169 protein-coding genes and 3 pseudogenes (1 of these 172 running past the window's edge) are annotated in these 184,112 nt (G+C 66.8%); 82 read left to right on the top strand and 90 right to left on the bottom strand.

Annotated features, from left to right (window positions below):
* The 3 genes from M2282_RS19445 to M2282_RS19455 all read left to right on the top strand — a co-directional run.
* Window positions 1-485: the 3' end of an ABC transporter ATP-binding protein gene (locus tag M2282_RS19445; protein WP_280810416.1), read on the top strand. The gene continues 1,114 nt to the left of window position 1, outside the view; 485 of the gene's 1,599 nt are visible here — the last part of the coding sequence; its start codon lies beyond the left edge, outside the window; it ends in the stop codon at window positions 483-485.
* A gap of 311 nt (window positions 486-796) precedes the next feature.
* On the top strand, window positions 797-1,465 hold the full coding sequence (locus M2282_RS19450) for a cysteine hydrolase family protein (protein ID WP_280810417.1): 669 nt from the start codon (window positions 797-799) through the stop codon (window positions 1,463-1,465).
* A gap of 29 nt (window positions 1,466-1,494) precedes the next feature.
* Complete coding sequence (locus M2282_RS19455) at window positions 1,495-2,238, top strand: GntR family transcriptional regulator (protein ID WP_280810418.1); 744 nt, start codon at window positions 1,495-1,497, stop codon at window positions 2,236-2,238.
* Window positions 2,239-2,289: 51 nt separating this feature from the next.
* On the opposite strand, the gene M2282_RS19460 is transcribed toward M2282_RS19455, so the two are convergent.
* The 3 genes from M2282_RS19460 to M2282_RS19470 all read right to left on the bottom strand — a co-directional run bounded on the left by M2282_RS19460 (window position 2,290) and on the right by M2282_RS19470 (window position 3,963).
* Window positions 2,290-2,955 carry a carboxymuconolactone decarboxylase family protein gene (locus M2282_RS19460; RefSeq protein WP_280810565.1) on the bottom strand — a complete coding sequence of 222 codons (666 nt, stop codon included), beginning with the start codon at window positions 2,953-2,955 and terminating at the stop codon, window positions 2,290-2,292.
* 88 nt (window positions 2,956-3,043) lie between these two features.
* Entirely contained in the window at window positions 3,044-3,493 is a 450-nt protein-coding gene (locus tag M2282_RS19465; protein WP_280810566.1) for a (R)-mandelonitrile lyase, read from the bottom strand.
* 68 nt (window positions 3,494-3,561) lie between these two features.
* Entirely contained in the window at window positions 3,562-3,963 is a 402-nt protein-coding gene (locus M2282_RS19470) for a (R)-mandelonitrile lyase (RefSeq protein WP_280810419.1), read from the bottom strand.
* A 98-nt stretch (window positions 3,964-4,061) separates the two neighbouring features.
* On the opposite strand from M2282_RS19470, the gene M2282_RS19475 reads away from it, so the two are divergent.
* Window positions 4,062-4,985, top strand: a complete 924-nt coding sequence (locus tag M2282_RS19475; protein WP_280810420.1) for a LysR family transcriptional regulator — start codon at window positions 4,062-4,064, stop codon at window positions 4,983-4,985.
* On the opposite strand, the gene M2282_RS19480 is transcribed toward M2282_RS19475, so the two are convergent.
* Window positions 4,969-5,868 carry a LysR family transcriptional regulator gene (locus M2282_RS19480; RefSeq protein ID WP_280810421.1) on the bottom strand — a complete coding sequence of 300 codons (900 nt, stop codon included), beginning with the start codon at window positions 5,866-5,868 and terminating at the stop codon, window positions 4,969-4,971. The genes M2282_RS19475 and M2282_RS19480 overlap by 17 nt on opposite strands.
* Window positions 5,869-6,147: 279 nt before the next feature.
* Here M2282_RS19480 and M2282_RS19485 point away from each other — a divergent pair, with 279 nt between their 5' ends.
* From M2282_RS19485 to M2282_RS19500, 4 genes are all read left to right on the top strand, one after another.
* Window positions 6,148-7,182, top strand: a complete 1,035-nt coding sequence (locus tag M2282_RS19485; protein WP_348541742.1) for an alpha/beta hydrolase — start codon at window positions 6,148-6,150, stop codon at window positions 7,180-7,182.
* 92 nt (window positions 7,183-7,274) lie between these two features.
* Window positions 7,275-8,405: an MFS transporter gene (locus tag M2282_RS19490; RefSeq protein WP_280810567.1), complete on the top strand. Its 1,131-nt coding sequence runs from the start codon at window positions 7,275-7,277 to the stop codon at window positions 8,403-8,405.
* Entirely contained in the window at window positions 8,402-8,935 is a 534-nt protein-coding gene (locus M2282_RS19495; protein ID WP_280810423.1) for a cyclophilin-like fold protein, read from the top strand. The genes M2282_RS19490 and M2282_RS19495 overlap by 4 nt, the downstream gene beginning before the upstream one ends.
* A gap of 172 nt (window positions 8,936-9,107) precedes the next feature.
* Window positions 9,108-9,464: a cyclophilin-like fold protein gene (locus tag M2282_RS19500; protein WP_280810424.1), complete on the top strand. Its 357-nt coding sequence runs from the start codon at window positions 9,108-9,110 to the stop codon at window positions 9,462-9,464.
* 114 nt (window positions 9,465-9,578) lie between these two features.
* Here the strand turns inward: M2282_RS19500 and M2282_RS19505 are convergent, their stop codons facing one another.
* A complete protein-coding gene (locus tag M2282_RS19505) occupies window positions 9,579-10,475 on the bottom strand; it encodes a LysR family transcriptional regulator (protein WP_280810425.1) in 897 nt (298 codons plus the stop codon).
* A 91-nt stretch (window positions 10,476-10,566) separates the two neighbouring features.
* On the opposite strand from M2282_RS19505, the gene M2282_RS19510 reads away from it, so the two are divergent.
* From M2282_RS19510 to M2282_RS19520, 3 genes and pseudogenes are all read left to right on the top strand, one after another.
* Entirely contained in the window at window positions 10,567-10,887 is a 321-nt protein-coding gene (locus M2282_RS19510) for a hypothetical protein (RefSeq protein WP_280810426.1), read from the top strand.
* 39 nt (window positions 10,888-10,926) lie between these two features.
* Complete coding sequence (locus tag M2282_RS19515; RefSeq protein ID WP_280810427.1) at window positions 10,927-11,778, top strand: SDR family oxidoreductase; 852 nt, start codon at window positions 10,927-10,929, stop codon at window positions 11,776-11,778.
* A 16-nt stretch (window positions 11,779-11,794) separates the two neighbouring features.
* Window positions 11,795-12,022 (top strand): annotated as a pseudogene (locus M2282_RS19520) ((2Fe-2S)-binding protein); the annotation flags it as partial.
* A gap of 138 nt (window positions 12,023-12,160) precedes the next feature.
* On the opposite strand, the gene M2282_RS19525 reads toward M2282_RS19520, so the two are convergent.
* Window positions 12,161-12,964 (bottom strand): exodeoxyribonuclease III, encoded by an 804-nt coding sequence (locus tag M2282_RS19525; RefSeq protein ID WP_280810428.1) that lies wholly within the window; start codon window positions 12,962-12,964, stop codon window positions 12,161-12,163.
* A 12-nt stretch (window positions 12,965-12,976) separates the two neighbouring features.
* Between M2282_RS19525 and pyrE the strand changes: the two genes are divergently transcribed.
* The gene (gene pyrE / locus M2282_RS19530; RefSeq protein ID WP_280810429.1) at window positions 12,977-13,660 is read left to right on the top strand and encodes an orotate phosphoribosyltransferase; all 684 of its coding nucleotides are present in this window, start codon (window positions 12,977-12,979) and stop codon (window positions 13,658-13,660) included.
* 12 nt (window positions 13,661-13,672) lie between these two features.
* On the top strand, window positions 13,673-14,368 hold the full coding sequence (locus M2282_RS19535; RefSeq protein ID WP_280810430.1) for a DUF4124 domain-containing protein: 696 nt from the start codon (window positions 13,673-13,675) through the stop codon (window positions 14,366-14,368).
* 35 nt (window positions 14,369-14,403) lie between these two features.
* Here the strand turns inward: M2282_RS19535 and gatB are convergent, their stop codons facing one another.
* Genes gatB through gatC form a run of 4 tightly spaced genes read right to left on the bottom strand, consistent with a single transcriptional unit; the run spans window position 14,404 to window position 19,606 of the window.
* Window positions 14,404-15,894, bottom strand: a complete 1,491-nt coding sequence (gatB, locus tag M2282_RS19540) for an Asp-tRNA(Asn)/Glu-tRNA(Gln) amidotransferase subunit GatB (RefSeq protein WP_280810431.1) — start codon at window positions 15,892-15,894, stop codon at window positions 14,404-14,406.
* Window positions 15,895-15,912: 18 nt separating this feature from the next.
* Entirely contained in the window at window positions 15,913-17,808 is a 1,896-nt protein-coding gene (locus M2282_RS19545) for an RNA-binding domain-containing protein (protein ID WP_280810432.1), read from the bottom strand.
* A gap of 8 nt (window positions 17,809-17,816) precedes the next feature.
* Complete coding sequence (gatA, locus tag M2282_RS19550; RefSeq protein WP_280810433.1) at window positions 17,817-19,307, bottom strand: Asp-tRNA(Asn)/Glu-tRNA(Gln) amidotransferase subunit GatA; 1,491 nt, start codon at window positions 19,305-19,307, stop codon at window positions 17,817-17,819.
* On the bottom strand, window positions 19,307-19,606 hold the full coding sequence (gene gatC / locus M2282_RS19555; protein ID WP_280810434.1) for an Asp-tRNA(Asn)/Glu-tRNA(Gln) amidotransferase subunit GatC: 300 nt from the start codon (window positions 19,604-19,606) through the stop codon (window positions 19,307-19,309). The genes gatA and gatC overlap by 1 nt, the downstream gene beginning before the upstream one ends.
* A gap of 212 nt (window positions 19,607-19,818) precedes the next feature.
* Between gatC and M2282_RS19560 the strand changes: the two genes are divergently transcribed.
* The 4 genes from M2282_RS19560 to mrdA all read left to right on the top strand — a co-directional run bounded on the left by M2282_RS19560 (window position 19,819) and on the right by mrdA (window position 24,463).
* Window positions 19,819-20,862: a rod shape-determining protein gene (locus M2282_RS19560; RefSeq protein ID WP_007833435.1), complete on the top strand. Its 1,044-nt coding sequence runs from the start codon at window positions 19,819-19,821 to the stop codon at window positions 20,860-20,862.
* Window positions 20,863-20,948: 86 nt separating this feature from the next.
* The gene (gene mreC / locus M2282_RS19565; RefSeq protein ID WP_280810435.1) at window positions 20,949-21,920 is read left to right on the top strand and encodes a rod shape-determining protein MreC; all 972 of its coding nucleotides are present in this window, start codon (window positions 20,949-20,951) and stop codon (window positions 21,918-21,920) included.
* A complete protein-coding gene (gene mreD / locus M2282_RS19570; RefSeq protein WP_280810436.1) occupies window positions 21,917-22,438 on the top strand; it encodes a rod shape-determining protein MreD in 522 nt (173 codons plus the stop codon). The genes mreC and mreD overlap by 4 nt, the downstream gene beginning before the upstream one ends.
* A gap of 54 nt (window positions 22,439-22,492) precedes the next feature.
* On the top strand, window positions 22,493-24,463 hold the full coding sequence (gene mrdA / locus M2282_RS19575; protein WP_280810437.1) for a penicillin-binding protein 2: 1,971 nt from the start codon (window positions 22,493-22,495) through the stop codon (window positions 24,461-24,463).
* Window positions 24,464-24,593: 130 nt separating this feature from the next.
* Here mrdA and fahA read toward each other — a convergent pair whose 3' ends face one another.
* The 6 genes from fahA to M2282_RS19605 are packed head-to-tail and all read right to left on the bottom strand — an operon-like array spanning window position 24,594 to window position 31,060.
* Entirely contained in the window at window positions 24,594-25,862 is a 1,269-nt protein-coding gene (gene fahA / locus M2282_RS19580) for a fumarylacetoacetase (RefSeq protein WP_280810438.1), read from the bottom strand.
* 22 nt (window positions 25,863-25,884) lie between these two features.
* Window positions 25,885-26,859 carry a Bug family tripartite tricarboxylate transporter substrate binding protein gene (locus tag M2282_RS19585; protein ID WP_280810568.1) on the bottom strand — a complete coding sequence of 325 codons (975 nt, stop codon included), beginning with the start codon at window positions 26,857-26,859 and terminating at the stop codon, window positions 25,885-25,887.
* Entirely contained in the window at window positions 26,859-28,169 is a 1,311-nt protein-coding gene (gene hmgA, locus M2282_RS19590; protein WP_280810439.1) for a homogentisate 1,2-dioxygenase, read from the bottom strand. The genes M2282_RS19585 and hmgA overlap by 1 nt, the downstream gene beginning before the upstream one ends.
* A 40-nt stretch (window positions 28,170-28,209) precedes the next feature.
* A complete protein-coding gene (locus M2282_RS19595) occupies window positions 28,210-28,407 on the bottom strand; it encodes a DUF2783 domain-containing protein (RefSeq protein ID WP_432422917.1) in 198 nt (65 codons plus the stop codon).
* On the bottom strand, window positions 28,404-30,041 hold the full coding sequence (locus M2282_RS19600; RefSeq protein ID WP_280810441.1) for an FAD-dependent oxidoreductase: 1,638 nt from the start codon (window positions 30,039-30,041) through the stop codon (window positions 28,404-28,406). Before M2282_RS19600 ends, M2282_RS19595 begins: the two co-directional genes overlap by 4 nt.
* A 59-nt stretch (window positions 30,042-30,100) precedes the next feature.
* Window positions 30,101-31,060: an MBL fold metallo-hydrolase gene (locus M2282_RS19605; protein ID WP_280810442.1), complete on the bottom strand. Its 960-nt coding sequence runs from the start codon at window positions 31,058-31,060 to the stop codon at window positions 30,101-30,103.
* Between the two features lie 151 nt (window positions 31,061-31,211).
* Here M2282_RS19605 and M2282_RS19610 point away from each other — a divergent pair, with 151 nt between their 5' ends.
* Together M2282_RS19610 and M2282_RS19615 are read left to right on the top strand one after the other, a co-directional pair.
* Window positions 31,212-32,096 carry an IclR family transcriptional regulator gene (locus M2282_RS19610; RefSeq protein WP_280810569.1) on the top strand — a complete coding sequence of 295 codons (885 nt, stop codon included), beginning with the start codon at window positions 31,212-31,214 and terminating at the stop codon, window positions 32,094-32,096.
* Window positions 32,093-32,845, top strand: a complete 753-nt coding sequence (locus tag M2282_RS19615; protein WP_280810443.1) for an SIR2 family NAD-dependent protein deacylase — start codon at window positions 32,093-32,095, stop codon at window positions 32,843-32,845. Before M2282_RS19610 ends, M2282_RS19615 begins: the two co-directional genes overlap by 4 nt.
* Before the next feature lie 21 nt (window positions 32,846-32,866).
* Here the strand turns inward: M2282_RS19615 and M2282_RS19620 are convergent, their stop codons facing one another.
* The 7 genes from M2282_RS19620 to M2282_RS19650 all read right to left on the bottom strand — a co-directional run bounded on the left by M2282_RS19620 (window position 32,867) and on the right by M2282_RS19650 (window position 38,496).
* Window positions 32,867-33,394: a pentapeptide repeat-containing protein gene (locus M2282_RS19620; protein ID WP_280810444.1), complete on the bottom strand. Its 528-nt coding sequence runs from the start codon at window positions 33,392-33,394 to the stop codon at window positions 32,867-32,869.
* 130 nt (window positions 33,395-33,524) lie between these two features.
* Window positions 33,525-33,746, bottom strand: a complete 222-nt coding sequence (locus M2282_RS19625) for a hypothetical protein (protein WP_206176729.1) — start codon at window positions 33,744-33,746, stop codon at window positions 33,525-33,527.
* Between the two features lie 50 nt (window positions 33,747-33,796).
* Window positions 33,797-34,465 carry an ABC-type transport auxiliary lipoprotein family protein gene (locus M2282_RS19630; RefSeq protein WP_280810445.1) on the bottom strand — a complete coding sequence of 223 codons (669 nt, stop codon included), beginning with the start codon at window positions 34,463-34,465 and terminating at the stop codon, window positions 33,797-33,799.
* Between the two features lie 15 nt (window positions 34,466-34,480).
* Window positions 34,481-35,437, bottom strand: a complete 957-nt coding sequence (locus tag M2282_RS19635; RefSeq protein ID WP_280810446.1) for an MlaD family protein — start codon at window positions 35,435-35,437, stop codon at window positions 34,481-34,483.
* Between the two features lie 9 nt (window positions 35,438-35,446).
* A complete protein-coding gene (locus M2282_RS19640; RefSeq protein ID WP_280810447.1) occupies window positions 35,447-36,283 on the bottom strand; it encodes an ABC transporter ATP-binding protein in 837 nt (278 codons plus the stop codon).
* A gap of 8 nt (window positions 36,284-36,291) precedes the next feature.
* Entirely contained in the window at window positions 36,292-37,458 is a 1,167-nt protein-coding gene (locus M2282_RS19645) for an MlaE family ABC transporter permease (RefSeq protein WP_280810448.1), read from the bottom strand.
* A gap of 132 nt (window positions 37,459-37,590) precedes the next feature.
* Window positions 37,591-38,496 carry a LysR family transcriptional regulator gene (locus tag M2282_RS19650; RefSeq protein WP_280810449.1) on the bottom strand — a complete coding sequence of 302 codons (906 nt, stop codon included), beginning with the start codon at window positions 38,494-38,496 and terminating at the stop codon, window positions 37,591-37,593.
* A gap of 92 nt (window positions 38,497-38,588) precedes the next feature.
* Here M2282_RS19650 and M2282_RS19655 point away from each other — a divergent pair, with 92 nt between their 5' ends.
* Genes M2282_RS19655 through M2282_RS19665 form a run of 3 tightly spaced genes read left to right on the top strand, consistent with a single transcriptional unit; the run spans window position 38,589 to window position 41,091 of the window.
* Entirely contained in the window at window positions 38,589-39,218 is a 630-nt protein-coding gene (locus M2282_RS19655) for a hypothetical protein (RefSeq protein WP_280810450.1), read from the top strand.
* Window positions 39,219-39,224: 6 nt separating this feature from the next.
* Window positions 39,225-39,434, top strand: a complete 210-nt coding sequence (locus tag M2282_RS19660; RefSeq protein ID WP_280810451.1) for a hypothetical protein — start codon at window positions 39,225-39,227, stop codon at window positions 39,432-39,434.
* Between the two features lie 16 nt (window positions 39,435-39,450).
* Complete coding sequence (locus tag M2282_RS19665; RefSeq protein ID WP_280810452.1) at window positions 39,451-41,091, top strand: GMC family oxidoreductase; 1,641 nt, start codon at window positions 39,451-39,453, stop codon at window positions 41,089-41,091.
* A gap of 9 nt (window positions 41,092-41,100) precedes the next feature.
* Here the strand turns inward: M2282_RS19665 and M2282_RS19670 are convergent, their stop codons facing one another.
* The 7 genes from M2282_RS19670 to M2282_RS19700 are packed head-to-tail and all read right to left on the bottom strand — an operon-like array spanning window position 41,101 to window position 47,809.
* Window positions 41,101-42,168, bottom strand: a complete 1,068-nt coding sequence (locus M2282_RS19670) for an ABC transporter substrate-binding protein (RefSeq protein WP_280810453.1) — start codon at window positions 42,166-42,168, stop codon at window positions 41,101-41,103.
* A gap of 12 nt (window positions 42,169-42,180) precedes the next feature.
* Window positions 42,181-43,374, bottom strand: coding sequence for an NAD(P)/FAD-dependent oxidoreductase (locus M2282_RS19675; protein ID WP_280810454.1), 1,194 nt, complete (start codon window positions 43,372-43,374; stop codon window positions 42,181-42,183).
* Window positions 43,371-44,780 (bottom strand): NAD(P)/FAD-dependent oxidoreductase, encoded by a 1,410-nt coding sequence (locus M2282_RS19680; protein WP_280810455.1) that lies wholly within the window; start codon window positions 44,778-44,780, stop codon window positions 43,371-43,373. The genes M2282_RS19675 and M2282_RS19680 overlap by 4 nt, the downstream gene beginning before the upstream one ends.
* Window positions 44,777-45,082 (bottom strand): (2Fe-2S)-binding protein, encoded by a 306-nt coding sequence (locus M2282_RS19685; RefSeq protein WP_280810456.1) that lies wholly within the window; start codon window positions 45,080-45,082, stop codon window positions 44,777-44,779. Before M2282_RS19685 ends, M2282_RS19680 begins: the two co-directional genes overlap by 4 nt.
* Window positions 45,083-45,877 (bottom strand): ABC transporter permease, encoded by a 795-nt coding sequence (locus M2282_RS19690; RefSeq protein WP_013538787.1) that lies wholly within the window; start codon window positions 45,875-45,877, stop codon window positions 45,083-45,085.
* A 4-nt stretch (window positions 45,878-45,881) separates the two neighbouring features.
* Window positions 45,882-46,742, bottom strand: coding sequence for an ABC transporter permease (locus tag M2282_RS19695; RefSeq protein WP_280810457.1), 861 nt, complete (start codon window positions 46,740-46,742; stop codon window positions 45,882-45,884).
* Window positions 46,739-47,809 carry an ABC transporter ATP-binding protein gene (locus M2282_RS19700; protein WP_280810458.1) on the bottom strand — a complete coding sequence of 357 codons (1,071 nt, stop codon included), beginning with the start codon at window positions 47,807-47,809 and terminating at the stop codon, window positions 46,739-46,741. Before M2282_RS19700 ends, M2282_RS19695 begins: the two co-directional genes overlap by 4 nt.
* 206 nt (window positions 47,810-48,015) lie before the next feature.
* Here M2282_RS19700 and M2282_RS19705 point away from each other — a divergent pair, with 206 nt between their 5' ends.
* Window positions 48,016-48,894, top strand: a complete 879-nt coding sequence (locus tag M2282_RS19705; protein ID WP_280810459.1) for an IclR family transcriptional regulator — start codon at window positions 48,016-48,018, stop codon at window positions 48,892-48,894.
* Here M2282_RS19705 and M2282_RS19710 read toward each other — a convergent pair whose 3' ends face one another.
* Window positions 48,895-49,395, bottom strand: coding sequence for a hypothetical protein (locus tag M2282_RS19710; RefSeq protein WP_280810460.1), 501 nt, complete (start codon window positions 49,393-49,395; stop codon window positions 48,895-48,897). It abuts the gene before it with no gap.
* A gap of 217 nt (window positions 49,396-49,612) precedes the next feature.
* Here M2282_RS19710 and amaB point away from each other — a divergent pair, with 217 nt between their 5' ends.
* The 9 genes from amaB to M2282_RS19755 all read left to right on the top strand — a co-directional run bounded on the left by amaB (window position 49,613) and on the right by M2282_RS19755 (window position 62,041).
* The gene (gene amaB, locus M2282_RS19715; protein ID WP_280810461.1) at window positions 49,613-51,151 is read left to right on the top strand and encodes an L-piperidine-6-carboxylate dehydrogenase; all 1,539 of its coding nucleotides are present in this window, start codon (window positions 49,613-49,615) and stop codon (window positions 51,149-51,151) included.
* A gap of 97 nt (window positions 51,152-51,248) precedes the next feature.
* Window positions 51,249-52,157: an amino acid ABC transporter substrate-binding protein gene (locus M2282_RS19720; RefSeq protein WP_280810462.1), complete on the top strand. Its 909-nt coding sequence runs from the start codon at window positions 51,249-51,251 to the stop codon at window positions 52,155-52,157.
* Window positions 52,154-53,371, top strand: coding sequence for a pyridoxal phosphate-dependent aminotransferase (locus M2282_RS19725; RefSeq protein WP_280810463.1), 1,218 nt, complete (start codon window positions 52,154-52,156; stop codon window positions 53,369-53,371). The genes M2282_RS19720 and M2282_RS19725 overlap by 4 nt, the downstream gene beginning before the upstream one ends.
* A 157-nt stretch (window positions 53,372-53,528) precedes the next feature.
* Window positions 53,529-55,202, top strand: a complete 1,674-nt coding sequence (locus M2282_RS19730) for a thiamine pyrophosphate-binding protein (protein ID WP_280810464.1) — start codon at window positions 53,529-53,531, stop codon at window positions 55,200-55,202.
* A 183-nt stretch (window positions 55,203-55,385) separates the two neighbouring features.
* Window positions 55,386-57,941, top strand: a complete 2,556-nt coding sequence (locus M2282_RS19735) for a type VI secretion system Vgr family protein (RefSeq protein ID WP_280810465.1) — start codon at window positions 55,386-55,388, stop codon at window positions 57,939-57,941.
* A complete protein-coding gene (locus M2282_RS19740) occupies window positions 57,941-58,921 on the top strand; it encodes a DUF4123 domain-containing protein (protein ID WP_280810466.1) in 981 nt (326 codons plus the stop codon). Before M2282_RS19735 ends, M2282_RS19740 begins: the two co-directional genes overlap by 1 nt.
* A 113-nt stretch (window positions 58,922-59,034) precedes the next feature.
* On the top strand, window positions 59,035-59,460 hold the full coding sequence (locus M2282_RS19745) for a DUF3304 domain-containing protein (protein ID WP_280810467.1): 426 nt from the start codon (window positions 59,035-59,037) through the stop codon (window positions 59,458-59,460).
* A 25-nt stretch (window positions 59,461-59,485) separates the two neighbouring features.
* Window positions 59,486-60,010 (top strand): DUF3304 domain-containing protein, encoded by a 525-nt coding sequence (locus tag M2282_RS19750; protein ID WP_280810468.1) that lies wholly within the window; start codon window positions 59,486-59,488, stop codon window positions 60,008-60,010.
* Window positions 60,011-60,034: 24 nt separating this feature from the next.
* The gene (locus M2282_RS19755) at window positions 60,035-62,041 is read left to right on the top strand and encodes a T6SS phospholipase effector Tle1-like catalytic domain-containing protein (RefSeq protein WP_280810469.1); all 2,007 of its coding nucleotides are present in this window, start codon (window positions 60,035-60,037) and stop codon (window positions 62,039-62,041) included.
* 70 nt (window positions 62,042-62,111) lie between these two features.
* Here the strand turns inward: M2282_RS19755 and M2282_RS19760 are convergent, their stop codons facing one another.
* Both M2282_RS19760 and M2282_RS19765 read right to left on the bottom strand, forming a co-directional pair.
* Window positions 62,112-62,414 (bottom strand): hypothetical protein, encoded by a 303-nt coding sequence (locus tag M2282_RS19760; RefSeq protein WP_280810470.1) that lies wholly within the window; start codon window positions 62,412-62,414, stop codon window positions 62,112-62,114.
* A 20-nt stretch (window positions 62,415-62,434) separates the two neighbouring features.
* Entirely contained in the window at window positions 62,435-63,670 is a 1,236-nt protein-coding gene (locus tag M2282_RS19765; protein WP_280810471.1) for an ammonium transporter, read from the bottom strand.
* 418 nt (window positions 63,671-64,088) lie between these two features.
* Here M2282_RS19765 and M2282_RS19770 point away from each other — a divergent pair, with 418 nt between their 5' ends.
* Entirely contained in the window at window positions 64,089-64,847 is a 759-nt protein-coding gene (locus M2282_RS19770; protein WP_280810472.1) for a sulfite exporter TauE/SafE family protein, read from the top strand.
* A 51-nt stretch (window positions 64,848-64,898) separates the two neighbouring features.
* Here M2282_RS19770 and M2282_RS19775 read toward each other — a convergent pair whose 3' ends face one another.
* From M2282_RS19775 to M2282_RS19795, 5 genes are all read right to left on the bottom strand, one after another.
* Window positions 64,899-66,410, bottom strand: a complete 1,512-nt coding sequence (locus M2282_RS19775; protein ID WP_280810473.1) for a tripartite tricarboxylate transporter permease — start codon at window positions 66,408-66,410, stop codon at window positions 64,899-64,901.
* Between the two features lie 12 nt (window positions 66,411-66,422).
* Entirely contained in the window at window positions 66,423-66,911 is a 489-nt protein-coding gene (locus M2282_RS19780; RefSeq protein WP_206176753.1) for a tripartite tricarboxylate transporter TctB family protein, read from the bottom strand.
* 250 nt (window positions 66,912-67,161) lie between these two features.
* Window positions 67,162-67,581: an RNA recognition motif domain-containing protein gene (locus M2282_RS19785; RefSeq protein ID WP_124462033.1), complete on the bottom strand. Its 420-nt coding sequence runs from the start codon at window positions 67,579-67,581 to the stop codon at window positions 67,162-67,164.
* Between the two features lie 183 nt (window positions 67,582-67,764).
* Window positions 67,765-68,001, bottom strand: a complete 237-nt coding sequence (locus tag M2282_RS19790) for a DUF3820 family protein (RefSeq protein ID WP_280810474.1) — start codon at window positions 67,999-68,001, stop codon at window positions 67,765-67,767.
* 7 nt (window positions 68,002-68,008) lie between these two features.
* A complete protein-coding gene (locus M2282_RS19795) occupies window positions 68,009-68,383 on the bottom strand; it encodes a translation initiation factor Sui1 (protein ID WP_280810475.1) in 375 nt (124 codons plus the stop codon).
* A gap of 54 nt (window positions 68,384-68,437) precedes the next feature.
* On the opposite strand from M2282_RS19795, the gene M2282_RS19800 reads away from it, so the two are divergent.
* Window positions 68,438-69,703: a DEAD/DEAH box helicase gene (locus tag M2282_RS19800; RefSeq protein ID WP_280810476.1), complete on the top strand. Its 1,266-nt coding sequence runs from the start codon at window positions 68,438-68,440 to the stop codon at window positions 69,701-69,703.
* A 10-nt stretch (window positions 69,704-69,713) separates the two neighbouring features.
* Here M2282_RS19800 and M2282_RS19805 read toward each other — a convergent pair whose 3' ends face one another.
* From M2282_RS19805 to argE, 11 genes and pseudogenes are all read right to left on the bottom strand, one after another.
* Window positions 69,714-70,034: a Dabb family protein gene (locus tag M2282_RS19805; protein ID WP_280810477.1), complete on the bottom strand. Its 321-nt coding sequence runs from the start codon at window positions 70,032-70,034 to the stop codon at window positions 69,714-69,716.
* Window positions 70,035-70,176: 142 nt separating this feature from the next.
* Window positions 70,177-70,488 (bottom strand): annotated as a pseudogene (locus M2282_RS31060) (hypothetical protein); the annotation flags it as partial.
* Window positions 70,479-71,645 (bottom strand): acyl-CoA dehydrogenase family protein, encoded by a 1,167-nt coding sequence (locus M2282_RS19815; RefSeq protein WP_280810478.1) that lies wholly within the window; start codon window positions 71,643-71,645, stop codon window positions 70,479-70,481. The gene M2282_RS19815 and the pseudogene M2282_RS31060, both read right to left, overlap by 10 nt.
* A gap of 15 nt (window positions 71,646-71,660) precedes the next feature.
* Window positions 71,661-72,821 carry an acyl-CoA dehydrogenase family protein gene (locus tag M2282_RS19820; RefSeq protein ID WP_280810479.1) on the bottom strand — a complete coding sequence of 387 codons (1,161 nt, stop codon included), beginning with the start codon at window positions 72,819-72,821 and terminating at the stop codon, window positions 71,661-71,663.
* A gap of 23 nt (window positions 72,822-72,844) precedes the next feature.
* On the bottom strand, window positions 72,845-73,756 hold the full coding sequence (locus M2282_RS19825) for an SDR family oxidoreductase (RefSeq protein ID WP_280810480.1): 912 nt from the start codon (window positions 73,754-73,756) through the stop codon (window positions 72,845-72,847).
* A gap of 40 nt (window positions 73,757-73,796) precedes the next feature.
* Window positions 73,797-75,761 (bottom strand): acetyl/propionyl/methylcrotonyl-CoA carboxylase subunit alpha, encoded by a 1,965-nt coding sequence (locus tag M2282_RS19830; RefSeq protein WP_280810481.1) that lies wholly within the window; start codon window positions 75,759-75,761, stop codon window positions 73,797-73,799.
* Window positions 75,758-77,368 (bottom strand): acyl-CoA carboxylase subunit beta, encoded by a 1,611-nt coding sequence (locus tag M2282_RS19835; protein ID WP_280810482.1) that lies wholly within the window; start codon window positions 77,366-77,368, stop codon window positions 75,758-75,760. Before M2282_RS19835 ends, M2282_RS19830 begins: the two co-directional genes overlap by 4 nt.
* Before the next feature lie 72 nt (window positions 77,369-77,440).
* Window positions 77,441-78,217 (bottom strand): MHYT domain-containing protein, encoded by a 777-nt coding sequence (locus tag M2282_RS19840; protein WP_280810483.1) that lies wholly within the window; start codon window positions 78,215-78,217, stop codon window positions 77,441-77,443.
* Between the two features lie 131 nt (window positions 78,218-78,348).
* Window positions 78,349-80,046 (bottom strand): Vgb family protein, encoded by a 1,698-nt coding sequence (locus M2282_RS19845; RefSeq protein WP_280810484.1) that lies wholly within the window; start codon window positions 80,044-80,046, stop codon window positions 78,349-78,351.
* Window positions 80,047-80,142: 96 nt separating this feature from the next.
* Window positions 80,143-81,402: a DUF445 domain-containing protein gene (locus tag M2282_RS19850; RefSeq protein WP_280810485.1), complete on the bottom strand. Its 1,260-nt coding sequence runs from the start codon at window positions 81,400-81,402 to the stop codon at window positions 80,143-80,145.
* Window positions 81,395-82,561, bottom strand: coding sequence for an acetylornithine deacetylase (gene argE, locus M2282_RS19855; protein ID WP_280810486.1), 1,167 nt, complete (start codon window positions 82,559-82,561; stop codon window positions 81,395-81,397). The genes M2282_RS19850 and argE overlap by 8 nt, the downstream gene beginning before the upstream one ends.
* 100 nt (window positions 82,562-82,661) lie before the next feature.
* Between argE and M2282_RS19860 the strand changes: the two genes are divergently transcribed.
* The 3 genes from M2282_RS19860 to M2282_RS19870 are packed head-to-tail and all read left to right on the top strand — an operon-like array spanning window position 82,662 to window position 86,201.
* Window positions 82,662-83,849, top strand: coding sequence for a glycerophosphodiester phosphodiesterase (locus tag M2282_RS19860; protein ID WP_280810487.1), 1,188 nt, complete (start codon window positions 82,662-82,664; stop codon window positions 83,847-83,849).
* A 55-nt stretch (window positions 83,850-83,904) separates the two neighbouring features.
* Window positions 83,905-85,110, top strand: a complete 1,206-nt coding sequence (locus tag M2282_RS19865) for a M20 aminoacylase family protein (protein ID WP_280810488.1) — start codon at window positions 83,905-83,907, stop codon at window positions 85,108-85,110.
* On the top strand, window positions 85,107-86,201 hold the full coding sequence (locus M2282_RS19870; protein WP_280810489.1) for a M14 family metallopeptidase: 1,095 nt from the start codon (window positions 85,107-85,109) through the stop codon (window positions 86,199-86,201). Before M2282_RS19865 ends, M2282_RS19870 begins: the two co-directional genes overlap by 4 nt.
* 281 nt (window positions 86,202-86,482) lie before the next feature.
* On the opposite strand, the gene M2282_RS19875 is transcribed toward M2282_RS19870, so the two are convergent.
* Entirely contained in the window at window positions 86,483-87,610 is a 1,128-nt protein-coding gene (locus M2282_RS19875; protein WP_280810490.1) for an ABC transporter substrate-binding protein, read from the bottom strand.
* Between the two features lie 50 nt (window positions 87,611-87,660).
* On the opposite strand from M2282_RS19875, the gene M2282_RS19880 reads away from it, so the two are divergent.
* The 3 genes from M2282_RS19880 to M2282_RS19890 are packed head-to-tail and all read left to right on the top strand — an operon-like array spanning window position 87,661 to window position 91,152.
* Window positions 87,661-89,727, top strand: a complete 2,067-nt coding sequence (locus M2282_RS19880; protein WP_280810491.1) for a molybdopterin-containing oxidoreductase family protein — start codon at window positions 87,661-87,663, stop codon at window positions 89,725-89,727.
* Window positions 89,724-90,845 carry an aminopeptidase gene (locus tag M2282_RS19885; RefSeq protein WP_280810492.1) on the top strand — a complete coding sequence of 374 codons (1,122 nt, stop codon included), beginning with the start codon at window positions 89,724-89,726 and terminating at the stop codon, window positions 90,843-90,845. The genes M2282_RS19880 and M2282_RS19885 overlap by 4 nt, the downstream gene beginning before the upstream one ends.
* The gene (locus tag M2282_RS19890) at window positions 90,838-91,152 is read left to right on the top strand and encodes a polyhydroxyalkanoic acid system family protein (protein WP_280810493.1); all 315 of its coding nucleotides are present in this window, start codon (window positions 90,838-90,840) and stop codon (window positions 91,150-91,152) included. The genes M2282_RS19885 and M2282_RS19890 overlap by 8 nt, the downstream gene beginning before the upstream one ends.
* Window positions 91,153-91,164: 12 nt before the next feature.
* Here M2282_RS19890 and M2282_RS19895 read toward each other — a convergent pair whose 3' ends face one another.
* The 7 genes from M2282_RS19895 to M2282_RS19925 form a co-directional block, all read right to left on the bottom strand.
* On the bottom strand, window positions 91,165-91,902 hold the full coding sequence (locus M2282_RS19895; RefSeq protein WP_280810494.1) for an SDR family oxidoreductase: 738 nt from the start codon (window positions 91,900-91,902) through the stop codon (window positions 91,165-91,167).
* A gap of 315 nt (window positions 91,903-92,217) precedes the next feature.
* Window positions 92,218-93,744, bottom strand: a complete 1,527-nt coding sequence (locus tag M2282_RS19900) for an FGGY-family carbohydrate kinase (RefSeq protein ID WP_280810495.1) — start codon at window positions 93,742-93,744, stop codon at window positions 92,218-92,220.
* Window positions 93,745-93,765: 21 nt separating this feature from the next.
* Window positions 93,766-94,896: an alcohol dehydrogenase catalytic domain-containing protein gene (locus M2282_RS19905; RefSeq protein WP_280810496.1), complete on the bottom strand. Its 1,131-nt coding sequence runs from the start codon at window positions 94,894-94,896 to the stop codon at window positions 93,766-93,768.
* 169 nt (window positions 94,897-95,065) lie between these two features.
* The gene (locus tag M2282_RS19910; protein ID WP_280810497.1) at window positions 95,066-96,046 is read right to left on the bottom strand and encodes an ABC transporter permease; all 981 of its coding nucleotides are present in this window, start codon (window positions 96,044-96,046) and stop codon (window positions 95,066-95,068) included.
* Window positions 96,043-97,533, bottom strand: a complete 1,491-nt coding sequence (locus M2282_RS19915) for a sugar ABC transporter ATP-binding protein (RefSeq protein ID WP_280810570.1) — start codon at window positions 97,531-97,533, stop codon at window positions 96,043-96,045. Before M2282_RS19915 ends, M2282_RS19910 begins: the two co-directional genes overlap by 4 nt.
* Before the next feature lie 41 nt (window positions 97,534-97,574).
* The gene (locus M2282_RS19920) at window positions 97,575-98,495 is read right to left on the bottom strand and encodes an ABC transporter substrate-binding protein (protein ID WP_280810498.1); all 921 of its coding nucleotides are present in this window, start codon (window positions 98,493-98,495) and stop codon (window positions 97,575-97,577) included.
* Window positions 98,496-98,610: 115 nt separating this feature from the next.
* The gene (locus M2282_RS19925) at window positions 98,611-99,501 is read right to left on the bottom strand and encodes an AraC family transcriptional regulator (protein ID WP_280810499.1); all 891 of its coding nucleotides are present in this window, start codon (window positions 99,499-99,501) and stop codon (window positions 98,611-98,613) included.
* A 304-nt stretch (window positions 99,502-99,805) separates the two neighbouring features.
* On the opposite strand from M2282_RS19925, the gene M2282_RS19930 reads away from it, so the two are divergent.
* The gene (locus tag M2282_RS19930) at window positions 99,806-101,053 is read left to right on the top strand and encodes a CaiB/BaiF CoA transferase family protein (RefSeq protein ID WP_280810500.1); all 1,248 of its coding nucleotides are present in this window, start codon (window positions 99,806-99,808) and stop codon (window positions 101,051-101,053) included.
* 13 nt (window positions 101,054-101,066) lie between these two features.
* Here the strand turns inward: M2282_RS19930 and M2282_RS19935 are convergent, their stop codons facing one another.
* The 6 genes from M2282_RS19935 to M2282_RS19960 form a co-directional block, all read right to left on the bottom strand.
* Window positions 101,067-101,324: an acyl-CoA-binding protein gene (locus M2282_RS19935; protein ID WP_198787041.1), complete on the bottom strand. Its 258-nt coding sequence runs from the start codon at window positions 101,322-101,324 to the stop codon at window positions 101,067-101,069.
* Between the two features lie 83 nt (window positions 101,325-101,407).
* A complete protein-coding gene (locus tag M2282_RS19940) occupies window positions 101,408-102,244 on the bottom strand; it encodes a hypothetical protein (protein ID WP_280810501.1) in 837 nt (278 codons plus the stop codon).
* 14 nt (window positions 102,245-102,258) lie between these two features.
* Window positions 102,259-102,957 carry a TetR/AcrR family transcriptional regulator gene (locus M2282_RS19945; protein ID WP_280810502.1) on the bottom strand — a complete coding sequence of 233 codons (699 nt, stop codon included), beginning with the start codon at window positions 102,955-102,957 and terminating at the stop codon, window positions 102,259-102,261.
* A gap of 125 nt (window positions 102,958-103,082) precedes the next feature.
* Complete coding sequence (locus M2282_RS19950) at window positions 103,083-103,574, bottom strand: phasin family protein (protein ID WP_280810503.1); 492 nt, start codon at window positions 103,572-103,574, stop codon at window positions 103,083-103,085.
* A gap of 79 nt (window positions 103,575-103,653) precedes the next feature.
* A complete protein-coding gene (locus M2282_RS19955; RefSeq protein ID WP_280810504.1) occupies window positions 103,654-104,103 on the bottom strand; it encodes an acyl-CoA thioesterase in 450 nt (149 codons plus the stop codon).
* A gap of 97 nt (window positions 104,104-104,200) precedes the next feature.
* Window positions 104,201-105,097 carry a LysR family transcriptional regulator gene (locus tag M2282_RS19960; RefSeq protein WP_280810505.1) on the bottom strand — a complete coding sequence of 299 codons (897 nt, stop codon included), beginning with the start codon at window positions 105,095-105,097 and terminating at the stop codon, window positions 104,201-104,203.
* 129 nt (window positions 105,098-105,226) lie between these two features.
* Here M2282_RS19960 and gtdA point away from each other — a divergent pair, with 129 nt between their 5' ends.
* From gtdA to M2282_RS20020, 12 genes are all read left to right on the top strand, one after another.
* Entirely contained in the window at window positions 105,227-106,312 is a 1,086-nt protein-coding gene (gtdA, locus tag M2282_RS19965; RefSeq protein WP_280810506.1) for a gentisate 1,2-dioxygenase, read from the top strand.
* Between the two features lie 65 nt (window positions 106,313-106,377).
* Window positions 106,378-107,082 (top strand): fumarylacetoacetate hydrolase family protein, encoded by a 705-nt coding sequence (locus M2282_RS19970; protein WP_280810507.1) that lies wholly within the window; start codon window positions 106,378-106,380, stop codon window positions 107,080-107,082.
* 26 nt (window positions 107,083-107,108) lie between these two features.
* A complete protein-coding gene (locus M2282_RS19975) occupies window positions 107,109-108,359 on the top strand; it encodes a 3-hydroxybenzoate 6-monooxygenase (protein WP_280810508.1) in 1,251 nt (416 codons plus the stop codon).
* Window positions 108,360-108,414: 55 nt separating this feature from the next.
* Window positions 108,415-109,401 (top strand): Bug family tripartite tricarboxylate transporter substrate binding protein, encoded by a 987-nt coding sequence (locus M2282_RS19980; protein WP_280810509.1) that lies wholly within the window; start codon window positions 108,415-108,417, stop codon window positions 109,399-109,401.
* Window positions 109,402-109,485: 84 nt separating this feature from the next.
* A complete protein-coding gene (locus tag M2282_RS19985; RefSeq protein WP_280810510.1) occupies window positions 109,486-110,463 on the top strand; it encodes a Bug family tripartite tricarboxylate transporter substrate binding protein in 978 nt (325 codons plus the stop codon).
* Window positions 110,463-111,818 carry an FAD-dependent oxidoreductase gene (locus tag M2282_RS19990; protein ID WP_280810511.1) on the top strand — a complete coding sequence of 452 codons (1,356 nt, stop codon included), beginning with the start codon at window positions 110,463-110,465 and terminating at the stop codon, window positions 111,816-111,818. The genes M2282_RS19985 and M2282_RS19990 overlap by 1 nt, the downstream gene beginning before the upstream one ends.
* 65 nt (window positions 111,819-111,883) lie before the next feature.
* A complete protein-coding gene (locus M2282_RS19995; protein ID WP_280810512.1) occupies window positions 111,884-112,573 on the top strand; it encodes a hypothetical protein in 690 nt (229 codons plus the stop codon).
* A 94-nt stretch (window positions 112,574-112,667) separates the two neighbouring features.
* Complete coding sequence (locus tag M2282_RS20000; RefSeq protein ID WP_280810513.1) at window positions 112,668-113,549, top strand: acyl-CoA thioesterase; 882 nt, start codon at window positions 112,668-112,670, stop codon at window positions 113,547-113,549.
* A gap of 25 nt (window positions 113,550-113,574) precedes the next feature.
* Window positions 113,575-114,186, top strand: a complete 612-nt coding sequence (locus M2282_RS20005) for a glutathione S-transferase (RefSeq protein ID WP_280810514.1) — start codon at window positions 113,575-113,577, stop codon at window positions 114,184-114,186.
* A gap of 308 nt (window positions 114,187-114,494) precedes the next feature.
* Entirely contained in the window at window positions 114,495-115,208 is a 714-nt protein-coding gene (locus M2282_RS20010) for an SDR family oxidoreductase (protein ID WP_280810515.1), read from the top strand.
* A gap of 56 nt (window positions 115,209-115,264) precedes the next feature.
* Window positions 115,265-116,662, top strand: coding sequence for a SulP family inorganic anion transporter (locus tag M2282_RS20015; RefSeq protein WP_280810571.1), 1,398 nt, complete (start codon window positions 115,265-115,267; stop codon window positions 116,660-116,662).
* Between the two features lie 97 nt (window positions 116,663-116,759).
* On the top strand, window positions 116,760-117,371 hold the full coding sequence (locus tag M2282_RS20020; RefSeq protein ID WP_280810516.1) for a class I SAM-dependent methyltransferase: 612 nt from the start codon (window positions 116,760-116,762) through the stop codon (window positions 117,369-117,371).
* 6 nt (window positions 117,372-117,377) lie between these two features.
* Here the strand turns inward: M2282_RS20020 and M2282_RS20025 are convergent, their stop codons facing one another.
* The 12 genes from M2282_RS20025 to M2282_RS20080 form a co-directional block, all read right to left on the bottom strand.
* On the bottom strand, window positions 117,378-118,109 hold the full coding sequence (locus M2282_RS20025; RefSeq protein WP_280810517.1) for an ABC transporter ATP-binding protein: 732 nt from the start codon (window positions 118,107-118,109) through the stop codon (window positions 117,378-117,380).
* Window positions 118,106-118,861, bottom strand: a complete 756-nt coding sequence (locus M2282_RS20030) for an ABC transporter ATP-binding protein (RefSeq protein ID WP_206176804.1) — start codon at window positions 118,859-118,861, stop codon at window positions 118,106-118,108. Before M2282_RS20030 ends, M2282_RS20025 begins: the two co-directional genes overlap by 4 nt.
* On the bottom strand, window positions 118,858-119,838 hold the full coding sequence (locus M2282_RS20035) for a branched-chain amino acid ABC transporter permease (RefSeq protein WP_280810518.1): 981 nt from the start codon (window positions 119,836-119,838) through the stop codon (window positions 118,858-118,860). The genes M2282_RS20030 and M2282_RS20035 overlap by 4 nt, the downstream gene beginning before the upstream one ends.
* Window positions 119,835-120,755, bottom strand: coding sequence for a branched-chain amino acid ABC transporter permease (locus tag M2282_RS20040; protein ID WP_280810519.1), 921 nt, complete (start codon window positions 120,753-120,755; stop codon window positions 119,835-119,837). The genes M2282_RS20035 and M2282_RS20040 overlap by 4 nt, the downstream gene beginning before the upstream one ends.
* The gene (locus tag M2282_RS20045; protein WP_280810520.1) at window positions 120,752-121,957 is read right to left on the bottom strand and encodes an ABC transporter substrate-binding protein; all 1,206 of its coding nucleotides are present in this window, start codon (window positions 121,955-121,957) and stop codon (window positions 120,752-120,754) included. The genes M2282_RS20040 and M2282_RS20045 overlap by 4 nt, the downstream gene beginning before the upstream one ends.
* 193 nt (window positions 121,958-122,150) lie before the next feature.
* A complete protein-coding gene (atpE, locus tag M2282_RS20050; RefSeq protein ID WP_280810521.1) occupies window positions 122,151-122,390 on the bottom strand; it encodes a F0F1 ATP synthase subunit C in 240 nt (79 codons plus the stop codon).
* 146 nt (window positions 122,391-122,536) lie between these two features.
* Window positions 122,537-127,258, bottom strand: a complete 4,722-nt coding sequence (locus tag M2282_RS20055) for an RICIN domain-containing protein (RefSeq protein ID WP_280810522.1) — start codon at window positions 127,256-127,258, stop codon at window positions 122,537-122,539.
* Window positions 127,259-127,411: 153 nt separating this feature from the next.
* Complete coding sequence (locus M2282_RS20060) at window positions 127,412-128,272, bottom strand: class I fructose-bisphosphate aldolase (protein ID WP_280810523.1); 861 nt, start codon at window positions 128,270-128,272, stop codon at window positions 127,412-127,414.
* A 42-nt stretch (window positions 128,273-128,314) separates the two neighbouring features.
* Window positions 128,315-129,295, bottom strand: a complete 981-nt coding sequence (locus tag M2282_RS20065; RefSeq protein ID WP_280810524.1) for an aldo/keto reductase — start codon at window positions 129,293-129,295, stop codon at window positions 128,315-128,317.
* Window positions 129,292-130,326, bottom strand: a complete 1,035-nt coding sequence (locus tag M2282_RS20070; RefSeq protein WP_280810525.1) for an ABC transporter permease — start codon at window positions 130,324-130,326, stop codon at window positions 129,292-129,294. Before M2282_RS20070 ends, M2282_RS20065 begins: the two co-directional genes overlap by 4 nt.
* Window positions 130,323-131,843 carry a sugar ABC transporter ATP-binding protein gene (locus M2282_RS20075; RefSeq protein WP_280810526.1) on the bottom strand — a complete coding sequence of 507 codons (1,521 nt, stop codon included), beginning with the start codon at window positions 131,841-131,843 and terminating at the stop codon, window positions 130,323-130,325. The genes M2282_RS20070 and M2282_RS20075 overlap by 4 nt, the downstream gene beginning before the upstream one ends.
* Window positions 131,840-132,886, bottom strand: coding sequence for a substrate-binding domain-containing protein (locus tag M2282_RS20080; RefSeq protein WP_280810527.1), 1,047 nt, complete (start codon window positions 132,884-132,886; stop codon window positions 131,840-131,842). Before M2282_RS20080 ends, M2282_RS20075 begins: the two co-directional genes overlap by 4 nt.
* A gap of 179 nt (window positions 132,887-133,065) precedes the next feature.
* Between M2282_RS20080 and M2282_RS20085 the strand changes: the two genes are divergently transcribed.
* The 3 genes from M2282_RS20085 to M2282_RS20095 are packed head-to-tail and all read left to right on the top strand — an operon-like array spanning window position 133,066 to window position 137,134.
* On the top strand, window positions 133,066-134,613 hold the full coding sequence (locus M2282_RS20085) for an FGGY family carbohydrate kinase (protein WP_280810528.1): 1,548 nt from the start codon (window positions 133,066-133,068) through the stop codon (window positions 134,611-134,613).
* A complete protein-coding gene (locus M2282_RS20090; RefSeq protein WP_280810529.1) occupies window positions 134,610-136,373 on the top strand; it encodes a glycerol-3-phosphate dehydrogenase/oxidase in 1,764 nt (587 codons plus the stop codon). Before M2282_RS20085 ends, M2282_RS20090 begins: the two co-directional genes overlap by 4 nt.
* Window positions 136,374-136,375: 2 nt before the next feature.
* Window positions 136,376-137,134: a GntR family transcriptional regulator gene (locus M2282_RS20095; RefSeq protein ID WP_280810530.1), complete on the top strand. Its 759-nt coding sequence runs from the start codon at window positions 136,376-136,378 to the stop codon at window positions 137,132-137,134.
* A 13-nt stretch (window positions 137,135-137,147) separates the two neighbouring features.
* Here M2282_RS20095 and M2282_RS20100 read toward each other — a convergent pair.
* From M2282_RS20100 to M2282_RS20110, 3 genes and pseudogenes are all read right to left on the bottom strand, one after another.
* A pseudogene (locus tag M2282_RS20100) lies at window positions 137,148-138,037 on the bottom strand (DMT family transporter).
* A gap of 10 nt (window positions 138,038-138,047) precedes the next feature.
* A complete protein-coding gene (gene uvrA / locus M2282_RS20105) occupies window positions 138,048-141,164 on the bottom strand; it encodes an excinuclease ABC subunit UvrA (RefSeq protein WP_280810531.1) in 3,117 nt (1,038 codons plus the stop codon).
* Window positions 141,165-141,182: 18 nt separating this feature from the next.
* On the bottom strand, window positions 141,183-142,565 hold the full coding sequence (locus M2282_RS20110) for a chloride channel protein (protein ID WP_280810532.1): 1,383 nt from the start codon (window positions 142,563-142,565) through the stop codon (window positions 141,183-141,185).
* Between the two features lie 118 nt (window positions 142,566-142,683).
* Here M2282_RS20110 and ssb point away from each other — a divergent pair, with 118 nt between their 5' ends.
* Window positions 142,684-143,247 (top strand): single-stranded DNA-binding protein, encoded by a 564-nt coding sequence (gene ssb, locus M2282_RS20115; RefSeq protein WP_280810533.1) that lies wholly within the window; start codon window positions 142,684-142,686, stop codon window positions 143,245-143,247.
* A 133-nt stretch (window positions 143,248-143,380) separates the two neighbouring features.
* Here ssb and M2282_RS20120 read toward each other — a convergent pair whose 3' ends face one another.
* Window positions 143,381-143,797 carry a GFA family protein gene (locus tag M2282_RS20120; RefSeq protein ID WP_280810534.1) on the bottom strand — a complete coding sequence of 139 codons (417 nt, stop codon included), beginning with the start codon at window positions 143,795-143,797 and terminating at the stop codon, window positions 143,381-143,383.
* Window positions 143,798-143,824: 27 nt separating this feature from the next.
* Window positions 143,825-144,538, bottom strand: a complete 714-nt coding sequence (locus tag M2282_RS20125; protein ID WP_280810535.1) for a YebC/PmpR family DNA-binding transcriptional regulator — start codon at window positions 144,536-144,538, stop codon at window positions 143,825-143,827.
* A gap of 132 nt (window positions 144,539-144,670) precedes the next feature.
* Between M2282_RS20125 and M2282_RS20130 the strand changes: the two genes are divergently transcribed.
* Window positions 144,671-145,516, top strand: coding sequence for an isocitrate lyase/PEP mutase family protein (locus M2282_RS20130; RefSeq protein WP_280810536.1), 846 nt, complete (start codon window positions 144,671-144,673; stop codon window positions 145,514-145,516).
* A gap of 237 nt (window positions 145,517-145,753) precedes the next feature.
* The gene (locus M2282_RS20135) at window positions 145,754-146,134 is read left to right on the top strand and encodes a helicase SNF2 (RefSeq protein WP_280810572.1); all 381 of its coding nucleotides are present in this window, start codon (window positions 145,754-145,756) and stop codon (window positions 146,132-146,134) included.
* Between the two features lie 78 nt (window positions 146,135-146,212).
* On the opposite strand, the gene M2282_RS20140 is transcribed toward M2282_RS20135, so the two are convergent.
* Window positions 146,213-147,229: a hypothetical protein gene (locus M2282_RS20140; RefSeq protein ID WP_280810537.1), complete on the bottom strand. Its 1,017-nt coding sequence runs from the start codon at window positions 147,227-147,229 to the stop codon at window positions 146,213-146,215.
* A 292-nt stretch (window positions 147,230-147,521) separates the two neighbouring features.
* Here M2282_RS20140 and M2282_RS20145 point away from each other — a divergent pair, with 292 nt between their 5' ends.
* The 5 genes from M2282_RS20145 (at window position 147,522) to mnmA (ending at window position 153,827) form a co-directional block, all read left to right on the top strand.
* Window positions 147,522-148,127, top strand: a complete 606-nt coding sequence (locus M2282_RS20145) for a DUF6891 domain-containing protein (RefSeq protein WP_280810538.1) — start codon at window positions 147,522-147,524, stop codon at window positions 148,125-148,127.
* The gene (locus M2282_RS20150) at window positions 148,124-149,965 is read left to right on the top strand and encodes a VanW family protein (protein ID WP_280810539.1); all 1,842 of its coding nucleotides are present in this window, start codon (window positions 148,124-148,126) and stop codon (window positions 149,963-149,965) included. The genes M2282_RS20145 and M2282_RS20150 overlap by 4 nt, the downstream gene beginning before the upstream one ends.
* The gene (locus tag M2282_RS20155) at window positions 149,962-151,635 is read left to right on the top strand and encodes an FxLYD domain-containing protein (protein ID WP_280810540.1); all 1,674 of its coding nucleotides are present in this window, start codon (window positions 149,962-149,964) and stop codon (window positions 151,633-151,635) included. The genes M2282_RS20150 and M2282_RS20155 overlap by 4 nt, the downstream gene beginning before the upstream one ends.
* A gap of 45 nt (window positions 151,636-151,680) precedes the next feature.
* Window positions 151,681-152,658, top strand: coding sequence for an LLM class flavin-dependent oxidoreductase (locus tag M2282_RS20160; protein ID WP_280810541.1), 978 nt, complete (start codon window positions 151,681-151,683; stop codon window positions 152,656-152,658).
* Window positions 152,659-152,726: 68 nt separating this feature from the next.
* A complete protein-coding gene (gene mnmA / locus M2282_RS20165) occupies window positions 152,727-153,827 on the top strand; it encodes a tRNA 2-thiouridine(34) synthase MnmA (protein WP_280810542.1) in 1,101 nt (366 codons plus the stop codon).
* Here the strand turns inward: mnmA and M2282_RS20170 are convergent.
* The 3 genes from M2282_RS20170 to M2282_RS20180 all read right to left on the bottom strand — a co-directional run bounded on the left by M2282_RS20170 (window position 153,817) and on the right by M2282_RS20180 (window position 155,597).
* The gene (locus tag M2282_RS20170; RefSeq protein ID WP_280810543.1) at window positions 153,817-154,311 is read right to left on the bottom strand and encodes an NUDIX hydrolase; all 495 of its coding nucleotides are present in this window, start codon (window positions 154,309-154,311) and stop codon (window positions 153,817-153,819) included. The genes mnmA and M2282_RS20170 overlap by 11 nt on opposite strands.
* 6 nt (window positions 154,312-154,317) lie before the next feature.
* Window positions 154,318-154,758 (bottom strand): DUF4019 domain-containing protein, encoded by a 441-nt coding sequence (locus M2282_RS20175; RefSeq protein ID WP_280810544.1) that lies wholly within the window; start codon window positions 154,756-154,758, stop codon window positions 154,318-154,320.
* A gap of 125 nt (window positions 154,759-154,883) precedes the next feature.
* Complete coding sequence (locus M2282_RS20180) at window positions 154,884-155,597, bottom strand: response regulator transcription factor (protein WP_280810545.1); 714 nt, start codon at window positions 155,595-155,597, stop codon at window positions 154,884-154,886.
* Between the two features lie 430 nt (window positions 155,598-156,027).
* On the opposite strand from M2282_RS20180, the gene M2282_RS20185 reads away from it, so the two are divergent.
* The 10 genes from M2282_RS20185 to M2282_RS20230 all read left to right on the top strand — a co-directional run bounded on the left by M2282_RS20185 (window position 156,028) and on the right by M2282_RS20230 (window position 167,463).
* Entirely contained in the window at window positions 156,028-157,158 is a 1,131-nt protein-coding gene (locus M2282_RS20185; protein ID WP_280810546.1) for a Re/Si-specific NAD(P)(+) transhydrogenase subunit alpha, read from the top strand.
* Between the two features lie 24 nt (window positions 157,159-157,182).
* A complete protein-coding gene (locus M2282_RS20190; protein ID WP_198787101.1) occupies window positions 157,183-157,515 on the top strand; it encodes an NAD(P) transhydrogenase subunit alpha in 333 nt (110 codons plus the stop codon).
* The gene (locus tag M2282_RS20195; protein WP_280810547.1) at window positions 157,512-159,011 is read left to right on the top strand and encodes an NAD(P)(+) transhydrogenase (Re/Si-specific) subunit beta; all 1,500 of its coding nucleotides are present in this window, start codon (window positions 157,512-157,514) and stop codon (window positions 159,009-159,011) included. Before M2282_RS20190 ends, M2282_RS20195 begins: the two co-directional genes overlap by 4 nt.
* Before the next feature lie 111 nt (window positions 159,012-159,122).
* Window positions 159,123-160,802, top strand: a complete 1,680-nt coding sequence (locus M2282_RS20200; RefSeq protein ID WP_280810548.1) for a long-chain-fatty-acid--CoA ligase — start codon at window positions 159,123-159,125, stop codon at window positions 160,800-160,802.
* Window positions 160,803-160,853: 51 nt separating this feature from the next.
* Entirely contained in the window at window positions 160,854-161,858 is a 1,005-nt protein-coding gene (locus M2282_RS20205; protein ID WP_280810549.1) for an ABC transporter permease subunit, read from the top strand.
* Window positions 161,858-162,769, top strand: a complete 912-nt coding sequence (locus tag M2282_RS20210) for an ABC transporter permease subunit (RefSeq protein ID WP_280810550.1) — start codon at window positions 161,858-161,860, stop codon at window positions 162,767-162,769. The genes M2282_RS20205 and M2282_RS20210 overlap by 1 nt, the downstream gene beginning before the upstream one ends.
* Window positions 162,770-162,791: 22 nt before the next feature.
* Window positions 162,792-163,820 (top strand): ABC transporter ATP-binding protein, encoded by a 1,029-nt coding sequence (locus M2282_RS20215; RefSeq protein ID WP_280810551.1) that lies wholly within the window; start codon window positions 162,792-162,794, stop codon window positions 163,818-163,820.
* On the top strand, window positions 163,817-164,860 hold the full coding sequence (locus M2282_RS20220; protein ID WP_280810552.1) for a dipeptide ABC transporter ATP-binding protein: 1,044 nt from the start codon (window positions 163,817-163,819) through the stop codon (window positions 164,858-164,860). Before M2282_RS20215 ends, M2282_RS20220 begins: the two co-directional genes overlap by 4 nt.
* 203 nt (window positions 164,861-165,063) lie before the next feature.
* Window positions 165,064-166,695 carry an ABC transporter substrate-binding protein gene (locus tag M2282_RS20225; protein WP_280810553.1) on the top strand — a complete coding sequence of 544 codons (1,632 nt, stop codon included), beginning with the start codon at window positions 165,064-165,066 and terminating at the stop codon, window positions 166,693-166,695.
* 3 nt (window positions 166,696-166,698) lie between these two features.
* The gene (locus M2282_RS20230) at window positions 166,699-167,463 is read left to right on the top strand and encodes a 5'-methylthioadenosine/adenosylhomocysteine nucleosidase (RefSeq protein WP_280810554.1); all 765 of its coding nucleotides are present in this window, start codon (window positions 166,699-166,701) and stop codon (window positions 167,461-167,463) included.
* Here M2282_RS20230 and corA read toward each other — a convergent pair.
* The gene (corA, locus tag M2282_RS20235; protein ID WP_280810555.1) at window positions 167,456-168,442 is read right to left on the bottom strand and encodes a magnesium/cobalt transporter CorA; all 987 of its coding nucleotides are present in this window, start codon (window positions 168,440-168,442) and stop codon (window positions 167,456-167,458) included. The two genes, M2282_RS20230 and corA, sit on opposite strands and share 8 nt — an antisense overlap.
* A gap of 213 nt (window positions 168,443-168,655) precedes the next feature.
* On the opposite strand from corA, the gene M2282_RS20240 reads away from it, so the two are divergent.
* From M2282_RS20240 to hprK, 4 genes are all read left to right on the top strand, one after another.
* Window positions 168,656-170,773, top strand: a complete 2,118-nt coding sequence (locus M2282_RS20240) for an ATP-dependent helicase (RefSeq protein WP_280810556.1) — start codon at window positions 168,656-168,658, stop codon at window positions 170,771-170,773.
* A 313-nt stretch (window positions 170,774-171,086) separates the two neighbouring features.
* The gene (hpf, locus tag M2282_RS20245; protein WP_013538898.1) at window positions 171,087-171,416 is read left to right on the top strand and encodes a ribosome hibernation-promoting factor, HPF/YfiA family; all 330 of its coding nucleotides are present in this window, start codon (window positions 171,087-171,089) and stop codon (window positions 171,414-171,416) included.
* Window positions 171,417-171,617: 201 nt separating this feature from the next.
* On the top strand, window positions 171,618-172,085 hold the full coding sequence (locus tag M2282_RS20250) for a PTS sugar transporter subunit IIA (protein WP_126748816.1): 468 nt from the start codon (window positions 171,618-171,620) through the stop codon (window positions 172,083-172,085).
* Between the two features lie 95 nt (window positions 172,086-172,180).
* Window positions 172,181-173,140, top strand: a complete 960-nt coding sequence (gene hprK / locus M2282_RS20255; protein WP_042581319.1) for an HPr(Ser) kinase/phosphatase — start codon at window positions 172,181-172,183, stop codon at window positions 173,138-173,140.
* 18 nt (window positions 173,141-173,158) lie between these two features.
* Here the strand turns inward: hprK and fur are convergent, their stop codons facing one another.
* Complete coding sequence (gene fur / locus M2282_RS20260; protein WP_013538901.1) at window positions 173,159-173,578, bottom strand: ferric iron uptake transcriptional regulator; 420 nt, start codon at window positions 173,576-173,578, stop codon at window positions 173,159-173,161.
* 87 nt (window positions 173,579-173,665) lie between these two features.
* Here fur and M2282_RS20265 point away from each other — a divergent pair, with 87 nt between their 5' ends.
* From M2282_RS20265 to M2282_RS20280, 4 genes are all read left to right on the top strand, one after another.
* A complete protein-coding gene (locus M2282_RS20265) occupies window positions 173,666-174,220 on the top strand; it encodes an outer membrane protein assembly factor BamE (protein ID WP_280810557.1) in 555 nt (184 codons plus the stop codon).
* Between the two features lie 145 nt (window positions 174,221-174,365).
* Window positions 174,366-175,166 carry a 4-hydroxy-tetrahydrodipicolinate reductase gene (dapB, locus tag M2282_RS20270; RefSeq protein WP_432422919.1) on the top strand — a complete coding sequence of 267 codons (801 nt, stop codon included), beginning with the start codon at window positions 174,366-174,368 and terminating at the stop codon, window positions 175,164-175,166.
* Window positions 175,167-175,176: 10 nt separating this feature from the next.
* Complete coding sequence (locus M2282_RS20275) at window positions 175,177-175,872, top strand: MotA/TolQ/ExbB proton channel family protein (protein WP_280810559.1); 696 nt, start codon at window positions 175,177-175,179, stop codon at window positions 175,870-175,872.
* Between the two features lie 13 nt (window positions 175,873-175,885).
* Window positions 175,886-176,356, top strand: a complete 471-nt coding sequence (locus tag M2282_RS20280) for an ExbD/TolR family protein (RefSeq protein WP_280810560.1) — start codon at window positions 175,886-175,888, stop codon at window positions 176,354-176,356.
* A gap of 139 nt (window positions 176,357-176,495) precedes the next feature.
* Here the strand turns inward: M2282_RS20280 and M2282_RS20285 are convergent, their stop codons facing one another.
* The 4 genes from M2282_RS20285 to glgX form a co-directional block, all read right to left on the bottom strand.
* Window positions 176,496-178,979 carry a glycogen/starch/alpha-glucan phosphorylase gene (locus M2282_RS20285; protein ID WP_280810561.1) on the bottom strand — a complete coding sequence of 828 codons (2,484 nt, stop codon included), beginning with the start codon at window positions 178,977-178,979 and terminating at the stop codon, window positions 176,496-176,498.
* Between the two features lie 45 nt (window positions 178,980-179,024).
* On the bottom strand, window positions 179,025-180,500 hold the full coding sequence (gene glgA, locus M2282_RS20290) for a glycogen synthase GlgA (RefSeq protein ID WP_280810562.1): 1,476 nt from the start codon (window positions 180,498-180,500) through the stop codon (window positions 179,025-179,027).
* Between the two features lie 17 nt (window positions 180,501-180,517).
* Entirely contained in the window at window positions 180,518-181,816 is a 1,299-nt protein-coding gene (glgC, locus tag M2282_RS20295) for a glucose-1-phosphate adenylyltransferase (RefSeq protein WP_280810563.1), read from the bottom strand.
* Between the two features lie 91 nt (window positions 181,817-181,907).
* A complete protein-coding gene (gene glgX / locus M2282_RS20300) occupies window positions 181,908-183,989 on the bottom strand; it encodes a glycogen debranching protein GlgX (RefSeq protein ID WP_280810564.1) in 2,082 nt (693 codons plus the stop codon).
* Window positions 183,990-184,112 lie beyond the last annotated feature (123 nt).

Here is a 184,112-nt window from a genome sequence, read left to right on the forward strand (position 1 = left end):
ACTTGAGCGTCGCGGAGAACATGGCGCTGCGCGACTTCGACAGGCCGCCGTTGTCGCGCAGCGGCGTGCTGAATTTTCCGTTCTGGCGCAACCGTGCGCGCGAGTGGATCGCCGAGTACGGCGTCAAGACGCAGGGCGAGGGCGCGCCGATCCGCAGCCTCTCGGGGGGCAACGTGCAACGCGCGGTGCTGGCGCGAGAGTTGGCTGGCGACATCAACGTGCTGATTGCGGCGAACCCGGTGTTCGGACTCGACTTTGCTGCCGTGGCCGAAATCCATTCACGCATCGTGCAGGTGCGGGAGAAGGGCGGGGCGGTGTTGCTGATCAGCGAAGACCTCGATGAACTGCTGGAGCTAGCGGACCGGATCGTCGTGATGAGCGAGGGGCGGATCGTGTTCGAGACTGCGGCTGCGGGAGCTGAAAGGCATGTGATCGGGGCGCACATGGGTGGTGGGCATCATGAGCCTTTGAAGGCGGTTGCATGAGTGCACTGCTTTTTGTCGGGAGTCCGCCCGCTCCGCGTCGCACACCGGGCTCCAAGGTGGGGTGTTCGCCGTCGATGCGTCCGCGGCGATGGGCTGTGTGTCCCCGGTCGGCCGTTGAGGCACCGCCGAGCAGCGCAGCGACAGGCGGATCAGGGCTCGCAGCTGTTTGAGCGCAACGCAGTGGAGCGAGTTCTGCGAGACCCCGCCTGTCGTGAGCAGCGCAGGGAAGCCCGAAGGGCCGGTGACGTCGGCCGGCCGGGGACACACAGCCCATCGCCGAGTCCCCGCCCTCAAAACCAAAGAGACGCCACATGCACATAGAAGCAAACCCCTTCGCCTATGAGTTCGAATTGGAAAAGACAGCCCTGGTCCTCATCGACATGCAGCGCGACTTCATCGAACCCGGTGGCTTCGGCGAAACGCTGGGCAACGACGTGTCGCTGCTCGAAGCCATTGTGCCGGCCACGAAGGCGGCTTTGCAGGCGTGGAGAAATGCAGGTGGTCTGGTGATTCACACCAGGGAAGCGCACAAGCCCGATCTCTCCGACTGCCCGCCCGCCAAACGCAACCGCGGCAACCCGAGCTTGCGCATCGGCGACGCGGGCCCGATGGGCCGCATCCTCGTCGCCGGCGCGCCCGGGAGCCAGATCATCGAGGCGCTCGCACCGGTCGACGGCGAGATCGTCATCGACAAGCCCGGCAAGGGCATGTTCTACGCCACCGGCCTGCATGAGCTGCTGCAGCAACGCGGCATCACGCACCTGCTGTTCGGCGGCGTCACCACCGAGGTCTGCGTGCAGACCAGCATGCGCGAAGCCAACGACCGCGGTTACGACAGCCTGCTGCTCGAAGACTGCACCGAGAGCTACTTTCCGGCCTTCAAGGCGGCGACGCTCGAGATGATCCGCGCCCAGGGCGCGATCGTCGGCTGGACCGCGCCGAGTGCGGCACTGCTCGCGGCGCTGGACAGCGCGAACTGAGACCGGTGCCAGCGACTACCATCCCCCACGTGTCTACCGTCCGACCCCCCTCCGCTTCCACCGCCGCACCCGTTGCCGATACGGCCGTTTTCCGCACACGCGCCGACGAGGTCTATGCGCAGCTCAAGCGCGACGTGGCCGAGTTCATCCTCGTGCCCGGCGACCGCTTCACCGAGAACGAGATCAGCGACCGGCTCGGCGTGTCGCGCACGCCGGTGCGGCAGGCGCTGTTCCGGCTGCAGCAGGAGGGCTTTGTCGAAGTGCTGTTCCGCAGCGGCTGGCGTGTGCTGCCGTTCGACTTCGATCAGTTCGAACAGCTTTACGACCTTCGCATGGTGCTGGAGACCACCGCGGTGCACCGCATCTGCGAAGCCGACCATCGCGTCGATCGCAGCCTGCTCGACACGCTGGCCGGCATCTGGCTCGTGCCGGCGGTCGAGCGCAGCACCGACACCGCGCAGGTGGCGCAGTGGGACGAGGCCTTTCATTGCTCGCTGGTGGCCGCTGCCGGCAACGCCGAGATGGCGCGCGTGCACAGCGACGTGACCGACCGCATCCGCATCATCCGCCGGCTCGACTTCACGCAGCAGCCGCGCATCGAGGCCACTTACGACGAGCACGCGAAGATCCTCAAGGCGATCCGCGCGAACCGCGGAGATCAGGCCGCGATGCTGCTGCGCGCGCACATCGAGACCAGCCAGGCGGAGGTGCGCAAGATCACGCTGCACCAGGTGCATCTGGCGCGGCATGCGGTGAAGACGGCGCCGCGCTGAACGGACGAATCAGAGCGATTGCCGGTCTGGCCAGGTGGGCTTCCAGGCTTGTTATTGTCTGGCTCGCACCGCAATTTGACGCGCAAGCGCTTCTCGCGCTCTTCCTGCCGCTTCCGCATCGACCCTCTCGGCCAGCACTTGCGCCAACTGGGTCAACTGACTGGCCGTGAGGCCCACGTTCATGCTGATGCCCATGTGCGATTGGACCTGCGAATCGGCGCCCTGCAACGAGGACAGCATCGCGACGGTCGCGAGCTCACGGCTCTGCCAGTCGAGGTTGTCGCGCTCGAAGATGTCGCCGAACAGATGCGTCTTGAGGAATTCGTCGATGGCTGGCGCAAACTCGAAAAGCGCCCCTTTCACGGGACTGCCCGCAAGTTGCGTCTGATTGGTCGTGCCGGCAGCCAGCAAGGCATCGCCCCTGGGGATGACGCGACCCGGAACCTGTCCCTGCGCGTCCTTCAGCCCGCGTTGCTTGCGAGCCTCGACCACCTTCATGAACTCACCCAGTGCATTCAGGCTGCGCGGGAATCCGGCATACGCATAGAGCTGGACCAGGATTTCCTTGGTGTCGTTCACGGTGAGTCCGGCGTCGAGGCCCTGGTTCAATGCAGCATGGAGACGAAGCATGTCGCCCGTTGCGCCGAACGCTGCGATCGGAACGATGGCCTGCTGGCGTACGGAGAGAGATTTCGAACTGGGGTGCTGCTGGGTCATGGCGGGTACTTTCTGTGCGGTTGCGTCTGCCTGGCTGAACAGGGCTGCAAAGCCCAGCGCAAGGCTGGCGCCGACGCGCGATGAACGACTAGCGTGCGGTGTACTGCTCATCGCTGACCTTTTCCATCCATTCCACGTTCTTGCCGCCCAGCGTGCCTGTGACCGCGAGGTGCGTCATGGCCGTCGTGGGAGAGGCGCCATGCCAGTGCTTGACCCCTGGAGGACACCAGACCACGTCGCCCGGCCGGATTTCCTGGATGGGCTTGCCCCATTCCTGCGTTCGACCCACGCCCGAGACAACGACGAGGTGCTGGCCCGCGGCATGGGTGTGCCAGGCGGAACGCGCACCGGCTTCGAAGGTCACGTTGGCGCCTGCCGCGTTGATGTTGGCATCCGCGGGCCAGATCGGATCGACTCTCGCGCGGCCGGTAAAGAAAGCATCCGGCCCGGCAGCGGACGGCTGCGATCCCGCCCGGGTGATCTGCATGCCGACCGTCGCCGCAGAAGGCTGCGCAGCTGCGACAAGCGCCTGTGTCATCGCAAGACAGACGAAGATTCGGCGTAGATGGTTGCTCAAGGTTGGAACTCCAGGATTCGTGAATTGATTCAAGGTGCTGCCAGGTACTCGGCGTCGGTAACGTGTTCCAGCCAATCGACGTTTCGCCCGTCGAGCGCCTCCGCCACGGAGATGTGCGTCATGGCGGTCGTCGCGGTCGCGCCGTGCCAATGCTTGTGACCGGGCGGACACCAGATGACGTCGCCTGCGCGAATCTCGACAATCGGCTCGCCTTCGCACTGCGTCCAGCCGCAACCTGCCGTGACGATCAATGTCTGGCCCAGCGGATGTGTATGCCAGGCGGAACGCGCGCCCGGCTCGAATGTGATGCTGGCGCAGGATGCGCGCGCCGGGGGCGGTGGGGCGTTCAGCATGTCGATGCGGACAGTGCCGGTGAAGGACTCTGCGGGTCCTCTGGCGGATGGCTGTGTGCCGGGGCGGATGAGCTTCATTGGGATGTACTTTCTGGAACGGTCATCGAACTTTATGGTCGACCCTCTTGGCTGAGAAGACAGCAAAATCGGGATGCCCATGTGCAAAGGACTCACCAATGGCCAAGGAAAACCTGAATGACCTGCAGGCGTTCGTGGTGGTCGCGCGCGAGCGCAGCTTCACCCGTGCCGCCGCGCAGATGGGCCTGTCGAGATCTGCGCTGAGCCACGCGATGCTGGCGCTCGAAGCGCGCCTGGGGGTGCGGCTTCTCACCCGCACCACCCGGAGCGTTTCAACCACGCAAGCCGGTGCACGCCTGCTCGACACAGTGGCACCGCGGCTCCAGGAGATCGAAGCCGAGCTGGGCCAGCTCAGCGCGATGCGCGACAAGCCGGCCGGCACGGTGCGCATCACGGCGCATGACCATGCGATCACCACCGTGCTCTGGCCGCGGTTGCTGCCTTTGCTCAAGCAGTACCCCGACGTCCAGATCGAGTTCAGCGTCGACTACGCCTTCACGGACATCGCGTCTCACCGTTTCGACGCTGGTGTGCGAGTGGGCGACCGCGTGGACAAGGACATGGTGGCAGTGCGCATCTCGACGGACCTGCGCATGGCCGTCGCCGCTTCGCCGGATTACCTTGCGGGCCAATCGATTCCGAAGAAGCCGCAGGATCTGACGGCGCACCGCTGCGTCAATCTGCGGCTGCCTACCCAGGGCAATCTTTATGCATGGGATTTCCAGAAAGGGAAGAAGTCGTTGAACGTGCGAGTGCAGGGCCAGACGGTTTTTAACAACACCTCATTGATGCTTCAAGCGGCACTGGACGGGATGGGCTTCGCGTTCGTGCCCTTCGATCTGATGCAGCCGCACATCGAGGCTGGCCGGCTCGTTCCGGTGCTGGAAGATTGGTGGCCGACCTTTCCGGGCTATCACCTCTACTACGCGAACCGGCGCCAGATTGCGCCGGCCCTGGCGCTGGTGATCGAGGCGCTGAGGCATCGCGGACCCGAGCGCATCGCCGCTACCGCGAAGCGCTGAAGCGCAGCGCCTTCACCACCAGCGAAAAGGCCGGAGACGGCTGTCGCTTGCTGGGGTAGTACAGGTGATAGCCGGCGAACTTGGGGCACCAGTCCTGCAGCACGCGAACCAGCCGCCCCGATTCGATGTGCGACATCAGTTCATCTTCCGGCAGCAGCGAGATGCCGAGTCCGGCCAATGCCGCGTCCACCTGGGGCGGTGCGGTGTTGAAGATCAGCGGTCCATCGACGCGAACGTTGACCTTGCGACCGCGCTTCTCGAAGTCCCAGACATACAGCCCACCCGACGTCGGCATGCGCTGGTTGATGCACTGGTGCGACGTGAGATCGGCCGGCGTCCTGGGAATGGGATTGACGGCGAAGTAGTCGGGTGACGCCACCACCGCCATCTGCAGCGCCGGGCCGATGGGCACGGCGATCATGTCGTTGTCGATCGTGTTGCCCATGCGCACGCCCGCATCGAAGCGGTCGGCCACGATGTCGCGAAAGCTGTAGTTCATGTCGAACTCCAGCTTGATGTCGGGGTACTCGCGCAGCAGCGGCGCGAGCTTGGGAAGCAGCACCGTGTGCAGCACGTTGTCGCCGCAGGTGATGCGCACGGTACCTGCGGGCTTGTCGCGCAGCTCGGTCAATGCCTCGAGTTCAGCCTCGATCTCGTCGAAACGGTGGCCGATCGCCTTCATGAGCCGCTCGCCGGCCGACGTCGGCGCAACGCTGCGCGTGGTGCGCGTGAGCAGGCGGATCTGCAGCCCTTCTTCCAGGCCGCGTATCGCCTGGCTGAGCGCCGATTGCGTGACGCCAAGTGTGCCGGCCGCTTTGGTGAAGCTGCCTTCCCGAGCCACCGTCACGAAGGCAAGCAGGTCGTTGAGATTGCGTCTTGGCATGTCGGTCTCCGCGGCATGAACTGATTAGTCGAGCTAATAAATGTATTAAGCATTCATTACCTAGTCAATCTTGGCACAGCTCGGCAAACTTCCTCAACGGTGCAAAAAGCACCCATCGAGCAAGGCAGGGCGTACACGCCCGCCGTACATCTTCAAAGGACATCGACCATGAAAACTTCCACAACCGGCGACTTCGCCGCAGTCGCAGGGCATGCCGGCAACACATCGGATCGCCGCGAGTTCCTGAGGATGGCCGGCACGGGCGTGGCTGCCGTCGGCATGCTGTCGACAGCCGGCGCCACATTGGCGGCGGCGCCGCCGAAGAAGGGCACCCAGTTGCCCAACGGTGCCGACAATTTCTACACGAGCGACCAGGTCACCGTGCAGAAGGTCAGCTTCAAGAACCAGTACCAGATGACCGTTGCCGCGAACCTCTTCGTTCCCAAAGCGCTGGACCGCAAGAAGCGCACCGCGGCGATCGTCGTCGGTCATCCGATGGGAGCGGTGAAGGAGCAAAGCGCCAACCTGTATGCGACCAAGATGGCAGAGCAGGGCTTCGTGACGCTGTCGCTGGACCTCGCGTTCTGGGGTGGCAGCGACGGCCAGCCGCGCAACGCGGTCTCGCCCGACATGTACGCCGAGAGCTTCAGCGCTGCAGTCGACTACCTGGGCAGCCAGGCGTTCGTGGACAAGCAGCAGATCGGTGCCATCGGCGTATGCGGCAGCGGCAGCTTCGTCATCAGTGCCGCGAAGATCGACCCGCGCATGAAGGCGATTGCCACGGTGAGCATGTACGACATGGGAGCGGCCAACCGCGATGCGCTCAACCACTCGCAAACGGTCGAGCAGCGCAAGCAGATCATCGCTGCCGCCGCCGAGCAACGGCAGGCGGAGTTCAACGGTGACGCGGTCCGGTACACCGGCGGCACGGTCCTCGCGCTGGCGGCCGACACGCATCCCATCCAGCGCGAGTTCTTCGATTTCTATCGCACGCCGCGCGGCGAATTCACCCCCAAGGGCGCATCGGCGCGGACCACGACCATGCCGACCTTGACCAGCAACGTCAAGTTCATGAACTTCTATCCGTTCAACGACATCGAGACGATTTCGCCGCGGCCGATGCTGTTCATCACTGGCGACCAGGCGCATTCCAGAGAGTTCAGCGAAGACGCCTACAGGCGCGCTGCCGAGCCGAAGGAGCTGTTCATCGTTCCGGGCGCCGGCCATGTGGATCTGTACGACCGCGTGACGCTGATCCCGTTCGACAAGCTGACATCGTTCTTCAGCAGGCACCTCGGTGCGGCGAGCGCCTGATGACAGCACAAGCCATCGGCAGCTCTGCGGGCAGCGCCGCCTTCGACGAGCGCACGGAAGCGCAGCCCGCCCACTGGGGCGGCGTCTTCGCGATGACCCTGTGCGTCTTCGCGCTGATCGCCTCGGAGTTCATGCCCGTCAGTCTGCTGACCCCGCTGGCGACCGACCTCAAGGTCACCGAAGGCATGGCCGGACAGGGCATCGCCATTTCCGGAGCCTTCGCAGTTCTCACGAGCCTGTCGATCTCGGCGATCGCCGCAACGATCAACCGCAAGACCTTGCTGTTGTCGCTGACCGCGCTGATGTGCCTCTCCGGGGCCATCGTCGCGCTCGCACCCAACTACCTGACGTACATGGCGGGCCGCGCGCTGATCGGTGTGGTGGTCGGTGGTTTCTGGTCCATGTCGGCGGCCACTGCCATGCAGCTCGTGCCACCGTCCAGGGTGCCGCGTGCACTCGCGATCTTCAACAGCGGCAATGCGCTGGCCACCGTGGTGGCGGCGCCGCTGGGCAGCTTCCTCGCCTCGATCATCGGCTGGCGTGGCGCCTTCTTCTGCCTGGTGCCGGTCGCGGCGATCGCATTCGTCTGGCAGTGGTTCAGCCTGCCGACCATGAAGGCACAGGCGCGTGCACACGGCTCGGGCAACGTCTTCAGGCTCTTCAGGAAGCGCTTGGTCGTGCTCGGCATGCTGGCAGTGGGCGTCTTCTTCATGGGGCAGTTCGCGCTGTTCACCTACTTGCGGCCATTCCTCGAGACAGTGACCCAGGTCGACGTGTCGACGCTGTCGCTCGTGCTGCTGACCCTGGGTGTCGCAGGCTTCGTCGGCACCACGGTCATCGGCCATTTCCTGAAGATCGGCTTCTACGGCACGCTGGCGATCATCCCGGTGCTGATGGCAATCATCGCGGCGGCACTCATCGCCTGGGGCGCTTCGGTGACCGTCACGACGGTGCTGCTGGGTGCCTGGGGCCTGGTGGCCACGGCTGCCCCCGTCGGCTGGTGGTTGTGGATCGCACGAACCCTCCCACAGGATGCCGAGGCCGGCGGTGGACTCATGGTGGCGGTGGTGCAGCTCTCCATCGCGCTGGGCTCCACGGTGGGTGGCCTGCTGTTCGACAGCGGCGGCTACCGGGGCACCTTCGCTTTCAGCGCCGGCTTGTTGCTGGTCGGCGCGTTTCTGGTTTTCCTGACAGCGCGTGCCGACCGCACGAAATCAATATGACTCAAAACCTCATTCCGTTTGCCATGACAGCCCAGCCTTGCCGACCGTCGCCCTTGCATCTCGCGGGCTTGTTCATCGGCCTGCTCGCTGCCGGTGGCAGCCAGGCCAACGAGAAGTCGGTTCCGGATTCGCTCGCTGTCCCGGTGGTGATCGCTGCCGCAGCATCCGGCAAAGCCAGGGAGGCACGCATGTGGATGACCGTCGGCGAACGTCGCTTTGCCGTGACCTTGGCCGATACCGAGGCCGCCCGTGCGTTCGCCGCACGGCTGCCGATGACGCTCGACATGAGCGAGCTCAACGGCAACGAGAAAAAGTTCGACTTGCCGGAAAACCTGCCTGCGAACCCGAGTCGACCGGGAACGATCCGGAATGGCGACCTCATGCTGTACGGCACGAACACCGTGGTCGTCTTCTATCTGACCTTCGATTCGCCGTATTCATACACGCGCCTCGGCCGTGTGGACGATCCCGATGCCTTGGCGCAAGCGCTCGGACGGGGCAGCGTCAAGGTCGAGTTCTCAAGGCAATGAACACCCGGCGCGGGACGCGGTTGCGCACAGCGAACAGAAGCTGCATGGTGGGGATTCCGGCAGCCATCGCCAACGCGATCTTTCACGCCACCGGCAAGCGCGTGCGAGATCTACCGATCCCTTCTGAAAAGCTCTTGTGATGACCGATGCTGACCTCGACGCAGGACCTCGCATGAAGATCCGGATCACCGTGGATGGCGATGTCGTTGCGACAGGAACACTCGATGACAACGCCAGTGCCAGGGATTTCGCTGCACTGCTTCCGCTCCATCTGCTTTTGAAGGACTACGCGTCGACAGAAAAGATTGCAGACCTGCCCAGAAGGCTGTCGATGACGGGAGCACCCGAGGCCTGCACGCCTTCTGCAGGTGACATCAGTTTCTACTCGCCGTGGGGCAATCTCGCGATCTTCTACAAGGACGGCCACCTGTCGAGCGGTCTCGTCCGCCTCGGGCGACTTGATTCGGGCGTCGATGCCATGCGTTGCATCGGTCCCTTGGCGGTGAGCGTGGATCTGGCTGAGCGGTAACTACAGGTCGCTTTCCAGAAGGTGCCGACGCATCGACCTCTGCAACCGGCTACCGACAGACGTTTGTCCGGCGGTGTCCGGCGTCCCCTGTAGTCGCTTGCACGACGCAGCTTGTCACTTCGCAGATCGCCCGACAAACTCGATCAAGGCTTTCAGCTTCGTCGGCTGGTCATGCCGGCTTGGGTAGTACAGATAGAAACCGGGAAATGTCGGCGAAAACCTGGTCAGCACGCGCGTCAGGCGCTTGGCTTTGACGAGGGGAGCCGCCAACGCTTCAAAGGTATAGACCAGTCCAACGCCTTCCAGTGCAGCGTCCAGGCCGAACAGCGAGTCGGAAATTGTCAAGCTGCCTTGCACCTCGTACTCGACCGGACGGCCATCGACCTCAAATTCCCATTTGTAGATCGTTCCAGAGCCTGGCCCTCGAAAACGCACGCAGTTATGGCGCACGAGGTCGTTCGGATGACGTGGGGCCGGCACCCGTTTCAGGTAGTCGGGTGAACCGACGACGGCCATCGTCACCGGCCCACCCAGAGGCACAGCCACCATGTCCTGCTGAATGCTTTCACCCAGACGGATGCCGGCGTCGAACCCGCGCTCCACGATGTCGACGAAGCCCTCGTCGTTCGTCAATTCGATGTGCACCTGCGGATGCTCCTGGAAAAAGCCGGCGAGCCGATGCTGCAGCACCATGGCAATCGACACCCGAGCGGCGTTGAGCCGCAGCGTGCCGGCGGGCCGGCCCTGCATCACATTCAGTTCCTCCCCTGCTTCGACGACCTGTCCCAGCGCTGGCCCCACACGCGCAAGGTAAGCCTCTCCCGCCTCCGTGAGGCTCACGCTGCGGGTCGACCTGTTCAACAAGCGAACGCCAAGCCGCGTCTCCAGTTGCCGAATGGTCTGGCTCAAGGCAGAAGGCGAAACCTCCAGTTCCGCGGCCGCCGAGCTGAAGCCCTTGTGCTCGGCCACCTTCCAGAACGCGATCAATCCGTTGAGCTGTTTGAGTTTCATCTTGAAGATTATCTTCAAGCGGCATGCGGTATTAGGGGGTTTTTCTTTTAGATGACGACTTCTACAGTCGGCGCCATCACAAGGATTTCAGATGCCCGGCTTGTTCGACAGCTTCACCCTGAAGCAAATCACCCTTCGCAATCGCATTGCTGCGTCCCCGATGTGCCAGTACCAGGCCAAGGATGGCCCTATCACCGATGCGAAAGACGCCGATCGCGCTGTGCGCGAGAACAAGGTCGATTTCGTGATGGTCGCCCGGCGTCTGCTCGACAACCCTCACTGGCCGCGACAGGCCGCGCGCGAGCTGGGTGTCGTCGAGCAGGTTCTGCCGACACCCTACGCGTACTGGCTACAGAACTGGTCGCCACGTCCCGAACCGACGCTCCCGGTTGCCGCCAGGGAGCCTGCATGACGACTCCGACGCAGCGTTCAACACCTCAAGGAACACACGATGTCTTCGAATGAAAAAGTATGGCTGGTCACCGGCGCTGGCCGCGGCCTCGGAGCGGACATCGTCCGCGCAGCATTGGCGGCCGGACACAAGGTCGTCGCCACGGGCCGCGACCCCGGAAAGCTAGATGCGGCGCTCGGAGCGCACGAGAAGCTGTTGACGCTGAAGCTCGACATCACCAACGTCGACGAAGCCAAAGACGCAACCGAGGCAGCCGTCGCGCGCTTCGGCCGCGTCGACGTTCTGGTGAACAACGCCGGCAACTTCTACGCCGGCTTTTTCGAAGAACTGACGCCGGACCAGATCCGGCAGCAGATCGAAACGCTGCTCTTCGGTCCCATGAACGTGACGCGAGCGGTGCTCCCGGTGATGCGGAAGCAGCGCGCCGGGCTGGTTCTCACGATTTCATCGACCGCAGGGCTGGTCGGTGGAGCCTTCTGCACCGGCTATGCAGCGGGCAAGTTCGGCGTCGAGGGCTGGATGGAGTCCCTCGCCCCGGAGATCGAACCCTTCGGCATCCAGACGATGCTGGTCGAGCCGGGCTTCTTCCGAACCGAGCTGCTGTCCGCCGGGTCCACGACCTTTGCAAAGCCCTCGATCGAGGACTACGCCGATCGCACGGCAGGAACAATCGCGTTTCTGTCCGACCTCGATGGCAAACAGCCGGGCGATCCGGCAAAGCTCGCGAACGCACTGGTGCAGCTGGCCGGACTCGACAAGCCACCGTCACGCTTCGTCGCAGGCAACGACGCGATGGAGCCGATCGCTGCCAAGGCCAATGCGCTGCTGGCACAGATCGATGCGCACCGCGCGCTGTCGGCTTCGCTGGCGACCCAACCGCAGGAGACCTGAAATGTCAGGCATTCGCCCACTCACGCTGGAGGTCAACGGCAAGCGCCATGACCTGCTGCTGGACACCCGTACCACCTTGCTCGACGCCCTTCGCGAGCACGCTTTCCTGACCGGCACCAAAAAGGGCTGCGACCAGGGCCAGTGCGGCGCCTGCACAGTCCACGTGGACGGCGAGCGTGTGCTGAGCTGCCTGACCCTGGCGGCGCAGGCCGAAGGGCGCCGAATCACGACCATCGAGGGCCTCCAAAAATCAACGCGACGCGAGCTTGAAGAGGTCGCGTAGGCATCGGCCTCGAAGCGCTTCGAGCGTGACCTGGATGACTTCCGCTGCGGGTCGAAGGCGCACGCTGAGGGCGGGAAGCATGCAGCATGCTTGGAACGATCAGAGGTTGAAGTCGTAGTCCACCGTGATCGGCGCGTGGTCGCTGAACTTCACGGTCTTGTAGATCTCTTCGGTGCGCGCCAGTGCGGCGATGGCCGGCGTGGCCAGGTGGTAGTCCAGCCGCCATCCCACGTTGTTCGCATAGGCCTGTCCGCGATTGCTCCACCAGGTGTAGGCCTCGTCGGTGGTGTCGGGCTTGAGCATGCGGTAGACGTCCACCAGGCCCGCGCCTTCGGCGCCGGCGTCGAGCAGATTGGTCATCCACTGGCGTTCTTCAGGCAGGAAGCCGCTGTTCTTCCTGTTGCCGCGCCAGTTCTTCAGGTCGATCTCCTTGTGCGCGATGTTGATGTCGCCGCAGAGAACGAATTCGCGCTCCTTCTTGAGCGCGACGAGGTACGGAAAGAAGCCCTTCAGGAAGCGGAACTTGGCCTGCTGCCGCTCTTCGCCCGAGCTGCCGCTGGGGAAGTAGCAGCTGATGACCGAGAACTTGGCGCTAGGCGTGTCGAAGCGCAATTCGAGGTAGCGGCCTTCGGCGTCGAACTCGGCATCGCCCCAGCCCACGATGACCTGGCTCGGAGCGTGCTTGGTGTAGATCGCGGTGCCGGCGTAGCCTTTTTTCTCGGCGAAATGGAAATGGCCCTTGAGACCCGCCATTTCCTCGAAGCGGCCTTCGATGTCGCTGGCCTGGACCCGGATCTCCTGCATGCAAATACAATCCGGCGCGAGTTCGGCCACCCAATCGGCGACGCCCTTGGTGGCTGCCGAACGCAGGCCATTGAGATTGAGACTGGTCAGTTTGAACACAAGGAATTCCCGATGGCTGTAGATGGTGAGAAAAGCAGCGCGGTGGCGCAGGACTTCGTCCAGTTCGCACTCGATGCCGGCGTGCTCCGCTTTGGCGAGTTCAAGACCAAGGCCGGCCGGATGAGCCCCTACTTCTTCAATTCGGGGCTCTTCGACGACGGCGCCAAGATCGCGCGGCTCGCGGGATTCTATGCAGACCGGGTGATCGAGAGCGGCATCGAGTTCGACATGATCTTCGGCCCCGCCTACAAGGGCATCCCGCTGGGCGCCACGGTGGCCGCCGAGCTGGCCCGGCGCGGCCGCAACTACCCCTTTGCCTACAACCGCAAGGAAGCCAAGACCCACGGCGAGGGCGGCAACCTGGTGGGCGCGCCGCTCCAGGGCCGCGTGCTGATCGTGGACGACGTGATGTCCGCTGGCACCGCGGTGCGCGAGTCGATCGCCGCGATCCAGGCCGCCGGCGCCACGCCGCATGCCGTGGCCATTGCGCTCGACCGACAGGAAAAAGCCACCGAGAACGGCGTCGACGTCGACCACAGCGCGGTGCAGTACGTGCGCAACCAGCTGGGCCTGGCGGTGATCGCCATCGCCACGCTGGACGACCTGTTGAGCTACCTCTCGGGCAACGCCGCCGCGGACCTGGGCACACACCACGAGCGCGTGCTGGCCTACCGCACGCGCTACGGCGCCCACTGAGGCCTGGCAGCGATGCGCACACGCGATCACGGCAAACCCGCCCGCCTGCTGGCGGCGGCATCGTTGCTCCTGGCGGGCCTGCCCCTTTACCTGGCTGCGCATGCACAGGGCAAGGACGCACCCGCCGGCGGCATCTACACCTGCACCGACGCGCGCGGCCGCACGCTCACCGCCGACCGGCCGATTGCCGATTGCAACGACCGTGAACAGCGGGAGCTGAGCCCCAGCGGACTCACGCGCCGCAAGATCGAACCCACGTACTCGGCGCGCGAGATGGCCGAACGCGAAGACCGCGCCCGCGAAGCCGCCGTGCAGGCGGCCAAGGCAACCGACGAGCGCCGCCGCGAGCGCGCGCTGCTGGTGCGCTACCCGAGCGCGGCGTCGCACCAACGGGAGCGCAATGAGGCGCTGTCGCAGGTCGACGCGGTGATCCAGGCGGCGCAAAAGCGCATTGCCGAACTGAGCGAAGACCGCAAGAAGATCGACGAGGAGCTCGAGTTCTACAAGAAGGACACGAGCAAGGCGCCGGGCGCGATGCGCCGCAAGCTCGAGGACAACACGCAGAGCCTGGCGGTGCAGAACCGCTTCATTGCCGAGCAGGAAGAAGAGAAGAAGCGCGTGAATGCGCGCTTCGATGAAGAGCGTGCGCGTTTGAAGCCGCTCTGGGGTCCTGCCTCGGGCGGTGCCGCCGCGGCGGCACCGCGCTGAATCCGCCGGGGCCGTGATGCCCCGGGGTTCTTCGGTCAGCCCAGTTTGGTTTTCAGCAACTCGGTGACCTGCGCCGGGTTGGCCTTGCCGCCGCTGGCCTTCATCACCTGGCCCACGAGGCCGTTGAGCGCCTTTTCCTTGCCGGCGCGGTACTCGTTGACGTTCTTCTGGTTCTTCGCGATGACCTCGTCGAGGATCGCGTCGAGCGCGCCGGTGTCGGCCATCGGCTTCAGGTCCTTGGCTTCGATGATCGCGTCGACATCGCTGCCTTCGCCGGTCCACAGGGCTTCGAACACCTGGCGCGCCGCGTTGTTGGGCAGCGTGCCGTCGGCGATGCGCTTGACCAACTGGCCGAGTTGCAGCGCGCTGACGGGCGCGGCCTCGATGCCGATCTCCTGTGCATTGAGACGGCGCGCCATCTCGCCGGTGATCCAGTTGCTCGCGAGCTTCGGTGTGGCGCCGGCTTTCACGGCGTCGTCGAAGTACTGCGCGAGCGCGAGGCTCTGCGTGAGCTGCGCCGCGTCGTATTCCGAGAGGCCGTGGTCGCGCACATAGCGCTCGGCCATCGCGCGCGGCAGCTCGGGCATTTCGCCGCGCACGCGCTCGATCCAGTCGGCCGCGATCACCAGCGGCGGCAGGTCCGGGTCGGGGAAATAGCGGTAGTCGGCCGAGTCTTCCTTGGCGCGCATCGCGCGCGTCTCGCCGGTGTCGGGGTTGAACAGCACGGTGGCCTGTTCGACCTTGCGGCCGTCTTCGATCTCCTCGATCTGCCAGCGGATCTCGTAGTCGATCGCCTGCTGCATGAACTTGAAGCTGTTCAGGTTCTTGATCTCGCGCCGCGTGCCCAGCTTCTCGCCGGGCTTGCGCACCGACACGTTGGCATCGCAACGGAAGCTGCCTTCCTGCATGTTGCCGTCGCAGATGCCGATCCAGGTCACGATCTTGTGCAGCTCCTTCGCATAGGCCACGGCCTCGGCGGTGGAGCGCATGTCGGGCTCGGTCACGATCTCCAGCAGCGGCGTGCCGGCGCGGTTCAGGTCGATGCCGCTCTGGCCGATGAAGTCCTCGTGCAGCGACTTGCCCGCGTCTTCCTCGAGGTGGGCGCGCACGAGGCGCACGGTCTTCTTCTCTTCGCCGAGAAAGAACGACACCGAGCCGCCTTGCACGACCGGGATCTCGAACTGGCTGATCTGGTAGCCCTTGGGCAGGTCGGGATAGAAATAGTTCTTGCGCGCAAAAACGCTGCGCGGCGCCACATGCGAGCCCAGCGCCAGGCCCAGCTTGATGGCACGTTCGACCGCGCCCTTGTTCATCACGGGCAGCGTGCCCGGCAGTGCGAGATCCACCGCGCAGGCCTGCGTGTTGGGCTCGGCGCCGAAGGCGGTGGAAGCGCGGCTGAAGATCTTGCTCGCGGTCGACAGTTGCGCGTGCGTCTCGAAGCCGATGATGACTTCATAGCCGCGCACCAGCGGGCCGGTCGGGCGGCCATGTTGCTGTGCTTCGAAGGTGTTTACGGTTTCGCTCATCTAATAAAAGTTGTTTGATTAGAACAATGCCTTCTGTGTGTTTCTCAGACTAGGGGAGAGTACGTACCCCTTAGACCCGCTGCCCGCCTCGCGCTCAATGAACCCCTGATTTTCTAGGTGGTTGAAGACTCGTCGAATATTTCGATTGAAGCTGTCAAAGGCTCTAATGTCATTTTGATCGTGACCTTCCGATGCCCAAAGCGCAAAGCTGGCTTGCTTAGCACTCACAGTACGGCGAGAACTGAAGTGGTTGTAGCGATAGACGACAGCCAGTGCCTTGCGCCACAGCAAGGCCAGCTCGTCGATAGCGCTCCCAAACCGCTGGCGCAGTTCAACTTCGAAGTTGTCTGACATCAAGCTGCGATCGGCAACATAGATGGGGTAAAGATCTGTGCTTCGGGAGTCGCGGGTGATTAATCCGGCTGCTTCCAAAGTTTTGATTGCTTGCGCGTGGTTGTTATCGGGAGTCAGTAGTACGCAATACTTTCCTTCAAGATTTGCCCACTCGCTTTTGATGAGGTAGGCAAGGACGGCCTTTTTTTCTGTCGACAGTTCTTCGAAGGAGCCGAGCTTTCTTGCAATGTATGCATCTCGGGATTCAAAAAGCTCAGCCATGCGAGCATCAAGCAACTCCCCGGCTTGCAATACCAAGGTAACTTCGTCCGACTTGAATTTGAAGTACGGCAGATTCAGCTTGTTGTCGAGGCTTAGGCTTACCAGTGTCGACATGCCAATCCCCCTGCCTTCCCACTTGCGATAAACACGTAGTACATCTGCAAGACGTGGATTGCGCGGTTTGGTCTCGGGAACGACGCGCAAGAGCGAAGTCGCTTGAGATGGGGTAGTCTGAGGGTGTGTCAGCAATAGCTGATCTCGAAAGCGTCCCGGATTCGATATCTCCAACTGCTTTCCAGGAGTGATTGAGATGACGACCTGTTTATTGATTGAATAGTCGCGGTGCGCCAACGCATTGTTGATCGTTTCGCGAAGAACGGCCTCAGGATATTGGGCTTTGACGACGCCACCTTGCGCCGTCGAAACGCCAGTTTGTATGTTTCGCAGGACATATGCATTTGCTTGCTCAAGGAGCGACAACACATTCGCAATCATGTCTTGCTTGTCTTGGACTACTACTGTTTCGCTGCCGGGTGCGTTGACGTAGCCATGGACATGGGCTCGAAAACCCAGGAGGTCTCCAGGAAAAGCGCCGCAGACTAGTCCGCCCAGCACGGATAGCTTGTCATTGATGAGAAAGCGCTTGCGTGTGAGAAATGGAATCGCATCTTCGGGAGTCGGCTTGAGGCTTTCAATTTTTTGAAGACGATTCAGCTGCAGAATGTACTCATTGACTCGGTCCAGATCTACGCTTTCGATACCCTCCGAGCCAAGAGGATCTAGCTCTCGTGCCTGTGCGATTTCCTCCAAAAACTCCGCGTGGCGATCAAGCTCGTTTTGCTTAATCGCATGGTCACCAGTCAGTTGTCTTTTGTAGGCAGTGCCTTTCAGAAAAACAAACCTCTTGTTTGCCGGGAGCTCATCAACACGCTGCACTGCGATCCGGCCGTCCATGAAAGAGCGTATCTCAGGCGGCGGCAGATACTCTGTCAAATCCAGTGAGCGTCTGTCGGAATCAGTGAATGCTTTGCGGAGTTCGATAAGCTTTGATTCCGCAGCTGCGTCATAGCCCGAAAAAACATACTTTCTGTCAGCGCCTTGTCCGGCTTCCCTGATCCCAACAATGAGCATGCCGCCTCGTGTGTTCAGGAATGCATTCACACTCTTGTAGCACTCGGACCAGTCCTGAGCGTTGGATGGGCAGGTTTTGAACTCGATCGTGTCACTCTCAAGCTCCTCGAAACGAGCTTGAGTAATGAGGGAAGCCAATTGGGCCAAGAGGCTAGACAGGTCGTCCATATGTTTTCTTAGAAGCCCTCCGGCGTGCGCGTGTGCCAGTCGGTGGCTTGTTGGAAGCGGTGCGCTGCGTTCAGCAGCTTCGCTTCGCCGAAGTAGTTGCCGATCAGTTGCAGGCCCACGGGCATGCCGCCGTCGAAGCCCGCGGGCACGCTCATGCCCGGAAGGCCTGCCAGCGATGCGGGCAGCGTGAAGATGTCGGCGAGGTAGTCGGCCACCGGGTCGTCGCCGTGTTCGCCGATCTTCCATGCGGTGGTCGGCGCGGCGGGGCCGGCGATCACGTCGCATTGCTTCAACGCCTGCTGGAAGTCGTCGGCGATCATGCGGCGCACCTTCTGCGCCTGCAGGTAGTACGCGTCGTAGTAGCCGTGCGAGAGCACGTAGGTGCCGATCATGATGCGGCGCTTGACTTCGTCGCCGAAGCCCTCGGCGCGCGTCTTCTCGTACATGTCGGACAGGTCCTTGTACTGCTTCGCGCGATGGCCGAACTTCACGCCGTCGAAGCGGCTCAGGTTGCTCGACGCTTCGGCCGCAGCCAGGATGTAGTACACGGGAATCGACAGCTCGGTGCGCGGCAGCGACACCTCGACGCGCTTCGCTCCGAGCTTCTCGTACTGCGCAAGCGCTGCATCGATGGCGGCGCGCACGCCGGGCGCCACGCCTTCGCCGAAGAACTCCTTCGGCACGCCGATGCGCAGGCCTTCGAGCGAATCGTTCAGCGAGCGGCCGAAGTCTTCGGCGGGCCTGTCGATGGAGGTCGAATCGCGGTCGAGGTCGGGGCCGCAGAAAGCCGACAGCAGCAGCGCGCAGTCTTCAGCCGAGCGCGCCATCGGGCCGGCCTGGTCGAGGCTCGATGCGAAAGCCACCATGCCGTAGCGCGAGGCGCGGCCGTAGGTCGGCTTGATGCCTGTCACGCCGCAGAAAGAAGCCGGCTGCCGGATCGATCCGCCGGTGTCGGTGCCGGTGGCCGCCGGGGCGAGGCGTGCTGCAACAGCCGCTGCGCTGGCGCCGGACGAGCCGCCCGGAATGCGCTCGCGGTTCCACGGGTTCTGCACCGGCACGGCCTTGTCGTGGCCCACGGCGGGCACGGCGACGTTCTCGTTGGCCGAGCCCATCGCGAACTCGTCGCAGCTCAACTTGCCCAGCGTGACCGCGCCGGCCTCGGCCAGTCGGCGCACCACGGTCGCGTCGAACGGCGAGCGGTAGCCCGCGAGCATCTTCGAACCGGCGGTGGTGGCGAAATCGGTGGTGACGAAGATGTCCTTGTGCGCGATCGGCACGCCGGCCAGCGCCGGAGCGTTGCCGGCAGCGATCTGCGCGTCGGCGTTGCGGGCTTGCGCCATCGTGACTTCTTCATTGACGTCGACGAAGGTGCCTAGCGATTCGTGGGCCTTCATGCGGCCGAGAAAGGCCTGCGAAGCCTCGACGGCCGAGACCTTGCGCTCGGCCAGGGCCTTGGCCAGGGCGACCACGCCCATCTGGTGCAGTTGTTCGCCGCTCATTATTCGATCACCTTGGGCACGAGGAACAGGCCCGCTTCGACGGCCGGGGCGCTCTTCTGGTTGGCTTCGCGGTTGTCGGGTTCGCTCACCACGTCGTCGCGCAGGCGCAGCGTGATGTCCTCGATCGCGGCCACCGGATGGGCCAGGGGCTCGATGCCCGATGTGTCGACCGAACGCATACGTTCGACTAAATCAAAAAAGCCATTGATCTGGCTGAGCATGCGCTCGCTTTCATCGGGAGCAAGCTGCAGCCGCGCCAGGGAGGCGATGCGTGCAATATCTGAAGCGTCAAGGGACATGGGTGGGACCGGTCAAAAACCGAAGGTAATCGCACGCCGAAGAGGGTGCTAACACGGGAATCAGAGGGGATTCGGGTATTATCCCGCCTTTGCCGCAACCCCCGCGAACGCGCCGGCTTTTGCGCCAAAAACGATCAATTCACCCCGTCAAACGACCCAAAAATAGAGCGACGACCTGCCGATGCGCAGGCCGTGCTCAGAGGATTCCACACATGTTTGGAGCTTTCCGTCGGTACTTTTCCACCGACCTTGCGATCGACCTCGGCACCGCCAACACCCTGATATTCGCCCGCAACAAGGGCATCGTGCTGGACGAGCCCTCCGTCGTCGCGATCCGCCATGAAGGTGGCCCGCACGGCAAGAAGGTGATCCAGGCCGTCGGCCGCGAGGCCAAGGCCATGCTGGGCAAGGTGCCCGGCAACATCGAGGCGATCCGCCCGATGAAGGACGGCGTCATCGCCGACTTCGTGATCACCGAGCAGATGATCAAGCAGTTCATCAAGATGGTGCACCCGCGCACGCTGCTCACGCCGAGCCCGCGCATCATCATCTGCGTGCCCTGCGGCTCGACCCAGGTCGAGCGCCGCGCCATCAAGGACGCGGCCGAAGCCGCCGGCGCCACCTCCGTCTACCTCATCGAGGAACCCATGGCCGCGGCCATCGGCGCGGGCCTCCCCGTCAGCGAAGCCTCGGGCTCGATGGTGGTGGACATCGGCGGCGGCACCACCGAAGTGGGCGTCATCTCGCTGGGCGGCATGGTCTACAAGGGATCGGTCCGCGTGGGCGGCGACCGCTTCGACGAAGCCATCATCAACTACATCCGCCGCAACTACGGCATGCTGATCGGCGAACCGACGGCCGAAGTCATCAAGAAGAACATCGGCTCGGCCTTCCCGGGTTCCGAAGTCAAGGAAATGGAAGTCAAGGGCCGCAACCTTTCCGAAGGCGTGCCGCGCAGCTTCACCATCAGCAGCAACGAAGTGCTGGAAGCCCTGACCGATCCGCTCAACAACATCGTCTCGGCCGTGAAGAACGCGCTGGAGCAGACGCCGCCCGAACTGGGCGCCGACATCGCCGAGCGCGGCATGATGCTCACCGGCGGCGGCGCGCTGCTGCGCGACCTCGATCGCCTGCTGGCCGAGGAAACGGGCCTGCCGGTGCTCGTGGCCGAAGACCCGCTGACCTGCGTGGTGCGCGGCTGCGGCATTGCCCTGGAGCGCATGGACCGTCTGGGAAGCATCTTCACGAGCGAGTGAACGGGCGCCAGTCCTCATCGCCGGCCTCTGCTTGCATAGGCCGGCTTTTTGTTATTTGATTCCGCACCACCGCCGGGTCTGAATTCATGCCTCTGGGCACGCTCGATCGCACAGCGCCACCCCTGTTCAACCAGGGGCAGTCGGCACTCAGCAAGCTGATCTTCTTCGGCGCGCTCTCCCTGTTCCTCATGGTGGCCGATGCACGCTTTCATATCGTGCAGCCGATCCGCGCCGCCATCGGCGCAGTGCTCTATCCGGTGCAATGGGTGGCGCTCAAGCCGGTGCAGATCGTGATGGGCGGCGGCCGCTACCTCGAAGACCTGCAGACCGCCCAGCGCAACGAGGCCGATGCCCGCAAGGCGCTGATGATGCAGGCCGAGCGCGCGAGCCAGGCCGACACGCTGGCGCAGGACAACGCCCGCCTGCGCGAGCTGCTCGAGCTGCGCCAGACCACGCAGACGCCGGGCCGCGCGGCCGAGGTGCTCTACGACGCGGCCGACCCCTACACCCGCAAGATCGTCATCGACCAGGGCCTCGCCCAGGGCGTGGCGGCGGGCTCGCCGGTGATCGACGCGCGCGGCGTGCTCGGCCAGGTCACGCAGGTGCTGCCTTTCACGAGCGAGGTCACGCTGGTGATCGACCGCGACCTGGCCATTCCCGTGCAGAACACCCGCACCGGCGTGCGCAGCGTGGCCTTCGGCGACGCGTCGGCGCACGGCGGCGGCCTCGAATTGCGTTTCATGGCGGCCAATGCCGACCTGCAGGAAGGCGACCTGCTCTCCACCAGCGGCGTCGACGGCATCTACCCGGCGGGCCTGCCGGTCGCGAAGATCGAGCGCATCGAGCGCCGCGCCGATTCGGCCTTCGCGCGCATCTACTGCCTGCCGCTCGCCCACGTGACCGCCGCGCGCTACGTGCTGGTGCTCGAGCCCACCGGCGCGCCGACCGCGCCGCCGCCCGCCGCCGCTTCCAGCACCCAGCGCAAGCGCCCAGAGGGCAAGCCGGGCGCCGGCAAGAACGAGAAGAAACCCGCGGCGCCCGCAGGAGGTGCCCGATGATCAAGCGTCCCGGCCAGCAGCAGCTGTTGCTGCCCGTCAGCCCGCTCTTCATGTGGACCAGCCTCATCGTGGCGCTGCTGTTCAACATGATTCCCATCGGCCGTGCCGCCTGGATGCCCGACCTGCTGGCACTGGTGATCGTGTTCTGGGGCGTGCACCAGCCTTCGCGCGTGGGCATCGGCGCGGCCTTCGTGTTCGGCCTGTGCATGGACGTGCACCAGGCCTCCATGCTGGGCCAGCATGCGCTGTCCTACACGACGCTGGGCTTCTTCGCGATCATGATTCACCGGCGGCTGCTCTGGTATCCGGTGCTGTCGCAGGCACTGCAGGTGCTGCCGCTGTTTGCGCTGTCGCAGCTGATCGAAGTCATCACCCGGATGGTCGGCGGCGGGGTGTTCCCGGGCTGGACGGTGCTGATTTCGCCGGGTGTCGAGGCTGCGCTGTGGCCCCTGGCGAGCGCCCTCTTGCTTGCGCCCCAGCGCCGCACCCCGGAACCCGACGAGAACCGACCCCTCTAAGCCCAGCCTGCTGCATTTGCCAAAAGCACCGGCACGCGCCTAAGCTCCCCCGCCATGACCGAAATCCGCAACGTCGCCGCCGACCTCGCGCGCTTCAAGCGCCGCGTGATCGTGATCGGCCTGGCGGTGCTGTTCGCGTTCAGCCTGCTGAGCGCGCGGCTGGTCTACCTGCAGGTCACGCGTCATGAAGACCTGGCCGAGCAGGCCGAGAGCAACCGCACGGCCATCGTGCCGGTGGTGCCCAACCGGGGCCTGATCCTCGATCGCAACGGCATCGTGCTGGCCTCCAACTACTCGGCCTACACGCTGGAGATCACGCCCTCGAAGGTGAACGATGTCGAGGAGACCATCGACAGCCTCACCCAGGTGCTCGAAGTCTCGCCGCGCGACCGCCGCCGCTTCAAGCGCCTGCGCGAAGACTCGCGCAGCTTCGACTCCATTCCGATCCGCACCCGCCTGAGCGACGAGGAAGTGGCGCGCTTCGCGGCCCAGCGCTACCGCTTTCCGGGCGTGGAGATCAAGGCGCGCCTGTTCCGCAACTATCCCAACGGCGAGACCGGCTCGCACGTGCTCGGCTACATCGGCCGCATCAACCAGCGCGAGAAGACCGCGATGGAAGACTGGGAAGAGGAAGACCAGGCCAACTACAAGGGCACCGACTACATCGGCAAGCTCGGCATCGAGCAGAGCTACGAGAAGACGCTGCACGGCCAGACCGGCGTGGAGCAGATGGAAACCTCGGCCGGCGGCCGCGCGGTGCGCAGGCTCGCGAGCCATCCGGCCACGCCGGGCAACACCGTCATGCTGTCGCTCGACATCAAGCTGCAGAAGCTGGTCGAAGACATGTTCGGCGACCGCCGCGGCGCGCTGGTGGCCATCGACCCCAAGACCGGCGAGGTGCTGGCCTTCGTGAGCAAGCCCACCTTCGACCCGAACCTCTTCGTCGAGGGCATCGACACCGAGAGCTGGAAAGAGCTGAGCGAATCGCTCGACAAGCCGCTCCTGAACCGTGCGCTGCGCGGCACCTACCCGCCCGGCTCGACCTACAAGCCCTTCATGGCCATGGCCGCGCTGCAGACCGGCAAGCGCGGTCCGAACACGGTGATCAACGACCCCGGCTACTTCAACTTCGGCGGCCACCGTTTCGGAAGCCCCGAAGGCAACCTGGGCGGTGTCGACATGCGGCGCTCGATCCAGCTGTCGAGCAACATCTACTACTACTCGCTGGCCAACGAGATGGGCGTGGACCTGATCCACGACTTCATGAAGCCGCTGGGCTTCGGCCAGATCACCGGCATCGACCTGGGCGGCGAGGTGCGCGGCGTGCTGCCGAGCACCGAGTGGAAGCGCAACGCCTACAAGCGGCCCGAGGCCAAGAAGTGGTATGCGGGCGAGACCATTTCGCTGGGCATCGGCCAGGGCTACAACGCCTTCACGATGCTGCAGCTCGCGCAGGCCACGGCCATCGTGGCCGACGGCGGCATCAAGCACAAGCCGCACCTTGTGCTGGCCACGCGCAACACGGTGAGCGGGCAGGTGGTGCCGCTGCCTCAGCCGCCTGCGGAAAACCTGGGCTTCACCGCGGCCAACGTCGCGGTAGTGCGCGAAGGCCTCACCAGCGTGGTCACCAGCGGCACCGCGCGCAGCGTGTTCGCGGGCGCGGGCTACCAGGCGGCCGGAAAAACGGGCACGGCACAAGCCGTGACGCAGGCGCAGAACACCAAGTACAACGCCCGCGCGCTCGAGGAGCACCAGCGCGATCACGCCCTCTTCATGGCCTTCGCGCCGGTGAACGACCCGAAGATCGCGGTCGCGGTGATCGTGGAGAACGCAGGCTGGGGCGCCGGCGCCGCGGCACCCATTGCGCGCCGGGTGTTCGACTACTGGCTGATGAACCAGTACCCGAGCGAAGCGGACATGGCGGCCGTCAGGATCGGCAAGGCTGCCGCGCCGATGGGCAAGCCGCGCGTGGCGAGCGAAGTGGCGTGGCCGGTGGCCGCCAGCGCGACCGCACCGGCACCTTGAATCTCTTGCTCCCTCTCCCCTCGGGGAGAGGGTTGGGGTGAGGGTGAGCGGCGATCGAGGCCGCACGATGTTGCGAGGCCCACGGCCCTCACCCTGGACCTCTCCCGCAAGCGGGAGAGGGGACAAGACCCTAGGCCACCACGGTGCCGCTGACTTCCCCCAGCCCGATACGCACCGCACCCGCGCGCTCGCAGTAGCCGCGCATGACCAGCGTGTCGCCGTCTTCCAGGAAGGTGCGCTTCTCGCCGTTCGGCAGCGTGATCGGCTGCTTGCCGCCCAGCGTGAGTTCTATGAGCGAGCCGGCCTCGTCGGGCTTCTGGCCCGACAGCGTGCCCGAGCCCAGCAGGTCGCCGGGCTGCAGGTTGCAGCCGTTCACCGTGTGGTGCGTGACCAGCTGTGCGGCGGTCCAGTAGGCGGCTTCGGTGGTGTTGCCGCGCGTGAGGCGCGCGGGCGCGACGCCTTCGGCGCGCATCTTCGCGGTCTGCAGCAGCACCTCGAGCGTGATGTCCAGCGCGCCGCTGTCGCGGTTCGACGGGGCATCGAGGTACGGCAGCGGCTGCGGGTCGCCTGCGGGCCGCTCGAACTTCGCGCGGAATGGCGCCAGCGCTTCCATCGTCACGATCCACGGCGACAGCGTGCTCGCGAAGTTCTTGGAAAGGAAAGGGCCGAGCGGCTGGTATTCCCAGGCCTGCAGGTCGCGCGCCGACCAGTCGTTGAGCAGCGTCACGCCGAACAGGTGATCCTCGGCTTCGCCGATGGCAATCGGTTCGCCCAGCGCATTGCCGCGGCCGACGAAAAAGCCCAGCTCCAGCTCGTAGTCGAGCCGCTTCGATGGGCCGAAGCTCGGCTCGGCGGCATCGGGCGCCTTGGTCTGGCCCTGCGGGCGCTTGAAGGCCTGCCCGCTCACGCCGATGGACGAGGCGCGGCCGTGGTAGCCGATGGGCACCCACTTGTAGTTGGGCATCAGCGGCTGGTCGGGGCGGAAGAGCTTGCCGATGGTGGTCGCGTGGTGGATGCCCGTGTAGAAGTCGGTGTAGTCGCCGATGCGGCAGGGCACGGTCATCTCGGCCTTGGCTTGTGCCATCAGCGCCTTCGACCATGCCGCCTGCCTGTCGCTGCCTTCTGCGAGGCCCGCGGAAATTGCGGCGCGCAGGGTCCGGCGCTCCTTCGCGCTGGCGCTCATCAGCGCGTTCATGTCGTCGGTGTCGACGAGGCCCGCGGCCTTCAGGTCGAGCACCTGGTCGCCGATGGCGACGCCGATGCGAAAAGCCTCGCTGCTGCCGGCGCTGCGAAAGCGGCCGAAGGGAAGGTTCTGGATCGGGAAGTCGGTGCCGGCCTCGTTGGCCGAGGCGACCCAGCTGCGCAGCTTGGGGTCATGGGTGGCGTTCAGTGCGGTCATGGGTATCTTTCTGTGGATCTGTTCAATCTGCGGTCATGCCGGCCTTCTTGGCCACATCGCCCAGGCGCTGGTATTCGGTCTGCGTGAGCGTGGCGAGCTCCTGCGCGGTCGAGCCGCGCGGCGAGAAGCCCGCCTGCTGCAGCTTGGCCTTCACGTCGGGCATCGCGAGCGCTTCGACAAAGGCTTCGTTCAGCGCCTTCACGACGGGCGCCGGCAGGTTCGCCGGCCCGTACACGCCGAACCACGGATCGAGCGCATAACCCTTCAGGCCCGCCTCGGCCATCGTCGGCACGTCGGGCAGCGACGGCGAGCGCGCCGGCCCGGCAACAGCCAGCGCGCGCAGCTTGCCGGCCTGGATGTGCGGCAGCGACGCGGGCAGGTTGTCGAACATCACGCCGATGTTGTTGCCCAGCATGTCGGTGATGGGCGGGCCGCTGCCCTTGTAGGCCACGTGCACGAGCTCGGTGCCGGTCATCTGCGCGAACATCACGCCCGCGAGGTTCATCGAGGTGCCGGCGCCCGCAGTGGCGTAGGGCAGGCCCGGGTTCTTCTTCGCGGCCGCGATCAGGTCGGGCACCGACTTGATCGGCGATGCCGCCGGCACTTCGAGCACGATGGTCGAGGTGCCCAGCAGGCTGATCGCGGTGAAGTCGCGGCGCGGGTCGAAGGCCATCGACTTGTAGATGTGCGGGTTCAGCGCATTGGTCGAGATCGCGCCGAAGCCGATGGTGTAGCCGTCGGGCGCGGCCTTGGCCACGGCGTCCATGCCGATGTTGCCGCCCGCGCCGCCGCGGTTGTCGATCAGCACCGGCTGGCCGAACTTTTCCGACACTTTCTGACCCACGGTGCGCGCCACCAGGTCGGTGGTGCCGCCGGGTGTGTAGGGCACGATGAAGCGGATCGGCTTCGAGGGAAAGTCCGCCGCATGCGCGAGGAAGGGTGCAGCGAGGAGCGCGAGAGCCGCCGCGCGGCGCGTGAGAGCGAATGCGTTCTTCATCATGGCTTGAACTGGTCCTTCAGGCCCGCCCAGCAGTCGGCGTAGTCCGTGTCGAGCGCCGGGCTCTTCAGCGCGAAGTTGGTCGGAATGAAGCGGTAGCGGCTCTCGAACATGAAGGCCAGCGTGTTGTCGAGCTTGTGCGGCTTCAGGTCGGCGTTCGTGGCCTTGTCGAAGGCTTCCTCGTCCGGTCCGTGCGGCACCATGCAGTTGTGCAGGCTCGCGCCGCCGGGCTTGAAGCCGCCCGGCTTGGCGTCGTACTCGCCCAGCACCAGGCCCATGAACTCGCTCATGAGGTTGCGGTGGAACCAGGGCGGGCGGAAGGTGTTCTCCATCACCATCCAGCGCGGCGGGAAGATCACGAAGTCGCAGTTCGCGGTGCCGGGCGTATCGCTGGGCGAAGTCAGCACGGTGAAGATCGACGGGTCGGGATGGTCGAAGCTGATCGAGCCGATCGCCATGAAATGCGCCGTGTCGTACTTCACCGGCGCGAGGTTGCCGTGCCAGGCGACGACGTTGAAAGGCGACTGCTTGGTCGGCGCCTTCCAGAAGCGGCCAGCGAATTTCTTGACCAGTTCATAGGCGCCGCCGTCTTCTTCGAAGGCCGCCACGGGCGCCTGGAAGTCGCGTGCGTTGGCCAGGCCGTTCGAGCCGATAGGGCCCAGCTCGGGCAGGCGGAAATGCGCGCCGTAGTTCTCGCACACGTAGCCGCGCGAGAGGCCATCGGGCAGCGCCACCTTGAAGACCATGCCGCGTGGCAGCACCGCGATTTCGCCGGGCTTCACGTCGAGCACACCGAGTTCGGTGGTGATGACGAGGCGGCCCTGCTGCGGCACCACCAGCATCTCGCCGTCGGCGTTGACGAAGGCGCGCTTGTCCATCGAGCGGCCCGCCAGGTACATCAGCGAGCCGATGCCGACCTGCGATTCGGCATCGCCATTCGCCGCGACCGTGTGCATGCCGTCGATGAAGTCGGCCTCCGCGGCGCCGTCGAGTGGCATCGGATGCCAGCGCATCGGCTCGGGCGGCAGCGCGATCTCGCGGTCGGCGCCGGTGGTCCAGTGCGGCTGCGCATAGGGCTGGTAGCGGCCCGACACCACCGAAGGCTGGCGGCGGTAGAGCCAGGTGCGGCGGTTCTCATGGCGCGGCGCGGTGAAGGCGGTGCCCGAGAGCAGCTCGGTGTAGAGATCGAAAGGTCCGCGCTGCGGATTGTTGCGGCCCTGCGGCAGGGCGCCCGGAACGGCTTCGGAAGCGTATTCGTTGCCGAAGCCGCCGAGGTAGCGCCGGTCGTCGTTGGCGGAAGCTGGGGTCATGGTGTTCTCTCTCGAAAATCGCGATGAGGTGGGAGTGTGTTCAGCTGCTGCGCGCGGCCTCGAAGGCCTCGCGCAGCACGGCGAGCGAGCCGATGTGGTTGGCCAGCACGAGCACGAGGCGCGCGTTGAAGGCGTGGCTCTCTTCGGTGGAAAGCCCCTGGTGCGCCTCGATGAGCGCCTCGTAGAAATCGTCGGGCGCCTCGAGGTTCGGCGCGGTGTTCAGGTGTTGCATGTTCATGCCTTTGCCAGTGCGTGATCGACGGCCGCGCGGATGTCCGCAGGCGTGGGTTGCCTCCAGCGCGCGCACACATGCTGATCGGGCCGCAGCAGGTACACGGTGCCGGGTCGGGCGTCGTAGCGCTGGATGGCGAGTTCGCCTTCGGGCGATGTGCCCTGCACGCGCACGACATGCAGCGCGCGGTCGCTGGCCTTCAGCGCCCGGGCGCTGCGTTCGGCGGCCTCGCCCGTGCCGAACACCAGGGCGGTGAACTGCGCCACATGGCATTCGCGCAGCAGCCAGCCGGTGCGGCCATCGACGTGCACGGTCGGCGCATCGGCGGCGGCGGCGCCGGGCACCATCGCGCCCTGGAACGCGTCGGCGTCGGGCGTGTTGAGCGGCGAATCGCGCAGCACCGCCGGCACCGAGAGCCGTCCGCTGTTGACCAGCGTGCGTGCGAAGGGCTGGTGCCTGGTCAGCGCAAGCACCGCATCGCGGAACAGGCGGCTCACCTCGCTCTTGGGCGTGATGAAGTCGGTCGCGCGCGTGGAGTTGCGGATGTTCTCGTCGGCCGCGAATTCGCGCTCGCTGGCGTAGCTGTCGAGCAGCGCATCGGGCGCCTCGCCGCTGACCACGGCCGCCAGCTTCCACGCCAGGTTGTCCGCGTCCTGCACGCCCGAGTTCGCACCGCGCGCGCCGAAGGGCGACACGCCGTGCGCCGAGTCGCCCGCGAACAGCACGCGGCCGTGGCGAAAGCGCTCCATGCGCTGGCAGGCGAAGGTGTAGACGCTGGCCCAGCCGATCTGGAACTGCACGTCGGCAAAGCCGATGCTGTCGAGCAGCGCGCGCACGCGCGGCGTGATGTTCTCGGGCTTGCGTTCTTCCACAGGGTCGGCGTCCCAGCCGAGCTGGAAGTCGATGCGCCACATGCCATCGGCTTGCTTGTGCAGCAGCACGCTCTGGCCGGGGTGGAACGAGGGGTCGAACCAGAAGCGGCGCTCGGTAGGCAGCTGGGCGTCCATCGTGATGTCGGCAATCAGGAAGCGGTCGCGGAACACGCGTCCCTTGGCCTCCTGGCCCAGCAGCTGCCGCAGGTTGGAGCGCGAGCCGTCGCAGGCGGCGACGTAGCCGGCTTGCAGCCTGTAGCCGCCGTCTGGCGTTTCGATGGTGAGCACTGCGCCGTCGTCATGCTGCTCGATGCCCGTCACCTTGTTGTTCCAGCGCAGGTCGATCAGCGGCAGCGTGTTCGCGCGTTCGACGAGGTAACCCTCGACGTAGTACTGCTGCAGGTTGATGAAGGCCGGACGCTCGTGGCCGGGCTCGGGCAGCAGGTCGAAGCGGTAGACCTGCTCGTCGTGGAAGAACACCTTGCCCACGTTCCACGACACGCCCTTGTCGACCATGCGGTCGCCGCAGCCCAGGCGGTCGAAGACCTCCAGCGTGCGCTTGGCAAAGCAGATCGCGCGCGAGCCGCTGGAGAGGGTGTTGTCGTTGTCCAGCAGCACCACGGGCACCTGGCGCAGCGCGAGGTCGATGGCGAGCGTGAGGCCGACCGGGCCGGCGCCGACGATCACCACGGGGTGAGGGGCCGGGGTCGCTGCGTCCTGGTCGGGGTGGCGTTTGTAGTCGAAGCGCAGGCTTTGGTAGTCGATCACGTTTGTCTCCGTGTCTTTTGTCTTGCTCCTCCCCCTGAAGGGGAGGGAGCAATGCGGGTTCAGCCTTCCAGCGCCTTCCACATGTCGATGTCCCGCTGCGCCGTCCACACGCGCGGATCGGCATGGCCCGACGCCTCGTCATACGCCCGGCTCACATCGAACGGCATGCAGTGGTCGAAGATCACCCACTGGCTGTACTTGGGCTTGAGCTTCGCGTAGGTGTCCTTGTAGACCGTGTTCAGGTCGCGCCCGGCCTTCACGCCTTCCTGCACGCTGGCATACACGTCGGAGATGAAGTTGCGCGTGCCCGTGAGGCCCTCGGCCACGGCCTCCGGCGTGGTGAGCGCGGCGCCGCGGCCCGGCACCAGCGCGGCGGGCTTCAGGGCTGCGATGTTGTCCAGCGTCTGCGGCCAGTCCTGGAAGTAGGCGTCGCCGGCATACGGCGTGGCGCCGAACTCGACCAGGTCGCCCGAGAGCAGCGTGCGCTCTTGCGGCAGCCAGACGACGGTGTCGCCCTTGGTGTGCCCGCGGCCCAGCTGGATCAGCTGCACTTCGAGCTTGCCCAGCCACAGCGTCATCTTGCCGGTGAAGGTCATCGTGGGCCAGGTCAGGCCCGGGGGCACGGTCTCGACGTTCTGGAACAGGCGCGGGAAGCGGCCGATTTCGCTGGCCTTGTCTTCCTCGCCGCGCTCCACGATCAGGTCGCGCGTGTCCTGGCTCGCCAGGATGTGTTCGGCACCGTAGCCCGCCGCGCCCAGCACGCGCACTGCGTGGTAATGGGTGAGCACCACGTACTTGATGGGCTTGTCGGTCACTTCGCGGATGCGGCGCACCACGTCGGCCGCCATGGCGGGGGTGGCCTGGGTGTCGGCGACCAGCACGCAGTCGTCGCCGATCACGATGCCGGTGTTCGGGTCGCCCTCGGCGGTGTAAGCCCAGGCGTGCTCGGAGATCTGGCTGAAGGTGATCTTCTTTTCTTCCATGTCGGCCTGGCTGGCGAACTTCTTGGCTTGGCTCATCGGGTTGTCTCCGGTGTGTGGGGGATGTATGGTTATTCGTTTAGGGCAAACGAATTCGTGGATGACGAATTTTCGCAGTGTAAGCCGCGGATCAGTTAATGTCTAATCCCTTCTTCATGAACGAACGATCGGCAGGCCGCCCGTGACCCAGGTGCCCAAGGACTCCAGCGACACCCCCGAGACACCCGACACCGACCGCGCCGCCCAGCGCGGCATCCAGAGCATCGAGGTCGGCGGCCAGCTGCTGCGTGCGCTGGTGCACCACGGCCGGCCCATGGCGCTGAAGGACCTGGCACGCGAAGCCGACATGACGCCCGCCAAGGCCCACCCCTACATGGTGAGCTTCGGGCGGCTCGGGCTCATCGAGCAGGATCGCGCCAGCGGCCACTATCTGCTCGGACCGCTGGCCTTGCAACTGGGGCTCATCAGCCTGCAGCAGGCCGACCCGGTGCACATTGCCACCCCGATGCTCAGTCCGCTCGCGCAGCAGATCGGCCACACGGTGGCGCTTGCCGTCTGGGGCGCGCGGGGCGCAACCATCGTGCGCACGGCCGAGTCGCCCTCGCCGGTGCATGTGAACATGCGGCACGGCACGGTGTTCTCGCTGACCAACACGGCCTCGGGCCGCATCTTCGCGGCCTACCTCGATGCCGAGGTGGTGCGCCGACTGCTCGAGGAAGAGCGCCTGCGCCAGAAGCAGCGCAAGGGCGCCGTCGAGCCGGCATCTCCCGCCGGCATGCCCCGGGTGCAGCCGCTGCCGTCGTGGAGCGACTTCGAGCGCCAGCTGCAGGAAGTGCGCGCGCACGGCATCAGCCGCTCCGACGGCGAGGTGATCGAAGGCGTGAGCGCCATGGCCGCGCCGGTGTTCGACCACACCGGCGCCATCGTGCTCGCCGTGACCGCCATCGGCCCGGCCGGCATCTTCCATACGGCGTGGGATGGCGAGCTCGCGCGCGCACTCAAGGCCTGCGCGGGCACCGTGTCGCAACGGCTCGGCGCCACGGGGCCCCTGGATCTTCGAAAACCAGAGCGATGACGCGACCCACCGCCACCGACACAGGCCCTTCTTCTTCACTCGAGTCCGCCATCGCGCTGCTGCGCGATGCCCGGCGCATCGTCGTCTTCTCGGGCGCCGGTTTGTCCCGTGCCTCGGGCATCCCGACCTACCGCGATTCGGACGGCCTCTGGAAAAACCAGAGCGCCCTGCAGTTCTCCCATGCCGAAGACCTGAAGCGCGACCCCCCGGGCTTCACCAAGTTCTGGGGACAGCGCGTCTCGGTGGTCGAGTCGGCCGCGCCCAATCCGGGGCACCGGGCGCTCGCGCAACTGCAGCGGCTGCGCCCGGCGACGCGCCTCGTCACGCAGAACGTCGACGGCCTCCTGACCCAGGCGGGCGGGCTCGACGTGCTCGAACTGCACGGGTCGCTGCGCCGCTGGCGCTGCGACCACTGCGGCAACCGCAGCGGCCCCTGGCCCTTTCACCGGTGCCTGCGCTGCGGTTCGCATGCGCGGCCCGACGTGGTGATGTTCGGCGAGATGCTCAACCCCGGCGTGCTGCTCGAAGCGCAGGTGGCGGCGCAGGAGTCGGACCTCTTCATGGTGGTCGGCAGCACGACCATCGTCTATCCGGCCGCCGAGTTGCCCGAGCTTGCGATGGCGCGCGGCAGCCGTCTCATCACGCTGAACCTTGAGCCGCTGCCACACCTGGACGGTTCGGCGGCGGTGGTGCTGCGGGGCACTTCCGAAGATCTGTTGCCGCAATTGCTGGCCGGGATGAGCGACTAGCTTCGTGACCTCCGTGCGCCGTCAGTTGATGCGCGCGTTGGTGAGCTGCATGTCTTCGAACTGGCTGCCCGTGAAGTCGACCTGTTCGCCTTGCAGGTCGGCGGCGCTCACTTGCCGGCCGGTGCACGCCAGCAGGTTCACTTGCGACCAATGGCTGGCATCGAAATTCAGCGCGGTCCAGTGGCATCGGGTGAAGGTGCAGCCGCTGAGCTGGCTGGCTTTCAGCTGCGATGCATTGAACGTGCAATCAATGAAAGTGCAGCCGCTGATCCTGATCCGCTGCATGTCGCACAGGCTGAACGCGCAGCCGTTGAATTGGCATGAGGTCCAGACCGCATCCATGAAGGTAGTCGACGTGAAGCGGCTGCCGCCGAACGTGCTGGATGCGAAGGTGGACAGGTTCAGATCCAGTCCGGCATAGGCATTGCCATCGCTTTCACCCGCCAGCCCGGCGGGTGCGCCGCCGATGCCTTTGCGCCATTTGTCATGGTCCTGGATGATTTGAAGAGAGCTCATGGAAGGGCGCGAAAAATGATGGAGGGGGCGCATTGTGCGAATGCGTCCGCAGCCCGGGAACAGGGAGACATGTTCCGGCCACTATTGCAGTGCGACCACCGTGACGGATTGCATGGAGGCTGCCTTCGCGCCGGCCGCCCCCGGCCCCGCAGTGCGCGGGCGCTCAGCCCTTCTTGCCGCCCAGCAGCACCAGCGCGCCGCCCACCACGATGGCGGCCACGCCGGCCCAGGCGGGGAAGTTGACGGTCTGCTTTTCCTTCACCGAGAACTCCAGCGGGCCGAGCTTGGCCTGGTGGGTTTCCTTGGTGAAGCTGAAGCTGCCGAGGCCCAGGGCCGCGATGCCCGCCACGATCAACAGGATGCCGACGATGCGTGTTGCGTTCATGGGGCGGGTCTCCTCGTGTATTGAATTGCGCGCAGCGAACCGGGCACAGCTTACTGCCGGGGCTGGCGTTGCAGTTGGTCCATCCACTGCGTGACCTCGGCCACGGCCGCATCGCTGGCGGCGGCCAGCGCCTTCACGCCGCCGGGCGCATCGGCGCTCGGTGCGGGGCGGCGCACGGTGATGGTCTTCTGGCCCAGCACGCGATCGCCGCCGGTGGTGCCGCGGATCAGCGTGGCGCGCAGCCGCACGAGGCCCACGCTGCTGGCGGGCGAGTCGAAGTAGTGGCTGAACTCGTCGAGCGAAATGCGCAGCGTGTCGGGCACCTCGCCCTTGCTGCGGGAGATGGTCGCGCTTTCTTCCGGGCCGAGCACCATGCGTCGCTCGGCAAGGCTGTCGCGCAGCCGCTGGCGCAGCAGTTGCGCAGGCGCCTGGCTCCAGCGCGACTGGCCGTAGGGGCGCAGTTCGTTGGCGTCCGCGTAGCCGAGGCGGTAGAGGATCTGGGTGCCGTCCAGGCGCGTGTTGCTCTCGATCTCGGCCAGGGCCAGGGTCGGCAGCGCGGCAGTGGGTGCGGCGGCCGGCGCCGTGGCGACGGGCCCGGGGCCGAAGTCGTACAGCGCCGCGCGCGCGGGCTTGTCGGGCAGCGCGCCGCAGCCGGCAAGCACTGCCGAAAAGCCGATGCCCGCGAGGACCGCGGCGAGGGAGTGGGTGTTTGTCTTCATGCTCGTCACCTTCGATCAGGGGCGCGCGGCCGGCGCGGAGAAACCCGGCTCGCCCGGGCCCGCCGCGGCGCCGCCGTTGCCGAACAGCAGCGATTGCGGGTTGTCGTTGATGCCGTCCGCCGCGCGGCCCAGCCGGCGCACCGCGCGCGAGGTGTCGTCGGCCACGCGGTTCACGCGCGGCAGCGTGGCGGCGTTGAACGAGTCGACCGCCTGCGCAAGCGCCTTGGTGCCGTCGCTCAGGCGCTCCACCGGGCCGTCGGGCGCGTTCAGCCGGCCCACGGTGGTGTTGAAGTTGTTGGCCACGCGCGAGACGTCGCCGGCCGCCTTCTTCACCGAGCCCAGCGTGTCGGGCAGCTTCTCCAGCGCCGGGTTCAGGCCGGTCTTCACTGTGTTGTCGAGCGTCTTGAGGAGCGTGTTGGCGCTGGCCGAGGCAGCGGCGATGTTCTCCAGCGCATCGGCCGCGCGCTTCTGGTTGGGGTCGCTGAGCAACTGGTTGGCGCGCTTGGTCACTTCCTCGACCTGGTTGATGATGGCCTCGCCGCGGTCCTGCAGCTGCGCAAGCATCGAGGGCTTGAGCGGAATGCGCGGCGGGTTGTCGTTGTCGGGCTTGAGCGCGACCTTCGATTCGCCCTTGTCGTCCAGCGCGATGAAGGCCAGGCCGGTCACGCCCTGGTAGCTCAGCGTGGCGAAGCTCGAGGTGGTGAGCGGCACGCGCTCGTCGACCGTGATGCGCACCCGCACGTTGCCTGTCACCTTGGGGTCGAAGTCGATCAGCACCACCTTGCCAACCGCGATGCCGCGGTAGCGCACCATCGCCTGCGGCTGCAGGCCGCTGACCGCATCGCGGGTGGACAGCTCGTAGACGTTGCGCACGGTGTTGTCGCGCGTGAACCAGATCACCAGCCCGACGAGCACGGCCAGAAGGCCGAGCACGAAGGCGCCGGCGGCGAGGGCATGGGCCTTGTTTTCCATGGTGGCTACCTACCTTTCGGCGCGCGCGGCTTCGGGCCGCGGCGCATGTTGTTCCGGTGCTGGCTTGTCATGCAGCGCCTCCAGGGCGCGCTGTCCGCGTCCGCCCAGAAAGTATTCGTGGATGAAGGGATGCGGGTAGGCGATGACCTCGCGCGCCGTGCCGCTCACGATGACCTTCTGGTCGGCCAGCACCGCGATGCGGGTGCTCAGGTCGAACAGCGTGTCCAGGTCGTGCGTGACCATCACCACCGTCAGGCCCAGCTCGCGGTGCAGGCCGCGCAGCAAATTGCAGAAGCTGTCGGAGGCCTCGGGGTCCAGGCCCGCCGTGGGCTCGTCGAGCAGCAGCAGGGGCGGGTCCATGATGAGCGCGCGCGCCAGCGCCACGCGCTTGATCATGCCGCCCGACAAATCCGACGGGCTCTTGTACGCATGCTGCGGCTCCAGCCCCACCATCTGCAGTTTCACGAGCGCCGCGTGCCGGATCAGCTCGTCGGGCAGGAGCTTCAACTCGCGCAGCGGAAAGGCGATGTTCTCCAGCACGCTGAAGGCCGAGAACAGCGCACCGTGCTGGAACAGCATGCCCACGTTGGCCGCGCCCGAGGCGCTGAGTTCGCCGGGCTGCTGGCCCAGCACCTCGACCACGCCCTGCGTCGGCTTCTCCAGCCCGAGGATCTGGCGCAGCAGCACCGTCTTGCCGGTGCCCGAGCCGCCGACCAGCGAGAGCACCTCGCCGCGGTCGATGTGCATGTCGAGGTTGCGGTGCACCACCTGTTCGCCGTCGGCGTTCTTGAACACCGTCCAGAGCTTGCGGATGTCGACGACGGTGGCGTCGGCACTGTTGTTCATGGCGGTATTCATCCCCGGAACCCGATGCCTTTGAACAGCACCGCGAACAGCGCGTCCACCAGGATCACCGCGGTGATCGACGTCACCACCGACGAGGTCGTGCCGCGTCCCAGGCTCTCGGTGTTGGGCTTGACCTTCATGCCGAAGTAGCAGCCGATCAGCGCGATCAGGATGCCGAACACCGCCGACTTGGCCATCGCGAGCCAGAGGTTCGCGATCGGCACCGCGCGCGGCAGCGCCGAGAGGAAGTAGGCCGGCGAAATGTCGAGCGCCGCGTCGGCCGCGAGCATGCCGCCCAGGAGCGCCGCCATCGAGGTCCAGAGACTGATCAGCGGCATCGCGATCGCCAGCGCCAGCACGCGCGGCATCACCAGGCGAAAGCCGTGCGGGATGCCCATGACGCGCATCGCGTCGAGTTCTTCGGTCACCCGCATCACGCCGATCTGCGCGGTGATGGCCGAGCCCGAGCGCCCGGCGATCAGCACCGCCGCCAGCACCGGCCCCAGTTCGCGCACCAGCGAGAGCCCAAGGATGTTGACCACGAAGGCCTCGGCGCCGTACTGGCGCAGTTGCTGCGAGATCAGGTAGGCCAGCACCACGCCGATCAGCAGCCCGACGAGCGCCGTGATGTGCAGCGCCGTGGCGCCGAACTGGTAGAGATGCCCCGAAAAATCGCGCCACGGCCCGCGGTGCGGGGCGCGGATGAGCGTGCCCACGTCGATGGCGAGCTGGCCGACCAGCCCGACGAAGTCGCGCGCCACATACATCAGGCGGGGTCCGTTCTGCGAGAAGGTGCGGATGCGGTCGGCCAGCGTCCTGGGCGGCTCTTCCGGCGTGGCGACGGTGTATTGCGCCACCTGGTCGAGCACCGACTTGTGCTGCGGCTCCATCTCCAGCGTCGCGGGCCATTCGTGGCGCCAGTGCTCCCACAGCAGCTGCGCGCCGATGTGGTCGAGCTGCTCGACCGGGCGCAGGTCCCACGCGCGGTCGTCCGCGGGTGGCGCTGCTTCCAGGCTTTTCGACAGCGCCTGCCAGGCGGGCAACGACGACATGCCCAGCGCTGTCCAGCGGCCGCTCGCGACCGTCCACTGGCGGCCTTCCTGCTCCTGCTGCGCGACACGCGGCAACACGCTGTCGGCGGCCTGGGCGTCGGCAGTCGGAGTGGCGGAAGGCATGGGGCGGATGAGCAGAAAGTAAACAAAAAACCGGGTCCGGGGGATGCGCGCATCGTAACCGCGTGCATCCGGTGTTCATGTGCTCCAGACCCCTCATTCGCGTAGGGCGGTGCGCCGTTTTTCAGCTGCTCTTCAGCCCCACGCCTTGGCCAGCGCGTCCCAGGCGCTCGCGATCACCGGTTCGTCGCGCCGCGAGGCCAGGGAGACGAAACGCAGCGCGCAATCGAGCTGCACCCGGTCGGCCATCGCGAGGCCGTGGGCCTGGCATTCGCGGATCGCGATGGAGTCGCGCACCAGGCTCAGGCCGACGCCGGACTTCAGCAGGTCGAGCATCGATGCCTCCTGGTCGACCAGCGCCACGCGACGCGGCGAAAGACCCAGCGGCGTGAACATGCGCTCCAGCAGCCGGTGGTGCGCCGACTCGGGCGGCGTCGCGAGCCAGGGCAGCGCGGCCAGCGCCTTCCAGTCGCGCCCCTGCACCTGCGGGCCCCAGCCGGCGGGCGCAACCACGCGGTAGGTGAAGCGGGTGAGGGTGCGGACCGAGAGCGCAGGTGTTGTCGCGGCTTGGTCGTCGTCGCCGGGGTCGAGGTGAAACCCCACGTCCAGGTCGCCGCGCTGCACCTGCGCGAGCACGCTGCCGCTCATGCCGTGGCGCAGCTCGGTCTCGATCTGCGGCGCGGCCTCGACCAGCTCGCGCAGGAACACGCCCAGTCGGGTGAATTCGGGGTCAAGGATGGTGCCGATGCGCAGCGCTCCGCGCACCGTGCCCTGCAGCTTGCGCGCGGCCTGCTGCAGGTCGCCCACGGCGGCCAGCACCCGCTCGGCCTGCGGCAGCATCGCCGCGCCGTCGGCCGTGAGCGCGAGCCCGTGCGGTGTTCGGGTAAAGAGCGTGAGCCCGGTTTCCTCGGCCAGGCGCTTGAGCTGCAGGCTCACCGCGGGCTGCGTGAGGTGCAGCCGCTCGGCCGCGCGCGAGACGTTGCCCTCCCTCGCGGCAAGAACGAAGGCGCGCAAAATCTGCAGGTCGATGGCGGCAGTCATATAAGACCAATTTATAAGCCAGTCGCGCCGAAATCATTGGCCTTTCATACGAAGCGCGGGCTAAATCCTGGTGCTAAGCCCTCACCATGTCCATGAATCCTGGAAATATCGACGCATCCGAGCCGATCGCCGGCCGCACCGGCCATACGGGCGGCATCGAGTCCTTCACGCTCGACGGCCGGCGCTTCTACTTCGGTTACGACCACAAGCAGGGGCAGGTGCTGTCGCCGGCGATCGACGACGCCGCGGCAATGGCGCGCTTTGCCAGCCGCCACATGCTGGCGATTTATCCCGGACGCCTGTTCGGGCTTCTTGGCAAGACGGGACCTAAGGACGAGGCCTTCTGGGCAGAGCTGGTGACCTGGTCCGAGAACGCCTCCGACCTGCGCCCGGACCTGCCCGACCGCACGCTGAGTCACATGCGGCTCGTCGCGAGTGTCTCGACGCTCGCGCTGGCGATCATGGAGAACCGCGTGGTGTACGGGTTCGCGCTCGACATGCTGCCGTGCGACCTGCTCGCCGCTGCGGGAGACGGCATGCCGGCCCCGGCCGATGGGCAAGAAGGCATCGAGGCATCGATCGCCATCGTCTCGGGCAACGCACCCCTGCCGCCGGGCCGCGAGGTCGCCGACGTGGCACTTGCGCTGCAGGCCCGGCTGAACGCACTGGTACAAGGGGCGCACGGCAACTGGGCGGAGGTGTTCCCGATGCTGGAATCCTGAGAAGGTGTGAACGAATCCGCCATGCCCGCTCATCCCGCCCAGACACACCCGCTCGGCGTTGCAAATGCTCGCCATAGCCCGAGCTATGGCTGCGCTTTGCGCCTTGATCGGGCGCGCCTGGGCGGGCTGCTCGGACAGGCCGGATTCATTCACACCTTCAAAGCGGCGCGCAGTGCGGCCGAACGCAACAAGACATCGACGACCGTGCAACCCTGAGCAACGAACAAGAACCATGCGAGACAACGACAACACCTTCGACTACATCATCATCGGCGCCGGCACCGCGGGCTCGCTCATCGCCAACCGCCTGAGCGCCGACAAGACCAAACGCGTGCTGCTCATCGAAGCGGGCCGCCGGGACGACTACCACTGGATCCACATCCCGGTCGGTTACCTCTACTGCATCGGCAATCCGCGCACCGACTGGCTCTACAACACCGAGCCCGATGCGGGCCTCAACGGCCGCGCGCTGCGCTATCCGCGCGGCAAGACGCTGGGCGGCTGCTCCAGCATCAACGGGATGATCTACATGCGCGGCCAGTCGCGCGACTACGACCAGTGGGCCGAGCTCACCGGCGACGACAGCTGGCGCTGGCAGAACGTGCTGCCCGCTTTCAAGAAGCACGAGGACTTCTATCTCGGTGCCGACGAGATGCACGGCGCAGGCGGCGAGTGGCGCGTCGAGAAGCAGCGGCTGCGCTGGGACATCCTCGACGCGTTCGCCGAAGCCGCGGTGCAGGCCGGCGTGCCGCACACCACCGACTTCAACCGCGGCAGCAACGAAGGCGTGGGCTACTTCCAGGTCAACCAGAAGAACGGCTGGCGCTGGAACACCGCCAAGGCGTTCCTCCGGCCCACCTGCTACGGCCGGCCGAACTTCGAGCTGTGGACGGGGGCGCAGGTCTCGCGCCTCCTCTTCGAGAAAAACGAAGACGGCACGCAGCGCTGCACCGGCGCCGAGGTGTGGAACGGCAGCGAGATGAGCACCGCGCGCGCCGAACGCGAAGTGATCCTCTGCGCGGGCGCCATCGGCTCGCCGCAGATCCTGCAGCTCTCGGGCGTGGGCCCGGCCGACTTGCTGCGCCAGCACGGCATCGACGTGGTGCTCGATGCGCCCGGCGTTGGCGCCAACCTGCAGGACCACCTGCAGATCCGCGCGGTCTACAAGATCGACGGCGCGCCCACGCTCAACGTGCTCGCGTCGTCGATGGTCGGCAAGGCGAAGATCGGTCTCGAATACCTGCTCAAACGCAGCGGCCCCATGAGCATGGCGCCCTCGCAGTTGGGCGCCTTCACGCGCAGCTCCGACGCCTACGAATGGCCGAACCTCGAGTACCACGTGCAGCCGCTCTCGCTCGATGCCTTCGGCGATCCGCTGCACAGCTTTCCGGCCTTCACCGCGAGCGTGTGCAACCTCAACCCGACGAGCCGGGGCTCGGTGCGCATCAAGAGCAAGCGCTTCGAAGATGCGCCCGCCATCGCGCCCAACTACCTGAGCACCGACGAAGACCGCAAGGTCGCCGCCGACTCGCTGCGCGTGACGCGCCGCATCGCCGCGCAGCCCGCGCTCGCCAAGTACAAGCCCGAGGAATGGAAGCCCGGCGTGCAGTACCAAACTGACGAAGACCTGGCGCGCCTGGCCGGCGACATCGCGACCACCATCTTCCATCCGGTCGGCACCACGAAGATGGGCGCCGACGGCGACCCGATGGCGGTGCTCGATGCGAAGCTGCGCGTGCGCGGCATCCAGGGCCTGCGCGTGGTCGATGCGGGCGCGATGCCGACCATCACGAGCGGCAACACCAACAGCCCCACCTTGATGATGGCCGAGAAGGCCGCGGGCTGGATCCTCGAGGCCAACCGCGCGGCTTGAGGCCGGCGCCTACTTCTCGATCGTCTTGTTCCAGCGCGAATTCCACGCCGGCCGGTTCGCGTTGATGCTTTCCCAGTCGATGGTGATCGCCGTCTTCATCCACTTGTTGATGTCCGCCACCTGCGTCGCACCTTCGCCCACGGCCGGCGCCTTCGGGTTGGTCGGGATCTGCGCGCCGTACTGAAGCACGTTGGCCTGCGCCAGCGGACTCAGCAAAAATTCGGCGAGCTTCTGCGACAGCTCGGGCTCGCTGTTGTTGGCGATCACGCACTGGCCCACCATCAGCACCACCGCGCCTTCCTTGGGTGGTGCGTACTCCACGGGAATGCCCTTGACCTTGAGCGCGGCCACGGCCGTGGGCGTGAGCGGGAAGATCGCCGCCTCGCCCGTCTGCACCATCTCCGAGAGCTTGGCCGAGCTCGGGATGTACTCGAGCACGTTGGGTCCGACGGTGGTGGGCCAGGCCTTGAAGCCCGGCTCCACGTTCTTGTCGTTGCCGCCCTGGATGCGGTTGAACATCAGGAAGCCGTGCAGTCCGAACGAAGACGACGACATCGACTGGAACACCACCTTGCCCTTGAACTTCGGGTCGGCCAGGTCCATCCACGAGGTGGGTGCGGCCCAGCCCTTTTCCTTGAACATCTTGGCGTTGTAGGCCAGGCCCGTCATGCCCAGGCTCACGCCGCTGGCCATGTCGTCCTTGAAGCGCGCGGCGGGGTAGATCTCGGCGAGCGACGGGTTGGGCTTCTGCTTCTGGCACAGGCCCATGCCGATGGCGCGCACCATGATGCCGTCGTCCAGGAACATCACATGCATCTGCGGGCGGTCCTTGTTGGCCTGCGCCTTCGCGAGGATGTCCGACGAGGTGCCGGGCACCACCACCACCTTGGCGCCGTAGAGCTTCTCGAAGGCCGGGAACACATACTGGGTGTACGCCTTCTCCATGGTGCCGCCGTTCATGCCGATGTAGAGCGTCTTGGTCTGCGCGCTCGCCGTGCCGGCCGCCGCGAGCAGGGAAATCGCCGCCGCCCCGAGCAGGGTCCGGCGAAGGGAGAAGGTCTTCTGGATACGGGACATGGTGGTTGCCTTTCAGGGGAGGGTGGGGACGGAAGCGATAGAGGAGGAGGGGAGGGTCTGTTCTTCATCCGCGCCTTCTCCCTCTTCTTCGGGGAAGAGACGGTCGACCGCGAATGCATCGATCGGCGTGCTGCTGTAGCCGTCGCGCACCAACTCGGCCAGCACTTCGCCGGCCGCCGGTCCGATCTGGAATCCCGCGCCCGAGAAGCCGAAGCCATGGAACAGGCCGGGCGTGGTGCGGCTGGGCCCGAGCACCGGCTGGCGGTCGGGCATGTTGCCCTCGGTGCCGCTCCAGGTGCGGATGAAGTGCGCATGGCGCAGCGCGGGTAGCAGCTCGATGGCCTGCACCGCGAGCGTGGCGATGGCATCGCGGTCGACGCGGGCGCGGTCGGCATCGAGGGCATAGCCTCGCCCGCCGCCGAGCACGAGGTTGCCGCGCGCCACCTGCCGGCCGTAGATGCCGCCGCCCTCGACGCCCAGGCTCCAGACCATGAAATGCGGCAGCGGCTCGGTCACCACCATCACCGGATGGCTCGCGCGCAGCGGCACCGCCTCGCCGAACTGGGCGGCGAGGGGGCCGGCCCATGCGCCTGCGCAGTTGAGCAGCACCGGCGCATGCACTTCGAGCGCATTGCCCGAGCGCAGCATGAACATCGCGCCGTCGTGCGCGACCTCGTCGACCGGGTGGCGCTCGAAGATCTGCGCCCCCGCGCGCTGCGCCGCGAGCGCGAAGGCGGGAGACACCAGCCGCGGATTGGCCTGCCCGTCTTCCACGCACAGCGAACCGCCGACCGCGCGCGGGCCGAGCCAGGGGCAGCGCTCGCGCAGTCGGGCAGCGGAGACCAGCTCGAGCCCGAGGTCGAAGTCGAGGCTCTGCGCGCGGTAGCGTTCGAGCGAGGCCATGTCCGATTCGCTGCGTGCGATCTTGAAGTGGCCCGAGCGCAGGTATTCGCCATCGGTGCCGATCAGCGAGGGCAGGCGGCCCCAGATCCGGTGCGCGCGCTGCGCGAGCGGCAACTGGCTCAGCGGCCGGCCCTGGCGCCGCACGCCGCCGAAGTTCACGCCGCTGGAACGCGAGCCGCAGAGGTCGCGCTCCAGCAGCGCCACGCCGATGCCCATCTGCCGCAGCGCGAGCGCGGCCGACGCGCCGACGATGCCGCCGCCGACGATGGCCACATCGGTGCGCAGCGTCTTGATCGAACTCATGCGTCCGCTCCTTCGCTGGCCGCGCGCGTGGCGAGCTGGATCGGAATCGGCTTGATCGGCGCCTGCCCGCGCAGCCGGCCCACCTGCTGCAGCGGCTGGCCTGTGGCGTGCGCGAGGATCTCCGCAGCCGCCACGCCGCACATGCGGCCCTGGCAGCGGCCCATGCCGACGCGCGAAAGGGCCTTGAGGCGGTTCATTTCATCGGCGCCGTTGATGCGAACGGTCTCGCGCAGCGTGCCGGCCGTGATGTTCTCGCAGCGGCAGACGACGAGATCGTCGGGCGCGTTCGCGGCCCAGTCCTGTGGGAGTGGAAAGGCGCGTTCCAGTCCGCGACGAAAGCCCTTCAATCCTTCGAGCTTGCGTTCGAGCGCATCGGCGCGTGCGGTATCGACGGCCACGCCGCGGTCCGCAAGCAGCGCGAGCGCGGCACGCTCGCCGGCCCACTCGGCCGCATCGGCGCCCATGATGCCGGCGCCATCGCCCGCGAGGTACACGCCGGGGGCGCTCGCGCGGCCCGCCGCATCGCGCACCGGCAGGTGGGCGCGGTGCATCGGTGCGAATTCGAAGCGGCAGCCGAGCAGGTCGGCGAGCTGTGTCTCGGAGCGCAGCGCGTAGCCGAAGCCGACGGCGTCGCAGTCCAGCGTGCGTTCTTCACGGCCGTCGTGCCACGCGACGCCGGTGACGCGGCGTGCGCCGTCATCACCGAGCACGCGCAGCGGACGCACGCCGCTGTGCAGCGGCACGCCGTGCGCACGCAGCCACGCGACGAAGTACACGCCCTTCGCGAACACGGCGGGTTGCCGCAGCATCGCGGGCGTCGCGGCGATCTGGTCCGAGAGGCGCGCGGTGTCGAGCACCGCCGCGACCTTCGCGCCGGCCTTCGCATACTGGTACGCCACGAGGTACAGCAGCGGCCCCGTGCCCATGAACACCACGCGCTCGCCGATGGCGCAGCCCTGGAACTTGAGCGCGACCTGCGCGCCGCCGAGCGTGTAGACACCGGGCAGCGTCCAGCCCGGCACGGGCAGCACGCGGTCGGTTGCGCCGGTCGCGACGATCAATGCGGCATGCGGCACGCGCGTCGTGGTGCGCGACGGGTTGTGCAGCACGTCGAGCACGCCGCCCTGTGCGTTCCACACGAGGCTGTCGGGGCGGTAGTCGATGCGGTCGCGCAGCGCGTCGAAGGCTTGGTGCACCGCGTTCGCGCGCGCAGCCTCGAAGCCGTAGAGCGTGGCCGCGGTGCGCTGGATGAAGTTGGCGGGTGGGCGGCGGTAGATCTGGCCACCCGCGCGTGCGGCCTCGTCGATCACGACGGGCCGAAAGCCATGCGCAACCAGCGCTTGCGCCGCGCGCACGCCGGCCGGCCCGGTGCCGACGATCACGGGTTGAAGCTCGGCATTCGTCATGCGCCGCTCCGCCCGGTGACCAGCGCCATGCCCGGCGCGATGAAGGTGGAGCAGGCGCGCAGGCGCTCGCCTTCGGCGGTCGCGATCCAGCAGTCCTGGCAGGCGCCCATCATGCAGAAGCCGGCGCGCGGCGTGTCGCTGAATTCGTTGCGGCGCAACTGGCTGGCCTGCGTGAGCACGGCCGTGAGCACCGTGTCGCCGGCCAGTGCGGAGGCCGGCTCGCCATCGAGCGTGAAGGCCACCGCGGCGCGGCCGGTCTCGGCCACGCGATGCAGCAGTGCGGGGGATGCATTCGATGTCATCTACTTGCGCCCCACCAGCACGCGGTCCAGCCCGTAGAGCCGGTCGAGGATCACCATCGCGATGGCGGTCACCGCCACCATCAGCGCCGACACCGCCGCCATCAGCGGATCGATCGACTCGGTTGCATACATGTACATGCGCACCGGCAGCGTCACCGTGCTCGGCGAGGTCACGAAGATCGACATCGTCACTTCGTCGAAGCTGTTGATGAAGGCGAGCATCCAGCCGCCCGTGACGCCCGGCAGGATCATCGGCAGCGTGATGCGACGGAACACCGTCGCCTGGCTCGCACCCAGCGAGAGCGCGGCCTGCTCGGCGCTGCGGTCGAAGCCCACGAGCGCGGCCACGACAAGGCGCAGCGTGTACGGCGTGACGATCAGCGCATGCGCCATCACCAGCCAGCCGAAACTGCCCGTGCCGCCCACCAGCGCAAACAGCCGCAGCAGCGCCACGCCCAGCACCAGGTGCGGAATGATCAGCGGCGAGAGAAACAGCGCGTTGAGAAAGTCGCGCCCCGGAAACTCGTAGCGCGTGATCGCCATGCCCGCAGGCACCGCCAGCAGCGTGGCGATGGTGGCCGAGGCCAGCGCGAGCCACAGGCTGTTCCAGAACGACTGCATGAAGTCCGGGTGCGCGAACACCGCGGCGAACCAGCGCAGCGAGAAGCTGGTGGTCGGAATGGTCAGCGTGTTCTCGGGCGTGAACGCGACGATGCACACCACCAAGAGCGGCGCCAGCATGAAGGTGATGACGAGCGCGTTGAACGCGAGGGCGAACGGGCCGTTCTTGCTCATCGCTTCAGCCCAGCGCTTTCTTGTAGCGGCCTTCGACGAGGCGGTTGTAGCTCAGCATCACGATCAAATTCGCGGCGAGCAGCGTGAGCGCGATGGCGGCGCCGAGCGGCCAGTTCAGCTCGCTCAGATACTCGTCGTAGACCACGGTCGCGACCATCTTCAGGCGACGTCCGCCGAGCAGCCCCGGAATCGCGAACGAACTCGCGGCGAGGCCGAACACGATCAGGCTGCCCGAGAGAATCCCCGGCATCACCTGTGGCAGCACGATGCGCCGCAGCGTGGTGAAAGGCGAGGCCTTGAGCGACAGCGCCGCGTTCTCGACACCGGGGTCCAGCTTCTGCAGCGAGGTCCACACCGGAATCACCATGAACGGCAGCATCACGTGGACCAGCGCGACGATCACTGCGATCTCGGTGTAGAGCATCTTCACCGGACCGATACCCACGAGGCCGAGCAGCGAGTTCACGGCACCCTCGGGCCCGAGCAGCATGCTCCAACCGAAGGCGCGCACCACCACCGACACCAGCAGCGGCGCCAGCACCACCAGCAGCAGGACCGAGCGCCACGGGTTGCGCATGCGGCTGAGCACATAGGCCTCGGGTGCGCCGATGACCACGCAGATCAACGTGACCAGCGCCGAGATCCAGAAGGTGCGCCAGAAGATGCCGTGGTAGTACGAGTCGGTGAACACGTGCACGTAGTGGTCCAGCGTGAACTCGCCGGCCTTCGGCCCGGTGGCCGGGTCGTACACGTTGAACGACAGCACGGCCGTGAGCAGCAGCGGCACCAGCAGCAGCGCGGTGAACAGCAGCAGGGCGGGGCCTGACAGCCACCACGGCGCGGCCTTGTTCTTGATGCCGCTCATGCCGCGACCGCCTCCTCGGCCGGCAGCAGGCGGGTGCAGTGCGCGGGCCAGTCGATGCCGACGGCGTTGCCTTCGTCCAGCGCATCGCGGCCGTCGTTGGGGCTCAGCACCATCAGGTCGCCGGCGGGCGTGGCCACGCGATAGAGCCACTGGCTGCCGAGGAAGAAGCGCTCCTGCACCGTGCCGTCGAGCCGACCGCGGCCGGCCGTGACCAGCTGCAGCTTTTCAGGCCGCACGCTCAGGAGCACCGCGGCACCGGACTTGAAGCCGTCTTCGTCGACCTGCACCGCGAGCGGGCCGACCGCGACGTTGCAGCTGCCGGTGCTGCAAGCGGTCACGCGCCCGTTCAACAGGTTGGCCTTGCCCACGAAGGTGGAGATGAAGCGCGTGCTCGGATGCTCGTACACGCGGTGCGGATGGTCGATTTGCGTGGCACAGCCGCCTTCCATCACCACCACGCGGTCGCTGATCGACATGGCCTCGCTCTGGTCGTGCGTGACCATCACCGTGGTGGTGCCGACCTTGCGCTGGATCTGGCGCAACTCGAACTGCATCTCTTCGCGCAGCTTGGCGTCGAGGTTGGAGAGCGGTTCATCGAGCAGCAGCACCGGCGGCTCGATCACCAGCGCGCGGGCGAGCGCCACGCGCTGCCGCTGGCCGCCCGAGAGCTCGCGCGGGTAGCGCGTGGCGTGCGGCTCCAGGTGCACCAGCGCCAGCGCCTGCTTCACGCGTTCGGTGCGCTCGGCCTTGGGCATCTTGCGCATCTCCAGGCCGAAGCTCACGTTGTCGGCCACCGTCATGTGCGGAAAGAGCGCGTAGCTCTGGAACACGATGCCCAGGCCGCGCGTGTTGGCCTTCGCGTTCGTGATGTCCTTGCCCGCGAGTTCGATGCGGCCGCTGGAGACGGCCTCGAAGCCCGCAATCATCTGCAGCGTCGTGGTCTTGCCGCAGCCCGAGGGGCCGAGCAGCGAGACGAACTCGCCCTTTTCGACGGTGAGGTTCATCGCCGACACCGCGCGGGTGCTGCCGTAGAACTTGGTCACGTCGGTGAGCCGTAGGAATGACATGGAAGCGCCTTTCGTGGGGGCAAGAAAGATGGCGTGCGACGTCTTGGTGCAGGCCATGGACCGCTGAGTACTTTCAATTCACTCTATTGCAACGTTTGCGCCAGAACGCCTCGGGTATTCCATTAATCAGAATATTTCTCTGATTTATTCCATCCATTGGAATATCAATCCTAAAATCACCTCAGGGAATTTCACAGGAGCAAGGCATGGAAACCCCTTCGGAGGCGCAGTCGACGTCGCAAGCTGCCAGCGGCGGCGTGCCGCGCGTCTTTTCGGTGATCCGCGCGCTCGGCGCGGTGCAGGCTGAAGGCGGCCGCGTGACCCAGATCGCACGGTCCGTGGGCCTGACGCAGGCCACCACGCACCGTTTGCTGCAATCGCTCATGGCCGAGGGCATGGTCGAGCAGGACGAGCGCAGCAAGCTCTACAGGCTGAGCATCGATTTCTTCGCCCTCGCGGCGAGCGCGGGGAACCCCGGCGACCTGCGCTCCATATGCAGGCCAGTGCTGCTGCGGTTGTGCGCGAGCCTGGGGGACAGCATCTTCCTGCTGGCGCGCAGCGGCTTCGACGCCATCTGCCTGGACCGCAGCGAGGGGCCGTTTCCGATCCGCTCGTTCACCGGCGACATCGGCGGACGCATCGCGCTGGGCGTGGGGCAGGGGGCACTGGCGATCCTGGCCTTCCTGCCGGAGGCGGAGCGGGAAGAAGTGATTCGCTTCAACCTCTCGCGGGTGCGCGAGTACGGCGTGTACGACGAGGTCTACCTGCGCACCGAGATCGAGCGCGTGCGCCAGCAGGGCTATGCGGGGCGCAACACCGGGCTGCTCGAAGGCATGGCGGGCGTGGCGGTGCCGATCCTCGACCGCGAAGGACGCGCGGTGGCGGCGCTGAGCGTGGGCACGATTGCCGACCGGCTCAATGCCGACCGCATGCCGACGGTGGTGGAACTGCTCAAGCGCGAGGCGGCGGCCATCGGGCCGAAGATCAACCCCTTCGATGCGACGCTCAGGAGGCCGGCGCAGAGCCTGGCAGGCTCGCCGGCGGGGCAGCGCATCGCGTTGCCCGAACCGCCCAGCCCGGACTGATCACTTCAGCTTCCGGTCTTCGCTCTTGGCTTCCGCCATCGCCTCGGGCTCGAGCTCCTCGGCGTAGCGGTTCAGGCGGATGAAGATGCCCCAGCCCGCCATCAGCAGGCCGACGGCGCCGAGCATCGCGGCGGCGTGCAGCATCAGTTCGGGCGCCTCGCGCGCCTTGAAGGTTGCCACCAGCCCTTCGACCGCGACGGCCACCACGATGACCACCATGAAGCGCGAGAGGAATCGGCGCACGCGGGTCGGCGCGCCGATGTGCGCGTCGCGCACCACTTCCTCCTCAAGCACGGTCTGCGAGATCTGCAGCGCCACCACGCCGGCGGCCAGCAGCCCGACCGCCTCGATGATCGCCTCGGCCGCAGGAAGGTCCAGGCCGTGCATGACGGCGCCCCAGCCCGCGCGCGCTGCGATCACGACCAGCACGAGCGACGCGATGGCGAATGCGAGCGCCATGAGCGCATGGATTGCGGCGTAGAGGGAGTGGATGAGCTTCATGGCTTTGTCCGCAGGGTGAGGGTGCGGAATCTTCGGTGCGGCCCTGCGGCTTGCGCGTAGGCGTGCAGCCCGACGCGGGGGGGGCTGTGCCGAGTTCATTCCGCAAACGCATCAAGTCCTTCCATTTTTTCACTAGGCAAGCGCGCGGGATTCGCAGATATTGGCCGGGTTTCCCGCCCTGTTGCCTTTCTTCTTCCCTCCTTTGCGGAGCGCGCCCATGTCCGAAACCCAATCCCCCGTTTCCCTTCCCACCGAAGTCGAACAACTGCTGCAGCGCCTGGGCGTGCCCCGCACCGCCTACACCGGCGGCGAGCTGACGGTGCGCTCGCCGGTCAGCGGCGAGGCGATCGCGCAGGTGCCGCAGACCACGGCCGTGGAAGCCACCGGCGCCATCGGCCGCGCGCACGAGGCCTTCAAGGCCTGGCGCAATGTGCCGGCGCCGCGCCGCGGCGAGCTGGTGCGCCTTCTGGGCGAAGAACTGCGCGCCGCCAAGCGCGACCTGGGCCGCCTAGTCACGCTGGAGGCCGGCAAGATCCCGTCCGAAGGCGCGGGCGAGGTGCAGGAAATGATCGACATCTGCGACTTCGCGGTCGGCCTCTCGCGCCAGCTCTATGGCCTCACGCTGGCCACCGAGCGCGCCGAACACCGGATGATGGAAACCTGGCATCCGCTGGGCGTGTGCGGCGTGATTTCTGCCTTCAACTTCCCCGTGGCCGTGTGGTCGTGGAATGCGGCGCTTGCGTTGGTGTGCGGCGACTCGGTGGTGTGGAAGCCGTCTGAAAAAACCCCGCTCACGGCGCTGGCCGTGCACGCCATCGCGCAGCGCGCCATCGAGCGTTTCGGCGACGCGCCCGAAGGCCTGCTCGGCTTGCTGCTCGGCCAGCGCGACATCGGCGAGGTGCTGGTGGACGACCACCGCGTATCGATTCTCTCGGCCACCGGTTCGACCGCGATGGGCCGGCAGGTGGCGCCCAAGCTGGCCGCGCGCTTTGCCCGCGCCATTCTGGAACTGGGCGGCAACAACGCCGCCATCGTCACGCCCTCGGCCGACCTCGACCTCACGCTGCGCGGCATCGCCTTCTCGGCCATGGGCACGGCCGGCCAACGCTGCACCACGCTGCGCCGCCTCTTCGTGCACGACAGCGTGTACGACCAGCTCGTGCCCAAGCTCGCGAAGGTCTACGGCAACGTGCAGGTGGGTGATCCGCGCGAGGCCGGCACGCTGGTCGGTCCGCTGATCGACCGCGCGGCCTTCGACGGCATGCAGAAGGCCTTGAGCGAAAGCCGCGAGATCGGCGCGACGGTGCACGGCGGCCACCGCGTGGAAGGCATCGGCACGCAGGACGCCTACTACGTGCGCCCCGCGCTGGTGGAACTGAAGTCGCACGATGGCCCGGTGCTGCGCGAGACCTTCGCGCCCATCCTCTATGTGGTGCGCTACAGCTCGCTGGACGAAGCCATCGAATGGCACAACGCAGTGGGCGCGGGGCTGTCGTCGTCGATCTTCACGCTCAACGTGCGCGAGGCCGAACGCTTCATGTCCAGCGCCGGTTCTGACTGCGGCATCGCCAACGTCAACATCGGCCCGAGCGGTGCCGAGATCGGCGGCGCCTTCGGTGGCGAAAAGGAAACCGGCGGCGGGCGCGAAGCCGGCTCGGACAGCTGGAAGGCGTACATGCGCCGCGCCACGAACACCATCAACTACTCGACGGCATTGCCATTGGCTCAAGGCGTGACCTTCGATATCGGCGACTGATCGCCCCCGGCCTGTCGTGCTTGCCGCGCAGCGTCTCGCTGCAGCGGCAAGGCGGCGGCCGCGCGCATCCAAGAAAAACCACCAGGAGACAGAGAAGATGAAGAAGCAACTGAAGACCCTCGCCACCGCCGCGCTGCTCGCGCTCGCATTCGGCACGACAGCTACCGCGCAGCAGGCCCCGACCGGCGGCACGCTCGACAAGATCAAGTCGAGCGGCAAGGTCGTGCTCGGCGTGCGGGAAGCTTCGCCGCCCATGGCCTACATGCTGGGCGCGGGCGAGAAGTACGTGGGCTACCACGTCGAACTCTGCGAGCGGGTGCTGAAAGACATCGCGCCCAGCGCCAGGCTCGAATACATGGCCGTGACCGCGCAGAACACCATTCCGCTGGTGCAGAACGGCACGCTGGACATCGGCTGCGGCCCCACCACCAACAACACCGCGCGCCAGCAGCAGGTGGCCTTTGCGCTCACCACGTACGTGAGCGAAGTGCGCATGGCCACCAAGGTCGACTCGGGCATCACCACGCTCGACCAGCTCGCGGGCCGCAACGTGTCGGCCTCCACCGGCACCACCGCCGTGCAGCTGCTGCGCAAGCGCGAGCGCGCACAGAACGTCTCGTACAACACCATGCTCGGCAAGGACCACCTGGAGAGCTTCCTGCTCATGGAATCGGGCCGCTCCGATGCCTTCGTGCTCGACGACAACCTGCTCGCCGGGATCATCGCGAACTCGAAGAATCCGTCCGCCTACCGCATCGTGGGCGATGCGCTGGGCTCGGAGCCGATCGCGCTGCTGTTCCGCAAGGACGACCCGGCCTTCAAGGCGGCGGTGGACGATTCGCTGCGCAAGCTCATGAAGAGCGGCGAGCTCGAGAAGATCTACACCAAGTGGTTCGTGGCCGCGATTCCGCCAAAGAACACCAGCCTCAACCTGCCGATGAGCCCAGCCCTGAAGCAACTGCTGCTCGAACCCAACGACAAGCCATTGGAAGCCTACGCCAAGTGACAGACGCAGCCGTGTTCTCGCCGGCGCAACGTGTGCGCGCCATCAACGTCTCGGAGATCCTGCGCATCACCGACCATGCGCAGGCGCTCAAGCGCGCCGGCCGCCCGGTGATCGTGCTGGGTGCGGGCGAGCCCGACTTCGACACGCCAGAGAACATCCGGCATGCGGCCTCGCAGGCGATTGCGCGCGGCGACACGCGCTACACGGTGCTCGACGGCAGCCCGGCGATGAAGGCGGCGGTGCAGCTGAAGTTCAAGCGCGACAACGCGCTGGATTTCGCGCTCGACGAGATCAGCGTGAGCGCGGGCGCCAAGCAGGTGATCTTCAACGCGCTGATGGCAAGCCTGAACCCGGGCGACGAAGTGATCCTGCCCGCGCCGTACTGGACCTCGTACGCGGACATCGTGCAGATCTGCGGCGGCGTGCCGGTGTCGGTGACGTGCGGCGAGGAGAACGGCTTTCGGCTGACGGCAGCGCAACTGCAGGCGGCCATCACGCCGCGCACGCGTTGGCTTTTCCTGAACTCGCCGTCGAACCCGAGCGGCGCGGCCTACAGCGCTGCGCAACTGAAGCCGATCACCGACGTGCTGCTGGACCACCCGGGCGTCTGGGTGCTGGCGGACGACATCTACGAACACATCCTCTACGACGGCCTCGCGTTCGCGACGCCGGTGGCCGTCGAGCCGCGGCTGCGCGATCGCACGCTCACGGTGAACGGCGTATCCAAGGCCTATGCGATGACTGGATGGCGCGTGGGCTACGGCGCCGGGCCGCGCGCGTTGATCGCGGCAATGGCGGTGGTGCAGAGCCAGTCGACCTCGTGCCCGTCGTCGGTGAGCCAGGCCGCCGCGATCGAGGCGATCACCGGGCCGCAGGGCATCGTGGTCGAGCGCTGCGCGTCGTTTCAACAGCGACGCGACTTCGTCGTGGCCGCACTCAACCGCAGCCAGGGCCTGCATTGCCGCGTGCCCGAGGGCGCGTTCTATACCTTCGCAAGTTGCGCCGGCGTGCTCGGCAAGCGCACCGCCAGCGGCGCGCTGCTGCAGACCGACAGCGACTTCTGCCGCTACCTGCTGCAGGACTTCGACGTGGCGGTGGTGCCGGGCAGCGTGCTCGGGCTGGCGCCGTATTTCCGCATCTCGTATGCGACGTCGATGGGGCAGCTCGAAGAGGCGTGCGCGCGCATTACCGCCGCCTGCGCCGCGCTCACATGACCCCGCGTTGTTCCCTCCCCTCCCGGGGGAGGGTTGGGGTGGGGGCTCGCGGCGCATCAATTGCCGTCGGCACATCCACCGCCGCTTGCCCCCATCCCAGCCTTCCCCCGGAAGGGGAAGGAGCGAAGACAAAGACCTTCATTGCATTGGACACAGCATGATTTCCTCCCGCACCGGCGGCCAGATCCTGGTCGACCAGCTCATCACCCACGGCGTCAAGCAGCTCTTCTGCGTGCCCGGCGAAAGCTTCCTGGCCGTGCTCGACGCGCTGCACGATGCATCCATCGACGTGACCGTGTGCCGGCAAGAGGGCGGCGCGACGATGATGGCCGAGGCGCAGGGCAAGCTCACGGGCAAGCCCGGCATCTGTTTTGTCACGCGCGGCCCCGGCGCCACCAACGCGGCGGCGGGCGTGCACATCGCGCACCAGGACTCGACGCCGCTGCTGCTGTTCGTCGGCCAGGTCGCGCGCGATGCGCTGGGCCGCGAGGCCTTCCAGGAGCTGGACTACGGCGCGGTCTTCGGCACCATGGCCAAGTGGGTCGTGCAGATCGACGATCCGGCGCGCGTGCCTGAACTCGTCTCGCGCGCCTTCCATGTCGCGACCTCGGGCCGGCCCGGTCCGGTGGTGATCGCGCTGCCCGAAGACATGCTGACCGAAGCCGCGGTGGTGGCCGATGCACAGCCTTATGCGGTGACCGAGACCCACCCCGGCGCGGCGCAACTGGCCGAGCTGCAGCATCGGCTGTCGCAGGCGCAGCGGCCTGTCGTCATCCTGGGCGGCAGTCGCTGGTCCGAAGCCGCGACTAAACAGTTCGCCGATTTCGCCGAAGCGTATGCGCTGCCCGTGTACTGCTCCTTCCGCCGCCAGATGCTGATGTCCGCCGAGCACCCCTGCTACGCAGGCGACCTGGGGCTCGGCGCAAACCCGCGCATGCTGGCGCGCATCCGCGATGCGGACCTTGTGCTGCTGGTCGGCGGCCGCCTGTCGGAGGTGCCGTCGCAGGGCTATGAGCTGTTCGCGATCCCGCAGCCCAAGCAGGCGCTGGTGCATGTGCACGCCGACGCCGACGAGCTCGGCAAGCTCTACCGCCCGGCGCAGGGCATCCACGCCACGCCGCAGGCTTTCGCCGAAGCGGTGGCCACGCTGCGCCCCGCTTCACCGCCTGTCTGGCAGGCCGATACGAAGACCGCACGCGAAGAGTTCGTCCGCTGGAGCGATCCGGCGCCCATCCGCATCCCCGGCCCGCTGCAGATGGGCGAGGTCATGCAGCACCTGCGCGAGGTGCTGCCGGCCGACACCATCTTCTGCAACGGCGCGGGCAACTTCGCCACCTGGGTGCATCGCTTCTGGCCGTTCCGCGCGTTCGCAAGCCAGCTCGCGCCGACCAGCGGCTCGATGGGCTACGGCCTGCCGGCGGGCGTGGGTGCCAAGCGCCTGTGGCCCGGGCGCGAGGTGGTCGTGTTCGCAGGCGACGGCGATTTCATGATGCACGGCCAGGAATTCGCCACCGCCGTGCAGTACGGTTTGCCGATCATCGTGGTGCTGCTCGACAACGCCATGTACGGCACGATCCGCATGCACCAGGAAAAGCACTACCCCGGCCGCATCAGCGCCACGCAGTTGAAGAACCCCGACTTCCGCGGCTACGCCGAGGTGTTCGGCGGCCACGGCGAGCGCGTGACGACGACGGAGGAGTTCGGCCCCGCACTCGCGCGTGCGCGTGCCAGCGGCAAGCCCGCTATCCTGCACTGCCTGCTGGATCCCGAGGCGATCACGCCGGCCAGCACGCTGCAGTCGATCCGCAAGGCTGCGCTGGCTGCGAATTAGCGGGGGCAGGTCGGGACGCGATCGCACGGACGGGGCGCTCGGTCTTTGCGCAGCGCTTCGTCATCGTGAATTTTTCGCGTTTCTTCGTGTTGCTTTCGGCGTTGACGGTCGTTTGACCATTGTTCGCAAAGGTGCCGCACGAGGAACTCCAAACTTCCTGGATCACCAACTCGTCAGTGGTCCATGTTGCGAACCCTCACTGTTCAATCGCCCGCGATTCCGCTCGCGCTCGGCCGGCCTGCGCTGGAGCCTGTGCGGCTCTCCGGCCGAGAAGGTATCAACAGCCTTTTCGAATACGAGTTGCTGTTGAAGACCCCGGATGCGCTCAACATCGGCGCGAGCGGTGCGGCCGATTTCGATCTCGATTCCTTCATCGGTCGCGAGATCAGCTGTCAGATCGAACTCGACGGTTCTGGTGCCTTCCTTCCCGGCACCGCAGGTGAGAGCACCGATCGCATCGGCGCCGGCGTTCGGCAGATCAACGCCCTGGTCACCGACGCCGCCATGTGGGGCGAAGAAGGGCGCCACGTTCAATACAAACTGACGCTGCGCCCTTGGCTGCATCGAGCCACCCTCGCGACCAACTGCAAGATCTTCCAGAACAAGAGCGTTGTCGGGATCCTCGATGAACTGTTGGCCGACTACGCCTTCCCCGTCGAAAAGCGCCTGTTCGACACATACCCCCAGCGCGAATTCCAGACGCAATACAACGAAAGCGACTTCGATTTCTTCAGCCGCTTGTGCGAAGAATGGGGAATCAGCTACCACTTCGAGCATGCCGAAGGCAAGCATCGCCTGATCCTCTCGGACGCCATGGGCGCCTACAAAGCGGCTGATAGTGCAGCCTATCGCAAGGTCGAATACCACGCGCCCGGCTGGAAGACCGATGCCGAGTACGTCAGCAGTTTCGTACCCCACAGCCATCTCACGAGCGGCCAATACAGCACCCGGGACTTCGACTACACCAGGCCGCGCGCCGACCTGAGCGTGGACCGCAAGGCCCCCCGGCCAACGGGGTTGGCCGACGGCGAGGTCTATCAATGGCATGCAGCCCACGCGGGCAGTCACTATGCGCAGCCGCGCGCCGGCACCGCCGAAGCCAACGACCCGCACGATGAAGGCCGGCAACTGGCCGTGTTGCGCATGCAGGCGTTGCGCACGCACGGCGAGCGCGCGGAGGGCCGCGGCAATCTGCGCGGCATGGTGCCGGGTTGCACCTTCAAGCTGCACAAGCATCCTCGCCAGAAGGCGAACGCCGAGTACTTAATTCTCGACACCCACTTCGTCGTCGAGGAGGTTGCGCAGGACAGCCAGAACAAGGACGCGGTGCGAGACCGCCAGCAGCAGTGGCGCATTCACGTGGACTTCACCGCCCATCCGGTCAACGAGCCGTTGCGCCCGGTGCCCACGCGCGCCAAGCCTCTGGCCGTTGGCCTGCAATCCGCATTGGTCGTGGGCCCCGAAGGACAGAACGTCTGGACTGATGAACTGGGCCGCATCAAGGTTCAGTTCCCCTGGGATCGCATCGGCCAGAAGAACCAGCACAGCAGTTGCTGGTTGCGTGTCAGTTCGCCATGGGCGGGCAACCAACTGGGCGGCATCCATGTTCCGCGCATCGGTCAGGAGGTGATGGTCGACTTCTTCGGCAGCGACCCCGATCTGCCCATCTGCGTGGGCCGCCCCTACAACCAGATGAACCAACCGCCCTGGCAACTGCCCGGGCAGAGCGCGCTGTCGGGCTTCCGCAGCCGTGAACTTGCCGAGGAAGGTGGCAACAGTGCGGCGGGCCGGAGCAACCACATAGTCTTCGACGACACCGCCGACCGGATTCAACTTCAGCTCAAGAGCGATCACCAGCACAGCCAGTTGAGCCTGGGACACATCACGCGCATCGAAGACAACGCCGGGCGCAAGGACGCAAGGGGCGACGGGTTTGAACTGCGTACCGACGGGCATGGCGCGATTCGAGCCAGGGACGGCCTGCTCATCACCACCGAAGCGCGAAGCAATGCCGTCAAGCACGCCAAGGATCTGGGTGAAACGGCGACACGGCTTGCGCAGGCTCGCGAGCAACACGAGAACCTCGCCGACGCCGCCCGGCAAGCTCGGGCACAAGACGCAGACAGCGACCAGCACGATGTCGCCGTTGTCCTGAAATCGCAGAACGAAGACATCGCCGGACTCGCGGAAGGAGGCGGCAAGGAAGACCGTTTTCCGGAGTTGAGCGCACCGCATCTGGTGTTGGCGAGTCCTGCCGGCATCGAGACCAGCACACCCGGCAGCACCCATATGGCCAGCGGCGAGCACATTGCGTTGACCGGCGGCAGGCATATCAGCCTGAGCGCAGGCGCCAGCTTGTTGGCAAGCGTGAGAGGCGCGATCCGGCTGTTTGCGTACAAGGCCGGCATGCGTCTTGTGGCCGCGCAAGCGGATATCGATATTCAGGCGCTGGAGAAAAATCTCAAGCTGCTCGCCAAACTGGAGATCACCCTCACAGCCAACCGCATCGAGATCACGGCCAAGGAAGAAGTCATCGTCAATGGCGGAGGCAGCTTCACCCACTGGAAGGCGCAAGGAATTACGCATGGAACCAAAGGGGCATGGGTCGAGCACGCGGCCACGCATTCACTGATCGGCCCGCGAAGCCTGCCCTTGCCGGATTTCAAGTTTTCCGAGGCAGTCTGCAAGGAATGCCTGCGCAAGGCCCTGGCTGCCGCTTCGCCTTTGGGGCGCCGCTGATGGAGCGCCTCTACCTTCAGGACGCCCTGCCGCGCGAAAAGATTCAATTCATCGTCGACTGGCATCACAGGATCGCCGCCGAAGCGCCCAGAGACACGACATGGGCCATCGTCGACGGAGCCATTCTTGGCGCGCAGGGATTGGAAGACCTGCGAACCGCCTATGGCGACCCTGCTCGTGCTTTCGACAATACGTCGTTGGCCGACTACGAAGAGCTTGGCCTTTTGCTGTGGCCCTTGTCGCGCGTCATTGAAGAAGATTCGGCGGAGGCATTGCGTGCAGCCTTGTCGGGTCAGCCGGGCTTGAGCTTCGTGCGTACGGACAACTCGTTGGCCTTCTTGACCCACACGCTGACCTGGCTGAGCGGTGTCGTTACTGAAGACGGATTCCCGCTGTACCTGCGCATCGGCGACACCCGTGTGTTACGCAGCCTTATCCGTCGCCTTCCCCCGGAGCACGATGCCGTTATGCAGGGTGCGGTCAAGGAGTGGGTCTGGTTCGACCGGGCATCCAGAGTAGAGGCCGTGCAATCGGACGGCGGACCTGCGTCTTCTGTTCCAAGAGAGGATTGCTGCATCGGCGATGCCCACTATGCAGCCTTGCTTGCGGATGCCGCCGTCGACATCCTGCATGCGGAAGTGCGTCGCGCATCGCCGGACTCGCGCGACCCTCGCACCTCGGCCGAACTGTATTCGTGGCTGGAAAAAGTCATTGAACGCGCCGAGGCATTGGGACTGATGCGATTGCCGGATCAGGTGGTATTTGCGGTGCTGGCTTTGGATGCGCCTGACGGCTTTGAAACGCTGGAGGAGCTTGGGCAAACCTGGCGCGATGTGCGCGAGGGAGCGACCACCCTGGGTAAGCGCATTGGACGTTGGGGCGACATCGAGTGGGACGCGATCGAAAATCTTCAGCGGAATGTGGCTAAGCGTCGGACCGATGAACGCGCCGCCCGCATCCTGAAAAGGATGGGTCTGTGACGCACGGCTTCAGAACCCCGATTAAATTGCTTGCGAGTTGGCTGCTGCGAGTGGTCGCGACTGCCTTGATATTGTCAGGAACGAGTGGCTGCGAACCGAAGCCCCCAGAGCCCATGATTGTGGGCATCACCGGCTACACCTTCACCAGCGAAGGGGTGCAGGAGTATTACGTCAACGGCAAGCGAGGCTCCAACATTCCGCCCTACGGCGGAGGCGGATCTCTTTCATGTTGCGTAGCGTTGCCCGCCGAATGGAGCCCCGGATTGACTGTCGAAGTAAGTTGGATCACAGGCCACTGGACTGTGCCAATCGAAAAGATTCAGGCAATGAATATCAAAGAAGCAATTGAATGCTGTTTGGATCGTCGTTCGTTGACCAAAACTGTGCCTGTCGAGCGCTATGGCAAAGAGGGAGGACGATTACAAGTGTTCTTCCTGCCGAATGACGAGATTCAAGTGTGGGTCCATGGTGCAGGGCCGCAGAACTCCAGCCATCCATCACAGCGGGGATATCCAGAAAAACCAGAAGCCGAACGCTAGGAGCACAACCACGGGGAGGCCAGTAATGTCTGTTCAACTATTTGCGAGATGGCTGCTGCGAGTGGTCGCGACTGCCTTGGTATTGGCAGGAACGAGTGGCTGCGAGCCCAAGCCGCCGGAGCCCATGGTCGTCGGGATCACGGGCTACAACTTCACTAGTGAAGGGATGCAGGAGTACTACGTGAACGGTAAGCGAGGCTCCAACCTTCCGCCATACGGCGGAGGCGGCTCGGTGTCGTGCTGCGTGTCGCTTCCCCCTGAATGGAGTCCTGAATTGACGGTCAACATCAACTGGACGATGGGCCGCTGGACAACCCCTTGTGAGAGTCGCAAAAATTTGACCATTCAGCAACAGATCGAGTGTTGCTCTGCAGAGCGCACGCTGCGTACGACTGTTCCTGTCGAGCGCTATGGCAAGGAAGGAGGGCGGTTGCAAGTGTTCTTTCTGCCGAATGATGAAATTCAGGTGTGGGTCTACGGCGCTGGGCCACAAAACCCCAACCATCCCTCACGCCGGGGCTATCCAGAGAGACCAGAAGCCAAGCACTAAAAAACACAAACGGAAGCGTCAAGAATGTCAGTTCAACTTATGCCAGCCGCCCTGCCAGGCGATCGCCGTCTGAGCCTCAAAGAGAAGGTACAACGTGCTGCAGCCACCAGCTGCATCGAGCGCAGTGACGAGGCCGCGCTTTGTGCATCGATGATTCATGTCGGAATTTTCTTTGACGGGACCAATAACAACAGGAAGCGCGATCAACTAGATGTACTGGGGAAGCAACCAAAGAAAGAAGATTTCAACAGATGCAGTCACAGCAATGTGGTCGTGTTGCACGATGCTTTCAGGGAAGATCCAAAGAATGGCTACTATCGAATCTACGTGCCGGGCGTGGGCACGCCCTTCGAGGAGATCGGAGAGAAAACAGAAACGCCTGACGGTAAGGCCAAAGCCACAGGCGGCGACGCGCGGATCAATTGGGCACTGATCCAACTGCTCAATGCGATGCATCAAGCCATTCATGTTGATGAGTTGCTTGTAGATGATGCAGAGGCCGGGCGCCTTGCCACCAAGCAACCGCTGCACGTTGCAAGCACTGGCCCCAACATGCCCGGTAAACGCGTGTACTTCGTCGGTCGTGCGACCGGGCTGGATGCCGAGCCCGGCGGCAAGCTTGGGGAGCTGAAAAAGGCTCTGCAAAGCAAGCCCCCGAAGAAACTGGTGCAAGTCAATCTCTCGGTGTTCGGTTTCTCACGGGGTGCGGCGCAGGCGAGGGCGTTTTGTCACTTCTTGCACCATCTGCTCTTGAAAGAAAAGAACGGCAGCTACACGTTGGCGGACGTGCCGTTTCGCATTCAGTTTCTGGGACTGTTCGATTCGGTGGCCTCTGTCGGGCTGGCCGACAGCTCGCCCTTCTGGCGAGGTCTTGGCGGGTGGGCCAACGGCACGCTGGACATTGTGCCCAGCGTGGAGCGCACGGTGCATTTGTGCGCTGCGCATGAAATTCGCATCAACTTTCCGCTATCTACTGGTCGGCAGCGCGACAACAAGTACCCACCCAGCTGCGTCGAGAAGGTGTACCCGGGCGCTCACTCGAATGTCGGCGGCGGCTACGACCCAGGTTGTCAGGGCAAGGCCGTCGGCGCGCGTGCAAAGCTGCTTTCTCAGATGCCGTTGCTGGATATGTATCACGAGGCACGTAACAGTGCAGTGCCGCTGTTAAGTATCGAGAAGCTCAAGGCGCTTGGTGCCGCCGGTGCCGCAGTCGCCAACGATCTGGCAATAGATGGCGAGGGCGCCGAGCTGTTCAACGCCTACCGCGAATGGTCCACCCGCAGCGGCGTAGGCGGCGGTATCGAGGCCGCACAGCACGGCCATATGCAGCTGTATTGGCGCTGGCGGCTGATGCATATGAACAACGTGCCCAAACTCCCAAGCTACCAGCGAGCCTCAGAACAGGACCGTATCGACATGCGCGAAAGCGATGCCGACTTTGCATCTGACGTGGCTGCGGCGCTCGGGCAGAAAAGATTGGAATCCGATCTCGCGCAGACGGATCCGTTGTCCGTGGGTAACTCCGGTCTTTCCACGGCTCAGAAGGACTTCTTGCGCATCTACGAGGAGTTCTCAATGAACGCCCCCGCGAGCAAATTGCCCGCGGCGGCCAATCGTTTCTTCGACGAGATGGTGCACGACTCACATGCCTCCTTCTACATGGTAGGACCGGTGACGGCGTTTGACCGTGAAGAGAAGATCAAGCAGATCAAAAACAAGGTCGACATCACCCGACGGCACATGGCCTGGGTAAAGGACACGAGCGCGACGCTCATCTTGCCGCCGGGTGCAGTTCGCGGGACGCCACCGCCGATGGACGAAGCGCGCTCGCTTTCCGAACTGGAGCGGCGCATCTGGGACTACCAGAAGACGCATCCGGGCGAATTCCCTCAACTCACCGATGCAGACCGCGAACAGTTGCTGGCGATGGAAGACATCGTGACCAGCGGGGCCGTGCGCCTTGTCACCAACAAGACGCGCCGAGAACTCGGCGGTCATTTGCGCTATCGGCGTGTGTTCGACAGAAGTTGACCTGCATGGCCATCGGAAGCATGTTGGGAAAAGGGCAGGGCGCGGGCGACCACGCCAGCAAGAAAAAGACTCAGCGCAACCCACCCACATAGCGAGGCGGCGGCGTAGGCGGATTCCCATCCGGCTGCCGCGCCGCCAGCCGCGCAGCGCGGGCCAGAGGCTCCATTGCCTGCTCGAGCCGCGTGGCCAACTGGTCGAGCTCCTCGTCCTTGGTCTCCGCCGCATGCTCCCGTGTCATGCGCACGATCTCCGCGGCGTACTCGGCATTGGTGGCCATCCATTCGGTGTCCGTCACCCGCCCATGCTTTCGCCGCAGCGCCACGTGAAGGCGGGCGGCGAGGGCGATGCGTTCGCTTTCGGACATGGATGGCATGGTCTTGTCTCCCTCGGTGGTCAGGCTCCCAGGTGTTCACGATGCTGAGCAAGATCGAGGCCCAGCTGTTCGCTCTCCGCGTTGACGCGCAATCCGACCAGCACGTGCACCAGGAACAGCACGATCGCCGTTCCTGCCGCGCTGTAGATCGCCACGCTGCCCACGGCAATGGCCTGTGTCAGCACGTTGCCGGCCGCGCCCGAGATGCGTGCATCGGCGAACACGCCCGTGAGCAGCGCGCCCACGATGCCGCCGATGCCGTGCACGCCGAACACGTCGAGCGAATCGTCCGCGCCCAGGATGTGCTTGAGGCCCGTGGCGCCCCAGTAGCAGGCCAGGCCCGCGATGGCGCCGATGGCCAGCGCTGAGAGCGGCGTGACGAAACCGGCCGCGGGCGTGATCGCCACCAGTCCGGCCACGAGGCCCGAGCAGAGCCCCAGCAAAGAGGGGCTGCGCCGCACGATCCACTCGCCGACCATCCAGCTCATCGCGCCAGCGGCTGCCGCGATGTGCGTGACCAGCATCGCCAGCCCCGCGCGCCCGTCGGCCGCCACCGCCGAGCCCGCATTGAAGCCGAACCAGCCGACCCACAACAAGCCCGCGCCCATCATCGTCATCGCCAGGCTGTACGGCTCGAAGGCCTCGCGTCCGTAGCCCTTGCGCGGGCCGAGTGCATAGGCGCACACCAGCCCCGCGATGCCCGCGTTGACGTGCACCACCGAGCCACCCGCGAAGTCGAGCGCGCCCATCTGCGCGAGCCAGCCGCCCGGCTCCCACACCCAGTGCGCGACCGGCGCATACACCAGCACGCTCCACAGCAGCGCAAACCACAGCACCGCCGAGAAGCGCATGCGCTCCACGAACGCGCCCAGCACCAGCGCGGTGGTGATGATCGCGAAGGTGAGCTGGAACATCGCGTAGACCGACTCGGGCACGTTGGGCGCGACGTGGCTCACCGCGATCTGCCCGGCCTCCTTCAGGTATTCGAAGCCCGAGAACCAGAAGCGCCCGGTGCCCCCGAGCCATGGCCAGCCGGCGGTGAAGGCCAGCGAATAGCCGAGCGCGAACCAGGTGAGCGACACCGCCGCGGCAATCGCCACCACGGCCGCCATGGTGGCCAGCACGTTCTTGCGCCGCACCATGCCGGCATAGAAGAGCGCGATCCCGGGCAGCGTCATCAGCAGCACCAGCGCGGTCGAGGTCATCATCCAGGCGGTGTCGGCCGCGTTGATGGAGGCTTGCGGGACCAATGCCATGGCGGTGCGCTTCTTCGAGTTGTCGTTGGATGGGCTGCCACGTGCACGAGTCGTGCCACATCGTTAACGCCCGGAAACACTTTGGTTTGCGAATCGGCCGTTCGCAGTAAGGCAAAGCGGGTAATTCCCAATGCACTGGTGCGGTGCAGCACATAAAGTCCCCCCACTCGCGAACGGGCCCTGCTCGTACTGCCGAGGGTCCGAGGAGACAACTTCCCCTTCAAAAAGAAAAATCCTTCAAGGCATCCGTACGAGATGCCAGCTCGAACTTGAAAGGCGCCGCTGGTCGGCGCCTTTTTTATGCCTGCTCTCCAGGCGCAGGCAGGCTTTTTCTCTCGGCCAAATTCCCGGATTGACCGCGTGCAGCGGCCATCCATAGCTATCGTTTCAGTAGCAATCCGGGTGAGACAATCCCGCCATGGAAATGCTGGTGGTCACGGGCGCTTCGCTGCTCGCGGGATTTGTCGATTCGATCGTGGGCGGAGGCGGGTTGATCCTGGTCCCGGCACTCTTCGCCGTCTTTCCGGGCGCACCACCGGCGACGCTCCTGGGCACCAACAAGAGCGCGTCGATATGGGGCACGGCGGCCGCCGCGGCCCAGTTCAGCCAGCGGGTGCAGATGCGCTGGGGCGCCCTGTGGCCGGCCGCGGTGCTCGGTTTTGCCGGCGCGATGCTGGGTGCCTGGGGCGTCACCGTGTTCCCGGGCGACTTCCTGCGCCGCGCCCTGCCGGTGGTCCTGCTCGGGGTGCTGCTCTACACGCTGGCGCGCAAGGACATGGGACGGCTGCATGCCCCGCGCTTCAGCGGCCGCGCCGAAACGCTGGCGGCGTGCACCATCGGCCTGTCGATCGGTCTCTACGACGGCTTCTTCGGGCCGGGGGCGGGCAGCTTCCTCGTGTTCCTGTTCGTGCGCTGGATGGGCTACGACTTTCTCAACGCCTCGGCGTCGGCCAAGATCATCAACACGCTCACCAATGCCGCCGCCCTGATCCTGCTGGCGGCCAAGGGCCACGTCTGGTGGCACTACGGGCTGGTGATGGCGGTGGCCAACGTGGCCGGCAGCCTGCTGGGCACGCGCGTGGCGCTCAGGCACGGCGCGGGCTTCGTGCGGGTGGTGTTCATCGCGGTGGTGAGCGCGCTGATCCTCAAAACCGCGTACGACGCGTTCCTCAAATGAAAAAGCCCCCGGCGCTGAACCGGGGGCTTCCTTCCAGTCGTGAGGGCGAGCCTATTCCTCCACGAACGCCTCTTCGCGCTTTGCCTTGATCGACGGCAGCAGCACGATGCACAGCAGCGCCGCCGCAGCTACCAGCAGCCCGGCCGACAGCGGCCGCGTGACGAACACGCTCCACGCCCCGCGCGACAGCAGCAGTGCGCGCCGCAGGTTCTCTTCCATCATCGGCCCGAGGATGAAGCCCAGCAGCAGCGGCGCCGGCTCGGTGCGCAGCTTCAGGAACAGGTAGCCGATGAAGCCGAAGATCGCGACCATCCACACGTCGAAGGTGTTGTTGTTGGTCGAGTACACGCCGATCGCGCAGAACAGCACGATGGCGGGGAACAGGAACTTGTAGGGCACCGTCAAGAGCTTGATCCACATGCCGATCAGCGGCAGGTTCAGCACGATCAGCATCGCGTTGCCGATCCACATCGAGGCGATCAGGCCCCAGAACAGCTCGGGGTTGCTGGTCATCACCTGCGGGCCGGGCTGGATGTTGTGGATGGTCATCGCACCCACCATCAGCGCCATCACGGCGTTGGGCGGAATGCCCAGCGTCAGCAGCGGGATGAAGGACGTTTGCGCGCCGGCGTTGTTGGCCGACTCGGGCGATGCCACGCCGCGGATGTTGCCCTTGCCGAAGGGCACTTCGCCGGGACGCATCTTGATCTTCTTCTCCAGCGCATAGGCCGCAAAGGCCGCCAGCAGCGCACCGCCGCCGGGCAGGATGCCCAGCGCAGAGCCCAGCGCCGTGCCGCGCAGCACCGCGGGCGTCATGCGCTTGAAGTCGTCCTTGGTCGGCCACAGGCCCTTGACCTTGTGCGTGAACACTTCGCGCTCGTCATCGGGCTGCGAGAGGTTGCCGATGATTTCGCCGTAGCCGAACACGCCCATGGCGATCACCACGAAGCCGATGCCGTCGGTGAGCTCCGGAATGTCGAAGCTGAAGCGGGCCACGCCCGAGTTGACGTCGGTGCCCACGATGCCGAGCAGCAGGCCCAGCACGATCATCGCCACCGCCTTCAGCAGCGAGCCCGAGGCCAGCACCACCGCGCCGATCAGGCCCAGCGTCATCAGCGAGAAGTACTCGGCCGGGCCGAACTTGAAGGCCAGTTCGGTGAGCGGCGGCGCAAAAGCCGCCAGGATCAGCGTGCCGACGCAACCTGCGAAGAACGAGCCCAGGCCCGCAGCCGCGAGCGCGGGGCCCGCGCGGCCCTGCCTTGCCATCTGGTAGCCGTCGATGCAGGTGACCACCGAGGACGACTCCCCGGGCAGGTTCACCAGGATGGCGGTGGTCGAGCCGCCGTACTGCGCGCCGTAGTAGATACCGGCCAGCATGATCAGCGCAGACACGGGCGGCAGCGCGTAGGTGGCGGGCAGCAGCATCGCGATGGTCGCGACCGGGCCGATGCCCGGCAGCACGCCGATCAGCGTGCCCAGGATGCAACCCAAGAGGCAATACAGCAGGTTGGTGAAGGTGAAGGCAACGCCGAAGCCGATGGAAAGGTTGTGGATCAGGTCCATGGTGTGCTCTCCTCAGCCCGAAATGAAAGTGGGCCAGACCTGGATCTGGAGCTTGAGCGCCCAGATGAAGGCCACATAGCTGCCGGCCGCCAGGATGGTCGAGAGCACCAGCACGTCGCGCAGCTTGAATTGCTCGCCGGCCATGCTGGAGATGATCGTGAGCGCGTAGATCGCGATGATCATTCCCATGGCCGGCAGGCCGATGCTCGGCAGGCCGCCCAGGAGAATGCCGAATGCGAGATTGGCGCCGAGCACGAAGGCCAGCGGCTTCCAAGCCCATTTGCCGATCTTGTCGCCGTCGGTGGTCTCCACCACCATGGCCTGGAACATGATGACCACCCCGAGGATGGCCAGCAGGATGCCCAGCATGAGCGGGAAATAACCGGGGCCCATGCGAGCGCCGTTGCCGACGGTGTAGGTGGTGGCGCCTATCGCGAAAGCGCCCCCCACGGTGGTGAACATGACTCCTGAAAAGAAGTCCGCCTGACTCTTGATCTTCATTGCCTCGACCCTCTGTTTTGGAGCAGTGAGGGTCGTCGTCCGCGGCTGACCGTTGGCTGACCACGCCGGTAAGGACAAATGCTTACGGCAGGATTAGGGTTCTCCCACGAGCGATGCCCGCGGCCGGGAGAAGCCAGGTGCTCGACGCTCCCAAAAAGAAGAAAAAAGCAGGGGGCAGAAACGAAAAAAGCTCCCGAAGGAGCTTTTCATTCATTCAGAGAGCCGGGGCTCCCTGAGTGTGGGTGAGGGCTTAGTAGCCGCCGCGACCACCGCCGCCGCCGCCGTAGCCGCCGCCACCGCCGCTACGGCCACCGCCGCCGCCGCCGTAACCACCACCACCGCCGCCACCACCGTAGCCGCCGCCGCCACCACCAGCGCCGCCGCCGTAGCCGCCACCACCGCCGGTGCGGGGAGGACGAGCTTCCATCGGACGGGCTTCGTTCACCGTCAGGGCACGGCCCTGGAGCGAATGGCCGTTCATGGCTTCGACAGCTGCGAGTGCTTCAGCATCCGAGCCCATTTCGACAAAGCCGAAGCCCTTCGAACGGCCGGTGTCACGTTCCATCATGACCTTGGCGCTGACGATCGAACCGAATTCGCCGAAAGCTTGTTCCAGATCGTTGTCACGCACAGAGTAGGCGAGGTTGCCTACGTAGAGTTTCTTGCCCATGGAGGGACTCCTAATTCAAACCAACAAAACAAAAGCGATGGAGTCCCAGAATCACAACAAACAAGTGCGCTGTGGCGCGAAACTGACCGATCACCAAATTACGTGCACGGGAGACAAGGTCTCACAGACACGTGGGGTGAATTATCCACGCCACTTTGCGAAAAAACGTGGATAAATCGTGTGTTATTGAGAAACATCCTGGCCCGACGGGCGGTTTCGCAACGGTTTGAGCAGGTCCGACAGGCCGTTGTGGTCTATTTCATGCATCAAATGGAGCAGCCGGCCGATTTCGCCTGAGGGAAAACCCTCGCGTGCGAACCAGGTCAGGTAATTTCCGGGCAAATCGGCGATCAGCGTGCCCTTGTGTTTGCCAAAAGGCATTTCGAGGGTCACGAGGCGCCGCAGGTCTTCGGGTTTCATGCGTGCCTCAGCCTCCGGCGCGCTTGACGGTGTGGCCCTGCTTCACGAGGGCCGCGATCACCAGTTCGCGGTGATCGCCCTGGATCTCGATGATGCCGTCCTTCACCGTGCCGCCCGAGCCGCAGGCCGTCTTCAGCTGTTTGCCCACCGCCGCGAGCGCCGCGGCGTCCAGGGCGAGGCCCTTGATAACCGTCACGCCCTTGCCTTTGCGGCCCTTGGTCTCGTGCGATACACGCACAATGCCGTCAGTGGCCGGCGCGCGCGCCTTCAGTTCCTTGCAGCGGCATTGCGCCATCGGCGCGCGGCAATCGGGGCACATGCGGCCGCCCGCCTCGGTGGAGTACACCAGCGTGCTGGCCTGATTGCTTTTCGTCGTCGCCATTCGATCCATCTCTTCTATATCCGTATACCCGGGTTTCTCTCTCTGTCTGCTCACATGCCATTCGACTCACTGGGCCTGGCCCCCGCGCTCGTGCAGGCTGCCGCCGAAAGCGGTTATGCCGCGCCGACCGCCATCCAGGCCGCGGCCATCCCCGCAATTTTGCAGGGCCGCGACGTGCGGGGCTCGGCGCAGACCGGCTCCGGCAAGACCGCCGCATTCTCCCTGCCGCTGCTGCAGCGCCTGGCGGCCGAACCCGCGCAGTCGCCGCGCCGCGTGCGCGCCCTGGTGCTCGTGCCCACGCGCGAACTCGCGGCCCAGGTTGGCGAAACCATGCGCAGCCTGGCGCAGCACCTGCCCGAACGCCTGAAGATTGCCATCGCCTTCGGCGGCGTCTCGATCAATCCGCAGATGATGAGCCTGCGCGGCGGCGCCGACATCGTCGTCGCCACGCCCGGCCGGCTGCTCGATCTGGTCGAGCACAACGCGCTCAAGCTGGGCGCGGTCTCGATGCTGGTGCTCGACGAGGCCGACCGCCTGTTCGACCTCGGCTTTGCCGAAGAACTCGGCCGCATCCTCGTGCTGCTGCCGGCGCAACGGCAGAACCTGCTTTTCTCCGCCACCTTCCCGCCCGCCATCCAGTCGCTGGCCGACGGCATGCTGCGCGACCCCGCGGTCATCGACGTGCAGGGCGAGCCCGGCACCGAGCCGAACATCGTGCAGCGCGTGATCGAGGTCGATGCGAACCGCCGCACGCAGCTCTTGCGCCATCTGTTGAAAGAGAACGAATGGGAGCGCGTGCTGGTGTTCGTCGCCACGCAGCATTCGGCGCAGATCGTGGCCGAGAAGCTCTACAAGAACGGTGTCTACGCGGTGCCGTTCCATGGCGACATCGCGCAGGGCACGCGCACCGGCATCCTCGCGCAGTTCAAGGAGAGCCGATGGGACGTGGTCATCGCCACCGACCTGGCGGCACGCGGCATCGACATCGCGCAGCTGCCCGTGGTCATCAACTACGACCTGCCGCGCTCGCCCACCGACTACATCCACCGCATCGGCCGCACGGGCCGCGCGGGCGAGAGCGGGCTGGCGATCAGCTTCGTGAGCGCATCGACCGAGGCGCATTTCCGCCTGATCGAAAAGCGCCAGGGCCTCCACCTGCCGCGCGAGCGCATCGAAGGCTTCGAGCCGACCGAGGCGGCCGTGCCGCTGGTCGATGCATCGGGCACGGGTGGCATCAAGGGCAAGCGGCCGAGCAAGAAGGACAAGCTGCGCGCGGCGCAGGCCGCGCAACAGGGCGGCGAATCCGAAAAGAACGGCTGACCGGCGGCGCTCACCCGGCCGCGTAGTCGACCTGGTGCCGCGCGATGCGCAGGTCGCCCAGTTCCTCGCGCACCCGCAGGTGCGCGGGATGCGTGGCATAACCATCGAGCGATGCCTGGCTGTCGAACTCGCTGTAGAGCACCACGTCGCAGGCATAGCCGATGCGGCTCGAATCGACGCCCACTTCGAGGTGCAGCAAGCCGGGGATCTGCCCGCGCAGCGATTCGAACTTGCGCTTGAGCAATTGCGAGGCCTCTGCCTTTTGCTCGGACGATTCGCCGCGCAGGTCCCACATCACGATGTGCTTGAACATGGTGCGGGGCTTGCTCATTCTGCGGGCGGAAACCCGGCCTTCTGCGGCCACAGGTTCGTGAAAGGCAACACCGAGTTAGTTGCATAAACACCGGCGCGTGTGAAGGCTCGTCGGCCTGCCATTGCTCCGCGGCTTCGCGGCTCGCGAAGTCGATGGCCAGCAGGCTGCCGATCATGGTCTTGCCGTCGTCGGACAGCAGCGGCCCGGCGAAGGCGATGCGGTCGGCCACCTGGGCCAGGTAGGCCTTGTGCGCGGGGCGGACCGCATGGCGAAGCGCGGTGGACTCGGGCTTGTCGAGGAGGTGGAAAACGAAGATCACGCGGGCTCCTGCTGGATGCGGATGAAGGGGGCCGAACGGCGGCTCCCGTGTGCGATCGATGGTAAGCAGGCCCCGCGCGAAAGGCCATGACCCGCACGCCCCGCCGATGAAGAACAGTTTTCCGCAGGCGAAGAAATGGGACGCTACAACCACCCGAGCTGCCGCGCCGCCAGCTCCTTCATGATGTCCTCGGCCCCGCCGCCGATCATCATCACCTTGACCTCGCGGTAGATGCGCTCGCTCACCGTGCCGCGCATGAAGCCCATGCCGCCGAGAATCTGCACCGACTGGTCGGCGCAGAACTGCATGGTCTGCGTCGCGTGGTTCTTGAGCATGCAGACCTGGGCCACCCATTCGGGCGCGTTGAGGCTGCCCGCCGCTTCGTGCGCATCGCCCTCGGCGCACACGGCCTCCAGCCACGCCTCGGTGGAGGCGATGCGCATCTGCATGTCCACCAGCTTGTGGCGCACCGCCTGGTGCTCGATGAGTGCGGCGCCGAAGGTCTTGCGCTCGCGCGACCAAGCCAGCGCTTCGTCGAGACAGGCCTGCGCGAAGCCGAGTGCCCCGGCTGCGAGGCCGATGCGCTCGCCGTTGAAGTTGCCCATGACCATGCGAAAGCCCGCGCCTTCATTCCCGAGCAGGTAGCGGGCCGGCACGCGCACATTGTCGAAGTGCAGCGTCGCGGTGTCGGAGCACAGCCAGCCCATCTTCGTGAGGCGCGTGCGCGAAAGGCCGACCGCATCGCCGGGCACCAGCAGCATCGAGATGCCGCCCGCACCGCGCCCTTCGCCGGTGCGCACGGCCACGCTGATCCAGTCCGCGCGCATGCCCGAGGTGATGAAGGTCTTCTCGCCGTTCAGCACGTAGTGGTCGCCGTCGCGCCTTGCCGTCGTGCGCAGCGCAGCCACATCGGAGCCGCCGCCGGGCTCGGTGATCGCGAGCGCGGCGATCTTCTCGCCGCGCAGCACGGCGGGCACGACCTCGCTGCGCACCTCGTCGCTCGCATGCAGCACCACCGGCGGCAGGCCGATGTTGTGCGAGAACAGGCTCGCGAGCACACCGCCGCTCTTGCCGTGGCGCGCGAGGGCGATCCATGCCGGGAGCTTCAGCGAATACGAAGCCGGCGTGCCGCCGAACGCCTCGGGATAGCCGAGACCGAGCAGGCCAAGGTCCGCGGCGCGCGTGTAGAGCGCGCGCGGAAATTCGCCCGCGTCGTCCCAGGCTTCGACGTTCGGCGCGATCTCGCTCTCGGCAAAGCGCCGCACCGTGTCGGCGAGCGCCGCGCGATCGGCTTGCAGTTCGGCGTCCATGCGCTGCAAGCTTCTTCAGCCGCGCGGCGGCCGCTTGGCAATGCCCATCGTCTTCGCGAGGATGCCCAGCATCACTTCGTCCGCGCCGCCGCCGATCGAGCCCAGGCGCCCGTCGCGATAGAGCCGCGACACGCGGTTCTCCAGCGTGAACCCCATGCCGCCCCAGAACTGCAGGCAGGTGTCGGACACCTGCCGCGTGAGCCGCCCGGTCTTGAGCTTGGCCATCGAGGCGAGTTCGAGCACGTCCTGGCCCTGCACATGCAGGTCGCAGGCGCGGTAGGTGAGGGCGCGCAGCGCTTCCACCTCGGTCTTCAACTCAGCCAGCTTGAACTGCACCCACTGCTGGTCGGCCAGCGTGCCGCCGAACATGTGGCGCTGCTGCGCCCATTCGATGGTCTGGGCGATGCAGTCTTCCATCGGTTCGAGCGAGCTCGCGGCGGCCCAGAGGCGTTCTTCCTGGAACTGCTGCATCTGGTAGACGAAACCCTGGCCTTCCTCGCCGATGCGGTAGCGCTGCGGCACGCGCACGTTGTCGAAGTAGATGAGCCCGGTGTCGCTCGAATTCATGCCTATCTTGCGGATTTTCTTCGCCTTCTCGATGCCCGGGAGGTTCATCGGCACCATCACGAGCGACTTGTTGCGGTGCACTGGGCCGTCGCTGGTGTTGACGAGCATGCACATCCAGTCGGCCTGCAGGCTGTTGGTGATCCACATCTTCTGGCCGCTGAGGAGGTAGTCGTCGCCGTCCTTGCGTGCATGGCTCTTGAGGCCCGCCACATCGCTGCCCGCGCCGGGTTCGCTCACGCCGATGCAGCCGACCATGTCGCCCGCGATGGCGGGGGCGAGGAACTCGCGGCGCAGCTCGTCGCTGCCGAAGCGCGCGAGCGCGGGCGTGCACATGTCGGTCTGCACGCCGATGGCCATCGGCACGCCGCCGCAGCTGATGTGGCCCAGCGCCTCCGCCATGGCCATCGCATACGAGTAGTCGAGGCCACCGCCGCCGAAGGCCTCGGGCTTGTTGAGGCCGAGGAGGCCCAGGTTGCCCAGTTTCTTGAAGACCTCGTGCGCGGGAAAGATCTCGGCCTCTTCCCATTCGTCGACGTGCGGGTTGATTTCCTCGTCGATGAAGCGGCGCAGCGTCTTCTGGATCTCGAGGTGTTCGTGGGTGTACTGCATGTCGCTTGTCTCCGATCAATCAATCAGTCGTTCGTTTCTTTGTCCTGGAACACGCGCGGCGTCTGCGCCAGATGGAAGCCGTCGAAAGGCCGCACCGCGGGGCGTTGCTGTGCCGCTTCATCCGGCAACGCCATCGGCCAGCCCATGCGCACCTGCGGCCGCGCACCGTCCACGCGCAGCACGCTGCCGCTGATGAAGCTCGCCGCGGGGCTCAGCAGGAAGGCGATGGCCGCGGAGGTCTCGGCCTCGTTGCCGAAGCGGCCCGCGGGCACGGTCTTGCGCATGGCGCGCAGCATGTCGCCGGCTTCGGGCGGGTAGTGGTCCATGCCGCTCGATGCGATGTAGCCCGGTGCCACGGCGTTCACGCGCACGCCGCTCGCGGCCCATTCGAGCGCCGCCGTCTCGGTGAAGCTCACCATGCCTGCGCGCGCGGCGCCGCTGTGGCCCATGTTGGGCATCGAGCCCCACATGTCGGCCACGATGTTGACGATGGCGCCGCCATGGGCCTGCATGCTCTGTACGAAGCATTCGCGCGCAACGAGGAAGCCGCCCGTGAGGTTGGTGTGGATCACCGCTTCCCAGCCCTTGGCCGAGATGGCGGCGAGCGGGGTGATGTACTGGCCGCCGGCGTTGTTGACGAGGCCGTCGATGCGGCCGTGTGCGGCGACGACTTCGGCAATCGCCGCGCGCACGGCTTCTTCCTGGCGGATGTCGAAGGCCTGCGTGCTGGCCTTGCCGCCGGCCGTGGCGATCTCGGCCTGCACCTGTTGCAGCTTTTCGTTGTTGCGGCCGACCAGCACCACCTGCGCGCCCAGCGATGCGAGTTCGTGCGCCGTGCAGCGGCCGATGCCCGAGCCGCCGCCGGTGACGACGATCACCTGCCCGGCGAACAGGCCGGGCGAGAACACGGAACGGTAGCGGGAGGGAGCGTTCATTCGAATGGCTTTCTGGAAATCGAAAAGACGGTGCGCCGCGTCAGGCGTCGGCAATCTCCGCCACCACATGGCGCGCGGCCACCTGTGCGCCCACGGCCACATGCAGCGCGGCAACGCGGCCGGCGCGGGGCGCGCAGTGCACGTGTTCCATCTTCATCGCTTCGAGCGTGACGAGGGGCTGCCCGGCAGCGACCGTGTCGCCCTCGGCGGCCAGCAGCGCAATGACGCGGCCATTCATCGAGGCGCGCAGCAGGCCGTCGCCGCCTGCGGCACCGGCGCGAGGGACCGCCACATGCGTGAGATCCTGGAGTTCGAACGCCCGGCCTCGGAAGTGAAACCACAGGTGGGCGGCGGACTCACGCACTGACATGGCCTGCTCGGAAACACCGTTGCATGAGAACCGCACAGCGCCATCGCCGGGCAGCGAAAGCAACTTGATCCGCGCCGGCGCATGGGCGTCCAGCGCCACATCGAAACGGCCCGCGCCCTGCGGCGTCACCCGCGCCGCATGCACCTTGCCGTTGAGCGCAAAGCGCAGGGCATTGGGCAGCGTGTGCGCGAGCGCTGAAGGCCAGCCGCGTCCGCCGAGTTGAAGCAGCAGTGCGGCCAGCAATGCGGCGTGGTCCTCGGCAGCGGTATCGGGTGCAAGCAATGCATCGGCATGCGCGGCGATGAAGGCCGTCGTCGCCGCGCCCTCGGCAAACACCGGGTGCGACAGCGCGCGCTGCAGAAACTGCTGGTTCGTCGCGATGCCGAGCGCCACTGTGTCCTGCAGGCCTGCGATGAGACGCTGCCTTGCTTCGTCGCGGGTGCGGCCGTGCGACACCAGCTTCGCGATCATCGAGTCATAGAAAGCCGGCACTTCGGCGCGATCGCGCAACGCGTGCTCGGTGCGAAGGGCCGGCGAAGGCCGCCACGCGGCGAGCGTGCCGCTCTGCGGCATGAAGCCCTGTTGCGGGTCTTCGGCGCACAGGCGCACTTCGATGGCGTGACCGCGCATCCGCACGTCTTGCTGCGTGAGCGGCAGCGGTTCACCGGCGGCGACGCGCAACTGAAGCTCGACCAGGTCCAGCCCCGTCACCGCCTCGGTCACCGGATGCTCGACCTGCAGCCGCGTGTTCATTTCCATGAACCAGTACTGGCCTTCTGCATCGAGCAGGAATTCGAGCGTGCCCGCGCCTTCGTACGCGATGGCCTTCGCCGCCGCGACGGCCGTCGCGCCCATGCGTTCGCGCAGCTCGGCAGACACAGCTGGCGAGGGCGATTCCTCGATCACCTTCTGGTGCCGCCGCTGCACCGAGCAGTCGCGCTCGCCGAGGTGGATGGCGTTACCGTGGCGGTCGGCGAACACCTGGATCTCGATGTGGCGCGGCGCGACGATGGCGCGCTCCAGGATCACGGTCGCATCGCCGAAGGCATTGAGCGCTTCGGACTGCGCGCTCTGCAGCAGATCGGCGAACGCTTCGGCCGACGTCACAAGCCGCATGCCGCGCCCGCCGCCGCCGGCGGTCGCCTTGATCATCACGGGCCAGCCGATGCGCGCGGCTTCGGCGGCCAGCGTGGGCTGGCTCTGGTCTTCGCCCTGGTAGCCGGGAATGCACGGCACACCCGCCGCTTGCATCAGGCGCTTGGCACCGGCCTTGTCGCCCATCGCGCGAATGGCTTCGGGCGAGGGTCCGATGAAGATCAGACCCGCGTCGCGGCAGGCTTGCGCGAACGCCGCGTTCTCTGCAAGGAAGCCGTAGCCGGGGTGAACGGCTTGAGCGCCGCTCGTGCGTGCGGCCTCGATGATCGCGGCGATGTTCAGGTAGCTCTGTGCGGGCAGCGACTCGCCGATCCACACGGCCTGGTCGGCTTGCCGCACGTGCTCCGCATCGGCGTCGGCGCTCGAATACACGGCCACCGTGCGATAGCCCATGGCGCGCGCGGTGCGCATCACGCGGACCGCGATTTCGCCGCGGTTGGCGATGAGGATCTTGCTGAATGCGTGCATGTTGGTGTTCATGGCCTCGCCACCGAGAACTGCATCGCCTGCGGCACGCGCGCATCGGCATCGCGGCACACAGACAGCACTTCGGCCAGCACCGCGCGCGTGTCGCGCGGATCGATCACGCCGTCGTCCAGCAGCATCGCGCTGGTGGTGAACACGCTCATCTGCCGGTCGAAGCGCTCGACGATCTGCTGCTGCATCGCATCGATCTTCGCGGTGTCGACCGCGCCCTTGCGCGCCATGCCCGCCTCCATGACGATGGCCATGGTCTTGGCAGCCTGCTCGCCGCCCATCACCGCGGTGCGCGCGTTGGGCCACGAGAAGCAGAAGCGCGGCGCGAAGCCGCGCCCGCACATGCCGTAGTTGCCCGCGCCGTACGAGGCACCGCAGTACAGCGTGATCTGCGGCACCGTGGCGTTGGTCACGGCCTGGATCATCTTCGCGCCGTGCTTGATGATGCCGGCTTCCTCGTGCGCGCGGCCCACCATGTAGCCGGTGATGTTCTGCAGGTAGACGATGGGCGTGCGCGACTGGCAGCACGCCTGAATGAAATGCGTGGCCTTGGTCGCGCCGTCGGAATCGATCGGGCCGTTGTTGGTGACGATGCCCACCGCATGCCCTTCGAGCCGGATGTGGCCGCAGACGGTGGCGCTGCCGTAGTGCTCGCTGAATTCGAGGAACTCGGAGCCGTCGGCAATGCGCGCGATGACCTCGCGCATGTCCACCGGCCGGCGGCCATCGATCGGCATGATGCCCAGCAGGTCCTCGGCGTCGTAGCGCGGCGGTGTGAACTCACGTGCGGCTTCGTTGCGGGGCCAGTCGATGCCGCCGAGGATCGAGCGTGCGATGCGGATGGCGTCGCGGTCGTCTTCGGCGAGGTAGTCGCCCAGGCCCGAGATGTGGGTGTGCATCACGGCGCCGCCCAGTTCTTCCTCGGTCGCGATCTCGCCGGTGGCGGCCTTCAGCAGAGGAGGACCTGCGAGAAAGGCCCGTGTGCGGTCGCGCACCATCACGATGTAGTCCGACAGGCCCGTCTGGTAGGCGCCGCCCGCGGTCGAGGAGCCGTGCGTCACCGTCACGACCGGCAGCCCCGCGGCCGACAGGCGCGCAAGGTTGCGGAAGATGCTGCCGCCGCGCACGAAGTCCTGCACGCGGTACTGCATGAGGTTGGCGCCGGCGCTTTCGACCAGCTGCACGTAGGGCAGCTTGTTCTCGAGTGCGATCTCCTGCACGCGCAGCTGCTTGTCCAGGCCCATGGGCTGCAGCGCGCCGGCGTCGATGCCGGAGTCGGAGGCGCTGACCATGCAGCGCACGCCCGCGACCTGGCCGATGCCGGAGATCAGGCCGCCGCCGGGCACGCTCTTCGAGAGATCCGGGTTGTCATGGCCGAGCCCTGCGAGGGACGCCAGCGTAAGAAAGGGCGCGCTGGTATCTAGCAACAGCGCCAGGCGCTCGCGCGGCAGCAGCTGGCCACGCCTGGCGAAGCGCTCGGCCGAAGCACCGGATGCGGCCGCGGCGCGGGCCTCGTGCGCACGCACCTGGTCCAGCAGCGCGAGCATGCCGGTGCGGTTGGCCTGGAAGGTGTCGCTGGCCGATGGCAGCCGGGATTCGATGACGGGCATGGGTCTGTGCAGATCGCTTGTTTTCGCTCTGCACGGACTGTAGGTCGCGGGCTCCGGGCCCGCTTGCGCCAACTAGCTGGTGCGGGGGCGGGCGCGCTGCGGCGCTGGCGCGTCGAGGCTGCTGCCGGTGGCCACCCAGTAGATGAAGATCAGCACCGCACCGGCCGTTCCGAACACCGACAGGCCCATGTAGCTGCCGCCGATGGCGAGCGCGTCGGTCGGTGCCGCGGCCGTGCAGATCATGCTGGCGGCGGTCATGCCCACGTAGTGCATCGTGCAGACCGCCACGCCCATCACCGCGGCGGCCGCGATCTGGTGGCTGAGCTTGCGCAGGTTGAAGGCCAGCCACAGGGCGGCCGCTGCGGCGGTGATGGCGATCACCACCGACAGCACGACGGTGCCCAGGTCGAACTCCATCGAGGCGCGCATGTTCATCGCGAACATGCCCATGTAGTGCATCACGCAGACGCCCAGCCCGGCCAGCAGGCTGCCGGCGGCCCAGCCGGGTTTGCTGAACTTGCGCCGGCCGCCGGCCAGGTAGAGGGCGATGCCGGAAATCAGGATGGCCGCCACCAGCGACACGATCGTCAGCGGCATGTTGTACGAGATGGCCACCGGCAGCCGATAGGCCAGCATGCCGATGAAGTGCATCGACCAGATGCCGATGCCCCCGAGCGCCACCGCGGCGCAGGCCACGAGGGCCAGGTTGGGTTTGCCGTCCGCGTTGACCATGCGTCCCGCGCAGATCAGCGCCACCAGCGATCCCGCGAACGAGATGAGGAATGAAAGCGCCACCAGCCCCAGGGAGTACTCGGGCGACAGCAACTGGCCTACGACGAGGGGAGTCATGCGTTTTTTCCTTTCAGAGAAACGCCCGGCCGCCCTCGAAAACCGGATGTGATCGGGGCACCTTTCGGCGTCCCGGCCAGTTTGTAATATTTGTTTTTAAAAGTAAATCGAAATCTGTACTTATCGTTACGCTACCTTACGGCGCGAATTCGATATATCGCATTGTTGCGATCCGCACTCATGTAGACCGTGCCGTCGCGGCCCACGGCGACGCCGGTAACTACATACGGCGGCGGAAGGCCGGGCCCGGGCGCGAGGCCGATCGGCAGGTTCTCGGCGATGGTCCGGCGGGTGCCGTTGGCCGGATCGATTTCCACCAGCCGCCGCGCCGCGCTCTCGGCCACGATGAACGTGCCCCAAGGCGTTTGCGCCACGCCCTCGGGCAGCGCAAGGCCCTCTACGATGGTGCGCAGCGGCGCGCTGGCATCCAGTGGAATGCGCAGCAGCTTGCCGGCAGCCTCGGTGACATAGAGCGCACCGTCCTGGCCCAAGACCATCTGCACCGGGCCATTCAGGCCGCTAGCAAGCACTGACTTGTCTGCAAACTTCGGCCCGCTGGCGCGCGTGATGCTGCCAGCGGCGAGTTCCGCATAGATCACGCTGCCGTCGGGCATGGGAATCGCATCGAACGGCGCCTTCAGGCCGTGAATGGTTTCGACCGTCTTGAGCGTCTGGCGGTCGACCAGCTGGACCGTGCCGGTGAACCACGAGGTCAGCGCAAACAGCTTGGCCGACAGCCCGACCGCGAAGGGATAGTCGAGCTCCGGGTCGCGCTGCATGCGGAACACGTCGCGCACCTCGCCGGTGCGCACGTCCACCTGCCGGAAGCCGAAGACGTCGGCCACCCAGAGGGTGTCGCCGTCGATCTTCAGGCCGGCGGGCACCGCCAGCTTGCCGCTGGTGAGCGTGCGCAGCTCGCCGGTGGCGGGGTTGAAGGCCTGCACCTCGTTGTTGGCCATGTTCGACACGTAGATCGTGCCGTCCGGAGCGATGGCCAGGTTGTCCAGCGAGGGCCGCAGCTGCTTCGCCACCGTCTTCCTGCCAGTGGCCAGTTCCACCCGCACCAGTTCGCCGCTGCGCGCATCGACCACCCAGAGGTTGCCCTTGCCGTCCAGATTGGCCGCGGCCGGGATCTTGAAGCCGTCCGCGATCACGGTCATGTTGCCGTTCGCCGGATCGATCTTCACGACCTGGCCCTTGAACCACAGCGGCCCGTAGAGCAGGCCGTCGGGCCCGACCTCGAAGCCGTTGAAGCCGCCCATGTCCTTCTTGATGAGCCGCGGGGGCTTCTGGCCGGTGCGGTCGATTTCCCACAGCGCATCCCCCAGGAACACCTGCGAGGCGTAGAGCTTGCCGCTCTTGCGGTCGAAGTCCAGCGAGTTGAGGCCGGGCAGGTCCTTGGCGAGCACGCGCAGCGGCGCGGTGTCGCTCTCGCGGTAGCGCAGCATGCCCATGAGGTAGTTGGTCCAGGCCAGTTCGCCCTGGGGGCCGACCGCGATGTCGTCGGCCTGGCCTTCGGGCGCGTCGATCAGCACCTTCGCCGCGCCCGTGGTGCGGTCGACCTCCCACAGCGTGTTGCCGAGCACCGAGCCCGCGAGCAGCCGCCCCTTCGCATCGATGGCCAGCCCATGCACGCCCGAGAACGACGACGGCGGCACCAGCGCCTCGGGCGCGGCCCACGAAGCGGGCCGGGTGGCGGCCACAGGGGCCGTGGATGGGGAAGTCAGCACGGCCGGCAGCGCGAATGGCGGCCGTGAAACCGTGCTGCAGGCGCCCAGCAGGGCGAACGTGGCGACCAGCGCGGCAGCGCGGAAAGGGCGGCGGGGCATGTCTTCTCCTTCTTGTGGGTGCGCGCGCAGTCTAGAAGGAGGACGGGGATGCGGCCCAGTCCCGCCCGCGACATGCGGACTTTTGTCCGCTGCGGATTACCCGCGCAGCAGCTGCGTGACGGTGTGGATCAGCAAGCCCACCAGCCCGCCCACCAGCGTGCCGTTGATGCGGATGAACTGCAGGTCGCGCCCGATGTGCCGCTCCAGCTCCACCGTCATTTCCTCGGCGTTCCATTCGCCCACCCGCTCCTCGACGTAGCGGCGGATGTCTTCGCGGTAGCGCTCGATGGCCAGCGGCGCGGCGGCCTCGATCTGTTCGTTGATCCAGTGGCGGATGGCCTCGTCCGCCTGCAGCCGCGTGCCCAGCGCACCGGCCATCGACGCGATGCGCTGGCGGATCGTCGAGTCGCTGCGGCGCAGGTCCTCGTCCAGCCATGCGAGCAGTTCGCCCCAGAGCCCGTGCAGGTAGTCGCCCAGGGCCGGGTGCGCCATCAACTCGGCGCGGATCTGTTCGCCGCGCTGCTGGAAATCGGGGTCCAGCTTCAGGCGCACCACGAAGTCGTCGACGAAGTGGTCGAAACGCTTGCGCATCGGGTGGTCGGGCTCGGCCGCGAGCTCGCCGATGGTGTGTGCGACGGCGGCGACGATCTTGCGCGTGGCGAGCTTGGCCGCGACCTGGTCCAGGCCCACGTAGCGCAGCGTCTTGATCTCGCGCGCGATGGCCTCGGTGATGTGCGCCTGCACCTCGTCGCCTTCGAGCAGGCCCGCCACCTGCTGCAGCACGTCGTCGAGCAGCGCCTGGTGGCGCCCGCCCGCGGTGAGTGCATCGAGCGCCTGGCCGGTAAGGCGCGAAAGGTCGATCTTTTCGAGGCCCGCCGCCGCGGCGCGGCTCATGAAGGCGCGCACCCGCTCGTCGTCGAAGGCCGTGAGCCCATATCGCGCGGCGGCCACGCCCCATTCACCCAGCTTCTCGCCGCTCGCGGGCCGGGCCAGCCAATCGGCGATGCGCTTTGCGGTGTCGAATTCGCGCAGCTTGGCGAGCACCTGCGTGGTGCTCAGGAAGTTGTTGCAGATGAAGCCCGCGAGCTTGGCGCCGATACGGTCCTTGTTGCTCGGGATGATCGCGGTGTGCGGAATCGGCAGCCCCAGCGGATGGCGGAACAGCGCCACCACCGCGAACCAGTCGGCAATCGCGCCGACCATCGCGGCTTCGGCGAAGGCGGCCACGTAGCCCCAGGCCGGATGCTGCGCATGCAGTGCGCTGGCCACCGCGTAGAGCAGCGCCGCCGCGCACAGCAGGCCGAGCGCGACGCGCTTCATGCGCCGCAGCGCGATGCTGCTCTGGTCTTCAGCCAATGGTGAGCGAAGTGGCGAGGCGCTCCATGAACAGCTCGCAGCGCGCGAGTTGTTCGAGGCTCACGAATTCGTCCGGCTGGTGCGCCTGCTCGATGCTGCCCGGGCCGCACACCACGGTGGGGATGCCCGCGTTCTTGAACAGGCCCGCTTCGGTGCCGAAGGCCACCAAGGTGGTGCGGTCCTCGCCCGCGAGGCGCTGCGCGAGCAGCGTGATGGGGTCGCTGGCTGCACCGAGAAAGCTCGGGATCTCGCAGATCGTCTCGAACTTGAAGCCCGCATCGGGCGCCACCTTTTTCATCGCGGGTTCGATGCTCGCGGCATAGGCCAGCACGTCGGACTGCATGCGCTTGGCGTCGGCCGTGGGCAGGTCGCGGAATTCATAGCGGAACTCGGCATCGCGCGGCACCACGTTGTCGGCGATGCCGCCGTGGAACTGGCCTACGCTCGCGGTGCTGAAGGGCACGTCGAAGCCCTCGTAGCGCGGCTCGCTGCGCTCGAAGTCCTCGGCCATGTCGCGCACCTTGCCGATCACGCGCGCGGCCATCTCGATGGCGTTCACCGACCTGGGCGTGAGCGACGAATGCGCCTCCTTGCCGCGCACACAGCACTTGTAGCGGTACACGCCCTTGTGGGCGATGGCCGGAACCATGCTGGTGGGTTCGCCCACGATGCAGGCGAGCGGCTTGATGCCCGCGTCGCGCATGTCGGCGATGAGTTCCTTCACGCCGAAGCAGCCGATTTCTTCCTCGTAGCTGAAGGCGAAGTGCACCGCGAAGGGCGAGTCGCTTTCAAGGAAGCGCCTGGCGTTGGAGAGGGCGATGGCGATGAAGCTCTTCATGTCGGCCGAGCCGCGGCCGTAGAGGCGCTCGTTCATCACCGTGGCGGAGAGCGGGTCCACGCTCCAGGCCTGCCCGTCCCAGGGCACCGTATCGGTGTGCCCTGAAATGATCACCCCGGCCGGCTTGCCCTCGCCCAGCGTGGCGAACAGGTTCGCCTTGGTGCGTCCGGCGTTGTAGGTGATGCGGCTCTTCACGCCGAGGGCGGCGAGGTGGCTCTGTGCGAGGTCGATCAGCTGGAGGTTGCTGTTCGCGCTGATGGTGTTCATGCGCACCAGCGACTGGGCCAGCGCGAGGCTTTGAGGGGAAAGCGTGTGGGGCATGCAACAGATTGTCCAAGAAGTCGATGCCCCGCGTCGGCGGTTGTTCCGGCTGTTATCGGGAGCGGGTACCCTGCGCCTCTTTTGGATGGAGAAAAAAACCATGCGCACCCTTCAGATCGCCCTGACCGCCACCGCCGCCCTGTGCGTTGCGGCCTGCAGCACCACCGGCCCGGCCAACAAGCTGCTGACGCTCGACGGCAAGCCGCCGCTGGTCATCGCCCACCGCGGCGCCTCGGGCTACCTGCCGGAGGAAACGCTCGAAGCCTATGCGCGCGCCATCGAACTGGGCGCCGACGTGATCGAGATGGACCTGGTCTCCACCAAGGACGGCGTGCTCATCGCCCGCCACGACCCCAACCTGGCCATCAGCACCGACGTCGCCAAGCACGCCCGCTTCGCCTCGCGCAAGAAGACCATCAAGGTCGACGGCGAGACCCAGACCGGCTGGTTCAGCAACGACTTCACGCTGGCCGAGATCAAGACGCTGGGCGGCATCTCCACCGACGCCGAGCGCCCGCAGGAATTCAACGGCAAGTTCAAGATCCCGACCTTCCAGGAGATCATCGATTTCGCCAAGGCCAAGTCGAAGGAAACCGGCCGCACCATCGCGATCTACCCCGAGACCAAAAACCCGACCTACTTCCGCGAGCTGGGCCTGCCGCTGGAAGACAAGGTCGTCGCCGCCATCAACGCCGCCGGCTGGAACAGCAAGACCGCGCCGATCTACGTGCAGTCGTTCGAGCCGGGCAGCTTGAAGTACATGAAAGCCAAGGGCCTGAACACGAAGATCATCCAGCTGATCGACGGCGACAGCGTCGACCTCAAGACCGGTGCCGTGACCTTCGCGGTTCCCAGCGACCGTCCCTACGACTGGACCAAGGCCGGCGACACGCGCAACTTCGACGCCATGGTCACGCCCGCGGGCCTGGCCGAGATCAAGACCTACGCCGACGGCATCGGTCCGTGGAAGCGCTACATCGTGACCATCAAGGGCAGCATCGGCCCCGATGGCAAGCCCATCGACGTGAACAAGGACGGCAAGGTCAACGACGCCGATGCCACCTCGGTCTCGCCCACCACGCTGATCGCCGACGCGCACAAGGCCGGCCTCTTCGTGCATCCCTTCACCTTCCGCAACGAGTCGCGCCGCCTGGCAGCCGACTACAACAAGGACGGCAAGAACGAGTACGCGATCTATTACAAGCTCGGCGTGGACGGCGTTTTCACCGACTTCACCGACACCGCGCTGGCCGCGCGCACCGAGTACCTGAAGAGCCTCGGCCGCTGAGGGTTTGCCCGGCACGGTCTTTGCGGCGCATTCCGCAAAGCCTAGACTGTGCCCCATGAAACTCATCGATTCGCTCGTCACGCAGGCGGCCGGCATCGCCGCCGTCCGACGTGACCTCCACGCCCACCCTGAACTCTGCTTCGAAGAAGTCCGCACCGCCGACGTGGTGGCAGGCAAGCTCACCGAATGGGGCATTCCCATTCACCGGGGCCTTGGCACGACCGGCGTCGTCGGCATCGTCAAGAACGGCACCAGCAACCGCGCCGTGGGCCTGCGCGCCGACATGGACGCACTGCCCGTCACCGAGCTCAACACCTTCGCCCACGCCAGCAAGCACCACGGCAAGATGCACGCCTGCGGCCACGACGGCCACACCGCGATGCTGCTCGCAGCCGCCCAGCACCTGGCGAAAAATCGCAATTTCGACGGCACCGTCTACCTGATCTTCCAGCCGGCCGAAGAGGGCGGCGGCGGCGCCCGCGAAATGATCAAGGAAGGGCTCTTCGAGCAGTTCCCCATGGACGCCGTCTTCGGCATGCACAACTGGCCCGGCATGAAGGCCGGTCAGTTCGCGGTGAGCCCCGGCCCGGTGATGGCGTCGGGCAACAAGTTCCACGTCAACGTGATCGGCAAGGGGGGCCACGCGGCGCTGCCGCAGACCGGCATCGACCCGGTGCCGATCGCCTGCGAGATCGTGCAGGCCTTCCAGACCATCCTCACGCGCAAGATGAAGCCGACCGATTCGGCCGTGATCTCGGTCACCACCATCCATGCGGGCGAAGCCAACAACGTGATTCCCGACAACTGCGAGTTGTCGGGCACGGTGCGCACTTTCTCCATCGAGGTGCTCGACATGATCGAGGCCAGGATGCGGCAGATCGCCGAGCACATCTGCGCGGCGCACGACGCGACCTGCGATTTCCGCTTCGAGCGCTACTACCCGCCCACCATCAACACCGAGGCCGAAGCCCACTTCGCGCGCGATGTGATGGCCGGCATCGTCGGCGCCGAGAACGTGCTGAAGCAGGAGGCCGCCATGACTTCCGAAGACTTCGCCTTCATGCTGCAGGCCAAGCCCGGCGCCTATGCCTTCATCGGCAACGGCGACGGCACACACCGCGACGTGCACCACGGCGAAGGCCCCTGCACGCTGCACAACGCGAGCTACGACTTCAACGACGATCTCATTCCGCTCGGCGCCACCTGCTGGGTGCAGATCGCCGAGCAGTTCCTCAAGAAGCCCGGCGGCAACGTCTCATGATCGGTATCGGCGAGGCCTTTTCGCCGCGCTATGCCCAGGCGCGCCAGAAGTTCCTGCAAGGCTGCGTGAGCGCGGGCCTCACCGTGCAGCCGCATGCGCATCCGCTCAAGGGGCGCGACGGCGAAGAACTCTCGATGGATGTGGCGCTCGACGGCGATGCGAACGCCGAGCGCCTGCTGGTCGTCACCAGCGCCTGCCATGGCGTCGAAGGCCACTGCGGCAGCGGCGTGCAGGTGTTCGCGCTGCACGATGCCGAGTGGCGCGAGAAGGCCAGGGCCCAGGGCGTGGCGGTGCTCTATGTGCATGCGCTCAACCCGCACGGCTTTTCCTACGGCCGGCGCGTGACGCACGAGAACGTCGACCTGAACCGCAACTTCATCGATTTCTCGAAACCGGCGCCGGTCAACGAGCCCTACGCCAAGCTGCATCCGCTGCTGTTGCCCGACACCTGGCCGCCCACGCCCGAGAACCAGGCGGCCATCGACAAGTGGATCGAGAAGCATGGCGCCACCGCCTACCAGGCAGCGGTCACCAGCGGGCAATACCAGTTCGACGATGGCCTCTTCTTCGGCGGCAAGGCGCCCACCTGGAGCAACAAGACGATCCGCAGCGTGCTGCGCCGCCACGCGGCCGGTGCAAAGCGCATTGCCTGGATCGACCTGCACACGGGACTCGGTCCCAACGGACTCGGCGAACGCATCTATGCGGGCAAGGACGACAAGCTCGCCTATGCCCGCGCGAACGCCTGGTGGGGGACGCCCGCCGCGCCGGTCACCTCGATCTACGACGGCTCATCGACTTCGGCGCTGCTGCGCGGCCTGATGTGGGACGTCGTGTACGACGAATGCCCGCAGGCCGAATACACCGGCATCGCGCTCGAATACGGCACGCTCCCCATGCTGGAAGTGACCGGCGCACTGCGCGCGGACCACTGGCTGCACAAGCACCCGGACGCGCCGGGCGACCTGGCCGATGGCATCCGTGCACGCATGGTCGAGGCGTTCTATACGGACACCGACGCGTGGCGCGGGCAGATCGTCAGCCAGGCGCGGCAGGCGATGTTTCAAGCCGTGGATGGGTTGAGCGCCTGAACGTTCGGGGCGGCGATCACGCCGATGGGATACCTTGCTCCGCGAATGTCCCCCGCCCTTCGGGCTCCTCCTTGATTTCGCTGCGCAAGGCACCCCATCGGCGTGATCGTGTTCAGAGCAGTCGTTGATCGGCCACGCACCGGCAGTGTGCCCAAGTGCGCAGGGCATCGGGTGCTCCCCGCAGCGAAATCAAGGGGGAGGCCGCAGGCCGGAGGACATTCGCGGAGGGGACTACCCGGTGGCCTGTGCACCCGCCCTGAACAAGACAAGAGCGCCAAGAACTAAGTCCGAACCCGCCCGTCCCCGGTAAGCATCGACAGCTCCACGAACTTCGACCCCACGTGGTTCTTCGCCGAAAACGACACCTCGAACCCACCGAACTGCTGCCGGTCGATGCTCTCCAGCCCCGCGACGAGACTGTCGCGCGTGAGCTTGCCCGATGCCTTGCGCAGCCCCTCGGTCAGCACCTTCGCGGCAAGGTAGCCCTCCATGCTCGAGAAGTTCGCGCTCGCCCCGCCGCCCGCCTTGCGCACCGCTTCGACGAATTCGCGGGTGATCGCATTGGCCGGGTTGTAGGGCGAGGGCACCACCTGCGTCACCATCACGCCCGCGGCTTCCTTGCCGAGCTCGTCCGCCAGCGCCTGCGTGCCCACGAAAGACAGGTTGATGAAGGTGCCGCCGTAGCTCGCCTTGCGCGCCTCGCGGATGAAGGCCGCGCAGGCTTTGTATGCGCCCACCTGCACCACCGCGTCGGGCCGCGCGCCCACGATGCTCTTCACCGCCTGCGCCACATCGGCCGAATTGCGCTCCACCGTGGCCATGGCGATCGGCTTGAGATCCTGGTGCGCCAGCGCCAGGGTCACGCCGTCGAGCCCGGCCTTGCCGTAGGCGTCGTTCTGGTAGAAGACCGCGATCTTCTTCAGGCCCAGGTGGGTGAGCTGCTTGACCATCAGCGCCGTCTCGTCGTTGTACGAGGCGCGCAGGTGGAACACGTTCTTCTGGAAAGGCTCGCGCAGCGACATGGCGCCGGTGAACGGGGCGATGAACGGCACCTTGTCCTTCACTGCCAGCGGCAGCGCGGCCAGGCTGGTCGGCGTGCCGATGTAGCCGAAGAGGGCGAACACGTCCTCCTCGATCAGCTTTTGCGTGTTGGCGGCGCAGCGGTCGGGCTCGTAGCCGTCGTCCAGGTTCTTGATCACCACGTTGCGGCGACCGGGCTGGGCGTTGTACTGGTCCAGGAACACCTTGGCGCCCTGGTGGAACTGGATGCCCAGCTGCGCGGCCGGGCCGGTGAATGGCGCGGACTGGCCCAGCACCAAAGGCGCCTCGCTCTGCGCCTGTGCGATCCGGAAGCTGCCGAGCGTTGCGGCGGCTCCGATGGACAAAGAAAAATGCCTGCGATTCACCATTGTGAAAACCCCCTCTGCGCGTTTACCTGCACACAAATTAGACTTGTCCGATGGCCCACGCATCGGACTCCCTGGAAGCCACGACTTCCACTTCAGCCTCCCAGACCACCACCGTGCTGGGCGCCTGCCCGCACGATTGCCCCGACACCTGCGCGCTCGTCACCACCGTCAAGGACGGCGTGGCCGTGAAGCTGCAGGGCAATCCCGCTCACTCGCACACCGGCGGCGTGCTCTGCACCAAGGTGTCGCGCTACATCGAGCGCAACGACCATGCCGAGCGGCTGGTGCAGCCCCTGAAGCGCGTCGGCCCCAAGGGCAGCGGCCAGTTCGAGCCGGTCTCGTGGGACGCCGCACTGGACGACATCGCCGCGCATCTTCGGTCATTGCAGGGCGATCCGGAAACAATTCTCCCCTACTCTTATGCGGGCACCATGGGCCTGGTGCAGGGCGAGTCGATGGACCGGCGCTTCTTCCACAAGCTGGGCGCGTCGCTCCTGGACCGCACCATCTGCTCGATGGCCGGCGGCGAGGCCATGGTCCACACGCTGGGCGGCAAGGTCGGTATGCGGATCGAGTTCTTCGCCGAGGCCAAGCTGATCCTGATCTGGGGCAGCAACTCCATCGCCAGCAACCTGCATTTCTGGCGCCACGCCCAGGCCGCCAAGCGCGCGGGCGCACGGCTGGTGTGCATCGATCCGCGCAAGACCGAAACCGCGGACAAATGCGACGAGCACATCGCGCTGCTGCCCGGCACCGACGCCGCACTGGCCTTGGCGCTGATGCACGAGCTGATCGTGCACAACTGGCTCGACCACGACTACATCGCCAATCACACGCTGGGCTGGGAGCAGCTGCGCGAGCGCGCGCTGCAGTGGCCGCCTTCGCGTGCGGCCGAGGTCTGCGGCATTCCCGAGGCACAGATCGTGGCGTTGGCCGAGGCCTACGGCACCACCAGGCCCGCGGCCATCCGCCTGAACTACGGCATGCAGCGCGTGCGCGGCGGCGGCAACGCGGCGCGCGCCGTCGCCTGCCTGCCGGCGCTCGTGGGCGCGTGGCGCGATCGGGCGGGCGGGCTGTTGCTGAGCAGCTCGGGCCACTTCCCGGTCGACCGCGCCGCGCTGCAGCGGCCCGACCTGCTCGCAGGCCGCCGCCCGCGCACCATCAACATGAGCACCATCGGCAATGCGCTGCTCGACGAGGCCAGGCCGGTGAAGGCCATCGTGGTCTACAACAGCAACCCCGTCGCGGTGGCGCCCGATTCGGCCAAGGTGGTCGCCGGCTTCTCGCGCGAGGACTTGTTCACCGTGGTGCTGGAGCAGTTCCGAACCGACACCGCCGACTACGCCGACTACCTCTTGCCCGCGACCACGCAGCTGGAGCACTGGGACATCCACACCAGCTACGGACACACCGACGTGCTGCTGAATCGCCCCGCCGTCGCGCCGCGCGGCGAGGCCCGCAGCAACGCCTGGGTGTTCCGCGAGCTGGCGCGCCGCATGGGCTTCGACGAACCCTGCTTCTCGGACGAAGACGAGGCGCTGTGCCGCACCGCGTTCGCCGAGAACGCCATCGACTACGCACAGATGCTGACCCAAGGCTTCACCACCGTGAAGCTGCCCGAGGCACCGTTCGCCGAAGGCAAATTCCCCACGCCTTCGGGCCGCTGCGAATTCTTCAGCGCGCGCCTCGAAGCCATGGGCATGGACGGCCTGCCCGACCACGTGCCCAACTGGGAGCCGGCCGGCAGCTCGACCGAATTCCCGCTCGCGATGATCTCGCCGCCCGCGCGCAATTTCCTGAACTCCACCTTCGTCAACGTGACGAGCCTGCGCGCGATCGAGGTCGAGCCGCTGCTGGAGATCCACGCGGCCGATGCCGCCGCACGCGGCATCGAAGACGGCGCGATGGTGCGCGTGTTCAACCAGCGCGGCGAGCACCGCTGCCGCGCCGAGGTCTCGCGCCGCGCGCGCCAGGGCGTGGTGCATGGCATGGGCATCTGGTGGCGCAAGTTCGGCGGCGATGGCACCAACGTCAACCAGCTCACCAGCCAGCGGCTGACGGACATCGGCCGCGGCCCGACCTTCTACGATTGCTTGGTGCAGGTCGAACGCGCGTGAGGGGGCTGTCCGCATTGACACTGGCCGGCGCCCTGTTCCTCACAGGCTGCGCCGACCTGGGCTACTACTGGCAATCCGCCAGGGGCCACATCGGCATCATGCAGGCCGCCAAGCCCGTGCCCGAATGGCTCGCGGACCCGGCGACGTCGGCGCCGCTGAAGGCCAAGCTCGAGCTCACCCAGCGCATCCGCCGCTTCGCTTCGGCCGAACTCGGCCTGCCCGACAACGCCAGCTACAAGTCGTACGCCGACCTGCACCGCCCCGCCGCCGTGTGGAACGTGGTGGCCGCGCCGCCGTACTCGCTCACGCTCAAGAGCTGGTGCTTTCCGGTGGCCGGCTGCGTGGGCTACCGCGGCTACTACAGCGAAGACGCGGCCAAGGCCGAAGCCGAGGTGCAGCGCGCACTCGACCTCGAAGTGGCCGTGTATCCCGTGCCTGCGTATTCGACGCTGGGCTGGATGAACTGGGCCGGCGGCGATCCGCTGCTCTCCACCTTCATCGGCTATCCCGAAGGCGAGCTGGCGCGCCTCGTGATCCACGAGCTCGCGCACCAGGTGCTGTACGTGCCGGGCGACACGGTGTTCAACGAGTCCTACGCCACAGCGGTCGAGCGCATCGGCGGCGGGATGTGGCTGCAGCGCGAAGCCGGCGAGGCGGCGCGCCGCGAATACGCGCAGTTCGACGGCCAGCGCCAGGAGTTCCGCGCACTGGCTCTCAACACGCGCCGCACGCTCACGCAGGTGTACGAATCACCCGAGGCCAAGGCCAAGGACTGGGCCGCCGTCGAGGCGATGAAGAAGGCCGCGATGGCCGACTTCCGCGCACGCTATGCCGAGCTGAAGAAGGGCTGGCCCGGCCCGCGCCAGCGCGCCTACGATGGCTGGGTGGCGCGCGCCAACAACGCGGCCTTCGGCGCCCAGGGCGCATACGACGACCTCGTGCCCAGCTTCGAGGCGCTGTTCGAGCGCGAAGGCCGCGACTGGCCGCGCTTCTACACTGAGGTCCGGCGCATCGCTGCGCTGCCGACCACGGAAGAACGCCGGAGTGCCTTGCAGGCCGCCACCGGTATCCTGCAAACCCATTCCAGCGACAGCAACAACGGAGATCACGGTGCCTGACATCCATATCGAACGAAACCACACGCTGGGCATTGCCGGCGCCCGCGAAGTCGCGCGCCAATGGGTGCAGCAGGTCGAAGAGGACTACGGCCTGGAGTGCACCTACACCGAGGGCAAGACCTGCGATGTCGCCCAGTTCAGCCGCCCCGGCATCGACGGCACGGTCGAGGTGACCGCCGACACCTTCAAGCTCGAAGCCACGCTGGGCTTCCTGTTCAGCAGTTTCAGCGAGCAGATCGAGCAGAAGATCTCGCGCAATCTCGACGAACTGCTCGATTCGCCGAACGGCGGCGCGCGCTTCGCCTGAGCCCGGGGCGGCTCACACGATCGTGTAGCCCCCGTCGACCGGCAGCGCCACGCCGCTGACCATCGAGGCGCCATCGGAGAGCAGGAAGAGGATCGGCGCGACCACCTCTTCGACCTGCGCAAACCGTCCCATCGGAATGTTCCTCAAGACTGCCGCGCTCTTGGCCGGATCGGCCCAGGCCTCTTCGGCCATCGGCGTGAGCGTCACGGTCGGATTCACGCTGTTGACGCGGATGCCGTGCGGCCCGAATTCGAGGCACAGCGAGCGCGTGATCGCGTCCATCGCGGCTTTCGATGCGCAGTAGCAAAGGTGCGCATCGAGCGCGACCAGCGCGGCCTGGCTCGACACGTTGACGATGCTGCCGCGCACGCCGGCCGCGATCATCGCCTTGCCGCACCGCGAGGCGACCAGTGCCGCGGCGCGTGCGTTGACGGCCATCACGGCGTCGAAGCTTTCGGCCTGCAGGTCGAGCGCGGATTCGAGCAATGCGATGCCGGCGCAGTTCACCACGAGGTCGAAAGCCGGCAACGTCGCGAGCGCGCGTTCCAATGCGGCTGCGTCGCCCACGTCGATTGCCATTGGTGTGCAGCCTGCTTCTGCGTGCAGGGCGTCGAGTGCCGCGATGTTGCGGCCCATTGCAGTTACCGCTGCGCCCGACTGAGCGAGCTGCACTGCTACTGCGCGGCCGATGCCGCTGCTCGCGCCGGTCACGAGGGCGCGGCGGGTGGAGAAATCGAAGGTTGTTGTCATGGTGCTGTTGTCTTGTTTGGAGAGGTGTGATTCAGTGCGGGTGCACAGGCCACCGGGTACTCCCCTCCGCGAATGTCCTCCGGCCTGCGGCCTCCCCCTTGATTTCGCTGCGGGGAGCACCCGATGCCCTGTGCACTTGGGCACGCTGCTGGTTCGCAGCCGATCAACGACCGCTGCTCACAACGATCACGCCGACGGGGTGCATTGCGCAGCGAAATCAAGGAGGAGCCGAAGGCGGGGGACATTCGCGGAGCAAGGTACCCCGTCGGCGTGATCGCACCCCGAATGCACACGTGCCGAATCAAAAACGGAGGTTCATTTCATTCGGTGCATCGCATCGCGCAACGCAGGGTAGAGCGACTTGTAGATATCGAACCGCTCGCGATAGACAGCCTGCGCCGCGGGCTCAGGCCGCGCGCGCTCCACCAGCGTGACCCATCCGCGCTCCGCCGTCGCAGCATCGACCAGCCCCGCGCCGAGCGCCGCGAGCATCGCCGCGCCGAGGGCGGCCTCGACCTCTTCCTCGATGGTGAACACCGGGTAGCCCGTGATGTCCGCGACGATCTGCATCCACAGGTCCGAATGCGCCGCGCCGCCGACCACGATCAGGCGTTCGTCCAGCGGCTGCCCGCTTTGCCGGCCGGCCTCGATGTTGTGCTGCAGCGCGAAGCTCACGCCTTCGAGCACCGCGCGGTACAGATGCGCGCGGCTGTGCGCGAGGGAGAGGCCGATGAACGCGCCCTTGGCCTGCGCATCCCAGATCGGGCTGCGCTCGCCCATGAGGTAGGGCAGGAATACCAGGCCCTCCGCGCCCGGCGGCACGTCGACGGCCTTGCGCTCGATCAGCGCGTGCGCGTCTTCGCCGGTGCGCGCGGCCTCGGCCACCTCGGCCTGGCAGAAGGCTTCGCGGAACCAGGTGACGGCCGCGCCCGCGGTGATCGCGCCGCCGAACACATAGCTGCGGTCGGCACCGCGATACACGTGCGGCATCGTGATGAGCTTGTGGCGCGCATCCACCGTGGGGCTCACGAAGCCCCAGCACATGCTGGTGCCGATCATGGCCACGTGGTCGCCGCTGCCGGTCACGCCCGCGCAGAAGGTGGCCACCGCCGCATCGACACCGCCGGCCATCAACGGCATGCCTTCGGCGAGGCCGAGCTTCGCTGCCCACTCGGCGTTCAGGCCTCCGACCACATCGCTCGATTCGACCAGGCGCGGCGGCATCATGCGCGCCGGGATGCCGAGCATGGCCAGCGCTTCCTCTGACCAACCGCGCTCTGCCGCGTCGTACACGCCGCCGATGTTGCCGGCCGAGCTGTGGTCGACCGCGAGCTCGCCGGTGAGCCGCCAGTTGATGTAGCTGTTGGGCGGCAGGAACCAGCGCGTCTTGGCCCACACCTCGGGCAGGTGCTCGCGCACCCACAGGATCTTGGTGAAGCCGTAGTAGCTGTCCACGCCGTTGCCGGTGATCGCCTGCAGCCGCGCCACGTCGACCGTCGCATTTACCGCATCGACTTCTGCGGTGGCGCGCCGGTCCATCCAGATCAGGCAGGGGTGCAGCGGCTGCATGGCCTCATCGACCGGGATGCCCGCGCCGCCGTAGAGGCTGCTCACGCACATTGCCGCGATGTCCGATGCGGCAACGTCGCTCTTCGCCACGCAGGTGCGCACGCTCTCGCACACCGCGTCGAACCACACCGCGCAATCCTGCTGCGCCCACAGCGGCTTCGGCGTCTCGGGCTGGTAGGCCGCGCTGGCCTGCGCGTGCACCTTGCCGTCGATGCCGACCAGCAGGCACTTGGTGCTTTGGGTGCCGATGTCGACGCCGATCACGTATTTCATGGTGTGTTGTCTCTCAGGATTTCAGGATCGGGGCTGCGGCTTGAGCAGCACCTTGATGGAATCCAGCGAGTTTGCCAGCGCGAAGGCGCGCTCCCATTCGGTCAGGGGGAAGTCGTGCGTCACGATGCCCTTCGAGGTGACGAGCCCGCGCGCCAGCAGGTCGATGGCGATCGGATAGCAGTACGGCCCCAGGTGCGCGCCGCGCACGTCGAGTTCCTTGCGGTCGCCGATGATCGACCAGTCGGCACTGGTCTCCGAGCCGAACACGCTGAACTCGACGAAGCGGCCGAGCTTGCGGATCATCTCCAGCCCCTGCGTCACGCCGATGGGCGCGCCGGTGGTCTCGATGTACACGTCGCAGCCGTAGCCCTCGGTCAGGCCCTTCACGATGGCGTCGGCGTTCTCGGTCTTGGGGTTGATCGTCACGTCGGCACCGAACTCTTTTGCCAGCGCAAGGCGCTCGGGCACGAGGTCGATCACGATCAGTTTCTTGGGCGTCTTCAGCCGCGCGGCCTGCACCATCATCAGGCCCAGCGGGCCGGCGCCGGCGATCACCACCACGTCGTCCAGCTGGATGTCGCCGCGGTTCACCGTGTGGATCGCGCACGAGAGCGGCTCGATGATGGCCGCGTCCTCCAGCGAGATGCCGTCGGGGATCTTGTGCACGCGCGAGGTTGGCGGCAGCCGCATGTAGTCGGCCATGCCGCCATCGGCCACGAGGCGCTGGAAGCCGAAGATGTTGTGCACCTCGCACATCCAGTATTTGCCCGAAGTGCAGAAGCGGCACTTGCCGCAGGGCACGATCTGCTCGGCGATCACGCGGTCGCCTTTCTCGACGCCGAAGTGTTCGGCTGCACCTTCGCCGAGTGCCTCGACGTAGCCGAAGAATTCATGACCCGGGATCACCGGCGCCTTGACCCACGAGGGCTGGCCGTCGCCACCCCAGAACATCTTCGCGCCCGAGTGGCATTTGCAGTCGGAGGCGCAGATGCCGCAGGCCGCGATGGAGATCAGGAGTTCGTTGCGGCTGATGGTCGGCATCGGCACGGTTTCGAGCCGGTAGTCCTTCGGGCCGTGGCAGACGACGGCCTGCATGGCGGCGAGTTCGCCGATGGCGCCTGATGCGCCGGGTTGGAGTTTTTGATACGACATGGGGTCCTTGTGGAGGTCAAAGAGGTTGTTCGGTTTTTCTCCCTCCCCTTCCGGGGGAGGGCAGGGGTGGGGGCAAGCGGCGGTCGATGAGGCGCTGTTGTTGAACCAGCGCCGCTTGCCCCCATCCCAGCCTTCCCCCGGGAGGGGAAGGAGCAAGACAAAAAAGAGGTCAGCGTTTGGCTTCGCGGCTGATGAAGATGGCGAGCAGCACGATCCCGCCCTTGATGATCAATTGCAGATACGGCGACACGCCGATCATGTTGAGACCGTTGTTCAGCACGCCGAGCAACAGCGCACCGACCAGCGTGCCGACGATCGCGCCGCGTCCGCCTGCGATGGACGTGCCGCCCATCACCACCGCCGCGATGGCATCGAGCTCGAAGCCCACGCCCACGCCGGGTTGTCCGCTCGTGACGCGCGCCGCCTGCACGATGCCGGCGATGGCCGCGGTCAGACCACTCAACGCATAAACGAGCAGCTTGTAGCGCGACACGCGCACGCCAGACAGACGCGTCGCCTCTTCATTGCCGCCGATCGCATACACATACCGCCCGAACGGCGCCATGTTCAGCAGCACATACGCCACGAGGTACGTCGCCAGCATGATGAGGATCGGTACCTTGATGCCCGCGAGCACACCGCCGCCGAGAAAGGCGAACGACTCCGGCAGCCCGTCGATCGGATAGCCGCCGGTATAGATCAGCGCAATGCCGCGCGCGATGCCCATGGTGGCCAGCGTCACGATGATCGGCGGCATGCGCAGGTAGGCCACGCAGTAGCCGTTGAAGAGGCCGATCACCACGCCCACCGCCAGCCCGAGCGGCACGGCGAGCATCGGCGGCAGCCCGAACTGCACCATCATTCCCGAGGCCAGCGTGCCCGACAGCGCGACCACCGCGCCCACCGAGAGGTCGATGCCGCCGGTGAGGATCGCGGCCGTCATGCCCACCGCGATGATCGCGTTGATCGACGACTGCAGCGCGATGTTCTGCAGGTTGCCCCACGAGAGAAAGTTGTCGGTCGCGACGATCATGAAGACCGAGATCGCGACCAGCCCCACCAGCGGAAGGAAGGCCGTCGAGCGGCGCAACTGGGTGAAGAATCCGCCCGAAGGAACCGGCGGCGTGGGATGGCTGGCGGTGGCATTCATTGCGAACCCCCTGTGGTTGCGTGGCGCATGATGTCGCCCGAGTTGATGGAGTCGCCCTCGAGCGTGGCCACGATGGACCCGCCCGAGAACACCGCGACGCGGTCGCACATGCCGACGATCTCGGGCAGCTCGCTCGAAATCATCACGATGGCTTTGCCTTGGCGCGTGAGCTCGCGCATCAGGCTGTAGATCTCGGCCTTGGCGCCGACGTCGATACCGCGCGTGGGCTCGTCGAAGATCAGCACCTCGCTCGCATGGCCCAGCCAGCGCGCGATCACCACCTTCTGCTGGTTGCCGCCCGAGAGCGTGGCCACGCGCGTCTCGATGCTCGGCGCCTTCACGCCGACGCGCCTGGCGAGTTCGGCGGCCGACTGCTTCTCCGACTTCTGGCTCACGAGACCCGCGCTCCTGTGCTTGCCCAGGTTGTTCATCGAGATGTTGAAGCGGATCGTGAAGTCGGTGATCAGCCCCTCGACCTTGCGGCTCTCGGGCAGGAGGCCAATGCCGTTCGCGAGCGCCTCGGTCGGGTCGTTCAGCCGCACGGGCTTGCCGTTGCGCAGCACCGTCTTTCGGTGCACGCGGTCGGCGCCCATCATTCCCAGTGCGAGCTCGGTGCGGCCCGATCCCACGAGTCCCGCGAAGCCGAGGATCTCGCCTTCGTGCAGGTCGAAGCTGTTGACCGGCCCGCCCTTGGCAAGCTGGATCTCCGGCACTTCGAGCACCTTGCGTCCGCGCGGTGCGGGCACGGGCTTGGGCGGAAAGTTGTGCTCGATCTTGCGGCCGACCATCATCTGGACCAGCGCATCCACATTGGTTGCGCCCACGTCCGCGTGCCCCGCGTTGGCGCCGTCGCGCAGCACGCTGATGCGGTCGCACACCTCGAAGATCTCGTCCAGGTGGTGCGAGATGAAGATCATCGCCACGCCCTTGGCGCGCAGCTCGCGCATGATCCTGAAGAGATGCCCGGCCTCGTTCGGCGTGAGCGTGGCGGTGGGCTCGTCGAGCACCAGGAGGCGCGCCTTCAGCGACAGCGCCTTGCCGATTTCCACGAACTGCTGCTGCGCGACCGAGAGGCGGCAGATGGGCACATCGAGGTCGATCTGCACGCCCAGCTCGTCGAAGAGCTGCTGCGCCGAGCGCTTCATCGCCGCCTTGTCCATCAGCCCGAAGCGGTTCTTCAGGTAGCGGCCGAGAAAGATGTTCTCCACCGCGTTCAGGTACGGGATGAGGCTGAACTCCTGGAAGATGATGCCGATGCCCGCCGCGATCGCATCGCTGTAGCCCGCGAACTGGCGCTCGCTGCCGTCGATGAAGATGCGGCCCTCGTCGGCCTGGTAGATGCCGCCGAGGATCTTCATCAGGGTGGACTTGCCCGCGCCGTTCTCGCCGAGCAGCGCGTGCACCTCGCCCTTGTGGATCGAGAGATCGATGCCCGAGAGCGCCTTCACGCCTGGAAAGCGCTTGGAGACGCCTTCCAGCCGGAGCATCTCGGCGTTGTTGTTCGTTGTCACGGCGCGCTTCCGGAGGCTTACCAGGTGAAGGTCTTCGCGCCTTCTGCGTCGATCAGCTTCACATCGACCGGCACGGCCGCCGGCACGTTGGCGCCCCACTTCTTCGCAAGTGCGATGCCGATGGCCAGGCGGATCTGGTCGCGCGGGTACTGCGCCGTGGTCGCGATGAACTTCGAGCCTGGCTTCTGCATCGCCTTGATCGCTTCGGGCGCGCCGTCCACGCTGGTGAGCTTCACGTCCTTGCCGCTCGCGTCGATGGCCGCGAGCGCGCCCATCGAGCCGCCGTCGTTCACGCTGAAGATGCCCTTGAGGTCCTTGTTGGCCTGCAGGATGTTCTCGGTCACGGTGAGCGCGGTGGCGCGCTCCTGCTTGCCGTTCTGGGTGCTCACCACCTTGATGCCGGGGTACTTCGCGAGCGCTTCGCGGCAGCCCTTCACGCGCTCCAGGATCGGCACGACCGGAATGCCGTCGAGGATCGCCACGTCGCCCTTCTCGCCGATGCTCTTGGCCAGGTATTCGCAGGCCAGGCGGCCGGCGTCGGTGTTCTTGGAGCCGACGAAGGAGTCGACCGGGCCCTGGGCATTCGCATCGACGGCCACCACGATCAGCCCCGCCTTCTTGGCCGAGCGCACCGCCGACTGCACGCCGGTGGAGTCGGTCGGGTTCAGCAGCAGGATGTCGACCTTCTTCTGGATCATGTCCTCCACGTCGCCGATCTGCTTGGCCACGTCGTGCCGCGCGTCGGTGGTGACCACGGTCGCGCCGATGCTGGCGGCGGCTTCTTCCAGCGCCTGCTTCATCGTCACGAAGTAGGGGTTGTTGAGTTCCTGGAAGGTCATGCCGATGCGCAGCGGCTGCTTGGGCGCCTGCGCTTGTGCGGCGGTGGCGCCGCAGGCGAGGGCGGCGGTGAGGGCGGTGGCTTTGAGAAGGTTCTTCATGGTGGCTGTCTCCTGAGGTTGTTGGCTGTCGAAAAAACGCGGGCAAAGGCGTGCCCCACGCGGCGCCCGATGCGCCGCGCCGGTAACGACGCGGGGAACGAAAAACGAACGCCGGCTACGGCGAACTGGCGGCACGCGAGGCCGCGGCCTGCATGCGATGGAAATTGCGGAACTTGGTCGGCGGCATGCGCTTGTGCAGAAGGAACTGCCGGTTGAAGTTCGACACGTTGTTGAAGCCGACGTCCATGCAGACGTCGAGCACCGGCTTCTCGCTGTTGGTGAGCAGTTCGCAGGCGCGGCTGATGCGCAGCCGGTTCACATAGCGCACGAACGACTGGCCCGTGTGCTTGCGGAACGACCGCGAGAACGCGCTCGGGCTCTGGCCCACCAGCTCGGCCAGCATGGGCTCGCGCAGTTCGTCGCCGAGGTTGGCGGCGATGTGCGCGAGCACGTTGTTGATGGCGTGCGACATGAAGGCCTTCGGGTCGGGCTTGAACGCGGGGCTTGCGAGCCGCTGGCGGTCGTGGCTGTCGACCAGCAGTTCGAGCAGCGAGAGCAGCAGGATCACGCGGCGCAGGCCCCGCGCTTCTAGCAGCGATTCCATGATCGGCTTGGCTGCGATGGCCGTCTCGGCGGAGAACAGCAGCCCGGAGCCCGATTCGGCCAGCAGCGGCGCGATGCGCTCGAATTCGGGGAAGGCCGCGGCCATGTTCTTCATCAGCCCGGCCGGAAACTGGATCACGATGCCGCGCCGCTCGACGCTCTGGCCTGCGGGCACGTCGCTGATCCAGTTGTGCGGCAGGTCGGGGCCCATCAGCACGAGATTGCCGGGCTCGAAGTGGCCGACATGGTCGCCCACGAAATAGACGCCCCGGGTCTCGACGATCAACTGGATCTCGTATTCGGGATGGAAGTGCCAGCGCACCGTGCGGTACGGATAGCCGTGCGCCCAGGCGGTGAACGATTCATCGCTGCGAACTTCGACGATTTCCAGATCGGGCTGCATGAGCGGTCTTCTTTCCTTGTCTCTTTGTTCTGTGGGTGGCGTGTGACGGCGTGGGGCGGACTGTACGAATCGCCCATGAGGTCAACAACCAGAGACAGGGTCGGAAATTGATACTTTTTTGACCTTTGCGCCAGCAGACCGGCAAAGGCATTGCGGTGCAGCAAAGGCCTTTCTCCTCGGGAGAGATGAGTGATTCGCGCGCGATTGCTGCGGTGCGGAAATCGGCGGAAATGCCGCGTCAAGAATTCATAGGTGTTTTCCCGCCCCGGAGGGCGCGCGCCGCGGCACGGCACACTCTGGCGCCATGACGAAAACCTCTTCCTCCCAGGCCGCGCCGACCGCCACCGGCCCGCTCGCCGGCCTCAAGGTCGTCGAGCTCGGACAACTGATCGCCGGGCCTTTCGCCGCACGCACGCTGGCGGATTTCGGCGCCGAGGTGGTGAAGATCGAACCGCCCGGCACGGGCGATCCGCTGCGCACCTGGCGGCTGCTGAAGGACGGCACTTCGGTCTGGTGGCAGGTGCAGTCGCGAAACAAGCGTTCGCTCGCGCTTGACCTGCGCGAGCCCGAGGCGCAGGCCGTCGTGCGGCAGCTCGCGGCCGAGGCCGACGTGCTCATCGAGAACTTCCGCCCCGGCGCGATGGAGGGCTGGGGCCTGGGCCCCGACGACCTGCTGGCCGCCAACCCCGGCCTCGTGATGCTGCGCATCAGCGGCTACGGCCAGACCGGCCCGTACCGCGACCGCCCCGGCTTCGGCGTCGTGGCCGAAGCGATGGGCGGGCTGCGCCATCTCACCGGCGAGCCCGGCCGCGTGCCGGTGCGCGTGGGCGTGTCGATCGGCGACACGCTGGCCTCATTGCACGGCGTGATCGGCGTGCTGATGGCGATGCAGCACCGCCATGCGACGGTGAGTGCCGAATACCCGAAGGGCCGGGGACAGGTGATCGACGTGGCGCTCTATGAAGCAGTCTTCAACTGCATGGAAAGCCTCTTGCCCGAGTACGGCGAATTCGGTGCGGTGCGCGAGGCGGCGGGCAGCGCGCTGCCCGGCATTGCGCCGACCAATGCGTACCGCTGTGCGGATGGCGGCTACGCGATCGTGGCGGGCAATGGCGACAGCATCTTTCGCCGCCTGATGGAATGCATCGGCCGGCCCGATCTCGCGACCGATCCGGCGCTCGCCGGCAATGCGGGGCGCGTGGCCCAGGTGGAAATGCTCGATGCCGCCATCGGCGACTGGGCGGCCGCGCGCACGGTGGACGAAGTGCTGGCCGCCCTCGATGCCGCGCACGTGCCGGCCGGCCGCATCTACACCGTCGCCGACATCGCGGCCGACCCGCACTACGCCGCGCGCGGCATGCTGCAAGAGGTGCAGATGCCCGACGGCAGCGCGCTTGCGGTGCCCGGCTTCGTGCCGAAGCTGTCGCTCACGCCGGCCAGCCACCGGCACAACGCGCCGGCTCTGGGGGCGGATACCGATGCGGTGTTGAAGGAAATCGGATTGAGCGCCGAGCAGATCGCCGCGCTGCACGCGCGCGGGATCGTGGGGTGACTGGCGAGCGAAGTCAGGCTCGCAGCGATTCGATGAGGTCGATGTACTTCTGCTTGGCTTCGTCGGCACTCGCGCCCTTCTGTGCCGTCCACGCATCCCACTTGGCGCGCGCGACGATGTCGCTGAAGCTGGGCTTCTTGGCGGTGTTGTCGCCTTCGGTGGCCTGCTTGAAGAGGCCGTAGATCTTCAGCAGCGTCGGGTTGTCGGGGCGCTCGGCCAGGAGCTTGGAGTTGGCCTGGGCGGCTTCGAACTGGGCGTTGAGGTCGGACATGGTGGATGGATCCATCGAAAAACAAAACGGGAATCCCGCATCTTAAATTGCGCGGTACCTGCTCGTACCGAGCGGAAACAGGCTCAGTCGCGCAGGCCCGCCCGCGCCAGTTCGACATCCAGCCGCTCCCGCGCATCCGCCGGCTTCAGCGCCGCGGCCTGCTCGTAGAGGCGGGTGGCTTCGGCCATGCGCGAATCGCCGTGCAGCATCAGCAGGGCGCGGGCGTATTCCATCATTCCCGCGGGTGAATGCGGGTGCAGATGGAGGCCGCGCTCGAACAGCTCGATCGAGGTCTCGGCGCGCACGCCGTAGGTCATGCGTCCGACCAGCGCGCCCACCTTGTCGATCACCTCGGCATGGAAGGCGGCCAGCGCGATGTGCGCGTCGGCGTGGTTCGGCTGCAGTTCGATCACGCGCTCCAGCGCGCCCTTGAGCTTGGTGCCCAGGCCCTGCGCCAGAGCGCGCGCCACGCTGATGCCCTGGCTGTAGCGGCCCAGCGCGTAGGCCTGCCAGTAGAGCGCCTGGCAGTTGTCGGGCTCGGCGACGGCCTGCGCGCCCGCACGCTCGATCACCTGGCGGAACATCGCGAGCCGGATGCCTTCGCGCGGCTCGAGGTAGTTGGCATAGATGGCGGTGGCCTGGTTGGCGAGCACCAGGCCCTCGGAGCCGTGCAGGAGGCCGACCGCGGCCGCGCGTTCGAATTCGCCGCTGTGGTACAGCGCCCAGCCTTCGGCCAGCGGCGCATCGGCGTCCGGCGGCGGCAGGTGGTGGCCGGCATGCAGGCGCGGCCAGTGCGGCAGCACGCTGCGTGCGTCGAAACGCGGCACGTCGGCGTAGGGCAGGGGTGCCCAGGGTTCCGCATTGGCGGCCGCCGGGCCGGCGGACATCAACGAGAGCGGTTTGAAGTCGGGGTGGGGCATGGTTTGAACAGGCCCTAGGCCGCCATGTCGACAGTCGGAGCCACGTTGTGCGTGGCATCTTCGCCGTTGTAGGCATTGCTCAGTGTCAGCAGATGCCGCCGTTGTTCACGCCCGAGATAGGGCGCGAGCAGGTGCAGGGTGTGGTGGCCGCCGCGCATCAGCGCGCCCTGGGCGTGCGCCGGTTCCAGCGCCTCGCGCGGGTTGCGCACGTATTCGTAGCTGAGCCAGTAGGTGAGCACCACCACCATGCTTTGGGCCAGCGGGTCGACCTCGTGCGCGTCGATGTCCAGGTGGCCGGCACGGCTGAGGCCCGCGATCAGCTGGCGGATCGCGCGGGCCTTGTTCTTGAGCACCAGCTGGAACTGCGTCTCCAGGTGCCGGTTCTTGCTCAGCAGGTCGTTCAGGTCGCGGTAGAGGAAGCGGTAGCGCCAGATCAGCTCGAAGAGCGTGTGCATGAAGAACCACGCGTCCTCCACATCGTGCACGCCTTCGCTGGCATGCAGCAGCTCGTTGAGCTCGGCCTCGTAGCCCTGGTAGAGCTTGTTGATCAGCTCTTCCTTGGCGGGGTAGTGGTAGTAGAGATTGCCGGGGCTGATGTTGAGGTCGCCCGCGATGAGCGTGGTCGAGACGTTCGGCTCCCCGAAGCGGTTGAACAGGTCCAATGCGGCTTCGAGGATGCGTTGCGCCGTGCGGCGTGGCGCCTTCTTTGCCATGTCGGTGCCCCCGGTGTGTCTCTTGGTCTTGGGGACACTCTAGCGTATGTGCACCGCACCATGAACGGCGCGGGACATGTTTTGCGGCGCTTGTTTTTTGTGCAGCGCCGCAATTCGGAGAAAGGTCAGCCGGCCTTGGGGCGGCGCAGTGTCTTCTTCGCGGCGGTTGTGGGTGCTGCGGTCTTGCGCGCGGTGGTCTTGCGGGTGGTCGCCGCTGCCTTCGCATTGCCCCTCAATTGCGCTTCGAGGGCCTCGACGCGTGCCTGCAGCGCGGCCATGTCGGCGGCCGAAGGGACGCCGAGTTTTTCCAAGGCGCGCGCCACGCGCTCTTCGAAGATGTTCTCCAGCTTGCCCCACTGGCCCGCGGCCTTGGTGCCGAACTCGCTGGCGAAGCCGGCCATGCGCTGCTGGGCCTGGGCGAGGGTTTCTTCGGCGGCTGTCTGGGTCTTCTTCTGCATGCCGGCGCCGTCCTTGACCAGCGCCTCGAAGGCCTTGCTGCCCTCCTGCTGCATCTTGGCGAAGGCGCCGAGGCCGGCCAGCCAGATCTGCTGCGCGGAATCCTTGATGCGGTCCGAGGACTTGTTGCCGTTGTTGCTGTCGTCGTCTTGAGTCGCCATGCGAAGTAGTCCTTTGAAAACAATCGGCTGACTCTAGCTGCTGGACGGCGCTCCCGTTAGAGCTTCGCCTCTACGAGGATTACGGCGTCGCGCCGGCTGCGCGGCTGGCGTCCAGATGCGCCTTGGCGCGTTCCGCCAGTGCCATTTCGCCGGGCGTGCCGGGCACGAAGGCGGTCACCGGGAGCGGCCGGCCGTGCGAATCGACCGAGACGAAGACGATCAGGCACTCGGTGGTCTTCTCCATCACGCCGCCCTTCATGTCGCCGCTGCGCACCTCCACCGAGATGTTCATGCTGGTGGTGCCGGTGTAGGCGAGGCGGGCCTCGACCTCGACGAGGTCGCCGATCATGATCGGCCGGTGGAAGCGGATGCTGCCGATGAAGGCGGTGACGCAGTAGCGCTTGGCCCAGCTGGTCGCACAGGCGTAGCCGGCCTCGTCGATCCACTTCATGACCGTGCCGCCGTGGACCTTGCCGCCGAAATTGACGGTGCTGGGTTCGGCCAGAAAACGCAGGGTGATGGAAGACATGAGGCCGCCTTTGTTGGATGGGCTGTGGTGGGGAGCCGCGATTATGCGAGCGGGCGCCCGCTGTCGCCTGCGCCGCCCGTCGCTCGGGCGCGCACGCTCAGCTGCCGCTGAACAGCTGCGCCAGCGTGCGCCGCAGCCAGGCGTTGCCCGGGTCCGCGTGAAAGCGCTCGTGCCAGTGCTGCTTGACCGCATAGTCCGCCAGCGCGAAGGGCGTCTCCAGCAGCTTCACTGGCTCCTGCGTGGCCAGCACCTTGCCCAGGATGCGCGGCACCACCACCAGCAGTTCGGTGTGCGCCACGATCCGCGCCACGCTCAGGAAGCTCGACAGCCGCACCACCACATCGCGCTTGAGCCCCAGCCGCGCGATGGTCGTGTCAACGATGGCATGCCCCGTGCCCGAGGTGGACACCACCGCATGCGCCTCCGCCTCGAAGCGCTTGCGCGTGAGCCGCGCGCCGATGCGCGGATGGTTCTGCGCCGCGAGGCACACGAAGTTCTGCATGAACAGCGTCTGCTGGTAGAAGCCCGCGTCCAGCTGCGGCATGAAGCCCACGGCCAGGTCGACCTCGCCGTCCTGCAGGCGGCGGCCGCTGTTGGTGGAGATGATCTCGGTCTCGATGTGCACCCCCGGCGCCACGTGCCGCAGGTGGTCGAGCAGGCCGGGCAGCAGCACCACCTCGCTGATGTCGGTCATGCAGATGCGAAAGCGCCGCTGCGCCTCGGCGGGCTCGAAGCTGCTGCGGTTGCCCTGGGCCTGCGCCAGCTGCGCCAGCACCTCGCGCAGGTTCGGGTAGATGCGCTCGGCATGCGGCGTGGGCTGCATGCCCTGCGCGGTGCGGGTGAAGAGGCGATCGTCGAAGTGCGCGCGCAGCTTGTTGAGCGCGGTGCTGGCCGCGGCCTGCGCCATGCCCAACCGCTCGGCGGCCTTGGAGACATTGCCGGTCTTGTAGACCTCGTCGAACACGGCGAGCCATTCGAGATCGAGCTTGGACATGGTGTTCTCCGGGTTTCTTTGCTTAGGGCGAAAGACACCATTATCGAAATTTCGAATTCCGTGTATTGGCTACCGGTCTTGAGGAAATAGTGGGGCGGCTCAACAATGCCGCAACGGAGACAACCACGCATGAATCCCGCTTCCGCAAGCGCCCCGAAAAGCGCCCCGGCCAACGCCGCCGAACGCAGCGACTACTACGCCCGCATCCGCCCCCTGAACCTCACCCCGCTGTGGGAATCGCTGCACGCCCTGGTGCCGCGCGAGCCGCAGACGCCGTGCGTGCCCGCGCTCTGGCGCTACGACGAGATCCGCCCGTTGCTGATGGAGTCGGCCGAGCTCATCACCGCCGAGGAGGCCGTGCGCCGCGTGCTGGTGCTCGAGAACCCGGCGCTGCCCGGCAACTCGTCGATCACGCAGTCGATCTACGCGGGGCTGCAGCTCATCATGCCGGGCGAGGTGGCGCCATCGCACCGCCATGTGCAGTCGGCGCTGCGCTTCATCGTCGATGGCAAGGGCGCCTACACCACGGTGGGCGGCGAACGCACCACCATGCACCCGGGCGACTTCATCATCACGCCCTCGTGGGCCTGGCACGACCATGGCAACGAAGGCATCGAGGGCGTCAGCGAGCCGGTGGTGTGGCTGGACGGGCTCGACATTCCGATGCTGCGCTTCTTCGATGCCGGCTTTGCCGAGAACGACGACGCCAAGGTGCAGCACGTGGCACGGCCCGAGGGCCACAGCCTTGCGCGTTTCGGCCACAACATGGTGCCGGTGCGACACGACCATGTGTCGGCCACCTCGCCGATCTTCAACTACCCCTATGCGCGCAGCCGCGATGCGCTCGCGCAGTTGCAGAAGCAGGAAGCGCCCGATGCGTGGCTGGGCCACAAGCTGCGCTACATCAACCCGCTGACGGGCGGCTCGCCGATGCCGACGATCTCGACCAACCTGCAGCTGCTCCCGAAGGGCTTCGCGGGCAAGACGTACCGCGCGACCGATGGCGCCGTCTACAGCGTGGTCGAAGGCCACGGCGTCGCCGAGATCGCGGGCCAGCGCTTCGAATTCGGACCGCGCGATACCTTCGTCGTGCCGTCGTGGGCGCCGCTGCGCCTCCTGTCGCCGGTCGAGGACGTGGTGCTCTTCAGTTTTTCCGACCGTCCCGTGCAGCAGGCGATGGGCATCCTGCGCGAAGCCTTCCTCGAAGACGCCTGAACGGCGCCTGGCCTCTTTTCATTCATCGTTTGACCGTGTGCCGCCCCGAGCGGCAGGAGCCCCTCATGTCCTTCGTTTTCACACCTCCTTCCATCGTCGGCCTGCCCATCGCCGACTCCGACAAGCTGTTCCCCGTGCGCCGCGTCTACTGCGTGGGCCGCAACTATGCGGCGCATGCCCGCGAGATGGGATTCGACCCCGACCGCGAACCGCCGTTCTTCTTTTGCAAGCCCAACGACGACGCCTCGGTCGTGCCCGTCGCCGAAGGCCAGACCGGCACGATCCCGTACCCGCCGCTCACCAGCAACTACCACTACGAAGCCGAGCTCGTGGTCGCCATCGGCAAGGGCGGCCGGGACATCCCCGCGGACCAGGCCTCGGCCCACATCCACAGCTACGCCGTGGGCCTGGACATGACGCGCCGCGACTTGCAGATGAAGATGCGCGAGCAAGGCCGCCCGTGGGAAATCGGCAAGGCCTTCGACTTCTCGGCGCCCATTGCGCCGCTGCGCACGCTGGCCGACGTGGGCGAGATCAACGCGGGCGCGATCACGCTCACGGTCGATGGCGAGGTGCGCCAGAACAGTGACATCGCGCACCTGATCTGGTCGGTGAACGAGGTGATCGCCAATCTCTCCACGCTCTTCACGCTGCAGCCCGGCGACCTGATCTTCACGGGCACGCCCGAAGGCGTGGGCGCGGTGAAGGCGGGGCAGACGATCAAGGTGAGCATCGAGCGGCTGCCGTCGCTCACGGTTCGCATCGAGTGATCCCACCGAAGCGCAGAGGCCACCCGATGAGCACATCTCCCCCGAAGAACCCGCCCCGGGTGCTGCTCGTCGGCGGCGGCATCGGCGGCATGGCGGCCGCGCTCGCACTCGCGCGCCTGGGCGTTTCCATTGACCTGCTCGAACAGAGCGCCGCCATCGGCGAGATCGGCGCGGGCCTGCAGCTGGGTCCCAATGCCTTCGCCGCGCTCGACGCGCTGGGCGTGGGTGAGGCGGTGCGCCGGGGCTCGGTCTTCACGGACAGGCTGGTGATGATGGATGCGGTCGATTGCAGCGAAGTCGCCTCGGTGCCCGTGGGCGACGCCTTCCGCGCGCGCTTCAAAAATCCCTACGCGGTGAGCCACCGCGCCGACCTGCATGGCGCGATCCACGAGGCGGTGAAGCAGCACCCGCTGATCCGCTTCCACACCTCGGCGCAGGTCGAGTCCATCGACACTGGCACGCACGGTGTCACAGCGGTCACGCGCGACGGCCGCCGCTTCCAGGCCGACGCCATCGTGGGCTGCGACGGCGTGAAGTCGGTGGTGCGCGCCAAGCTCATCGGCGATGCGCCGCGCGTCTCGGGCCACGTCGTGTACCGCGCGGTCGTGCCCGCGCAGGACATGCCCGCCGACCTGCGCTGGAACGCGCCCGTGGTCTGGGCCGGCCCCGACTGCCACCTGGTGCACTACCCGCTGCGCCATGGCGAGCAATACAACCTGGTCGTCACCTTCCACAGCCGCGAAGAAGAAGAGTGGGGCGTCACCGACGGCAGCAAGGACGAGGTGCTGTCGTACTTCGAGGGTGTGCACGCGCGCCCGCGCCAGCTGCTGGACCGGCCGACCTCGTGGCGGCGCTGGAGCACCGCCGACCGCGACCCCGTCGCCCGCTGGAGCGAGGGCCCGGCCACGCTGTTGGGCGATGCGGCGCATCCGATGATGCAGTACCTCGCGCAGGGCGCCTGCATGGCGCTCGAAGACGCGGTGACGCTGGGTGCCGCGGTGAAGGCCTGCGATTTCGACATGAGCGCTGCATTCAAGCTGTACGAAGCGGCTCGCATTGCCCGCACGGCGCGCGTGGTGCTGTCGGTGCGCGAGATGGGGCGCCTGTATCACGCGAAGGGCGTCGAGCGGCTGGTGCGCAACAGCCTCTGGGTGGGGCGCACGCCGGAGCGTTTCTACGATGCGGTCGAGTGGCTCTATGCGTGGCGGCCCGAGCACTGCCTGGACGATGCGCCGGCATCACTGCAGCCTGTCGCGGCCGAGCTTTCCTTGCACTGAGACGAGTTTCTTCCATCATCACTATTCGAGGCCACAGGCCCAGGAGACAAGCACCATGAATTTCTCGCGCGCATTGCTGACGGGCGTCCTCGCCCTCACTGCCACCATCGCCACCACGGGCGCTCTGGCACAGGCCGGCGACTTCCCGAACAGGCCCGTGACGCTGGTCACGCCCTTCGCCGCCGGCAGCGGCCCCGACGCGGTGCTGCGCCTCGTGTCCGACAAGCTCTCACGCCTCTGGGGTCAGCGCGTGCTGATCGACAACAAGCCCGGTGGCGGCGGCTTCATCGCCATCGACCAGGCCCGCCGCGCCGCGCCCGACGGCTACACGCTGCTGCAGCTGGACAGCGAGCACGTCGCCGCGCTGCCGCACCTGTACAAGTCGAAGAACTTCGTGACGCTGCAGCACTTCGATCCGGTGGCCTCGCTGTTCCGCACGCCCTTTTTCGTGGCGGTGGGCACCGATTCGAAGTGGAAGACCATGGGCGACCTGATCGCCGCCGCCAAGGCCGAGCCCGAAGGCGTGGTGTACGGCTCGTGGGGCGTCGGCAGTCCGGGCCACCTGGGCGCGCAGCAGCTGGAGGCACTCACCGGCATCCGCATGCGGCATGCGCCGTACCGCGAGGTGTCGCAGCTGTATTCCAACGTCGGCACGGGCGAGGTGCCGTGGGCCTTCGCGAGCATTCCGTCGAGCCAGGGCATCTACAAGGCCGGCAAGCTGCGCTACATCGCGGTTGCGGCGGCCAAGCGCATTCCGCAGATGCCCGAGGTGCCGACCATGGCGGAGGCGGGCGGGCCGGCGTCGCTGGAGGTCAACTCCTTCGTCTCGCTGCTCGCGCCCAAGGGCGTGCCGGCGGCCGTCAAGGCAAAGATCAACGCCGATGTGGCCAAGGTCATCGCCGACCCGGAGATTCGCGCCCGCTTCGACACCTTCGCCTTCGAGCCGCTGGCCTGGTCGCCGGAAGAGATACAGCGCAATGCCGAAGCCAAGTCCAAGGTGTACGGCGAGCTGGTGCGCAGGGGAAACATCAGCCTCGACTGACGGGTCCGCACCTTGCCGGGGTTTGGTCCCGGCAGTTAAGCTGCCCCGCTGTTTACTTTTCGACGACATTTCACTTCCCTCGCCATGCAAGCCAAAAAACGAGCCCTGCTGATCGCCTGCGGCCTGGCAGCCGCCACCCTGCTGCCGTTCGCCGCCAGCGCAGACAACAGCGCCTGGCCGACCAAACCCATCCGCCTGCTGGTGGGCTTTCCGGGCGGCTCCACGCCCGACATCGCGGCGCGCACCATCGCCGAGCCGCTGGCCAAGGCGCTGGGCCAGCCGATCGTGGTGGACAACAAGGCCGGCGCCTCAGGCAACATCGCGGCCGACCAGGTGGCCAAGGCCACCGACGACCACACGCTGGGCCTCGTGATCAACGGCAACCTCACCTCGTCGAAGATGCTGTATCCGAAGCTGCCCTACGACCCGGTCAAGGACTTCACCTACCTTTCGCTGATCGCGACCGCGCCGCTCGTGCTGGTGGCGCAGAACAACCTGCCTTCGGGCACCGCCTTCTTCGACGCCGCGCGCCAGGCCGGCGACAAGTGGAACTACGGCTCGGTGGGCATCGGCTCGGTCGGCCACCTGGGCATGGAACTGCTCAAGAGCCGCGTGGCCGGCTTCAAGCCCGAGCACGTGCCCTACCAGGGCAATCCGCAGGTCATCACCGCGATGCTGGGCGACCAGGTGCAGATGGGCCTGATCCCGCCGGGCGTGGCCATGCCGCAGATTCGCGCCGGCAAGCTCAAGGCCATCGGCCTGACCGGCGGACGCAGCGCGCTGGTACCCGAGTTGCCGCCGCTGGCCGAAGCCGGCGTGAAGGACTTCAGCCTCGAGGTGTGGGTGGCACTGCTCGGTCCGGCCAACCTCTCGAAGACGGCGCAGGCGCGCATCGGCCATGAACTTGCGATCGTCATGAAAGACCCGGAGGTCCGCCGCAAGCTCTTCGAGCAGGGCTGGCAGGCCGTGGGCACCTCGCCGGACGGCATGCGCACGCGCGTGACGGAAGAGGCGGCGATCATGAGCAAGATCATTTCCACCCGCGGAATCAAGCTCCAGTAATGACAGTGCAGCCAAAGACCCTGACAGAACCGGCACGCGAGCTGCCGGTCTTCGGCGAATACGACGTGGTGGTGGTCGGCGGCGGCCCTGCCGGCATCGCGGCCGCCGTGAGCGCCGCGCGCCATGGCGCCAACACCCTGCTGGTGGAGCGCTACGGCTTCCTCGGCGGCATGGGCACCGCGGGCGGCGTGACCAACTTCGCGGGCCTCTACGGCAAGCGCAACGGCGAGATGACGCTGCTGGTGCGTGGCGTGGCCGACGACCTGCTCGATCGCATCGGCGCGCTGGGCGGCCTCAACACGCCGCAGGACGGCATGCAGGGCCGCATCCGCGTGCGTTCCTACGACACCTCGGCCTACAAGATTGCGGCCGACCAGTTGTTGCTCGACGCTGGCGTGAACCTGCTGTTCCATGCATGGGCGGCGGCGGTGATTCGCGACGGCGACCGCATCGCGGCCCTCGTGGTCGAGACCAAATCGGGCCGCCAGGCGATCCGCGCCAACGCCTTCATCGACGCCAGCGGCGACGCCGACGTGGCCGCCTTCGCGCGCGTGCCCTTCGAGGTGGGCGACGGCCACGGCAGCGGCCTGTTCCCGACCACGATGTTCCGCGTCGGCCAGGTCGATGCCGAGCCTGCGCTCGCGGCGGTGGGCGAGTTCAAGGCCATCAACGACCTCATGGCCGAGGTGCAGCAGCGCAAGCCCGGCACCTACAAATTCCCGCGCGAGGGCGCGATCCTCAGGCCCAACATCGATCCGCGCGAATGGCGCGCCAACGTCACGCAGATCCGCAACGCGGCCGGCCGCGCGATGAATGGTGTCGATGCGCGCGAACTCACCGAAGGCGAACTCGAAGGCCGCCGCCAGATCGCCGAGTACTTCAGGTTCATGAAGGCCGAGGTGCCGGGCTTCGCGCATTCGGCCATCGTGGAGATCGCACCGCAGGTCGGCATCCGCGAAACGCGGCGCATCGAGGGCCTCTATGCGCTCGCGGGCGAAGACATCCTCTCGTCGGCGAGGTTCGACGACAGCATCGGCATCAACGCCTGGCCGATGGAGATGCACGCCGACGGCCGCATCGAATGGGCTTTTCCGCGCGACGACAACCGCACCTACAACCAGCTGCCCTGGCGCATGCTGGTGCCGCGCCGGGTCGACAACCTGCTGGTGGCCGGCCGCTGCGCCGCGATGACGCACGAAGGCCAGTCGGCCGCGCGCGCGAGCGGCGGTTGTTTCGTGATGGGCCAGGCCGCGGGCACGGCGGCGGCGTCGCTGGGCAACGCGAATTTCGCGGACGTCGATGTGCCGGCGCTGCAGAAGAAGCTGGCCGCCGACGGCGCGGATCTCGACCGCTGAAGCCACCGAATCGGCGGTATGGCGCTAGAGTCCGGGGCTTGATGAACTCCAATCCCGGACGAAAAGTGCACCTCCTTTCGTTTTCGACCCCTGCGCGTCGTCTCCTTCTCGCCCTTTCCTGCGCCGCGCTCGGCCTGATGCAGTGGGGCTGCGCAAGCACCCCCGAAGGCGAACCCGTCCACGGCAAGGACCAGGTGGTGAGCTTCCTGGCCGCCAAGGACGGCCGCAAGGTCGTCATCGCCGCGGAGAAATATCACTACGTGTTCGACGGCGATCCTTCCGTGGCCGCGCTGCTGCGCTGGGATGGACGCGCCAAGATCACGCCCAGCCTCAACGGCGAACTCAAGGTGGCGCGCAACAACAGCTTCGAAGGAACGTACACGCTGCTCGCCTTCGACGCCGACCTGACACCCGAAGACCGGGTCTTCCTGATCCAGACCGGTTTCGCGAAAACCGAGATGAAATACGGCGACCGCACCGGCCCGGCGCTGCGCTACTTCGGCACCGTCTACGGCACGCGCTACGCGGCTGCGCCGGTCAAGCCGGCCGACACGCTCGACTTCTCCCGTTCGTTCTCCATCAACTACGTCGAGCAGGAAACCGCCACCGGCCCCGCCGCCAGGCCCGCGCCGTCGCCCTTGATTTATGACGACGGCGGCAGACCGCTGGTGGGCGGGGTGCCCATGTTCATCGTGCAGGGCGGCACCGACTACCGCTGCCGGGCGCGCTTCATGGACATCTGCTTCTACAAATAGCAGCAGCGCCCCGCTGACCGGGCCGCGACAGCTCGCCGGCCCGTCCTTTGCTAAGGTCGAGGGCTGCTTTTTTTGCATTGACTGCCCTTTGCCGATGACCACCGATCCCGCCACCGCCGCCCGCCTCGTCGACGAACTCGTCGCCCTCATGCAGCTCGAACCGCTAGGCGGCGACCGTTTTCTCGCCCAGAGCGAAGACATCGGCACTCCGGCCGTCTTCGGCGGCCAGGTGCTCGGCCAGTCGCTTGCGGCCGCGAGCCTCACGGTCGGCGCCGACCGGCCGGTGCATTCGATGCACGCCTACTTCCTGCTGCCGGGCGAGCATGCGCCCATCGAGTACAGCGTCGACCGCGTGCGCGACGGCCGCAGCTTCACCACCCGCCATGTGGTGGCGCGCCAGGGGGAGCGGATCATCTTCGAGATGTCGGCGTCGTTCCAGACGGTGGACGACGGTGTCGAACACCAGCTCGCGATGCCCGAGGTCGAAGGCCCCGAAGGCCTGGTCAGCGAACTCGACCAGCGCCTCGCCCTGGGGGGCCGCCTGCCCGAGCGCTGGCGCATCAAGGGCCTGGAGCCGCACGGCATCGAGTACCGCCGCGTCGAGGCCGACGACCTGCTCACGCCCGCCGTGCGCCCGTCGGAAAGCGCCATCTGGATGCGCGCCATCGCGCCGCTGCCCGACGATCCGGTGGTGCATCGCGCGCTGCTCGCCTACGCCTCCGACCACGGCCTGCTGCGCGCCGCGATGCTGCCCCACGGCCTGAGCTTCATGAGCGGCCAGGTGCGCCCCGCAAGCCTGGACCACGCGATGTGGTTCCACCGCGATTTCCGCATGGACGACTGGTTGCTCTACGTGCTGGACTCGCCCAGTGCAAGCGGCGCGCGCGGCCTGTGCCGCGGCAGCCTGTTCACGCGCGACGGTCGGCTCGTGGCCTCGACCGCGCAAGAGGGCATGCTGCGGATCGCCAAGCGTTGAGGACCAGAACCCAAGGACACACCGAATGAAGATCTTCCACTCGCCCGCTTCGCCATTCGTGCGCAAGTGCATGGTCGTCGCGCATGAACTCGGCATCGCCGACCGCATCGAGAAGCTGCCCAGCGCCGCCGGCCCGGTCAAGCGCGACGCCACCATCCTCCCGAAGAACCCGCTGGGCCAGGTGCCGACCTTCATCTGCGACGACGGGCAGGTGCTGTACGACAGCCGCGTGATCTGCGAATACCTCGATGCCACGCATTCGGGTGCACTGTTCCCCGCCGACGGCACCGAGCGCTGGGCCCGCCTCACCGAACTCGCACTGGCCGACGGCATGACCGCCGCCGCACTGCTCGCGCGCTACGAAACCATGCTGCGCCCGGAGGCCCTGCGCTGGAACGACTGGACCGAGGGGCAGCTGGCCAAGGTGCGCACCGGACTCGAATGGCTCGAGACGGCGGCACCGTCGTTCGGCGACCGCGTCGATATAGGGACCATCGCCTTCGGTTGTGCGTTGGGCTACATGGATTTCCGGTTTCCGGCTGTCGACTGGCGTGCCGAGGCGCCGAATACCGCGAAGTGGTTCGAGACGTTCAACCACCGGGCGTCGATGCAGGCGACGCTGCCGGCTGTCGCCTGAGTCCGTTCAGGGCGGCACTCACGCCGACGGTGGGCTCTGTTTCGCGAATGTCCCCCGGCTTCGCCTCCTCCTTGATTTCGCGAAACAGAGCCCACCGTCAGCGCGAGCGCTTTCAGAGCGGTGGTTGATTGCCGATCACCAGCAGCGTGCCCAAGTGCACAGGGCATCGGGTGCTCCCCGCAGCGAAATCAAGGGGGAGGCCGCAGGCCGGAGGACATTCGCGGAGGGGAGTACCCGGTGGCCTGTGCACCCACCCCGAATCCTTGGGGCTAAATTAACCCTCGCATGCAACCAACCAAGGACCCCGAATGTCTTCAGAAGCCCAAAAGAAAGTAGCCATCGTCACCGCCGGCGGCAGCGGCATGGGCGCCGCTGCCGCCCGCAAGCTCGCGGACGACGGCTTCCGCGTCGCCATCCTCTCGTCGTCGGGCAAGGGCGAGGCGCTGGCCCAGGAGCTCGGTGGCATCGGCGTGACCGGCTCGAACCAGTCGAACGACGACATCAAGCGGCTGGTCGACAAGGTAACGGACACATGGGGCCGCGTCGACGTGCTGGTCAACAGCGCGGGCCATGGCCCTCGCGCGCCGATCCTCGAGATCACCGACGAAGACTGGCACCGCGGCATGGACGTCTATCTGCTGAGCGCCGTGCGCCCCAGCCGCCTCGTGGCACCGCTGATGGTGAAGCAGGGCGGCGGCACGATCATCAACATCTCGACCTTCGCCGCGTTCGAGCCCGACCCCGTGTTCCCGACCTCGGGCGTGTTCCGCGCCGGGCTCGCGGCCTTCACCAAGCTCTTCGCCGACAAGTACGCCGCCGACAACGTGCGCATGAACAACGTGCTGCCCGGCTTCATCGACAGCCTGCCCGAGAAGGAGATGTTCCGCGAGCGCATCCCCATGGGCCGCTACGGCAAGACGAGCGAGATCGCGGCCGTCATCGGCTTCCTCGCGTCCGAAGGCGCGGGCTACATCACCGGCCAGAACCTGCGGGTGGACGGCGGCATCACGCGCTCGGTGTGAAGACCGCACACAGCCGCCTGCGCACCGAGTGGTGCCCGAGCATTCCGCGCGAACTGATGGCTGGCGCCGTCGCCACCTTCGCGCTCATTCCCGAAGTCATCGCCTTTTCTTTCGTCGCGGGCGTTGACCCGGCCGTCGGGCTGTTCGCATCGTTCGTGATCAGCCTCGTCATCGCCTTCACCGGCGGGCGACCGGCGATGGTGTCGGCCGCCGCGGGGTCGGTCGCGCTCGTGGCCGCGCCGCTGGTGCACGCGCACGGGCTGCAGTACCTGCTGGCCGCCGGCGTGCTCGCGGGCGCGATGCAGATCGTGTTCGGCCTGCTGCGGCTCGGGGTGCTGATGCGCTTTGTCTCGACCTCGGTGCGCACGGGCTTCGTCAACGCGCTGGCCATCCTGATCTTCGCGGCGCAGATGCCGCACTTCATCGGCGCGAACACCGCGACCTGGGCGATGGTGGGACTGGGCCTGGCCATCATCTACCTGCTGCCGCGTGTCACGCGTGCCGTGCCTTCGCCGCTGGTGTGCATCGTGGTGGTGACGCTGGTCGGACACTGGCTCGGCCTGCCGCTCAAGACCGTGGCCGACCTCGGGCACCTGCCCGATGCGCTGCCCGTGTTCGCTTTCCCCTCGGTGCCGTTCACGCTCGACACGCTGCGCATCATCGCGCTGCCCGCGTTCGCCATTGCCATGGTCGGCCTGCTCGAATCGATGATGACCGCCAGCGTGGTGGACGACCTCACCGACACCCCGAGCTCCAAGAACCGAGAGTGCAGCGGCCTGGGCGTGGCCAACGTCGCAGCCAGCTTCTTCGGCGGCATCGCGGGCTGCGGAATGATCGGCCAGACGGTGAGCAACGTGCGCTACGGCGGGCGCGGGCGGCTGTCGACGCTGTTCGCGGGCGCCTTCCTGCTGATCCTCATGGTGCTGCTCAAGCCTTGGGTGTCGCAGGTGCCGGTGGCGGCGCTGGTCGCGATCATGGTGATGGTGTCGGCCTCGACCTTCGACTGGGGGTCGCTCCGCACGCTGGTGCGCCATCCGCGCATGTCGAGTGCGGTGATGCTCGCGACGGTGGCCGTCACTGTCGCCACCGACAACCTGGCCGCGGGCGTGGCCGTCGGCGTGCTGCTCAGCGGCGTGTTCTTCACCTTCAAGGTGGCGCGGCTGCTGCATGTGCATGCCGAGGTTGGCGAAGGCGGCGTGCGCACCTACCGCATCGCGGGCCAGGTGTTCTTCGCCTCGGCCGACATGCTGGTGGATGCCTTCGACGTGCGCGAGATCGACGGCGCGCCGGTGCACATCGACGTGTCCGGGGCGCACTTCTGGGATGTGACCGCCGTGGCCGCACTGACGAAGGTGGTCGAGCGGCTGCGCAAGCACGGCAGCGTGGTGGACGTCACCGGGCTCAACCAGGCCAGCCGCGACCTGATCCTGCAGCTCGACGCCGCACCCGTGTAATGCGCGGGTCTTAGGTGGTTTTCCCCATGGCCGGGTGCCGCCCTGGACCTAGCCTTGGAGATTCCCGTCGGATGTCCGGTGGACCGGAAAGGCTCCCGTGGAAATTCCCGCCTCGGTGTTGAAGAACATGGATCGCACCATCCAGTCCTACGAAGAATCCGCCCGCGAATACAACGCGATCGTGGCGGGCCACCGCCCGCCCGAGATCGTGGACGCGCTGCGCCGGATGATGCAGTTCGTGCCCGCCGGCGGCACCGTGCTGGAGATCGGGTCCGGCTCGGGGCAGGACGCCGACTTCATCGAGTCCCTGGGTGCGGTCGTCAGGCGCACCGATGCGGCGCAGGCCTTTCTCGACCTGCAGGCCGAGCGCGGCAAGAAGGGCGAGCTGCTCAACGTCGTCACGGATGCATTGGGCGGGCCCTACAGCGCGATCCTCGCGATGGCCGTGCTGATCCATGTTGATCGTGAGCAGGTCGCGCCGGTCCTCTGCAAGATGTTCGACGCGCTCGAGCCCGGCGGGGTCTTCCTCGCGGGCATGCGCATCGGCGAGGGCGAGACGAACGGCGACTACCAGACCGTGTACTGGGCGAAAGACACGTTCGCCGAAGCGCTTGCAACGGCGGGCCTGCGCCTGCAATGGGACACGCAATGGATCGGCCGCAAGGAGGTGGCGTGGTCCGGCTTCCTCGCGTGCCGTCCGCGGGAGTGACGCGGCCTACACGCCCAGGTAGCGCGTCCAGAGCGAGCGGTCGGCGTCCAGCGCGGCCGAATCGCCCTGCCACACCACGCGCCCGCGTTCGAGGATCACATGCCGGTCGGCCAGCGGCAGCAGGCGCTGCACGTACTTGTCGACCACCAGGATCGCTTCGCCTTCGGATTTGAGCGTGGCGATGCAGTGCCAGATCTCCTCGCGGATCACCGGAGCCAGGCCTTCGGTAGCTTCGTCGAGGATCAATAGGCGCGGGTGCGTGGAAAGCGCGCGCGCGATCGCGAGCATCTGCTGTTCGCCGCCCGAGAGCTGGTTGCCCGCGTTGGCCTTGCGTTCCGCGAGGCGCGGGAACAGGCCGTAGAGCGCCTCGACCGTCCAGCGTGGCGCGCTGCCGGGGCGGGGTCGCGCGAAGGCGCGCAGGTGCTCGTCGACGCTGAGGTTCGGGAACACATGGCGGCCCTCGGGCACGATGGCCACGCCGCGCCGCGCGATCGCGTCGGGCTTGTGGCCGCCGATGGCATCGCCGCCGAAATGCACGTCGCCGCGCATCGGCGAGAGCGTGCCCGTCAACACCTTCAGGAGCGTGCTCTTGCCCATGCCGTTGCGGCCCAGCAGCGCGAGCACTTCGCCCGCGCCGATCTTCAGGTCGATGCCGAACAGCACCTGGCTCGCGCCGTAGCCGGCTTCGATGGCCTTCGCCTCGAGCAAGGTCTTCGTTGTCGTCGTCGCTGCGGTCATGCGTGTCCCTCTGCTTCCGTTCCGAGGTACACCGCCTGCACGTCGGGATGCCCGCGCACTTCGTCGGCCGTGCCGCTCATCAGCACGCGGCCCTGCACCAGCACCGTGAGCCGGTTGGCGAGGCGAAACACCGCGTCCATGTCGTGCTCGATCAGGAGGATGGCCATCGATTCGCGCAGCGATTCGATCAGGTCCACCATGCGCGCCGATTCGTCGGGGCCCATGCCGGCCATCGGCTCGTCGAGCAGCAGCAGCTTGGGCTCGGCCGCGAGCGCCAGCGCCACATCGAGCGCGCGCTGGGCACCGTGCGGCAGCGTGCCTGCGATGCGGTCGCGTTCGCTGCCCAGGCCCACGCGGTCGGCCAGCGCGATGGCGCGCTGCACCAGGTCGCGCTCGGTCGCGCGCGGCGCCATGAAGCGCAGGCTGCTGCCCGCATGGGCCTGCGCCGCGAGCATCAGGTTGTCGTGCACGGTCTCCTTGGCGAACACGCGCGTCACCTGGAAGCAGCGCGACATGCCGGCCGCCACGCGCTGGTGGTCGCGCAGCTTGGTGATGTCGATCTCGTCGAGCAGGATGCGGCCCGCGTCGGCCTTCAGGAGGCCGGTGATCAGGTTCACCAGCGTGGTCTTGCCCGCGCCGTTGGGGCCGATCAGCGCATGCACCTCGCCGCGTTCGACGGTGAGGCTCACATGGTCGGTCGCCAGCAGGCCGCCGAAGCGCTTGACCAATCCTTCGATTCTGAAAAGGCTCATGATTTGCTCCCTCGCCCCTCTGGGGAGAGGGTTGGGGTGAGGGGCAAGCGGCGCTTGTACAGCGCGGCCAACCCTTTGGGCGCCCACAACGCAACGGCAATCAACAGCAACCCGAGCGGCATGTGCCAGTGCTCCGTATGTTGTTTCAGGAACTCCTCCAGCAGCAGCCAGACGATGGCGCCCACCGGCCCGCCCCAGCTGCGGCCGAGGCCGCCGATCACCACCATCACCAGCAGCGTGGCCGACTGCGTCCAGTGCATCGTCGCGGGACTGACGAAGCCGTTGCCGCCTGCAAGAAGCGCACCCGCCAGCCCGGCGATGGCGCCGGCGATCGCGAACGCCACCAGCTGCAGCCGGAACACCGGATAGCCCAGTGCGCGCATGCGTGTCTCGTTGTCGCGGATGCCCATGAGCGCATGGCCGAAGCGCGACTGCGTCGCGCGGTGCAGCCACCAGAGCGCGAGCGCCACGATGGCCAGCACGACCCAGTAGAAGTTCGATTCGTTGCCCAGATCGAGTCCGGGCAGCAGCGTCGGCCGGCTCATCAGCGTGTAGCCGTCGTCGCCACCATAGCGCCGCAGCGACACCACCACGAAGTACAGCATCTGCGCGAAGGCCAGCGTGGTCATGATGAAGTAGACGCCGCGCGTGCGCAGCGCCACCGTGCCGATCAGCGCGGCGACGACGCCGGCCACCAGCGCGGCCAGCGGCCACATCACCCACGCCGACATCACGCCCGCGTCGCTGAGCGCGACCACCGTGTATGCGCCCATGCCGATGAAGCCCGCATGCCCGAGCGCCACCATGCCGCCGAAGCCGAGGATGAAGTTCAGGCTCGCCGCGGCCAGCGCCACGATGAGCACGCGCCGCACGAAGCCGATGTAGAAGTCGAGCCCGAACAGCGGCGCGACCAGCGGAAATGCCGCGAGCAGCAGGAAGACCAGCCCGAGGCCGATATAGCGTGAGGTGTGCTTCATGCGCGTGCCGAGAACAGCCCCGAGGGCCGGAAGATCAGGACGATCACCATCAGCGCGTACATCGCGACTTCGGCGAAGAGCGGGCCGAGGTCGGCCGCGGTGGCGGGCGGCAGCGTGGCGCGCAGCAGCATCGGCACGAACGCGCGGCCGACGGTATCGACCACGCCCACGAGAAGTGCGGCCACGAAGGCGCCGCGCACCGAACCGATGCCGCCGATCACCAGCACCACGAGCGCTGGGATCAGGATGGCTTCGCCCATGCCGACCTGCACCGCGACGATGGGCCCCATGAGCGCACCCGCCAGTGCAGCGAGCGCCGCACCGAGCAGGAACACGCCGTTGAAGATGCGGCCCACGCGCACGCCCATGAGCTCGGCCATCGGCCGGTCGGACGCGCCCGCGCGCACCCGCATGCCGATGCGCGTGTGGTTCACCAGGAGGTAGAGCGCGAGCGCCACCAGCAGCCCGCCGACGAGGATCACGAGGCGGTAGGCCGGGTAGGGCAGGCCGTCCATCAGGTTCACCGGACCCGAGAGCGCGGCGGGCGTCGGCGCCATCACGGGCGAGGGGCCCCAGGCCATCGTCACGATGTCGTCGGCGACCAGGATCACGCCGAAGGTGGCGAGCACCTGCGCGAGGTGGTCGCGCGTGTAGAGGCGACGCATCAGCAGCACTTCGAGCAGCAGCGCCACCACCACAGTGACCGCCACCGCAATGACGATGGCCGCCGCGAACGAGCCGGTGCGCGTGTGCGCCTCGGCCGCCACGTAGGCGCCCGCCATGAACAGCGAGCCATGCGCGAGGTTCAGCACGTCCATGATGCCGAACACCAGCGTGAGGCCCGCCGCCAGCAGGAACAGCATCAGGCCGTAGCCGAGGCCGTTGAGCAGCTGCTCGAGAACGAGGATGCCGCTCACTTGAGGGCGCACTTGTCGGCGTACGAGTCGCCGTAGTTCGTGAGAACCGTGTTGATCAGCTTGTTCGTGACCTTGCCCTGTGCATCCTTGCCGATCACGCGCAGGTAGAAGTTCTCGATCGGGTAGTGGTTGTTCGCGTACTTGAAGTTGCCGCGCGTCGAGGCGTAGTTGGCCTTCTTCAACGCGACGACCACGGCTTCGCGGTTCTGCGCGTTGCCGCCCGACTGCTTGACGGCCGCATCCATCGCGAGGATCGCGTCATAGGCCTGCGCCGCGTACACCGACGGGTAGCGGCCGTTGTATTCCTTGCGGAACGCGGCTACGAACGCCTTGTTGGCAGGGTTGTCCAGGTCGTGTGCCCAGTGCGAGGTGTTGAACAAACCGAGCATCGGCTCGCCCACGGCGCCGATCACGTCCTCGTCGGCCGAAAAGCCGCTGGTCACGAGCGTGATGTCCTTAGACAGGCCCGCGCCCACGAACTGCTTGATGAAGTTGATGCCCATCGCGCCGGGCAGGAAGAAGTAGATCGAGTCGGGCTTGGCCGCGCGCAACTGCGCGAGTTCGGCGGCGTAGTCGATCTGGCCGAGCTTGGTGTAGAGCTCGTCGGCCACCTGGCCCTTGAACTGGCGCTTGAAGCCGCCCAGCGCATCCTTGCCGGCGGGGTAGTTGGGGGCGATGAGCACGGTCTTCTTGAAGCCGCGATCCTGCGCGAACTTGCCTGCGGCCTCGTGGAACTGGTCGTTCTGGTAAGCGGTGCCGAAGAAATACGCATTGCACTGTGCACCGGCAAACTGGCTCGGGCCGGCGTTGGCCGAGAGGTACGGCACCTTGGCGTTGAAGAGCGTGGGGCCGACGGCCAGCGCCACGTTGGAGCCGATGGGGCCGCTGAAGATGTCGATCTTGTCGCGCTGGATCATGCGGTCGACCAGCTGCTTGGCCTGGTCGGGGCTGCCGGCCATGTCGGCCTGCACGAATTCCACGTCTTGTCCGCCGAGCTTGCCGTTCAATTGCTTGATGCCGAGCGCGAAACCGTCGCGCGCCTCGGCGCCCAACGCTGCGAAAGGCCCCGAGATGTCGAGGGCCAAACCCACCTTCACGGGGGCGGCCATGGCCGACGCCGCGGTACCAAGGGCTGCGCCGCAGAGCAGCAGCGAGAGCAGGGTGCGCGGCAGCGCGGGCGACTTCGGGGACAGGTGGCTCATGGATTCTCCGAGGGAGGAAGGATGAAACGAGGCACCGGCACCGCCTTATGCAGCACCGACGACATCGAACCGTTGATAGCTAAATACTTTAACCATAAACGATTCAGTGTCAACGGTGCTAGCACGAATGGTGCCAGTGGATCGCGTCACTTCCTGGTGCGCGGACCCCGTTTTTCAGGGGCCGAACGCCCGTTCAGCCGAAGGGATTGGCGGTCGCAAACCAGAGGCCGATGCCGGTGGCGATGATGAATGCGCCGTCGGTCACGCCCGCGATCAGGAAGAACTTGGTCTGCAACACGTCGACCATCTCGGGCTGGCGCGCGGTGCTCTCGAGGAACTTCTGGCCGACCAGTCCGATGCCCAGGCACGAGCCGAGCGCCGCGATGCCGATCAGCAGGGCGACTGCGAGGGGAAGGACGTTGAAGCCGGTCATGGTGTTTTCTCCTGGTGGTTGGTTGATCGATGGAGGTACTTTCCCGCAACGGGTGCGCACGGTCCATGACGTGGGAGGTCATCGGCGTGGCGAAAAAAAAGCCGGCCGCTGGGAAGCGGCCGGCCATTCACGGGAGCGTCAGCGCGTCAGGGGAGCTGTGTCCAGGCCTGGTTCGTGCCGCCATTGCAGGTCCAGGTGATCAGCGCCGTGTCCTGCGTTGTCGAGCTGTTCGGCACGTCGAGGCACGAACCCGAGGCGCGGTTCTTGAGGGCGCCGCCCACCAGGCTCCACTGCGTCGTGTCGCCGGCCGAGCAGGCCAGTTGCACCACCGCCGCGTTCGTCGTCGCGGTGCCGCTTTGCGCCAGGCACAGGCCGCTGTGCTCGGCCTTGAACTGCACGTAGCCGCCCGTGAGGCTCGTCACCGTGAACTTCTCGTTGTTTGCAGTGCCGCACGGCCACTGCACCGCCGTCGCGCCGCTGGCGGTCGATACGCCCTTGATGTTCACGCACAGGTTGCTGAGGTTCGAACGGATGCGCGTGACCGTAGGCGTCGGATCGCTGTCCTGCGACCGCACGTACTCGCGAATCGCCACCACGTCCGCGGGCGGCAGGCTGCTGGCGTTGCCGTGGCCGCTGGCGAGCACGTCCTGCAGCGTGGCCGCCTGGCCGTTGTGGAAGAAGGCCGCGGTGTTCCAGGTGCCCAGCAATGTCGGCGTGTCGAAGCCCACGCCCGCCAGCGGCTGGTTCATGCCCTTGCCCGACGAGAGCTGGATGGTGCCCACGTCGTGCCGCTGTCCGTCGCGGAAGGTGGCGCCGGTGTGGCAGGTCACGCACTGCGCCGAGGCGAACAGTGCCTGGCCCCGCGCCGCGTCGACGCTGAGGCTGCCGTCGGCGTTGCGCGCCGGGCTGCGCATGTACTTGTTCAGCGAGGTCAGGTAGGCCGCGAGATCGTCCAGCTGCGCGTTCTTGCCGGCCTTGGGCGCACCCAGCGGATCGGAAGTGGCCGCGAAGTCCGCATTGCTCAGGAAGCCGGTGCCGCCGAACTCGTTGCGGATGTCGTTCTCGAAGTCCTGCACCTCGTCGAAGTTGGCCGTCCAGTGCAGCTTGCCGTGGCCCAAGCCCCGTCGGCCCATGAGGCTGATGGTGCGGCGCAGTCCCTCTCCGCGCTGGGTGAAGTCCCACACCATGCCGTCGTCGCCGGCATCCGCATGGCAGCTCGCGCAGGAGATGTAGTTGTCCTTGCTCATGCGGCGGTCGGAGGCGTTGTAGAACACCTGCTTGCCGCGCAGCGCCGCGGCCGACATCGGCTCCTGCGCGACCGTCGAGACGTTCTGCAGGAAGATCGGTGCCGCCGTCTCCGAAGCCAGCACTGAGGCCACGTCGTGCACCGACACCGAGCGCGCGAGGAAGTTGTTGACGAAGAGGCGCTTCCTCGTCGCGTCCAGGTACAGCCCGTGCGGCGCACTGCTGGCGTTGATCTCGCCCCGCACCGAGCGGCTGTACGGATCGACGATGGCCACGCGGTTGCCCTCCATCTGGGCCACGAACAGGTAGTCGCCCGACGGAGAGAACAACGCGGCGCGCGCGGGTGCGCGGTCGTCGAAGTCGATCTGCTCGGCGAACACTTCCGCGGCCGTCTGCAGGTTGACCTGCGAGAGGATGGAACGCACCGTCTGGTCGTGCGACAGGTTGGCGCCGTCCCTGAACTTGCCGCGCACGATGTTGTCCTTCTTCGAAGGCAGCACCGCCCGCGTGCCGTCCGGCGAAATGACCACCTGGCTCAGGTAGTTGGCCACGCCGCGCGCACGGCTCTCGGTGTCCACCGTGGTGGTGTCCACCGGCAGTGCGATGGTGGTCATCGCGCTCATGCTCTGCAGGTTCACCTTGTGCAGCTGGCCGCCCGTCATCTTCGACTTGAAGCGGGTGACATAGGCCACCTGCGCGTCGGAGTTGACGGCAATGCCGCGCAGGTTGCCTTCGAGCGCGACCGCACCGGTGGTGGCGCCATTGCTCGGGTCGAAGCTCATCAGCACCGACTTGCTCTCCAGCGTCAGCAGGCCCTTGGCGCCGTCGGGCGTGAAGGCCACGCCATAGGGGCCGCTGCCGTAGGCCAGCGGCACGGTGGCCGAGACGCTGCCGTCGGCCGCGCTCAGCGCCACCAGCTTGTCCTCACCCTGCACCGTGACCCAGATGCGGCCATCGGGGCCCACGGCCAGCGTCTTCGGCTCGTCGCCCACGCGCACTTCCCAGCGCTTGGCCAGGGTCTGCGCGTCGATGGCGGCGACCGTGCCGCTGTCGGGGTTGACCGAGTACACCGAGTTCGCATCGCCCGCGATGTTGGTGGTGTGCGTGGGCGCTCGCGCCGTGGTCGGGACGATCACGGTGAGGTTGTAGGTGTAGAAGGTCTCGCGGCCGTTCGCATCCTTCACCGTCAGCGTCACCGTGAAGTGGCCGGGGCGCGTGTAGGTGTAGGTGTAGTTCGGCTGACTCGAGTAGGCGGTCTGCGTGCCGTCGCCGAAGTTCCAGCGGAACTGCGCGCCGCCGCTGCCGAGCGTGCCGGGATTGAACACCAGCTGGCCGTTGACGAGCTTCGGCCCGCCGCCGATGCCGGGGTCGCCGATGATGGCCTGGCCGCGCAGCGTGTTCACCTCGGTGTCGGACAGCACGCGGCCGTAGACGCGCACCTCCGCCAGCGTGCCCTTGAAGAGCGCGGTGTTGCCCTGGATCTGGCCCAGAACATTGAACTTGTTCGACAGGCCCTTGGTGCCCGTGAGGCCCGCGGAGGTGGTCTTCACGCCGTCGACGTACACCGCCTGCGCGCCCGAAGCCGCATCGCGCGTGAGCACCACGTGGTGCCAGTTGCCGTCGTTCACCGCCGCGGTGGAAGCGGTGCCGCCGTCATTGCCGACCGACAGCTTGATGCGCCCATTGGTGTCCAGCCAGCCCCAGAACACATCGTCCGCGCCGCTGGGCTGGTCGCGCCCGAAGATGCCGGGCGCGGTCCACGAGTTCGCACTGCCCGCCTGCGTGGTCTTCATGTAGAAGCTCAGCGATGCGGTACCGCCGAGCACGGTGGCCACGGAATCGTTCTTCAGCGGCACACCGGCGGTGCGGTTCGCGAAGCTCATGCCGATGCTCTCGAACGCGTCGCCCGAGGCCGGCGTGCCGCCGTTGTTGCCGATCTGGTCCGAGAGGTTGCCCGCCAGCGTCCAGTAGTGCATCAGGTTGATATCGGTCGCATTGCCGGTGTTGAAGGTCGAGCGGTAGTCCGCGCCGATGGCGTTGCCCGCATAGTCCTTCACGCCGTTGGCCGGCAGGAACACCTCGTAGCTCGTGCCCGGTTGCAGCGGCTGCGCGGGATGGAAGTTGACGATGCCCAGTTGCACGCTGTAGGTGCCCGCCAGCGTGTTGCCGCCCACCGGCCGCACGATGAAGGTGTTGGCGTTCACGCTCTCGGGCCGGATGTTGTCCGTCATGCCGAGGCCGATGCGCGAGGTCAGTGCCTGCTGCTTCGCGCCGTTGGCGGGCGAGACCTGCTTGACTTCGGGCTTGGTGATGTCGGGGTCGACCGAATGCACGACGAAGCCGCTGCCCGAGCCGTGGTCGTTGCCCACGAAGACGAGGTTGCCGAACATTGCGACCTGGCCGTTGTCCGAATGCGTGAAGTTCGGGTCGTCCTCGCGAAGGATGCTGCCGCGGCCCACCTCGACGTGGTTGAGCGGATTGCTCACGTCCACCTTGTGGATGCGGGTCTGCGCGCCCTGGATCACGTAGTTGTCCTGCGTGGCGCAATAGAGCTGCTCGTCGATGACCAGCCGGTTGTCCTCGGCCACGAAGCGCGAGCGGTCGGAGAGGTCGTAGCTGTACATCTTGGCGCCGCTGTTGCGCGTGGAGACGTGCAGGTTCCTGCCGTCGAAGCAGGTTGCGTAATAGAACGGCGTGGTGCCCACGATGGAGTCGAGCACCTTGGGGTTGAGCGGATCGGAGATGTCCAGGCTCGCGAAGCCGCCGTTGCTTTCCATCGCGGTCAGCACCATGTGGTTGCCCATCGTGAAGATCGGGCCGATGCGGAAACCGCCGAGCTCGCCGGTGGGCACCGGGTTGGGTTTGCCGGCGCCTCGGTTCGCGACCACGGCGTTCGCGGGGTCGCTGGCATCGACGATGAAGATGCCCCGGCCTGCCGAGGCCACGTACAGGTAGGGCGCCTGCCACCAGAGCTGCCAGGCCACGTTCTCGTAGTCGCCGGCGTTGACGCCGGGAAGCGCCAGCTTCTTGACCTGCTTGATGTCGTTGACGTCGGTGAAGTCCCAGAACTCCACGCCGTTGATGCTGGGCAGCACCACGTAGGTCTTGCCGCCGATCTTGGCGGTGCCGAAGGAGTGCGTCTCGCGGAACTCCTTGGTGCGACCACCTGTAGCGTCATCGGGCTCGTAGATCTTCTTGGCGAGCCGGATCTGGCGCGGGTTCGACACGTCGTACAGCAGGAAGCCGCCCGGGCCGAGGCCGCTGTCCGGCGCGAAGGAGGTGAGGAAGTAGCCGTTGACCATGATGCCGGCATTCATGCCGTAGTCCTTGCGGCCCGGGTAGGTGGCGGGCACCTCGCGCGACTCGTAGGCGCTGCTGTGCGCCGGATCGAGCGGGTGGGCAGGGCTCGTGATCATCGACACCGGCTTGAACAGTTCCGCCGAGGTGTAGGTGAGGTTGCCCAGGCCCGGCCCCTGCAGCGGGAGCGGGTCGGCGACGGCCGCGGAGACCGCCGTCGCCATGTTGCTCAGGGTCGTCATCGGACTGACCCCGGTGATTGCCGCGTGCGTCAGCAGAGTGACGAACGGCACCATCAATGCCATCAGGTAATACCGGATCTTCATCGTTGCCTCCAGGTTGTTGGAAGTTCGCAGGGGAACCCACTTACTCGTTTTTTCTCTGGCCCGACTTGCAAAGAAAGTGCGCGCGCAGGACGCACCCCGGCAGGCGACGGGTTCATCGCCTTCCGTCAAACCCTCTCCCTGACAGCAGCGGTGCTACTTGCCTTGCTTCGCGCCGCCCGATTCGTAGATGTCCAAGGCCGCCTCGGCGCTCGCGCCGCGGTGGATCATGGCCATCAGCGCACTGACCACCGCGGACGGGTTACCGTGCTGGTAGACATTGCGTCCGTACACCATGCCGACCGCGCCCTGGTCCAGCAGCGTGCGCGAGCGCGCGAACACCTGCTGCAGGTCTTCACGCCCGCCGCCGCGCACGAGCACGGGGCAGCGCGCGGCCTGTACCACGCGGTGGAACTCTTTCGGGTCGCTGGTCGGGTCGGCCTTGATGATGTCGGCGCCCATCTCGCGCGCGAGGCGCACCAGCGTCACGATCTTCTCGGCATCGCCATCGACCATGTAGCGGCTGCCGGGCGTCGGCGACTGCATCACCAGCGGCTCGATCATCAGCGGCATGCCGTAGCGGTCGCAGTCGGCGCGCACCCGCGCGATGTTCTGCACGCACTGGCGGAACAGGTCGGGTTCGTTCGGAAGCATGAAGAGGTTGACGACGACGCAGGCCGCGTCGCGTTGCACGGCGGGCAGCACCGGGTCGTGTTCGTTCTGCAGCTGGGCCCACATCACGCGGTGCAGCGTGGCGTTGTAGGGGTTGCCCATGTCGATGCGCATCACCAGCGCCGGCTTGTCGCGGCCCGGGCGGTCCTGCAGCAGGTCGGACTGGCCGTAGTTGAGTTGCAGTGCATCGGGGCCGGCGGCCACTAGCTTGTCGATGACCTGGGGCATGTCCTCCAGGCCGTCGAGGAACGAGGGCTCGTTGCACACGCCGTGATCGAGGGCGATGTCCAGGCAGCGGCCGTTGGTGAGCAGGCGGTTGAGCCGTGCGGTCTTGTCTTTCGACATGGGAAAGAACTCCTTGTTGGGTCGGAAATGAAGAGAGGGCTATCAGGCGAGCGCGGAGAGGTGGCGCTTCGCCGCGGCGTCGATCAGGCGCAGGGCTTCGTCGCTCAGCTCCACCGCACCGGCACCGGCGTTCTCGATGGCCTGCTGGCGCACGCGCGCGCCGCAGAGCGCGACCGCCACGGTGCCGCGCGCGACGGTCCACGCGATCATCATCTGGCCGAACGAACAGCCCAGCTTGGCGCGCAGGGGCTCGAGTTCTTCGAAGAAGGCCTTGAGCGTGGCGCGGTTGGCGGCGCTGAAGCGCGGGTTGGTGGCGCGCTGGTCGTCGCCCTTGAACTCGCGCTCGGGGTCGATGGGGCCGGCGAGCAGGCCGAGCGCTAGCGACGAGTAGCCGAGCACCGCGACGTTGTGCTCGCTGCACAAGGGCGCGAGCGTCGCCTCGATCTCGCGGTCGATCAGGCTGTAGCGCTCCTGCGCCGCATCGACCGGGCCGTAGCGCAGGTACTCGGCGAGCGTCTCGAGGCTCACGTTGCTCACGCCGATGGCGCGGATCTTTCCCTGCTTCTTGAGGTCGAGCAGCGCGTCCATGGTCTCGGCCACGGGCGTGGTGCTGTCCTGCCAGTGCGTGATGTAGAGGTCGATGTAGTCGGTCTGCAGGCGCTTGAGGCTCTCTTCGCATTCATGGAAGATCGACTCGCGGCCGAGGAAGCGATACACCGGATGGCCGTCTTCTTCGAAGAAGTGCGTACCCTGTTGTGTGTGCCAGACGAGGCCGCATTTGGTGGCGATCACCGCCTCTTGCCGGCGCCCCTTGAGCGCGGTGCCGACGATGCTTTCGGAGCGGCCGAGGCCATAGGCCGGCGCGGTGTCGATCAGGTTCACGCCCGCATCGAGCGAGGCCTGGATGGCGATGACGGCAGCCGCGTTGTCCCCGCCGCCCCACATCCATCCGCCCATGGCCCAGGTGCCCAGGCCGATGGCCGAGCATTCGATGCCCGAGGGGCCCAGCGTTGTCTTCTTCATCTTGTCTTCTTCCTCGTGTTCATGATGTGGTCGATGGTCACGGCCGCGAGCAGGATCAGGCCCTTGATCACGTCCTGCCAGTAAGGCGATACGTCCAGCAGGATCAGCGAGCTGGTCACCACCGACAGGAGGGCCAGGCCGAGCACCGCGCCCAGCACCGTGCCCGAGCCGCCCTTGAGGCTGGCGCCGCCGATCACCGCAGCGGCGATCACGTTCAGTTCCATGCCCATGCCGAAGGTCGGCGTGGCGGCGCCGAAGCGCGCCGTGTAGATCACGCCCGCAAGGCCCGCCGACGCGGAGCACAGCACCGTGACCCAGAACTTCACGCGGCCCACGCGAATGCCCGAATAGAGCGCCGCTTTCTCGTTGCTGCCCGTGTAGAACACGCGGCGCAGGAGCGTCGAGCGGCGCAGCACGAAGTCGCTCACCACCACGATCGCCAGGAAGATCAGGATGACCGCCGGCACGCCGAAGAGTGCGCCCTGCCCGATGAACTTGAACTCCGCCGGCAGCGAGAACAGCGACTGCGGCGTGCCCTGCGTGAGCGCCAGGCACAGCCCCCGCACGATCACCATGAAGGCCAGCGAGGCGATGAAGTGGTTGAGGCCGATGCGCGTGACGCAGCCGCCGATCATGGCGCCGATGAGCCCGCACATGCCGATGGCCACCAGGCTCGCGAGCCATGGGTCCACGCCCATCAGGAAGAGCTTGCCCGTCACCACCATCGCGAAGCACACCACCGAGCCCACCGAGAGGTCGATGCCGCCGACGATCAAAAGGATCGTCATGCCGACCACCACGATGCCTTCGATGGAGAAGGACAACAGCATCGCGCGCACGTTGTCCCAGGTCAGGAAGTAAGGCGATGCAAAGCTCATCGCGATGCACAGCACCGCGATGATGAGCAGCAGCCCTGCTTCGCGCATGCTCGTGAGTTTGTTGGCGGGCTTCACGGGGTCGCCTCCTGACGGTCCAGAATGCCCAGAATTCCGAGTAGGAAGGCCCGCATCGAGTTGTGCCGGGTAGTTCATGCTGTTTCCTGTTCGCAGAGTCCGGAAGCCAGCCGCAGCAGGGCCTCTTCCGTCATTTCGTTCGATTCGAGTTCACCCGCGACCTGGCCGTCGCGGATCACCAGGGCCCGGTCGCAGAGGCCGATGATTTCGGGCAGCTCCGAAGAGATCACGATCACGCCCACGCCCTGGTTCGCGAGCTCGCGCAGGATGTGGTGGATCTCCGACTTCGCGCCCACGTCGACACCGCGCGTGGGCTCGTCCATCAGCAGCACCGACGGGTTGGTGGCCAGCAGCTTGGCAATGGCCACCTTCTGCTGGTTGCCGCCCGAGAGGCTGGAGACCTCGATGGCGACGCCGTCGGACTTCAGGTTCAGCTTGGCGCCGAGCGTCTTCGCGAGCTTGTGCTCGGCGGAGCGCTGCAGCAGGCCCCAGGCCGAACTCACGCGGCCGAGCGCCATCGACGACACGTTCTGTGCGATCGGCAGGTCGAGGAACACGCCGGCGGCCTTGCGGTCTTCACTGAGGTACGCAATGCCTGCGCGCAGCGCGTCGCTGTACTTGCGGATGGTGAGCGCCTTGCCGGCGAGGCGCACCGTGCCGCGCTTGGCGACGCGCAGGCCGCAGATGGTCTCGGCGAGTTCGCTGCGGCCCGCGCCCATGAGGCCCGCGATGCCGAGGATCTCGCCGCGCTTGAGCGCAAAGGAAACGCCGTGCACGCGCTCGCCGTCGGCGATGTCGTTCACTTCGAGCACGGGGCCGGAGGATTCCGAGGTCGGGGACGCGGCTTGCTTGGGCGGGTAGTAGTTGCCCAGGTCGCGCCCGACCATGCGGCGCACCAGCTCATCGGGCGTCAATCCGGCGAGGGGCCCGCAATGCACATTGCGCCCGTCGCGCAGCACGGTGACGCGGTCGCCGTGCGTGAAGATCTCGGCCATGCGATGGCTGATGTAGATGATGCCGATGCCCTGTGCCTTCAGGTCGTGCAGCACGCGGAACAGCGCCGCCGACTCGTTGTCGGTCAGCGCGGCCGTGGGCTCGTCGAGGATCAGCACCTTGCAGTCGAGCGTGAGCGCCTTGGCGATCTCCACCAGCTGCTGGCTGGAGATGCTGAGGTCGCGCACCGGCGTGGCGGGGTCCATGTCCTGCCCCAGCCGACGCAGCACCGTGGCCGCACGTTCGTTGAAGCTGGCGTAGTTCATCCACGCCTGTTTGCCGGCGTTGATCTCGGGCATGAAGATGTTCTCGGCGACGGTCGCGTCGGCGCACAGCGCGATCTCCTGGTGCACCAGGCCGATGCCCAGGCGCATCGCGTGCGCCGGGCCGTCGATCACGACCTTCTGGCCGTTCAGCAGGATGTCGCCCTCGTCGGGGCGGTGGATGCCGTCGATGATGTTCATCAACGTCGACTTCCCCGCGCCGTTCTCGCCGCACAGGGCGTGGATCTCGCCCGCGTGCAGCGAGAAGTCCACGCCCGAGAGCGCGCGCGAAGCGCCGAAGCGCTTGCTGATGCCACGCAGTTCGAGCAAGGCGCTCACTCGCCGATTCCCTTGGTGCCACGGCGGGCGAGGTACTTGTCCCAGTAGAAGTCGTCGGCGTTGGCCTTGCTCACCACGGCCAGGCCGTTGTCCAGGAAAGGCACCGACATCGGGTTCGTGCCGTTGCGCTTGGCGTCGTTCATCGGGTCGATGAGCGAAGGGTTCTTCGCCAGGAACAACATCATCATGCCCATGTAGCCCTGCATGCCCTGGTTCGGGTTGATGGCGCCGAACACGTCGCCGGACTTGATCATGTCCAGGATCTTGGCGTTCACGTCGCAGCACATCACCTTGATGTTCTTCTTGGTCTCGACCTTGGCCTGCGCCGCGCCCAGTGCCGAGTTGGCTTCGGGCATGAAGAGCGCGCCCAGGTTCGGGTTGGCTTGCGCGAGGCTCAGCACCGCCTGGTAGGCCTTGTTCGGGTCCTGGTTGCTGGCGGCGCGGCCGACCAGCTTCATGCCCGTGTGCTTGGTCTTCATGCGGTTCACGAAGGCGGCGATGCGGCGGTCGTGGTTGTCCTGGCCCGGGTTCTCCAGCACGGCGTATTCGCCCTTGCCGCCCAGCGATGCGGCAATCGCGTCGGCGGCCTGCGTGCCTTCGCGGTCGTTGTCCGACGTGACGAAGGAGGTGCGCTTCGAATTCGGCGAATCGGCCGCGAAGGTGACCACCGGGATGCCCATCGCCGCCGCGCGGTTGATCGGCTCGATGAACGGATCGGGGTTCATCGGATGCAGCAGGATGCCCGCGGGCTTGCGCGCCAGTTCCTGCTCGAAGGATGCGAGCTGCTTGTTCACGTCGTACTCGGGCGTGCCGGTGTAGCGCGTCTTCACGCCCAGCGTGCGGCCCAGCTGCTTCATCATTTCGTAAACCGGAAACCAGTACTCCACGCCGGAGACCATCACGTTCATCACGTAGACGTCGCTGGCATTGCCGCGCAGGCCGGCGCCTGCAGCGGGGGCTGCTGCTTGCTGTTGCGCGAACGCGCTTGCACCGGCCAGGCCGATACCGGCAGCGGCCGCGGACTTCAGGAAATTACGCCTCATTCTTTGTCTCCTCACGTTGACTGGCAGAGCTTGCGACCTGCTTTTCGAGCAGATCTTTGGAACCTCAATGTCACATCAGTTGTTATGACAGGCTAGAATGTAATCGCGGCCCGATTGGGTCGAGTACTAGGGGAAACGCTACTGGCGATGCGCTTTTATTCCGCCGAAGCTGTTATGACATGATGCCAAACATACTGATCGGCGTGGACATGGGCTCAAGCAGCCTGAAGGCGCTCGCCCTCGAAGCCGGAAGCGGCCGCGCCGTTGCCCTGTCCCGCATGCCTTTGCCGCACGACCGGCTCGCCGGCGGCGGCTGCGAAGTGCAAGCCACGGCCATCCGCGCCGCGCTCACCCACGTGCTGCGCGACGTCGCCCACCAGCTCGGGCCGCGCGCCGCAGAGGTTCGCGCCATGGCCTGCACCGGCCACGGCGCCGGCCTCTACGCGCTCGATGCGAGCAACGAGCTCGTCGGCGGCCGCGCCGTCGCCTCCACCGACCAGCGCGCCGATGCCCGTGCACGTGCGCTCTCGGCGAGCCACGGCGAACGCCTGTTTGAGGATGTGGGCTGCCGTCCGTGGCCGGGCCAACCCACCGTGATCGCTGCCGAACTGCTGGGCACCGATGCCGTGCAGCGCGGCGATCTGCGCCGCCTGCTGTTCGCCAAGGACTACCTCGGCTTTCTGCTCACCGGCGAAATCGCCACCGACGCGAGCGATGCAAGCACCGCCGGGCTGGTGTCGCTTGCCAGCGGCGGCTGGTCGCAGACCGCCTTCGATGCCTCGGGCCTCAACGACCTGGGCGCGCACAACTTTGGCCCGATCGTGCCGAGCGGCACGGTGATCGGAAAACTGCGGCCTTCCGAAGCGGCGCTCTGCGGCCTGCCTGCGGGCATTCCGGTGGCGATGGGCGCCATCGACCTGCTCGCCTCGATGACCGCGATCTGCGCCGAGGGGCGCGGCCGCGCGGTGCAGGTCTTCGGCACCTGGTGCGTCAATGCGGTCATCGGGCCGGTGATCGCGCCCAAGCCCGCCGTTGCCTCCATCGTGAATTTCGGCCGCATGCGCGAGCGGCTCTACATGGAGAACAGCCCCTCCTCGATGGCCAACATCGCATGGCTCGCCGGTGCGCTCGGGCTGCCCGATGCGCGCGCGGTGGTCGACCTGGCGATGACGGTGCCGCTGGGCGCCAACGGCCTGCGTTTTGCGCCCTTCATCAACGGTGGTGGTGGCGTGACGGCAGGCTTCGTCGGCCTCAAGAGCCATCACACCCGTGCCGACATGGCGCGCGCCGTCGTCGACGCCGTGGCGGCGCTGCATGCGCGCCACACGGCGCGCCTCGCAGCGGGCGGCCTCTCGGTGACCGCATCGACCGTGCTGGGCGGCGGTGCGAGCGATGCGCGCCTCGTGCGCTTGTTGGCCTCCTTCCTGGGCCGGCCGGTCGAATGCTGCGCCGACGACGAGACCGGCGCGCGCGGCGCCGCGCTCTACGCCGCCATGTCGCAAGGCCTGGACGACGCGGCCGAGGGCAGCGCGCTCCTGGCGCCCTGCGAAACGATCGAGCCCTATGCAAGGAGCGCAAGCGCCCATGCGGATTTCAACGCCGATTTCAACGAACTGATCGACAGCATGTCACCTGTATTCACCCACATCGCGGGCGGTGCGCAGAGCGCCGCACGGCCGCCCGAAGGCGCTCGCACCGCAGCTCGCAGCGCGGAGGTTTTCGAATGAGCGCATGGCAACTTCCTTTTGTGCGCCCCGCGTCGCTCGCGGACCGTCATTTTTCGACCGTGATCGTCGGTGCCGGCATCAACGGCGTCGGCGTATTCCGCGATCTCTCGCTGCAGCGCGTGGATTGCCTCATCGTCGACAAGGGCGACTTCGGCGCCGGCGCCAGCAGCGCGCCCTCGCGAATGATCCATGGCGGCCTGCGCTACCTGGAGAACGGCAGCTTCTCGCTGGTGGCCGAGGCCACGCGTGAGCGCAACCTGCTGCTGCGCAACGCGCCGCACCTGGTGCGCCCGCTCAAGACGGTGGTGCCGCTCGCGAATTTCTTCGGCGGCCTCATGAGCAGTGCGCTCAAGTTCTTCGGCCGCACGCCGCCGCAGCGCACGCGCGGCCTGCTGGCAGTGGCGCTGGGCCTGCGGCTCTACGACATCCTGGGCCGCCGCCAGCGCGTGATGCCCGGGCACCGCATCAGCCGCGTGCCGACCAACGACCGCGGCCTCTTTCGCGCGGCGATCCGCTGGACCGCGACCTTCTTCGATGCGTGGATCAGCCATCCCGAATGGCTCATCCTCGAACTCATCGGCGATGCCTGCCGCGACCAGCCGCGCTCCGCCGCCGCCAACTACTGCCGCGTGATGGGCTGCGCGGGCAACATCCTCACGCTGCGCGACGAACTCACCGGCGCGCTCGTGCGCGTGACCGCCGACACCGTGGTGAACGCCACCGGCGCGTGGCTGGACCGCAGCGCGGCCGTGCTGGGCGGCGCCGGTCCGCGCGTGATGGGCACCAAGGGCTCGCACCTGGTGCTCGACCATCCCGCGCTGCGCGATGCGCTCGACGGCCGCATGGCGTATTTCGAGGCGGTGGACGGGCGCGTGTGCATCGTCTATCCCTTCCTCGACCGCGTGCTCGTGGGCTCCACCGACATCCCGGTGGAAGACCCGGACCAGATCGTTACCGAGCCTGCCGAGGTCGACTACCTCATCGACGTGCTGCGCGAGGTGTTCCCCAACATGGCCTTCGGCCGCGACAACGTGGTCTACACCTACGTCGGCGTGCGGCCGCTCGCGCGCTCCGATGCCGACAAGCCGGGCCAGATCTCGCGCGACCATTCGGTGGTGATCGATCCGCCGAACGCGACGCGCGACATTCCCATCGTCGGCCTCGTCGGCGGCAAGTGGACCACCTTCCGCTCGCTCGCCGAAGAAGCGACCACCGAGGTGCTGCAGCTGCTGGGGCGCTCGCGCACCGCATCGACCGAGCTGTTGCCCATCGGCGGCGGCGCGGACCTGCCGGCCGATGCGGCCGCGACCGACCGCTTCATCGAGAAGATGATGGCCGCCTCGGGCATGGACCGCACCCGGGCGCTGACGCTGCTCGCGCGCTACGGATCGAAGGCGCTGCCGCTCGCGCAGCGCCTCGCCGCCTCGGGCGACGTGCCGTTGCAACATGCGCCCGATTACTCGGCCGCCGAGCTCTCGTACCTGTGCCTGGAAACCGGCGTGGTGCACCTGGACGACCTGGTGATCCGCCGCACGCTGCTGGCCATTCGCGGCCTCGTCACCGATGCCGCGCTCGCCGAAATCTCGGGTATCGCGGCCGAGGCGCTGGGCTGGGACGCGCCTCGCGCGCACAAGGAACTGAGCACCTGCGCCACCGCCTTGCGCGAGCGCCACAACGTGCGCTTGCAGGCCGTGCCGCCCGACGTGGAACCCTCATTCGATGCATCATTGATGGCCAGCTCCGCCCTCGGCCAATCCTAAAAGTGAACAGTCCCAACGACATCTCGACCGTGCTCGACCGCAACTCCGAGTCCCCGCTGTGGGCCCAGTTCCGCGATGCGCTGCGCCTGCAGATCCTGCAGGGCGTGCTGCCCATCGGCGCCAAGCTGCCATCCGAAGCGGAGCTGGGCGACCAGTTCGGCATCTCGCGCATCGTGGTGCGCGAAGCGCTGGCCGACCTGGTGCGCAACAACCTCATCTACAAGATCAAGGGCCGCGGCGCCTTCGTGTCGGCGCGCGAGCGCGACGAGGATTTCGTCTCCACCGTGCTCGGCTTCTCCGACGAGATGGAACGCAAGGGCCGCTCGGTGCGCACGCAGATCCTCACGCAGGAACTGCGCGCGCCCACCGAGCAGGAGGCCGCATCGCTCGGGCTCACGGACCCCGAAGCGCAGGTCGTTGCGCTCAAGCGTCTTCGCAGTGTCGATGGCGAACTGCGCCTGCTGGTCGAGACGGTGGTGCCGGCGGACCTCGCGCCCGGGCTGCACCGCACGCGGCTGGACGACCGCTCGCTCTACGACGTGCTGCGCCGCCAATACGGCCTGCGCCTGGTGCGCGCCGAACGCTGGATCGATGCGGTGCTGCCCGATGCCGAAACCTGCAAGCTGCTCGACCTGCCGCAGCCCGAGCCGCTGCTGCGCATCGAGTCGATCGCCTATGGAGCCAATGGCCGGCCGCTGGAGCACTACCGCGCGCTGCACCGTTGCAAGGAAAGCCGCCTGCACGTGCAGACGACGACCTGAGTTCTCTTCTCCGTCAGGCCTTGACGGTGTTGCGCGAGGGCCAGAGCACGGAGGCGATGGCCACCATCATCAGCGCGACCGCGACCCAGTCCTGCCAGTGCACGACCTCGCCGAGCCACACCGCGCCGCTAACACGCCGAGCACGGGGATGAACATCACGCTCAGCGTCGAGGCCACCGGCGGCAGGCCGCGCGCGAGATAGAACCACGCGGCATGCGCGAAGCCGAAGATCAGCACCGCGTTGTAGAGGATCGATCCCCAGGCCACCGGGCCTGGCCAGCGCCACTGGTCGCGCTCGAACAGCAGCGAGAGCACCGTCATCACGACGGCCGTCATCGCGGTCATCCAGAACGAGAGCGTGAGCGTCGGCAGTCCGATGCGCGTGCGGCGCAGCAGTTGCGTGCCCAGCGCCCATGTTGCCGCGGCCGCCAGGGCCAGTGCCACATAGCCGGGGCGCCCTGCGAGGTCCGTGAGCTCGTGCCAAAGCAAAAGCCCCACGCCGACTGCGCACGCACCCACGCCGATCCATGAACGCCGCGTGAGCACGGCGGAGAACAGCACTGCGCCGATCACCGCCGAGAACACCGGCATCGTGTATCCCAGGATCGCCGCGCGCCCGCCCGAGAGCGCCTTCACCGCGAGGATGATGCAGGCGTGCCAGACGAACATGTTGGTCGCCCCCAGCCACACCAGCTCGGGCCACGCACTGCGCGGTACGCGGAACGGCACCTTCATCCACACCAGCGCGAGGCCCAGCACCGGCAGGCCCAGCCAGATCGAGATCGCGCGGAAGGTGAGCGGCGGATAGTCGGCCACGCCGAGCTTCATCACCGGCCAGTTGAAACCCCAGGCGAGGGTCAGGAGGACGAGCAGTACGAACTGGCGCGGAGTGAAGGAGGGCATCTTGTGAGGCTTACAGCAAACGCTTGAGGTAACGCCCGGTGTGGCTCGCCTCGTTCGCCGCGATGTCCTCGGGCGTGCCTTCGCCCACCACCGTGCCGCCGCCTGCGCCGCCTTCGGGCCCCATGTCGATCAGCCAGTCGGCCGTCTTGATGACGTCCAAGTTGTGCTCGATCACGACGATGGTGTTGCCCGCGTCGCGCAACTGGTGCAGCACCTTCAGCAGCAGCTCGATGTCGGCGAAGTGCAGGCCCGTGGTCGGCTCGTCCAGGATGTAGAGCGTGCGGCCCGTGTCGCGCTTGCTCAGTTCGAGCGCGAGCTTCACGCGCTGCGCCTCGCCGCCCGAGAGCGTGGTGGCCGACTGGCCGAGCTTGATGTACGACAGGCCCACGTCCAGCAGCGTGCGCAGCTTGCGCTCGATGGTCGGCACGGCCTTCAGGAACTCGTGCGCGGTCTCCACCGTCATCTCGAGGATCTGCGCGATGTTCCTGCCCTTGTACTGGACCTCGAGCGTCTCGCGGTTGTAGCGCTGGCCGTGGCAGACCTCGCAGGGCACGTACACGTCGGGCAGGAAGTGCATCTCGACCTTCACCACGCCGTCACCCTGGCAAGCCTCGCAACGGCCACCGGCCACGTTGAAGCTGAAGCGGCCCGGGCCGTAGCCGCGTTCGCGCGCGGTGTTGGTCTCGGCCATCAGTTCGCGGATGGGCGTGAAGAGGCCCGTGTAGGTGGCCGGGTTGCTGCGCGGCGTGCGGCCGATGGGGCTCTGGTCGACGTTGATGACCTTGTCGAAATACTCGATGCCCTCGACCGACTCGTGCTCGGCGGGCTCTTCATGCGCACGATAGAGCGTGCGGGCCACGGCGGTGTAGAGCGTGTCGTTCACCAGCGTCGATTTGCCGGAGCCCGAGACGCCGGTCACGCAGGTCAACAGGCCCACCGGAAAGGCGACGCTCACGTTCTTGAGGTTGTTGCCGGTGGCGCCCACCACGCGAATTTCCTGCAGGTCGGTCTGCGAGGCGATGTGCGCCGCTTCGCGCGCGGCACGGCGTTCGGCCGCGGGGCTCTGCGGAAAGCGCGAGGCCTTCTTGCCTTCGTTGAAGGCCGGCTTCTTCACGGCCGGCAGCCACGCGGTGCGGTGCTTCGGCACTTCGATCTTCTTCGTGCCCGAGAGGTACTGGCCGGTGAGCGAATCGGGATTCGCCGACACCTCGGCGTAGGTGCCCTGCGCCATCACGCGTCCGCCGTGCACGCCGGCGCCGGGGCCCATGTCGATCACGTGATCGGCGGCGTGAATCATGTCTTCGTCGTGCTCGACCACGATCACGCTGTTGCCGATGTCGCGCAGGTGCTTCAGCGTGCCGATGAGCCGGTCGTTGTCGCGCTGGTGCAGCCCGATGCTGGGCTCGTCGAGCACGTACATCACGCCGGTGAGGCCCGAGCCGATCTGCGATGCGAGGCGAATGCGCTGCGCCTCGCCGCCCGAGAGCGTCTCGGCGCTGCGGTCCAGGCTCAGGTAGTTCAGGCCCACGTCGTTGAGGAATTTCAGGCGCAGCCCGATCTCGCGCACCACCTTGTCGGCGATGTCGGCCTTGGCGCCGCGCAGCTTGAGCGTCTGGAACCAGGCGAGCGAATCGCGCAGGGTGAGGTGGCTCAGCTCGAAGATCGCCATCCGTGGTGGATCGCCGCCATCGGCCGGACGCGCCGATTCGTCGACCAGGAACACGTTGCGCGCCTCGCGCCGCAGCCGCGAACCGCCGCAGTCGGGGCAGGGTTGCAGGTTGCGAAAACGCGCGAGGTCTTCGCGCACCATCACCGAATCGGTCTCGCGGTAGCGCCGCGTCATGTTGGGGATGATCCCCTCGAAGGGATGCTTCTTCGTGAGCTTCTTGCCCGCGAAGTTGCCCGATTCCATCGTGTAGTTGAACTTGATCTCTTCGGCCGCGGAGCCGTTCAGCAGCACCTGCTGCACCGAGGCGGGCAGCGATTCGAAGGGTGCGTCGACGTCGAACTTGTAGTGCTTCGCGACGCTCTCGATCATGCTGAAGTAATAGCCGTTGCGGCGGTCCCAGCCCTTGATGGCGCCACTGGCGATCGAGAGCGACGGAAAAGCCACCACGCGCGCCGGGTCGAACACTTCGCGGTGGCCGAGGCCGTCGCAGCTCGGGCAGGCGCCCACGGGCGAGTTGAACGAAAAGAGGCGCGGCTCCAGTTCCGAGAGCGAGTAGTGGCAGATGGGGCAGGCGAACTTGGCGTTGAACAGGTGCTCCTTGTCGGCCGTGCCCTCGGCGCCCAGCTCCAGCGCAATCGCCCGGCCTTCGGCCAGGCGCAGCGCGGCCTCGAAGCTCTCGGCCAGGCGCTGCTGCATGTCGGGGCGCGCGCGCAGGCGGTCGATGACCACGTCGATGTCGTGCTTCTCGGTCTTCTTGAGCTTGGGGAGGTCGTTGTATTCGTAGGTCTGGCCATCGACGCGAAAGCGCACGTAGCCCGCGGCCTGCATCTCCGCGAAGAGCTCGAGGAACTCGCCCTTCTTCTCGCGCGCCACGGGCGCCAGGATCAACAGGCGCGGCTCGTCGGGAATGGCGAGCGTCGCATCGACCATCTGCGAGACCGTCTGCGCCTGCAGCGGCAGGTGATGGTCGGGGCAGTAGGGCGTGCCGGCGCGGGCGAAGAGCAGGCGCAGGTAGTCGTGGATCTCGGTCACCGTGCCCACGGTGGAGCGCGGGTTGTGGCTGGTGGCCTTCTGCTCGATGCTGATCGCGGGCGACAGGCCCTCGATCACGTCCACATCGGGCTTGTCCATGAGCTGCAGGAACTGCCGCGCATAGGCCGACAGGCTCTCCACATAGCGCCGCTGCCCTTCGGCATACAGCGTGTCGAACGCCAGGCTCGACTTGCCCGAGCCCGACAGGCCGGTGATCACCACCAGCTTGTTGCGCGGAATGTCGAGATCGACGTTCTTCAGGTTGTGGGTGCGCGCACCGCGGATGCTGATGCGCTGCTGCGCCAGCACCGCGCCGAGGTAGGTGTCGCGTTCGCGTTGTGCGTCGCGTGCGCTTTCCTCTTGGGCGGCGAGTTCTTCAGTGGCTTTGGAATTCAAGGGGGCGATCGTCCGAGGGCAACCGGACATGATAGTCCGCCAGCCATTTCATGGCGAGCGGGCGGCTTCTGCCGGGCTTGGCGGCGGGCTTTCCGGCGGGGCCGGGGGCGGCGCTCCGGTGCCGCCGATGGCGCGGCCGACCATGTGCTCGGCCAGCGTGTCGTACAGCGGGCGGCTGATCATGCGCGAGACCAGGCTCGCCAGCATGGCCGCGGCCATCAGGCTGAGCACCATCGAGTGGCCGTCGACCATTTCCATCACGATGATGAACGCCGTGAGCGGCGCCTGCGTCACCGCGGCCAGGAAGCCGGCCATGCCCATGGCGATGAGCGCCGGCCCCAGGTCGCCGCTGGTCAGGCGCGCCACCGCGTCGCCGATGCCCGCGCCGATCGACAGCGACGGCGCGAAAATGCCGCCCGGCACGCCGCACCAGGCCGTGAGCCAGGTGGCAACGAACTTCAGCACGGTGTAGACCGGCGTGAGCTCGTCGTGGCCCTGCAGCATCTGCTTGACCGCCTCGGAGCCCGCCCCGAAGGTGACGCCCCCCGTCACCAGCCCGATGACGGCCACCGCCAGCCCGCCCACGGCTGCGAATCGCACCGGAAAGCGCGCCCGCAGCCGGTTGAAGCGGCCCGGCGCGCCGGTCAGCGAGGCGATCAGGAGCCGCGCGAACAAGCCACCGGCCGCGCCGCTCAGAAGGGCGACCAGCAAGCCCGGCCCCAGCGCGTCCCAGCCCAGCCGCTGCACGCGGATCACGCCGAAATAGCTGGCATTGCCGAAGGCCGACACGGCCACCAGGCCCGCCAGCACGATGGCCGTGATGATCAGTCCGCTGGAGCGTGCCTCGAGCCGGCCCGACAGTTCCTCGATGGCGAACACCACGCCTGCCAGCGGCGCGTTGAAGGCGGCCGCGATGCCGGCCGCCCCGCCGGCCACCAGCAGCGCGCGGCCGTCGATGGCGGTGTGGGGCGACAGCCAGCGCCGCGCGTGCTGCATCACCCCGGCCGCCACCTGGACCGACGGGCCCTCGCGCCCGATCGACAGGCCCGCCGCGAAGCCGGCCACGCCCAGGCCGATCTTGGCGACCGTGAGCCGCAGCGAGGCGAAGACAAGGCGCCGCTCTTCCGGCAGGTCCGGGTGCAGCGCTGCCTTGATCTGCGGAATGCCCGAGCCGCCCGCGCCGGGAAAGAACCGCAGCGTGGCCCAGACGATGCCCGCAGTGATGAGCGGCGTCGTCAGCAGCACGGCCCAGGGCCAGGCGCGGTAGAAGGCGTGGAACTGGCCGAAGACCCAGTCGCTCGCGAAGGTGAAGCCCACCACGAAGAGCCCCGCCGCGATGGCATAGCCCAGCACGATGGCCCGGTCGAGCCAGATGCGGCCGCCGCGCAACTCGGCGCGCAGATGCTCGAAAAAGTCAGGTTCTCGGTTCATCGGTGCGGTCCATTCTGGCATCGGGGCGCGATGGCGCAGGCTCCGTCCGGCTGCCTTGGGGCACAATCTCCGGTTCTTTTTCTCCTCCTCCTTCATCTACTTATCAGGGGCAGTGCATATGGCATCGGTCAACAAAGTCATCGTCGTCGGCAATCTGGGGCGCGACCCCGAAATGCGTACCTTCCCGAGCGGCGACCAGGTCGCGAACGTCACCGTGGCCACCACCGATCGCTGGAAAGACAAGCAAAGCGGCGAAATGCGCGAAGCCACCGAATGGCACCGCATCGTCTTCAACGGCCGCCTGGCCGAAATCGCCGGCCAGTACCTGCGCAAGGGCTCGCAGGTCTATGTCGAAGGCAGCCTGCGCACGCGCAAGTGGACCGACAAGGACGGCATCGAAAAGTACACGACCGAGATCCGCGCCGACCAGATGCAGATGCTGGGCAGCCGCCAGGGCCAGGGCGGCCCGTCGGGCGGTCCCGAGGACGATGGCGGTTACTCGCAAGGCGGCGGAGGCGGCGGCTATTCGCAGGGTGGCAACGGCGGCGGTGGTGGCGGCGGTGGCGGTTACGCAGCCCGCGCCCCTGCAGCGGCACCTCGCGCACCGGCGGCTGCACCGCGCCAGGCACCGGCCAAGTCGTCGTCGGGCTTCGACGACATGGATGACGACATCCCGTTCTGATCCGAACGTTTCTCTTGCATGACCGGGGCGGCTGCATCGCTGCCTCGGACATGCGTTCTGCCCGGAGCTGTTTGCCTCCACCACCCTGATCCCGTGCTGCAGCAGCGCAAGGCCTGGAGGCCGGGCCGGTCGTTCAGTCGCCGCCCACATGCCCCTGGTGCTGCGGCAGGTCGTCGCAGATCGTGAACCAGGGCGCCTTCGAGCCGACGAAGATGTGCGCGCTGGGCCGGATGGATGGATCGTCCACCAGCGTGCCCAAGGTGACGTGCACGAACATGCCCTCGCGCACCACCGAATACAGGAACGAGCCGCACTTGCCGCAATGGATGTCGCCGGCGTTTTCCTCTCCGTGGATCAGGATCTGGTCGCTGCCCTGCGTGAGGGCCAGCTTGTGCCTCTCGATGCCGGCAAAGGGCTTGAAGGCCGAACCCGTCGCGCGCCGGCAGTCCGCGCAGTGGCAGTTGAGGGCATAGGTGAACTCGTCGGCCACCGTGTAGCGGACGGCGCCGCACAGGCACTGGCCGGCCAGCGTGCGGGCGGGGCTCGTCACCGAGGTCTCCCGCAAGCGAAGCTCGCCTCAGCCCGCCAGGCCCACGTACACGTTCTGCACATCGTCGTTGGCGTCGATGGCCGCGAGGAAGGTTTCGACTTCTTCCAGGTCTTCGGCACTCAGGCTCGCCGGATCGACCGGGTTCTTGGGCTTGTAGCCCAGCTTGGCCGAAAGCACCGTGAAGCCTTGGGCCGGCAGCGCGCGGCTCACGAGGTCGAGATCGGTGGGGTCGGTGAGGAACACGGTGGCGCTGCCTTCGCCGGCCGGCTCGAAGTCCTGCGCGCCGGCTTCGATGGCGGCGACCTCGGCATCGGCCGCGGCATTCGCGGGCTCCGCCTCGATCATGCCGACGTGGTCGAAATCCCACGACACGGAGCCCGAGGTGCCCAACTGCCCCTTGCGGAACAGCACCCGCATTTCAGGCGCGGTGCGGTTCACGTTGTCGGTGAGGCATTCGACCATCACCGGCACGCGGTGCGGCGCAAAGCCTTCGTAGATCACATGGTCGAAGTGCACCGCCTCGCCCGTGAGACCCGCGCCCTTTTTGATGGCGCGGTCGAGCGTGTCCTTGGGCATCGAGACCTTGCGGGCCTGTTCCACCACCAGCCGAAGACGCGAATTGGAGGCCGGATCGGCGCCGTTGCGCGCGGCGATCATGATTTCCTTGGCCAGTTTTCCGAACAAGCGACCCTTGGCATTGGCGGCCAGATCCTTGTGTTTTGCTTTCCACTGTGCGCCCATGGCGATGTTCCTTCGATTCGGGGCGACTACTGTAGCCGCAGCGCAATGGCGGACCGCAGTTTTCTCCAAGTCCTGGATGCGGGAGCTCCCTACGCTTGGCTCCTTGCCCACCAACGCACAGGTCGCCTCACCATGTCATCCGCCGACGCACGACAAGCGCAGACAGGACTTTTCCATCGCCTCCATGCGGGCCCCGAGCCGCTGGTCCTGGTGAACGCGTGGGACGCGGCCAGTGCGCGCATCGTCGAACGTGCCGGTGCCCGGGCCATCGGCACCACCAGCGCGGGCATGGCCTGGGCGCTGGGCTACGCGGACGGCGAGCGCATGCCCGCGAGCGAACTCCTTGCCGCCACGGCGCGCATCTGCCGCGTGGCCCGCGTGCCGGTCAGCGTCGACATCGAGCGCGGCTTCGGCCACGACACACAGGACGTGTGCGAGGTGGTGCGTGCGCTCATCGACCTAGGCGTGGCCGGGATCAACATCGAAGACGGCACGCTGCCCGGCACGCGCGAGCTGGCGCCGCCGGAGATCCTCTGCGAGCGCATCGCCGCGCTGCGCGGGCTGGACGCGCTCTTCTTCATCAACGCGCGCACCGACACTTTTTTCGTCGCCAACGACGATCCCGCCGTGCGCTACGAAGACACGCTGCGCCGCGCCCGGCTCTACGCCGCGGCAGGTGCCGACGGCATCTTCGTGCCGGGCATGTCGAAGCTCGACGAAATCGCGGGTCTGGCCGCCGCGGTGCCACTGCCCGTGAACGTCTACGCCGGCCACACCCAGGCGCCACCGGTCGAGGTGCTCGCAGGCGCCGGCGCGCGCCGCGTCAGCCTCGGCTGCGGACCATTGCAGGCGGCGCTCGGGCTGCTCGGCCGCATCGCCACCGAGGCCTTCGACGGCAGCGACGCCGGCTTCCGCGCGATGAGCGCGGGGATGCTGTCCGTCGGCGAGATCAATGCACTTTTTACCGGCATGTCCTGAGCATCGCGCGGGATGGTTGGACCTCAACTGTTTCCGTTTTGTGAACACCGCGGTTCCCTTTGCTAAGGGTTTTTACGTAGATCGCGGCGCACAATTCATTCACAGACCGGCCCCCAAGCCGATCTGGGTGAACAGGGCCCCGAGCGAGGTGGCCGCCCCCCGGAGGGACGGTGACCCACCCAAGACCGGTTCGACATCATCCGAAGCAAAAACTGAACTGAATTGAAGGAAATCCAAATGACCGCCTCGAAGATCCTCTCCGCCGTTGCTGTTGCCCTGATGGCCGTTGCCGGCGCCGCCCACGCCGAAACCTATGAAGGCGTGCATCAACTGACCTCGGCCGCCAGCCGCGCCGACGTTGCCAGCCAGGCCGTGGTTGCCGCGCACAGCGCCAACCCGTACGCCACCGGCGCGAACTCTGGCCCCGCCCAAGTGTTCGTGTCGTCGACCAGCCGTGCTGCGGTCCGCGCCGAAGCCGTCGCCGCCGCACACAGCGCCGACCCGTACGCCGAAGGCGCATCGGCTGGCGTGGCCCCCGTCGTGGCCAGCACCGTGGACCGCAACGCCGTTCGCGCCGCCGCCCGCGCTGCGGCACGTGGCGACGCACTGCCGCTGTAATCCCGGCGAGCGTCGGTTCCTGAAGGCCGGCCGTGCGAAAGCATGGGCCGGCTTTTTCCTTGGCCCTGGATACCTGCGTCAGCGAGCGGCCAGCAGACGCAGGCCAGCGACCATGAAGGCCGGGCTGTCCGGCGCGGCCGTGTCGTGCAGTGCGACGAACCACTGCGTGGCCGGGTCATCGGTCGGGGCGCGCGCGGACTCCGCGCGCACCTCGCATGCATAGAGCACCCGGCCGAGGCGCGTCGTGTCGTCGCGCATGGCGACCGCCTCGTCGCAGCATTCGTCCACCACGGTCCAGCGGCCCTCAGCGTCGCTGCGGACCGATCGCCGCATCAGCCGCATCGCGATGCGCTCCGGCGCCTCCGTGCGCTCGCTGCCCTGGGCTTCGGGCACTTCTGCCAGCAGGCGCAGTTCGAGCGGCTCGCCGACGCGAAACCCTTCCCCGCGCGCCAGCGACATCCCGCCCAGCGCCACGCGCACGCGGCGCCGCTCGCGCCAGGTGGTGACAACGAACACCACCGTCAGCACCGAGAACATCGCGAACACCGGCAGGCCGACCGCCATCCAGAGCCACTGCCATCCGCCGGCCGTGGCCCATGTGATCGCCTGGAATCCGAAGAGCGCGAAGAAGCCCAGCACCGCGAGCGCGACCAGCCATGCGACCCATTCACCGATGGACTTGCGCACGCGTTCCGTGGCTTGCGGCGCGTCGGACGTCCATTCGGCAGGCAGCACCTCGGCCAACGGCGGCAGGCCGGCCTCGCGCGGATCGGGCCACGGCGACCAGAAATCGGCGGCCGCGTTCTCCAGCGGAATCCATTGGAGATCGGTCCATGCCGGCAGGTAGGCCGTGGCGGTTTCCTCGCCTTCCACCCGCAGCACGATGCCCTGTGCGCCATCGGGCGTCGCGTCGTCGAAGCCGCGCGGGTACACGCCGGGCGCCCGGTGCATCTGCTGCGCCAGCACGTCGACGATCAACGTGTCGCCGCCGACTTCCACCGCCTGGTAGCGGCCATCGGGCGACACACAGCCGTAGCCCGGCGTCTGTGCGGACAGATGGGCGATCAGTGCGACGGACGGATGAAGGCGGGGCATGGGAGGCGATGAGCATAGCCAGCGGCCGGGCGCCGGCGGCACCGTGCCGGTGCGGCACCTGGCCGAAAGTTCGCATCGGCTGGCTGTGCGGCAGACCCTCACTGCGCCAAAAGGCGCATTGCCTTGCCGCAGCGCATCAATCATGATGGCGGCGCGGAATGGATGACCCGCCCGACTTCATGCTTTCGCATTACTCCGCCACAGTGGTGCGGACACGCGAAAATACGACGACGTTTCCGCCAGGAAAAATGAAAGCATGACCCGTCGCCCCTGACGCGACCACCCAACACGCATGGCTCTAACTCTAGCCCCCGAAGATACGCGCGGACGCATTCACGATCTCGTGTGGTGCGGCTTCTATCCCGATGCAGATGTCGAGTGGATGGTCACCGACGAGTACCTCGACCCCGACGAGCTCACGGCCGAGGACCGCGCCTGGGTCAAGGCCGAAGTCGCGCGCATCTGCGCCGAGAAGCACGCGGCCGAGGCCGACTGGCCCGCCCAGACCGAGTACGACCGGCTTGAGGCCGTGTTCGCCCAGTTGCGCAGCGAGAAGGTCATTGCCCTGCACCGTGCCGGCAACACGCTCTCCGACGGCCATGACGACGTGCGGGAACACTGGCGCGCGGCGGGGCGGCTGGCCTCGGGCATCCGGGGCTGCTGCTTCTATCACTCGCAGGATCTGGACACCGCGGTGCGCACCGGCCGGCTGCACCTTGCGTTCAGCGGCGGGATGATTCCCGAGATCGAACAGCGCGAGGCCAACACCGTGGTGATCGGCCACCGCATCGTCGAGCTGCTGCGCGCGGCCGGTTTCGAGGCGCACTGGAGCGGCAACATCAACGAACGTATCGAGGCCGACCTCGGCCAATGGCGCAAGCGAGGCCCCTCGGTGTGAGCGCCCCGGCCTGGCAGCCGCCGCGCCGCATCGACGCCATCGACTTCTGGCTGCGCTCCCGGCTGCTGGCCAGCGCCCACGCGCTGCGCGAGGCGCTGCGGCCCTCGGCGCGCCGCTGGCACGGCGGCACGCACGCATTGGCCGACGCGCCGGTGCTCGCGCAGTACCGCACCGCGCTCTGGTCCGACGGACGCGCGGACGAATTTCCCCTCGTGGCCGGCAAGGTGCAGAACCTGCGCATGGCGCGCCACGCCTTCGACGCCATCGAGGTGCCCGCCGGCGAGGTGCTGAGCTTCTGGCGCCAGCTGGGCCGGCCGAGCGCCTGGCGCGGCTTCGTGCAGGGCCGTGAACTGCGCGGCGGCTGCGTGGTGCCGACGCTGGCCGGCGGGCTCTGCCAGCTCTCGAATGCACTGGCGACCGTGGCGGCGCGCGCCGGGCTGGAGCTGGTGGAGCGCCATGGGCACACCGCGCGCATCGAACACGCGGCCGGCGCGGCGGACGACGCCGTCGATGCGACGGTGTTCTGGAACTACGTCGATCTCAAGTTGCGCGCCAGGCATGCCTGGCGGCTCGAGGTCGAGCTGACGGACGGCGAACTGGTGCTGCGCATCCGCGCCCGCTCGCCGATCACGATGCCTGCAATGCCGATCGCGCTGCGACAGGCGCGCGAAGAGGGCGTGGGCGGCGCGCTGCCACTGGCGCGCGGCTGCCTCAGCTGCGACCAGACGGCCTGCTTCCGGCATCGGCCGCCGCTTTCTCCTTCTGCTGCCCGGCAAGGGCGCACGGCCGTGCTGCTCGACGCATGGACGCCCGAGTTCGCGCGCTACCTCGGCGCACACCATGCCGATGCCGATCGCATGCAGCCGGTGCCGCTGCGGCTCGCGTTCTGGCGCGCCCGGTCGGCCACGGGTTGGCACCGGGAGGCTGCCGCGGAGGGCTCCGTATCCGTTCAGTCGCCGTGGTGGGCCAGCCTGCGCAGAGCCGTGTGGCAGCGTCTCTGGGCGCGGCACGCGGGGCGCCGGCAGGGCAGCCTGATCGACGGCCAGCGCTGGCTGGCGCTCGCCTTTGCCGCGCGCCTGAAGCCCGAGCACACGCAACTCGTGATCGACCAGGCGCTGCTGCCGCATCTGCAGCGGATCGGCGCGCTCGACGGCCGCCGCGTCACGGTGCTGGCCAGCGCGTTGCCGATGGCGGAGATCGAGCGCAGGCTCGATGCCGCCGCAAGACGCTGGCCCGACGATGCCACGTTGCGCGACTTTCGCGCCGACCCCGCGCTCGTGCAGGCCGAGGCTGCGGCACTGGCGCGGGCGGCGACGGTGGTCACACCCCATGCCGACATCGCGGCGCATCTGGCCGCGCTGGTGCCGCAGGCGACATCCTTGCAACTCGACTGGGTGCAGCCCGCCGCTCGCGCTGTCGCTGCTTCGGGCGATGCGCCGCCGCTCATCGTCTTCGCCGCAAGTGCGCTCGCCCGAAAAGGCGCGCGCGAGCTCGCGGCGGCGCTGCAAGGCTGGCCCTGCCGATTGCGCGTGCTCGGCTCGCCATCGGACGATGCCCAACTCTGGCGCGGCATCGGCAGCGTCGAGTACATGCACTGGCGCGGCGACGGGTTGGCCGGTGCCTGCGTGGTCGTGCTTCCCGCGCACGTCGAACACGCACCGCGCGCGCTCCTGCGCGCCCTGGCGGCCGGGGTACCGGTGGTGGCATCGGGCGCCTGCGGCCTGGCTCGATCGCCGGGCCTGCGCGAAGTGGCCGCGGGCAACGTGGAGGGTCTGCGCGAGGCACTGAGGAACGCCTGCGGCGCGGACGGCAACAAGAACATCGAAAGCGTTTCATGACCATCGACCTTCAGACGCTCAAGTGCGGCGAATGCGGCAGCAGCGTGCTCAAGCGCACCGGCCTCAACGAATACACCTGCGACCACTGCGGCTCGGTCACGCTGGTGGAGGACAACGTCTCCGACCGGCTCGAACGTGTGCTGAACCAGGTCAAGAACGAAGCGGGCCGGCAGCTCGCGGTCGAAGAGGCGCTGCGGCAGAAGCTGATGCTGCGCAAGGTCGGCATCGGCGTGGCCGTCGTGCTGGGCGTGGTGCTCGTGGGCCGCGTCATCGGCCTGTTCATCGATGCGGGACGGCCCACCGAGGCGCGGCCCGTGGTTGCCGCGGCGATCGACCGCAGCATTCCGGTGGACGGCCTGAAGCTCGGCGAGCCGCGGCAGGTGCTCGTGGGCAGCGGCAGTTCGGCGCAGCCCAAGCTCCTGGTGATGGCGCGCAACGAAACCGGCAAGCCGCTGTCGCGCGCGGGCATACGGGCCACGTACTTCGACGGCGAGAGCAAGGTGGACGAGCGCACCGAGACGCTACCGATCTTCGTGCTCGAGCCGGGCGAGAGCGCGCCCGCGCTGATCGACATGCCGAACGGAAAGAACGTGACGCGACAAGAGTTGCAGGTGCAGAAGCTGTCCGGGCCCTACAACGCCGTGCAGGGGCCGCGCCTGGCGTTCACGCGCGTGCGGCTGGTGCAGCAGGGCGACCGGGTGCGGCTGGTGGGCCGCATCGACAACGCACGCAAGGACGCGGCCACGCTCGGCGGCATCGATGTGCTGGCCACGCTCTACGACGACGCCGGGCAGGTGATCGGATTCGGCCATGGCTATGCGCAGGCGAGCGAACTCAAGCCGGGCGCGCAGACCTCGGTGGATGTGAGCGTGGCCCGCTTCGGCAGGGCGGCGGCAATCGCGGCCTGGGACTACCGCATCGGCTACAACACCATCGATGCCTCGGGCTCGCGCACACCGGTGCTCAATGCCGACCGGGTGATCCGCACTGCGGCCGGGCCGGAGAGCTTCAACCCCGACCTGCACCTGGGCACCGACGACCTGCTGGCCGAGGACAGCGAGCGCTTCGATCCTAAGGATCTCGAACTGTTGCCGCTGGTCGATGGGCGCAACAACATCCAGCAGAGGCTCTTCCTGGGCGAGCTGGTGAACCGCAGCACCGATGCGATCGTGCTTGCGCCCGGCGGCGTGATCTCGCGCTTCAGCGGCAGCAAGGCGCATGGTACGACGAACATCACGGGGTTGGCGTACCTCTACCCGGGCGAGCGTTTTCCGATCTTCCTGGAGCCCGAGGACATGGAGCGCTTCACCTCGACCCGCATCGAATGGAAGCCGATGCGACGCGCCGCATTGCCGGGGCCGCGCAAGCCGCTCGAGGTGAAGGTGACGGGCACCAAGGCCGAGCTGGGCAGCGTGCTGCTCAACTTCAGCCAGCGCTTCACCTACAAGAGCGTGGAGGTCACAGGCAGCGTGAAGAACCCTGGCAACGCCATCATCGGCAAGGTGCGGCTGTGGGTGAGCCTGCGCGACCGCAACGGGCAGCTCACCGGCTTCAAGCTGGTGGAGAACCTGCCGGCCATCGCGCCGGGCGAGAGCGTGCCGTTCCAGGTCGACATCACCCAGAACGGCCGCGACTTCGCGAGCGTGACGACGCTATACCAAACCGAATAGACCCTGCCGCCACGGCGGCGGGCGGTTCGCGCCATGATGGCGTCCATGATTCCGTTCTCGATCCTCGACCTGTCCCCGATCACCGAAGGCAGCGATGCCGCGCAGTCGTTCCGCAACTCGCTCTCGCTGGCGCAGCACGGCGAGAAGCTCGGCTACACGCGCTACTGGCTGGCCGAGCACCACGGCATGCCGGGCATCGCGAGCGCGGCGACGGCAGTGCTGCTGTCGTACATCGGGGCGGGCACCTCGTCGATCCGCATCGGCGCCGGCGGCGTGATGCTGCCGAACCATTCGCCGCTGGTGATTGCCGAGCAGTTCGGCACGCTGGCCTCGCTGTATCCGGGGCGCATCGACCTGGGGCTCGGACGGGCGCCGGGTTCTGACCAGCGCACGGCGCGTGCGCTGCGCCGCAACCTCGAATCGGATGCCGACCAGTTCCCGCAGGACGTGGTCGAGCTGATGGATTTCATGTCGAAGACGCCGCAGCAGCCGGTGCGCGCCGTGCCCGGCGAGGGGCTGGAGGTGCCGGTGTGGATCCTCGGCTCCAGCACCTTCGGCGCGCAGCTGGCGGCGCACCTGGGCCTTCCCTATGCGTTTGCCTCGCACTTCGCGCCGCAGCAGATCATGCAGGCCATCCAGATCTACCGCGAGACCTTCAAGCCATCGGCGCAGCTGAAGAAGCCGTACGTGATGCTGGGCTTCAACGTGTTCGCGGCCGATACCGATGAAGAGGCCGAATTTCGCGCCACCTCGTGGCAGCAGGCCTTCGTGAACCTGCGCAGCGGCCGGCCCGGCCGCCTGCCGCCGCCGGTGGAGAACTACCGCCAGAAGGTCGGGCCGGCGGAGAACGCGCTGCTCGACTCGGTGCTGTCGTGCTCGGCGGTCGGCTCGGTCGAGACGGTGCGCCAGGGCGTCGAGGCCTTCGTCGCGCGCACCGGGGCGGACGAGCTGATGATCACCTCGCAGGTCTTCGACCACGCGGCGCGGCTGCGGTCCTACGAGTTGCTGGCCGGCATCCGCTAGGGCGCCACATCGGGGCATTTCCCCCACGCCGGAAGCCGCTACCCCGGGGCTGGGACAATGGCGGGCTTATGGCAAAGCAACGGATCGTGGTCGGACTGAGCGGCGGGGTGGACTCCGCCGTGACCGCGCACCTGCTCAAGCAGCAGGGGCACGAGGTGGTCGGCATCTTCATGAAGAACTGGGAAGACGATGACGACAGCGAATACTGCTCGTCGAACATCGACTTCATCGACGCCGCCAGCGTGGCCGACGTGCTGGGCATCGAGATCGAGCACGTCAACTTCGCGGCCGACTACAAGGACCGCGTGTTCGCCGAGTTCCTGCGCGAATACAAGGCCGGCCGAACCCCCAACCCCGATGTGCTGTGCAATGCCGAGATCAAGTTCAAGGCTTTTCTTGACCATGCGATGCGCCTGGGCGCCGAGAAGATCGCCACGGGCCATTACGCGCGGGTGCGGTTGAACGAAGTTACTGGCAAGCACGAGCTGCTCAAGGGGCTAGACCCCTCCAAGGACCAGAGCTACTTCCTGCACCGCCTGAACCAGGCGCAGCTGTCGAAGACGCTGTTCCCGGTCGGCGAACTGCACAAGACCGAGGTGCGCCGCATCGCCGAGGAAATCGGGCTGCCCAACGCGAAGAAGAAAGACTCGACCGGCATCTGCTTCATCGGCGAGCGGCCGTTCCGCGACTTTCTCAACCGCTACATCTCCAAGGAGCCGGGTCCGATCAAAGACGACCGCGGCCGCAAGCTCGGCGAGCATCAGGGCCTGAGCTTCTACACGCTGGGCCAGCGGCAGGGGCTGGGCATCGGCGGCGTCAAGGACAAGGGCGCGCAGCGCGGATCGGGCGACCATTCGCCCTGGTTCGTGGCGCGCAAGGACGTCGAGAAGAACACGCTCTGGGTGGTGCAGGGGCACGACCATCCCTGGCTGCTGTCGTCCGAATTGAAGGCGGACGATGCGAGCTGGGTGTCGGGCGAGGCGCCCGCGGCGGGCAGCTACGGCTCGAAGGCGCGCTACCGGCAGGCCGACGCGGGCTGCGAACTTTCCGACGGTGCCAATGGCGCGTTCAGCCTTCGCTTCGGACAGCCGCAGTGGGCGGTGACGCCCGGGCAGTCGGCCGTGCTTTACGACGGCGAACGCTGCCTCGGGGGCGGCGTCATCGTTTGACCGGCGGGGTCTTCACCGATTCGTCGACATGGATCAGGTCGAGCGGATGGCGCTGGCCGGCCAGGTAGTCGTCGACGCACTGCAGCAGCAACGGGCTGCGATGCCGCACCACGCTGGCGCGGATCTCGTCGGGCGTCATCCACAGCGTGCGCACGATGCCTTCGTCGAGCGCCCGGCCTTCCTCCCTGGCGCCGAGCACGCCGGTAAAGGCAAAGCGCATGTAGGTCACGTCTTCTCCCCGCTCGGCTTGCGGGCGGGAACGCGCCATGTAGATGCCGATGAGCGCGGTCGGCGTGAAGTGATGGGCGGTTTCTTCGAGCGTCTCGCGGATGCAGCCTTCGGCCGGTGATTCCCCGGGGTCCAGATGGCCCGCGGGCGTGTTGAGCATGAGGCCGTCGGGGGTGTGCTCCTCGACCAGCAGCAAGCGGCCGTCCTGCTCGATCACCGCGGCCACGGTGACATTGGGCTTCCAGCGTTTTGCCATGGCCGGCTAGCGCAGCACGTAGCCGCTGAAGCGCCAGGTGCGGTCGCGGTCAAGGTGAAAGCTCACGAGTTCGCGCAGCGTGCCATCGGGCTTGTTGGCGAAGCGGGTCTCGTATTCGATGCTGACGTACTGGCCGGCGGTGTCCGCATCGGCGTCGGCCACGACCTGGCGGTTGACCGACACCCAGGTGCGCTGCTGCGGCGCGCCGAGTGATGCGCGGCTCTTGGCGACCTGGCCTGTGAAGTCGGCGCGGGTCACGCGCTTGCGGGTGGCCGGCGTGGCGCCGTCCCAGAGTTCGTCTGCCTTGCCTTGGTCGATCATCTGGATCGCCTGCATGCCGCCGCGCACCATGTCGCCGGGCTCGACGATGTCCTGTGCGGCCGCCAGGCCGGTGAAGCTGCTCCAGAGCAGCACGGCGGCGAGCAGCAGCCGGGTCATGCGGTTCATCGTCTCATTCCTTGTTTCGGGGATCGAACGCCGTTGGAGACTGTAGCTCCGCGGAGATTCCCGGCCCCGACCGGGTTGGCGCAATGGGCGCGCCCGTACGCCCGTGCGCCCATGCGCGCCGAGCGCTATCGAGATGCGGCTGCGGGCAGGGTGTTCGCTTCGATCGTTTCGAGCCGGTAGCCCAGGCCGTAGATGGCCAGCAGCAGGAAACCGTTCGCGGGGCGAAGGTCGAGCTTGGTTCGCAGGCGCGACACATGGGTGTCGAGCGAGCGCGAGAGCGCCTCGACGCCCAGCCCCCACACCGCCTCGTGCAGGTGCTCGCGCGAGAGCAGCCGTCCGAGGTTCTGGAACAGGAACAGCGCCAGTTCGTACTCGCGGTTTTTCAACTCGACCGGCTTGCCCCGTACCTTCAGGAGGCGCGAAGGCGGATAGAAGTGGTAAGGGCCGAAGACCAGTTCGGCTTCGTGTTTTGCGGGATAGGAGCGGCGCAGCAGCGCGGTGACGCGGGCCTCGAGTTCGCCCGCCCGGATGGGCTTGGCCATGAAGTCGTCGGCACCGCTGTTGAGGCCCTCGACCATGTCGGCTTCGTCGCACCTGTCGGTCACGAAAAGAATGGGCAAGCGGCTCTTGAGGTCGTGCCGGATGGCCTTCACCACGTCGAGCCCCTTGATGTCCGGCAGGCTCCAATCGAGGATCAGCAGGTCGAAGGTTTGCCTGCGCAGGGACTGCAGCAGTGTTTTTCCTTCGGTGTACAGGTGGGACTCGTGTCCGAGTCCCGCCATGGTGTGGTTGATCAGCTTGAGCTGTTCGGGCCCGTTGTCCAGTACGGCAATTCGCATTCCATCCCCTTTCCTCCCTTTCGCCGGCCTCAGAGAGCAGACGATTGCCCGGAAGTGTATCTATCTGCGTCTAAGGTAAAAAATAGAGTTTGCAACTATTGCACGCAAGTTGCGCTTTTCCAAACGTTTGCTAAGCAAAATTGGCGACAGTTGTATACAAATGGTCATTGGAAAAAACCATCGTTTACGTATGCACGCAGATCCTTGGCTTCTTGATCAGGGTCAAGAAGGTGATCCGGTCTTTCCGGCGAGACTGCCGGCTCCGACCGGCAAATACCCCAAGCCGCTATAAATTAGATAGCTGCACCGATAGCACGCATGGGGCTTGGCAAGCAAATTCGCTTCGACATTCTTGCGACACGAGCATTTGTAATCTTGCTGTAAGCTCTGCCCGCATTCCGTGCTGCCCCTTCCCCCTGAGGAGATCTCTATGCTGATAGGCGTGCCTGCCGAAACCGCGGCTGGCGAAACCCGAGTGGCCGTCACACCTGAAACGGTGAAGAAACTGGTCGCTTCCGGGCATATCGTTCGTATTCAGTCGGGAGCCGGCGTCGCAGCCAGCGTCACCGATGCGGCTTACCAGACCGCCGGCGCGGAAATCACGGACCAGGCGGGCGCGTTCTCCGCCGACATGGTGCTCAAGGTGCGCACGCCCAGTGACGCCGAAGCTGGACTGATGAAGGCCGGCGCCGTCGTCATCGGCATGCTCAATCCCTTCGATGCCACCGGCCTGCAGCGACTGGCGTCGGCCGGCGTCACGGGCTTCGCCCTCGAAGCCGCGCCGCGCACCACCCGCGCCCAGAGCATGGACGTGCTCTCCTCTCAAGCCAACATTGCCGGCTACAAGGCCGTGATGATCGCGGCCGACCGCTACCAGCGCTTCTTCCCGATGCTCATGACGGCAGCCGGCACCGTGAAGGCCGCACGCGTCGTCATCCTGGGCGTCGGCGTGGCGGGCCTGCAGGCGATCGCCACGGCCAAGCGCCTGGGCGCCGTCATCGAAGCCTCCGACGTTCGCCCGAGCGTCAAGGAGCAGATCGAATCGCTGGGCGGCAAGTTCATCGAGGTCTCCTACGACACCGATGAAGAAAAGGAAGCCGCTGTCGGTGTCGGCGGCTACGCCAAGCCGATGCCCGCGAGCTGGCTCGCGCGCCAGCAGGTCGAGGTCGCCAAGCGCGTGGCGCTGGCCGACATCGTCATCAGCACCGCACTCATCCCCGGCCGCGCCGCGCCGACGCTCATCACCGAGGACATGGTCAAGTCCATGAAGCCCGGCTCGGTGATCGTGGACATCGCCGCCGGCAAGGGCGCCGATGGCGTGGGCGGCAACTGTCCGCTGTCGGAAGCCGACAAGACGGTGGTCAAGCACGGCGTGACCATCGTCGGCGAGACCAACCTCGCGGCGCTCGTGGCGGCCGACGCGTCGGCGCTCTATGCGCGCAACGTGCTCGACTTCCTCAAGCTCATCGTCACGAAGGAAGGTGCGCTCAAGATCGACCTCGAAGACGACATCGTCGCCGCCTGCCGCGTCACCCAAGACGGCCAGGTCACGAAGAAATAAGCGAACACGCGAGGAGAAGAGCCCATGGATCCCGTTTCCCACACAGTCATCAACCTGATCATCTTCGTGCTGGCCATCTATGTCGGCTACCACGTGGTCTGGACCGTGACCCCCGCGCTGCACACGCCGCTGATGGCGGTGACCAATGCCATCTCGGCCATCGTGATCGTGGGCGCCATGCTCGCGGCCGCGCTCACCACCACGCCGCTGGGCAAGACCATGGGCGTGCTCGCGGTGGCCCTGGCCGCGGTGAACGTCTTCGGCGGCTTCCTGGTCACGCGGCGGATGCTGGAGATGTTCAAGAAGAAAGAAAAGAAAGCAGCCGCACCCAAGGCTGAAGAGGGAGCTTCCAAGTGAGCATGAACCTCGTCACGCTGCTGTACCTGGTTGCCAGCGTCTGCTTCATCCAGGCCCTGAAGGGCCTCTCGCATCCCACCACCTCGATCCGCGGCAACATCTTCGGCATGACCGGCATGGCGATCGCCGTGCTGACGACCGTTGCGCTGATCCACGGACAGGCGCGCTCGCTCAACGTCGACTTCGGCACCGGCCTCGCATGGGTGCTGGCGGCCGTGGTGGTCGGCGGCGGCCTGGGGGCCTTCATGGCCAACAAGGTCGAGATGACCAAGATGCCCGAGCTGGTCGCCTTCATGCACAGCATGATCGGCCTGGCCGCGGTCTTCATCGGCGTGGCCGCCGTGGCCGAGCCCTGGGCCTTCGGCATCACCGCCGCGCCCGTGGCCGCGCTCATCGGCGCGCAGACGCCGGACGGCGCCGTCATCCTCGACGGCTTCGTGCGCTACGCCATTCCCGCGGGCAACCGGCTCGAACTGTTCCTGGGTGCGGCCATCGGCGCCATCACCTTCAGCGGCTCGGTCATCGCCTTCGGCAAGCTCTCGGGCAAGTACAAGTTCCGCCTGTTCCAGGGCGCGCCGGTGCAGTTCTCGGGCCAGCACATGCTGAACCTCGTGCTGGGCCTCCTGACCGTGGCACTGGGCCTGGTGTTCGTGTTCACCGAAAGCTGGCCCGCGTTCTTCGCGATGCTGGCGCTGGCCTTCGTGATGGGCGTGCTCATCATCATCCCGATCGGCGGCGCCGACATGCCGGTGGTGGTGTCGATGCTCAACAGCTACTCGGGCTGGGCGGCCGCGGGCATCGGCTTCAGCCTGAACAACGCGATGCTGATCGTGGCCGGTTCGCTGGTGGGCTCGTCGGGCGCGATCCTGAGCTACATCATGTGCAAGGCGATGAACCGCTCGTTCTTCAACGTGATCCTGGGCGGCTTCGGCGGCGAAGCGGCCACCACCGGCGGCGCGGCCAAGGAGCAGCGCCCGGTGAAGACCGGCAGCGCCGACGACGCGGCCTTCGTGCTCGGCAATGCCGAGACCGTGGTGATCGTGCCGGGCTACGGCCTGGCCGTGGCGCGTGCCCAGCATGCGGTGAAGGAGCTTGCCGCCAAGCTCACCGAGAAGGGCATCACCGTCAAGTACGCGATCCATCCGGTGGCGGGCCGCATGCCCGGCCACATGAACGTGCTGCTGGCCGAGGCCGAGGTGCCCTACGACCAGGTGTTCGAGATGGAAGACATCAACGGCGAGTTCGGCCAAGCCGACGTGGCGATCATCCTGGGCGCCAACGACGTGGTGAACCCGGCCGCGCACACCAAGGGCAGCCCCATCTACGGCATGCCGATCCTGGAGGCCTACAAGGCCAAGACCGTCATCGTGAACAAGCGCTCCATGGCCGCGGGCTATGCGGGCCTGGACAACGAACTCTTCTACATGGACAAGACCATGATGGTCTTTGGGGATGCGAAGAAAGTAGTGGAAGATATGGGCAAGGCCATCGAATAGGCCGGCGATCCGGGCCCGCACCAATGCGGGCCAGATCATCGCGGCGCCATTCGAGCGCCGTTTTCGTTTTCAGTTACCCGCAAGTTTTTCAGACCTGGAGGAGACACATCCATGACCGACCGCCCCTGGCTCAGCAGCTATCCGCAAGGCGTGCCTGCCGACATCGACGCCTCGCACTATTCCTCGCTGGTCGGGCTCATGGAAGAGAGCTTCACCAAGTACGCCGACCGCACCGCCTACAGCTTCATGGGCAAGGACATCAGCTACGCCGAGACCGACAAGCAGAGCAAGGCCTTCGCCGCGTACCTGCAGGGCCTGGGCCTGGTCAAGGGCGACCGCGTGGCCGCGATGATGCCCAACTGCCCGCAGTATCCGATCGCTGTGGCGGCCATCCTTCGCGCGGGCCTGATCCTGGTCAACGTGAACCCGCTCTACACGCCGCGCGAGCTCGAGCACCAGCTCAAGGACTCGGGCGCCAAGGCGATCGTCATCATGGAGAACTTCGGCACCACGCTGCAGCAGTGCATCGCGGCCACGCCGATCAAGCACATCGTGCTCACGTCGATGGGCGACCGCCTCGGTTTCCTCAAGGGCGCGCTGGTCAACTACGTGGTGCGCAACGTCAAGAAGATGGTTCCGCACTTCAACCTGCCGGGCGCGGTGCGCTTCAACGAGGCGCTGGAGAAGGGCGCGGGCCGCACGCTACAGGCTCCTGCCATCGGCCCCGACGACGTGGCCGTGCTGCAGTACACCGGCGGCACCACCGGCGTCTCCAAGGGTGCGGTGCTGCTGCATCGCAACGTGATCGCCAACGTGCTGCAGTCGGAGGCCTGGAACGAGCCCGTGATGGCGCAGGTGCCGGCCAACGAACAGCCCACCAGCGTGTGCGCGCTGCCGCTGTATCACATCTTCGCGTTCACGGTCGGCATGATGCTGAACATGCGCACGGGCGGCAAGCTGATCCTGATCCCGAATCCGCGCGACCTCGCGGGCGTGCTGAAGGAGCTCTCGAAGCACACGATCCACAGCTTCCCGGCGGTCAACACGCTCTTCAACGGCCTGGCGAACCATCCCGACTTCAACACCGTCAACTGGAAGAACCTCAAGGTCTCGGTGGGCGGCGGCATGGCGGTGCAGGCCGCGGTCGCGAAGCTCTGGCTCGAGAAAACGGGTTGCCCGATCTGCGAGGGCTACGGCCTTTCCGAGACCTCGCCCTCGACCACCTGCAACCCGACCAACAGCAAGGCCTACACCGGCACCATCGGCCTGCCGCTGCCGGGCACGTGGCTCAAGCTCCTGGACGACGACGGCAACGAAGTGCCGATGGGCCAGCCGGGCGAGATCGCCATCAAGGGTCCGCAGGTGATGGCCGGTTACTGGCAGCGCCCTGATGAAACCGCCAAGGTCATGACGCCCGACGGTTACTTCAAGAGTGGCGACATCGGCGTGGTCGACGAGCGCGGCTACTTCAAGGTGGTCGACCGCAAGAAGGACATGATCCTGGTGTCGGGCTTCAACGTGTACCCGAACGAGATCGAAGACGTCGTTGCACAGATTCCGGGCGTGCTCGAATGCGCGGCGGTGGGCGTGGTCGACGACAAGACCGGCGAGGCCGTCAAGCTCGTGATCGTCAAGAAAGACGAGTCGCTCACCGAGGCGCAGGTGCGCGACTACTGCAGAGCAAACCTTACGGGTTACAAGCAGCCGCGAATCGTGGAGTTTCGTACGGACCTCCCGAAAACACCCGTCGGAAAAATCCTCCGCCGCGAATTGCGCGACGCCAAGAAGTAAGGGTTCGGCCCGGGTAGGGCCACGGCATCGATCTTGCATATTCGCGGGTCGATGTTCAGATTCATATTGACCCGCGTGAGCCTGCTGGTGCCGACCTTCATCGGCATGACGCTGCTGGCCTTCTTCCTCATCCGGCTGGTGCCGGGCGATCCCATTGAAACCATGGCCGGCGAACGCGGGATCGATCCCGCGCGCCATGCCGAGCTGCGCACCGCCTACGGCTTCGACAAGCCGATCCTCGTGCAGTACGGCATCTACATCGGCCGCGTGCTGCATGGCGACTTGGGCAAATCGATCATCACGCAGGACACGGTGATGAGCGAGTTCCTCGCGCTCTTCCCGGCCACCGTCGAGCTCGGCGTTTGCGCCATTCTTTTCGCGCTGCTGCTGGGCCTGCCCGCAGGCATCCTCGCGGCCGTGCGGCGCAATTCCATCTTCGACCACGGCGTGATGGCCACCTCGCTCACCGGCTATTCGATGCCGATCTTCTGGTGGGGCTTGCTGCTGATCCTGTTCTTTTCGGTGCAGCTCGGATGGACGCCCGTTTCCGGGCGCATCGCGGTGCAGTATTTCATCGAGCCTGAAACCGGGTTCCTGCTGATCGACTCCCTGCGCGCCGGCGACACAGATGCCTTCTGGTCGGCGCTGCACCACCTGATTCTTCCGGCCATCGTCCTGGGTACCGTGCCGCTCGCGGTGATCGCGCGCATGACGCGCTCGGCCATGCTCGAAGTGCTCGGCGAGGACTACATCCGCACCGCGCGCGCCAAGGGCCTCTCGCGTTTTCGCGTGGTGGGCCTGCATGCGCTGCGCAATGCGCTGATCCCGGTCGTCACGGTCATCGGGCTGCAGGTGGGCGTGCTCTTCACCGGCGCGATCCTCACCGAGACGATTTTTTCCTGGCCCGGTGTCGGCAAGTGGCTCATCGAGGCCATCGGCCGGCGTGACTATCCGGTGCTGCAGGGCGGCATGCTGCTGCTGGGCGGCATCGTGATGCTGGTCAATCTTCTTGTGGACGTGGCCTACGGCGTCATCAATCCCCGCATCCGACGCTGATGAACACGACTTCGACCCCCACCATTCCGACGACCGGCGCCAGCACCGCGCCGCCCGGCCCCTGGCGCGAGTTCTGGACCGCCTTCTCGGCGAACCGTGGCGCGGTCATCGGGCTCGTCACCATCGTCGTGCTGCTGCTCGTGGCGCTGTTCGCGCCGTGGATCGCACCGCATGCGCCCAACGAGACCAACAGCGCCGTCTTCCTGCAGCCGCCTGCATGGCAGCAGGGCGGAACGTGGAGCTACGTGCTGGGCACCGACGCCATCGGCCGCGACATCCTTTCGCGCCTCATGTACGGCGCGCGGCTCTCGCTGTCGATCGGCGTCGCCGTGGTGGCGCTGTCGGTGGTGGCGGGCGTGGTGCTCGGGCTCATCGCAGGCTTCTTCCGAGGCGTGCTCGAGATCGCGATCATGCGGCTCATGGACATCGTGCTCACGCTGCCGAGCCTCCTGCTCGCCATCGTGATCGTCGCCATCCTAGGCCCGGGGCTCGTCAACGCAATGCTTGCGGTGGCCATCGTGGTGCTGCCGCATTACGTGCGCATCACGCGCGCGGCCGTCATTGCCGAGGTCTCGCGCGACTACGTGACCGCCGCCCGCGTGAGCGGCGCCGGCACGCTGCGCCTGATGTTCCGCGAGGTGCTGCCCAACTGCGCCGCGCCGCTGATCGTGCAGGCCTCGCTCGGCATTTCCACCGCCATCCTCGATGCGGCGGCGCTCGGCTTCCTCGGCCTCGGTGCGCAGCCGCCATCGCCCGAGTGGGGAACCATGCTGGCCGACGCGCGCGAGTTCGTGCTGCGCGCGTGGTGGGTCGTGACCTTCCCGGGTCTCGCGATCCTCGCGGCGGTGCTGGCTTTCAATCTGCTGGGCGACGGTCTGCGCGATGCGCTGGACCCGAAGCTCAAGCGCTGAATCAACGCAAAGGAGAGAAACGATGCCTTTGCTGGACATCAAGGATCTGCACGTCGAATTTCCTACACAGGGCGGCGTGCTGCATGCCGTCGATGGCGTGAGCCTCACGCTCGAAGAAGGCGAGGTGCTCGGCATCGTCGGCGAATCGGGCTCGGGCAAGAGCGTCACGATGATGGCGCTCATGGGCCTGGTCGGTTTTCCGGGCCGCGTGCGCGCGGAGCACATGCGCTTTGCAGGCAAGGACCTGCTCGGCATTTCCGACAAGGCGCGCCGCTCGCTGGTCGGCAAGGAGGTCGCGATGATCTTCCAGGAGCCGACCACCAGCCTCAACCCCTGCTTCACCATCGGTTTCCAGCTGATGGAAGTGCTGCGCCTGCACCTGAACCTGGACAAGCGCACCGCGAAGAAGCGTGCGACCGAGCTGCTGGAGCAGGTCGGCATTCCCGCCGCGTCGTCGCGCCTCGGCAGCTATCCGCACCAGCTCTCGGGCGGCATGAACCAGCGCGTGATGATCGCGATGGCCATCGCCTGCAACCCGCGCCTCCTGATCGCCGACGAGCCGACCACCGCGCTCGACGTGACCATCCAGGCGCAGATCCTCGACCTGCTGCGCGACCTGCAGAAGGAGCGCGGCATGGCGCTGGTGCTGATCACGCACAACATGGGCGTGGTGAGCGAAATGGCGCAGCGCATCGCCGTGATGTATGCGGGCCAGGTGATGGAGCACCAGCGCGTCGACCGGCTCTTCGCATCGCCGCAGCACCCCTACACCGAGGCCCTGCTCGCGGCGCTGCCCGAGCGCGCCGCGCCCGAAGGGCGGCTGGCCACCATCAGCGGCGTGGTGCCCGGCGTGCACGACCGGCCCTCGGGCTGCCTGTTCGCGCCGCGCTGCGGGTACGTCACCACGCGCGCCTGCAATGTGCGTCCCGCGTTGCGCGAGTTCCAGGGCGCGGAGGTGCGCTGCCACTACCCGCTCGGCGAGCCGGGCCGCGCCGTGGCGATCGAGCAGGATCGGCCGCGGCAGTTGCCCGTGGCGGAGGCGCTGCCATGAACAACGACAAAGGCGCGCCCGGCGACATCGTGGTCGAGGCCGCCAATCTGCAGCGCACCTACGACGTGCGGCGCGGGCTGTTCCGCGCGCCGGCCAAACTGCGCGCGGTGGGCGACATCTCGTTCCGCCTCGAGCGCGGCCGCACGCTGGCGGTGGTCGGCGAATCGGGCTGCGGCAAGTCCACGCTCGCGCGCATGGTCGCGCTGATCGAGAAGCCGACGGCGGGGCAGCTCACGCTCGTGGGCGCCGATGCGGTGAACCCTCCGGCCGAGCGCAAACGCGAGCTGCGCCAGGCCGTGCAGCTGGTGTTCCAGAATCCCTACGGCTCGCTCAATCCGCGCAAGAAGATCTCGGCCGTGCTCGAAGATCCGCTGGCGATCAACACCACGATGGGCAAGACCGAGCGTGCCGCCAAGGCGCGCGAAATGCTTGCCCGCGTCGGCCTGCGCCCCGAGTACGCGAACCGCTATCCGCACATGTTCTCGGGCGGCCAGCGCCAGCGCATCGCGATCGCGCGTGCGCTCATGCTGTCGCCGCGCCTGCTGGTGGCCGACGAGCCGGTATCGGCGCTCGACGTGTCGATCCAGGCACAGGTGCTGAACCTGCTGGCGGACCTGCAGGCCGAGCTGGGCCTTGCGTACCTTTTCATCTCGCACGACCTGGGCGTGGTGCGCCACATCGCGCACGACGTGCTCGTGATGTACCTCGGCCATGCGGTGGAGCAGGGCCCCAAGGGGCGCATCTTCGCGCGTCCGCTGCATCCGTATACGCAGGCGCTGCTGGCCTCGACACCGGGCCTCAGTAGCCAGCGCATCGTGTTGAAGGGCGAGCTGCCGTCGCCGTTGAACCCGCCCACGGGCTGCGTCTTCAACACGCGCTGCCAGCATGTGCAGCCACGCTGCCGCGAAGAACGGCCCCCGCTGCGCGCGCTCGACGAGCGGCTGGTGGCCTGCCACTACGCAGAGAAGTTTCTCGATGGCGCGCCACCCGTGCGTGCCGATGTTCCCGTGCTCGCCGTTCCGATGGCGACGAATCCCTGAGAGGCTGAAAGGCAATCCGACATGACCGCTCATCCCTCGCAAATGGCCCCACTCCACGTTGCAAATGCTCGCCATAGCCCGAGCTATGGCTGCGCTTTGCGCCTTGATTGGGGCCCTTTGCGGGAACTGCTCGGTCACGCCGAATTGCCTCTCAGCCTCTGAGCAAGTCTCGTTTTTTCTCAACCGTGTCTGAAGGAGTCCCCATGAAGACCCAACCCTCCGTTTCGCGCCGCTCACGAATGCTGGCGCTCCTGGCACCGACAGCGTTTGCGGCCCTTACCCTGGCTGCGGGTGCCGTGTCGGCCAAGACGCTGGTGTATTGCTCCGAAGGAAGCCCGGAGAATTTCTATCCGGGCATGAACACCACTGGCACGTCGTTCGACGTGACCACGCAGGTCTACAACACCATCGTCGAATTCGAGCGCGGCGGTACCAAGGTCACACCGGGCCTGGCTGAAAAATGGGACATCTCGGCCGACGGCACGGTCTACACCTTCCACCTGCGCAAGGGTGTGAAGTGGCACACCACGAGCAAGAGCTTCAAGCCCACGCGCGACTTCAACGCGGATGACTTCATCTTCATGCTCGAGCGGCAGTGGAAGGAGAGCGACCCCTTCTTCAAGGTCACGAGCCAGAACCACTCGTACTTCAACGACATGGGCATGCCCAAGCTCCTGAAGTCGGTGGACCGCATCGACGACTTCACCGTGAAGATCACGCTCAACCAGGCCGAGGCACCTTTCCTCGCCAACCTGGCGATGCAGTACGCGGGCATCCAGTCGAAGGAATACGCCATCGCCATGCTGAAGGCCGGTACGCCCGAGAAGGTCGACCAGGACCCGATCGGCACCGGCCCGTTCTACCTCGTGCAGTACCAGAAGGACGCGATCATCCGCTTCAAGGCCTTCCCGCAGTACTGGGGCGGCAAGGCGAAGATCGACGACTTGGTGTTCGCGATCACGCCCGATGCCTCGGTGCGTTGGGCCAAGCTGCAGAAGGGCGAATGCCACGTGATGCCGTACCCGAACCCGGCCGACCTGGATGCGATCCGCAAGGACCCGAACGTGCAGGTGCTGGAGCAGCCCGGCCTGAACGTGGGCTACCTCTCGTACAACACGACGAAGAAGCCCTTCGACGACGTGCGCGTGCGCAAGGCCATCAACATGGCAATCAACAAGAAGGCGATCATCGACGGCGTGTACCTCTCGACGGGCGTTGCGGCGAAGAACCCGATCCCGCCGACCATGTGGTCCTACAACGATGCGGTGAAAGACGATCCGTACGACCCCGAAGCCGCAAAGAAGCTCCTGGCGCAGGCCGGTTTCCCCGACGGTTTCTCGACCGACCTGTGGGCCATGCCGGTACAGCGTCCGTACAACCCGAACGCCAAGCGCATCGCCGAGCTGATGCAGGCGGACCTCGCCAAGATCAACGTCAAGGCCGAGATCAAGAGCTTCGAGTGGGGCGAGTACCGCAAGCGCCTGCAGGCCGGCGAGCACCAGATGGGCATGCTGGGCTGGACCGGCGACAACGGCGACCCGGACAACTTCATGTACACGCTGCTGGGCTGCGCCTCGGCCAAGTCGGCAAGCGGCAGCAACATCTCGAAGTTCTGCTACCAGCCGTATGAAGACATCGTGGTGAAGGCCAAGAGCACGGTGAAGCAGGCCGACCGCGATGCGCTCTACAAGAAGGCGCAAGTCATCTTCAAGGAGCAGGCGCCGTGGTTCACCATCGCGCACGCTGTGCAGCTCAAGCCGGTGCGCAAGGAAGTGATCGACTTCAAGCTGAGCCCCTTCGGCCGCCACACCTTCTACGGCGTGGACATCAAGTAAGCGGTGGCTGCGCCCATCGCCATCGTCGCGGCGATGCACGAGGAGCTGAAGGCGCTCCTCGCGCAGATGCCCGACGAGCAGCGCGTGCGCGTCGCCGGGCGCGACTTCTGGGTCGGCCATCTGCAGGGCCAGCCCGTGGTCGCGGTGCTGTCGCGCATCGGCAAGGTCGCGGCGGCGGTGACGGCCACGGTGCTGCTCGAGCGCTTCGGCGTGCGGGCCATCGTGTTCAGCGGTGTCGCGGGCGGGCTCGCACCGGGCGTGGATGTCGGCGATGTGGTCGTGGCGACCGAACTGCTTCAACACGACATGGATGCCTCGCCGCTTTTTCCGAAATACGAAGTGCCCTTGATGGGCATTTCGCGTTTCGCGGCTGACGCTGCGATCAGCGATTCGCTGGCGGCTGTGGCCGAAGAGGCGCTGCGCGATCCGGTGGCGCTGGTGGGGCAGGGCGCCGTCGATGAATTCGGCCTTCGTTCGCCAAAGGTGCATCGCGGCTTGCTGATCAGCGGCGACCGCTTTGTGTCGGCCGCTGCCGAAAGCGAAGTGCTGCGCCGCAACTTGCCCGATGCGCTCGCGGTGGAAATGGAAGGCGCCGCGGTGGCGCAGGTGTGTCACGACTACGGCGTGCCCTTCGCGGCGATGCGGACCATTTCGGACCGCGCCGATGACGCAGCCCATGGCGACTTCGCGCGCTTTGTCGCCGAGGTCGCGAGCCGCTACAGCCTCGCGCTGATCGGCGCGTGGCTCTCGCGGCAGCCGGCTACTTGAGCCAGCCGCGCCGGCGGAAGTACCACATCGGCACCAGCGCGCTCGCCGCCATCAGCACGATGGCATACGGATAGCCCATGGCCCAGTCGAGCTCGGGCATGAACTTGAAGTTCATGCCGTAGATGCTCGCGATCAGCGTGGGCGGCAAGAGCGCCACGCTCGCCACCGAGAAGATCTTGATGGTCTTGTTCTGGTTGATGTTGATGAAACCGACGGTCGCATCCATCAGGAAGTTGATCTTGTCGAAGAGGAACGCCGTGTGGTTGTCCAGCGACTCGATGTCGCGCAGGATCTGCCGCGCTTCCTCGAACTGCTCGGCGTTGAGCATCTTGCTGCGCATCATGAAGCTGACCGCGCGGCGCGTGTCCATCACGTTGCGGCGGATGCGGCCGTTCAAGTCTTCCTGCCGCGCGATGGCGCCGAGCACTTCGCCGGCCAGCTCGTCGCTGACGTTGCCTTCGAGCACCTTCTTGCCGGCCACCTCGAGCTCATCGTAGATGTTCTCCAGCGTGTCGGCCGAGTATTCGGCGTCGGCGTCGAAGAGCTTCAGAAGCACCTCTTTCGCGTCCTCGATGAGCCCCGGCGCGCGGCGCGCGCGCATGCGCAGGAGGCGGAACACGGGCACGTCTTCATCGTGGATCGAGAACAGCACGCCGCGGCTGCGCAGCTCGGTGTTGTGCTGGTTGAGGATGAAGGCGACGCGCACCGAGCGCGGATCCTCGTCGTCGTCGATCAGGAAGTCGGAGCGGATGTGCAGTTCGCCGTTGTCTTCCTCGTAGAAGCGGGCGGATTCCTCGATGTCCTCGTCCATCGCATCTTCGGGAATCGAGAGGCCGTAGTACTGCTTGATCCAGCGCTTTTCCTCGAGCGTGGGCGATTCGAGGTCGACCCAGATCGGCTGGAACTTGGAGAGCTCTTCGAGCGACTCGATCTCTTCCTGGACGAGGCGGCCGTTGGCGAGCGTAAAGATGTTGAGCATGGGCTCACTCCCGGGGATGACTGAAACGTTGGGCGGGGGAGGGGCGCTTTCAATTCCCAGGCCCGGCGCGGGGCGTCAGAAGGGAGTTGAAAGCTGCCGAGACGGGGCGGTTTCCATTGAGGAGTCTCCGGTTGCAGCGAGGCGCGATTATGTCACCGGCCACATGGCCGCAAGGCGCCCGGGCTGGACGTTCATACAGTACAGTCGTGCGCCATGCAGACCGCTGCGCCCCCCGTCATTTCCTCTGCGCCGAAGACCCAGGCCGAACGCCTGGCCGCGGCGCTGGCCACGCTCAACGACGACCAGCGCGCGGCGGTCGAGCACGGCGTCGGCGCTGCGGTGGCGAACGATCGCCGCCCGCTGCTGGTGATCGCAGGTGCCGGCTCCGGCAAGACCAGCACGCTGGCGCACCGCGTGGCGCACCTGATCGCGGACGGGGTCGATCCGCAGCGGCTGCTGCTGCTGACCTTCTCGCGCCGCGCCGCGCAGGAAATGGAGCGCCGCGCGGGCCAGGTGCTGGCCAAGGTGCTCGGCCTGAAATCGGAGCGGCCGCCCGCGTTGCCATGGGCCGGCACCTTTCACGGCATCGGGGCACGCTTGCTGCGCGAATACGCGGCGCAGATCGGCCTCGACGAGAACTTCACCATCCACGACCGCGGCGATGCCGAAGACCTGATGGGGCTGGTGCGCCACGAACTGGGGCTGTCGTCGACGGTGAACCGCTTCCCGCGCAAGGGCACGTGCCTGTCGATCTACTCCCGCTGCGTGAACACGCGCGCCCCGGTGGCCGAGGTGCTGAAGGAGGCCTTTCCGTGGTGCGGCGAATGGGAGGCCCGACTCAAGACGCTGTTCGGCGCCTACGTCGAGGCCAAGCAGCAGCAGAACGTGCTCGACTACGACGACCTGCTGCTCTACTGGGCCGGGATGGTCGCCGAGCCCGCGCTGGCCGAGGCTGTGGGCGGGTGCTTCGACCATGTGCTGGTCGACGAGTACCAGGACACCAACCTGCTGCAGGCCTCGATCCTTCTCGCGATGAAGCCCGACGGGCGCGGCGTCACGGTGGTGGGGGACGACGCGCAATCGATCTACTCGTTCCGCGGCGCGACGGTGCGCAACATCCTCGACTTTCCGGCCCAGTTCAGCCAGGAGGCGCGGGTCGTCACGCTGGAGCGCAACTACCGCTCGACGCAGCCCATCCTCGATGTGTCGAACCGGGTCATCGCGCAGGCGGCCGAGCGGCATGCCAAGACGCTCTGGACCGACAAGCCCTCCGCCGGCAAGCCTCAACTGGTGCTGGTGCCCGACGAAGCAGGGCAGGCGCGCTGGGTGGCCGACAAGGTGCTGGCGCACCGCGAGGGCGGCCTGGCGCTCAAGTCGCAGGCGGTGCTGTTTCGCACCTCCTCGCACAGCGCGGCGCTCGAACTGGAACTGGCGCGCCGCAACATCCCGTTCGTGAAGTTCGGCGGGCTCAAGTTTCTGGAGGCCTCGCATGTGAAGGACCTGCTTGCGGTGCTGCGCTTCGCGCAGAACCCGCGCGGGCGCATGGCCGGGTTTCGCGTCACGCAACTCATCCCCGGCATCGGACCCGTCACCGGCACGCGGTTGCTCGATGCAATGGACCAGGCGGCGGACCCGGCCGTGGCCGTGCGCGACTTCGTGCCGCCGCCCGCAGCCCGCGAACAGTGGGCAGGCTTTGCCGAAACCTACGCCGCCTTGCGCGCACCGTCGCTGACATGGCCGGCCGATGTGGAGCTGGCGATGGACTGGTACCTGCCGCACCTGGAGCGCCTGTACGACGACACCTCCGGCGTGCGGCGCCAGGACGTGGAGCAACTGGTGCGCCTCGCCGCGGGCTACGGCTCGCGCGAGCGCTTCCTGACCGAGCTCACGCTCGATCCGCCCGAAGCCACGAGCGACCGCCCCGGTCCGCCGCTGCTCGACGAGGACTACCTGATCCTCTCCACCATCCATTCGGCCAAGGGGCAGGAGTGGAACTCGGTGCATGTGCTCAACGTGGTGGATGGCTGCCTGCCGGCCGACGTGGCGCAGGGCGCGCACGAACTTGAGGAAGAACGGCGCCTGCTCTATGTGGCGATGACGCGGGCCCGCGACCACCTGCATTTGCTGGTGCCGCAGCGCTTCTATGTCACGCAGCAGGCGGTGCGGGGCGATCGGCATCTCTATGCCAACCGCACGCGCTTCATCACCGAATCGGATCTTGCGGGCTTCGAGCAGCAGACCTGGCCGCCACCGCCGGTGCGTCCGCCCGCGGTGCCGCCGCCCACCGCGGTGATCGACCTGCGCAACCGCATGCGCGCGGCCTGGCGCTGAACGGCTGGCCCTTCGGCTGGCAGGGTCACCAGGGCAGCCGTGTGCTAACACTTGCTAGCAAAGAGCCGCAACGTTGGGCGGGCATGTGTGGGCAGCTATGGAATCAATAGCGGATTGAAGCAGCCTGCGGGCCCCCTTGCCACCCGGAGAAGCCGGGTATTGCAATACCGTGACAGCTTGGGCATAGTGAATCGAACGCCCCTTTTTCTCTTCCTTCCTCCCCTCTCCCTCGAAAACCACACCTGTTTCGCCGGCCACGCTTCATTCCGGAGCGGGGCCATTTCCCCAACCGTCAATTCTCAGGAGGTCATTCATGAATTTGACGATCAGCGGTCATCACCTCGACGTCACCCCTGCCTTGCGCACCTACGTCACGAGCAAGCTGGACCGGATCACACGGCATTTCGACCAGGTGGTCGATGTGAAGGTGATCCTCACGGTGGAAAAGCAGAAGGAAAAGGAACGCCGCCAAAGGGCGGAGTGCAACATTCACGTCAAGGGCAATGACATGTTCGCGGAGTCGAGCCACGCTGATCTCTACGCTGCGGTCGATGAGCTGGTCGACAAGCTCGACCGCCAGGTGGTGCGCCACAAGGACCGCCTGCAGGACCACCATCACGTGGCGCCCAAGCGCGTGATGTGAGCACAGGGCGAGGCCCCCTCGGGCTCGCACCACAGGCCGCCTCCGGGCGGCCTTTTGTTTTTCCGACCGTTGTCAGGGGGCTTTGGCGGGGTTCGCCAAGGGCGGCGAGGCCTCAGGGCAACACATGTAACCAGAAAGTAGATAAGGGGACTGGGGGTTTTTACCAAGCGGGTGCATAATCGCGCCCGCTCTGCCACCACCATGAATCGCCTCGCGTCCATCCTGCCGCCCGCCCAAGTGCTTGTGAGCGTTGACGCTACCAGCAAGAAACGTGCTTTCGAAGAAGCTGGCCTTCTGTTCGAAAGCCTTCATGGCCTGGGACGCGCCCTGATCACCGACAGCCTGTTTGCGCGCGAGCGCCTCGGCTCCACCGGCCTCGGCCACGGCGTTGCGATTCCGCATGGCCGCATCAAGGGCCTCAAGGCGCCGATGGCCGCGGTGTTCCAGCTGGCGAACCCGATCGGTTTCGATGCCCCGGACGAGCAGCCCGTCGGCCTCCTGATCTTCCTGCTGGTCCCCGAAGCGGCCACGCAGAAGCACCTCGAAATCCTCTCGGAAATCGCCGAACTGCTGAGCGACGCCGGCCTGCGCGAGCAGATCAAGTCCAGCACCGACGCCGCCGCCCTGCACGGCCTGATCGCCGGCTGGCAGTCCACGCAAGTCGCCTGAGCGCATGCGTCGGCGCGCGTGGCTGCTGATAAGCTGCGCGGCACCCCTGTCACTCATCACTCCAATGACGGCGCCGAGCGCCGTCTCCTGAACGCATGAAGCCGACCGTCATCAGCGCCGATGCCATGTTCGAGGAGTTCCGCGGGTCGCTCCGCTGGGAATGGCTCGCAGGGCTCGGCGCTTCAGAGCGCCAGTTCGACCCCGAAGTCATCAGCCGCGCCCAGTCGGCCGCCGACCTGGTCGGCTACCTCAACTACATCCACCCGTACCGCGTGCAGATCCTGGGCGCCCGCGAGGTCGCCTACCTCACGCGCGGCAGCCCCGAAGACTGCGCACGGCGCATCGCCCGCATCGTGACGCTGGAGCCGCCGATGCTGGTGCTGGCCGACGGCCAGGCCGCGCCCGACGAGCTGCTGTCGATCTGCGAGCGCGCCCAGCTGCCGCTCTTTGCCACGCGCGAGTCGTCGGCCTTCGTGATCGACCTGCTGCGCGCCTACCTGTCCAAGCACTTCGCCGAGCGCACCTCGATGCACGGCGTGTTCATGGACATCCTGGGCATGGGCGTGATGATCACGGGCGAGTCGGGGCTCGGGAAAAGCGAGCTCGGCCTCGAACTGATCTCGCGCGGCAACGGCCTGGTGGCCGACGACGCGGTCGATCTGTACCGCATCAACCAGAACACCATCGAAGGGCGCTGCCCCGACCTGCTGCTCAACCTGCTGGAAGTGCGCGGCATTGGCCTCCTGGACATCCGCGCGATCTTCGGCGAGACGGCGGTGCGCCGGAAGATGCGCCTGAAGCTCATCGTGCACCTGGTGCGGCGCGACAGCTTCGAGCGCGACTACGAGCGCATGCCCTCGGCGCCGCTCACGCAGGACGTGCTGGGCATTCCGGTGCGCAAGGTCATCATCCAGGTGGTGGCGGGGCGAAACATCGCCGTGCTGGTCGAGGCGGCCGTGCGCAATTCGATCCTGCAGCTGCGCGGCATCGACACCTATGCCGATTTCGTGGCGCGCCACCACAAGGCGATGGAAAACGGCCGCGACAGCGACTGAGGCCGGCTTTTCGGCTGCTCAGCGCTTCTTTACACAGTCGCCGCAGAGGCCGTAGAGCGACATGGCGTGGTCCTGCAGGATCCAGCCCTTGTCCTTGGAGATCATCTGCTGGCGGCGCTCGATCTCGGCGTCGTAGAACTCCTCGACCTTGCCGCAGGAGGTGCAGATCAGGTGGTCGTGGTGCGTGCCTTCGTTGAGCTCGTAGACCGCCTTGCCGCTCTCGAAGTGGCTGCGCTCCAGGATGCCGGCCTGCTCGAACTGCGTCAGCACGCGGTACACCGTGGCCAATCCGATGTCGGAGTGTTCGTTGAGCAGGACGCGAAACACGTCTTCGGCCGTCATGTGCCGCTGGCTGCCGGTCTGGAAGATTTCCAGGATCTTCAGGCGTGGCAAGGTGGCCTTGAGGCCGGTGTTCTTGAGTTCGTCGATATTGGCCATGATGGTTCCTGCACCCTGTGCGCGGTCAGGTCCTGAAAAGGTCAGCCGCTACAATGACCGATCATATCGCTACCCCCTTTTCCTCCCATGCATGCCATTCTCCAACGCCGTCCCTGGCTGCTGGTTGCTGCCGTTGCCGCGACGCTCTGCCTCGGTGCCTGCAGCGGTTTCAGCGATCGCACGCGTGGCGCGCTGTCCGCGGTCACGCCCTACAAGGTCGAAGTGGTGCAGGGCAACTTCGTGTCGAAGGAACAGGTCGCGGCGCTCAAGCCCGGCATGTCCCGCCAGCAGGTGCGTGAAATCCTCGGTACTTCGCTGCTGAACGATGTCTTCCACGCCAACCGCTGGGACTACGTCTTCACCATCCGCCGCCAGGGCGTCGATCCGCAGGAGCGCCGCCTGACGGTTTACTTCAACGGCGAGTTGATGGACCGCTTCGAAGGCGACCAGATGCCCAGCGAAGAAGAATTCGTCGCCACGCTCGACACCCGCAAGAAATCCGGCAAGGTGCCCCAGCTCGAGGCCACCGAAGACGAGCTCAAGAAATTCGCGCCGGCCAAGGACGAGAAAGCCGACGCCGCCGCATCGGCCTCCGTGCCTCCGCTGCCGGCGGCTTACCCTCCGCTCGAAGCTGCGCGCTGAGCGCAACAGGAGCGGGCGGCGCCCGCCGAGTCAGGCGGCGTCCGTCCGGTGCCCTTCTTGGTTCCAGTGGCCTGCGGGCCATCTTGAAGACTGAATCCGCGTGACCGAACCTACCTCCTCTTCCTCCCTCTCCGCCACCCCCGCGCTGCGCCGCATCGCCATCGCCGGCGCTTCGGGCCGCATGGGCCACATGCTAATCGAGGCCGTGCGCAATGCGCCCGACTGCCGGCTGGCCGGCGCGCTCGACATCGCCGGCAGCGAGGCCATCGGCGCCGACGCCGCGGCCTTCCTGGGCTTCACGAGCGGCGTGCCCATCGTGGCCGACCTGCGCACGGGCCTCCAGGATGCGCAGGTGCTCATCGACTTCACCCGCCCCGAAGGCACGCTTGCGCACCTGGCGGTCTGCCGCGAACTCGGCGTGCAGGCGGTCATCGGCACCACGGGCTTCAGCGATGCGCAGAAGGCCGAGATCGCCGAGATCGCGAAAGACGTGGCCATCATGCTGGCGCCGAACATGAGCGTGGGCGTCAACGTCACCTTCAAGCTGCTCGAAATGGCTGCCAAGGCGATGTCGACCGGCTACGACATCGAGATCATCGAAGCCCACCACCGTCACAAGGTCGATGCGCCCTCGGGCACCGCGCTCAAGATGGGCGAAGTCATCGCCGACGCGCTGGGCCGCGACCTGAAGGACTGCGCCGTCTATGCCCGCGAAGGCATCACCGGCGAACGCGATCCTTCGACCATCGGCTTCTCGGCCATCCGCGGCGGCGACATCGTGGGCGACCACACCGTGCTGTTCGCCGGCATCGGCGAGCGCATCGAGATCACGCACAAGTCCTCCAGCCGCGTGACCTACGCGCAGGGCGCGCTGCGTGCGGTGCGCTTCCTGGCCGACCAGAAGTCCGGCCTGTTCGACATGTACGACGTGCTGGGCCTGCGCTGAGGACACCCCGATGAGCGTCCTCGAACTGCTGACCCATGGCGACGGCGTCAGCCGTTCGGTGGCGGCGCTGCTGCTGGCGATGTCGATCGCGAGCTGGGTCGTGATCCTCTGGAAGGCGTGGCTCCTGCGCGGCGGCACGCGTGACGTGCTGCGCAGCATCGCGGCGTTCTGGCAGTCGGCCACGCTTACCGATGCCGAGCAGAAGCTCAAGGCATTCGACCGCGCTTCGCTGGTGCTGCCGGCGGTTGTCGCCATCAAGGACGCGGCAGCCTTCAACGTCAACGGAACGCTCGGCGCCACGGGCGACCGCAACCAGCGCCTCACGCGGGCCCTGCGCGATGCGTTGCACGCTGCATTGCGGCGCTTGCAGGCTGGCCAGATTCTTCTTGCAACGGTCGGCGCCACGGCCCCTTTCGTCGGCCTGCTGGGCACGGTCTGGGGCATCTACGGCGCGCTGACGGGCATCGCGGGCCAGACCGGCGGCTTCACCATCGACAAGGTGGCCGGCCCCGTCGGCGAGGCGCTCGTCATGACCGCCTTCGGCTTGGCGGTCGCCATTCCGGCCGTGCTGGCCTACAACGTGTTCGGCCGCGTCATCGGCCGCATCGAAGCCGAGCTCGAGGGCTTCGCGCACGACCTGCTCGGCAGCTTCGGCGACGCACCGGCACCCGCCGCGCCGCCGCCCGCACGGCCGATGCCGGTCTGAAGGCGCGCACGCCATGGCCTTCGGTCGCTCTTCGCTAGGCAGCAGCGCCACCGGCGGCGGGCGCGCCATGGGGGCCGGCGGACAGCGGCCGCTCTCGGACATCAACGTCACGCCGCTGGTCGACGTGATGCTGGTGCTGCTGGTGATCTTCATCATCACGGCGCCGCTGATGGCCAGCTCGATCAAGCTCGACCTGCCGCAGACCGATGCGGGCCAGCCCAACGACACGCCCAAATTTGTCAGCCTCTCGGTCGATGCCTCGGGCAAGGTCTTCCTGAACGACAAACCCGTGACCGATGAAGAGCTGGCAACCCAGCTCGAGAAGGCGGCCGCGGACAGCAAGGACACCGAAGTGCAATTGCGCGCCGACCAGACCGTGCCTTACGGCAAGATGGTGGCGCTGATGGGGATTGCGAACAAGGCGGGGTTGAGCCGTATCGGGTTCGTGACAGAGGCCGAAGCGGCTCTCCAAAAGCCGCGCTGATCCCGTCTTGCTCCTTCCCCTCCCGGGGGAAGGTTGGGATGGGGGCAAGCGGCGTTCGACAAGCCGCGCCGATTGATGCGCCGCCGTGCCCCCACCCCACCCTCCCCCGGGAGGGGAGGGAGAAATACCGAACGAAACCTCAGCCCAGCACCACGGGCTTCGTGTGCCAGATCTCGTGCGCGTACTGCGCAATCGTGCGGTCCGACGAAAACGCCCCCATCCCCGCCACATTGAGAATCGCCATCCGCGTCCACGCATCCGAATCGCGGTACAGCGCGTCGACCTCGGCCTGCTTCGCGACATAGCTCGCGTAGTCGGCCAGCAGCAGATAGTGGTCGCCCCAGTTCACCAGCGCGTCGTAGATGCCCTGGTAGCGCGAGGGCTCGCCCGGCGAGAACGCGCCGTCGCGGATCGCGTCGAGCACGCGCTTGAGTTCCGCGTTGTCTTCGTAGACCTCGCGCGGCTGGTAGCCGCGGGCACGGATGTCGGCCACCTCCGGCGTCGTGTTGCCGAAAATGAAGATGTTCTCCGGCCCCACGTTCTCGCGCATCTCCACATTGGCGCCATCCAGCGTGCCGATGGTGAGCGCGCCGTTGAGCGCGAACTTCATGTTGCCGGTGCCCGAGGCTTCCGTGCCCGCGGTCGAAATCTGCTCCGACAGGTCGGCCGCCGGCATGATGATCTCGGCCAGGCTCACGCTGTAGTTCGGCAGGAACACCACCTTCAGCAGCTTGCCCACGCGCGCATCGGCATTGACGGTGGCGGCCACGTCGTTGATGAGCCGGATCACCAGCTTGGCCATCACGTACGCCGACGCCGCCTTGCCCGCGAACACGACCACGCGCGGCACGATGTCGATGGGCGTGCCGGCTGCCTGCGCGTCCAGGATGCGGTGGTAGCGCGCCACCACGTGCAGCACATTGAGCAGCTGCCGCTTGTATTCGTGGATGCGCTTGACCTGCACGTCGAACATCGCGTCGGTGTCCAGGTCGATCTTCAGGTGCTCCCCGACCCAGTTGGCCAGCCTCAGCTTGTTCTCGCGCTTGGCGTGGCGGAAGGCGCGCACGAAGGCGGGCTGTGCCGCCATGGGCTTGAGTGCTTCGAGCTGCGACAGGTCGCGCCGCCAGCCCTTGCCGATGCGCTGGTCGAGCAGCGCCGCCAACGGCGGGTTGGCCTGCGCCAGCCAGCGGCGCGGCGTGACGCCGTTGGTCTTGTTGTTGAAGCGCTCGGGAAAGATCTTGTCGAAGTCGGCAAAGATCGATTGCTTCATGAGCTCCGAATGCAGGCCCGAGACCCCGTTGATCGAGTGGCTCGCCAGCACCGCCACGTACGCCATGCGCACGCGACGCTCGCCCGCCTCGTCCACCAGCGAGAGCCGGCGCATCAGCTCCACGTCATTGCCGACTTTCTGCGCCACGGTGGCGAGGAACTTCGCGTTCATGTCGTAGATGATCTGCAGGTGCCGCGGCAGGATGCGCCCGAGCATCTCCACCGGCCAGGTCTCCAGCGCCTCGTGCATCAGCGTGTGGTTGGTGTAGCTGAACACCTTCTGCGTGTGCGCCCAGGCCTCGTCCCACGCCAGGCCATGCTCGTCGAGCAGGAGGCGCATGAGCTCGGGCACCGCGAGCACCGGGTGCGTGTCGTTCAGGTGGATGCTGACCTTGTCCGCCAGCTGGTCGAAGCTCTTGTGGCTGCGCAGGTAACGGCGCAGCAGGTCCTGCACGCTGGCGCTGCAGAAGAAGTATTCCTGGTGCAGCCGCAGCTCGCGGCCCGAGGGCGTGGAGTCGTCGGGGTAGAGCACGCGCGAGACGTTCTCCGACTGGTTCTTGCTCTCCACCGCGCCCATGTAGTTGCCGCGGTTGAAGGCCGAGAGGTCGATCTCCTCGGTGGCGCGCGCCGACCACAGCCGCAGCGTGTTCGTGGCCTGCGTGCCGTAGCCGGGAATGATGGTGTCGTAGGCCACGGCCAGCACGTCGTGCGTGTCGACCCAGTCGGCCGCGCCATAGGGTGCGTTCAGGCCCTCGCGCTTTTGCACATGGCCGCCGAAGCACACGCGGTAGTTCACCTCGGGCCGCTGGAACTCCCAGGGATTGCCGCGCGTGAGCCAGTAGTCGGGTGTTTCCACCTGCTGCCCGTCGACGATGCGCTGGCGGAACATGCCGTATTCGTAGCGGATGCCGTAGCCCATGCCCGGCACGCCGAGCGTGGCCATCGAGTCGAGAAAGCAGGCCGCGAGCCGGCCGAGGCCGCCGTTGCCCAGCGCCGCGTCGGGCTCGCGCTCGGCCAGCGCCGACATGTCGACGCCGAAGTCGGCCAGGGCGTCGCGCACCGTGTCGTAGAGGTCGACCGCGAGCAGCGCGTTGGTGAAGGTGCGCCCGATCAGGAACTCCATCGAGAGGTAGTAGACGCGCTTCAGGTCCTGCGCATAGTTGGCGCGCGTGGTCATCATCCAGCGCTCGACCAACTGGTCGCGCACGGCCTGCGAGGTGGCATTGAGCCAGTCATCCTGGCTGGCGGCGACCGGGTCCTTGCCGACCGCGTAGATCAGCTTGTTGGCCACGGCGCGCTTGAAGGCCGCGACGTCGCGGTCGGGGTGGTCGTAGGCGAAGTCTTTGATCGTCATGGTGGGTGTTTCGGTGTGGGTGGTGTTGTGTTGGCCGTGCAAGGGTCAGGGGGTGCCCAAGGCTTGCCGGTAAACGTCGATGTACTGCGCGGCGGCGGTGGCCCAGTCGGCCGGCCGCCGCATCGCATGGCCGCGCACGCGGCGCCAGTCGGGCGCGCGGTCATAGAGCGCGAAGGCGCGGCGCAGGGCCCGTTCGTAGTCGGCGCCGTCGAAGCGGTCGAACACGAAGCCGGTGGCCTCGCCGCTCGCCATGTCTTCCAGCGTGCTGTCGACCACCGTGTCGGCCAGCCCGCCCACGCGGCGCACCAACGGCAGGCTGCCGTATTTCAGGCCGTACATCTGCGTGAGGCCGCAGGGCTCGAAGAGCGATGGCACCAGCGTCACGTCGCCCGCGCCGAAGAGCTGGTGCGCGAGCGCCTCGTTGTAGCCGATGGTGACGCTGACCGACTCCGGCGCCGCGGCCGCGCGCTGGCGGAAGGCCTCTTCGAGCCAGGCCTCGCCGCTGCCCAGTAGCGCGAGTTGTCCGCCCTGGGCCAGCAGCGCGTTCAGGCCGCCCAGCACCAGGTGCAGGCCCTTCTGCTCGGTGAGCCGGCTCACCAGGATGAAAAGCGGCGCGTCCGGCCGTTCAGCCAGCCCGAGCTGATGCTGCAGCACCGCCTTGCAGCGGGCCTTGCCCGCCATGTGACGACCTTCGGGCGTGTGATAGCCCTGCACCAGCGCGGCGTCGGAGGCCGGGTTCCAGACCTTGTCGTCCACCGCGTTGAGGATGCCGGTGAGCACACCGCTGCGCTGGCGCAGCAGGCCGTCCAGGCCGCAGCCCTGCTCGGGCGTCTGGATTTCGAGCGCGTAGGTCGGGCTCACCGTGGTGAGCTGGTCGGCGAAGTACAGGCCGGCCTTCATGTAAGAGACCTGGCCGTGGTATTCGAGCCCGTTCATGTGGAAGGCGGGGCCCGGCAGACCCAGGTCGGTGAAATTCCAGGGCGCGAAGATACCCTGATAGGCCAGGTTGTGCACCGTGAAAACAGTGCCCACTCGCGGTTGGCCGGCCCGCCGTGCAAAGGCGATGTAGGCGGGCGCCAGCGCCGCATGCCAGTCGTGCGCATGCACGACCTCGGGCTGCCATGCCGGGTCCAGCCCCTGTGCGAGTTGCGCCGCAGCCCAGCCGAGCAGCGCGAAGCGCCGGTGGTTGTCGGCGTACGGCTGGCGCGCCGTGTCTTCGTAGGGATTGCCGGGCCGGTCGTAGAGGGCCGGCGCATCGATCACGTAGGCGGAAATGGGAGGCGCGCCGTCGATGGCGATGTGTCCGGCACGCAGGCCGAAGCGCTCGCCCCAGGGCGCCGTGAAATCGGCCACCGGCGCGAGATCGCGCACCCCGGCCACGATGGCCGGAAAGCCCGGCAGCAGCACCCGCGCGTCCTCCCCCTCGGCCATGAGCGCCAGGGGCAGGGCGCCGGCGATGTCCGCCAGGCCGCCGGTCTTGAGGAGGGGGAATAGTTCGGCGCTGACCTGGAGGATTCGCATCGTTCGTGGCGGCGGCGTCAGGCCGTCAATCGCTTGAGCATCTCGCGGGTGACCAGCACCACGCCGGTCTCGGTGCGCTCGAAGCGGGCGGCGTCGGCGGCGGCGTCTTCGCCGATCACCATGTCGTCGGGAATCACACAGCCGCGGTCGATCACCACCTTGCTGAGCCGGGCGCCGCGGCCCACTTCCACGTCGGGCAGAAGCACGGCCTCGTTGATCTCGCAGAAGGAATGGATGCGCACGCCCGAGAACAGCACCGAGCTGCTCACCTTGGAGCCCGAGACGATGCAGCCGCCCGAGACGATGGTGTTGACCGTCATGCCGTGCTGCCCGTGGCGGTCGAGCACGAACTTGGCCGGGGGCAGCTGCCGCTGGTAGGTCCAGATGGGCCAGTCGGTGTCATAGATGTCGAGCTCCGGGGTGATCGAGGCCAGGTCGAGGTTGGCTGCCCAGAATGCATCAATCGTGCCCACGTCGCGCCAGTAGGCCTTGGCATCGGGCCCGCGCGAAGCCCGCGTGACGCAGGACATCCCGAAGGGATGCGCCAGCGCCCGGCCCTGCGCCACGGCGCGCGGGATGATGTCCTTGCCGAAATCGTGGCTCGAATCGGGGTTGGCGGCGTCTTCCTCGAGCAGTTGGTAGAGGTAGGCGGAGTCGAACACGTAGATGCCCATGCTGGCCAGCGCCACGTCGGGGTGGCCGGGCATGGCGGGCGGATCGGCCGGCTTTTCGAGAAAGGCGGTGATCTGGCGGCCGTCGTCGATGGCCATCACGCCGAAGGCGGTGGCCTCCATGCGCGGCACCTCGATGCAGCCGACGGTGCAGCCCAGGCCGCGCTCGGCATGGTCCTTCACCATGATCGAGTAGTCCATCTTGTAGATGTGGTCGCCGGCCAGCACCACCACGTAGTCGTGCTTGGTGGAGCGGGTCTGGATGATGTCCAGGTTCTGGAACACCGCATCGGCCGTGCCGCGGTACCAGTGCTCGTCGCCCACGCGCTGCTGCGCGGGCAGCACGTCGACCATCTCGTTGAGTTCGGCCCGCAGGAAGCTCCAGCCGCGCTGCAGGTGGCGCATGAGCGAATGCGACTTGTACTGCGTGACCACCGCCATGCGCCGGATGCCGGAATTGAGGCAGTTCGACAGCGCGAAATCGATGATGCGGAACTTGCCGCCGAAGTACACGGCCGGCTTGGCCCGCCGGTCGGTCAGCTGCTTGAGGCGGGAGCCTCGGCCGCCGGCCAGCACCAGGGCGATGGTGCGGCGGACCAGTTGGTGGGCCTGCAGGGGTTCCTGCGTGGTGAGCTTGTTGTCCATCCTGTGTCTCCGTTCGTTCGTTCGTTCGTTCGTTGGAATGCGTCGTCAGAGTTTCTGCAGCGAGGCTAGCACCGCGCTGCGCCCATGGCTTCTACGTTCTTGCAACCCGGATGCTCGAAAAATGCACCTCCGCCGCATCGCCGAGCGCCTGTGGTGAGGCGTCGTGGTCCTGCGCGGGATCGGTCGAGAGACAGTGGCGCCAGTCTCCCGGAGGCAGCGTGAAATTCACCGCCTGTGCGCCGGCATTGACCAGCACCAGCCATGCGCCCGCGTCCTCCCTCGCCGCGCTGTTGTCGAAGAGGATTGCAAGGGCTGTGCCCGCATGCCAGTCGTCCGGCGTCATCGGCTGGCCGTCGGGACGCAGCCAGCGGATGGCGGCTGCGCCTTCGGGCGGATCGGCCGGCCACCAGCGCGTGCTGCGCAGCACCGGCGCTTCGCGGCGCAAGGCCGCCAGGCGCGCGACGAAATCGCTCGTGCGCGTCATGTCGCCGGCGGGATCGGTTGCGCCGATCCATGCGAGCCAGGTGGTCTCGTTGTCCTGGCAGTAGGCGTTGTTGTTGCCCTGCTGGCTGTGGCCCAACTCGTCGCCGGCCAGCAGCATCGGCGTGCCCTGCGAGAGCAGCAGCACCGCGAGCAGCGCGCGCTGCAGGCGGCTTCGCTTTGCCAGCACGCCAGCGTCGTCGCTCGGACCTTCGACGCCGCAGTTGTTGCTCAGGTTGTGCGCGTGGCCGTCACGGTTGTTCTCCCCGTTGGCCAAGTTGTGCCGCTCTTCGTAGCTCACCAAGTCGCGCAGCGTGAAACCATCGTGCGCGGTGATGAAGTTGACGCTCGCCACCGGCGCGCGGCCGTGGTGGGCGAACTGCGTGCTCGAGGCTGTGAGGCGGTGCGCGAAATCGCCGAGACCGGCCGCACCGTCGCGCCCTTGCCGCAGCCAGAGGCCGCGTTGCGTGTCGCGGTAGCGGTCGTTCCATTCGAGCCAGCCGGGTGGGAACTCGCCGAGCCGGTAGCCACCGGGGCCGATGTCCCACGGCTCGGCGATCAGCAGCGTGCGCGAGAGCACCGGGTCCTGCGCGATGGCCGCGAAGAAGGGCGCGCGCGGATCGAAACCCGTCTGTGCGTTGCGCCCCAGCACCGGCGCGAGGTCGAAGCGGAAGCCATCGACGCCGAACTCGCAGGCCCAGTGGCGCAGGCTGTCCATCACCAGCTGCAGCACGCGGGGCTCGCCGAGGTTCAGGCAGTTGCCGGTGCCGGTCCAGTTTTCGTAGAGCGCGCGGTCGTCTTCGCGCAGGTGGTAGTACAGGGCGTTGTCGATGCCGCGCATCGAAAGCGTGGGGCCGAGCTCGTCGCTCTCGGCGCTGTGGTTGTAGACCACGTCGATCACCAGCTCCATGTCGCGCGCATGCACCGCATCGGCCATCGCGCGGAACTCGCTCGCGGGTGTGGTGCCGGGGCGGCCGCTCCAGTAGCGCGCCTCGGGTGCGAACCAGCCGATCGTGTTGTAGCCCCAGTAGTTGGCCAGGCCCATGGCGAGCAGGCGTTGCTCGTCGGCGCGGTGCTGCACGGGCATCAGGCTCAGGGTGGTGACGCCCAGGCGCTGAAGGTGGTCGAGCACGGCGGGCTCGGCCAGGCCGGCGTAGGTGCCGCGCAGTGCGGCGGGGACGCCGGGGTGCAATTGGGTTTGGCCGCGGACGTGCAGTTCGTAGAGGACGCGGTCGCTGGATGCGATGCAGGCGTGGCCGGGCGATGTTCGGGCACTCGTGCTCGCCGTCACTCTTGCTTTGAGCGCGACGGCGCCGTTGTCTCGCTCGTCGCGTTGGTCGGGGTTCGCTGGGTTGTGGCCGAGGAACAGGTCGCTGCCGTCGTAGCGGCCGACGACCTCGCGTGCATACGGGTCGAGCAGCAGCTTGGCGGGATTGAAGCGTTGGCCGTCTTGTGGTGCCCACGGGCCGTGGACGCGGTAGCCGTAGACCAGGCCTTCGCGGCCGGCCGGGAGGAGGCCGTGCCAGACGCCATCGGTACACGCAGGCAGGCGGAGGCGTTGCTGCTCGTTTTGCCCGGTGCTGTCGAAGAGGCAGAGTTCTACGGAGTCTGCGCTGGGGGCCGCTATTGCGAAGTTGACGCCTTGGGGTGTCGGGGTTGCGCCCAAGGGGTATGGAATGCCCGGGCTCAGCATTTCTTTGGGCCCTGGATTGGTTTGGTTACCGAGGCCGGGTCTCGCCCCGGCGGGCGACCTACTTTTCTTTGCTTCGCCAAAGAAAAGTAGGCAAAAGAAAGGCGACCCCACTGTCTGCGACCC

This window comes from Variovorax boronicumulans (assembly GCF_029892485.1).
Lineage (GTDB): Bacteria > Pseudomonadota > Gammaproteobacteria > Burkholderiales > Burkholderiaceae_C > Variovorax > Variovorax boronicumulans_B.

What these genes read in the sequence shown, in the direction of transcription:
- M2282_RS19450 (WP_280810417.1), top strand. Translation starts at nt 797, where the DNA reads ATGCACATAGAAGCAAACCCCTTCGCCTATGAGTTCGAATTGGAAAAG.
- M2282_RS19460 (WP_280810565.1), bottom strand. Translation starts at nt 2,955, where the DNA reads ATGACCCAGCAGCACCCCAGTTCGAAATCTCTCTCCGTACGCCAGCAG.
- M2282_RS19465 (WP_280810566.1), bottom strand. Translation starts at nt 3,493, where the DNA reads ATGACACAGGCGCTTGTCGCAGCTGCGCAGCCTTCTGCGGCGACGGTC.
- M2282_RS19470 (WP_280810419.1), bottom strand. Translation starts at nt 3,963, where the DNA reads ATGAAGCTCATCCGCCCCGGCACACAGCCATCCGCCAGAGGACCCGCA.
- M2282_RS19475 (WP_280810420.1), top strand. Translation starts at nt 4,062, where the DNA reads ATGGCCAAGGAAAACCTGAATGACCTGCAGGCGTTCGTGGTGGTCGCG.
- M2282_RS19480 (WP_280810421.1), bottom strand. Translation starts at nt 5,868, where the DNA reads ATGCCAAGACGCAATCTCAACGACCTGCTTGCCTTCGTGACGGTGGCT.
- M2282_RS19485 (WP_348541742.1), top strand. Translation starts at nt 6,148, where the DNA reads ATGCTGTCGACAGCCGGCGCCACATTGGCGGCGGCGCCGCCGAAGAAG.
- M2282_RS19490 (WP_280810567.1), top strand. Translation starts at nt 7,275, where the DNA reads ATGACCCTGTGCGTCTTCGCGCTGATCGCCTCGGAGTTCATGCCCGTC.
- M2282_RS19495 (WP_280810423.1), top strand. Translation starts at nt 8,402, where the DNA reads ATGACTCAAAACCTCATTCCGTTTGCCATGACAGCCCAGCCTTGCCGA.
- M2282_RS19500 (WP_280810424.1), top strand. Translation starts at nt 9,108, where the DNA reads ATGAAGATCCGGATCACCGTGGATGGCGATGTCGTTGCGACAGGAACA.
- M2282_RS19505 (WP_280810425.1), bottom strand. Translation starts at nt 10,475, where the DNA reads ATGAAACTCAAACAGCTCAACGGATTGATCGCGTTCTGGAAGGTGGCC.
- M2282_RS19510 (WP_280810426.1), top strand. Translation starts at nt 10,567, where the DNA reads ATGCCCGGCTTGTTCGACAGCTTCACCCTGAAGCAAATCACCCTTCGC.
- M2282_RS19515 (WP_280810427.1), top strand. Translation starts at nt 10,927, where the DNA reads ATGTCTTCGAATGAAAAAGTATGGCTGGTCACCGGCGCTGGCCGCGGC.
- pyrE (WP_280810429.1), top strand. Translation starts at nt 12,977, where the DNA reads ATGGCTGTAGATGGTGAGAAAAGCAGCGCGGTGGCGCAGGACTTCGTC.
- M2282_RS19535 (WP_280810430.1), top strand. Translation starts at nt 13,673, where the DNA reads ATGCGCACACGCGATCACGGCAAACCCGCCCGCCTGCTGGCGGCGGCA.
- gatB (WP_280810431.1), bottom strand. Translation starts at nt 15,894, where the DNA reads ATGAGCGAAACCGTAAACACCTTCGAAGCACAGCAACATGGCCGCCCG.
- M2282_RS19545 (WP_280810432.1), bottom strand. Translation starts at nt 17,808, where the DNA reads ATGGACGACCTGTCTAGCCTCTTGGCCCAATTGGCTTCCCTCATTACT.
- gatA (WP_280810433.1), bottom strand. Translation starts at nt 19,307, where the DNA reads ATGAGCGGCGAACAACTGCACCAGATGGGCGTGGTCGCCCTGGCCAAG.
- gatC (WP_280810434.1), bottom strand. Translation starts at nt 19,606, where the DNA reads ATGTCCCTTGACGCTTCAGATATTGCACGCATCGCCTCCCTGGCGCGG.
- M2282_RS19560 (WP_007833435.1), top strand. Translation starts at nt 19,819, where the DNA reads ATGTTTGGAGCTTTCCGTCGGTACTTTTCCACCGACCTTGCGATCGAC.
- mreC (WP_280810435.1), top strand. Translation starts at nt 20,949, where the DNA reads ATGCCTCTGGGCACGCTCGATCGCACAGCGCCACCCCTGTTCAACCAG.
- mreD (WP_280810436.1), top strand. Translation starts at nt 21,917, where the DNA reads ATGATCAAGCGTCCCGGCCAGCAGCAGCTGTTGCTGCCCGTCAGCCCG.
- mrdA (WP_280810437.1), top strand. Translation starts at nt 22,493, where the DNA reads ATGACCGAAATCCGCAACGTCGCCGCCGACCTCGCGCGCTTCAAGCGC.
- fahA (WP_280810438.1), bottom strand. Translation starts at nt 25,862, where the DNA reads ATGACCGCACTGAACGCCACCCATGACCCCAAGCTGCGCAGCTGGGTC.
- M2282_RS19585 (WP_280810568.1), bottom strand. Translation starts at nt 26,859, where the DNA reads ATGAAGAACGCATTCGCTCTCACGCGCCGCGCGGCGGCTCTCGCGCTC.
- hmgA (WP_280810439.1), bottom strand. Translation starts at nt 28,169, where the DNA reads ATGACCCCAGCTTCCGCCAACGACGACCGGCGCTACCTCGGCGGCTTC.
- M2282_RS19595 (WP_432422917.1), bottom strand. Translation starts at nt 28,407, where the DNA reads ATGAACATGCAACACCTGAACACCGCGCCGAACCTCGAGGCGCCCGAC.
- M2282_RS19605 (WP_280810442.1), bottom strand. Translation starts at nt 31,060, where the DNA reads ATGAGCCAAGCCAAGAAGTTCGCCAGCCAGGCCGACATGGAAGAAAAG.
- M2282_RS19615 (WP_280810443.1), top strand. Translation starts at nt 32,093, where the DNA reads ATGACGCGACCCACCGCCACCGACACAGGCCCTTCTTCTTCACTCGAG.
- M2282_RS19620 (WP_280810444.1), bottom strand. Translation starts at nt 33,394, where the DNA reads ATGCGCCCCCTCCATCATTTTTCGCGCCCTTCCATGAGCTCTCTTCAA.
- M2282_RS19625 (WP_206176729.1), bottom strand. Translation starts at nt 33,746, where the DNA reads ATGAACGCAACACGCATCGTCGGCATCCTGTTGATCGTGGCGGGCATC.
- M2282_RS19630 (WP_280810445.1), bottom strand. Translation starts at nt 34,465, where the DNA reads ATGAAGACAAACACCCACTCCCTCGCCGCGGTCCTCGCGGGCATCGGC.
- M2282_RS19635 (WP_280810446.1), bottom strand. Translation starts at nt 35,437, where the DNA reads ATGGAAAACAAGGCCCATGCCCTCGCCGCCGGCGCCTTCGTGCTCGGC.
- M2282_RS19640 (WP_280810447.1), bottom strand. Translation starts at nt 36,283, where the DNA reads ATGAACAACAGTGCCGACGCCACCGTCGTCGACATCCGCAAGCTCTGG.
- M2282_RS19645 (WP_280810448.1), bottom strand. Translation starts at nt 37,458, where the DNA reads ATGCCTTCCGCCACTCCGACTGCCGACGCCCAGGCCGCCGACAGCGTG.
- M2282_RS19650 (WP_280810449.1), bottom strand. Translation starts at nt 38,496, where the DNA reads ATGACTGCCGCCATCGACCTGCAGATTTTGCGCGCCTTCGTTCTTGCC.
- M2282_RS19655 (WP_280810450.1), top strand. Translation starts at nt 38,589, where the DNA reads ATGAATCCTGGAAATATCGACGCATCCGAGCCGATCGCCGGCCGCACC.
- M2282_RS19665 (WP_280810452.1), top strand. Translation starts at nt 39,451, where the DNA reads ATGCGAGACAACGACAACACCTTCGACTACATCATCATCGGCGCCGGC.
- M2282_RS19670 (WP_280810453.1), bottom strand. Translation starts at nt 42,168, where the DNA reads ATGTCCCGTATCCAGAAGACCTTCTCCCTTCGCCGGACCCTGCTCGGG.
- M2282_RS19675 (WP_280810454.1), bottom strand. Translation starts at nt 43,374, where the DNA reads ATGAGTTCGATCAAGACGCTGCGCACCGATGTGGCCATCGTCGGCGGC.
- M2282_RS19680 (WP_280810455.1), bottom strand. Translation starts at nt 44,780, where the DNA reads ATGACGAATGCCGAGCTTCAACCCGTGATCGTCGGCACCGGGCCGGCC.
- M2282_RS19685 (WP_280810456.1), bottom strand. Translation starts at nt 45,082, where the DNA reads ATGACATCGAATGCATCCCCCGCACTGCTGCATCGCGTGGCCGAGACC.
- M2282_RS19690 (WP_013538787.1), bottom strand. Translation starts at nt 45,877, where the DNA reads ATGAGCAAGAACGGCCCGTTCGCCCTCGCGTTCAACGCGCTCGTCATC.
- M2282_RS19695 (WP_280810457.1), bottom strand. Translation starts at nt 46,742, where the DNA reads ATGAGCGGCATCAAGAACAAGGCCGCGCCGTGGTGGCTGTCAGGCCCC.
- M2282_RS19700 (WP_280810458.1), bottom strand. Translation starts at nt 47,809, where the DNA reads ATGTCATTCCTACGGCTCACCGACGTGACCAAGTTCTACGGCAGCACC.
- M2282_RS19705 (WP_280810459.1), top strand. Translation starts at nt 48,016, where the DNA reads ATGGAAACCCCTTCGGAGGCGCAGTCGACGTCGCAAGCTGCCAGCGGC.
- M2282_RS19710 (WP_280810460.1), bottom strand. Translation starts at nt 49,395, where the DNA reads ATGAAGCTCATCCACTCCCTCTACGCCGCAATCCATGCGCTCATGGCG.
- amaB (WP_280810461.1), top strand. Translation starts at nt 49,613, where the DNA reads ATGTCCGAAACCCAATCCCCCGTTTCCCTTCCCACCGAAGTCGAACAA.
- M2282_RS19720 (WP_280810462.1), top strand. Translation starts at nt 51,249, where the DNA reads ATGAAGAAGCAACTGAAGACCCTCGCCACCGCCGCGCTGCTCGCGCTC.
- M2282_RS19730 (WP_280810464.1), top strand. Translation starts at nt 53,529, where the DNA reads ATGATTTCCTCCCGCACCGGCGGCCAGATCCTGGTCGACCAGCTCATC.
- M2282_RS19735 (WP_280810465.1), top strand. Translation starts at nt 55,386, where the DNA reads ATGTTGCGAACCCTCACTGTTCAATCGCCCGCGATTCCGCTCGCGCTC.
- M2282_RS19740 (WP_280810466.1), top strand. Translation starts at nt 57,941, where the DNA reads ATGGAGCGCCTCTACCTTCAGGACGCCCTGCCGCGCGAAAAGATTCAA.
- M2282_RS19745 (WP_280810467.1), top strand. Translation starts at nt 59,035, where the DNA reads ATGATTGTGGGCATCACCGGCTACACCTTCACCAGCGAAGGGGTGCAG.
- M2282_RS19750 (WP_280810468.1), top strand. Translation starts at nt 59,486, where the DNA reads ATGTCTGTTCAACTATTTGCGAGATGGCTGCTGCGAGTGGTCGCGACT.
- M2282_RS19755 (WP_280810469.1), top strand. Translation starts at nt 60,035, where the DNA reads ATGTCAGTTCAACTTATGCCAGCCGCCCTGCCAGGCGATCGCCGTCTG.
- M2282_RS19760 (WP_280810470.1), bottom strand. Translation starts at nt 62,414, where the DNA reads ATGCCATCCATGTCCGAAAGCGAACGCATCGCCCTCGCCGCCCGCCTT.
- M2282_RS19765 (WP_280810471.1), bottom strand. Translation starts at nt 63,670, where the DNA reads ATGGCATTGGTCCCGCAAGCCTCCATCAACGCGGCCGACACCGCCTGG.
- M2282_RS19770 (WP_280810472.1), top strand. Translation starts at nt 64,089, where the DNA reads ATGGAAATGCTGGTGGTCACGGGCGCTTCGCTGCTCGCGGGATTTGTC.
- M2282_RS19775 (WP_280810473.1), bottom strand. Translation starts at nt 66,410, where the DNA reads ATGGACCTGATCCACAACCTTTCCATCGGCTTCGGCGTTGCCTTCACC.
- M2282_RS19780 (WP_206176753.1), bottom strand. Translation starts at nt 66,911, where the DNA reads ATGAAGATCAAGAGTCAGGCGGACTTCTTTTCAGGAGTCATGTTCACC.
- M2282_RS19785 (WP_124462033.1), bottom strand. Translation starts at nt 67,581, where the DNA reads ATGGGCAAGAAACTCTACGTAGGCAACCTCGCCTACTCTGTGCGTGAC.
- M2282_RS19790 (WP_280810474.1), bottom strand. Translation starts at nt 68,001, where the DNA reads ATGAAACCCGAAGACCTGCGGCGCCTCGTGACCCTCGAAATGCCTTTT.
- M2282_RS19795 (WP_280810475.1), bottom strand. Translation starts at nt 68,383, where the DNA reads ATGGCGACGACGAAAAGCAATCAGGCCAGCACGCTGGTGTACTCCACC.
- M2282_RS19800 (WP_280810476.1), top strand. Translation starts at nt 68,438, where the DNA reads ATGCCATTCGACTCACTGGGCCTGGCCCCCGCGCTCGTGCAGGCTGCC.
- M2282_RS19805 (WP_280810477.1), bottom strand. Translation starts at nt 70,034, where the DNA reads ATGAGCAAGCCCCGCACCATGTTCAAGCACATCGTGATGTGGGACCTG.
- M2282_RS19815 (WP_280810478.1), bottom strand. Translation starts at nt 71,645, where the DNA reads ATGGACGCCGAACTGCAAGCCGATCGCGCGGCGCTCGCCGACACGGTG.
- M2282_RS19820 (WP_280810479.1), bottom strand. Translation starts at nt 72,821, where the DNA reads ATGCAGTACACCCACGAACACCTCGAGATCCAGAAGACGCTGCGCCGC.
- M2282_RS19825 (WP_280810480.1), bottom strand. Translation starts at nt 73,756, where the DNA reads ATGAACGCTCCCTCCCGCTACCGTTCCGTGTTCTCGCCCGGCCTGTTC.
- M2282_RS19830 (WP_280810481.1), bottom strand. Translation starts at nt 75,761, where the DNA reads ATGAACACCAACATGCACGCATTCAGCAAGATCCTCATCGCCAACCGC.
- M2282_RS19835 (WP_280810482.1), bottom strand. Translation starts at nt 77,368, where the DNA reads ATGCCCGTCATCGAATCCCGGCTGCCATCGGCCAGCGACACCTTCCAG.
- M2282_RS19840 (WP_280810483.1), bottom strand. Translation starts at nt 78,217, where the DNA reads ATGACTCCCCTCGTCGTAGGCCAGTTGCTGTCGCCCGAGTACTCCCTG.
- M2282_RS19845 (WP_280810484.1), bottom strand. Translation starts at nt 80,046, where the DNA reads ATGCCCCGCCGCCCTTTCCGCGCTGCCGCGCTGGTCGCCACGTTCGCC.
- argE (WP_280810486.1), bottom strand. Translation starts at nt 82,561, where the DNA reads ATGCCCCACACGCTTTCCCCTCAAAGCCTCGCGCTGGCCCAGTCGCTG.
- M2282_RS19860 (WP_280810487.1), top strand. Translation starts at nt 82,662, where the DNA reads ATGCGCACCCTTCAGATCGCCCTGACCGCCACCGCCGCCCTGTGCGTT.
- M2282_RS19865 (WP_280810488.1), top strand. Translation starts at nt 83,905, where the DNA reads ATGAAACTCATCGATTCGCTCGTCACGCAGGCGGCCGGCATCGCCGCC.
- M2282_RS19870 (WP_280810489.1), top strand. Translation starts at nt 85,107, where the DNA reads ATGATCGGTATCGGCGAGGCCTTTTCGCCGCGCTATGCCCAGGCGCGC.
- M2282_RS19875 (WP_280810490.1), bottom strand. Translation starts at nt 87,610, where the DNA reads ATGGTGAATCGCAGGCATTTTTCTTTGTCCATCGGAGCCGCCGCAACG.
- M2282_RS19880 (WP_280810491.1), top strand. Translation starts at nt 87,661, where the DNA reads ATGGCCCACGCATCGGACTCCCTGGAAGCCACGACTTCCACTTCAGCC.
- M2282_RS19895 (WP_280810494.1), bottom strand. Translation starts at nt 91,902, where the DNA reads ATGACAACAACCTTCGATTTCTCCACCCGCCGCGCCCTCGTGACCGGC.
- M2282_RS19900 (WP_280810495.1), bottom strand. Translation starts at nt 93,744, where the DNA reads ATGAAATACGTGATCGGCGTCGACATCGGCACCCAAAGCACCAAGTGC.
- M2282_RS19905 (WP_280810496.1), bottom strand. Translation starts at nt 94,896, where the DNA reads ATGTCGTATCAAAAACTCCAACCCGGCGCATCAGGCGCCATCGGCGAA.
- M2282_RS19910 (WP_280810497.1), bottom strand. Translation starts at nt 96,046, where the DNA reads ATGAATGCCACCGCCAGCCATCCCACGCCGCCGGTTCCTTCGGGCGGA.
- M2282_RS19915 (WP_280810570.1), bottom strand. Translation starts at nt 97,533, where the DNA reads ATGCTCCGGCTGGAAGGCGTCTCCAAGCGCTTTCCAGGCGTGAAGGCG.
- M2282_RS19920 (WP_280810498.1), bottom strand. Translation starts at nt 98,495, where the DNA reads ATGAAGAACCTTCTCAAAGCCACCGCCCTCACCGCCGCCCTCGCCTGC.
- M2282_RS19925 (WP_280810499.1), bottom strand. Translation starts at nt 99,501, where the DNA reads ATGCAGCCCGATCTGGAAATCGTCGAAGTTCGCAGCGATGAATCGTTC.
- M2282_RS19930 (WP_280810500.1), top strand. Translation starts at nt 99,806, where the DNA reads ATGACGAAAACCTCTTCCTCCCAGGCCGCGCCGACCGCCACCGGCCCG.
- M2282_RS19935 (WP_198787041.1), bottom strand. Translation starts at nt 101,324, where the DNA reads ATGTCCGACCTCAACGCCCAGTTCGAAGCCGCCCAGGCCAACTCCAAG.
- M2282_RS19940 (WP_280810501.1), bottom strand. Translation starts at nt 102,244, where the DNA reads ATGCCCCACCCCGACTTCAAACCGCTCTCGTTGATGTCCGCCGGCCCG.
- M2282_RS19945 (WP_280810502.1), bottom strand. Translation starts at nt 102,957, where the DNA reads ATGGCAAAGAAGGCGCCACGCCGCACGGCGCAACGCATCCTCGAAGCC.
- M2282_RS19950 (WP_280810503.1), bottom strand. Translation starts at nt 103,574, where the DNA reads ATGGCGACTCAAGACGACGACAGCAACAACGGCAACAAGTCCTCGGAC.
- M2282_RS19955 (WP_280810504.1), bottom strand. Translation starts at nt 104,103, where the DNA reads ATGTCTTCCATCACCCTGCGTTTTCTGGCCGAACCCAGCACCGTCAAT.
- M2282_RS19960 (WP_280810505.1), bottom strand. Translation starts at nt 105,097, where the DNA reads ATGTCCAAGCTCGATCTCGAATGGCTCGCCGTGTTCGACGAGGTCTAC.
- gtdA (WP_280810506.1), top strand. Translation starts at nt 105,227, where the DNA reads ATGAATCCCGCTTCCGCAAGCGCCCCGAAAAGCGCCCCGGCCAACGCC.
- M2282_RS19970 (WP_280810507.1), top strand. Translation starts at nt 106,378, where the DNA reads ATGTCCTTCGTTTTCACACCTCCTTCCATCGTCGGCCTGCCCATCGCC.
- M2282_RS19975 (WP_280810508.1), top strand. Translation starts at nt 107,109, where the DNA reads ATGAGCACATCTCCCCCGAAGAACCCGCCCCGGGTGCTGCTCGTCGGC.
- M2282_RS19980 (WP_280810509.1), top strand. Translation starts at nt 108,415, where the DNA reads ATGAATTTCTCGCGCGCATTGCTGACGGGCGTCCTCGCCCTCACTGCC.
- M2282_RS19985 (WP_280810510.1), top strand. Translation starts at nt 109,486, where the DNA reads ATGCAAGCCAAAAAACGAGCCCTGCTGATCGCCTGCGGCCTGGCAGCC.
- M2282_RS19990 (WP_280810511.1), top strand. Translation starts at nt 110,463, where the DNA reads ATGACAGTGCAGCCAAAGACCCTGACAGAACCGGCACGCGAGCTGCCG.
- M2282_RS20000 (WP_280810513.1), top strand. Translation starts at nt 112,668, where the DNA reads ATGACCACCGATCCCGCCACCGCCGCCCGCCTCGTCGACGAACTCGTC.
- M2282_RS20005 (WP_280810514.1), top strand. Translation starts at nt 113,575, where the DNA reads ATGAAGATCTTCCACTCGCCCGCTTCGCCATTCGTGCGCAAGTGCATG.
- M2282_RS20010 (WP_280810515.1), top strand. Translation starts at nt 114,495, where the DNA reads ATGTCTTCAGAAGCCCAAAAGAAAGTAGCCATCGTCACCGCCGGCGGC.
- M2282_RS20015 (WP_280810571.1), top strand. Translation starts at nt 115,265, where the DNA reads ATGGCTGGCGCCGTCGCCACCTTCGCGCTCATTCCCGAAGTCATCGCC.
- M2282_RS20025 (WP_280810517.1), bottom strand. Translation starts at nt 118,109, where the DNA reads ATGACCGCAGCGACGACGACAACGAAGACCTTGCTCGAGGCGAAGGCC.
- M2282_RS20030 (WP_206176804.1), bottom strand. Translation starts at nt 118,861, where the DNA reads ATGAGCCTTTTCAGAATCGAAGGATTGGTCAAGCGCTTCGGCGGCCTG.
- M2282_RS20035 (WP_280810518.1), bottom strand. Translation starts at nt 119,838, where the DNA reads ATGAAGCACACCTCACGCTATATCGGCCTCGGGCTGGTCTTCCTGCTG.
- M2282_RS20045 (WP_280810520.1), bottom strand. Translation starts at nt 121,957, where the DNA reads ATGAGCCACCTGTCCCCGAAGTCGCCCGCGCTGCCGCGCACCCTGCTC.
- atpE (WP_280810521.1), bottom strand. Translation starts at nt 122,390, where the DNA reads ATGACCGGCTTCAACGTCCTTCCCCTCGCAGTCGCCCTGCTGATCGGC.
- M2282_RS20055 (WP_280810522.1), bottom strand. Translation starts at nt 127,258, where the DNA reads ATGAAGATCCGGTATTACCTGATGGCATTGATGGTGCCGTTCGTCACT.
- M2282_RS20060 (WP_280810523.1), bottom strand. Translation starts at nt 128,272, where the DNA reads ATGTCGAAAGACAAGACCGCACGGCTCAACCGCCTGCTCACCAACGGC.
- M2282_RS20065 (WP_280810524.1), bottom strand. Translation starts at nt 129,295, where the DNA reads ATGAAGAAGACAACGCTGGGCCCCTCGGGCATCGAATGCTCGGCCATC.
- M2282_RS20070 (WP_280810525.1), bottom strand. Translation starts at nt 130,326, where the DNA reads ATGAACTACCCGGCACAACTCGATGCGGGCCTTCCTACTCGGAATTCT.
- M2282_RS20080 (WP_280810527.1), bottom strand. Translation starts at nt 132,886, where the DNA reads ATGAGGCGTAATTTCCTGAAGTCCGCGGCCGCTGCCGGTATCGGCCTG.
- M2282_RS20085 (WP_280810528.1), top strand. Translation starts at nt 133,066, where the DNA reads ATGATGCCAAACATACTGATCGGCGTGGACATGGGCTCAAGCAGCCTG.
- M2282_RS20090 (WP_280810529.1), top strand. Translation starts at nt 134,610, where the DNA reads ATGAGCGCATGGCAACTTCCTTTTGTGCGCCCCGCGTCGCTCGCGGAC.
- uvrA (WP_280810531.1), bottom strand. Translation starts at nt 141,164, where the DNA reads ATGTCCGGTTGCCCTCGGACGATCGCCCCCTTGAATTCCAAAGCCACT.
- M2282_RS20110 (WP_280810532.1), bottom strand. Translation starts at nt 142,565, where the DNA reads ATGAACCGAGAACCTGACTTTTTCGAGCATCTGCGCGCCGAGTTGCGC.
- ssb (WP_280810533.1), top strand. Translation starts at nt 142,684, where the DNA reads ATGGCATCGGTCAACAAAGTCATCGTCGTCGGCAATCTGGGGCGCGAC.
- M2282_RS20125 (WP_280810535.1), bottom strand. Translation starts at nt 144,538, where the DNA reads ATGGGCGCACAGTGGAAAGCAAAACACAAGGATCTGGCCGCCAATGCC.
- M2282_RS20130 (WP_280810536.1), top strand. Translation starts at nt 144,671, where the DNA reads ATGTCATCCGCCGACGCACGACAAGCGCAGACAGGACTTTTCCATCGC.
- M2282_RS20135 (WP_280810572.1), top strand. Translation starts at nt 145,754, where the DNA reads ATGACCGCCTCGAAGATCCTCTCCGCCGTTGCTGTTGCCCTGATGGCC.
- M2282_RS20140 (WP_280810537.1), bottom strand. Translation starts at nt 147,229, where the DNA reads ATGCCCCGCCTTCATCCGTCCGTCGCACTGATCGCCCATCTGTCCGCA.
- M2282_RS20145 (WP_280810538.1), top strand. Translation starts at nt 147,522, where the DNA reads ATGGCTCTAACTCTAGCCCCCGAAGATACGCGCGGACGCATTCACGAT.
- M2282_RS20155 (WP_280810540.1), top strand. Translation starts at nt 149,962, where the DNA reads ATGACCATCGACCTTCAGACGCTCAAGTGCGGCGAATGCGGCAGCAGC.
- M2282_RS20160 (WP_280810541.1), top strand. Translation starts at nt 151,681, where the DNA reads ATGATTCCGTTCTCGATCCTCGACCTGTCCCCGATCACCGAAGGCAGC.
- mnmA (WP_280810542.1), top strand. Translation starts at nt 152,727, where the DNA reads ATGGCAAAGCAACGGATCGTGGTCGGACTGAGCGGCGGGGTGGACTCC.
- M2282_RS20170 (WP_280810543.1), bottom strand. Translation starts at nt 154,311, where the DNA reads ATGGCAAAACGCTGGAAGCCCAATGTCACCGTGGCCGCGGTGATCGAG.
- M2282_RS20175 (WP_280810544.1), bottom strand. Translation starts at nt 154,758, where the DNA reads ATGAACCGCATGACCCGGCTGCTGCTCGCCGCCGTGCTGCTCTGGAGC.
- M2282_RS20180 (WP_280810545.1), bottom strand. Translation starts at nt 155,597, where the DNA reads ATGCGAATTGCCGTACTGGACAACGGGCCCGAACAGCTCAAGCTGATC.
- M2282_RS20185 (WP_280810546.1), top strand. Translation starts at nt 156,028, where the DNA reads ATGCTGATAGGCGTGCCTGCCGAAACCGCGGCTGGCGAAACCCGAGTG.
- M2282_RS20190 (WP_198787101.1), top strand. Translation starts at nt 157,183, where the DNA reads ATGGATCCCGTTTCCCACACAGTCATCAACCTGATCATCTTCGTGCTG.
- M2282_RS20200 (WP_280810548.1), top strand. Translation starts at nt 159,123, where the DNA reads ATGACCGACCGCCCCTGGCTCAGCAGCTATCCGCAAGGCGTGCCTGCC.
- M2282_RS20205 (WP_280810549.1), top strand. Translation starts at nt 160,854, where the DNA reads ATGTTCAGATTCATATTGACCCGCGTGAGCCTGCTGGTGCCGACCTTC.
- M2282_RS20210 (WP_280810550.1), top strand. Translation starts at nt 161,858, where the DNA reads ATGAACACGACTTCGACCCCCACCATTCCGACGACCGGCGCCAGCACC.
- M2282_RS20215 (WP_280810551.1), top strand. Translation starts at nt 162,792, where the DNA reads ATGCCTTTGCTGGACATCAAGGATCTGCACGTCGAATTTCCTACACAG.
- M2282_RS20220 (WP_280810552.1), top strand. Translation starts at nt 163,817, where the DNA reads ATGAACAACGACAAAGGCGCGCCCGGCGACATCGTGGTCGAGGCCGCC.
- M2282_RS20225 (WP_280810553.1), top strand. Translation starts at nt 165,064, where the DNA reads ATGAAGACCCAACCCTCCGTTTCGCGCCGCTCACGAATGCTGGCGCTC.
- corA (WP_280810555.1), bottom strand. Translation starts at nt 168,442, where the DNA reads ATGCTCAACATCTTTACGCTCGCCAACGGCCGCCTCGTCCAGGAAGAG.
- M2282_RS20240 (WP_280810556.1), top strand. Translation starts at nt 168,656, where the DNA reads ATGCAGACCGCTGCGCCCCCCGTCATTTCCTCTGCGCCGAAGACCCAG.
- hpf (WP_013538898.1), top strand. Translation starts at nt 171,087, where the DNA reads ATGAATTTGACGATCAGCGGTCATCACCTCGACGTCACCCCTGCCTTG.
- M2282_RS20250 (WP_126748816.1), top strand. Translation starts at nt 171,618, where the DNA reads ATGAATCGCCTCGCGTCCATCCTGCCGCCCGCCCAAGTGCTTGTGAGC.
- hprK (WP_042581319.1), top strand. Translation starts at nt 172,181, where the DNA reads ATGAAGCCGACCGTCATCAGCGCCGATGCCATGTTCGAGGAGTTCCGC.
- fur (WP_013538901.1), bottom strand. Translation starts at nt 173,578, where the DNA reads ATGGCCAATATCGACGAACTCAAGAACACCGGCCTCAAGGCCACCTTG.
- M2282_RS20265 (WP_280810557.1), top strand. Translation starts at nt 173,666, where the DNA reads ATGCATGCCATTCTCCAACGCCGTCCCTGGCTGCTGGTTGCTGCCGTT.
- M2282_RS20275 (WP_280810559.1), top strand. Translation starts at nt 175,177, where the DNA reads ATGAGCGTCCTCGAACTGCTGACCCATGGCGACGGCGTCAGCCGTTCG.
- M2282_RS20280 (WP_280810560.1), top strand. Translation starts at nt 175,886, where the DNA reads ATGGCCTTCGGTCGCTCTTCGCTAGGCAGCAGCGCCACCGGCGGCGGG.
- M2282_RS20285 (WP_280810561.1), bottom strand. Translation starts at nt 178,979, where the DNA reads ATGACGATCAAAGACTTCGCCTACGACCACCCCGACCGCGACGTCGCG.
- glgA (WP_280810562.1), bottom strand. Translation starts at nt 180,500, where the DNA reads ATGCGAATCCTCCAGGTCAGCGCCGAACTATTCCCCCTCCTCAAGACC.
- glgC (WP_280810563.1), bottom strand. Translation starts at nt 181,816, where the DNA reads ATGGACAACAAGCTCACCACGCAGGAACCCCTGCAGGCCCACCAACTG.
- glgX (WP_280810564.1), bottom strand. Translation starts at nt 183,989, where the DNA reads ATGCTGAGCCCGGGCATTCCATACCCCTTGGGCGCAACCCCGACACCC.